Source organism: Glycomyces sp. NRRL B-16210 (genome assembly GCF_000719515.1).
In the GTDB taxonomy this organism is placed as follows: Bacteria; Actinomycetota; Actinomycetes; order Mycobacteriales; family Micromonosporaceae; genus Glycomyces.
On record NZ_JOGR01000012.1, the window covers coordinates 57,672 to 228,714 of the forward strand.

Annotated in this window: 134 protein-coding genes, 4 tRNA genes and 3 pseudogenes (1 of these 141 running past the window's edge); 71 read left to right on the forward strand and 70 right to left on the reverse strand. The window is 70.6% G+C overall.

All coding sequences use genetic code 11. The features are described from left to right. Window positions 1–424 carry the 3' portion of an IS5 family transposase gene (locus IF12_RS0117845; protein ID WP_133884064.1) on the forward strand. Its footprint begins 164 nt before the window's first position, so the window shows 424 of its 588 coding nt (coding positions 165–588); the start codon falls outside the window, past its left edge; it ends in the stop codon at window positions 422–424. Window positions 425–1,142: 718 nt separating this feature from the next. Here IF12_RS0117845 and IF12_RS0117850 read toward each other — a convergent pair. After that, the gene (locus tag IF12_RS0117850) at window positions 1,143–1,889 is read right to left on the reverse strand and encodes a TetR/AcrR family transcriptional regulator C-terminal domain-containing protein (protein ID WP_051704553.1); all 747 of its coding nucleotides are present in this window, start codon (window positions 1,887–1,889) and stop codon (window positions 1,143–1,145) included. 81 nt (window positions 1,890–1,970) lie between these two features. Between IF12_RS0117850 and IF12_RS0117855 the strand changes: the two genes are divergently transcribed. Beyond that, entirely contained in the window at window positions 1,971–2,360 is a 390-nt protein-coding gene (locus IF12_RS0117855) for a VOC family protein (protein ID WP_030160803.1), read from the forward strand. Between the two features lie 685 nt (window positions 2,361–3,045). On the opposite strand, the gene IF12_RS0117860 is transcribed toward IF12_RS0117855, so the two are convergent. Next, entirely contained in the window at window positions 3,046–4,293 is a 1,248-nt protein-coding gene (locus tag IF12_RS0117860; RefSeq protein ID WP_197034782.1) for a glycoside hydrolase family 27 protein, read from the reverse strand. 227 nt (window positions 4,294–4,520) lie between these two features. Between IF12_RS0117860 and IF12_RS0117865 the strand changes: the two genes are divergently transcribed. From IF12_RS0117865 to IF12_RS0117880, 4 genes are all read left to right on the forward strand, one after another. Beyond that, window positions 4,521–4,594 (forward strand) — tRNA-Phe (locus IF12_RS0117865). A gap of 573 nt (window positions 4,595–5,167) precedes the next feature. Then, the gene (locus IF12_RS0117870; protein ID WP_030160807.1) at window positions 5,168–6,139 is read left to right on the forward strand and encodes a hypothetical protein; all 972 of its coding nucleotides are present in this window, start codon (window positions 5,168–5,170) and stop codon (window positions 6,137–6,139) included. Between the two features lie 378 nt (window positions 6,140–6,517). Next, window positions 6,518–8,254: a cellulose-binding domain-containing protein gene (locus IF12_RS24335; protein WP_030160809.1), complete on the forward strand. Its 1,737-nt coding sequence runs from the start codon at window positions 6,518–6,520 to the stop codon at window positions 8,252–8,254. Between the two features lie 123 nt (window positions 8,255–8,377). Next, window positions 8,378–10,117 carry a hypothetical protein gene (locus IF12_RS0117880; protein WP_030160811.1) on the forward strand — a complete coding sequence of 580 codons (1,740 nt, stop codon included), beginning with the start codon at window positions 8,378–8,380 and terminating at the stop codon, window positions 10,115–10,117. Window positions 10,118–10,187: 70 nt separating this feature from the next. Here IF12_RS0117880 and IF12_RS0117885 read toward each other — a convergent pair whose 3' ends face one another. Beyond that, complete coding sequence (locus tag IF12_RS0117885; protein WP_030160813.1) at window positions 10,188–11,153, reverse strand: YafY family protein; 966 nt, start codon at window positions 11,151–11,153, stop codon at window positions 10,188–10,190. 61 nt (window positions 11,154–11,214) lie between these two features. Between IF12_RS0117885 and IF12_RS0117890 the strand changes: the two genes are divergently transcribed. From IF12_RS0117890 to IF12_RS0117900, 3 genes are all read left to right on the forward strand, one after another. Beyond that, window positions 11,215–11,568 carry a nuclear transport factor 2 family protein gene (locus IF12_RS0117890; protein WP_030160815.1) on the forward strand — a complete coding sequence of 118 codons (354 nt, stop codon included), beginning with the start codon at window positions 11,215–11,217 and terminating at the stop codon, window positions 11,566–11,568. A gap of 187 nt (window positions 11,569–11,755) precedes the next feature. Then, complete coding sequence (locus IF12_RS0117895) at window positions 11,756–12,190, forward strand: universal stress protein (protein WP_030160817.1); 435 nt, start codon at window positions 11,756–11,758, stop codon at window positions 12,188–12,190. A 58-nt stretch (window positions 12,191–12,248) separates the two neighbouring features. Beyond that, window positions 12,249–13,241, forward strand: coding sequence for a 2-hydroxyacid dehydrogenase (locus IF12_RS0117900; RefSeq protein ID WP_030160819.1), 993 nt, complete (start codon window positions 12,249–12,251; stop codon window positions 13,239–13,241). 45 nt (window positions 13,242–13,286) lie between these two features. On the opposite strand, the gene IF12_RS0117905 is transcribed toward IF12_RS0117900, so the two are convergent. Further along, window positions 13,287–15,665: a phosphoketolase family protein gene (locus tag IF12_RS0117905; RefSeq protein WP_030160821.1), complete on the reverse strand. Its 2,379-nt coding sequence runs from the start codon at window positions 15,663–15,665 to the stop codon at window positions 13,287–13,289. 513 nt (window positions 15,666–16,178) lie between these two features. On the opposite strand from IF12_RS0117905, the gene IF12_RS0117910 reads away from it, so the two are divergent. The 9 genes from IF12_RS0117910 to IF12_RS0117950 all read left to right on the forward strand — a co-directional run bounded on the left by IF12_RS0117910 (window position 16,179) and on the right by IF12_RS0117950 (window position 27,790). After that, entirely contained in the window at window positions 16,179–18,851 is a 2,673-nt protein-coding gene (locus IF12_RS0117910; RefSeq protein ID WP_030160823.1) for a GNAT family N-acetyltransferase, read from the forward strand. Between the two features lie 192 nt (window positions 18,852–19,043). Beyond that, window positions 19,044–20,882 carry a choice-of-anchor M domain-containing protein gene (locus tag IF12_RS24340; RefSeq protein WP_051704554.1) on the forward strand — a complete coding sequence of 613 codons (1,839 nt, stop codon included), beginning with the start codon at window positions 19,044–19,046 and terminating at the stop codon, window positions 20,880–20,882. 76 nt (window positions 20,883–20,958) lie between these two features. Further along, window positions 20,959–21,591: a choice-of-anchor M domain-containing protein gene (locus tag IF12_RS0117920; RefSeq protein ID WP_035749528.1), complete on the forward strand. Its 633-nt coding sequence runs from the start codon at window positions 20,959–20,961 to the stop codon at window positions 21,589–21,591. Window positions 21,592–21,593: 2 nt separating this feature from the next. Then, window positions 21,594–22,217: a choice-of-anchor M domain-containing protein gene (locus IF12_RS0117925; RefSeq protein WP_133884063.1), complete on the forward strand. Its 624-nt coding sequence runs from the start codon at window positions 21,594–21,596 to the stop codon at window positions 22,215–22,217. Between the two features lie 76 nt (window positions 22,218–22,293). Then, window positions 22,294–23,313 (forward strand): WxL protein peptidoglycan domain-containing protein, encoded by a 1,020-nt coding sequence (locus tag IF12_RS0117930; protein WP_051704555.1) that lies wholly within the window; start codon window positions 22,294–22,296, stop codon window positions 23,311–23,313. Next, entirely contained in the window at window positions 23,310–24,803 is a 1,494-nt protein-coding gene (locus IF12_RS0117935; protein ID WP_030160834.1) for an anchored repeat ABC transporter, substrate-binding protein, read from the forward strand. The genes IF12_RS0117930 and IF12_RS0117935 overlap by 4 nt, the downstream gene beginning before the upstream one ends. After that, complete coding sequence (locus tag IF12_RS0117940; protein WP_051704556.1) at window positions 24,800–26,200, forward strand: TIGR03773 family transporter-associated surface protein; 1,401 nt, start codon at window positions 24,800–24,802, stop codon at window positions 26,198–26,200. Before IF12_RS0117935 ends, IF12_RS0117940 begins: the two co-directional genes overlap by 4 nt. Beyond that, window positions 26,190–26,924 (forward strand): anchored repeat-type ABC transporter ATP-binding subunit, encoded by a 735-nt coding sequence (locus tag IF12_RS0117945; protein ID WP_030160838.1) that lies wholly within the window; start codon window positions 26,190–26,192, stop codon window positions 26,922–26,924. The genes IF12_RS0117940 and IF12_RS0117945 overlap by 11 nt, the downstream gene beginning before the upstream one ends. After that, the gene (locus IF12_RS0117950; RefSeq protein WP_030160839.1) at window positions 26,921–27,790 is read left to right on the forward strand and encodes an anchored repeat-type ABC transporter permease subunit; all 870 of its coding nucleotides are present in this window, start codon (window positions 26,921–26,923) and stop codon (window positions 27,788–27,790) included. Before IF12_RS0117945 ends, IF12_RS0117950 begins: the two co-directional genes overlap by 4 nt. 51 nt (window positions 27,791–27,841) lie before the next feature. On the opposite strand, the gene mnhG is transcribed toward IF12_RS0117950, so the two are convergent. The 27 genes from mnhG to IF12_RS0118085 all read right to left on the reverse strand — a co-directional run bounded on the left by mnhG (window position 27,842) and on the right by IF12_RS0118085 (window position 69,811). Beyond that, window positions 27,842–28,237 carry a monovalent cation/H(+) antiporter subunit G gene (mnhG, locus tag IF12_RS0117955; protein WP_030160842.1) on the reverse strand — a complete coding sequence of 132 codons (396 nt, stop codon included), beginning with the start codon at window positions 28,235–28,237 and terminating at the stop codon, window positions 27,842–27,844. Then, a complete protein-coding gene (locus IF12_RS0117960; RefSeq protein WP_197034783.1) occupies window positions 28,234–28,497 on the reverse strand; it encodes a monovalent cation/H+ antiporter complex subunit F in 264 nt (87 codons plus the stop codon). The genes mnhG and IF12_RS0117960 overlap by 4 nt, the downstream gene beginning before the upstream one ends. Next, window positions 28,494–29,066, reverse strand: coding sequence for a Na+/H+ antiporter subunit E (locus IF12_RS0117965; protein WP_030160845.1), 573 nt, complete (start codon window positions 29,064–29,066; stop codon window positions 28,494–28,496). Before IF12_RS0117965 ends, IF12_RS0117960 begins: the two co-directional genes overlap by 4 nt. Next, complete coding sequence (locus tag IF12_RS0117970) at window positions 29,063–30,583, reverse strand: Na+/H+ antiporter subunit D (RefSeq protein WP_030160846.1); 1,521 nt, start codon at window positions 30,581–30,583, stop codon at window positions 29,063–29,065. Before IF12_RS0117970 ends, IF12_RS0117965 begins: the two co-directional genes overlap by 4 nt. Continuing rightward, window positions 30,580–31,014 carry a Na(+)/H(+) antiporter subunit C gene (locus tag IF12_RS0117975; protein WP_051704557.1) on the reverse strand — a complete coding sequence of 145 codons (435 nt, stop codon included), beginning with the start codon at window positions 31,012–31,014 and terminating at the stop codon, window positions 30,580–30,582. The genes IF12_RS0117970 and IF12_RS0117975 overlap by 4 nt, the downstream gene beginning before the upstream one ends. Beyond that, window positions 31,014–33,851: a Na+/H+ antiporter subunit A gene (locus IF12_RS0117980; protein WP_030160850.1), complete on the reverse strand. Its 2,838-nt coding sequence runs from the start codon at window positions 33,849–33,851 to the stop codon at window positions 31,014–31,016. The genes IF12_RS0117975 and IF12_RS0117980 overlap by 1 nt, the downstream gene beginning before the upstream one ends. A gap of 283 nt (window positions 33,852–34,134) precedes the next feature. Further along, on the reverse strand, window positions 34,135–34,803 hold the full coding sequence (locus tag IF12_RS0117985) for a DNA alkylation repair protein (protein ID WP_030160852.1): 669 nt from the start codon (window positions 34,801–34,803) through the stop codon (window positions 34,135–34,137). Between the two features lie 62 nt (window positions 34,804–34,865). Then, window positions 34,866–35,558: a 4'-phosphopantetheinyl transferase superfamily protein gene (locus IF12_RS24345; RefSeq protein WP_030160854.1), complete on the reverse strand. Its 693-nt coding sequence runs from the start codon at window positions 35,556–35,558 to the stop codon at window positions 34,866–34,868. Continuing rightward, on the reverse strand, window positions 35,555–36,775 hold the full coding sequence (locus IF12_RS0117995; RefSeq protein WP_030160855.1) for a beta-ketoacyl synthase: 1,221 nt from the start codon (window positions 36,773–36,775) through the stop codon (window positions 35,555–35,557). The genes IF12_RS24345 and IF12_RS0117995 overlap by 4 nt, the downstream gene beginning before the upstream one ends. A gap of 189 nt (window positions 36,776–36,964) precedes the next feature. Further along, a complete protein-coding gene (locus tag IF12_RS0118000; RefSeq protein WP_030160857.1) occupies window positions 36,965–37,198 on the reverse strand; it encodes an acyl carrier protein in 234 nt (77 codons plus the stop codon). Between the two features lie 44 nt (window positions 37,199–37,242). Beyond that, entirely contained in the window at window positions 37,243–38,013 is a 771-nt protein-coding gene (locus IF12_RS0118005; RefSeq protein WP_030160859.1) for an ABC transporter ATP-binding protein, read from the reverse strand. Window positions 38,014–38,027: 14 nt separating this feature from the next. Further along, entirely contained in the window at window positions 38,028–40,430 is a 2,403-nt protein-coding gene (locus tag IF12_RS0118010) for an FtsX-like permease family protein (protein WP_051704558.1), read from the reverse strand. Further along, entirely contained in the window at window positions 40,427–40,915 is a 489-nt protein-coding gene (locus IF12_RS0118015; RefSeq protein WP_030160862.1) for a DUF6790 family protein, read from the reverse strand. Before IF12_RS0118015 ends, IF12_RS0118010 begins: the two co-directional genes overlap by 4 nt. A 4-nt stretch (window positions 40,916–40,919) precedes the next feature. Further along, complete coding sequence (locus IF12_RS0118020) at window positions 40,920–42,266, reverse strand: MFS transporter (RefSeq protein WP_051704559.1); 1,347 nt, start codon at window positions 42,264–42,266, stop codon at window positions 40,920–40,922. Window positions 42,267–42,351: 85 nt separating this feature from the next. Then, on the reverse strand, window positions 42,352–43,107 hold the full coding sequence (locus IF12_RS0118025) for a thioesterase II family protein (RefSeq protein WP_197034784.1): 756 nt from the start codon (window positions 43,105–43,107) through the stop codon (window positions 42,352–42,354). After that, entirely contained in the window at window positions 43,104–44,108 is a 1,005-nt protein-coding gene (locus IF12_RS24350; RefSeq protein WP_051704560.1) for a hypothetical protein, read from the reverse strand. The genes IF12_RS0118025 and IF12_RS24350 overlap by 4 nt, the downstream gene beginning before the upstream one ends. Window positions 44,109–44,128: 20 nt before the next feature. Next, window positions 44,129–45,463: an aspartate aminotransferase family protein gene (locus IF12_RS0118035; protein WP_030160871.1), complete on the reverse strand. Its 1,335-nt coding sequence runs from the start codon at window positions 45,461–45,463 to the stop codon at window positions 44,129–44,131. Window positions 45,464–45,527: 64 nt separating this feature from the next. Next, window positions 45,528–45,767 (reverse strand): acyl carrier protein, encoded by a 240-nt coding sequence (locus tag IF12_RS0118040; RefSeq protein ID WP_030160873.1) that lies wholly within the window; start codon window positions 45,765–45,767, stop codon window positions 45,528–45,530. Window positions 45,768–45,801: 34 nt separating this feature from the next. Continuing rightward, window positions 45,802–47,679 carry a polyketide synthase gene (locus IF12_RS23295; RefSeq protein ID WP_030160875.1) on the reverse strand — a complete coding sequence of 626 codons (1,878 nt, stop codon included), beginning with the start codon at window positions 47,677–47,679 and terminating at the stop codon, window positions 45,802–45,804. Next, window positions 47,676–63,596 carry a non-ribosomal peptide synthetase/type I polyketide synthase gene (locus IF12_RS25810; protein WP_133884458.1) on the reverse strand — a complete coding sequence of 5,307 codons (15,921 nt, stop codon included), beginning with the start codon at window positions 63,594–63,596 and terminating at the stop codon, window positions 47,676–47,678. Before IF12_RS25810 ends, IF12_RS23295 begins: the two co-directional genes overlap by 4 nt. A 1,539-nt stretch (window positions 63,597–65,135) precedes the next feature. Then, the gene (locus IF12_RS0118055) at window positions 65,136–65,597 is read right to left on the reverse strand and encodes a hypothetical protein (RefSeq protein WP_030160876.1); all 462 of its coding nucleotides are present in this window, start codon (window positions 65,595–65,597) and stop codon (window positions 65,136–65,138) included. After that, a complete protein-coding gene (locus tag IF12_RS0118060; RefSeq protein ID WP_030160878.1) occupies window positions 65,594–66,349 on the reverse strand; it encodes a hypothetical protein in 756 nt (251 codons plus the stop codon). Before IF12_RS0118060 ends, IF12_RS0118055 begins: the two co-directional genes overlap by 4 nt. 3 nt (window positions 66,350–66,352) lie before the next feature. Beyond that, a complete protein-coding gene (locus tag IF12_RS0118065) occupies window positions 66,353–66,649 on the reverse strand; it encodes a hypothetical protein (RefSeq protein ID WP_030160880.1) in 297 nt (98 codons plus the stop codon). 65 nt (window positions 66,650–66,714) lie between these two features. Beyond that, window positions 66,715–67,974: a hypothetical protein gene (locus IF12_RS0118070; protein ID WP_030160882.1), complete on the reverse strand. Its 1,260-nt coding sequence runs from the start codon at window positions 67,972–67,974 to the stop codon at window positions 66,715–66,717. Window positions 67,975–68,378: 404 nt separating this feature from the next. Next, window positions 68,379–68,810 (reverse strand): hypothetical protein, encoded by a 432-nt coding sequence (locus IF12_RS0118075; RefSeq protein WP_030160884.1) that lies wholly within the window; start codon window positions 68,808–68,810, stop codon window positions 68,379–68,381. Between the two features lie 5 nt (window positions 68,811–68,815). Next, window positions 68,816–69,547 (reverse strand): hypothetical protein, encoded by a 732-nt coding sequence (locus tag IF12_RS0118080; protein ID WP_030160886.1) that lies wholly within the window; start codon window positions 69,545–69,547, stop codon window positions 68,816–68,818. Window positions 69,548–69,553: 6 nt separating this feature from the next. Next, complete coding sequence (locus IF12_RS0118085) at window positions 69,554–69,811, reverse strand: hypothetical protein (RefSeq protein ID WP_030160888.1); 258 nt, start codon at window positions 69,809–69,811, stop codon at window positions 69,554–69,556. Window positions 69,812–70,125: 314 nt separating this feature from the next. On the opposite strand from IF12_RS0118085, the gene IF12_RS0118090 reads away from it, so the two are divergent. Then, window positions 70,126–70,710, forward strand: coding sequence for a DinB family protein (locus tag IF12_RS0118090; RefSeq protein WP_030160890.1), 585 nt, complete (start codon window positions 70,126–70,128; stop codon window positions 70,708–70,710). A 321-nt stretch (window positions 70,711–71,031) separates the two neighbouring features. Continuing rightward, window positions 71,032–72,462 carry a cellulase family glycosylhydrolase gene (locus IF12_RS24355; protein WP_081913724.1) on the forward strand — a complete coding sequence of 477 codons (1,431 nt, stop codon included), beginning with the start codon at window positions 71,032–71,034 and terminating at the stop codon, window positions 72,460–72,462. A gap of 96 nt (window positions 72,463–72,558) precedes the next feature. Here IF12_RS24355 and IF12_RS0118100 read toward each other — a convergent pair whose 3' ends face one another. Further along, entirely contained in the window at window positions 72,559–73,596 is a 1,038-nt protein-coding gene (locus IF12_RS0118100; RefSeq protein ID WP_030160894.1) for a LacI family DNA-binding transcriptional regulator, read from the reverse strand. Window positions 73,597–73,841: 245 nt separating this feature from the next. On the opposite strand from IF12_RS0118100, the gene IF12_RS0118105 reads away from it, so the two are divergent. The 10 genes from IF12_RS0118105 to IF12_RS24360 all read left to right on the forward strand — a co-directional run bounded on the left by IF12_RS0118105 (window position 73,842) and on the right by IF12_RS24360 (window position 86,630). After that, the gene (locus tag IF12_RS0118105) at window positions 73,842–75,134 is read left to right on the forward strand and encodes an extracellular solute-binding protein (RefSeq protein ID WP_030160896.1); all 1,293 of its coding nucleotides are present in this window, start codon (window positions 73,842–73,844) and stop codon (window positions 75,132–75,134) included. A 68-nt stretch (window positions 75,135–75,202) separates the two neighbouring features. Then, window positions 75,203–76,048: a carbohydrate ABC transporter permease gene (locus IF12_RS0118110; RefSeq protein WP_081913739.1), complete on the forward strand. Its 846-nt coding sequence runs from the start codon at window positions 75,203–75,205 to the stop codon at window positions 76,046–76,048. Continuing rightward, window positions 76,048–76,881, forward strand: a complete 834-nt coding sequence (locus IF12_RS0118115; RefSeq protein WP_030160901.1) for a carbohydrate ABC transporter permease — start codon at window positions 76,048–76,050, stop codon at window positions 76,879–76,881. The genes IF12_RS0118110 and IF12_RS0118115 overlap by 1 nt, the downstream gene beginning before the upstream one ends. Before the next feature lie 14 nt (window positions 76,882–76,895). Further along, the gene (locus IF12_RS0118120) at window positions 76,896–79,217 is read left to right on the forward strand and encodes a glycoside hydrolase family 3 N-terminal domain-containing protein (protein WP_030160902.1); all 2,322 of its coding nucleotides are present in this window, start codon (window positions 76,896–76,898) and stop codon (window positions 79,215–79,217) included. A gap of 18 nt (window positions 79,218–79,235) precedes the next feature. After that, window positions 79,236–80,279 (forward strand): xylose isomerase, encoded by a 1,044-nt coding sequence (gene xylA, locus IF12_RS0118125; RefSeq protein WP_030160904.1) that lies wholly within the window; start codon window positions 79,236–79,238, stop codon window positions 80,277–80,279. A gap of 120 nt (window positions 80,280–80,399) precedes the next feature. Then, complete coding sequence (locus IF12_RS0118130) at window positions 80,400–81,272, forward strand: hypothetical protein (protein ID WP_133884456.1); 873 nt, start codon at window positions 80,400–80,402, stop codon at window positions 81,270–81,272. Window positions 81,273–81,398: 126 nt separating this feature from the next. Then, window positions 81,399–81,542, forward strand: a complete 144-nt coding sequence (locus tag IF12_RS25815; RefSeq protein ID WP_156036853.1) for a hypothetical protein — start codon at window positions 81,399–81,401, stop codon at window positions 81,540–81,542. 122 nt (window positions 81,543–81,664) lie between these two features. Beyond that, the gene (locus IF12_RS0118140) at window positions 81,665–82,903 is read left to right on the forward strand and encodes an endo-1,4-beta-xylanase (RefSeq protein ID WP_051704562.1); all 1,239 of its coding nucleotides are present in this window, start codon (window positions 81,665–81,667) and stop codon (window positions 82,901–82,903) included. A 129-nt stretch (window positions 82,904–83,032) separates the two neighbouring features. Next, window positions 83,033–84,526 carry a choice-of-anchor A family protein gene (locus IF12_RS0118145; protein WP_051704563.1) on the forward strand — a complete coding sequence of 498 codons (1,494 nt, stop codon included), beginning with the start codon at window positions 83,033–83,035 and terminating at the stop codon, window positions 84,524–84,526. Window positions 84,527–84,647: 121 nt separating this feature from the next. After that, a complete protein-coding gene (locus IF12_RS24360; protein WP_081913725.1) occupies window positions 84,648–86,630 on the forward strand; it encodes a serine/threonine-protein kinase in 1,983 nt (660 codons plus the stop codon). Between the two features lie 16 nt (window positions 86,631–86,646). On the opposite strand, the gene IF12_RS0118155 is transcribed toward IF12_RS24360, so the two are convergent. Together IF12_RS0118155 and IF12_RS0118160 are read right to left on the reverse strand one after the other, a co-directional pair. After that, the gene (locus tag IF12_RS0118155; protein ID WP_081913726.1) at window positions 86,647–87,822 is read right to left on the reverse strand and encodes a sulfotransferase; all 1,176 of its coding nucleotides are present in this window, start codon (window positions 87,820–87,822) and stop codon (window positions 86,647–86,649) included. A gap of 316 nt (window positions 87,823–88,138) precedes the next feature. Continuing rightward, window positions 88,139–89,545 (reverse strand): aldehyde dehydrogenase family protein, encoded by a 1,407-nt coding sequence (locus IF12_RS0118160; RefSeq protein ID WP_197034785.1) that lies wholly within the window; start codon window positions 89,543–89,545, stop codon window positions 88,139–88,141. 124 nt (window positions 89,546–89,669) lie between these two features. Between IF12_RS0118160 and IF12_RS0118165 the strand changes: the two genes are divergently transcribed. Beyond that, a complete protein-coding gene (locus IF12_RS0118165; RefSeq protein WP_030160917.1) occupies window positions 89,670–90,767 on the forward strand; it encodes a calcium:proton antiporter in 1,098 nt (365 codons plus the stop codon). A gap of 12 nt (window positions 90,768–90,779) precedes the next feature. Here IF12_RS0118165 and IF12_RS0118170 read toward each other — a convergent pair whose 3' ends face one another. Beyond that, a complete protein-coding gene (locus IF12_RS0118170) occupies window positions 90,780–91,553 on the reverse strand; it encodes a TSUP family transporter (RefSeq protein WP_030160918.1) in 774 nt (257 codons plus the stop codon). Window positions 91,554–91,655: 102 nt separating this feature from the next. Between IF12_RS0118170 and IF12_RS0118175 the strand changes: the two genes are divergently transcribed. Next, entirely contained in the window at window positions 91,656–92,258 is a 603-nt protein-coding gene (locus IF12_RS0118175; RefSeq protein WP_081913727.1) for a helix-turn-helix domain-containing protein, read from the forward strand. A gap of 243 nt (window positions 92,259–92,501) precedes the next feature. Here IF12_RS0118175 and IF12_RS0118180 read toward each other — a convergent pair whose 3' ends face one another. Then, on the reverse strand, window positions 92,502–93,974 hold the full coding sequence (locus IF12_RS0118180; protein ID WP_030160921.1) for a catalase: 1,473 nt from the start codon (window positions 93,972–93,974) through the stop codon (window positions 92,502–92,504). A 191-nt stretch (window positions 93,975–94,165) separates the two neighbouring features. Here IF12_RS0118180 and IF12_RS0118185 point away from each other — a divergent pair, with 191 nt between their 5' ends. The 4 genes from IF12_RS0118185 to IF12_RS0118200 all read left to right on the forward strand — a co-directional run bounded on the left by IF12_RS0118185 (window position 94,166) and on the right by IF12_RS0118200 (window position 97,324). Further along, entirely contained in the window at window positions 94,166–94,585 is a 420-nt protein-coding gene (locus tag IF12_RS0118185) for a Fur family transcriptional regulator (RefSeq protein ID WP_030160923.1), read from the forward strand. Window positions 94,586–94,708: 123 nt separating this feature from the next. Next, the gene (nhaA, locus tag IF12_RS0118190; RefSeq protein WP_051704566.1) at window positions 94,709–96,118 is read left to right on the forward strand and encodes a Na+/H+ antiporter NhaA; all 1,410 of its coding nucleotides are present in this window, start codon (window positions 94,709–94,711) and stop codon (window positions 96,116–96,118) included. Between the two features lie 81 nt (window positions 96,119–96,199). Beyond that, entirely contained in the window at window positions 96,200–96,589 is a 390-nt protein-coding gene (locus tag IF12_RS0118195) for a DUF3151 domain-containing protein (protein WP_030160930.1), read from the forward strand. Between the two features lie 171 nt (window positions 96,590–96,760). Next, the gene (locus IF12_RS0118200; RefSeq protein ID WP_030160931.1) at window positions 96,761–97,324 is read left to right on the forward strand and encodes a hypothetical protein; all 564 of its coding nucleotides are present in this window, start codon (window positions 96,761–96,763) and stop codon (window positions 97,322–97,324) included. A gap of 47 nt (window positions 97,325–97,371) precedes the next feature. Here the strand turns inward: IF12_RS0118200 and IF12_RS0118205 are convergent, their stop codons facing one another. The 3 genes from IF12_RS0118205 to IF12_RS0118215 all read right to left on the reverse strand — a co-directional run bounded on the left by IF12_RS0118205 (window position 97,372) and on the right by IF12_RS0118215 (window position 100,775). Further along, complete coding sequence (locus tag IF12_RS0118205) at window positions 97,372–97,857, reverse strand: Rieske (2Fe-2S) protein (protein ID WP_051704567.1); 486 nt, start codon at window positions 97,855–97,857, stop codon at window positions 97,372–97,374. A 257-nt stretch (window positions 97,858–98,114) separates the two neighbouring features. Then, window positions 98,115–99,242, reverse strand: coding sequence for an acyl-CoA dehydrogenase family protein (locus IF12_RS0118210; RefSeq protein WP_030160938.1), 1,128 nt, complete (start codon window positions 99,240–99,242; stop codon window positions 98,115–98,117). Between the two features lie 9 nt (window positions 99,243–99,251). After that, complete coding sequence (locus IF12_RS0118215) at window positions 99,252–100,775, reverse strand: acyl-CoA carboxylase subunit beta (RefSeq protein ID WP_030160939.1); 1,524 nt, start codon at window positions 100,773–100,775, stop codon at window positions 99,252–99,254. A gap of 404 nt (window positions 100,776–101,179) precedes the next feature. Here IF12_RS0118215 and IF12_RS0118220 point away from each other — a divergent pair, with 404 nt between their 5' ends. Continuing rightward, window positions 101,180–103,318 carry an acyltransferase family protein gene (locus tag IF12_RS0118220; protein ID WP_051704568.1) on the forward strand — a complete coding sequence of 713 codons (2,139 nt, stop codon included), beginning with the start codon at window positions 101,180–101,182 and terminating at the stop codon, window positions 103,316–103,318. A gap of 42 nt (window positions 103,319–103,360) precedes the next feature. Here the strand turns inward: IF12_RS0118220 and deoD are convergent, their stop codons facing one another. Further along, entirely contained in the window at window positions 103,361–104,068 is a 708-nt protein-coding gene (gene deoD, locus IF12_RS0118225; protein WP_030160943.1) for a purine-nucleoside phosphorylase, read from the reverse strand. Between the two features lie 108 nt (window positions 104,069–104,176). Here deoD and IF12_RS0118230 point away from each other — a divergent pair. The 3 genes from IF12_RS0118230 (at window position 104,177) to IF12_RS0118245 (ending at window position 106,387) form a co-directional block, all read left to right on the forward strand. After that, window positions 104,177–104,267: transfer RNA gene (locus IF12_RS0118230), tRNA-Ser, on the forward strand. Between the two features lie 77 nt (window positions 104,268–104,344). Then, window positions 104,345–105,346 carry an endonuclease/exonuclease/phosphatase family protein gene (locus IF12_RS0118240; RefSeq protein WP_030161049.1) on the forward strand — a complete coding sequence of 334 codons (1,002 nt, stop codon included), beginning with the start codon at window positions 104,345–104,347 and terminating at the stop codon, window positions 105,344–105,346. A 90-nt stretch (window positions 105,347–105,436) separates the two neighbouring features. Next, on the forward strand, window positions 105,437–106,387 hold the full coding sequence (locus tag IF12_RS0118245; protein ID WP_231492644.1) for an ABC transporter ATP-binding protein: 951 nt from the start codon (window positions 105,437–105,439) through the stop codon (window positions 106,385–106,387). A gap of 127 nt (window positions 106,388–106,514) precedes the next feature. On the opposite strand, the gene IF12_RS0118250 is transcribed toward IF12_RS0118245, so the two are convergent. Beyond that, entirely contained in the window at window positions 106,515–108,956 is a 2,442-nt protein-coding gene (locus IF12_RS0118250) for a transglycosylase domain-containing protein (RefSeq protein WP_051704569.1), read from the reverse strand. A 410-nt stretch (window positions 108,957–109,366) separates the two neighbouring features. On the opposite strand from IF12_RS0118250, the gene IF12_RS25210 reads away from it, so the two are divergent. Further along, window positions 109,367–109,693, forward strand: a complete 327-nt coding sequence (locus IF12_RS25210) for a WhiB family transcriptional regulator (protein WP_035749535.1) — start codon at window positions 109,367–109,369, stop codon at window positions 109,691–109,693. 125 nt (window positions 109,694–109,818) lie between these two features. Here IF12_RS25210 and IF12_RS0118255 read toward each other — a convergent pair. The 3 genes and pseudogenes from IF12_RS0118255 to IF12_RS0118265 form a co-directional block, all read right to left on the reverse strand. Continuing rightward, window positions 109,819–110,925 (reverse strand): annotated as a pseudogene (locus IF12_RS0118255) (ArsA family ATPase); the annotation flags it as partial. 32 nt (window positions 110,926–110,957) lie between these two features. Next, the gene (locus IF12_RS0118260) at window positions 110,958–111,944 is read right to left on the reverse strand and encodes an ArsA-related P-loop ATPase (RefSeq protein ID WP_051704570.1); all 987 of its coding nucleotides are present in this window, start codon (window positions 111,942–111,944) and stop codon (window positions 110,958–110,960) included. A gap of 14 nt (window positions 111,945–111,958) precedes the next feature. Beyond that, a complete protein-coding gene (locus IF12_RS0118265) occupies window positions 111,959–112,570 on the reverse strand; it encodes a hypothetical protein (RefSeq protein ID WP_030160952.1) in 612 nt (203 codons plus the stop codon). A gap of 117 nt (window positions 112,571–112,687) precedes the next feature. Between IF12_RS0118265 and IF12_RS26290 the strand changes: the two genes are divergently transcribed. Next, the gene (locus IF12_RS26290) at window positions 112,688–112,846 is read left to right on the forward strand and encodes a hypothetical protein (protein WP_166659633.1); all 159 of its coding nucleotides are present in this window, start codon (window positions 112,688–112,690) and stop codon (window positions 112,844–112,846) included. A gap of 2 nt (window positions 112,847–112,848) precedes the next feature. Further along, the gene (locus IF12_RS0118275) at window positions 112,849–113,331 is read left to right on the forward strand and encodes a RidA family protein (protein WP_030160953.1); all 483 of its coding nucleotides are present in this window, start codon (window positions 112,849–112,851) and stop codon (window positions 113,329–113,331) included. Window positions 113,332–113,464: 133 nt separating this feature from the next. On the opposite strand, the gene IF12_RS0118280 is transcribed toward IF12_RS0118275, so the two are convergent. Genes IF12_RS0118280 through IF12_RS0118295 form a run of 4 tightly spaced genes read right to left on the reverse strand, consistent with a single transcriptional unit; the run spans window position 113,465 to window position 116,561 of the window. Further along, on the reverse strand, window positions 113,465–114,562 hold the full coding sequence (locus tag IF12_RS0118280) for a fumarylacetoacetate hydrolase family protein (protein ID WP_030160955.1): 1,098 nt from the start codon (window positions 114,560–114,562) through the stop codon (window positions 113,465–113,467). Between the two features lie 55 nt (window positions 114,563–114,617). After that, window positions 114,618–115,493, reverse strand: a complete 876-nt coding sequence (locus tag IF12_RS0118285) for a hypothetical protein (RefSeq protein WP_030160957.1) — start codon at window positions 115,491–115,493, stop codon at window positions 114,618–114,620. A 23-nt stretch (window positions 115,494–115,516) separates the two neighbouring features. Then, on the reverse strand, window positions 115,517–116,035 hold the full coding sequence (gene ispF, locus IF12_RS0118290; RefSeq protein ID WP_081913729.1) for a 2-C-methyl-D-erythritol 2,4-cyclodiphosphate synthase: 519 nt from the start codon (window positions 116,033–116,035) through the stop codon (window positions 115,517–115,519). Between the two features lie 28 nt (window positions 116,036–116,063). Then, the gene (locus IF12_RS0118295) at window positions 116,064–116,561 is read right to left on the reverse strand and encodes a CarD family transcriptional regulator (RefSeq protein ID WP_030160960.1); all 498 of its coding nucleotides are present in this window, start codon (window positions 116,559–116,561) and stop codon (window positions 116,064–116,066) included. 417 nt (window positions 116,562–116,978) lie between these two features. Between IF12_RS0118295 and IF12_RS0118300 the strand changes: the two genes are divergently transcribed. Beyond that, window positions 116,979–117,740: a hypothetical protein gene (locus IF12_RS0118300; protein ID WP_030160962.1), complete on the forward strand. Its 762-nt coding sequence runs from the start codon at window positions 116,979–116,981 to the stop codon at window positions 117,738–117,740. A 60-nt stretch (window positions 117,741–117,800) separates the two neighbouring features. On the opposite strand, the gene IF12_RS0118305 is transcribed toward IF12_RS0118300, so the two are convergent. After that, window positions 117,801–118,478 carry an exonuclease domain-containing protein gene (locus IF12_RS0118305; protein WP_030160964.1) on the reverse strand — a complete coding sequence of 226 codons (678 nt, stop codon included), beginning with the start codon at window positions 118,476–118,478 and terminating at the stop codon, window positions 117,801–117,803. Window positions 118,479–118,627: 149 nt separating this feature from the next. Between IF12_RS0118305 and IF12_RS0118310 the strand changes: the two genes are divergently transcribed. Beyond that, window positions 118,628–120,889, forward strand: a complete 2,262-nt coding sequence (locus tag IF12_RS0118310; protein WP_051704572.1) for an ATP-dependent RecD-like DNA helicase — start codon at window positions 118,628–118,630, stop codon at window positions 120,887–120,889. On the opposite strand, the gene IF12_RS26725 is transcribed toward IF12_RS0118310, so the two are convergent. Next, a complete protein-coding gene (locus tag IF12_RS26725; protein WP_051704573.1) occupies window positions 120,886–121,803 on the reverse strand; it encodes a ribosomal protein L7/L12 in 918 nt (305 codons plus the stop codon). The genes IF12_RS0118310 and IF12_RS26725 overlap by 4 nt on opposite strands. 4 nt (window positions 121,804–121,807) lie before the next feature. Continuing rightward, a complete protein-coding gene (locus IF12_RS0118325) occupies window positions 121,808–122,299 on the reverse strand; it encodes a YajQ family cyclic di-GMP-binding protein (RefSeq protein ID WP_030160967.1) in 492 nt (163 codons plus the stop codon). Window positions 122,300–122,562: 263 nt separating this feature from the next. On the opposite strand from IF12_RS0118325, the gene IF12_RS0118330 reads away from it, so the two are divergent. Then, window positions 122,563–122,644, forward strand: a tRNA-Tyr gene (locus IF12_RS0118330). Window positions 122,645–122,732: 88 nt separating this feature from the next. Here IF12_RS0118330 and IF12_RS0118335 read toward each other — a convergent pair. Then, window positions 122,733–123,953: a sensor histidine kinase gene (locus IF12_RS0118335; protein ID WP_051704574.1), complete on the reverse strand. Its 1,221-nt coding sequence runs from the start codon at window positions 123,951–123,953 to the stop codon at window positions 122,733–122,735. A gap of 224 nt (window positions 123,954–124,177) precedes the next feature. Here IF12_RS0118335 and IF12_RS0118345 point away from each other — a divergent pair, with 224 nt between their 5' ends. From IF12_RS0118345 to IF12_RS0118355, 3 genes are all read left to right on the forward strand, one after another. After that, on the forward strand, window positions 124,178–125,053 hold the full coding sequence (locus IF12_RS0118345; protein ID WP_081913730.1) for an ABC transporter ATP-binding protein: 876 nt from the start codon (window positions 124,178–124,180) through the stop codon (window positions 125,051–125,053). Further along, window positions 125,050–127,017, forward strand: coding sequence for an FtsX-like permease family protein (locus IF12_RS0118350; RefSeq protein WP_030160974.1), 1,968 nt, complete (start codon window positions 125,050–125,052; stop codon window positions 127,015–127,017). Before IF12_RS0118345 ends, IF12_RS0118350 begins: the two co-directional genes overlap by 4 nt. 215 nt (window positions 127,018–127,232) lie before the next feature. After that, on the forward strand, window positions 127,233–128,081 hold the full coding sequence (locus IF12_RS0118355; RefSeq protein ID WP_030160976.1) for a siderophore-interacting protein: 849 nt from the start codon (window positions 127,233–127,235) through the stop codon (window positions 128,079–128,081). Between the two features lie 51 nt (window positions 128,082–128,132). On the opposite strand, the gene IF12_RS0118360 is transcribed toward IF12_RS0118355, so the two are convergent. The 5 genes from IF12_RS0118360 to IF12_RS0118380 form a co-directional block, all read right to left on the reverse strand. After that, window positions 128,133–128,651 carry a hypothetical protein gene (locus IF12_RS0118360; RefSeq protein ID WP_030160977.1) on the reverse strand — a complete coding sequence of 173 codons (519 nt, stop codon included), beginning with the start codon at window positions 128,649–128,651 and terminating at the stop codon, window positions 128,133–128,135. An 87-nt stretch (window positions 128,652–128,738) separates the two neighbouring features. Next, complete coding sequence (locus tag IF12_RS0118365; RefSeq protein ID WP_030160979.1) at window positions 128,739–129,848, reverse strand: LCP family protein; 1,110 nt, start codon at window positions 129,846–129,848, stop codon at window positions 128,739–128,741. A 105-nt stretch (window positions 129,849–129,953) separates the two neighbouring features. Continuing rightward, a complete protein-coding gene (locus IF12_RS0118370) occupies window positions 129,954–131,084 on the reverse strand; it encodes an LCP family protein (protein WP_030160981.1) in 1,131 nt (376 codons plus the stop codon). Between the two features lie 112 nt (window positions 131,085–131,196). Then, window positions 131,197–132,339: an LCP family protein gene (locus tag IF12_RS0118375; RefSeq protein WP_030160983.1), complete on the reverse strand. Its 1,143-nt coding sequence runs from the start codon at window positions 132,337–132,339 to the stop codon at window positions 131,197–131,199. Window positions 132,340–132,517: 178 nt separating this feature from the next. Next, window positions 132,518–133,495 (reverse strand): hypothetical protein, encoded by a 978-nt coding sequence (locus IF12_RS0118380; RefSeq protein WP_133884455.1) that lies wholly within the window; start codon window positions 133,493–133,495, stop codon window positions 132,518–132,520. Window positions 133,496–134,521: 1,026 nt separating this feature from the next. Between IF12_RS0118380 and IF12_RS27305 the strand changes: the two are divergent. Further along, window positions 134,522–135,148 (forward strand): annotated as a pseudogene (locus tag IF12_RS27305) (GGDEF domain-containing protein); the annotation flags it as partial. Window positions 135,149–135,181: 33 nt separating this feature from the next. Here the strand turns inward: IF12_RS27305 and IF12_RS27310 are convergent. Together IF12_RS27310 and IF12_RS0118390 are read right to left on the reverse strand one after the other, a co-directional pair. Beyond that, window positions 135,182–136,072 carry an endo alpha-1,4 polygalactosaminidase gene (locus IF12_RS27310; RefSeq protein WP_369807734.1) on the reverse strand — a complete coding sequence of 297 codons (891 nt, stop codon included), beginning with the start codon at window positions 136,070–136,072 and terminating at the stop codon, window positions 135,182–135,184. Further along, window positions 136,069–136,908: a P1 family peptidase gene (locus tag IF12_RS0118390; RefSeq protein WP_030160988.1), complete on the reverse strand. Its 840-nt coding sequence runs from the start codon at window positions 136,906–136,908 to the stop codon at window positions 136,069–136,071. The genes IF12_RS27310 and IF12_RS0118390 overlap by 4 nt, the downstream gene beginning before the upstream one ends. Before the next feature lie 320 nt (window positions 136,909–137,228). On the opposite strand from IF12_RS0118390, the gene IF12_RS0118395 reads away from it, so the two are divergent. Then, window positions 137,229–137,447, forward strand: coding sequence for a hypothetical protein (locus IF12_RS0118395; RefSeq protein ID WP_030160990.1), 219 nt, complete (start codon window positions 137,229–137,231; stop codon window positions 137,445–137,447). A gap of 208 nt (window positions 137,448–137,655) precedes the next feature. On the opposite strand, the gene glyA is transcribed toward IF12_RS0118395, so the two are convergent. Continuing rightward, window positions 137,656–138,930: a serine hydroxymethyltransferase gene (gene glyA, locus IF12_RS0118400; protein WP_030160992.1), complete on the reverse strand. Its 1,275-nt coding sequence runs from the start codon at window positions 138,928–138,930 to the stop codon at window positions 137,656–137,658. A 212-nt stretch (window positions 138,931–139,142) separates the two neighbouring features. Between glyA and IF12_RS0118405 the strand changes: the two genes are divergently transcribed. Further along, window positions 139,143–140,420, forward strand: coding sequence for a hypothetical protein (locus tag IF12_RS0118405; RefSeq protein ID WP_030160994.1), 1,278 nt, complete (start codon window positions 139,143–139,145; stop codon window positions 140,418–140,420). 233 nt (window positions 140,421–140,653) lie between these two features. Here IF12_RS0118405 and IF12_RS0118410 read toward each other — a convergent pair whose 3' ends face one another. Continuing rightward, window positions 140,654–142,150 (reverse strand): hypothetical protein, encoded by a 1,497-nt coding sequence (locus IF12_RS0118410; RefSeq protein WP_030160996.1) that lies wholly within the window; start codon window positions 142,148–142,150, stop codon window positions 140,654–140,656. Between the two features lie 308 nt (window positions 142,151–142,458). On the opposite strand from IF12_RS0118410, the gene IF12_RS26295 reads away from it, so the two are divergent. Continuing rightward, window positions 142,459–143,148 carry a CDP-alcohol phosphatidyltransferase family protein gene (locus IF12_RS26295; RefSeq protein WP_051704587.1) on the forward strand — a complete coding sequence of 230 codons (690 nt, stop codon included), beginning with the start codon at window positions 142,459–142,461 and terminating at the stop codon, window positions 143,146–143,148. 6 nt (window positions 143,149–143,154) lie between these two features. Here the strand turns inward: IF12_RS26295 and IF12_RS26300 are convergent. Next, window positions 143,155–144,306, reverse strand: a pseudogene (locus tag IF12_RS26300) (glycosyltransferase family 4 protein); the annotation flags it as partial. A 186-nt stretch (window positions 144,307–144,492) separates the two neighbouring features. Between IF12_RS26300 and IF12_RS0118430 the strand changes: the two are divergent. The 4 genes from IF12_RS0118430 to IF12_RS0118445 all read left to right on the forward strand — a co-directional run bounded on the left by IF12_RS0118430 (window position 144,493) and on the right by IF12_RS0118445 (window position 149,424). After that, window positions 144,493–146,055, forward strand: a complete 1,563-nt coding sequence (locus tag IF12_RS0118430; RefSeq protein ID WP_081913732.1) for a sugar transferase — start codon at window positions 144,493–144,495, stop codon at window positions 146,053–146,055. A 116-nt stretch (window positions 146,056–146,171) separates the two neighbouring features. Beyond that, window positions 146,172–147,119: a UDP-glucuronic acid decarboxylase family protein gene (locus IF12_RS0118435; protein ID WP_030161003.1), complete on the forward strand. Its 948-nt coding sequence runs from the start codon at window positions 146,172–146,174 to the stop codon at window positions 147,117–147,119. A gap of 112 nt (window positions 147,120–147,231) precedes the next feature. Beyond that, complete coding sequence (locus tag IF12_RS0118440) at window positions 147,232–148,350, forward strand: LCP family protein (RefSeq protein WP_051704577.1); 1,119 nt, start codon at window positions 147,232–147,234, stop codon at window positions 148,348–148,350. 231 nt (window positions 148,351–148,581) lie between these two features. Next, window positions 148,582–149,424 (forward strand): SAM-dependent methyltransferase, encoded by an 843-nt coding sequence (locus IF12_RS0118445; RefSeq protein WP_030161007.1) that lies wholly within the window; start codon window positions 148,582–148,584, stop codon window positions 149,422–149,424. 163 nt (window positions 149,425–149,587) lie between these two features. Here the strand turns inward: IF12_RS0118445 and IF12_RS0118450 are convergent, their stop codons facing one another. Beyond that, the gene (locus IF12_RS0118450; protein ID WP_030161009.1) at window positions 149,588–150,472 is read right to left on the reverse strand and encodes a helix-turn-helix transcriptional regulator; all 885 of its coding nucleotides are present in this window, start codon (window positions 150,470–150,472) and stop codon (window positions 149,588–149,590) included. A 116-nt stretch (window positions 150,473–150,588) separates the two neighbouring features. Next, window positions 150,589–150,834, reverse strand: coding sequence for a DUF397 domain-containing protein (locus IF12_RS0118455; protein ID WP_030161011.1), 246 nt, complete (start codon window positions 150,832–150,834; stop codon window positions 150,589–150,591). A 467-nt stretch (window positions 150,835–151,301) separates the two neighbouring features. Between IF12_RS0118455 and IF12_RS0118460 the strand changes: the two genes are divergently transcribed. Further along, entirely contained in the window at window positions 151,302–151,613 is a 312-nt protein-coding gene (locus tag IF12_RS0118460) for a hypothetical protein (RefSeq protein WP_133884453.1), read from the forward strand. A 179-nt stretch (window positions 151,614–151,792) separates the two neighbouring features. Here IF12_RS0118460 and IF12_RS0118465 read toward each other — a convergent pair whose 3' ends face one another. From IF12_RS0118465 to IF12_RS0118475, 3 genes are all read right to left on the reverse strand, one after another. Continuing rightward, window positions 151,793–152,500: a glycoside hydrolase family 11 protein gene (locus tag IF12_RS0118465; RefSeq protein WP_030161015.1), complete on the reverse strand. Its 708-nt coding sequence runs from the start codon at window positions 152,498–152,500 to the stop codon at window positions 151,793–151,795. A 294-nt stretch (window positions 152,501–152,794) separates the two neighbouring features. After that, window positions 152,795–153,358: a hypothetical protein gene (locus IF12_RS0118470; protein ID WP_051704578.1), complete on the reverse strand. Its 564-nt coding sequence runs from the start codon at window positions 153,356–153,358 to the stop codon at window positions 152,795–152,797. A gap of 142 nt (window positions 153,359–153,500) precedes the next feature. Further along, window positions 153,501–153,576, reverse strand: a tRNA-Arg gene (locus IF12_RS0118475). A gap of 249 nt (window positions 153,577–153,825) precedes the next feature. Here IF12_RS0118475 and IF12_RS24370 point away from each other — a divergent pair. The 6 genes from IF12_RS24370 (at window position 153,826) to IF12_RS0118505 (ending at window position 158,876) form a co-directional block, all read left to right on the forward strand. Then, a complete protein-coding gene (locus tag IF12_RS24370; protein WP_051704579.1) occupies window positions 153,826–154,521 on the forward strand; it encodes a hypothetical protein in 696 nt (231 codons plus the stop codon). 61 nt (window positions 154,522–154,582) lie between these two features. Then, window positions 154,583–155,026, forward strand: coding sequence for a dihydroneopterin aldolase (gene folB / locus IF12_RS0118485; RefSeq protein ID WP_081913733.1), 444 nt, complete (start codon window positions 154,583–154,585; stop codon window positions 155,024–155,026). Then, window positions 155,023–155,559, forward strand: coding sequence for a 2-amino-4-hydroxy-6-hydroxymethyldihydropteridine diphosphokinase (gene folK, locus IF12_RS0118490; protein WP_030161023.1), 537 nt, complete (start codon window positions 155,023–155,025; stop codon window positions 155,557–155,559). Before folB ends, folK begins: the two co-directional genes overlap by 4 nt. Before the next feature lie 11 nt (window positions 155,560–155,570). Further along, window positions 155,571–156,149 carry a DUF3180 domain-containing protein gene (locus IF12_RS0118495; protein WP_030161025.1) on the forward strand — a complete coding sequence of 193 codons (579 nt, stop codon included), beginning with the start codon at window positions 155,571–155,573 and terminating at the stop codon, window positions 156,147–156,149. Between the two features lie 74 nt (window positions 156,150–156,223). Continuing rightward, window positions 156,224–157,534 carry a hypothetical protein gene (locus tag IF12_RS0118500; protein ID WP_030161027.1) on the forward strand — a complete coding sequence of 437 codons (1,311 nt, stop codon included), beginning with the start codon at window positions 156,224–156,226 and terminating at the stop codon, window positions 157,532–157,534. A 22-nt stretch (window positions 157,535–157,556) separates the two neighbouring features. Next, a complete protein-coding gene (locus tag IF12_RS0118505) occupies window positions 157,557–158,876 on the forward strand; it encodes a hypothetical protein (RefSeq protein WP_030161029.1) in 1,320 nt (439 codons plus the stop codon). Between the two features lie 510 nt (window positions 158,877–159,386). Here the strand turns inward: IF12_RS0118505 and IF12_RS0118510 are convergent. Further along, complete coding sequence (locus IF12_RS0118510; protein ID WP_030161031.1) at window positions 159,387–160,172, reverse strand: DeoR/GlpR family DNA-binding transcription regulator; 786 nt, start codon at window positions 160,170–160,172, stop codon at window positions 159,387–159,389. Between the two features lie 156 nt (window positions 160,173–160,328). Here IF12_RS0118510 and nagA point away from each other — a divergent pair, with 156 nt between their 5' ends. Then, window positions 160,329–161,459: an N-acetylglucosamine-6-phosphate deacetylase gene (gene nagA / locus IF12_RS0118515; protein ID WP_231492645.1), complete on the forward strand. Its 1,131-nt coding sequence runs from the start codon at window positions 160,329–160,331 to the stop codon at window positions 161,457–161,459. A 512-nt stretch (window positions 161,460–161,971) separates the two neighbouring features. Here nagA and IF12_RS24375 read toward each other — a convergent pair. After that, entirely contained in the window at window positions 161,972–162,526 is a 555-nt protein-coding gene (locus IF12_RS24375; RefSeq protein WP_133884452.1) for a DUF4190 domain-containing protein, read from the reverse strand. 1,165 nt (window positions 162,527–163,691) lie between these two features. Here IF12_RS24375 and IF12_RS0118530 point away from each other — a divergent pair. Both IF12_RS0118530 and IF12_RS0118535 read left to right on the forward strand, forming a co-directional pair. Then, complete coding sequence (locus tag IF12_RS0118530; RefSeq protein ID WP_035749539.1) at window positions 163,692–164,579, forward strand: RDD family protein; 888 nt, start codon at window positions 163,692–163,694, stop codon at window positions 164,577–164,579. Further along, the gene (locus tag IF12_RS0118535; protein ID WP_030161038.1) at window positions 164,576–165,631 is read left to right on the forward strand and encodes a histidinol-phosphate transaminase; all 1,056 of its coding nucleotides are present in this window, start codon (window positions 164,576–164,578) and stop codon (window positions 165,629–165,631) included. The genes IF12_RS0118530 and IF12_RS0118535 overlap by 4 nt, the downstream gene beginning before the upstream one ends. A gap of 119 nt (window positions 165,632–165,750) precedes the next feature. On the opposite strand, the gene IF12_RS0118540 is transcribed toward IF12_RS0118535, so the two are convergent. Beyond that, on the reverse strand, window positions 165,751–166,089 hold the full coding sequence (locus IF12_RS0118540; protein ID WP_197034787.1) for a helix-turn-helix domain-containing protein: 339 nt from the start codon (window positions 166,087–166,089) through the stop codon (window positions 165,751–165,753). A 197-nt stretch (window positions 166,090–166,286) separates the two neighbouring features. On the opposite strand from IF12_RS0118540, the gene IF12_RS0118545 reads away from it, so the two are divergent. The 4 genes from IF12_RS0118545 to IF12_RS0118560 form a co-directional block, all read left to right on the forward strand. After that, window positions 166,287–167,042, forward strand: a complete 756-nt coding sequence (locus tag IF12_RS0118545) for an FhaA domain-containing protein (RefSeq protein ID WP_051704582.1) — start codon at window positions 166,287–166,289, stop codon at window positions 167,040–167,042. Between the two features lie 238 nt (window positions 167,043–167,280). Continuing rightward, a complete protein-coding gene (locus tag IF12_RS0118550; protein ID WP_030161043.1) occupies window positions 167,281–167,766 on the forward strand; it encodes an FHA domain-containing protein in 486 nt (161 codons plus the stop codon). A 67-nt stretch (window positions 167,767–167,833) separates the two neighbouring features. After that, window positions 167,834–169,096 (forward strand): PP2C family serine/threonine-protein phosphatase, encoded by a 1,263-nt coding sequence (locus IF12_RS26305; protein ID WP_081913734.1) that lies wholly within the window; start codon window positions 167,834–167,836, stop codon window positions 169,094–169,096. A gap of 153 nt (window positions 169,097–169,249) precedes the next feature. Next, the coding region (locus IF12_RS0118560) for an FtsW/RodA/SpoVE family cell cycle protein (protein ID WP_051704584.1) at window positions 169,250–171,043 on the forward strand (1,794 nt) is incomplete at its 3' end.

Sequence of the window (171,043 nt, forward strand, 5' to 3'; positions counted from 1 at the left end):
TGTCACGCTCACCGCAGGCCAACGGGCCGACTCGCCGCACCTGCCAGCGGTGCTCGATGCGATCAGTGTGCCCCGGACCGGGCCCGGCAGGCCCAAGACCCGACCGGGCCGGGTCCTGGCCGACAAGGGCTACCCGTCCCGCGCCAACCGCGCCTACCTGCGCGAGCGCGGCATCACCGCAGTGATACCCGACCGAGCCGACCAGCGAGCGAATCGGAAGGCCAAGGGCCGCCGCGGTGGACGGCCCCCGGCCCTCGACCGCGACACCTACAAGCAGCGCAACACCGTCGAACAGGCCATCGGGCGCCTCAAGCGCTACCGCGCTGTCGCCACGCGGTTCGACAAACTCGCCGTCCGATACGAAGCCACCCTCCAAATCGCGATCATCCTCGACTGGAAACCCAACTTCTCAAACACCGCCTAGGGGCTGCATGGGCCGCAACCAGCTCGTTCGGAAGGCCTCGGCTCGAGAGCGGCGTGCGGCCAACGGCAAGCAGGGACGCATATCGAGCCGCAAGCGGCTTCGATGGGACTCCGGCACGACGAAGCTGCGACCCGAGTGCGATTGGCCCGGGCGGAGGACGGCATGGGCTGTAACCGGCGCAGCTTGACCCCGAGCGCGGCGTGTGGCCTACCGCGGGTAGGGACACATGCCGAGCCGCAAGCGCTTCCGATGCGGTTCCAGACCGCGAAGCAGCGGTCCGAGCGCAACCAGCCAGGGCTGAGGGAGCCATGGGCCGCGACCAGTGCGGGTTGGAGGTTTTCGGATCGAGCGCGACTGTGGCTTTCAGCGAGCGCGGACGCATGTCGAGCTTCAAGTGCTTCTGAAGCGGCTTTGGGCGGCGAAGCAGTGGTCGGAGCGCGACCCGCCCGGGCTGGGCGTGGCACGGGCTGCAACCAGCGCGCGTCGGAAGGCCTTGGCCGGAGAGCGGCGTGCGGTCTTCGGTTAGTGCGGACGCATGTTGAGCCGAAAACGCCCCTGAAGCGGCCTCGGTCCCCGGGGCAGCGGTCCGAGTCTGGCTCGTGACCGCGCGAAACACGCTGAGCAGGGTGAGCGCCGGTACATCCTGCACGGGTCCGGCTCGAGGGTCGGTCGTTCCCGGCATGCGGGTCGGCCGCGCTCGGTGCTCGGCGTTCGGTTCTCAGCGCTCGATGAGGGCCGCCAGGCCGTCCAGGGTCCGCTCCAGGCCGAACGCGAAGGCGTGCTCGGCGTTGTACGCCGCGTCGTGTGCCTCTCCGGCGGCCCGTCCGACCCGCACGGCCGTCGGGAACTTCTCGACATCGAGGACCTTCGCGAGCAGGGGCCCGTTGGCCTCCCACCACTCCTGGTCGCTCTGGGCGCTGGCCTCGCGTTCGGCCTCGGACTGGGCCGCGTCCTGCGCCGCGGCCCGCACGAACGCGAGCAGGTGAGCAAGGGCGTCGTCCATCTCGACGTCCGTCAGGCCCAGGCCCTCGAGCGCCTGGAGTTCGCGCTCGTACTTGGTGCACTGGCCGGGTCCGAGCGGCGGGCGGCTCGGCGCGGCCGAAGCGGCCCAGACGTGGGCCCGGTAGAGCGCGTAGTTGTCGCGGGCGACGGCCGCGAGGCGCTCACGCCAAGGACCCTCGACCGCGGTCGCCTCCATCCGCTCGAACAGGGCGTCGAGCATGAGGGCCACGAGTTCGGTTTTGCCGGGCACGTACGTGTAGAGGGTCATCGGGGCCTTCCCGAGGGACTGGGCGAGGCGGCGCACGGTGAGCGCTTCGAGTCCTTCGGCGTCGGCCAGGGCGATCGCGGCGGCGACCACCTCATCGACCGTGAGGCCCTTGCGCGGCCCGCGCGAGGTTTCGGGGGCGGCCCTCCAGAGCAGTTCGAGCAGATGCGGCTTGGGCGTCTCAGTGGCAGCAGTCACGAGGGAATCTTACCCGCCAAGCTTGTACGTCGTACATCGTACTCTGTACTATATACAACGTACGAAGAAAAGGAGTCGCCTGTGAACATCACTGCCTCAGCTATTTCCCTCAATGTCGCCGACCCGACCGCGTCGGCCGCGTTCCTCAAGGACCACTACGGCTTCAGCGAGGAAATGGCCGCCGATGGCTTCGTCTCGCTGTCGCGCCCCGACGCGGGCTTCAACGTGATCTTCCTGCGCACCGGCCTGGAGACCTTCAAGCCCGAGAGCGCCAAGGGCCATGCCGACGGGCTGTTGCTGGCGTTCGTCGTCGATGACATCGACGCCGAATACGAACGCATCCAGGCCGAAGGCGTCGCCATCACCACGCCGATCGAGACCGAGCCGTGGGGCGAGCGGTACTTCCAGACCGCCGACCCCAACGGCGTGGTGATTCAACTCGTCCAATGGATGATCGAGCCGGAGGCCTGAGCCCCGGGGCCGATCACCGAGCCGAACTGCGCACCGCCAGAGGAAACCCGCGGCTCCCTGCCAAGGGCTGCGATCGAGCGGTCCTCGCTGAGACCGGATCCGCGGGCCGGACGGGCCTCTACGGAGAATCGAAACCGCGTGATTCGAGCCGGAAGCGGGCCGGAGTCACGGCCCCGCATTCGCTGCGGGTCGTGACCGTGCGGTCTGGGCCCGCGTGGGTCGGACTCACGGCTCCGGATTAGCTACGAGTCGAAACCGCAAGATCCGAGCCCGTGTGGACCGGAACCACGGCGCCGCATTTGCTGAGGGGCGTAACTGTGTGGTCTGGGCCTGGCGTGGATTGGGCCTGCGGCTGCGCATCCGCTACGAGTCGCGACCGGGGAATTGAGCCGGGCGTGGACCGCGTCCGCGACCTCGCGCCAACGCCCAGAACCCAGAGTTATCCACAGGGAGCGCGGAGTTATCCATAGGTCGAAACTTTCTTCTTGAGTGTATTGACTTCTTGTGTAAAGCTTGCCCCAGTTTTGGTGTAGGTGAGGCGGTTAGGAGAGGGACCGCGCGCGGACCGCCGTAAGACTCGGGCGCGGGGTTGGCACCCGCGCCCGGGCACCTGCACCAGACGCCGCGGAGGCAGCGGCCGCCGGATTCGCCAAGTCCGGCGGCCGCCGCCACAATCGACCGCCCGCTACTTGAGGCGCAGCATTGCAGCGCCGTGCGGCGGCAGCTTCACCCGCAGTTCTTCGCCGGGTTCCAGATCGGTGCGGGACCAGCAGTCCCGAACCCGCTCGGGGCGCACCGCTCCCATTGCGGCCCAAGGCAGTCGGATCTCAGCCGGCTCCTTGCCCCGGTTGAACACCGCCGCGAAGGCCCCGTCCTCGGAGGCCCAGGCCACGTGCCGGCCCTCCCTCCAGACTTCCCGAGCGCCCACCTCGCGGCGCTGGGCTTCCAGTACTTCCGGGTTCGTCAGCAATTCGATCGTTTCAGCGCTGGACGAGGGCAGGTCCGCGCCGACCATGAGTGGGGATCGGGCGATGCACCACAGGGTCAGCATGGTCCGCTGCTCGTCGGGGGTCAGCAGACTCTCGCGCGGCTCGCCGACCTCTGCGCGCAGGCCCATGCGCCCCAGCGGGAGCATGTCGGCGTCCGGCCAGTGCCCGGGCCCGCCGAACGGGGCCCAGTCGCGCAGCAGGTCGAACTGGGCGTCGATGTCGCGCCACCGGTCCCACAGGTCCGCCGAGATCCGCCACAGGTTCGCGTGCTCCCGCAGGTGGTCGGCGTGGCCGGTCGAGACCTTCACACCGGGGGACAGGCTGAGCACGATGTCGCGGCCCGCGCGCCGCACCGCGTGGGCGAACGCCTCGACCTCGTCCTCCCAATAGGGGGCGATCATGTCGTCGGCTTTCACATAGTCCACGCCCCACGCGGCGAACTGGCGCAACAGCGAGTCGTAATAGGCCTGGCCGCCGGGGTGCGAGTGGTCGATGCCCCAGTTGTCGTCGATCCACGAGGCGAGGCGCTCGCGGTCGGGGATCTGCGCGGCCGAGTACTCGCTGCCCTTGATCGGGGTGTCGGCCGCGACCGCCTGGCGCGGCACGCCCCGCAGGATGTGGAGGCCGAACTTCAACCCGAGCGAGTGCACGTAGTCGGCCAAGGGCTTGAACCCGGCGCCGCCCGCCGAGGAGGGGAAGCGGTTCGGGGCCGGCTGGGGCAGGCCGTACTCGTCGAGGACCAGCTTGGCCCGGGAGTTGTAGCCGCCGGTGCGCGCGGCCGGGTCGTACCACTGCACGTCGACGACGACGTACTCCCAGCCGTGTTCGGCCATGTGCTCGGCCATGAACGCCGCATTGGCGCGGGTTTCGGCCTCGGTCACCGAAGTCCCGTACACGTCCCATGAGTTCCAGCCCATGGGGGGCGTGGCAGCGAGTCGGGTCACAGAAACCTCCTCGGGGGTTGAGTCCCATGTACGCTACCCGCGCGCGCCGACCTCCCCGAGCGCCCCTTCGAAAGCGATTGCAGCCCTTGGGCACACCCACGTACGCTCGCTGAACGCCGATCCGCGCCGCGCCCGGCAGGGCCCCGCGCCCCCGGGAATGCCGCATGGAGCCCGCGACCGGTGGTGCTGTACAGTGTTCACGGCGATGCAGGCAAGCGACGCATCCCGGCCAGGTAGCTCAGTTGGTACGAGCGTCCGCCTGAAAAGCGGAAGGTCGCCGGTTCGACCCCGGCCCTGGCCACCGAGACGATCCCCGTTCACCAGCGGCAACGCTGGAGGCGGGGATTTTTCGTGTCTCGTCGTAGTTTGGAATCGGGTTGAAAACGGGTGTCGTGGTCGGTCTGCCTTGCCCGTTCCGGTGGCCGTGGCTGTCCTCGCATCGCACCGGCCTGGCTGCCTCTTGCCGCCTGAGACTATGCGGAGCGCGTACCAGGGCCTTTGACGTTTGGGTTCGAGCGGTCCTGGTGTTCTTATTCGGGTCTTTCTTGGGGGAATTGCTGGTTCGGCGGTTTCGTTCACTCGGTTCGCTTCCGTTTTGATCTTTCCCCGGAGCTTTACGACTTTTTCAGCGGTGCGGGATGGGTTCCCGGCGGAGGCGTTCGGTGTTGGTCGCGATCGGCGTTGCCGGTTGGTTGTTGCCTTTTGGCGTGGCCGGGGTCTCGTATGATCGCTGGACTTCGGTAGTGCGGGCTCCTCGTCCCGTTACTCGGCCACGTAGCTCGACCATGCAGTTCACCGTGCAGTTCAACCACTTGCCTTCCCGCTTCGCACTCGACCCCACCGCAATGACGCACCGCCCATGACAAGGACGCCCATGCCCCGCACCGATCCCGGTTCCGAGGCGCTCGTCCGGTACCTCCAGACCGGCGACCGCAATGCCCGCACCTCCTATCGGGAGCTGCCCGGCAAGGAGCGCATCGTCTACCAGGACATGGTGAACCGCGTGTACGCCGTCATGCTCCGCCACCATTTCGGCGAGAAGCCCTCGGAGGAGGAGGTCGACGACCTCATCGAGCGGGTCGCCGCCCGGCACCCGCAGTACGGCGGCGGCGTCAAGCGGGTGCTCCAGTCGCTCGTCGGCGGCGGACGCCGCGGCGGGATCAGCCCGCGGCAGGTCCTCACCGCACAGCACCTGGTCATCCGGGAGATCGCCAAACTGCACCCGGACCTGCGCAAGCGGGCCGGCGGGATCGTCGCCCAAGCGGTCGGCAAGCGAGGCTCCGGCGACGAGCGGGCCGACATCGCGGCGCTCTTCAAGACCGCCGCTGCCGCCGCCGACACGGCGGACGACCCCGGGGGGCTGCGGCTGCGCGCCGAGTTCGAGGAGCGGTTGCGCGAGTACGAGAAGCGCCGTGAAGCCGAGGCGGACGTCTGCTTCACCGGCACCGACAGCGATTCGATGGTGTCGGTGACGCTCGAACTCGACGGCTCCCTGCGCGAGCTCGATCTGCTGCGCGGCGTCGAGCGCATGGGCGGCCGGTCGATCGCCGCCTCCGTCGTGCGCGCCTGGGTGGCCGCCGAGAAGCGTCGCTGGAGCGCCGCGCACGAGCAGGGCGCCTTCGACTCCGCCCCCGAACCGGGCTCGGGTTCGAGCCACGGGGACACCTTCCGGTCGGAGGCCTATTCGGAGAGTCGCCTCTGCCGCGCCGCCGTCGACCGCCATGGGCGCCTGCGCGGCATCACCTTCATGCGGACCGAACTGTTCGACGACGGCCGCCACGGTCTCGCCGACGAGGTCCGCGACGCGATCGAAGGGGCGCAAGGGGCGCTGCGAGCCGATCTGTAGGGGCGTCGAAGGTGCTGCCGGGCTTGAATTATCGGAATAGTTTCAGGAGTTTCCGGTAACGGTGCGTAGCGTCCTATTTGATTCGGCCAGGAGTTTACGCAGCTCATGTCCGACTTGAGTCTGTTTCGGACGGAGCGACGGATTCCTCTTTGGGGCGAGATCGCGGTAGGACAAACGGTTGCCAATGGAAACTTTCTGAAAATTCCATGAGATTCTTGACAAGTCGTTCAGACATCGGCGAGCATCAATATATTGACTGGGAGCGCTCTCCCTTTCGGCACCAACATCCAGCGATTTCGCACGAGCCGAGGCGCCCGCCGGAACCCCACCGGGCGCGGCTGCGGCCACGGGGGCACAAGAGCAAAGGACATCGAGCACATGCGAGTACACCGAAGACATCGAAGACTGGCGGTCACCGGCCTGGCCGTCGCCGCTCTCGGCGCCAGCACCCTGATCATCTCGAATCAGGCCTTCGCGGCCGAGGGCTGCGAAGTCGACTACAACGTCATCAGCGACTGGGGCTCGGGCTTCCAGGCCAACATCACCATCACCGCCGACGAGCCCATCGACGGCTGGCAGATCAACTGGACCTTCCCCTCCGGCACCTCGGTCGGCAGCGCGTGGAACGTCGACTGGAACCAGAGCGGAACGACCTTCACCGGGTCGGACGTCGGCTGGAACGCCACGATCGGCTCCGGGCAGAGCCGCGAGGTCTTCGGCTTCACCGGCACCGGCAACAGCGCCCTCCCCACCCAGATCACCATCAACGGCGACGTCTGCAACGGCCAGACCGACCCCGGCCCCACCGACCCCGATCCCACGGACCCCGACCCGACCGATCCTGACCCGACCGACCCCGGCCCCACCGACCCGGTCCCGAACAACCCGGCCTGGGGTGAGGGACTGCCGCCGGCCGGCGCCGAGCTGAGCATGGCGTACGAGCTGATCCTGGAGTCCAACTCCAGGGGCTACCAGCCGCGCGCCGGCGAGTGCTCGAACGAGATCCACGCCCGCTACTGGGAATACGGCCCCGATGGGAAGGTGTATCCGACCTGGCACCCCACCCGGGACCCCAGCGGCTGCGCGTTCGGCCACGAGCACGGTGACGACCCGCGGCCCTCGCCGCTGTTCGCCGACAGCGGGTTCCCGCCCTTCGGCTACGTCAGCGAAGTGCAGGCCGACAGCCTGGCCGAGACCAGCCACCGCCACGAAGACCACGTCGGACACAAGATCCTCGTCCAGAACACCAACGTGATCCAAGGCGACGACGGTTCGGCGTTCTTCCCGCCGCAAGGCACGACGCTGGCCAACTGCGACATCCTCTTGAAGATCCACCAGGGCACGCACTCGCCTGACGCGTTCAAGAACAACATCCACGAGCTGATCAGCAACATCAGATGCACCGGTGGCGGTCAGACCGTCCAGGCGAACGTCGCTTTGATGATGCCGTTCGGCGTGGCCGGCGGCTTCAGCCCGTCGGAGTGCCCTGGCTTCGGCGGCCCGCGCGTCGAGGTCGGCACGGCCGTCCCGGCCGACTCGCCCTCGGAGTACCAGACGCTCGGCCGCTTGATCTCCAACTCGGCCTGCATCGACGCGATCCGCCGCGGCGACACCCACTTCGACCCGCTCTTCCCCGACCCGCAGCCGTTCAACGTCTCCGACATGGACGACTTCTGGTTCGGGAACGCGACGATCAGCGGCGCCGGCGTCAACTTCTCGATCACGCCGCTGTTCTACGTGATCGACTCCCAGCGCTACTACGACCCTGCGCTCCCCGACGGCAACGGCCGGGTCCTCGACCTGTGCTACGAGCCGGACCTGTTGGGCGGCTTCAACTGCGACCAGGCGCTGCAAGCCGGCGGCGGGCAGCGGCTGGAGTGGGACGACCCGCGTTCGCCGTTCAAGGGCTCCAACCGCGAGTTCCGCCCCGGCGGCTTCTCGGTCTCGTCCTCCGGTTCCGGCGTGATCTACACCGACACCTACGGCAACAACGCCTCCACCACGCCGTTCGACGGCTCCATCGCGCAGTACATCTCGGGCAACTCCGGCAACGGCTGGTACCTGAGGGGTGCGACCCGCAACTGGGACGACGGCACCGTCCACTCCCCCAACTGATCTGACAACCGCATAGTCGAGGGCCCGCGGCGGGAGCGCTGCGGGCCCTCGCCGCTTCCGGACCTCGCGTCGGTGCGGTATCTTGGCGCACATGATGTTCGACGAAACGAGTACCTCAGGTTCATGACGCGGCCCGGCGAGCGCAGTGCGCTCGAGCCCGAGCCCGTCCCCGTCCATCACCGCGTCCGCGCCCTGCTCGAACGCTTTCCCGAAGGCCCGCCTCCGCAAGCGGAGATCCAAGGCCTCCTCGCCGCTCTCCTGCCCCCGCCGGAACCGCGAGTCGGGGACTACAAGGCCCACAAGCAGATCCGGGATCGGATCAGATCCGAAACGGTCGCCGCCATCGAGGCGGCCGCACCCTGCACCTCCGAACGGCTGCGAGCGCTCAGCTCACGGCTGCCCGATGTCCGCTGGGACATGGGGATCGAAGCCGCCGATCTCGATCTCGCGCCTGATCGGATCCGGGTCCTCGCCTCGCACCTGCTGCGAACCGGCACCACCTTGACCGAGGTCGGCCTCGGTATGCGCCTCACGCCCGAGTCCGCGGACGAGGCCGACCTGCTCGCCCTCCGCGAGTTGGCGGTGCTGGACCGTATCGGCTGGCACGCCGTCAAGGCGCTGGAGCGCACGGCGGCACCGGCACCGCATCTGCACTGGGCCTTCACACGCTGCCGGCCGCAGTACCGGTTCGCGCCGGCGGACGCCCTGGCGCGCCAACCGGTCGAGGCCATCGACGCGCTGCTCGACACGATCCCGACCGACCGGGTCGCCGAACTCGCCCTCGCCCTGGCCGACCGGACCCGGCCGCCGGAGTGGTTCGGCGGCCACCGGCGGTTCGCCGCCGCACTGGTCGCGGAGGCCCGTCGCCTCGCGGACGGCGGCGTCTCGCTCGCGGCACTCGTGAAAGCGGCCGAGCTCTGGGAGGCGTTGCGCTACAGCAATGCCGCCTACCTCGGTTTCGGACTGGGCGAGCGCGAGGCCGCACTCTCCGGGCTGCTCGCGCTGCTGTCGCGCGACGGCGCCTCGGACACCGCGCTGCGGGCGGGCGAGGCCCGGCCCGACCATCCGGAGGCCGCGTGGCTGCAATGGCGCCTCGCCGCCGCCCGCCGCGAAGTCCCACCGGGTCCCGGGCTCGCACTGCGCGTCGCCGTGCCGGCCCCGAGCACGTTCCGAGAAGTCGCACTGCACGTCCTCGTCGACGGACTCCCGCTCATTCCGCGCCTGTTCCACGGCGACGCCGTCCACTCGCCCGACCGCCTCCTCCACGAGGACGGAGGGCTGCGGGCCGGGCCCGCGCCGCGCGAGCACGGGCTCGCCGAGGCCTCCTGCGCCGTTGAATGCTGCGGAGCGCTGGTGGCCCGCATCGCCGCCGATGCAGGCGCCGGGCTCGTCACCTGGGAGATGCGGCGCACTCGCGGACGCGCCGTGCAGCCCGAGATCCTGGCGTTCGACGCCGACGCGTACGCGGCCGAAGTCGCCAGGGCCGAACGGGACCGGTCCTGGGAATGGCCCGCTCGGCGGGTCGCCCGGCTGGTCCGGGCCCGCTTGGCGTCCGAACCCGAGGCGCTCGCCCGATGGGACTGCCGGCTCCATCGGGCCGCATCGTGGAACGGACGACGCGGTGAGCTCGAGATCGTCTTCAACCACCCCGCCGACACCGACCTGAAGTACGACGGGACCTGGCTTCAGTTCAAGTACTCCGAAGAGATCCCCGACGCGGCGGTCGTCGACGACACCGCGGCCGAGGCGACGGCCGACCGGATCGTGGAGCGGCTCAAGGCGAGCGACCCGAAGGACATCGCGAAGGTGTGCGGCGGATCCACGGAGAGCGCCGAAGCCCTCGGGTATCCCTGGGCGTTCTGACCGGGTCTCACCGCCATCGCGCGATCCCTGACCACCGGTGAAGGCCGGGCCGCCGACGGCGGCCCGGCCTTCACCGGTACCGGGCGGCGACCTCCTCGGCGCGGACGCGCAGGGAATCGCGCAACCACTGCGGCGCAAGGGCCTCCGCGTTCCTGCCGAGTCTCCACAGTGCCCACTCGGCGTGCTCCGCGTCCTGGAAGGCCAGTTCCAGCCGCAGACGGCCGTCAGCGCCCGCCTCCTCGGAGCGGACGGCCAATGCGGTGTCCGCCAACGCCTCCCGCCCCGCGGGCGCGACCGCGACCAGCGCGGTCACCTGGTCGCCGCCGGTTCGAAACCGCGTGCTGCGCTCCTGCCAGACCCGGTCCAGATCGACCCGGTCCGGTCGCCGCGCCGGTTCGGCGAGTACCTCAGCGGCCTCGATTCGCGAGAGCCGGTAGGTGCGGTCCGTACCGGACCTCGTGGCCAGCAGATAGCCCTTGCCCTGCACGGTGACCAGGCCGACGGGGTCCACTGTGCGCCACTTCGGGTCCTGGCCCTTGGCCGCGTAGTGGATGCGGAGCCTGCGTCCGGCGACCACCGCCCGCCGGACCTCGGCCACGATCGCCTCGGGCGCCTCGTCGGTATCCCGCCTGCGGGAGAGGAGGTCGGCCTCAGGGTCGACGAGTAGCCGCCCGGCCGCGTCGTCGGCGGCGGCCCGGTGGCCCTCGGGAAGCGCGTCGACCACCTTGCGCATGGCCGAGGCGAGCGCCGGGCCGAGGCCGAACGCCTGCGCGCCCGTCCGCGACCCGGCGACCAGAAGCGCAAGGGCCTCATCGTGGTTGAGCCCGGTGAGCTCGGTCCGGAAACCCGGCAGCAGCGCGAAGCCGCCGTGGCGGCCGCGCTCGGCGTAGACCGGGACGCCCGCCGCCGACAGCGCCTCGATGTCGCGCAGGACGGTACGGGTGGAGACCTCCAGCTCCCGGGCCAGCGCGGTCGCCGACAGCCGCTCGTGGCGGCGCAGCAGGAGCACCAGAGACACCAACCGGTCGGCACGCATCGCGAAACCCTACCGGAATACATGACAGAAGATGTCGTGATTCGCTGCGAGGCTTGTCGGCATGACAGAACAGCGAACGGCCGCAGAGCCGAACGATTTGGGCAGGTACTTCATCGAGCGCGTCAACGCCGGCGACGTCGACGGACTGGTGGCGCTGTACGAACCGGACGCGGTGGTGGCGTTCCCGCCCGGCGGCCTCCAGGCCGGCCACGCCGAGATCCGCAAGATGTACGAGCGGTTCGTGGCCGCCGTGCCGGAGCTCTCGCCCGGCCGGCAGCACCCGCCGCTGGTCAGCGGCGACCTGGCGATGACGGTGGCGACGCAGACCAACGGCGACCTCACCGTCGAGGTCGCCCGCCGCCAGCCGGACGGCTCCTGGCTGTGGGTCCTCGACCAACCCGCCCTCGTGGCGTAGCGAACCGGCGGCGGGCCGCCCGGCCCGCCGCCCCTCGGCGCGAAAGGGCCTGGGCTCCGACCGGGCCGCGCCGGGCCGGGCCGCGCCGCCGCCCCTCGGCGCGAAAGGGCCTGCGATCCCGGGACTTTCGTCTTCTGCCCCTTCGGCGACCGGCTGTCAGACTGGGGGTAGAGCAAAGGAGGCGGTCATGTCGGAACAAGAGCGCGCAGGAACGATCGTCGTCGGCATCGACGGCTCGGACCCGTCGCGGCGGGCCCTCGAATGGGCCCTGCGCCAGGCCCGGTTGCAGGGCGCCGCGATCCTGGCGGTGCAGGCGTGGGAGCTGCCGGACATCTACGGCACCGGCGCGATGGTCATGCCGGGCGAGCAGTTCTCCGAATCGGCGCAGGAGGCGCTGAACGCCACCGTCGGCGCGGTCGCCGCCGAATGGCCCGACGTGCCGATCGCACGCGAGGCCGTCCAGGGCCACCCCGCGAAGGTGCTGCTGGACAAGGCGAAAGGCGCCGAGCTGCTGGTCGTCGGCAGCCGGGGGCACGGCGGATTCATCGGCGCGCTCATCGGCTCGGTGAGCCACCGCGTCATCCAGCACGCGAGCTGCCCGGTGGTCGTGATCCACGGCTGAAGCGGGCACGAGTGAGGGGCGGGGCGGCACTGCCGCCCCGCCGTTTCGGAGGTGCGCCATGAGAGTGGCGGTGTTCAGTACCAAGCCCTATGACGAAGCGTCCCTGCGGAAGGCGAACGGGGACGCGCATGAACTGGTGTTCCTGGAGCCGCGGCTGAATCCGCGGACCGCTGCGCTGGCGGACGGCTGCGAGGCGGTGTGCGCGTTCGTCAACGACGACTTGGGCGCCGAGACGCTCGCGGCGCTGGCCGATCGCGGGGTCCGGTTCGTCGCGCTCCGGTCGGCCGGGTTCAACCATGTCGACCTGCGGGCGGCCGCGGAGCTGCGGATCGCGGTCGCGCGCGTCCCGGACTACTCGCCGTACGCCGTCGCCGAGCACTGCGCGGCCCTGATCCTGGCGCTCAACCGCAAGACGCACCGCGCCTACAACCGGGTGCGCGAGCACAACTTCGCGCTGACGGGCCTGCTGGGCTTCGACCTGCACGGGCGCACGGTCGGCGTGGTCGGGACCGGGAAGATCGGCGTGTGCTTCACGCGGATCATGGCCGGGTTCGGCTGCCGGGTGCTCGCGTACGACCCGTTCCCGAGCGAGGCGGCCGCGGAGGCCGGGGCCGCGTACGTGCCGTTGGAGGAGCTGCTCGCGGCCTCGGACATCGTGTCGCTGCACTGCCCGCTCACGCCCGAGACCTTTCACCTCATCGACCGCGAGCGGATCGCCTCGATGCGCCCGGGGGTGATGCTCGTGAACACCAGCCGCGGGGCGCTGGTGGACACGGCCGCGGTCATCGAGGGGCTCAAGAGCGGGCGCATCGGCCATCTGGGCCTGGACGTGTACGAGGAGGAGGCCGCGCTGTTCTTCGAGGACCTGTCCGACCAGGTCATCGGCGACGACGTGTTCGACCGGTTGAGCGCCTTCCCGAACGTGCTCATCACCGGGCATCAGGCGTTCTTCACCGCCGAGGCCATCGAGGCGATCGCGGCGACGACGCTGGGGAACCTGTCGGCGTTCGCCTCGGGCGGCGCGGGCCTGCACCCGGTCGCGGCGGACTGAGCGCGCGAGAGGGGCGGACCGAACGGTCCGCCCCTTTTCCTTGCGTCACAGGGTGAGTGGCCTGCCGGGTCGCCAGTCGGCGACTGCCGGGAGGTCCACGCCGTGGGCGCGGGTGTGCTCGCGCGCGGCCAGGCGGGCGTCGACCATCTCCTGGCGCAGCCCGGCGGCGGACTGGCCCAGGCCGGGCACCCGGTCGATGACGTCGGTGACGAGGGTGAACCGGTCGAGGTCGTTGAGCATGACCATGTCGAACGGCGTGGTCGTGGTGCCCTCCTCCTTGTAGCCCCTGACGTGGAGGTTCGCGTGCCCGGCGCGGCGGTAGGTGAGCCGGTGGATCAGCCACGGGTAGCCGTGGAAGGCGAAGATCACGGGTTTGTCGGCGGTGAACAGCGCGTCGTACTGCCGGTCGGGCAGGCCGTGCGGGTGCTCGGTGTCGGGCTGGAGCCGCATGAGGTCCACGACGTTGACCACGCGCACCTTCAGGTGCGGCAGGTGCCGCCGCAGGAGGTCGGCGGCGGCGACGGTCTCCAGGGTCGGCACGTCGCCGGCGCAGGCGAGCACCACGTCGGGGTCTTCGCCGCCCTCGGTGGAGGCCCACGGCCAGATGCCGAGTCCGCGGGTGCAGTGGCGCACGGCCTCGTCCATGGTGAGCCAGTTGGGGGACGGCTGCTTCCCGGCGACCACGACGTTGACGTACTGGCGCGAGCGCAGGCAGTGGTCCATCGTGGACAGCAGGGTGTTGGCGTCCGGCGGCAGGTACACCCGCACCACTTCGGCCTTCTTGTTGACCACGTGGTCGATGAACCCGGGGTCCTGGTGGGAGAAGCCATTGTGGTCCTGGCGCCACACATGGCTCGACAGGAGGTAGTTGAGCGAGGCGATGGGCCGGCGCCAGGGGATCGCGTTGGTGGTCTTGAGCCACTTGGCGTGCTGGTTGAACATCGAGTCGACGATGTGGATGAACGCCTCGTAGGAGGTGAACAGGCCGTGCCGCCCGGTCAGCAGGTAGCCCTCCAGCCAGCCCTGGCACAGGTGCTCGGACAGGACCTCCATGACGCGCCCGTCCGGTCCCAGGTGGTCGTCGCCGGGTTCGACGCGGGCGCAGAAGGCCCGGTCGGTGACCTCGAAGGCCGCGCCGAGCCGGTTGGAGGCGACCTCGTCGGGCCCGAAGAGCCGGAAGCGGTCGCGGTTGGCGGCGATGACGTCACGGACCCATTCGCCGAGGACCCGGGTCGGCTCGGCGTCGGTGCCGCCCGGCTTGGGCACGGGCACGCCGTACTCGCGGAAGTCCGGCAGCACCAGGTCGCGCAGCAGCAGACCGCCGTTGGCGTGCGGGTTCGCGCTCATGCGCCGCTCGCCGCGCGGCGCGAACGCCCGCAGCTCGGCGTCCGGGGCGCCGGTCGCGTCGAACAGCTCCTCGGGCCGGTAGGAGCGCAGCCACGCCTCCAACGCCGCCAGCTGCGCCGGGTCCTCGCGGACGGCCGCGAGCGGGACCTGGTGGGAGCGCCACGTGCCCTCGACGGGCTTGCCGTCCAGCTCCCGGGGTCCGGTCCAGCCCTTGGGGGTGCGCAGGACGATCATCGGCCAGCGGGGCCGCTCGGGCGCGGCGCCCGAGCGGGCCTCGCGGCGGATCGCATCAAGCCGGTCGAAGGCCGTGTCGAGCGCGGCGGCGAGGAGCCGGTGGACGGTGTCGGGGTCGTCCCCTTCGACGACGAGCGGCTCGTACCCGAAGCCGCGCATCATCGAGACGAGGTCGCCGCGCGGGATGCGGTCGAGCACGGTGGGGTTGGCGATCTTGTAGCCGTTGAGGTTGAGGATCGGCAGGACCGCGCCGTCGCGGGCGGGGTTGAGAAACACATTGGACAGCCAGGAGGCGGCGAGCGGGCCGGTCTCGGCCTCGCCGTCGCCGATCACGCAGGCCACGGTGAGGTCGGGGTTGTCGAACGCGGCGCCGTAGGCGTGCATGAGGGCGTAGCCGAGTTCGCCGCCCTCGTGGATCGACCCGGGGACCTCGGGAGCGGCGTGGCTGGGGACGCCGCCGGGGAAGGAGAACTGGCGGAAGAGCCGCGCGAGCCCGGCCTCGTCGCGGCCGACCGAGGGGTGGTGCTCGGAGTAGGTGCCCTCCAGCCAGGTGTTCGCCAGCAGCGCCGGGCCGCCGTGGCCGGGTCCGGTCACGTAGATCATGTCGAGGGCGCGTTCGGCGATGCAGCGGTTGAGGTGGGCGTACACGAGGTTGAGCGCAGGGCTGGTGCCCCAGTGGCCGAGCAGGCGCGGCTTGACGTGCTCGGGGCGCAGGGGTTCGCGCAGGAGCGGGTTGTCGTGCAGGTAGATCTGGCCGACGGTGAGGTAGTTCGCGGCACGCCAGTAGGCGTCGAGCTGGCGCAGCCGGGGTTCGGTCGGCGCCGGGTGGAGTGCGGTGTCCATGGTGTCCTCCGGGTCGTCGTGCATCTGCCTGACTCCAGCCTCGCCGCCGCGGGGCATTCGGGGGAGGGACGCAGGTCCCGACCGGAAGGGCCCAAAGGCGTGGCGCTGGCGGGAGGTGGCGGGTCGTCCGGGGGCGTTCCTTCGATGCGGCCGTTCCGTTTCGGCGGCTCGCACCGGTCCCGCCGAGGTGTCGGAGGGGGCTTCGCCCAGGGAGCCGCCGCGGGGCCCGACCGGGCGGTCCCGGAGGCGTGGCGCCCGCGGGCGGCGGCGGATCACCTCGGCCGCTCCTGAGGCCTCGCCGACCGCCTCGATGCAGCTGTTCCATTCCGGTGGCCCGTACCGGTCCCTCCGAGGTGCCGGAAGGGGCCTTCGCCCAGGGAGCCGCCGCGGGACCAATGTCCTTGCCTGACCGGGCGTTCGGCTCTGCCGTGGGGGCGCCTCTGCGGCGGACGATCGGCTCGGGCGCACCTCGCGCCCGGCCGCGACCGCGGCGACCACCGAGAAGGGGCCGTCATGAACCTCCGCCTCCCCGCTCCCGCCGACGCACTCGACGCCGAGGGCCGCATCGTCCGCATCCGACCGGTCGGCCCCGGCGACGTCGCGGCCCTCATCGCCTTCCACGAAGGCTGCACCACCACGGATCTGCGCTACCGTTTCTTCGGCTCGGGACGGGGCCTCCTCCCGATCGAGGCGCGCCGGCTCGCCGGCCTGAACGCGACCGGCCGCGGCGCGGCCCTCGCCGTCGAGGCCGACGGCCTCATGCTCGCCGTCGCCTCCTTCCACTGCGCCCCCGACCAGCCCGAACGCGCCGAGTTCGGCGTCCTCGTCGCCCCCGGCCGCCGGCACCGGGGCCTGGGCACCCTCCTGCTCGAACACCTCGCCCTCCTCGCCGCCTCCGCCGGCGTCAAGGAACTCGCGGGGCAGGTGCTGGCCGGGAACTCCCGGATGCTGCGCCTGGCGCAGCGGCTCGCGCCCGGCATCCCGATGCCCTACGCGGACGGCGTGGTCGACGTGGTGCTCACCGCCGAGACCGACGGCGCCTTCGCCGAGGACGTGGCCGAACGCGAGCGCGCGGCCGAGCGCATGTCGCTGCGGCCCCTGCTCGACCCCGCCTCGGTCGCCGTGGTCGGCGCCAGCCGCTCGGGCCGGGGCATCGGCGCCGAGATCCTGCGCTCCCTCGTCGAAGGCCGCTTCGCCGGGCCGGTCCACCCGATCCACCCCGAGGCCGCCGAACTGGAGGGCCTGCGCGCCCGGCGCTCGCTGGCCGACCTGCCCGAGCCGGTCGACCTGGTCATCGTGGCCGTCCCCGCCCCCGCCGTGGCGGCGGTCCTGCGTCAGGCGGGCGCGGCCGGGGCGCGGGCCGCGGTCGTCGTCTCCTCCGGCTTCGCCGAGACCGGAGACGAAGCGGCGCAACGGGAACTGGTGCGGATCGCCCGCGCCCACGACATGCGCCTGGTCGGCCCCAACTGCCTCGGCATCGTCAACACCGACCAGCGGGTGCGCCTCCAGGCGAGCTTCGCGTGCGAGCCGCCCGCGCCGGGCGGGCTGAGCCTGGCCTCCCAGTCCGGCGCGGTCGGCATCGCCGCCCTCGCCCACGCCACCCGCACCGGGCTCGGCGTGCACTCCTTCGTCTCCTTGGGCAACAAGGCGGACGTGTCCGGCAACGACCTCCTCGCGTACTGGTACGACGATCCCGGGTGCAAGGCCGTCGCGCTGTACCTGGAGTCGTTCGGCAACCCGCGCAAGTTCGCCCGCCTCGCCCGCGCCGTGGCCCGGCGCAAGCCGGTCCTGGCCGTCAAGGCCGGGCGCAGCGAGGGCGGGCGGCGCGCGGGGATGTCGCACACGGCCGCGGCGGCCACTTCGGACACCGCTGTGGACAGCCTCTTCGCGCAGGCCGGCGTGATCCGCTGCGACACACTGGAGCAGATGCTCGACGCCGCCCGGGTCATGGTCGACCAGCCGCTGCCGGGCGGGCGCCGCCTCGGCGTGGTGGGCAACGCCGGGGGCGTGGGGGTCCTCGCCGCCGACGCCGCCGCGCCCGCCGGGCTCGCGGTCCCGGCCCTCGGCGAGGCCGCGAGGCGCCTGAACGCCGCGGTCCCGGGCCTCGCCGCCGCGGGCAACCCGGTGGACCTGGGCGCGGCGGCCGGACCCGAGGCCTTCGCCGAGGCGATCGCCGCGCTCGGCTCCTCCGGCGAGGTCGACGCCCTCGTCGCCGTGTTCGCCGCGACCGGTACCAGCGACGTGGACGGGAACCTGGACGCGATGGCCGACGCGCTCGACGCCCTGCCCGGCCTGCCCGCCGCGGCGGTGGTCATGGGCCTGTCCGATCCGCCGAGCACGTTGGGTGCCAGGCGCGTCCCGGTGTTCGCCTTCCCCGAGTCGGCCGTGGCCGCGCTCGGCAGGGCCGCCGCGTACGCCGCGTGGCGCGCCCGCCCGCTCGGAGGGCGGGCGGACCTCCCCGGCATCGACCGGGCCCGCGCCCGCCGGATCGTCGAACGCCTGCTCCGCAGCGGCGAGGGGTGGCAGCGCGCGACCGACGCGGCCGAACTCCTGCGCTGCTACGACATCCGGTCGACCCCGGCGGTCGCGGTCGACTCGAAGCGGGAGGCGGTCGCCGCCGCCCGCGACCTGGGCTACCCGGTGGCGCTCAAGGTCGACGACCCGCGCCTGGTCCACAAGTCCGAGGCCGGAGGCGTCCACTTGGGACTGAGCAGCGCCCGCGAGGTGCGGGAGGCGTTCGAGGCCGTCACCGCCGGGGGCCGGGCCGCGGCGGTGATCGTCCAGCCGATGGTCGAGGCCGACCTCGAACTGGCCGCCGGGATCGTCCACGACCCGCTGTTCGGCTCGCTCGTCATGCTCGGGGCCGGCGGCACGACCACGGACGTGCTGGGCGACAAGCAGTTCCGGCTGCTGCCGCTGACCGACGCCGACGCCGACTCGATGTGGCGCTCGCTCAGGACCGCACCGCTCCTCAACGGCTACCGCGGCACGGACCCAGTGGACCTGCGGGCCCTCACCGACCTGCTGCTCCGGCTTGGACGCCTCGCCGAGGACTTCCCCGAGATCGCCGAACTCGACCTCAACCCGGTCGTGCCCGTGCGCTACGGGATCGAGGCGCTGGACGTGAAACTGCGGCTGGCGAGGATCGGCGAGGAGCCCGACCCGGTCGCCCGCCGCCTGCGCTGAGACCTGGGCCGATGCCGAGGTGCGCATATGCGCACCTCCTTGGTATTCAACATCACTCGGGATGCTTTGGGGCCCTTCGCCTGGGAGGCGAGGGGCCTCGGCTCGGACGGCGGGCGGGATCGGCTCGATAATGACAACGGTTTTCGTTATCATGGGTTGGACACCCCGCCCCCGAGCCGACAAGGAAGCCCCATGGCCCGTCCGTACAAGGCGCTCGCCGCCGCGGCGCTGCTGCTGCCACTGGCCTGGCCCGCACCGGCCGCGGCCGCGACCCTCGACGACCGCACCGTGCTCTCCGTGGGCCACACCGACGCCATGCAGGTCTACATGGACGGCGACCGGCTCGACCTGCGCGTCAAGGACGACACCGGCGACTCGACGCGGTACCGCGACCCCGACGACGTGCTGTTCCAGGTGCTCCCCGAAGCCGAGCAGGCCATCCCGGGCGGCGACACCTGGAGCTTCATCGGCGAGGCCGGCGATCCGATGTGGATGCTGCCGCTCACCCAGGACCCGGCGCTGCTGTGGCCGGGCTGGAGCACCGAGCCGCTCGCCAAGGGGCAGTTGCAGGGCGACGCCCTCTCGCTCAACCTCCTCGACGTCGCCGGACCGGGCGACGTGGTCCTGTGGACGGTGCAGAACTTCGGCCAGCCCAGCCTGTTCGCCTCCTCCCGCGACGGCCTGCCCGACGCGATCCCCGTCGGCGTCCCCGCGCACGTGCACGCCTTCTGGGCGTTCACCGCCCCGGGCGCCTACACGCTCACCTGGCAGGCCACCGGCACCCTCGCCGACGGCACGCCGATCGCCACGGAGGCGATCGAATACCGCTGGCACGTCGGCGAACTGCCCTCCGAGCCGACCGAACCCGAGGTTCCCGACGAAGGCGAACTCGACGGCCGGCTCGTCCTCGACGAGGGCCATGTCGACGTGCTCTCGGTGAGCCGCGGCGAGAGCGGCCTGGACTTGGCGATCAAGGACGGCACCCGCCTCCACGATCAGTCCGATGTGTACCGCGAACCGGACGACGCGGTCTTCCACGCCACCACGGCCTCCGAAATCGTGCTGGGGGACCAGTTCGCGAACCCCGGCTACGACAGGGTCGGAGCGCCCGGCCAGACCCGCTGGCACCTCCCCGACACCCAGCGCCCCGGCGTGCTCTTCGCCGGCTGGGACACCGACCGGATTCCCAAGGGCACCTTGACTAACGACGCGATCGACCTCGAGCTGACCGGCTTCAGCGGCCCCGGTGACCTCGTGATGCTCACCGTGGACGACTTCGGCGACGCCTCGGTGAAGATCGACACCGCCGCCGCGCTGCCGCAGGCGATCGCGACCTCGGCGCGCACCCACGCGCACATCAACTGGTTCTTCTCCGAACCGGGCGTCTACCGCCTCACCTGGCAGGCCGAAGCCGAGGCGACCGACGGCACCGCACTGGTCTCGGCGCCGCAGGACTACCTCTTCGTCGTCGGCGAATGGCCCGGCGGCGACGAACCCGGCCCCGGCCCCGATCCCGGCCCTGACCCCGATCCCGATCCGGCCCTTGAGAACACGCAGACCATCACCGCGGAACTCGACGCCGACACCGGCGGCCTGGTGCTCAGCGTCGACCCCGCCGACCGCACCGTCGCGCTCCCGGCGCCGACCCTCAGCCCCGACGCGACCCGCTGGTCCACCGCCGGCGAACTGCGGCCGGTCACCGTCACCGACACCCGCTCGGCCGACCCCGGCTGGAACGCCACCGCGCAGGTCTCCGACTTCCAATCCGGCGACCACTCGCTGTCGGGCGCGCACCTGGCCTGGCTCCCGAGCCTCACTTCCAGCGGCGACCGCCAGAGCGTCGACCCCGGCCCGAAGGTCGAAGGCCTGCTCGACGGCGGCCCCGGCCTCGCCACCTCCCAACTGCTCGCCTCCGCCGCCACCGGCGCGGGCACCGGCACCGCGGTGCTCCAAGCCGACCTGTTCCTGGACCTGCCCACCGACGCCGTGTCCGGCACCTACACCGCGCTCGTCACGTTCACCGCGATCTGACCCGCCCGAGAGCCCCGATCCCCACGCAATGAAACGACCGAATCAACGAAAGGGAAGTCCTGCCTTGCGAACCCTCATGAAACGCTCCGCCGCCACCGCCGTGGCCGCCGCGGCGGCAGTGCTCGCCGTCGCCGCCCCCTCCGCCGCTCAGCAGACCTCGTTCGACATCATCGACGAAGGCCACGTCGACGTCTTCGGCGTCGCCTACGAGGACGGCGAGCTCGACCTCCACATTCACGACGACGAGAACGGCGTCGAGCGCGACCCCGGCTCGACGGCCCTGCGGGTCAACCCGGCCGCCCGGACCACCGTCCCGGCCGGATACGACTTCCTCGGCGAGGAGGGCGATGACGTCTGGATCCTCCCCGACACCAACGTCGAAGGGCTCCTGTTCGCCGGCTGGGCCACCGAAGAGGTCCCCGACGGCGTGTTCGTCGACGACACCCTCACCATCACCGTCCACGACGCCTGGGGCGACGTCGACCTCTACACCGTGGACGACTTCGGCGACCCGACCGTCCTCTTCGACTCCGCTGAAGGTCCCGGCTCCTGGGAGGTCGGCACCGGCGGCCACGGTCACCTGAACTGGGCCTTCGGTGAAGCGGGCGGGTGGTACAAGCTCACCGTCGAGGCCGAGGGCGTGCTCGAGGACACGAACCAGACCGTCTCGACCGGCGAGGTCGACTACTGGTTCTACGTGGCGTGCTGACCATGCGGACCAACGCGATCAAGGCGGGCGCCGTGCTCGGCGCCGTCGCCGCCCTGCTCTTCGCGGGCCAGGCGCAGGCCGCCACCACCATCAGCTCCGGACACGTCGATGCGCTCGCCTTCACTTACGACGACACGGCGAACGCACTCGGCATCGAAGTCCACGACGAGACCGGAAACGCCGTCTACGACCCGGCCGACGTGCTCTTCGACGTCCACTCCGGACACCTCGTCAACCGTCCCGGCGCCGACGCCTGCAAGTTCGACGCCGGCGACAACTGGGTCCTGCCGCGCACCGAGACCGCCGGTCTCATCTGGGCCGGCTGGAGCACCGAGGAACTCGACCTGGCCGACTTCGGCGGGAGCCTCCAGGTCGAACTCGTCGACGCCGCGACCCCGACCGGCGGGAACGTCTCGGTCTTCGACGCGACCACCGGCGCCGTCCGGTTCCACACCGACCCGGCCTGCAACGCCTCCGGCACCGCCGTCACCGAGTCGCACCACCACCCGACCTGGGTGTTCACCGAACCGGGAACGTACGCACTCACGTTCCAGGCCAGTGGCACCCACGCCGTCGACGGCGCGGTGACCTCCGCTGAGGTCACCTACACCTTCGACGTCGGCTAGACCTTTTCTCCCCACAGCGGGGCGGCCCCGAGCACTCCCCGGGGCCGCCCCACCTCCACTACCCGAGAGACCCCCCGTGAGAACCACCCTGATCGCCGCCGCCTCGGCCCTCGCGGTCCTGCTATGCGCGAGTCCCGCCGCCGCCCAAGAGGACGAGGCCGCCCCGGCCACCTGGGGCGTGAACCCCTCCGGGCAGGACGGGCCGGACGGGCGCGCCGCCTTCGACTACGCGCTCGACCCCGGCGAGACCCTCATCGACTTCGTCGGCGTCTCGAACTTCTCCACCGAGCCGATCACCTTGCGGCTCTACGCCTCCGACGCCTACACCACCGAGACCGGCGCGTTCGACCTCCTGCCCTCCGGCACCGCCCCGATCGACGTCGGGTCCTGGATCGGCTTCAACGAGCAGGAACTCACCGTCGAGCCGCAGACCCGCCTCGACGTGCCGTTCGCGCTCACCGTCCCCGCCGACGCGACCCCCGGCGACCACGTCGGCGGGATCGTCGCCGCCCTCACCGAAGAGGGCGAGGACGTGCTGGTCGAACGCCGCGTCGGCGCCCGCATCCACTTGCGAGTATCAGGCGACCTCGACCCGAACCTGACCCCCGACGCGGACGAGGCGACCTACCACTACGTGTGGAACCCGGCGAAGCCCGGCTCGCTCACCTTCGACTACGAGGTCGCCAACCGCGGGAACGTGCGCCTCCAAGGCGAACTGGTCGCCCGCGTCGGCGGCCCCTGGGACGTGCTCGCGCGCGAACACGTGATCGCCGAACTGCCGCAGATCCTCCCCGGCGACACCTTCGCGGGCACCGCCGAACTCGAAGGCGTCTGGCCGCTGCTCCACGTCGAGGTGGACCTCATCGTCCGCCCCGAGGCCGTCGACCCCGCCGACGTCGACTCCCGCCTGCCCACGCGCACCGACGAGTCCGCCGTCTGGGCCCCGCCGTGGACCCAGCTCGCCGTCGCCGTGCTCCTCGCCTTCGCCCTGTGGCTGACGTTCAAGCTCCGGGCCCGCAAGCGCCGCAAGGCGGCCGCCCGCAGCGGCGAGCCGCGGCCCGACCCCGAACCCGAGAAGGAGCCGGTCGAAGCATGAGACCCGTCCGAACCGCCGCCCTACTGTCGCTCACGTTGGCCGCGACCGGTTGCGCCGCAACGCACAGCGCCGACGGCATCCAGGTCGTCGTCACCACCGAGATCATCAAGGACTGGGCCGAGATCGTCGGCGGCGACCGCGTCGAGGTCGAGACCATCGTCCCGCCCGGCGGCGACCCGCACTCCTACGAGCCCAGCCCGAGCGACGCGGCCACCGTCGCCCGCGCCGACCTCGCCTTCACCAACCACCTGCTGCTCGAAGAGCACGCCCTCATCAAGCTCTTCGACTCCAACGTGCCCGAGGACGCCCCGAACATATCGCTCGCCGAGAACGCCGAACCGTACGGCGCCAAGCTCATCCCGCTGGTCGAGGACGTCGGGCTCGACGTGGTCTGGCTCGGCTTCGGCGTGCGGGGCGAGACCCGGACCCGCTCGGCCGAGATCGACCTGCGCCTGACCGGATTCACCGGCCCCGGGACGGTCGCCATGTTCCTCACCGACGCCTTCGGCACCCCCGACGTCCACTGGAACACCGCCGACGGGCTCGACGAGTCCGATGTGATCACCCTGCCGCCCCAGGCGCACACGCACGTGAACTGGACCTTCACCGAACCAGGCGTGTACGAGTTGACCACGGCCGCAACGGTCACCGACGAAGGCCGCACCACCGAGGCGGGCGAGGCCACCTTCACGTTCGCCGTCGGCGTCAACCCGCGCGAGGTCCGCGAGGGCGCGACGGTGCTCGACGACGGCCACACCGACCTCACCGCCGACCTCGACACCGGCGCCTTCGTGGTCCGCGACGACGAGCGCGGTGACCTCGACCCCGCCGAGGTGGTCATCGACGTGCCCACGCGCTCGATCGAGGTCGTCCCCGACGCCGAGCTGTTCGCGTTCCTCGGCGAGCCGGGCACCGAGCTGTACCAGCTCCCGCAGGCCGTGCTCGGCAAGCACGTGCACGGCGAGATCGACCCGCACCTGTGGCAGAACGTCCGCAACGCGAAGGCGTACGTCGAGGTCATCGTCAACGCGCTCATCGAGATCGACCCCGAGGGCCGCGATGCCTTCGAGGCCAACCGCGACGCGTACCTGGCCGAACTCGACGCGCTCGACGCCGAGGTCGCCGCCGCGATCGACACGATCCCCGAGGCCGACCGGCAGCTCATCACCACCCACGACGCCTTCGGCTACCTCGCCGACCGCTACGGGATGCAGATCGCCGGCTTCGTGGTCCCGAACCCGGCCGCCGAGCCGAGCGCGAAGCAGGTCGAGCAGTTGACCGGGACCATCGCGGACCTGGAGGTCGGCGCCGTGTTCGTGGAGCCGAACCTCCACGCCCGCGCCGGCGTGCTGCGCCAGGTCGCCGAAGACCTGGACGTGCGGGTCTGCACCCTGCACGGGGACGCACTGCCCCAAGGCGCACCAACCTATGTGGACATGATGCGGCAGAACGCCGCCGAACTCGCCCGCTGCCTGGGAGGCACCTCATGAAGTACCGCAGTCTCGCGGCCGCCGCCGTCGGCGCGGCCCTCGCGCTCGGCTCGGCGGCCCCCGCCGAAGCCCAAGCACCCGAGGGGATCGCGGCGTTCGAGGCCGGGAGCACCGGCCTGAACGTCACGGCCCCTGAGGAACTGGCGACCGTGCCCGCGCTCGTCCCCGACCGCGAGGACTTCGCGTTCCTCGGCGACGCGGGCGACCTCGTGTGGGTGGCCGGAACCGTGGACGGCACGACCTATCCGACCCTCGACGCCTCCGGCGTCGACGCCGACCTCACTCTGGGGCTCGACAAGCTCGAAGGCCCCGGCGAGGCCTGGCTCTACACCTTCACCGGCCCCGGGCTCGCGCAGCCGCTGGCATCCACAAAGGAGGAATCGACCTTCGAGCTCGCCGCCGGGACCACCGCCCTCGTGGTGCTCGCCGTGGACGAACCCGGTGCGTACACACTCGAACTGCGCGCCAGGCAGGACGCGCCCGGCCACGGCTCCGCGCCGAACGGGCACGCCCAGACCGCCGCAGCGACTGCCACCACCACCTACTCGCTCATCGCCGAGGCGGCCACCCGCGAGGAGACCGCGGCCCTCGCGACCGGTGCGGACGCCGAAGGGGGCAAGGCCCAGACCGCGGCCTCGTGCGAGGTCATCACCGACGGTCACGTGGACGTGGGCCCCCGTTTCGTGGACGGGGAGTGGACGGTGCAGCTGCGCGACGACCGCGCCTCCGAATCCGTCTGGCGCGACCTCGAAGACGTGGTGCTCCGGGTCCCGGACGCCGCGCTGTTCCCCATCCCCGAAGGGGACTACGGCTTCCTCGGCGAAGCGGGCGAGGAGATCTACATGCTCCCGCAGGTCCAGGACGCCGGGATCGTCTGGCCCGGCTGGAACACGCAGGACGCCTCGGTCATCGACGCCGTGCCCGGCGCGGTCGACTGGAATCTTCAGGCCGTGGACGGCCCCGGCGATTTCACGCTCTTCCTCACCGGCACCTTCGGCGGCGCCGACGTCCTCTTCGACTCCTCCGAGTCCCTCCCGCAGACCGTGTCCGTCCCGCGGAACACCCACGCGCACGGCAACTTCACCTTCTCGGAGGCCGGAATCTACCGCCTCACCGTCGAGTTCGCCGCGACCACGGCCGACGGTGAGGCGGTCACCGACACCAAGCGGATCCAGCTGGCCGTGGGCGACGCCGCGAACCCGAACGACGCCTGCTCGGGCGGCGGCTCCGGCGATGACGAGTCCGCTGGGGACGACAAGGGCGGGTTCCTGCCCACCACCGGCACCGGCTGGCTCCTGTGGGGCCTGGGCGCCGCCCTCCTCGCCGTCGTCGGCGTCGTCATCATGGCCGCGACCCGCAAGAGGCGCGGCGCTGCGGAGGACGTCGATGCGAGCTGACGACCTGCGGATACAGGGCCTCTCGGTGAGCCTCGGCGGCAGGCGGGTCCTCGAAGGCGTCGACCTCGCGGTCGCCCCCGGCGAGACCGTCGGGCTCATCGGCCCCAACGGCGCGGGCAAGACCACGCTCCTGCGCGCCGTCCTCGGCCTCATCCGGCCCGACGCCGGGACCGTGACCAGCGGCGCGGGCCGCCCCGGCTACGTCCCGCAGAAGCACGAGTTCACCTGGGACTTCCCGATCACCGTCGCCGGCGCGGTCCTCAACGCCCGGAGCGGCACGAAGTGGCTGAGAGGTCCCGACCGCACCGACCGCGAGGCCGCCGCCGAGGCGATCGGCCTCGCAGGGCTCACCGACCTCGCGGCGCGCCCGGTCGGCGAGCTCTCCGGCGGCCAGCGCCAGCGGGTGCTCGTCGCCCGGGCGCTCGCGCGCCGCCCCGGGCTCCTGCTGCTCGACGAGCCGTTCACCGGCGTGGACGTGCCTACGCAGGAGCTGCTGACGGGCCTGCTGGCGCGGCTCGCGGCGTCGGGGACGGCGATCCTCATGACCACGCACGACCTGGCGCAGGCGCGGGCGACGTGCACGCGGATCTGCCTGCTCAACCGCAGCGTCGTCGCCGACGGCGCTCCAGGGGATCTGACCGACCCGGGCCTGTGGCTGCGGGCGTTCGGGGTCGCGGCCTCGGGTGAACTCAAGGCGCTTCTCGCCGGATCGGAGTCGAAGTGATCGAGTGGCTGGCCGAGCCGTGGTCGCACGTGTTCATGCAGCGGGCCTTCGCGGTGGCCGTGATGTCGGCGGTGGTGTGCGTGGCGGTGGGGGCGTTCGTGGTGCTGCGCGGGATGGCGTTCATCGGGGACGCGGTGGCGCACGCGGTGTTCCCGGGTGTCGCGATCGGGTTCGTGCTGCATCTGAACCTGGCGTTGTCGGGGGCGGTGGCGGGCGTGGCGACGGCGTTGGCGATCGTGCTGATCAGCCAGACGCGGAGACTCAAGGAGGACACGGTGATCGGGATCTTCTGGGCGGCCGCGTTCGGTCTGGGGATCGTGGTGGTCTCGACGCAGGACTCCTATACGGGGGATCTGGCGTCGTTCCTGTTCGGGCAGATCCTGGCGCTGGGCGACGAGGACGTGGTGCTGGTCGCGGTGGCCGGGGCGGTGCTGGTGGCGGCGACGTTCCTTCTGCGGCGTCAGTTGATCGCGGTGAGTCTGGACCGGGAGACGGCGCGGGCGTCGGGGCTGCCGGTGCTCGCGCTCGACATCGCGCTGTACGTGATGGTGACGGTGGCGATCGTGATCGCGCTTCAGGCGGTGGGGAACATCCTGGTGCTGGCGCTGCTGGTGACTCCGGCGGCGGCGGCGCGGCTGGTGACCGACCGGCTGGGCCCGATGGTGGCGGTCGGGTGCGCGGTGGCGGCGTTCGGGGCGATCGCGGGCCTGTACCTGTCGTTCTATTACGACTTGGCGGCCGGGGGCTTGATCGTCCTGGTGATCACCGGGGTGTTCTTGACGGCTTGGCTGTTCGCGCCGAGGCACGGCGTGCTCGCGAAGTGGCGGACCCGCCGTATCGCTCCCGTCGAGCGCGCCGAGGCCTGATCCCTGCTCCCGTGGTCTCCGGCCCGGCGTTCGCGCCGGGCCGGCGGCCTTTTATCGGGGCGCGCCCGGGGTCTGGCGGGACTGGTCGGGGGAGACTTCGGTGAACTTGTCGGCGTCGGGGGCGAGTTCGTCGACGATGAGCAGGTCCTTGCGGGTGTGGCCGTCGCGGTAGACGGCGCGGCCGACCATGTGGGCGGCGACGGGTGCGGTCGCGAGTTGGAAGATCGCGATGAGGACCATCGTGGTGATGTCGACCAGGGCCCCGATGCGGATGGCGCAGCCGGTCAGCATCAGCAGGAGGCCGAGGACCTGCGGTTTGGTGGCGGCGTGCATCCGGCTCATGAGGTCGGGGAAGCGCAGGAGCGCGACCCCGGCGGCGAGGCTGAGGAGCGCGCCGGTGATCATGCAGACGGCCGCGATCGTGTCGAGGACGTTTTCGAGCGTCATGACTTCTCCCGGGTGATGAACCTGGCGACGCCGACCGAGCCGGTGATGCCCAGCAGGGACACCACGACCAGGACCGGCAGGGCCGTCGGGTCGCGGCTGAAGGCCGCCTCGGCGGCGATCCCGGTGATGATGATCGCCAGCAGCACGTCGGTGGCGACGATCCGGTCGAGTGTGGTGGGTCCGCGGACGATCCGCACCAGGGCCATCGCGCCGGCGGCGGTGAGCAGGACGGTGACGGCGACGGCGGCGTAGGTCATCATGGCGAGGTCTCCTCGGGGACGGGCGCGTTCACCTTCCGCAGCTCCTCCTTCGAGCCGATGGCCCGGACGAGCCGCCGCTCCAGCAGCAGGACCTCTTTGCGGAGCCGCTCGACGTGGTCGGCGTCCTCGACGCCGAGCATGTGGATGTACAGCGTGCCGGTCTGGCGGTCGGCCTCGGTGATGAGGCTGCCGGGCACGAGCGAGACCGCTTCGGCGACCAGTGTCATGTTCAGGTCGGAGACGACCCGGAGCTTGACTTTGACGATCGCGCTGTTGGGCAGGCCGGGCCTGAAGGCGAGCGCGGCGACCTGGAAGCTGGCCACGACGAGGTCGGTGAAGAACCGCGCGAAGAAGGCGATGACCCAGAGCGGGCGCACGCGCCCGCCGAACTTGACCGGCGGGAGCGGGAAGACGACCAGGATCGCCGTCGCCACGAGGGCGCCGGTGATGATGTTCATCCACGTGAACTCCCCCCACAGGAGGTTCCACACGATGACGAGGCCGAAGACGGCGATGATCCGGCTGCGGACGCGCTCTTTCTTGGTCAGGGCGATTTCGTAGGGGCTCATGGCGCACCGTCCGGGAAGACCGCTTCGATGTAGGGCGTGCGGGAGATCAGGTCGGCGGCGGCCTCCGAGGTGATCTCGAACAGCGGCCCGGCCACCACGGTGAGGGCGATGCTGAAGGCCACGAGCGCGAAGGTGGGGGCGACCATGAGCCGCGGCAGGAGCACCGAGTCCTCGTCGTCATCGTCGCGCGGCATCTCCGGGTGCGGGGTGCGCCAGAACGCGAGGTTCCACACGCGCCCGATCGCGTACAGGGTGAGCAGGCTCGTGACGACGCCGCCGGCGACGACGGCCCACACGAGGACCCCGGATTCGTCCACGCCCGCCTGGAGCAGGCCGAGCTTGCCGAGGAACCCGGAGAACGGCGGGATGCCGGCGAGGTTGAGCGCGGGGATGAAGAACAGGATGGACAGGAACGGGGCGATCCGTCCGAGTCCGCCGAGTCTTTCCAGGGCGGTCGAGCCGCCGCGGCGCTCGACGAGCCCGGCGGCGAGGAACAGCGTGGTCTGGATGGTGATGTGGTGGGCGATGTAGAAGATCGCGCCCGACAGGCCCGCCTCGGTGGCCAGGGCGACGCCGAAGAGCATGTAGCCGATGTGGCTGATGAGCGTGAACGACAGGAGCCGTTTGATGTCGGACTGGGCGACGGCGCCGAGGATGCCGATGACCATCGTCAGCAGCGATATCACCAGGAGCACGTCGCGTATGCGCCCGTCGGGGAACAGGAGCGTCTCGGTGCGGATGATGGCGTACACGCCGACTTTGGTCAGGAGGCCGGCGAACACGGCGGTGACGGGCGCGGGCGCGGTCGGGTAGGAGTCGGGCAGCCACGCGCCGAGCGGGAACACCGCGGCTTTGATGCCGAACGCGAGCAGCAGCATCCCTTGGAGGAGCAGGCGCAGGTTGTCGGGCAGTTCGTCGAAGCGGCCCGCGAGCTGGGCCATGTTCAGCGTGCCGGTGGAGGCGTAGACGAGTCCGAGCGCGCTGAGGAAGATCACCGAGGACAGGAGGCTGACCACGACGTAGGTGGTGCCGGCGCGGATGCGGTTCTCGGTGCTGCCGAGGGTGAGCAGCACGTAGGAGGCCACGAGGAGCACTTCGAAGCCGACGTAGAGGTTGAACAGGTCGCCCGACAGGAACGCGTTCGTCACGCCCGCGGTCAGCGCCAGGTACGTCGGGTGGAAGATCGACAGCGGCGTCTCCCCGTCGCCGTCGGCGAAGCCCTGCCCGATCGAGTAGACGAGCACGCACAGCGTCACCGCCGTGGAGACCACGAGCATGAGCGCGGCGAGCTTGTCGGCCACGAGGACGATCCCGACCGGCGGCGCCCAGCCGCCGACCGCCACGACCTGCGGCCCGTTGCTGACGGTCACGACCAGCAGGGTGATCGAGACGGCGAGGGTGGCGGTGAGCGCGGTCAGACTGACCACGCGCTGCGCGGCGGCGCGGCGCGCCATCATCAGCGTCAGCGCCGCGCCGAGCAGCGGGATGATCACCGGGAGCGGGACGAGGAAGCTCATCGGTCGGCCTTCCTCGGGGTGTCGTCGTAGACCGGGTCCGGCGGCTCGTCGGCCTCGTCGTCCTGGTGGCTCTCGTCGCGCTCGGCGAGCTCGATGATGCGGCGGTCCTCGGCGTCGTCCTGCACCTCGTCGTGGCCCAGCAGCTGCCAGCTGCGGTAGGCGAGCGCGAGCAGGAACGCGGTGATCCCGAGGGTGATGACGATGGCGGTGAGGATCATCGCTTGCGGCAGGGGGTCGCTCATCTCCTCGGTCGTGTTCTCGCCGACGATCGGCGCGGCCCCGAAGGTGCCGCCGTTGAGGATGAGCACGTTGACGCCGTTGCCGATGAGGATCACGCCGATGAGCACCCGGGTGAGGGTGCGTTCGAGCAGGAGCGTCACGCCCGCGCCGATGAGCACGCCGATCACGATGACGTAGACCAGGTTCGGCATCAGGCGGCCTCCTTCGCGAGCGTCGGCTGGGTTTCGGGCTCGTCCCCGGACTCGCGGTGGCGGTCGATCTCGGCGCCGAGGCTGCGCAGGATGTCGAGCACCAGGCCCACCACGATCAGGTAGACGCCGATGTCGAAGAACGCCGAGGTCACGAAGTGCAGGTCCCCGATGAGCGGCAGCTCGAAGTGGAGGATGGCGCTCTGGAGCACCGTGCCGCCCAGGAGCATCGAGACCGCGCCGGTGCCGACCGCGACGAGCAGGCCGGTGCCCAGGAGCCGCCCCGCGTCGATCGGCGCGGCGGCGTTCAGCTCCGCCCGACCGCCCGCGAGGTAGCGGACGGCGAGCGCGAGCCCGGCCACGAGCCCGCCGGCGAAGCCGCCGCCGGGGTCGTTGTGCCCGGAGAACAGCAGGTAGATCGAGAACAGGATGATCGTGTGGAACAGCAGGCGGGTCACGACCTGGAGGATGATCGCCTGGTGCGTGCCGTCGGTCTCGGGCCTGGCGAGCCAGCGGACGTGCTCGCCGGTCTTCGGCGGCGCCGGCCGCGAGCCGCCGCGGCGGTGCATGGCCCTGTCGCGCCCGAAGATCAGGCTCGCCACGCCCGTGGCGGCCACCAAGAGCACCGCGATCTCGCCCATGGTGTCCCACGCGCGGATGTCCACGAGCGTCACGTTGACGACGTTGTGCCCGCCGCCGTAGGAGACGGCCAGATCGGGGAACAGCGTCGAGATCGACTCGGCCTGCCTGCCGTTGACGGCCACCCACGACATGCAGGCGGCGACCACGCCGACCGCGATGCCGATCGTGACGCGAAGCCGCCGGATCTTCTTGAGCGGCCGCTCGGAGAACCGGGCCGGGAGCCGCCGCAGCACCAGCACGAACATGACGATGGTGACCGTCTCGACCAGGAACTGCGTGAGCGCCAGGTCCGGCGCGCCGTGGATGATGAACAGCAGCGCCACGCCGTAACCGGAGACGCCGGTGAGGATCATCGCGGTGAGCCGCCGCCGCGCGATCGCGGCCGTGATCGCCGCGGCGACGATGACGCCTCCCGCGGCGAGCTGGAGCGGGGTGTCGAACAGCCGCGCCTGGAACGGCCAGGGCCCGTTGAACACGAGCAGGCCGCCGGCGAAGACCACGAGGGTCACCAGGATGACGCCGAGGTAGAACGGCAGGGAGCCTCGCTGGGTGCGACCGGTCAGCTCGATGGCCGAGCGGTCGAGGCCGCCGAGGGCGTGCCGGTACACCACCCCTGAGGTGAGGCGCAGCTTCACCGCCCTCCACGCGTTGGTCCGCCGCGTCGTCAGATACAGCGCGAACCCGGTGGACAGGGCGATGACCGACAGTCCGAGCGCGGGCGTGATCCCGTGCCACAGGGCCAGGTGGTAGGCGTGCTCGCCCGCCGGATAGAGATCGGCGTACGGGGCGAGGAGCCCGTCCGCCTCGGCGGCGAGGAGCCCGGCGCCGAGCCCGGCGAGCGCGAGCAGCGCCGGCGAGGCGAGGAACCCGAAGCCGACCGGCTCGGCGGGGCTGTCGTCGTAGTCGGGCTTGGTCGCGAACGCGCCCCACAGGAACCGCATCCCGTAGCCGACGGTGAGCGCCGACCCGGCCACGAGGACGATGAGCATCGCGCGCGGCCCGGCCCCGCCGTCCCAGAACGCCTCGAGCATCGCCTCTTTCGCGACGAACCCGAGCGTCGGCGGCAGGCCGACCATGGAGGCCACCGCGACGATCGCGACCGCCGCCAGCGCGGGCCTGCGGGCGCCGAGCCCGCTCAGCGAGTAGATCTCGCGGGTCCCGGTCGACTTGTCGACGATGCCGACGACCAGGAACAGCGAGGCTTTGAACAGGGCGTGCCCGGCGAGGAGGGCGGCCCCGGCGAGCGCGGCGGTGCGGAACCCGCTGCCGAGGACGATGCTGATCATGCCCAGTTGGCTGATCGTCCCGTACGCGAGCATGAGCTTCAGGTCGGTCTGGCGCAGCGCCGTCCACCCTCCGAAGAGGAAGGTGATGGAGCCGCACACCCAGATGACCTGCTGCCACGGCAGGTCCGAGGCGAACACGGGGGTGAGCATCCCGATGAGGAACACGCCGGCTTTGACCATGGCCGCGGCGTGGAGGTAGGCGCTGACGGGGGTGGGGGCGGCCATCGCGTTCGGCAGCCAGAAGCTGAACGGGAACACCGCCGACTTCGACAGGGCGCCGAGCAGGATCATCACCAGCGCCACGACGAGGTAGGCGCCGCCGGGGACCTGGTCGATCACCTCCGAGATGCGGTAGGTGCCCGCGTGCTCGCCGAGCATGATGAAGCCCACGAGCATCGCCAGGCCGCCGAAGGTGGTCACCAGCAGCGCCTGCATCGCGGCCCACCGGCTCGCCCGCTTGGCGGGGTCGTGCCCGATCAGGAGGTAGGAGAAGACCGAGGTCAGCTCCCAGAAGACGTAGAGCAGGAGGAGGTCGTCGGAGACGACCAGGCCGAACATGGCGCCCGCGAAGCCCACGAACACCGCGGCGAAGCGGCCCAGGCCGATCTCGCCCTCGGAGAAGTAGTGGGCGCTGTAGATCAGCACCAGGGCGCCGATGCCGCTGACGAGGAGGACCATCACCCACGGGAAGGTGGTCATGCGGAAGGACAGCTCCTGGCCGAGCTGCGGCACCCACGGGTACGACTCGCTCACCGCGCCGCCCGAGCGCATCGCCCCGGCGTGCGACAGCGCCCACGCGAAGGTCGCCGCCGGGAGGACGGCAACCGCGTACAGCGCCTTCGGTCCGAGCCACCGCACGAGGGCGGGGGCGACCATCGCCACGGAGGCGTAGCAGGCAAGCAGAACTAGCAAACGACCCCCCGGGAAAACGATCACGCCGACTTGGCACTCACACTATCCGTTCCGAAGGGCTCACCGCCAAACTCGGCGCTCACAAGTTTCGATCGTCTATTGAGTCCGCCGCTCTACGCTGGGGGTCTGTTCGCTACGCGCGCAGGGAAGTTCATTTTGTTCGCGCTCAGCGGACAGCGCGGGCCGCGAGAGGGGCCGCGTCGCCGACACCACCCGCAACCGATCCGATACCGGATCGTGATGACCGGCCGTGGTATCGGACGGTGCCGCGGGGGCCGCCGGCCTACCGGCCTTCGTTGCGGCGCACCAGCTCCTCGATCCAGACCGGCGCGTACGGGGAGGTGCAGCCCGGCGAGGTCGGGTAGTCCTTGAGCACTTCGAGGCGCTCGCCGATCGCGACGGCGCGGGCGCGGTGCCCGGGGTGGTCGATCCCGATCTGCGCCAGGCAGTGGTTCATCGCCCACTGCAAGCGCTCGGGCGCGTCCTTCATCTCGGCCTCGACGACGTCGAGCAGGCCCGCGAGGTCGAGCCCCTCGGGCCGCTTCGCGACCCGCTCGACCGTCAGCGCCCACCCGGCGCCGGCGACGACCGGGTCGGGGTCGTCGGTCCAGGCCAGGCGCAGCTCCTCGGCGGCGGGGTGCTTCTTGACGACGTAGTTCACGAGCCAGTCGTGGACCTTGGGGGTGCGCGCCTCGCGGAGCATGGCGTCCAGTTCGTCCCGTTCGAAGGCCTTCGGGCGGCAGATGAGGAGCGCCAGGAGGCGAGCGGCGCTGTCGTCGCTGGCCCACAGTTCGCGCGCGAGGTCGTGCTGCGTCTTGAGCCGCTTGGCGACCGCCCGCAACTTCGTGAGGTTCACGCCGTGGTCGTCGCCGTGCTTCTCGTTGACCTCGCGGATCTTCGGGTCCTCGAGCGCGGCCAGCTCCGCCAGGACCTCCTCTGCCTGCGTCGCCACCTCGGCCTCCCGCCTCTCGCGTGTGCGGGCCAGTCTACGACCGGGGGCCGACACCGGGGGCGTCAAGCGAGGTGGCGGGGGATCTGGCGCAGGTCCTCGCGCCGGGGCGCGCGCGTCCACGTGCCCGGGTCGGGGCCCGGCCCGACCCAGTCGATGCGCAGGCGCGGCAGCAGGTCGGCCTCGCTGAGCCCTTCGGCGCTGACGCTGATCCGAAAGCCCCGGTCGTCGCAGGAGAGGGTGAGCACGTCGGGCGCCGCGAGCGTGTCGACGCCTTCGAGGGGGGTCGACAGGCCGCGGCCGGTACGCTTCACGATTGCCTCCTTGCGCGTCCACAGCGGACTGAGGTCGTCGGCGCGGCGGAGCCGCTCGCGCAGGCGCCGCTCGCCCGGGGCGGCCATGCGCTCGAACAGCCCGGCGCTGAAGGGCACGCGCGACTGCACGTCCACCCCGACCGGCACCGGCGCGAGCACGCACACGCACACCGCGCCGTCGTGCGAGAGGTTGAAGTGCCACCCGTCCTCGCCGGCGAACCGGGGCTTGCCGAACTCGCCGGGCACCACCTGCGGCATCGGCCGCGTCGAGCGCAGCCGCCACAGGTGCTGGAGCAGCGAGAACGCGACCACGCTCGCGTACCGGTCCTGGCGTCGGTGGTAGCCGTCGCTCTTGCGGCGGCGCTCGACCGGCACCCGCGCGCGGAGCCGCTGGAACGCGAGCCCGTCCAGCAGGTCCGCGCGGGCGATCGCCAGGTCGATCATGCGTCGCGGCGGTCGAACACCAGGCAGGCGTTGTGGCCGCCGAAGCCGAGCGACAGCGACACCGCGCGCGAGAGCCGCGCCGGGCGGGAGCCGCCGCACACCACGTCGATCTGGACGTCCTCGTCGAGCAGCCGCGTGCCCGCCGTCGGCGGCACGGCCTCGCGGTGCAGCGAGAGCACCGCCGCGATCGCCTCGACCGCCCCGGCCGCGCCGAGGAGGTGACCGGTCATCGACTTGGTCGAGGAGACCAGGGCCTTCCCGCCGAACACTCGCGCGATCGCGGCGGCCTCGACCTGGTCGTTCTTCACGGTGCCGGTGCCGTGCGCGTTGACGTAGACCGTCTCGTCCCGCTCGCCCGCCTCGGCGAGGGCGTCGGTGATCGCGCGGTCGATGGCCTCGCCGTCCTCGGCCGGGGCGGTGATGTGCGAGGCGTCGCTGGTGAGCCCGTAGCCGGAGACCTCGGCGAGGATCCGGGCGCCGCGGGCCCTGGCGTGCGATTCGCTTTCGAGGACGAGCGCGCCGCCGCCCTCGCCCATGACGAAGCCGGAGCGCTCGCGGTCGAAGGGGATGCTCGCGCGGTCGGGGTCGGCCGAGGTGGACATGGCGCGCAGGCTCTGGAAGCCGGCGGTGACGAGCTTCTGGGTGGCCGCCTCGCCGCCGCCGCAGATCACGGCGTCGACGTAGCCGTGCCGGATCGCGCGCAGGGCCTCGCCGATGCTGACCGAGCTGGAGGCGCACGCGGCGGTGTGAGCGATCGACGGCCCGCGGGCGCCGGTCTCGATCGCGATGACCCCGGCCATCATGTTCGGGGCCCATTTGGGGATGAGCATGGGCGAGACGCGCCGCGGCCCCTTGTCGAGCAGGGCGTCGTACTCGTGGAGGACGGTGCCGATGCCGCCGAGCCCGGTGGACATGTTGACGCCGAGCCGGTAGGGGTCGACCGCGCCGAGGATGCCGGACTGCGCGGCGGCCTCCTTGGCCGCGATGAGCCCGTAGAGGGTGAACTTGTCGAGCCGCCGCAGCTCCCGGGCCGAGAGGTGGGCCTCGGTGTCGAGGTCTTTGACGGGGGCGTAGACCTTCGCGGCCATGTCCTCGGTGTCGAAGCGGTCGATGGGCACGATGCCGTGGCGGCCGGCGAAGAGGTGCTCCTCGAACGCGGCGAGGTCGTTGCCGATGGGCGTGATCGCGCCCATTCCGGTGATGACTGCTTTTTCCATGGGGTTCTCCGTTGGTTCGCAGATGCTGAGGGGTCGCCCGACGGCCCGGCGCAATGGCCGGGTCGTCGGAAGCGGAGTCGTAGACAGCGGGGCTGTCGAAAGTGGAGTGATCGAAGAGGTTGAAGTATTGAGGGAGCGGCGGGCCACCCGGTGGTGGCCCGCCGTCCGATGCCGGCGGCTGGGGCGCGCCTAGGCGTTCTGGTGCTCGGCCGCGTCCTGGACGCGCTCGAAGAGGTCCTGGACGCTGGCGACGGAGTCGTCGACCTCGACGCCCTCGCCGATCACGTCCTCGATGGTCATCATGAACTCGTACACGGCGATCGAGTCGACGCCCACTTCGGCGAGGTCGTCGCCCATGGCCAGTTCCTCGGCGGTCTTGTCGGTGAACTCGGCCAGTGCCTTCTTGAACTCGGTCTCGGTCATGGTCACTCCTGTCTGTCTCTGAGAAGCCTTTTGCCGTAAGGGGCTTAGAAGCCCTTCTCGCTCAGCCATGCGAACACCTCGTCCTCGCGCCGCTTCGCGTCCTCTTTGGTCCATGCGCCCAGCTCGCGGGAGTCGACCAGCAGGCCGTCCTTGAGGTAGACGATCCGGTCGGCGCGCGCGGCGCACGCGGGGTCGTGGGTGACCATCACGAGCGTGGTGCCTCCACTGTGCACATCCGAGAGGGCGTCCATCACCTCGGCGGTCATGCTGCTGTTCAACGCGCCCGTGGGCTCGTCGGCGAACAGGATGGTCGGCTCGCCCGCCAGGGCCCGGCAGATCGAGGCGCGCTGGAGCTGCCCGCCGGAGACCTGGGTGATGCCGTGGCGCTTGACGTGCTCGATCCCGAACCGCTCCATGAGCGCGTCCACCCGGGCGACCACGCCGGCCTTGTCCTTCGGAGTGGCCTTGAGCGCGGGCAGCAGGATGTTGTCCTGGATGTTGAGGTTGCTCAGGAAGTACGCCTGCTGGAAGATGAACCCCATGCTGGTCAACCGGACCCGGCTCACCTCCGGGTCCTTCATGGACGTCAGCTCGCGCCCCTCCAGCGTGACGTTCCCGCCGGTGGGGCGGTCCATGCCGCTGATGCTGTACAGCAGGCTGGACTTGCCCGAGCCCGAGGCGCCCATGACGACGAGGAACTCGCCGCGCTTCACGGCCAGGTCTATCCCGTTGAGGACCTGCGTCGGCGGATCGGTGGAGTAGTACGTCTTGGTGAGGCTCTCGCACTCCAGCGTCACTTGATCGGTCTGTGGCATCGGTGGTACTCCATTCATCCTCTGAGCCAAGCGCTCTTGTCCGCGCCGCGAAGCCTCGCGGTGAGGGCCAGAGCGGTGAGGTATCCGGCGCTGATCAGGGCCAGCGGGTAGACCAGGTAGACGAGCAGCGGGTTCGGGATGAACGCGAGGTCGGCGATCCCCAGGCCCGCCAAGGCGATGAAGGAGCCGACGACGCTCTCCCCGCCCGTGGCCGCGAACACCGGGCCGAGCACGGTCCCGACGGCCACCGCGAACAGGGTCTTGCCCCGCACCTGCGCGATGATCTCGCTCGTCGAGAAGCCCACGGCCGAGAGCATCCCCATCTTCTGGCGGTCGCTCGTCAGCCGCAGCTTCAGGAACAGGCTGGTGATGAGCGCCGCGACGCCGATCCCGAACACGAACGACAGGACCGCGGCGCTGCGGAACGCGTCGGTCACGTACGAGAGCGTCTGCGTCACATACTCCCGCATCGGGATCGAGGCCGCCGACGGGAACTCGTCGCCGTAGTCGGCCGCGATCGCCGCCGGGTCCTCGCCCTCGGCGCTGTCGGCGTAGAAGACGTAGGCGGCCGCGCCGGCGGTCACCTCGCCCTCCATCTTGGCGGTGTACCCGCCGCTGGTGACGTCCTGGTAGACGCCGGAGACGGTGAGCGTGGTCGACGCCCCGTCGAGCCGGATCGTGAAGTCGTCCCCGGGGGACAGCTCGTACTTGTCGGCGTTGAGGACCGAGACGGCGATCTGCCCGGACTCGGGCCGCCCGCCCTCGGTGAACGCGACCGACCCGTCGGAGTAGTCGCCCACCTCGACGCGGAAGATCTCCCAGCCGTCCTCGCCCTCGGCCTCGTACAGCACGTTGGCGTAGGTGCGCACCGCCGTCAGCCGCTCGTCCTGCCGCATCGCGGCGAGCACGTCCTCGCGGACGGTGTCCACGTCCTCGGAGAACTGGAGGTCGACGCGCACGTCGCTCTCCTGCGCCCCGAGGTAGGTGACGAACTTGGGGCTCTCGAAGGTGCTGAGCAGGTTCATCGGCAGCGTCATGAGCACCGAGGCGAGGAAGAACACGACGGGGATCAGGATCCACTGCGCGCTCTCGGCCCGCAGGTCCAGCCAGGCCAGGCGCCGGTTGACGTTGGTGCCGCGGAACGCGGCGAGGCTGGTGCGCCGCACCCGCTTCGCCTGCCGCTTGGCGCGCCGCGCGGTCTGCCTGTCGTCGAGGGTGCTGCCGTGGACCAGGGCGTTGACGACCTGGATCTTGCGGATCTTCTTGAAGACCCGGCGGCAGATGCCCACGACGAACACGTAGACGAGCGCGAGGGCGAGCACCGGCACCAGGAACGTCGACAGGCCCAGGGGCGCTTCGGCGTAGTTCACCTGGACGGTGCGCGTCAGCAGGTTCGTCGCGACGATCGCGAGCAGGCCGCCGGCGACGCAAGCGAGGAAGGTCATGGCCCGGTACTTCGACAGGTACAGGCCCGAGATCGACTTGTTCGGCAGGCCGATCGCCTTCATCGCCCCGATCTCGCGCACCTCGTCCTCGAGGGTCCCGCGGATCACGAAGCGCGCGTTCAGCAGTGAGATGGCGATGAGCAGGAGGCTGACGAACATCAGCGCCATCGCCACGAGGCCGTCGCTGAAGGCGTTGATCACGCGGATCATCTGGTAGGTGACCGCCTGGCCGTTCTTCGGCAGGGCCTCGTCGGACTCGTACGCGCGCTGGAAGTCCGACACCAGCGAGGCGTCGGTCAGGCGGTACTCGACGATGATCTCCGGCGCGCCGCCGCCGGCCTCCGACAACGCCTCGAAGTCCGCTTCGGACACGAGGAACCGGGTCGCCGAGGACAGCGAGGAGGCCATCTGCGAGTCGCGCACGAAGCCCGCGATCGTCAGCTCCTGGAAGCCCTCGGCGGTCTTGACGCGCAGCTCGTCGCCGATGGCGAGCTCGAAGCGCTGCTCGTAGGCCACCGGCACATAGGCCTCGCCGGCCGAGGGCCGGGGGATCTCCCCGTCCTGGTCGATGAGGAAGTCGAAATCGGGGTTCTGGGTGACGAACAGGTTGTCGATGAGGCTGTCGGCGAGGTCGCCGTTCTCGCCGGTCGAGGGCCGCTCCCAGGCGAGGGCCGCGCTGTCGAAGCCGAGCATCTCCTCGACGACCCACGCGTCGATCTCGGGGTGCTCGGCGGCGAACCGGTCGAGCGCCGCCTGGTCGTACTCGCCCTTGTGCATCTGGAGGAAGTGCGGCGGCTTGGCCTCGTCGAAGAGCTGGTTCACCGAGCCGACCAGGCGCTCCATGACCATCGAGCCGGTGGCCATGAGGAAGGCGCTGAGGACCAGGATCACCAGGAGCGCCAGGTTGACGCCCTTGTTCTTGATCAGGTCGTTGAGAATATATCGGGTGCTTATAGAGTCCCTTGGCTTCAAGAGAGGCTCCAAACTCCTGGAATCTGCAAGGACATCCAAGTGAGAACGACGTGGTAGACAACGTCCATGATGATGGCGATCAGTTCACCGCGGTCGGTCCGCCCCTCCTCTTTGCGCTTGCGTCGCAACTCCATGGTGTGCGTCCAGAGTCCGCTGAGGCCGTAGATGTACAGCGTGACCAGTGTGCCGACCCAGAAGTTGCCCTGGAACCAGATGGACAGGACGCCCATCACACCCAGACCCAGTTGGGCGAAACCGTATTTGATCTGGAAGGGCCCGCTCGGCCAGCCCAGTTTCTCCGCGGTCTTCTCGGGATGGATCACGTTGATGACGAACCCGAACACGGCGATCAATCCGTGCGGCACTACGAACTGGTGCAGCAGCAGCGTCTTCATCACCTGTTCGTAGTCGGCCGTGAATCCCTGTATAGCGAGTTGCGCGCCCGCCGTCAGTAGTCCCGCGCCGATGAATATGAAAATCCACATGGTGTTACTCCTTTGTTTCCATGGTTCGGATGAATTGGTCCTCGATGGATCGGATGCTCTTGACGCGGGGCATGAGCACGGCCATGCCGACCAGCAGCACGCCGATGAGGATGAGCATCAGCCCGATGCCCCTGGAGGGCCCGGTGTGGATCACCGCGCCGACGCTGTCGGCGAGGGCGCCGTCCGGCACCAGCAGCGGGTTGAAGACGTAGTCGGCCAGGACGCCGGAGACGCCGTAGGCGACGATGTAGCCCAGCTGCGAGATCAGGCCCATCAGGCCCCACACCTTGCCCTGCGCCTCGTTGGGGATCGAGGAGCGCGCCAGCACCTCGACGCTGGTGTTGAGCGGCGGGAGGGTCATGAAGAAGAAGAAGGCGAAGACGCCGATGAGGAGCACGTTGACCGTGGACCCCATGAGCAGCACGGTCACTCCGCTCGCGGCCAGGGCCCAGGCGATGTACCGCAGGTGCCTCCCGCCCATGTTGAACACGCCGATGAGCAGGCTCGACACGACCATCCCGACGGCCGCGACCGACCGGACGACGCCGAGCACCTCCTCGTTCGACAGGTCGATGAGCATGGGGGTCAGCAGGGTCTGGAGGAAGCCCATGCAGAAGGTCACGACGGTGACCAGGAGCATGAGCACGGTGATGCCGCGGTTGCCCGCCAGGACGCGCACGCCGTAGCGGAAGTCGGCCCAAAACCCTTGCTGCGCCGCCCGCGGCCTGGTCGCGATCGTCCGCCAGACGACCACCATGCAGACGGTCGTGACGGCCATCGTGCCGATGTCGATGTAGAGGATGAGCGTGATGCCCGACCAGCTCATGAGCATCCCCGCGAGCGCGGGGGAGACCAGGAACTGGGAGGCGGCGGCGAACTGCACGAGTCCGCTGGCCCGCGCGTACTGCTTGGGGCTCAAGAGGTCTGAGATGGTCGCGCGGTAGGCGGGGTCCATCACTGAGGTGAAGACCGAGCTGAACGCGACGCACACGCAGACGACGGCCACGTTGGCCTGCCCGGTCTGGAAGGCCACGAGCAGCAGGACCAGTCCCGCCGCCGAGAGCGTGTCGCCGAGGATCATGAGCAACCGCCGGTCGAACCGGTCGGCGAGCACGCCCCCGAGCGGGGCCAGGAGCACTCCTGGCAGGAAGGCGGCCATGGTCACCAGCGCCACCGAGGTGCTCAGCCCTGAGTCCTGGTAGACCCAGACGGCCAGGCCGAAGGCGGTGAGCCCGTTGCCGAGCCGGGCGACGAGCTGCGCCACCCAGATGAACATGAAGCTCCGGAAGTCGCGCGGGGAACCCGGCTCCGACTCCTCAGGCGGGCGTTCGGACGCGATCACCGAGTCCATGGGTCCGCCTTCTCGTGCATCCGGTCGGTCGGGGCGTTGGGGCCCACGCGATTCCCTTCGCTTCGGTTCATCCGGGTGGCCTCGTTCACGAGCGCGGCATCGCGGCGTCGCGCAGTTCGGCGAAGATCCGGTCCAGCTTCCCGGTGGCGCTGAGCACGAACATGTGCTCCTCGCCGTCGAGGACGTGGGTCCGGATCGGTTCGGCGAGGTGCTCCTGCCATTCGGCCGAGCTGCTCGCCGGCGCCTGCGGGTCGTTGCTGCCGAGGACGAGCCGGGCGCGGACGTCGAGCGTCGCGACCGGCATCCGCCGCGCGTCCTCCAGCACCTGGTAATCGGCGCGGAAGGCGGGCAGGAACAGGTCGATCAGGGACCGGTCCTCGGCGACCTCGGCCGGGATCGCGCCGAAGGCCAGCAGGCGCTCCAGGAGCTCGCGCTCCGGCAGCGTCGCGTTCCCGGCGATCTGGAGCCGCCGGGGCCCGCGGCACGCCGAGAGCACCAGGTCGGTGGGCCGCCGCCCCTCGAAGGAGGGACGCGCGGCCATCGCGAGCATCACGTGGTAGGCGACGACCCCGCCCATGCTGTGCCCGAAGAACACCGCGTCGGGCCTGAGCACGTCGCGCAGGGCCGTGAGGTAGCGGTCGACGAGCGACACGAGCCGCCGGTAGGGCGGTTCGGTGGAGGGCCCGTGCCCGGGAGGGTTGACCGTCCACACGTCCCAGTCGCCGCTCAGCTCCTTGACGAGGCGGTTGTAGGAGGCGCCGAACCCGCCCAGGAACGGGAACATGACGATCTGCCGGCCGGTCTCCGACGGGCGGAGGTTCCACAGCAGCGGTGTGCTCATCCGTCGTCCCCCTGGCGGGCGGCGGCGAGCTGTGGCTCCTCGGGAGCGTCCACAGTGCTCTTCGAGGTCTCCTTGCTCTTGTTCCCGACGCCGGGGAAGACCGCGCCGGCCTTGAGGGTGTAGTCCCGCTCCAGGTAGTCCGGGAAGGTGAACGGCGCGTCCAGCTCGCCGGTCGGCGACTGTCGCTTGAGGACGAGCACCAGGACCAGCGTCAGGATCGCGAACACGGTGAGCTGCACGAACTGGGTGGGGATCGCGAACAGGTAGAGCTTCATCGCGCTGCCGGAGGCCGAGGCCCAGAACGGCAGCAGGAAGAACAGCACGTTGCCCTTCATCCGGTTGAGCAGGAAGCTCATGCCGATGCACAGGACGCACAGCTGCGCGGCGTACAGCGGCCAGGCGATCGCGAGGTCGAAGGAGGCGAACACGTTGCCCGGCGCCACGAAGACGGCGATGCCCAGGCCGGTGTAGACGCCCGCGAGGACCCGCTTGCCGGTGACGCGGTGCATGAACGGCAGGAAGAACCCGAACCAGCCGATGGCGATGGCGACCATGCCGACCTCGGCGTAGAACAGCTCCAGGAAGGTCAGGACCATCTCCAGGGGCGTCTCGGTCTCGGCGGGCACCTCGATGCCGAACAGGATGCACAGGTAGCGGATCGCGAAGATGTACCCGAACATGAGCGCCAGGAGCGCGGGTATCCACAGCAGGTCCTTCTTGCGCGGCACCAGGGTCCGGAAGAAGTTCCCGAGGCCGCGGAAGCCGTCGTAGAGGAAGAACACGAGGAAGGCCGCGATCATCGGGCTGTGCAGGATGACGACCACGATCGGGTTGCGCAGGTGCAGCTCGCCCAGGGTGGCGACGGCGAAGTCGAAGGCCGCCAGGTAGAAGATGGTCAGCGCCCAGACCGACCCGATGGTCAGGGCCAGGTAGAGGACGACGTACTTGGTGTAGGGCTTGGCGGGTCGTTTCAGGGCAGGGGAGGTCTCGGACACGGTCACCGTGCGCTCGCTTTCTGGACTCAGAAGATCTCGTCGATGGACTGCTTGGCCTCGCCGAGCGCCTTTCGGGCGCGGATCTGGAAGAACTCCAGGTCCTCGTCGGAGAGCTGTGCGTTCGGGTAGATGCGGGAGATGCTGGAGATGAGCACGCCGTGCCGCTGGAGGGCCGTGGCGACGATGATGTCCTTGCTCATCAGGTCGAAGTCGTACTGCCCGGGGTTTTCGAGCGGCGTCTCGCAGCAGTGGAACGAGGCCACGCCGGGCGGGCCCTGGACGATGAGCGGCAGGCCCGCTATCTGGGCCTCCCGCACGAGGATCGACTGGAGTTCGGCGGCGCGGCGGTGCATCGCGTGGAGCACGGCCTCGTCGTCGCGCGAGAGGATCGAGAAGGTGGCCTTCACGGCGGCGCTGCCGAGCGGGTAGCCGTTGTAGGTGCCGGCGTGGATGACCTTCTTGCTCTCCAGCAGCGCCATGATCTCGCGCTTGCCGACGAGGGCGGAGACGGGGACGCCGCCGCCGCCGATGGCCTTGCCGAAGGTGGTGAGGTCGGGCGTGACCCCGAGCTTCTTCTGCGCGCCGCCGACGCCCATGCGCACGCCGGTGATCATCTCGTCGAAGATGAGCACGACGCCGTGCTCGGTGCACAGGGCGCGCAGGCGCTCCAGGTAGCCGGGGGCCGGCTCGATCGATCCGCCGTTGACGCAGACCGGTTCGGTGAGCACGCTCGACAGCTCCTCGCCGTGCTCGGCGAAGAACGCCTCGAGGCGCTCGGTGTCGTTCCACGGCAGCATGTACGACTGGTCGGCCATGACGCCCGTGGCGCGGCCGGCGGTGCCCTTGTAGTCGCCGCGGAAGTCGACCGGGACGGGAAGCTTCGGGTCGGTGACCCTGCCGCCCATGATGTTGTCGGCGTTGCCGTGGTAGTGGTTCTCGAACCGCAGGAAGCGGTTGCGTCCGGTGTAGGCCCTGGCCAGCCGCAGCGCGGTCTGGAGGATCTCGGTGCCGGACAGTCCGAATCGGATCATCTCGGCCGAGGGGATGTGGGCGTTCATGAGTTCGAGCGGCTCGGCGTCGAAGTCGCAGTGGCTGACGCACAGGACCCGCCCGATGGCCTCCTGGAGGGCGTCGAGGTACTCCTCGTTGCCGTGCCCGAGGATCATGGCCCCGAAGCGGGCGTAGAGGTCGAGGTACTCGTTGCCGTCCATGTCGAACAGGCGGCTCTTCCTGCCGTCCACGAAGTGGATCGGGACTTCCTCCCACGGCATGTTGAAGTTGTAGTGGACGCCTCCGGGGAGGAGGCGTTTGAGCCTTTCGTGGTAATCGAGGTTGGCGGACTGCGCTACTGCTGGCGACACGATGCTCCTTTGCGGCTGAAGGGGGTTGGCGGCTGGGAATGGGGTTCGGTCGGCCGGAGGCGGATCAGTCGAACTCCTCGGCGAGGTAGGCGCTGATGTCCTCGATGGTCTTGAACTCGAAGAGCGCCACCGGGTTGATGTCCACGTCGAGTTCCTTGCGGAGGCGGTTGATGATCTTGAGCGCCTGCACAGAGGAGACGCCGAGCTTCATGAAGCTGGCCTGCTCGTCGATCTCGCCGGGGGCGAGCGCGAGTTCGGCGGCGATGAGCTTGGTGAGGATGGCCTTGATGTTCTCTTCGTCCATGGTGCTTCCTTTCGGATCGGTGGGATGCGGTCGTTCAGACCGGCAGCCAGTGCGGCCGCTCGGCGAACGGGTAGCGGGTGAGGGTGAGGATCGTCCCCGTCCCGTCGGGGAAGCAGTGCTCCCAGTCGACGAGGCAGCCGCGCATGAACAGCGCCGCGGCGGTCTCGATGTCCGAGAGCCGCGGATCGAGGACGAGGGTCTGGTCGGTGGCTTCGCGTGCGGGGGCTTTGGGCTCGCCAACGGTGGCGGCGTCTTCGGGGTCGCTTACGGCGACGGCGAGTTCGGACCGGCCCGGGTCGGCGTCGGAGACGCGGACCCGGGCGGCGAGCGAGCGAAAGAGGTCTTCCCGGGCGAGCGTGGCCGGGGTCTGTCGCAACAGGACTCTGCGGACCGGGAGCTCGACCTCGGTGGTGCGCAGGTCGGTCAGCGCCCCGGTCGCGAAGTCGAGTCGGACCGTGGCCCGCCATTCGTGGCTCGGCCGGAACCGGGCCAGGGTCATGGCGAGGTTGTACGGGTCGCAGTCGTTCGCCGCGAGGTGGCCCCGCAGGTCTTCGACCATGCGGCGCAGGGCGTCCTCGGTCTTGGCCGAGAGGCACAGCAGCGGCGTCGAAAGCGGCGCGCCGGTGCGCTCGGGCTCGCCCTCCTCGATCACGAAGTGCACGTTCGTGCCGCCGAGGCCTAGCGAGGTGATCGCCCCGACCCGCGGCCGTCCGTCCTCTTTGGGCCATTCGCGGGGCTCGGTGACCACCTCGAACGGCGTCTCCTCCAGCTCCAGGAGCGGGTTGAGGGTCTTCAGGTGCAGGTTCGGGGCCATCTGCCCGTTGCGGATGCTCAAGAGCAGCTTCGCGAGTCCCGCGCCTCCGGCGGCCGCGAGCAGGTGCCCGATGTTGGCCTTGACCGAGCCGATGCCGACCTTCGCGTCCCCGAAGTCCTTCTGCTCGTAGACCTTCCCGAGCGCGTGCAGCTCGATCGGGTCGCCGATCCGCGTGCCCGTGCCGTGGGTCTCGATGTAGCGGACGCGGGTGTGGTCCAGGCCCGTGGCGTAGCAGTCGCGGATCACGTCCGCCTGCCCGCGGGGGTTGGGCGCCATGATGTTCAGCGAGGAGCCGTCGTTGTTGATCGCGTAGCCGAGGACGCGCCCGTAGATCTTGCGGTTCTTCCGCCTGGCCACGTCCTCGCGTTCGAGGACGCAGACCACGGCGCCCTCGCCGATGAGCGTCCCGTCGGCCTCCTCGTCGAAGACCCGCGTGAACGGGTGGCTCGTGGTGATCCCGCCGCAGTTGCACAGCATGGTGCTGTACGGGGCGCTGAGCACGTTGACCCCGCCGACCACCGCGCCGAGGCACCCCTGGTGGCGGATCGCGTCGGCCGCCTGCGCCAGGGCGGTGAGGAAGGAGGAGCACGCGGTGTCCACGGCCATCACGGGGCCGGTGAGGTTGTACTGGTGCGAGACCCGCGCCGCGAGGGCGCTGTTGATGCTGTTCATGATGGTCCGCGGGTGCATCACGTCGATGCCGTGCTCGTCCATGTACCGGCACACCAGCGGGTAGTAGGAGTTGGTGCACATCGCCATGTAGACCCCGTAGCGGCGGTCCTCGGCGCGCCCGGCCTCCAGGAGCCCGGCGTCGCACACCGCGTCGTAGGACAGCTCCATCACCTTGCGGTGCTGCGGGTCCATGAAGCGCGCCTCGTCGTCCTCGATGCCGAAGAACGCCGGGTCGAACAACTCGATGCCCTCGACCTCGCCGATGACGTCGCGCCAGTTTGGAGCGCCGGTGAGGAGCCGCCGGTCCTCGCTGACGGTGTCGGTGCGGTCGACGCCGTCGATGAGGAGCTTCCAGAACTCGTCCGGGTCTGCGGCTCCGGGGAGCCGCAGGGAGAGTCCGGTGATCACAATGGACGGATTGGTCATCGCGGGTCTCCCTGCGGTTCGCGGGTCGAGGAGTCGGTGGCGACCCATTCGAGGTGCAGGGCCTCGTCGTCGTGCCACACGTTGACGTGCGCGGTCGCCAGCGAGTCCCCGTCGGCGTCGCCGGCCTCCTCGGGCACGTCGGCCGGGTCGATGTGGCCCTGGAAGTTGACCAGTGCCAGGTCGAGCCGCCCGCGATCGTTGCGGTAGGCCGCGCGCAGCTCCTTGGGCAGATCCTCGCGTTCGGGACCGCCGAAGAGGGTGTGCACGAAGTGCACGCCGCGGTCCTGCGCGTCGGCGATCCGGTCGGCCACGATCGGCTGGTCGCCGTCCCCTTGCAGGAGCACGGGAACCACGTCGAGGAACTCGCCGACGCAGTCGGCGTAGTCCTCGTCCTTCCAGCGGCGGCAGTCGGTCACGAGGCCGACCGCGATCTGCTGCAATCCGGTCAGCGCCGAGAGCTGGGCGTGCACCGTCTTCAGCGCCGCCTTGAGCGGGTGCTCGCCTTCGAGCGGGACGCTGAGGCGGTTCGCGGGCGGGGCGGTCGCGAACGCCGCCGTCACCGTGCGGTTCGCGTCGAGCCAGGCCGCGTAGTCGAACGCGTCCAGTTCGGACCGCCAGTCCTGGTCCGACTCGACCGAGCGGAGGAAATCGCTGTACCGCTCGGGCTCCGGAAGCCGCTCCCCGCGCGCCAGGCGCGGCAGTTCGCTCCGCAGGAGGCCCGCGCTGAAGCCGTCGAAGATCCCGTGGTGGAACGCCCAGACCAGCCGCAGGGCGTCGTCGGTCTCCTGGACGATCACGCAGCGCCACAGCAGGCCGTCGGTGAACGGACCGGCCTGGAGGCCGTACGCGAGCGCGTCGGTGAACTCGCGCACCTGGTCCCGGTCGATCCGCCGCAGGTCTTGGACGGGCACCAGTGTGGACAGTTGCGCGAACGCCTCCGGTTCGAGGACTTCGAACCGGTCGCCGTCGAAGCGGGTCCGCAGGACCTCGTGCCGGGCCGCGAGCTTCGCGACGGCCTCCTGCACGTCCGCCGCTTCGAGGCCCGCGACCGTCTGGATCAGGCCGCCGGTCTCGGCGCCGGTCGCCCGGTGGAGCCTCGCGACCGCGCCGATGTCGAAGCGGTACGCCGGGGCCTCGGCCGCGAAGGCCGCCGCGACCCTGCGGCCGTCCTCGACGGCCCAGTCGACCATCCGCCGGAGCTGTTCGCCCGGAAGCGTCTTCAGTTCCCGAGGTTCCTGCGGTGCGACTGCTGGTGCCGGTCGCAGCACCACCGACAGGCCTGCGGCCGTGGGGTGCCGGTACAGGTCGCCGACTTCCACGTCCACTCCGGACTCGCGCAGGCGCCTGATCACCGCGATCGCCTGGAGCGACTGGGCCCCGGCTAGGAAGAAGTCGTCGGTGTCCGACAGGTCGGGCACACCGAGAACTTCCCGGAAGGCCGCCAGGACTTCGGGATTCGCGCCGGCCGCGTGCACGGGTACCGCGACGGGCGCGGGCTGCGCCTGGGCGGGTTCGAGGTTCGCGGCCAGGAGCTTGCGGTCGACCTTGCCGTGCGAGGTCAGCGGCAGCTCCCGCATCCGGTTCAGCCGCTGCGGCACCATGTACCGCGGAAGCTTCCCCAAGAGGAACTGCCGCAGTTCGGCCTCGGCGGGCGCCGACTCGCCGGTGTAGAACGCGGTGAGGCGGCTGTCGTTGCGCTCGTTCGTGTGGATCACCACGGCCTCGACCACGCCCGCGCAGCCTTGGAGGACCAGCTCGATCTCCGAGAGCTCGATCCGGTACCCGGCGTGCTTGACCTGCTGGTCGATCCGGTCGATGTAGACGATGCGGCCAGCGTCGTCCAGCACCACCCGGTCGCCCGTGCGGTACACGCGCTCGGGGAGGTCCCCGAGGTCGTCGGTGAACTTCTCGGCCGTCAGCTCGGGGCGCCGGTGGTACCCGATCGCCACGCTCGGGCCCGCCACGCATAGCTCCCCGGGCACGCCGCGCGGCACGTCGGTGCCGTCCGGGTGCACGATGAACAGTTCGCGGCCTCGGGCCGGGACGCCGATCGGCATCCGCTGGAACGCCGGCGCCTCGTCCACCCGGAAGTAGGTGGTGCACACCGAGGCCTCCGTGGGCCCGTACAGGTTGTAGAGCCCGCCCGCGCCGAGCACCTCGAAGGCGCGCTCGGCCGCCCACGGCTGCATGGCCTCTCCGCCGACGTACAGCGCGGACATGCCCGCGATCGCGCCGGGGTGCTCGGCCATGAGGAGGTGGAACACCGCCGTGATGAGGATGCCCTTGTCGATCCGCTCGTTGCGCAGGAAGTCCGCCAGGAGCTTCACGTCCATGTTCAGGTCGTGGCGGCCCATCACGAGCGTCGCCCCGGCGAGGAACGCGCTGTAGATGTCCAGAAGGGACGGATCGAAGGTGTACCCGGTGAGGTGCAGGATGCGCTCGCCGGGGGCGTAGTCCATGTAGCCGTTGTCCGCGCACGTGCTGAGCACGCCGCCGTGCGGGACGAGGGTCCCCTTCGGCTGCCCGGTGGTGCCGGAGGTGTAGATCATGATCAGCGGGCTCTGGGCCGTGACGCCGCCCGGGGCCTCGTAGTCGCCGTGCACCAGGTCCGGCCGGTGCGCCGCTACGTCCTCGGGCCAGGGGTGCGCCTCGATGTCGTTGCACAGCACCGTCTTCGCGCCGCTGTCCTCAAGGGTCTGCGCGATCCGGTCGGCCGGGGTCTTGGCGTCCAAGGGGATCTCGACCGCGCCGCACTTCATGAGCGCCACCCGGGTGAAGACCTGCCAGGGGCCGCGGTCGAGCAGGCACAGCACGAAGTCGCCGACGCCGACGCCCGCGGCCTGGAGGCCGCCGGCGAGTTCATCGGTGATCCGGTCGAGGTCCGCGTAGCTCCACTCGGCCCGGTCCCAGCGCAGCGCCGGGAAGTCGGCGTGCCTCGCGAACGAGGCGACCGTCCGCTCCAGCAGCGACTCCTCGATCGCGGGACCGGCCGCAGTGAGCGCCGCCCGGCGCCGCTCGTGCTCCTCGTCGGGTTCGAGGCGCAGCCCCGAGACCTTCCGGTCGGCGTCCTCGGCCATCGTCAGCAGCAGCCGGTCCAGGTGGCCGGCGAGGCGGGCGATGGTCTCGTCCTCGAACAGCTCGGTGCGGTACTCGATGTCGATCGAGAAGTCGTCCTCCCGTTCGGCCACGGAGAAGGACAGGGCGTACCGGCTCTTCATCCGGCCCGGAGGCAGGGCGTCGAGGCGCACGCCGTCGAGCTCAAGCTCCTCGGTCCCGGTGCTCACGTAGTTGAACAGGACGTCGAACAGCGGGTGCGTCTCGCCGCCCGGGTGCAGGTCCAGTTCGGACAGCACCGCCTCGAAGGGCGCGTTCTGGTGGCCGAGCACGGCGAGCGCGTCGTCCCGGGCCCCGCCGATCGCCTCCGCGACCGTGCGCGAGGCGTCGTCGGTGACCTTGAGCGGCAGCGTGTTCGCGAACATGCCCACGGTGCGGTCGGTCCCGGGGAGGGACCGGCCCGAGACCGCCGTGCCGATCACGAACTCGCGCTGCCCGCTGTACAGGCCCAGGAGCCTGGTCAGCCCGGCCACGAACACCATGTACGGGGTCGCGCCGCAGCGGCGGGCCAGGTCGGCCACGGTCCGCCGGTCGGCGGCGAGGACGAGGCTGCGGCGGTCGCCGTCGAAGGTCGCCGTCCCGGCCGGGGTCTTGTCGGTCGGGAGTTCGAGCTTCGGCAGGTCGTCGGCGAGCATCGACGTGAAGAACGCGACGTCCTCGGCGAACTCGCCCGAGTCCTCGAGGGCCGCAAGGGCCTCCGCGTAGTCGGCGTAGCGCATGGGCGCCGGTGCCAGCGGCTCGTCGGCCAGGGCGAGGGCGAGGTCGTCGGCGAGGATCGCGAGCGAGGTCTGGTCGCCGATGATGTGGTGCATGTCGATGAGCAGGTAGCGGATCTCCCCGTCGACCGACAGGGCCTCGACGCGCATGAGCGGGGCCGCGGCGAGGTCGAACGGCCGCGGCTCGGCCGCGAGCCGCGCCCGGGCCTCGGCCTCGGTCAGCTCGATCACCGACAGGAGGTCCGGGACCTCGGGGCGAACGCGCTGCACGAGTTCGCCGCCTTCGAGGTGGAAGCCGGTGCGGAGCTGGTCGTGCCGCTCGGCGAGCCGCCGCAGGACCGACCGGAGCCGCTCGGCGTCGAGTTCACCGGTGACCTTGTAGGCGATCGCGAGGTTGTAGGCGGTGGTGTCGTTCTGAAGTGCGCAGACGGCGTACATGCGCTTCTGCGCGGGGGAAGCCGGGGAGGTCCCGGGCGAGGTCGCCTGGACCGCCACGGCCGCTTGGGTTTTCACCGGTGAGTTGACGCGCTTCCCCGCGAGGAGCGCGCGGATCGCGTCGTAGCGCGCGTCGGCGAAGACTTCCCCGACGGTGAGCGCGAGTCCGGCCCGCTTCTCGACCAGGGCGCACAGGTGCACCGCGGTCAAGGAGTCGCCGCCCGACTGGAGGAAGTCGTCATCGGGTCCCGGTGCGGTGCCGAGCAGTTCGGTCCACGTTTCGCGGAGCACGTCATCGGAGGAGCCCGCGGTCTGTCTCGGCGCGTCATCGTCGACGGCGGTGCCGGCCTTGCCTACCGGGCCCAGGTCGCTGAGCCGGATGTCGGAGACGAAGCGCCGCTCCTCGAACGCGTAGCCCGGCAGCGGGATGCGTTTCCCGTTCGTGCAGAACAGGGTTCGGTCCACCTCGCCGCGGTGCACCCAGCGCGAGGCGAGCACGCGGCGCAGCAGTCGCGCCTCGACCGGTCCATCCATGATGGTCGGTTCGGGTCCCGTCCGCTCGGGCAGGCCGGTCGGGACCGCGCCCGACTTGAGGGCCTTCATCGCCTCGCCCGCCCCGATGCCGCCCAGGGCGAAGGCCTGCGCGATGCGCACGAGCCGGTCGGAACCGGCCGGGGCGTGCAGGCTCTCGACGCCCGCGACGCGGATGAGCGCCAGGCGGATCACGAACTGCGAGATCCGCTCGATCGCCGGTTCCGAGGCCGGGGCCTCGAACACGGCCTTCCACAGTGCACCGCGCAACTGGGCGTCGAACACTTGCAGTTCTCGTTCGACCGTCTCGCGGAAGCCGGTCGCGGCGGCGCTCGCGTCATCGGCGAGCGTGCGGGACACGGACATGCGGGTCCGGTCCGAGGCCTCCCACGCCAGTGGCGGCGCGGCGGGCTCGATCCACTCCAGCGGCCTTCCGGCCGCGCTGATCGCGACAGCGCGCGAGTCGAACTCGGCGCGGCCGCGGGCGAGGGTGTGCGAGACGTCCCGGGCGGACACCCCGGACAGTCCGTCGAGGGCCTCCTGCATCCGCAGCCGCGACCGCTCGGTCCTGGCCGACACCGGGAACAGGTGCTCCCCGGCGTCCTCCTGCGGCGGTTCCTGCTGCGGCGGCGCCGCTTCGAGGATCAAGTGCGCGTTCGTGCCGCCGATTCCGAATGAGCTCACCGCGGCCATGCGCACCCCGGCCTCGGGGGCGACCGGGCCGGTGGGCACGTAGAGCGAGCCCGACGCCTCGATGGCCTCGTTCATGGAGTCGAAGTTGGCCATGGGCGGGATCTCGCCGCGGCTCAGGACGCCGACGGCGCCGATGAACCCCGCGACCCCGGCGGCCGCGTCGAGGTGGCCGATGTTGGCCTTGACCGCGCCGATGGCGCAGGGCCCGCCCTTCCCGTAGACCGCCGAGAGGGCCCCGTACTCGATGGGGTCGCCGAGTCCGGTCCCGGTGCCGTGGGTCTCGACGTAGCCGATGTCGTCGGCGTTCACTCCGGCGTCGGCGAGGGCGGCCCGGATGACCTCCTTCTGCCCCTGCGCGCTCGGCGCGGTGTACCCGACCTTCCGGTTGCCGTCGTTGTTCGCGGCGCTCCCGGCGATCACGGCGTAGACGTGGTCGCCGTCCTCAATGGCCTTGTCGAGCGGCTTGAGCAGCACCACGCCGCAGCCCTGCCCGGCCACGGTGCCGTCGGCGCCCTGGTCGAACGGGCGGCACACGCCGTCCTTGCTGAAGATCATGCCCTCGTGCCAGGCGTAGCCCTCCTTCCTGGGGAAGTTGAGGGCCACGCCGCCGGCGAGGGCCATGTCCGCCCCGCCCTGGCGCAGGCACCGCACCGCCTCGTGGATCGCCACGAGCGAGGTTGAGCACGCGGTCTGCACGTTCACGGCCGGGCCGGTCAGGTCGAGCTTGTAGGCGATCCGCGTCGCGAGGAAGTCTTTCTCGTTGAGCGTCATCGCCTCGAACGCCCCGATCGGGTCGTCCTTGCGGTCGAGGAACCCGGCCATCCACGCGAAGTTGGTGCCGCTGCCGACGAACAGCCCGATGTCGCCCGAGTACTCCTCGGGCACGTATCCCGCGTCCTCCAAAGCGTGCCAAGTGGTCTCGTGGAGGAGCCGGGCCTGCGGGTCCAGGGCCTCGGCGTCCTTCGCCGAGTAGCGGAAGAAGTCGGCGTCGAAGGTGCCCGCGTCCACGAAACCGCGCGCGCTGACGTATCTCGGGTCGTCCACAGTGCTCTCGTCCACGCCAGCGGCGAGCAGTTCCTCACGCGTGAAGCGGGAGACGCTGACGACGCCCTCGGCGCGGTTGGCCCAGTGCTCGGCGATGCCGGAGGCGCCCGGGAGGACGCCCGCCATGCCGATCACGGCGATCTTGCGCTCGTCGGCGGGCCGCTCCTCGACGGCCCAGGCGCCGGTGATGTCCTCCAGGGAGATCGCCTCGGCGCCGGTCTCGGCGGGCGCTGCGGCGGTCCCAGGCTCACCCAGGGCCTCGGCGAGGCTCTGCGGGGTGGGGTTCTCGAACAGCTTCACCAGCGGCACTTCCAGTCCCAGCGTGGTGTCGAGGCGGTTGTTGACGAGCATGAGTTTGTAGGAGTTCCCGCCGACGTCGAAGAAGTTGTCGGTGGGGCGCACCGGAGTGCCGAGCACCGCCTCCCAGGCCAGGAGGACGCCTTCGAGGACCACGGACACGGAGGGCGCGGCGGCCGGCAGCGACGCGAACGGCGCCACCGGTTCCGGCGCGGCTTCGGGCGCGCGCTCGGGGCTGCGCAGCGCCTTGCGGTCGACCTTGTTGTTGTGCAGTTTCGGCATCTCCTTCAGCCGGTGGTACCGGCCGGGTCGCATGTAGACGGGCAGCGCCTCGGCGAGGCGGGCCCTGATCGGCTCGGCGAGGTCGGTCTCGGTCCGGGCGGTGTAGTACAGGACCAGGTCGCCGTCCTCGACGGCGGCGACGGCGTAGGACACGCCGTCCGCGCGCATCGCGGTCTTCTCGATCTCGCCGAGTTCGATCCGGTTGCCGTTGACCTTCACCTGGTGGTCGAGGCGTCCCTTGAGGACGATCTCGCCGTTCGCGAGCCGGACGCCCACGTCGCTGGTCCGGTAGACCGGCACCCCCGGCAGCTCCGCGATCGTGGTGAACGCGCGCCGGTTCTCCTCGGGGTTGTTGGTGTAGCCCAGGCCGAGTCCTTCACCGGCGATGCAGATCTCGCCGGGCACGCCGTCGGGCTGGAGCATCCCGTGCTCGCCGACGACCAGCACGGCCGCGCCGGAGACGGCGCTGCCGATGGTCACCGCCTCGCCCGGCCCCAGCTCCTTCACCGTGGCGGTCACCGTGGTCTCGGTGGGGCCGTACATGTTGAAGATCCGCGCCCGCGTCTCGGCCTGGAGCTGCTGGAGCAGGCTCTCGGGGAAGTGCTCGCCGCCGCAGACGACCACGCGCAGCAGGTGCAGTTGCGAGCGGAACCGCCGATTGCCGTACAGCGCGGCCATCTTCGAGACCGGCGTCTGGATGTGGGTGACCCCGCAGTCGGCGATCCGGGCCGCGATGGCCGCCGCGTCCTTCTGGTCCTCGGTGGGGCACATGTGCACGCACGCGCCCGAGGCCAGCGGGATCAGGCTCTCGAAGGCGAAGATGTCGAACGTCGGGTCGGCCAGGCTGATGATGGTGTCGCCCGGACCGAACAGGGCCCGCTCGCGGTGGTCGCGGAAGAGGTTCAGCACGCCCCGGTGCCGCACGGCGATGCCCTTCGGGACGCCGGTGGAGCCGGAGGTGTAGACGAGGTAGATCGGGTCGTCGGGGCCGACCGCCGGGGCGTCGAAGCCCGTCGGCGACTCGTCCTTGCAGGTCCCGATGTCGACGACCGCAGGGAGGCGCGAGGCCGAGGCGAGGCCCTTCGGCGCGAAGCCGAAGCGCGGCTTCACGTCGGCGAGGATCGCCTCGTGCCGCGCCTCGGGCTGCGTCGGGTCGAGCGGCACGTAGGCCCCGCCCGCCTTGAGGATCGCGAGCTGGGCGATGAGGAGGTTCACGTCCCGCACGGTGAACAGCGCGACGGGCTCGCCGGTGCGGAGCCCTGCCTCGCGCAGCCGCGCGGCCTGGACGTTCGCGAGGCCGTCGAGTTCGGCGAACGTGTACCGCTCGCCGTCGCCGTCGATCACCGCGACGGCCTCGGGCGAGGCCGCGGCGACGCCCGCGATGAGTTCGTGGATCGGCGTGAACGGCGCCTCCACCGGCTTCGGCGCCATGGCCTCGTGCTGCGCGTCGGAGTACAGCGCGATGCCCGCCAGCGGCAGCGAGTCGTCGGCGCAGACCCGGTCCAGCAGCACGTCGAAGTGCCCGGCGAGGCCGTCGATCGTGCTGCGGTCGAACAGGTCCGCCGCGTAGTCGATGTGGACGGTCAGGCCGTCCCTCGCCTCGGTGCAGGTGATGACGAGGTCCATGCCGACCGCCAGCGGCATCAGGTCGAGCTGGTGCGCGGTGATCCCGTCGATCCGCACCTCGTGGTGGTCCATGTTGTGGTAGTCGAAGGAGATGTCGAACAGCGGGTGCCGTCCGGGCGTGCGCTCCAGGTGGAGCTTCTCCACGAGCCGGTCGAACGGCACGTCCTGGTGCGTCAGCCCGTCGAGCACCGAGGCCCGGCTCCCGTCGAGGTAGTCCCCGAAGGTCGCTTCGGCCCTGGGCCGCAACCGGATCGGCATCATGTTGACGAACATGCCGACCATCTCGCGGGTCTCGGTCAGGGTCCGGCCGGTGACCGGCGCGCCGATCACGAGATCCTCGCTCTCGGCGTAACGCGAGAAGACCGCGCCCCAGGCCGAGAGCATGACCATGAACGGGGTCGCGTTGTGCGCCTCCGCGAGCGCCTTGACCGCCTCGATGCGGTCGGGCCCGAAGTGCAGGGCGACGCGGCCCGCCGCGGCCTCGCGCAGGCCCCTCGGGTGGTCGGGGGCCAGCAGGTCGCGCGTCGGCGCGTCCGCGAGCGCGGCGAGCAGGTGCGATTCCGATTGCGCGAGTTCCTCGCTCGACTCCCGTTCCTGCACGTGGTGGACGTAGTCGGTGTACTGCAACGGGAGCGGTTCGAGCTCCCCGACGTACAGCTCGCTGAAGTCGCGGCTGAGCACTTCGGCGGAGACCGCGTCGGCGATGATGTGGTGGATGTCGAAGAGCAGGAGGCTGCCTTCGGGGCCGCCGTCCACGATCTCCATGCGGAACAGCGGGCCGTGCTCCAGGTCGAAGGGCCGCACGAACCGCTCCAGCAGCGCGTTGACGGCGTCCTCGCCGATGTGGTCGCCGCTCGTGAACTGAAGCGGCGGTTCGGCATCCGCCGAGAACGCGGCGGTCCGCTGCCGGATCTCGCCGTCGCGCAGGGCGAACGTGGTCCGCAGCGGCTCGTGCCGCTCGACCAGGCGCCGGACTGCGGTGCGGACGCGCTCGGGGTCGAGCGAGCCTTGCAGCAGCGTCGCGGAGGGCATGTTGTAGATGAGCCGGCCCGGGTCCATCTTCGCCGCGATGTACATGCGGGTCTGGGCGGGGCTGAGCGGGTGGTGGTCGGCGTGCGGGGCCTTCTGGAGGCCGCCGGTCGCGGCCTGGTCCCGGAAGCGCTCGGCCAGGGCCGCGGGGGTCGGGGAGGCGAAGATGTCCGCCACGGTGACCTCGATGCCGACCTGGCTCGCGAGGTGCGCCGACAGCCCGGTGGCCTTCAGCGAGTCGCCGCCGAGGGCGAAGAAGTCGTCGTCGGGGGCCACCTCCTCGTACCCGAGCACGTGCCGGAAGGCCTCGCGGATGCCTTGCAGCGCATCGGCTCCGGCTGCGACTGTGGTGACCCGCTGCTCCTTCGCGGGCGCGGGTTCGGCGCTGATCGCGAAGTCCTGCGGGTGCGGCACCGGGTCGAAGGCGTAGCCGGGCAGGGAGACCCTGCGGCCCCTGCCGTGCCGGCTCCAGTCGAGCGGCATCCCCGCGCTCCACAGCGTCCCGAGGGCGTTCAGGAGGTGCGCCTCGTCCTCGACGGTCTCCATGGCGTGGCGCAGCACGTTCACGAAGACCTGGCCGGCGGTGCGCTGCGGGTCGTGCTGGGCGAAGGTCGTGAGGCTGCGGCCGGGGCCGAGTTCGATCCCGAAGAGCGGTTCTCCTGAAAGGAGGGTCCGCAGGCTCTCGGTGAAGCGCACCTCGTCGGTGATGTGCTCGCTCCAGTAGGCCGGGTCGGTCATCTCGCCCGGCCGCACGATCCGGCCCGTCCGGTTGGAGACGATCGGGATCGAGGGGTCCTTGGCGTCGACAGTGGACAGCACCGCCGCAAAGGCCTCGGCCGCGCCGTTCATCATCGGGGTATGGAAGGCGTGCGAGGTGTGCAGCCTGCTGCCGCGGACGCCCTGCTCCTCGAGCCGGTCGACCACGGCGTCGAAGGCCTCCTTGGCCATGCCGAGGACGGCGCGCTCGGCCGAGTTGTCGAGCGAGACCCACACGTCCGGCAGGCCCCTGATCGCCTCGCGGACCCGCTCGGCCGGCGCGGTCACGGCGATCATGACGCCGGGCCGCTGGGCCTGCATGAGCTTGCCGCGCTCGCGAACGAGGCGCGCGGCGTCCTCCAGGCTCCAGACGCCCGCGAGGGCGGCGGCGGTCAGTTCGCCGATGCTGTGCCCGATGAGCAGGTCGGGCCGGACGCCGTAGGACTCGAGGACCTTCGCCATGGCGTACTGGGTGCTGAAGAGCGCGAACTGGCTCCATTCAGTACGGTGGACGCGATTGTCGTCCTCATCCTCGCCGTACAGCAGGTCGCGGAACTCGGCGGCCTCGTCGTCGGCGAGGTACCCGATGAGCTGGTCCATCCAGTGCCGGTAGACGGCTCCGGCTTCGCTCTCACTCCGGTAGAGCCCCAGGCCCATCCGGTGGTGCTGGTTGCCCTGGCCGGAGAACAGCAGGGCGGTCCTGGCTTCGGCGGCTTCGGGATCGGCCTCGGCGGTGGCTGCGGCGGCGAGCCGCGCCGTCCACGCGTCCCGGTCCTCCCCGCGGGCGGCGACGATCGTCTTGCGGTGCGGCAGTTCGGCGCGCCCGGCCCGGAGGGTGAGGGCCGCGTCGCTCAAGGAGACGTCGGCGCCGGCGAGGTGGCGGACCACGCGCTCCGAGGTGCGTTCGAGCGCTTCGGGAGTGGCCGCGGAGAACTGGAGCAGCTCGAACGGCCCGTCCTCGGTCGGCCCGAGGTTCGGGGCCTCCTCGACGATCATGTGCACGTTCGTGCCGCCGACGCCGAAGGAGTTCACGCCCGCCCGCAGCAGTTCGCCGCGCCAGACCTGGCCGTCGCCCGAGACCCGGAACGGGGTCGCGTCGAAGTCGGCGGCCGGGTTGGGGTTCTCGTAGCCGCGCGTCCCGGGCACGTAGCGGTGCTTGAGGCTCAGCGCGACCTTGCTCAGGCCGACCGATCCGGCGGCGGAGTCGGTGTGCCCGACGTTGCCCTTCACCGATCCGAGCAGGCACGCGCCGTTCGGGCTGTCCTTGAACACCCTTGAGAGCGAGGCCACCTCGATCGGGTCGCCCAGGAGCGTCCCGGTGCCGTGCGCCTCGACGTAGGTGACGCTGGCCGGGTCGATCCCCGAGGACTCGTACGCGGCGCGGATCGTCTCGTACTGGCCGTCCTCGCTCGGGGCGGTGAAGGAGGGCTTGTTCCCGCCGTCGTTGCCGACCGCCGAGCCCTTCACGACCGCGTAGACCGGGTCGCCGTCCCGCAGCGCGGCCTCGACCGGCTTGAGGACCAGCAGCGCGGCCCCGTTGGAGAACACGGTCCCGCCCGCGTCCGCGTCGAAGGGGCGGCAGTGGCCGTCGGGGGAGAGCATCATGCCGTCCACGTACCGGTAGCCGCCCTCGTTGGGCAGCTCCAGGGTCGCGCCGCCGGCCACGGCCATGTCGCATTCCCCGGCCCGCAGCGACTGCACGGCCTGGTGCACGGTGAGCAGCGAGGTCGAGCAGCCCGAGAGGGACGACATGGACGGTCCCTTGAGGTCGAACAGGTACGAGAGCCTGGTGCTCAAGAAGTGGTTCGTGGCCAGGGTGAAGTTCTGGTAGGCGTCGCCGAACCCGGAGGCCTCCAGCAGCGCCTTCTGGTACCAGGCGAAGTCGTCGTTCCCGCCCGTGAAGACCCCGACCCGGCCCGGCAGCGCTCGCGGGTCGTACCCGGCGTCCTCGCAGGCCTGCCAGAAGCACTTGTACAGCAAACGCAGTTGCGGCGAGGTGACGTCCACTTCGGCCGGTGCGATCGGGAAGAGCGCGTCGTCGAAGACGTTGACGTCGGCAAGGCGGCCCTTGGCCTTGACGTAGGAGGGGTCGCGCAGGTCGCTCTCGGACACGCCGAGGGCGCGCAGCTCCTCGTCCTCGTAGAAGGTGATCGACTCCGCGCCTTCGCGGAGGTTCGCCCAGAACTCCTGCACGTCACCGGCACCGGGCACTTGGAGGCCGATGCCGATGATCGCGATGTCGCCCGCGCGCTTCGCGTGGACGCGGGCCTCGGCCGCCTCGGGTGCGGCGTCGCCCAGGAGCCGGGCCTGGGCGGTGACGTTGTGGTGCTTGAGCAGTTCGGTGATCCGGATCTCCCGCCCGAACTCCTCGCGCAGTTCCTGCTGGAGGCTCATGAGGCTGAGCGAGTTGCCGCCCTGCTCGAAGAACGAGGCTTCGGCGTCGACCTCCGCGAGGCCCAGGACGCGCCGCCACAGTTCGGCGACTCGTTCCTGCACAGGCGAAGCCGCCGCCGTGACCTGCGCGGCGCCGCCCCGCGGCAGCAGCTCCTTGAGCGCCCGGCGGTCGAGTTTCCCTGCGGCCGAGGTCGGCAGCGCCTCCAGCTTGACCAGCGGCGAGGGGATCATGTTGGACATGAGCGTCTGCGCCAAGGCCTCGCGCACGGACTCGACCGTGACGCCCTCGCGGGCGGTGAAGAACCCGGCCAGCCGGGGGGCGGGCCCGGCGTCGTCCACGAGCGCCGCGGCCTCCACGACGCCTTCGGCGCGCAGGAGCGCCTGCTCGACCTCGCCGAGTTCCATGCGGACACCGCCGACCTTGACCTGGCGGTCGATGCGCCGGATGAACGCGAAGCGCCCGTCGGCGCGCAGATAGCCGAGGTCGCCGGTGCGGTACATGCGCCGCAGGTGCGGCGGGTCGGTCTCCGGGTCGTAGTAGGGGTTCTCGACGAACTGGGCGGCGTTGAGCTCGTCGCGGTTGAGGTACCCGACGGCCACGCCCGCGCCCGCGATGCACACCTCGCCGGGGGCGTCCACGCCGCACCGGCGGCCCTCGCGGTCGAGGATGAGGATGCGGTAGTCGTTGAGGGGCTTGCCGATCGGGGCGACGGCGCTGGTGTCCTCGGCGGTGACGGTGCCGTGCGTGGCCCACATGGTCGCCTCGGTCGGGCCGTACACGTTCTCCAGCGAGCAGCGCAGCCGGAGCGAGAAGAACCGCTCCACGATGTCGGCCGTCAGCGCCTCGCCGCCGCTGAAGACGTACCGCAGCGGGTCGAGGTCGGCGGTGCGGCCCTCGGCCGCGTCGAGGATCACGCGGAGCATCGTCGGCGAGCAGTTCAGGTGCGTCACATGCTGTTCGCGGACCGCGTCGATGACGGCCGGCGCGTCGCCCTCGTGGCCGACGGGGAGGATCGCGAGGCGCCCTTCGCCGAAGAGCCAGCCGTAGACCTCGGTGCCGAAGATGTCGAAGGTGAACGCGGTCTTCAGCAGGTAGACGTCGTTGCGGCCGAGCGGGAAGCGGCGTTCGAGGTCCATCGCGGTGTTCTGGACGTTCGCGTGGGTGACCACGACGCCCTTCGGTTGCCCGGTGGAGCCGGACGTGTACTCGATGTAGAGCACGTCGTCCGGACCGCGGTCGACCGCTGCCGGAATTTCTCCGATGATCCGACCACTGCGCAGACGCGAAAACTCCTCCCAGTGGTCGAGGTTCAGCCTCGTGACGCCTTCGGGCAGTTCGATGTCGGCGTCGGAGGTCGTCAGGACCGCCGCGATGCCGGCGTCGCCGAAGATCTGGGCGGTGCGCTGGGCGGGCATCCCGTGCGACAGCGGCACGTAGGCGCTTCCGGCGAGCATGGTCCCGAAGAGCGCGGCGAGCAGGTTCGCGCTGCGGGGCAGCAGGACCGCGACGGGTCGGCCCCGCTGGTCGAGCGCGTCGAGGAGGCGTCGCTGCACCAGGACGGCGGCGTCGTGGGCCCACGCGTTCGTGTACTCGCGGGTCTCGTCGGTCCAGGCGACGCGCGCCGGGTCCCCCGCGGTCTTCTCCAGGACGACCTCGCCGAGGTGGCGGGGGTGCCAGTCGTAGAAGTGCGATTCGTCAAGGGAGGCCAAAAGCGCCTCGGACTCGGCGTCCAAGGGCGCGGCGACGTCGGCCACGAGGGCGTCGAGGGAGCCGGGGACCTGTTCGAGCAGCGCCAGGTAGCGGTGGGCGAAACGGGTGGCCTTCTCGGCGGTGAGCGCGGATTCCTTGTACTGGAACACCAGCTCGGAGCGGTCGCCGATCAGTTCGACCAGGACGGTGAGCTTGCCGGGGAAGTGGACCGGGTCCTGCCGGACGGTGCCGAGCACCCCTTCGGGGTAGTCGGGGTAGCTGTCGTGGATGAAGGTGACGTCGTAGACGCGGCCGAGGGCGGGGTACTCGCCGAGGAGCTGCGCGAGCGGGTGGCCGAGGTGCTTCCAACTGCCGACGATCTCGGCGCTGACGCGTTCGAACATCGCGCGCATCGTCTGGCGCGCTTGGACGTCGAGGTGCACCGGGAGGGTCTTGATGAAGCAGCCGATGGACTGCTCCATCTCGATGCCGGGGCGGTCGGCGAAGGGGGTGGCGACCGAGACGTGGTCGGTCTGGGCGTACCGGCCGAGGAGGAGGCCGAAGGTGGCGAGGTACAGCGTGTACTCCGAGACCTCGACCTCCTTCGCGCATTCGCTGATGGCCTGGCGCAGTGCGGGATCGAGCGGCAGCCGGATCTCGCGGCCGATGCCGTCCTCGGCGGTGTCGCCGGGGTGCATCCAGTGCGAGAGGTCGGGGGCCTCCTGCCGGGCGAGGTTCTCGTGCCAGTAGCGCTGGTGGCGGGCGGCGCGCTTGTCGGAGGGGGCGACGGCCTGCTTGCGCTGGTAGGCGTCGAATCCGGCGTCGACTGCGATCGAGAGGCGCGGGTCGGCGACGCCGCGGGCGAGGGAGACGATGCGCTCGGCGAGGAGGCTGACGGACTGGCCGTCGGCGATGAGGTGGTGGCAGACGATGACCACGCGGTCCTCGTCTTCGAGCTTGCAGTGGACGATGCGGAAGAGGGGCGCCGCGTCCAGGGTGAAGGGGGTAGCGGCGGCCTCGGCGGCGATGGCGTCGGCGTCCTGCTCGCGGCCGCGGAGGTCGTGCGAGACGACGGGCGGGGCGACCGATTCGGCGACGGTGTAGGAGACGCCGGCGCGGTCGATGTGGACGGCGCTGCGCAGCGCGGGCTGCTCGGCGGTCACCGTGCGGACGGCGTGCTCGAACCGTTCGGACTCGACCGGTTCGATCCTCAAGTGAAGGACGACGTGGTAATCCGCTGCTTTTCGCAGGTGGGAATCGAAGTACATACCTTGCTGGGACGACGACATCGGCACGGCAGATTGGGTCATGATTCCGCAGTTCCTTCCCGCAGTTCCTTAAGGCAGGCGACTGCAAGGGAGATCGATATTCGGGGGTGGTCGGCAGGCTGATTCACCGCGCCGGGCGCGCGGATTCAGAGGACGGGGTTTGGGGTTTTGAGGAGGTGGTTATTGCCTGTATGCGCTTCGCGACTCGCCGAGCATATAGCAACTCTGCCACGGGTGATTCGAGGCTTCTCGGGCCGTTCACCTCGGGTCGGCGTGTGAAAGTCGTGACAGCGCGGGCAATATGGGCGCAGTGGGGTTCGCGCATCAACCGCCCCAGGGGACGCCTCAGAAAACACGCGATTCGGGACGAGCCGAAGTCGATCATGGAACCTGGAGCGGGCGTTACCGGTATCGCGGCGGGTTCGAAGTGTGAATGGGGCGATAAACGGATGTTGCTAAAGGTTCCGAACAGAAGGCGAGCGTACAAGCCTGGTGTACAAGGAAACCGCGCTCCCACTTAGATCCTCAGTGGACTTGATTTCGGGCGCTGTGCACCGCTTCGGTGATCGGGCAATCGTTTGACTGCGCATCGAGGATCCGGCGCGCGGTCGGGAATGCGGCTGTGGATAAGGCGTTCTTTCATTCGGAAAGAAACATTTCTGGTCCGTTACGGTCCCGGATTTGTTAACGGTGATGTCAGTCTTTCTCCATGGAGCGGAAGAAGTTGTTCACTGAATGATCTTGCAACGTTCTCAGGGGCAGTCCCGAGTGTCGGTATGCCGACAACTCGCCGGTGTCCCGCCGCTCTTTTTGTGAAAATTCAATGATTGGGGTCGGAACCGGAGTGCGGGGAATATTCGCACGATGCTCATGTGGTCGTCGTCAACGGTTTCGACTTTCGAAACCGTTGATCACGGAAGTGTCGGTGCGGACGCGTGGGGCGCGAATCGGAAAGGGAAGTGGCGAGAAAGCAAGAGGTTATCGGAGACGGGCGCAGAAACGCCCAGGAGCAATTGAAGGCCCAGTGAGGCACAAGGGACGAGCTCAAAAAACGATGGCCGGCCACCGCCCGGTGCGCATCCGTAGAGGAGAGAAGTGTCGGACCCCCGAGCCACAGTTGAATCGGGGGGGTCCTGCGCCTCGACACGCCCGACCCCGGGGGCCGGAGGCCCAGCGCTCGCAATCGGGCCGAAGGCGCTGAGCCCGCAATCGCCGCCGCCCGCCGCGCCCTGTTGTCTGCCGCGCCTTGCCGCCCGAGTGCCGTGGGCCGACACCTCGCCACCGACCCGCCATCCGCGGCGGGCCGTGCGCCGCCAGCCGGTTCTCTCCCGCTGCGCGTCGACCTTCGCCTGTGGCTCCCAGCGTGTGTTTACACCGCCCCCCACTTGCCGGTTTGCCTTTGCCTTTGCCGAAGTGTCGGACCCCCGCGTCATTGTTGAATCGGGGGGCCCTGCGCCACGACACGCCCGACCCCGTGGGGCGGGCGCCACTTCACCCTCCCGAGCAGCACTTGCGCTCTTCACATGTGTGGGGTGGGAACCGGCTTTGCCGGTTCCCACCCCACACATGCGGCCCCCTTCCTCAGCCGAGGACCCAGACCGTCATCACCTGCTTCGCCCGTTCGATCACCGGGTCGAGGTTCGCGGCCAGCCACGGATACCTGGCCAGCTGATGCCGCAGCACCAGATACAGCGCCCGGCTCCGCTCCCGCGCCGACAGCGGCTCCATCAAATGCGGCTCCCCGTACAGGGCCCGCACCGCCGCCTCCACCGCCATGAAGTCCGGCGGCGGCTCCGTGTGCCGATCCGCCTCCCGCACCTCGGCCATGAACGCGGCCAACTCATCGGCATCCGCCGGCCCCGCCCCGAGCCCCGCCCCCGGCCCGAACCGGTACTCGACGCACACCGCGACCATGGCCCGCAGGTAATCGATCGCGATCTTGTCCCCATGCGGCCCGAACTGCGCCCGCAGCTTCGAAGCCGCATCGAGGTCAGCGGCCGCAAGGGCCTTGATGTGTCTGCGGTGCAACTGCTCGGGACTCACGACGCACACTCCTCTTTATTGTCGGGCCGCCGAACCGCCCCGCCGAACGCCGACGGCTGCGCCGGTGCCCGCTCGGACATAACCTGCCCGGCGGCGATCGGATCGACGGGCCGGGCCGCTTCGAGCGGTCCGACCTCCTGGTCGTCCGGCCCGGACACGGGCGGCTCCGGCGCGGCCGACCCCGACCGCACCGGCTCCCCGCCCGCCGGACCGCTCGGCCACTCCCGACCTCCCGCCTTACTGCCCGGCGCTTCCGAGCCCGCCGGCACCCCTCTTCCCGGAACCTCCGGCGCCACCCTTGCGTACGCCTCCACGAAGCTCGTCGAGCACACCTCCTCCGCCATCTCGAAGTGCTCGGCGAGGTCGGCGTCGCTGATCCCGGGCTCCGTCAGCTCCTCCATCACCGCCCACATGTACCCCGCCTGCTCGTTGAACGGAATCTCCGCGAGCAGATGGCCCTCATCGAAACAGGCCCGGATCATCGCCTCGGCGTGCAGCGCCCTGAACGTTCCGCCCTCCCGATAGTGCTTGTCGTGCAACCGCTTCGTGAGTTCGGCAAGGTCACACGGGTCCGGCGCGGTCCCCAACTCGTCGAACACCACCGACGCCAGCAGGTGCAGCACGAACAGCAGATGCGCCGCCTCCCCCTCCCGCCCGAGCCGCGCCGCGAGGCGGCGCGCCCCGGCCGTGTCGCCGCGCAGACGCGCGGTCGCATGAGCCCGATACAAGGCCCTGGTCGATTCATCGTGCACGGCTCATCCCTCGCATTCCCGTTGGACCGCAGCCCAGACCGTCATCGCCTCCCGCTTCAGCGCGGCCGAGTTCCCGCCCGTCCGCGCCCATTCCAGGTGAGCCGTCTCCGTGACGTGCAGCTCCGGTTTCCCCGCCGCGAGCCCCGTGAGGTAACCCAGAACCGGCGGGTCGACCTCGGCGAACGCCACCCACAGCTTCGGCATCTCCGTCAACGTTCCGAATTGGACGGACCGACCGGCGACCGTCGCCTCCGCCAACATCGTCAGCGCCTTGGCATCCAGGCCCGAGGTGGTGCGCACGGGCAGTGGAATCTCGGCGAGCGCCCTCGCATATTTCGCTCGAAGACGATGCGGTGCAAGCCTTCCTACGCCCATGCCGCACCTCCGGCGAAATCGATGATCGGCGCGCTCGCGTTCGAGCCCGCGCCGCGTGCGCGCTGTGCGCCCCGGATCGCCTGTGCGAACCGGGAGGTCCGCACGGCGTGGTCAGTGCGGTCCACACGTTCGCGCCGCGAGTCGGGAACCGGGCCGGGTCGGTCGTCACCCTTGCGAGGCAAGGGGATCGCCGGAGGACCGGCGGGCGCCGGTGCCGCTGTCGGGCGAGTGGTCTTGCGCAGCAGCCAGGAGATGCGCCGAAGGGACCGACCGAATCGGCTCGGTGTCCTTGCCTCGCTTGCGGTGTCGGCCTTCGTTCGGTGCGCCGCTGCGAGGTCGGTGGACTTGTCGAGGAACCGGACCCAGGCGTCCTCCCGCAGCTTGTCGAACCGGTGCGGCGTCTCGGGACCGCCGGGCGAGGGCCGCCCGACCTCAGGCCAGAACCGGGACTCCTTGCGAGGCCCGGGAGTGGGCCGACCCGACGCGCTCGGCGGCTCGGGAGGCCGACGGTCATCGCGCCGCCCCCGGGACCGTTCCCGCGAGCCGCCGTCCTCGCTCGCCTCGACCGATTCGGCAGTCCCGCCCGCCATCGACCCCCGGCTGACCGCCGCCAACCTGGTGGTGTCGGTTGTTCCAGGCACATCGGCGGCATCGGCGGCTTCGACTGCGTTGACCGCGTCGACGGCTCCAACGGCTCCGGCGGCTCGGACGGTTCCGGTGGCTCCGGCGGTTCCGGCGGACCCGACCGTTCCAGTCGCTCCGACCGGCCTGCGAAGCCCGGCCAGCTTGGCCAGCCGGGCGAGTTCGGCCGCTTCAGCGGCCTCGCGGGCCCGGGTGATGCGGGTGCGGCGCTCGTAGAGGGCCTCGGCGTCGTCGGCCCAGGCGGCCTTCTCCGGGTCCTCCTCGATTTCGGACCACGTGATCGGGTCGGGGAGCTCGTCGCGGCGGTGACGTCCGGTGCGCCGGTCGGGGAACCAACCGGGGGAGCCGAACGGGCCCGGGTCGAGCACGTCGTAAGGACGGTTCCAGTCGATGACCCAGTCGTCGCCCGGCTTGTGCCGCAGGTGGTCGGGTTCGTGGTGCGGCGATGCGGGGTCGGTCGGGGTCGGTGCGGGACCGGTGGAGGCCGCCGGGGACGGGACGGAAGTCGGCCCGGTGTAGGCGGCGGAATCGGTGTTGAGGCTCCCGGCGGAGTCGCGGGAATGGCTGTTTTCAGGTACGCCCGAATAGCGTATCGTCGTAGACGACACGGAAGGTCTCCTTCTGTTGTCGGGCCGCCCGGTGGAGCAGATTGGTAGTCAGTGACCACCGGGCGGCGTTTAACATTCTGGCCTATCGATAAAGGCCGATACAAGCTGGATGCCTCGTAAGTTTCTCCGTTCGAGACGTAAGCATTTGGACCGTCAGCAGTAAAACGCTGGCGTATGTCCGATGATGACTCAACAATCAGGCCAGTGTCAACCAACGGGACAAATGTGTCCAGAACTATTTTGAAACCCGTTGCGCCACAACGAAGATGGAACGGCCCGAATCAGCAGGCCATAAGGGTAAGGGCTCTGCGGCTACGCCGCAGGGCCCTTACCCAAGCTATGGTGATTCACCGATCCGCTCAGCCCTCACGCTGCCATTCAGTGCCGAGAAGTTCGGCCCGGCCCTATTCGTCTTCGCTGTCGGTGAGGTCGATGACCTCATCGATGAACGAATCCTTCTCCTCGGCCGAAAGGTCCTGCTCGGTCATGAGGGCATACGGAAGCATAAGCAGAAGCTGTTGAACCAGTGCGATATCGAGGCCGTCGAGCAACCCCTCTTCGCCCCGGCCGGAACGGATCATCGCTTCGACCACGGTCGGCTTCAGCAGATCTGCGGCGCCGGGGAACCGATCCGCCAGGCCGCGACTGTAGGCGGCCACTTCGGCGTAGGTCGAACCAGCGGGGAAGCGCCGCGCGGCGGCGATCGCGAGCGCGGAACCCGCGAGTGCGTACGCCCTGGCGGGACCGATCCGCGCGGCGATCTCCCTCGGGTTCTCGGATCCTTGGGTGATCATCGCGGTCAGCAGCGCGACTTCATCGGGGTTCCTATCCGCCATGTCCCTCAATCTTCCTTATCCCGGAGGTGTTTTCGCTCAAATTGTCGCACGATGGGCTGGATCGCCTTTGCGACCACGACCGATGCCACGAAGGTCGCCATGACCGCGCCGCCGCCGCTGACCTTGGGGGCGGGCATCTCGGTCGAGACGGGCCCGCGCGAGCTCTGGGTCTCGGAGACGGCGTTCTGCTGGGCCTTCGCAGGCGAGGGCTCACCGAAGAACGCCTCCCAGGCGGAGTCGAACTGCTGCCCGAAGGTCTTCGTCGCATCCTCGACTTGATCCGCTTTGCCGACCGCCTCTTGGAAGAGGGCCTTACCTTTTCTGCGCCTTGGCGGTTCGAGAAGGTCGTCGCCGGTCGGTTTCGGGGCCTCCCGCAGATGCGGCGGGACCGCATCCAGCCCGGCCTTCGGTGCGCCCGTTCTCTCATCAAACTGCGTGAGCGGCACGATCGCGCCCGAACCCTTCGCCCCGGGCCCGATCCTCCCATGAACGGCCGACATGACCGCCCAATGCGCTTTGACCAACGTCCCATCCAAGGCCGCCAGAATCGACTGCGCCTCCTCAACCTGCCCGACCGCGCGCCGCGCGTGCCCGGCAGACCGCACCAGCCCGAGCCGCTCGATCGCCCCTGCGACAATCTCAGCCTGGCCCTTCGCCGAATTGATCGGCCCCGCCAGCGCGGCGAACCTCGCCCGGTCGGCCTCGATCTGCGCGGCCAACTCCAACAGATTCGCCACCGCGCCTTACCCCTGCTTCGCGGCCTCGGCGCTCGCCCTCGCCTCGTTCAACTTGTTCGCCAACGCCGCCGCCAGGGCACTGGCCTCCTCCAACTGGTCCTTGCAGACCCCGACAGCCGCCGCCGCACCTTCAATGCTCAATGCCTGCGTCTGCCCCAGGGTCTCCTCGGTAATCGCCTTGGTGCCCTCGATCTGACCTTGCACCTCGGTCGCCGCCTCCGAGTTCGCCGCGATCGACGCGATCACTTCATCAAGACTCGCCATGACAGGGGCCTTCCATTCCGAGGGAAACCGTCTACTCGAACGCGCAACACGTTGCGCGCGTTCGGTCACCGCGACCCTACCGGAAAATCCCACTGCACACATCCCCCGGCATCGCACGTGATCGCGACCGTCCTTTGCGTCGTGAAAGCCGGGAAAGAGGGCCCGAAGCCGGTTGTCGTGGCGCTGAGATGTTGAATCCGCCTTGCCGCTTGGGAAGCGTCGAATGGATTCGAGTTTCGGCCCGCCCGTCCACCATCCCGCTTGACCATCCCGCTTGACCATCGCGAGTAGTGCCCGTGGCAGACTTATGCCGCATGATCGATGCATTCGCGAAAGACAACCTGCACGGGAGACTGCGGCGGGACCGCGAGGCGCTGCTGTGGAAGCTCGACGGCCTGTCCGAATACGACGCCCACCGACCTTTGACAGCGACCGGGACCAGCCTCCTCGGCCTGGTCAAACACGTGGCTACCGTCGAGGCCAGGTACTTCGGCGAGGTCCTTGGCCGCCCTTCCCCCGAACCGCTGCCCCGTTGGCAGGACTCGGACGGCTCAGACCTGTGGGCGACCGAGGACGAGACCCGCGATCAGATCATCGGGTTCTACCGGCGCACGTGGGAACACTCGGACGCGACGATCGACGAGCTTCCCCTCGACGCCCCCGGCCACGTGCCGTGGTGGCCGGAACCTTTTGCCGACACCAACCTGTTCGCCGTCATGGTCCATGTCCTCGGCGAGTGCATCCGGCATGCTGGGCACGCCGATATCCTGCGCGAGGGCCTTGACGGCCGGACCGGGTTGCGCGCCGAGCACGAGAGGCAGATCGACGAGGAAGCCCGTGCGGCCTACCGCGCGAAGATCGAGCAGGCCGCCAGGTCGGCCGCAGCAATCAAAGCATAGGGCCGGAGTCGGTTGGAGTGCAAGGCATCTGGCAATGATCATGCGTGGAGCAGATCGACGGGCGCCTTGTACCCGATGGGTTGTGGGGGATCACCGAACCGCTCATCCCGGTTTCGCCGAACGGTCCTAGGCCGTCTACGCAGGGGTGCCGAGTTCTCCGCGGATTCGCGGAGGGGTTGACTCATCGGCCATATATTGGCAAACTTCAATGTACGAATATGGGAGCGCTTCCGCTTTTGCTTCCCCATCGCTTCGGGCACTGGAGGAAACCCGACTGCCCGGCACTCGATCGGCCGCGACAGGTCAACGAAGGACAGGAACATGCAACTCACACGTAGAGGCAGAAGACCGACGATCGTGGCCGCGGCCGCCGCCGTGCTCGGGGCGAGCGCACTGACCATGGTTGCGGCCCAGAGCGCCAGCGCCGCGGAAGGCTGCGAGGTCGACTACAACGTCATCAGCGACTGGGGCTCGGGCTTCCAGGCGAACATCAGCATCACCGCCGGCGAGCCGATCGACGGCTGGACGGTCGAGTGGGACTTCACGGGCGCTGTCTCCGGCATCAGCGCCTGGAACGTCACCGACTACTCCCTGAACGGCTCGCACTTCCAGGCCTCGGACGCGGGCTGGAACGGCGCGATCGCCTCGGGCCAGACCCAGGAGGTCTTCGGCTTCACCGCCAGCGGCTCCTCGGGCGAGATCGCCAACGTGATCGTCAACGGCACCGCCTGCGGCGAGCAGACCGACCCCGATCCCACCGACCCCGACCCGACCGACCCGGACCCCACGGACCCGGACCCGACCGATCCCGACCCCACCGACCCTGACCCCGACCCGACCGACCCCGCTCCGGCGGGCACGCCGGTCGAGGAGCACGGGAACCTGCACGTCTGCGGCTCCAACATGTGCAATGAGGACGGTCAGGCGATCCAGCTGCGCGGCATCTCCAGCATGTGGCTGCACTGGCAGACCCAGCCGTACGCGCAGAACCTCTCCGCGCTCGAATGGATGCGCGACAACTGGAACATCGAGGTGTTCCGCGTGGCCATGGGCGTCGAGCCCGAGGGCGCCTACCTCTCCGACCCGGACCTGTGGCGCGGCGAGGTCGAGACCGTCATCCAGAACGCGGAGGCCGCGGGCGTCTACGTGATCGTGGACTTCCATGCGCACGAAGCGCATCAGCACCAGGCGGCGGCGGTCGCGTTCTTCGCCGACCTCGCCGAGCGCTACGGCCACTTGCCGAACGTGATCTGGGAGCCCTACAACGAGCCCGAGAGGGTCTCGTGGGGCACGATCAAGCCGTACCACGAGGCCGTGGTCGCGGCGATCCGCGCGCAGGACCCGGACAACATCATCGTGCTCGGCACGCCGAACTGGTCGCAGTACGTGGACGACGCGGCCGCCGACCCGGTGTCCGGCACGAACCTGATGTACACGCTGCACTTCTACTCGTGCACGCACGACGGCTGGCTCCGCGACAGGGCCGATGCGGCGATCAATGCGGGCCTGGCCCTGTTCGTCACCGAGTGGGGCGCGAGCCACGCCGACGGCGGGCTCGACGGACTGGTCTGCCTCGACGAGGCGCAGATCTGGATCGACTGGATGGAGGCGAACCAGGTCTCCTGGGTCGCATGGAAACTGGACGTCGGCAACGACTCCACGAACCTCCTGTCGCCCGGAGCTCCCGTCACGGGAGGCTGGGACAACTACCTGAACGGTCACGCGCCCTTCGTGATCGACAACCTGCCGTAATCGATTCCAAGGCGCGGACCCCGCGCCGAAACGGACGCCCCGCCCGCTGGTTTCACCGGCGGGCGGGGCGTCCGCGTTCACGAGCGGGCCCGCCGCTCACCGCCTCGGCGGGGTCGTGGACGCTCTGACGACCAGGCCCGTGGCGAGTTGGACGTGGTGGGAGTCGGGGACCTTGCCGTCGGCCAGTTCGAGGACCGTCCTCGCCGCCACGCGGCCCATCTGGCGCAGCGGCTGACGCACCGTCGTGAGTGGAGGGTCGGTCCAGGCGGCGCTGTAGGTGTCGTCGAAGCCCACCAGGCTCAGGTCCTCGGGCACGTGCAGCCCCCGCGACCGGGCCTCGCGCAGCGCGCCGACGGCCATGGTGTCGTTGGCCGCGAAGATCGCCGTCGGCGGGTCGTCCAGGTCCAGTAGCGCGGCGGCCGCGCGCCCGCCGGACTCGGCGTCGTAGCGCCCCGACCCGGTGAGCCTCGGGTCCGGGTGGATCCCGGCGGTCTCCAGCGCCTCGCGGTACCCGTGGAGCCTTTCGCGCCCGAACACCGACCCGGGCGGGCCGCCGATGAAGCCGATCCGCGTGTGCCCCAGGTCGATCAGGTGCCTGGTGGCCTGCACGCCCCCGGCCCAGTTGGTCGCGCCCACGCTGGTCACGCGGTCGTCGAGCGGGTTGACCGGGTCGATGACGACCAGGTGCAGTCCGAGGTTCTCGCAGGTCTCGATCTCCGCGCCGGTCAGCTCCGAGGTCACCACGATGAGTCCTATGTGGCCTCTCGCGGCGATGCCCTTGATGCGGCCGGTGCCCAGCGAGAGGGCCGAGGCGCCGCTCTCCTCGGCGAGGACGCTGGTCACCACGTCGACCCCCTGCACCGCGGCCCCGCTGATGACGCCGTCGAGCACGTACAGCGAGTACATGTCGAGGATGTTGTCGAACACGACGTGCACCGCCCCCCGCGCCTGCGGGTCGCGCGGGCCCGTGGTGGGGGTGTAGCCCAGTTCCTCGATCACCCGCCGCACGTGCCGCCGCGTCTCCTCCGACACCCCGGGGCGCCCATTGAGCACTTTGGACGCTGTGGCCTTCGAGACGCCCGCGCGCTCGGCAACGGCCGCGAGCGTCGCCCGGCTCTCGGCGGGCGCCGTCATCGCAGGTACCTCGGCTTCGGTGAGTCCAGCATGTTCACCAGTTTACGAAACAGATTCCATATGTGTCACCTGGGCTGGCATAATCATCCTTGGTCACCGTGGGGACCGAGCGGATTTTTTTACGCTTCCGTAACTTGACGCACTCCAAAGCCGAGCGTAAGTTGGAAACGCAAGGAAACCAGTATGAAACTGTTTCGTTCATATCGGTCCGGTCCCTCGGCCGGACCCGAGAAAGGATTCCAGCAATGAAGCTCGGAACTCGCCGCCGTTCGGTCCTGGCCCTCGGCGCAGCAGCCCCCGTCATCGCCACGCTCGGCGCGTGCGGCAACCAGCCCGGAGCCGGCGACGGCGCCACCGCATGGGGCCTCACCGGCGGCGCCGAAGAGGCCATGCGCGCCTCCTTCGAAGCCTGGAACGAGGCCAACCCGGACGACCAGATCACCGCCGAATACTTCGCGAACGACGCGTACAAGGAGAAGATCCGCACCGCGATCGGCTCCGGCAACGCCCCCACCCTCGTCTTCGGCTGGGCCGGCGCGACGCTGGCCGACTACGTCGCCAACGACCAGGTCGTCGACATCACCGAGTCCACCAGCGCGCTCACCGAGCGGCTCCTGCCCTCGGTCGCCCAGGTCGGCGAGGTCGACGGCAAGGTCTTCGCCGTCCCGAACAACCAGTCGCAGCCGGTCGTCTTCTACTTCAACAACGAGGTCCTCCAGGCCGCCGGGACCTCCGTCCCCGAGACCTGGACCGAACTGCTCGCCGCCGTCGAGGCCCTCAAGGCCGCCGACGTCGTCCCGATCGCCCTCGCCGGCCAGAGCGTGTGGCCCGAACTCATGTGGATCTCCTACCTCGCCGACCGCGTCGGCGGCGAGGACGCCTTCCAGCGCGTCCTCGACGGCGAAGCGGGCGCCTGGTCGCACCCGGACATGATCCGCGCCGCCGAGATGATCACCGAGCTGGTCGACGCCGGGGCCTTCGGCAACGGCTTCGCGTCCGTCGTCGCCGACGCCGGCGCCGACCACGCGCTGGTCTCCACCGGCAAGGCCGGGATGATCCTCCAGGGCTCCTGGATCTACCCCGAGTTCCTTACCAACGCACCGGATCTCGTCGCGAACGGCGACCTGCTGTTCTCGACCTTCCCGGTCGTCGAGGACGGCAAGGGCGACCCGAGCAACATCGTCGGCAACCCGGCCAACTACTGGTCGGTCAGCGCCAACGCCAGCGAGGACGCCCAGGCCAGCGCCACCGCCTACCTGTCCGAGGCCGTCTACGACGACGAGCACATCGACTCGCTGCTCGCCATCGGCGCCGTCCCGCCGGTCGCCGGCCTCGAGGACCGCATCGCCGAGGAGGACGACCCGGCCTTCCTCGACTTCACCTACGCGATGGTCCGCGACGCCGCGCACTTCGAGCTGTCGTGGGACCAGGCCATCCCGTCCGACCAGGCGCAGGAGCTGCTGAACAACCTCAGCCGCCTGTTCCTCGGCGAACTGAGCGCCGAGGAGTTCGCCGCGGCGATGGACGCCACGCTGTGACCATCGGTTCTGCCGAGACCCGCCCGAGTGCGCGCCGCCGCGCGCGCTCGGCCGGGCCCTCCCCATGGATGGCCGCACCCGCGCTGATCGTCTTCGGGATCTTCGCGATCGTGCCGCTGTTCGGCGTCGCGGCCCTGTCCCTGGTCCACTGGGACGGGCTCGGCGCGATCACCTGGGCCGGGTTCGACAACTGGACCGCAGCCGCCGAGGACCCGGTCTCGCGCAACGCCCTGTGGCTCACCGTCAAGCTCACCGTCCTCTGTGTCCTCTTCCAGGCCCCGATCAGCCTGCTGCTCGGCGTGTTCCTCGCCGGGCGCCAGCGCTACCGGGCCCTGCTCGCGACCCTGTTCTTCCTGCCGCTGCTGTTCAGCTCCGCGGCCGTGGCCATCACCTTCACGGCCCTGCTCGACCCGAACTTCGGCGCCGGCTCGGCCCTGGACATCCCGCTGCTCACCCAGAACTGGCTCGGCGACCCCGACCTGGCGCTGTACGTGGTCGTGTTCGTCATCGGCTGGTGCTTCATCCCGTTCCACACGCTCATCTACCAGGCGGGCACGCGCCAGATCCCCAGGGAGCTGTACGAGGCCTCCCGTATGGACGGTGCGAGCCCGGTGCAGCAGTTCTTCAACATCACGCTGCCGATGCTCAAGTACACGATCGTCACCTCGACCACGCTGATGACGGTGGGCTCGCTGACCTACTTCGACCTCATCTTCGTGCTCACCGGCGGCGGTCCCGGCAACGCCACGCGCGTGCTGCCGCTCGACATGTACCTCACCGGGTTCCGCTCCTACGACATGGGCCGGGCCAGCGTCCTCGCGCTCGTCCTGGTCGCCGTGGGCCTCGCGGTCTCCTTGGGCCTCAACCGGATCACCGGCGCGAACCGCATGGACAGCCAGTCGGAGGGCTCGTGATGACCAGCCAGCGCAACGAAAACCGGCCGAACGTCCTCGGCGCGGCCCTCTCATGGCTGTGGCTCGCCGTGATCATCCTGCCGATCTACTACATCTTCATCACCAGCCTGCGCCCGCGCGAGGACTACTACAGCGAGAACCCGCTGTCGTGGCCCTCGAACGCGACGCTCACCGCCTACCAGCGGGTGCTGGAGAACGACTTCCTGCGGTTCTTCTTCAACAGCGTGGTCGTGACCGCCGCGGCGGTGACCGTCACGCTCGCCGTGTCGATCATGGCCGCCTACGTCGTCGTCCGCAGCCGGAACCGCTTCGGGCGCAACCTCTTCCGCGTCGCGCTGCTCGGGATCGCCATCCCGATCCAGGCCGCGATCATCCCCGTCTACTACCTGATCGTCCAACTCGGACTGTACGACACGCTGTGGGCGCTGATCCTGCCGTCGATCGCGTTCTCGATCCCGTTGACGCTCTTGATCCTCACGAACTTCCTGCGGGAGATCCCCGGATCGCTGTTCGAGTCGATGCGCATGGACGGCGCGACCGAGTGGAAGATCCTGCTGCGCCTGGTGGTCCCGCTCTCGCGGCCCGCGCTCGCGACCGTCGGCGTGTACCAGGCCCTCCAGGTGTGGAACGGGTTCCTGTTCCCGCTGGTGCTCACCCAGAGCGCCTCGACGCGGGTGCTCCCGTTGTCGCTGTGGAGCTTCCAGGGGCAGTTCGGGGTCGACGTGCCCGCGGTCCTGGCGGCCGTGGTCCTGTCGGTCCTGCCGATGCTCGCCGCCTACATCATCGCCCGACGCCAGCTCGTGTCCGGCCTGACCGCCGGATTCGGCAAGTAGAAAGAGAGCCGACCATGGTTGAGACCACCGGCGAAACCTGGCACGATCCCGCCGTCCCCGTCGACGACCGGGTGGAGGCCCTGCTGGCGGCGATGACCTTGCGGGAGAAGCTCGCCCAGCTCGGCGGCTTCTGGGAGCCGCAGGAGGGCGAGGGCGTCGACGGCGACGTGGCGCCGATGGAGGACGCCATGGACGGCGGCCCCCGCACCATCGAGGCGGCCTCGGTGCACGGCCTCGGGCAGATCACGCGGGCGTTCGGCACCAAGCCGATCGAGCCGGCCGAAGGCGCCGCGGCGCTGGAGCAGATGCAGCGCGGCATCGTCGCGCGCACCCGGCTCGGCATCCCGGCGATCGCCCATGAGGAGTGCCTGACCGGGTTCACCACCCTCGGGGCGACGGTCTATCCGACCTCGCTGGCGTGGGCCGCGACGTTCTCGCCGGAGCTGATCGGGCGCATGGCCTCGCGGATCGGTGCGGACATGCGGGCGGTCGGCGTGCACCAGGGTCTCGCGCCGGTGCTCGACGTCGTGCGCGACTACCGTTGGGGCCGTGTCGAAGAGACCATGGGGGAGGACCCGTACCTCGTCGCCACCCTCGGGACCGCCTACGTGCGCGGGCTCCAGGAAAGCGGGATCATCGCGACCCTGAAGCACTTCGCGGGCTACTCGGCCTCGCGCGGGGCGCGCAACCACGCGCCGGTCCCGATGGGCCCCAGGGAGTTCGCGGACGTGATCCTGCCGCCGTTCGAGATGGCCGTGCGCCTGGGTGCCGTCCGCTCGGTGATGAACTCCTATTCGGACGTCGACGGGGTGCCCGCCGCCGCGAACGGCGAACTGCTCACCGGGATCCTGCGCGACCAGTGGGGCTTCACCGGCACCGTGGTCTCCGACTACTGGTCGATCCCGTTCCTGGACATGATGCACCGCGTGACCGAGAACCGCGTGGACTCCGGCGTCGCGGCGCTCGAAGCGGGCCTCGACGTGGAACTGCCGACGATCGACGCTTATGCGCAGCTCACGAGCGCCGTCGAGTCGGGCGTGCTCAAAGAGTCCGTTGTGGACACCGCGGTGCGGCGGGTGCTGCGGCAGAAGGCCGAACTCGGCCTGCTCGACCGGGACCCGGACCTCGCCGCCCCGGACGCGGGCGTCGACCTCGACAGCGCCGGCAACCGCGCCCTCGCCGCCGAGATCGCCGAGAAGTCCGTGGTCCTGCTGGACCACAACGGAATCCTGCCGCTCAAGAACGTCGCGAACCTCGCCCTGGTCGGACCGACCGCGGCGGACCCGCGCACGTTCCTCGGCTGCTACTCCTTCCCCAACCACGTGCTCTCCCGCTACGAGGAGCACGGCACGGGGATCGCGATCCCCTCGCTGCTCGACGCGCTCCGCGCCGAGCTGCCCGAGGCGCAGATCGCTTACGAGCAGGGCGTTCCGGTGCGCGAACTCGACCGCTCCGGCATCGCCGCCGCGGTCGAGGCCGCCACCGCCGCGGAGGTCGCGGTGGTCGCCGTCGGCGACCTCGCGAGCCTGTTCGGGCGCGGCACCTCCGGCGAGGGCTGCGACGCCGCCGACCTGGCCCTCCCCGGTGTCCAGGCCGAACTCGTCGAGGCCGTGCTCGCCACCGGTACGCCCGTCGTGCTCGTTGTCGTCTCGGGGCGGCCGTACGCGCTCGGCGACTTCGCCGACCGCTGCGCCGCCATCGTCCAGGCGTTCCTGCCCGGAGAGGAAGGCGGCCAGGCGATCACCGGTGTCCTCACCGGACGGATCAACCCAAGCGGGCATTTGCCCGTGGGGGTCCCGAAGTCGGCGGGCGGCCAGCCCGGCACCTATCTGGCGCCGCCGCTCGGCCAGTACAGCGAGGGCGTGTCCAATATCGACCCGACGCCGCTCTTCGCGTTCGGTCACGGCCGCTCGTACACCGAGTTCGCCTACAGCGACCTGGAACTGAGCGCCGAGACCATCGCTGCGGACGGCTCGGTCGACATCGCGGTGACGGTCGCCAACACCGGCGACCGCCACGGCGAGGATGTCGTGCAGCTCTACCTGTCCGACGAGGTCGCCCAGGTGACCCGGCCGGTGCGCGAACTCGTCGGCTACGCCCGCGTGGCCCTCGAAGCCGGTGCGGCGCAGCGCGTCGTCTTCACCCTCCACGCCGACCGCACCTCCTTCACCGGACGCGAGGGCAGGCGCATCGTCGAGCCCGGCGCGTTCACCGTCGCAGTCGGCCACTCCAGCGCCGACCTGCCGCTCTCGGAGCGGTTCCGCATCGAAGGCGCGGTCCGCGCGGTGGACGGCGAACGCGTCCTCACCACCGATGTCCGCACCACCGACCACTGATACCAAGGGAGACACAGCATGAGCGATCAATTTGCACCTACGCCGGAGGACAAGTTCTCTTTCGGGATCTGGACGGTGGGTTGGGCGGCGCAGGACGTGTTCGGTTCGGCGACGCGTGCGGCGATGAGTGCCGATCGTGCGGTGCGCGAGCTGGCGGCGATCGGCGCGAACCTGTTCTCCCATCCGGTGTTCAAGGACGGCGGGTTCACGCACAACGACCGGGAGGTGCGCCGGTTCGCCATCGGCAAGGTGATCCGCAATATCGATCTGGCCGCTGAGTTGGGGGCGCAGGTGTATGTGGCCTGGGGCGGGCGTGAGGGCGCCGAGTCCGGCGGGTCCAAGGACGTGCAGTCGGCGATGTCGCGGATGAAGGAGGCGTTCGACGTCCTCGGCGACTATGTCGTCTCCCAGGGGTATGACCTGCGGTTCGCGATCGAGCCGAAGCCGAACGAGCCGCGCGGGAACATCCTGCTGCCCACCCTCGGCCACGCGCTGGCGTTCATCAACGAGCTCGAGCGCCCCGAGTTGACCGGGATCAATCCGGAGATCGGGCATGAGGAGATGGCCGGGCTCGACTACGCCGCGGGGATCCGCCAGGCGTTGTGGCACGGGAAGCTGTATCACATCGATTTGAACGGGCAGACCGGTCCGCGGTATGACCAGGATCTGCGGTTCGGTGCGGGGAATGTGGGCGGGGCGTTCTGGACCGTCGACGCGGTCGAGGAGGGTATCGCGAAGGGTCAGTACACCGGGCCGATCCACTTCGACTTCAAGCCGCCGCGGACCGAGGACGATGCGGGCGTGTGGGTCTCGGCTGCCGCGTGCATGAGGAACTACAAGATCCTCCAGGCGAAGGTGAAGGCCTTCCGGGCCGACCCTGAGGTGCAGGAGGCGCTCCGGGACGCCCGGGTCGACCAGTTGGCCGTCCCGACCCTGGCCGAGGGTGAGACGTGGGCGGATGTGAAGGACGTCGAGGTGGATGTCGAGGGTCTGGCGGCGAAGGGGATGGCGTTCGAGCGTCTCGACCAGCTCGCCCTGGAACACCTCTACGGCGTCCGCTAAGCGGCACAACCGAACAACAGCGATGAGCCCGGGGCGACCCCCCGGGCTCATGCGCAACTGTCACAAAAGTGACAGTGTCGCTCAACGGAAGTCGATTCGCGAATCTCTAGCCTCGGCAATGTGGTTACATACCAACACGAAATCCCGTTGCGCCTCCTACAGGCCAACCCGAAACTCGCCACCGAGCTCTACTGTGGGCTGCTGGGCGAACGACTCCCCGAGTACACCGACATCCAAGTGGGCTCAGAGGCCCTGACCCGCTGCGACAGGCCGCTGGAGCGGAACTGCGACAACCTCGAAGTGTTCCTCTCCGGCGACGAGCCGGTCTTCGCGCTGATCTTCGAGGTCCAGCGCGCCGAGGACCCGGAGAAGCTCTACACCTGGCCGGACTACCTGATCTCGGCGAGGTCGCGGCTGCGCTGCCCGGTGGCGCTGGTCGTGATCTGCCCGGACGAGAAGACGGCCCGGTGGGTGCGCCACGGCGTGGACACCGGTCACCCGGGCTTCGTCCTGATCCCGCTCGTCATCGACCCCAGTCAGATCCCGGTGATCACCGATCCCGACCAAGCCCGCGAATCCATCGAGATGGCGATCTACTCGCTGATGGCCCACGGCGAGGGTCCGAAAGGCGAGGCGATCATGCGGGCCTGCTACGCGGCAATGCCGAATCTCGACCCAAACGTGCAGGCCAGATACACTGAATTCGCAGTCAACGCGCTTTCGGGCGAGGCGCGGGAGCTAATGGAGGCACTCATCATGGCAGACAAGACTCAGTTCGGCAGCACCATCTTCGACCGTGTCAGAGCCGAAAGCCGGGCCGAGGGCGCGGTCGACGGCGAGCGCAGCGCCCTGCTGCTGATCCTCAAGGCCCGTGGGTTCGAGGTGGACGAGTCGGACAGGGCCCGGATCGAGTCTTGCGACGACATCGACCAGATCCAGCAGTGGCTGGTCCGCGCCACCAACGCCAGTAGCCTCGCCGAGGTCCTCGAATGAATGCCCGGCCGCCGATGACCGGAGGTGATCGACGTATCGAGTAGGCCCTTCCGCGGAGCCGAGATCTTGGCTCGTGTGAATGCTGCGCAACTTGCCGAAAACGAGCTCCAAGGATTCCGAAACTCGTTGCTGCTGGTTCTCGAAGCGCGGGGACTGGCGGTGAACGACTCGACCAGAGTCCTGATCGAGTCCTGCGACAAGCCCGACCAGCTCGGCCAATGGGTGGTCCGAGCCTGCAACGCGAAATGCCTCTGCCAGATCTTCGGCTAGGAGCATTCGAATTCAGCCGGGCCCGGAGCGATAGTTCCGGGCCCGGGATATCGAATTGCGGCTTTTCGGCCGCTTGAATATCAACTGCATCAGGTCCCCTTTTTATGGAAGGCACTCCTCCGATGACCGCTTCACCGCTCGACCGCGTCATCCGCTCCCACCGCGCCGCGGACGCCGTCCTCACGCTCACCGACGCCGACGGGCCCATCGCCGGCCGCGAAGTCCGCCTCGAACAGACCCGCCACAAGTTCCTCTTCGGCTGCACCGGCTTCGAGTTCGAGGCCCTCGCCAACGGCGACTCCAAGGACCCCGACCGCGACGCCCTCCTCGCCGAGCGCTGGGAAGGCCTCTTCAACTTCGCGACCCTTCCCTTCTACTGGGGCCGTTACGAACCCGAGCGCGGCAACCCGAACACCGAGCGGACCCTGAACACCGCCCGCTGGTTCGCCGACCGCGGCCACCCCGTCAAGGGTCACCCGCTCGCCTGGCACACCGTCACCGCCGACTGGCTCCTCGACCTCGACAACGCCGAGATCGCCGCCGCCCAGGTCGACCGCATCCGCCGCGAGGTCGAGGGCTTCGCCGGCGTCATCGACATGTGGGACGTCATCAACGAGGTCGTCATCATGCCGATCTTCGACAAGTACGACAACGGCATCACCCGCCTGTGCCGCGACATCGGGCGGATTCCCATGGTCCGCATGGTCTTCGACGCCGCCCGCGAATCCAACCCGAGCGCGGTGCTGCTGCTCAACGACTTCGACATGTCCTCGGCGTACGAATGCCTCATCGAAGGCGTCCTCGAAGCGGGCATTCGAATTGACGTCCTCGGGCTCCAAAGCCATATGCACCAGGGCTACTGGGGCGAGGAGAAGACCCTCGGCATCCTCGACCGCTTCTCCCGCTACGGCCTTCCGATCCACTTCACCGAGACCACGATCGTCTCCGGCGACATCATGCCGCCCGAGATCGTCGACCTCAACGACCACCAGGTCGACGAGTGGCCCTCCACCCCCGAGGGCGAGCAGCGCCAGGCCGACGAGATCGAGCGGCACTACAAGACCCTCCTGTCGCACCCCTCCGTCGAGGCCATGACCTACTGGGGCATGTCCGACGGCGGCTGGCTCGGCGCGCCCGGCGGGTTCCTCCGCGTCGACGGCAGCATCAAGCCCTCCTACGAGCGGCTGCACGCCCTCGTCAACGACGAATGGGGCACCGACGAGACCGTCCGCACCGACGACCAGGGCCGCGTGAGCTTCAACGGGTTCCTCGGCGACTACCGCGTCACCTGCGGCGACGCCGCCGCGGACTTCAAACTCGACGCCCCCGGCGAAGCGGAGCTGACACTCGACCTCTCCTGAGACGGTTTGAGACTTATGTGACACCCGAGGCGTGGGAGGGTGCCCATGCAGTGGTGATGCAGGTGGGGTACGTGTATATGATTCGCGAACCCGCCCCCCTTCTGCATCCCAACTGGCACGGAGTGTCATATGAGCAAGTCACCCACCCTGAAGACCTTCGCCCGCGTCGGTGCCCTCGCCGCCGCGGGCACCCTCGCGCTCACCCTCGGCATCGTCTACGCGGGTGGCGCCTCGGCCGACCCCGTGACCGTCGACCCGCTCGCGGGCGTCGAGGGCTTCAACACCGTCTCCCGCTACGGGACCACCCTCGCCTCCACCGAGATGGAAGGCCCCGCCGCGGTCGGCGGCGACCTGACCCTCCTCGGCGGTTACAACATCGCCGCCCACAGCGCGGGCCAGTTTACCGCCCCCGGCGAGAACGTCCCCAGCGCCCTGGTCGTCGCCGGCGGCGTCGACTGGCCCGCCAGCAGCGGCTACGCCCGCGTCCTCAACGGCTACGTGAAGATCGGCGACCTCGCCGGCACCGACGTGCTCACCAAGGACATGAACCAGGCCTCCCGCACCACCCGCGCCGTCCCCGCGGGCGCCGGCTACGACGCGAACGTGCGCGTCGAGACCACCGTCAACCAGCCCGCCGAATCGGTCGGCGCCGACACCGGCCTCGACTTCGAAGCGCTCTTCGCCGACTTCGAGCGCCGCTCCGACCTGCTCGCGAGCTGCGAGGGCGCGGGCGTGCTCAACCTGACGGGCGCGGAACTCAACGCGCTCGCCGAGTTCAAGTTCGCCACCGCCCCGAGCGCCGCGAACCCGGTCGTGATCAATGTGGACACCACGGCGACCGGCGGCGTGTTCGAGTGGCGCACCCCGAACATGCCCGGCATCGGCTCCGCGCTCGCCCCGTACATCATCTGGAACTTCCCCGACGCCACCGAGCTGACGATCACCGGCGGCGACTCCGTCGAAGGCACGATCTACGCCCCGCGCGCGGACTTCACCGACAAGTCGCCCTCGAACGTCGAGGGCGCCATCGTGGCCGCGACCCTGAGCCTCGGCACCGCCCGCGACAACGGCGGCGAGGTCCACCACCACCCCTTCACCGGCTCGTTCGAGTGCGAGGGCGAAGAGGAGCCGGGCGAGTCGCCTTCCGAGGATGAGTCGACCACCCCTGGCGAGGAGACTCCTTCCGAGGATGAGTCCACGACTCCGGGCGAAGAGACTCCCACCGACGACGAGTCCACGACTCCGGGCGAAGAAACGCCTTCTGAGGATGAGTCGACTACCCCGGGCGAGGAGACTCCCACCGAGGACGAGTCCACCACTCCGGGCGAGGAAACTCCCTCCGACGATGACTCCACCTCTCCCGGCGAGGAGACCTCTTCCGGCCAGGAGTCGCCTTCCGACGAGGTCTCCACCGTTCCCGGCGACGAGACGACCACCGACGAGGCCTCGACCACCGACGCCGCTTCGACCACTGACAAGGCCTCGACCACCCCTGTCGGCGAGGCCCTCCCCATCACCGGTTCCTCGCTCACCGCGATGGTGGCCGTGGCGGTAGGCGCCATGGCCGCCGGTGCAGCCGCGCTCTGGGTCCTCCGGACCCGCCGCGCCCGCACCGAGCACTAGACCGCGCCCGACCCGGTCGGCGGCACACCGCCGCCGACCGGGTTCCGCGCGTTCATGACGGAGTCATGACGGCCCGCCATACCGTTCCGAGTCGTTGGGACGCGAATGACGGGAGCGCCGCATGAGACCACTCCGAGACGAGGAGCCGAGGCGGATCGGGCCCTACCGCGTGCTCGCCGAACTCGGCGAGGGCGGCATGGGCCGGGTCCTGCTCGCCGCCGCCGACGACGGACAACTGGTGGCGCTCAAGGTCATGCGCCCGCACCTGCTCCACGACGCCCAGTTCCGCTTCCGGTTCCGCCGCGAGGTCATCACCTCCCGCGAGGTCGCCGCCAGCCCCTGGACCGCCGCGGTGCTCGCCTCCGACGAGGACGCCCCCGAACCCTGGCTCGCCTCCGAGTTCTTCCACGGCCCCACCCTCGCCGAGGCGATCGGCGCCAACGGGCCCCTCGACGAACCGGCCTCCCGCCGCCTCATGCACGGCCTCGCCGCGGGCCTGGCCGACGTCCACCGGCACAACGTGGTCCACCGCGATCTCAAACCGTCCAATGTGATCCTCACCGAGGACGGCGTGAAGATCATCGACTTCGGGATCGCCCGCGTCCCCGGCCCCCAAGGCGACGCGACCATCACCGAGACCGGCGCGCTCGTCGGCGCCCCCGCCTACATGTCGCCCGAGCAGATCACCAAGCGGCCCGTCGGCCCGCCCTCCGACCTGTTCTCCTTGGGCACCAGCGTCATCACCGCGGGCACCGGCCAGAGCCCGTTCGACGCCGAGTCGCTGTTCGACATCATGTCGAACGTCGTCAACGGCCGCCCCGACCTCCGCGCCCTCCCGGTGAGCCTGCGCCCCCTCGTCGAGGCGTGCATGGACAAGGACCCCGACCGTCGCGTCACCGCCGCCGACCTCCTCGCCCGCGTCGGCGAGCCCCTCGCGGGCCCGTGGCCGCCGTCGATCGCGGCCCTCGAAGCGCGCCAGCGGGACGAGGTCGCCGACCTGGCGCGGCGCAACGGCTGGGACACGCAGGTGCGCCCCGACCGCACGGTGGTCATGTTCGGCCCCGGCTTCGTGCCCGCCGGCGACCCGATGCCCGAGGGCCCCACCGTGGTGCAAGGCGCGGCCCAGGACGCCGGAGACCCGATCCCCGAAGGCCCCACGACGCCGTACCCGCCGGACGGGTCCTTTCCCCATCCGCCGGGCGGGCTGCCTCCCGCGCCGAAGCCGGACCGGACGATCCTATACGGCGCGTTCGCGATCGTCGCCGTCATCGCCCTCGCCGGACTCGTGTTCCTGCTGGGCGACCGCGACGAACCGGAGCCAGGGAGCGGCGCGGGCGAGGAGTCCGAGGAGACCTCCGCCTACGAGGACTGGGACGGGGACTGGGATTCGGAGACCACCGCCACCGAGCCCGAACCGGAGCCCGATCCGATCCGCGACGCCGCGATCGGCGACTGCTTCTACGACTACGGCGGCGAGTTCGAGGCCGACCTGGAGCCGGCCTACTGCGACGACGGCACCTTCGAGGTCGTGGACGTCTTCTACGGCAACACGGACCTGTCCTCGTGCGATTACACCGACCGCGTGAGCACGCGCGTCTCCTCCTCGGCCCACGACATGGTGCTGTGCCTGAGCTACCGGCACGGCTACGGCGACGCCTACCACGCCGAGGTCGGCGAATGCGTGTTCGGGCCGGAGGAGGCCGACTCCGTCTGGTACGTCATCGACTGCCAGACAGGGGCTTTCAGAGTCCTGGAGCGCCTCCCCGGCGAGTCGGACATGGACCTGTGCACCGACTCGACCTACTACAACCACGCGTTCTGGTTCACCACCTCGGAGACCTATCTCGATGTGCTGCTGTGCCTCCAGTACATCTACCCCGACGACATGGGCTACGCGGAGCTGAACAACTGCATGTACATGAGCGGCGATCCCTCGGCGGGAGCGACCTACACCTTCAGCGACTGCGACGGCGCGAACGTCTACGTGACCGGCCGGACCGACGAGTACGAGGCGTCCGGGTTCTGCGGCAACGACGGCTGGAGCACCTGGGCCAGCAGCGATTTCGCGGTCCACAGGTACACCGTCTGCTGGCGGTACCTCTGACGCCCGCGGCCCGCGCTCACCGCTCGGAGTCGGTGAACGCCTCCTCCACGGCCGCCTCGCTCAGCCCGTAGCGTTCGAGTCCGTGCCGCCCGGTGGTCGCGCGCGTCAACGGCCCGGCGATGTCGTTGAGTCCCAATGCGTCGCGCTGGGTCCACTGCGTACCGAGCCGCTCGTAGAGCTCGGGCGCGTACTTGTGCGGGTCGAAGGTCATCCGGTGGTAGTTGAGGTCGATGACGGCGCTTTCAGGAAGGGCGCGACGAAGTTTGCGTCCGCGCTGCACCGTGTCGGCCAGGGCGCCGAGCCAGGACCGCCCGATGCGCAGCGGGTCGACGTCCTTGTGGTGCATGCCTTCGAGGGCTTCGACCAGCGAGCAGAAGGAGGCGACGGCGGCGGTCGGGTCCCGCTGGGTCCACACGAACACCGCGTCGGGGAAGACCTGGCGGATCACGTCGAGGTGGGCCACGTGCCCGGGGAAGCGCAGAATCCAGCGCTTGGGCTCGCGCCCGTACTGGAGCACCTGGAGGATCTGCTTGAGGTAGGCGTAGTCGGCGGTGAGGTCGAACTGCTCGAGCCGGGCGCGGTAGTCGGGCATGGGCGCGCAGCGCAGCGGCCGGTACGTGTGCCACATGACCGCGGCCGAGTCGCCCGGCCAGTCGGCGCGCTGCGGGTTGATCGCGTCGCCGCCGGGAGTGAGCGCGGTGAGCGCTTCGAGTTGGCGCGCGACGGCGTCGCGGCTGCGGTCGGCGTCGGAGCCGTCGCGGTCGAGGCCGGTGCGCAGCAGCTCCCACACCAGCGGCCCGCGGTGCGGCTCGGAGCTGGCGAGGATGCGCTGGATGAGTCCCCCCGCGGTGCGCGGCAGACCCACGATGAACACCGGCCGCTCGATCGCCTCCGCCGCGACGAGCGGGTTCTGGGCGTGGATCCACTTGACGCGCAGGCGGTTCTCAAGGCGCTGCTCGGCCTCGCGCAACTGGGCGGTCCACCCGACCGGGGTGAGCCCCTGGACGCGGGCGAAGCACTGGAGGAGGAAGCCGAGGTCGTCGATGAAGGCCCGGTCCTGCTCGTCGGGCTCGAAGTCGGAGGCGGCCGCCGTCGCGTCGGCCTTGGCGTGCCAGGCCGCCAAGGCCTGTCCGGGGTCGCGTCGGGCCCTCGCCGCGGGGCCGAGGGTCGCGTTGAGCACCAAACGTCGCATGAAGGGCGTCCTTCGGAACCATGTCCCTAAAGGAACATATCGTCACTGCCAAGAGGCACAATATAACCGACGGCCGCCTATTCTGTACAGACCCGCCGCCGAGTGCACCAATCGGACCGGTCGAGTCGGTGAATCCCCAATGGACTCAAGTGGACTCCTGAATCGACGAATGCCCTTGCGGCCGTTGGCGATCAATGCGCATCGGCCGCGGCATAGCGCGCGCAAGTAGTTTGGTACGCTGTGCGCAAGCTTGTCTTCGAGGGGTATCGGCCCTGGTCGGCGTCACCGCCGGCCAGGGCCTTTCTCGTCCCCGGGGTCAGCGCAGGCGCCGCAGCACCTGCTCCTTGAGCGCGGTGAACGGCGGGTACACCACCCGCAGCGTGTCCGGCGCCAGCGGCTTGTCCAGCACCGACTTCGCATGGCTGAACGTCTCGATCGAGGCCTTCCCGTGGTAGGACCCGAGCCCGGAGTGCCCGACCCCGCCGAACGGCAGCCCCGGCACGTCGATGTGCGCCATCGGCGCGTTGAAGCCCACCGCCCCCGAGGAGGTCCGCGTCAAGATCCTGCGCCGCGTCAGGTCCGAATCGGTGAACGCGTACAGCGCCAGCGGCTTCTCGCCCGCGTTCACGTGCGCGATCGCCTCGTCCAATGCGTCGACGGTGAGGATCGGCAGGATCGGCCCGAAGACCTCCTCGCCCATCACCGCGTCCTCGGGCGACACGTCGGCGATCACCGTCGGCGCGATGTACCGCTCGTCCCGGTTGTGCCCGCCCCCGCACACCAGCCGCCCCTCGCCGAGGAACCGCGCCAAGCGGTCGAACGCCGCCTCGTCGATGATCCGGCCCAGGTCCGGGCTCTCGGCCGGCGCGTGACCGTACATCTCCCGCACCGCCTCGGCCAGGTGCTTCTCCAGCTCCGGGCCGACGCCGCCGACCGCGATCACGTAGTCGGGGGCGATGCAGGTCTGGCCCGCGTTCATGAACTTGCCCCAGACGATCCGCCGCGCCGCCGTCGCCAGGTCCGTGCCCGGCTCGACGATCGCCGGGCTCTTCCCGCCCAGCTCCAAGGTCACCGGCGTCAGGTGCTCGGCCGCGGCCTTCGCGACCACCTTCCCGACGCGGGCCGAGCCGGTGAAGAAGATGTGGTCGACCCGCTCGGCCAGCAGCGCCGAGGTCGCCTCCGCGCCGCCCTGGACCACCGCCACCGCCTCGGGGTCGAGGTAGCGCCCGATGAGCTCGTCGAGGAGCGCCGCGGTGGCCCCCGCGGCCTCGCTCGGCTTCACCACGACCGTGTTCCCGCAGGCCAGAGCCCCGGCCAGCGGCGCGAGCAGGAGCTGCACCGGGTAGTTGAACGGCCCGATCACCGTCACGACGCCGAGCGGCTCGCGCAGCACGTACGCCTTCGCGGGTTGGAGGTGCGGAGGCGTGTGCACCCGCTTGGGCCGCAGCCACGAGCGCAGGTGCTTGCGCAGCGTGCGCACCTCGGCGGCGACGAAGTCGATCTCGGCGAGGAACGACTCGGGCGCGGCCTTGCCCAGGTCGAAGCGCAGCGCGCCGGTCAGCTCGTCCCCGGATTCGCGCAGCATCCGGTCCAGGCCCTTCAGCTGCTCCAGCCGCCAGGGGATCGGCTTGGTCCGCCCTGTCGCGAAATGGCCCCGCAGTCGGGCGACGGTCGCGGAGACGCTCTCGTTCACCGATGCCCCGGCTCTAGTCAGTCCTGACACAAAACGCTCCTTTAGCGCACCCTGAACATGAACCACGTACAAGGGACGGTCCGAGTGTGTTATGGCACATGCTAGCGGTGTAGTCCCTGAAGTATCGTCACAGCCTCGTGCCAGGATTTCCGTCATGAGCACCGCGACACGATCCCCGCTATTGTCCTGGACCGTCATCGCCCCGCTGGTAGGAACGGTGGTGCTCGCCCTGACTTGGGGCCGCTATCTAGGCGCGATCCCCATCGCGGTCGTCGCGGTGGCCCTCATCGGGACGGTCCTGGCGGCCGTCCACCACGCCGAGGTCGTGGCCCACCGCGTCGGCGAACCCTATGGCTCCCTGGTGCTCGCCGTGGCCGTCACCGTCATCGAGGTGGCCCTGATCCTCACCGTCATGGCCTCGGGCGGCCACGACGCCGAGACGCTCGCGCGTGACACGGTGTTCGCCGCGGTCATGATCACCATGAACGGCATCGTCGGCATCGCGCTGCTGGTCGGGGCCCTCAAATTCGGTTTCACCCATTTCAATCCGGAGGGCTCGGGCGCGGCGCTGGCTACCGTGGCGACCCTCGCGACGCTCGGACTGGTGCTGCCGACCTTCACCACGAGCGAGTCGGGTCCGGAGTTCTCTCCCTCGCAACTGGTCTTCGCCGCATTGGCATCGATCGTCCTGTATGGACTGTTCGTGTTCACGCAGACGGGCCGCCACCGCGACTTCTTCCTGCCGGTGACGGCCACCGGCGTGGTCGCCGAGGACGAGCACGCGAAGCCGCCGAGCGGCAGGACGGCCCTGCTGAGCCTGGCGATGCTCATGGTCGCGCTGATCGGCGTGGTCGGCCTGGCGAAGGTCGAGTCCCCGGCGATCAAAGCGGGCGTGGACGCGGCGGGCTTCCCGGCCTCCTCGGTCGGTGTGGCGATCGCGCTGCTGGTGCTGCTGCCGGAGTCGATCGCGGCGACCCGCGCGGCCTCGCGCGAGCGCATCCAGACGAGCATCAACCTCGGCTACGGCTCGGCGATGGCCTCGATCGGCCTGACGATCCCGGCGATCGCGATCGCCTCGTTCTTCATGGACGGCCCGCTCATGCTGGGCCTGGACTCGACGCAGATCGTGCTCCTGGGCCTGACGGTGGTCGTGAGCGTCCTGACGGTGGTGCCCGGCCGGGCGACCCGCCTCCAGGGCGGGGTGCACCTGGCGCTGCTGGCGGCCTACCTGTTCCTGGCGATCAACCCGTAGGGCGCGGCCCCCTCAGCGGCCCTGCCACACGTCCCAGCCGAGCCGGGCGAGCAGGGCGAGGACCACGACGACGAGGACGACGCGCACGAAGCCCGAGCCGCGGGACATGGCCGTGCGGGCGCCGAACCAGGCGCCGGCCATGCAGCCCAGGCCCAGCGTCATGCCGAGGATCCACCAGATGTTGCCCTGGATGCCGAACACGATGAGGGCGCCGAGGTTGGTCGTGGCGTTGACGACCTTCGTGTGGGCGGCGGCGGTGACGTAGTCGAGGCCGAGGATCGTGGTGAACGCGACCGACAGGAAGATGCCGGTGCCCGGTCCGATCATCCCGTCGTAGAAGGCGACGGCGAGGCCGCACACGACCATGACGGCGGCCCCGCGCAGCGGGGTGCGCAGGGTCGGCTCGGGGTGGAGGCCGAGGCGGGGCCGGGCGACGACGAGCACGAGGACGGCGAGCAGCACGGCGATGATGATCGGCTTCAGCGCCTCCGCGGAGACGGCGAGGGCGGCGAAGGCGCCCGCGCCCGAGCCGAGGAGTGCGAGGCCGACGGTGGGCCACAGGAGCCGGTGGTCGAGTTTGATCTTGCGGGCGTAGGTGATCGCCGAGGTGGCGGTGCCGAAGACCGAGGCCATCTTGTTGGTGCCCAGCATGAGCGCCGGCGGGGCCGTGGGGAAGGCCACCAGGAGGGCGGGGAGCTGGATGAGTCCGCCGCCGCCGACCACGGCGTCGACCCATCCGGCGAACACCGCCGCGACGATGAGCAGCGCGAACAGTCCGGGGTCGATGTCGAAGGGCACGACGCCAAGTTACTTGCCGCACGGTAGGTCGGACACGCCGATGAGGTGAGGAACACGTGGCGGTGCGTAATCGTCTGATATCAACAGGTCATGGATTTGACGAAGCCCATGACCCACTTGGTGAAACGCAGGTACGAGTATACGTTCGACCCCGACCGGCAGCAGCTCCGGAACCTGGAGGAGACGCTCGAAGCGGTTCGGGCCGTGTACAACTGGTCGCTGTCGGTCTTCCAGCGCGAGTGGCGCGCGAGGGAGGAGAAGGTCACCTACGCGGAGATCTCGGCGCGGCTGACCAAGTGGAAGAACCAGCCGGCGAACCGGTGGGTCAAGGACTATTCGTCGGTGCCGTTGCAGCAGATCGCACGGCAGTTGCACACCGAGTACCACGCGTTCCTGACCGGGCGGGGGCGCGAGCCGGTGCCGCGCGAGCACGGGGAGCAGGTGCGGCTGGTGTACTCGCGGGCCGGCTACTACCTGCGGGGGCGCGAGGTGAAGCTCGCGAAGCACGACCATCCGTTGGAGATCCGGTGGGGCCTGGAGCGGCCGAACCGGGACGACATCACCTCGATCACGGTGATCCGCGAGGGCGAGGAGCGCTGGAGGCTGTGGATCGTGGCCGAGGAGTTCATCGAGGTGCCGCGCCAGAAGCCGCCCGAGTGCGGCGAGTGCGGGCGGCTCCTCGACGAGGAGTAGCGCGGACGCGGACCGGCCCCGCACCGAGATCGGTGCGGGGCCGGTGCCCGTTCGCGTCCGGCCGGGTTCGCCCTGCGGGCCCGGTCGGACGGCTGGCTCTCATCGGATTCCTCGACAGGGGGTCCGATGCGGCAGAGCCGGTGTCGGGTGCGGCGCGGTCCCTGGCGGCTACGGTTCGGGTCCGCGCCGCTCCCGGCGCTTTACGCCGCGCGGTTCGGCGACGGCTGCGGAAGCGGCGGCTTTCTAAGCCGCGCGCAGCTCGGCCACCGCGACCGAGAGGCGCTTTCCGTAGTCCTCGTCGGCCTTCGCGAAGTTCGCGATGGCGCGCTCGGCGATGTCGTCGCGGCTGACCTTGGCGATGAACCCGGCCAGGTTGGCGACGAGGCGGTTCTTCTCGTCCTCGCTCATGAGGCGGTAGAGGTAGCCGGCCTGCACGAAGTCGTCGTCCTCGCTGTGCTTGGGCGTCTCCCACTCACCGGTCGGTCCGCTGACCTGGATGGGCGCCCAGAGCGGCTGGCCGGTCTCGTACGGGCCGCCGAAGGAGTTCGGCTCGTAGTTCTTCTGCCCGCCGTGGCGGCCGTCGTAGTAGAAGCCGTCGCGGTTGCCGTTGCGCGCCTCGGTGGCGTGCGGGCGGTTGACCGGGAGGTGGTCGGCGTTGGCGCCGACGCGGTAGCGGTGCGCGTCGCCGTAGGCGAACAGGCGGCCCTGGAGCATCTTGTCGGGGCTCGGCCCGATGCCCGGCACGAAGTGCGCGGGGGAGAAGATCGACTGCTCGACCTCGGCGAAGATGTTCTCGGGGTTGCGGTTGAGCTCCAGCTTGCCGATGGTGATGCGCGGGTAGTCCGCGTTCAGCCAGACCTTGGTGAGGTCGAACGGGTTGAACTTGTAGTTCGCGGCCTCGGCGGCGGGCATGATCTGCACCTGCACGGTCCAGGACGGGAACTCGCCGCGCTCGATCGACTCGCGCAGGTCCCTCTGGTGGGAGTCGGGGTCGGCGCCCGCGAGCACGTCGGCCTCCTCGGAGGTCAGCGTCTTGATGCCCTGGTCGGTCTTGAAGTGGTACTTGACCCAGAACTGCTCGCCGGCCTCGTTGACCCACTGGTAGGTGTGGGAGCCGAAGCCGTCCATGTGGCGGTAGGAGGCGGGGATGCCGCGGTCGCCGAACAGCCAGGTCACCTGGTGGGTGGACTCGGGGGAGAGGCCCCAGAAGTCCCACACGTTGTCGGCCTCCTGCGAGCCGGTGTACGGGTCGCGCTTCTGGGTGTGGATGAAGTCGGGGAACTTGATCGCGTCGCGGATGAAGAACACCGGGGTGTTGTTGCCCACGAGGTCGTAGTTGCCGTCCTCGGTGTAGAACTTCAGCGCGAAGCCGCGGGGGTCGCGCACCGCGTCGGCCGCGCCGAGGTTCCCGGCCACGGTGGAGAACCGCAGGAACGTCTCGGTCTCCTTGCCCACCTGGGAGAGGAACTTCGCGCGGGTGTACTTGGTGACGTCGGCGGTGACGGTGAAGGTGCCGTAGGCGCCCGCGCCGCGCGCGTGGACGACGCGCTCGGGGATGCGCTCGCGGTTGAAGTGCGCGAGCTTCTCCAGCAGCACCTGGTCCTGGACGAGAACGGGCCCGCCGACGCCGGCGGCCTCGCTCTGGTTGTTGTTCGCGATCGGCGCGCCGGACTCGGTGGTCAGCGGCCCAGCAGTGTTGTCGAACTGCTCGCTCATGGTTCGGCCCTTTCTCACGCCCGACCGGCGGCGTTCGCGCCGGTCGCGGCGGTCTCTTCCGTGCTTCTGAGTTATCGACTCGATCCTAGCTTAGACTGTGTCTAAACAAAGAACCAGTCCCGAGTCAGTGGTACCACACTGTTTGTCCTGCTAGGGTGGTATTCAACTCCCCGACCGTGTGAGAGAACAGCATGAGCGACCTCGTTACCCGCCTCAGACGCCACAACTGGCGCATCACCCCTCAGCGACGCGTCATCGCCGAGACCCTCGAGGGTTCGCACGTGCACTTCACCGCCGAGCAGGTCCTCGAACGCGCCGTCGAGCGCATGCCCGAACTCTCCCGCGCCACCGTCTACAACACCCTCAACGAGATGGTCGCCCTCGGCGAAGTCCTCGAACTCGCCCTCGACGGGCGCTCCAAGCGCTACGACCCCAACGCCGACCACGAGCACCACCACCTCATCTGCGAGGGCTGCGGCCTCATGAAGGACGTGCACACCGTGGCCGACCCCGCCGACTGGCTCCCCGGCGACGAGCGCCACGGCTTCACCCTCGCCCGCTCCTCGGTCACCTACCGCGGCCTGTGTCCGGACTGCCAAACCGCCCCCTGAGCGAGCTTTTCCCCGTAATTTCACCTCTACCGCCGCGGCCCCGAACCCGGTAGAGTCTCATCCGGTGTGCCGGGAAGTCTGGTCGGCGTGAGTCCAGCGACCCCTCGATCGGAGCCCGACACCATGCCGAAACGCGAAGAGCCCTGGAAATCCCCCATCTGGCGTTCCGAACCGGCCTTCCTCTACTCCAAGCGCCCCCTCGCCCGCTACATCGGGCGCCCCGCCGCGGAGTTCCTCAAGATCGAACCGGCCGCCGGCCTCGTCCTCGTCGCCTGCGCCGCCGTCGCCATGCTCTGGGCCAACTCGCCGTGGGCGGCCTCCTACGACGCGGTGTGGGGCCTGGACGTCACCTTCCAGTTCGGCGACTTCGTCCTCCACCACTCCCTCAAGGATTGGGTCAACGACGGCCTCATGGCCGTGTTCTTCTTCGTCGTCGGCGTCGAGATCAAGAGCGAGATCGTCTCGGGCGAACTCAGCAGCATCCGCAACGCCGTGCCGCCCATCGCCGGCGCCGCCGGCGGCATGATCGTCCCCGCCCTCATCTACACCGCCCTCAACGCCGGCGGGCCCGGCGCGGACGGCTGGGGCATCCCCATGGCCACCGACATCGCCTTCGCCGTCGGCGTCCTCGCCCTCTTCGGCTCCCGCATCCCCTCGGCCGCGAGGATCTTCCTGCTCACCCTCGCCATCGTCGACGACCTCGGCGCGATCGCCGTCATCGCCGTGTTCTACACCGACGACCTCTCCCTGCCCTGGCTCGCCACCGCCGGAGCGCTCATCGCCGTCGCGATCACCCTGCGCCTCCTCAACGTCTGGTCCGGCCCGGTCTACCTCATCGTCGGCGTCCTGCTGTGGGTCGCGATGCTCCAGTCCGGCGTCCACGCCACCATCGCCGGCGTCGCGATGGGCCTCATCATCGCCGCAAAACCGCTCCTCGACCCGGCCGCCGCCCACGCCGAGGCCCAGGAGATGGCCAAGGGCGGCCTCACCGCCGAGGAGACCGAGCGGCTCGTCAAACTCGCCCGCGACGCCGTGCCCCCGGCCGAACGCATCCAGGAGCAGAACCACCGGTTCTCCTCGTTCGTGGTCCTGCCGCTGTTCGCCCTCGCCAACGCCGGGGTCGCCCTCGGCGGGGACGCCTTCGCCACCGCCATGTCCTCCACGGTGACCCTCGGCGTCATCCTCGGCCTGGTCCTCGGCAAGGTCACCGGCATCACCGCCGCGACCTGGCTCGTCGTCCGGCTCGGACTCGGGCGGCTGCCCACCGGCACCACCTGGCCGCTGCTGGCCGCGATCACCCTCGTGGCCGGCATCGGCTTCACCGTGGCCCTGTTCATCACCGAACTGGCCTTCCGCGGGGGCGACGCGGCCCTCACCGACGAAGGCAAGATCGGCGTCCTGTGCGCCTCGCTCATCGCCGCGCTCCTGGGCTCGCTCGCCGTCCACCTCGCCGCGCCGGGGCGCGGCCGGAAGGGGAAAGCCGACAACCCCGACCCGGCACGCGAGGGTGCGGCGAACGCGGAGTTAGGCTAGTTCGACTGCTCTCACGAGCGGCCCGAACCCACAGTGAGACCCTAATCTTGGAGGGACGCCGCATTGGCTCCGCAGAATCTGATGTCCCAGCCGCCGGCGACGCTGATGCCCGAGGACGCCGAGGCCCGAACCTATCTCGACGAGCACTCGCCTGAGGACACGGTCCGCCGCTACCCGTGGTTCTGCGCCGCGTGGGCGCGGCTGGCGAAGAACGCCCTGGAGTCGGGCGACGACGTCACCGCCTACGCCTTCGCCCGCACCGGATACCACCGCGGGCTCGACCAGCTGCGCCGCAGCGGCTGGAAGGGGCACGGCCCGATCCCCTGGGAGCACAAGCCGAACCGCGGGTTCCTCAAGTCGCTCCACCAGCTCTCCCGCGCCGCCGCCGCGATCGGCGAGGCCGACGAGGCCGCCCGCTGCGCGCAGTTCCTGCGCGACTCCGACCCGGCCGCCGCCGACGCCTTGACCTGATAGCGCCCAAACGAAACGGCCGGAGAGCATCCGCTCCCCGGCCGTTGCGCTGCCGTCCGCGAGCCCCGGGCACCTCGCCCGACCGCCGCCCCAGGCCCGCATCCGGTTCCCCAACGCCGCTTCCGCCTCCGGCCGCGACCCGCGTTCGCGCCCCCGCGCTAACCTCACGCGATGCGCCCCGAACCCGAGCCCGCCTCGACCTACACGGCCCGCCACGGCCTGAACCGCCGCGACCGCACCCTCGTCCCCGGAACCGCCGTCCTCGGACTCGCCTGCCTCGCCATGGCCTTCACCGATCTGCTCGGCACCGGAGGCGCCTTCACCCGCGCCGCCGGCGTCATCGGCGCCGTCCTCTTCCTCGGCGGTGCGCTGCTGCGGCTGGCGCTGGCCGCCGCCCGGCCGATCGCCCTGCGCGTTGACTCCTCCGGCGTCACCGCCCGGCTCTCCGGCCCGCTCGCGAAGCCGACGGCCCTCCCCTGGGAGCGGGTGGCGCACCTCGCCATCGCCCGCGGCACCACGCCCGACCGAGGGCGCTGGCTCATCATCCGCACCGACGCGGGGCCCGTTCAACGTCCCGCACTGCACGCAGCGGCCCTGCGCCTCGTCCCCGACGCCCGGCCGGAGACCGATCTCGTCCTCTCGCTCGACGGGTTGCGCGGCTTCGACTCCGACCGGCTCGCCGCGGCGGTCGGGGAGGCCGCGCCGCATGTCGCGATCGCCTTCGCCCGCGACTGAGAACGGCCGGAGAGCATCTGCTCTCCGGCCGCTTCCCGTGCCCGGATCTATGCCGGGAAGATCTGTCCGTCCTCGACGGTGATCTGCACTTCCGGCAGGTCCACCTCGGCCGGGCCCCTTTCGAGGCCGCCCTCGATCGTCCACGTCGACTGGTGCCTGGGGCACACGATGTTGCCGTCGGCGTCGGGCGCCTCGACGATCGCGCCCTCGTGCGGGCACACCGCAGAGAACGCCAGGAACTCATCCGCGCTCGGCTGCACCAGCACCGTCTGGTCCACCACGAGACCGCCGCCGACCGGCACGTCGCCGGTCGCCGCCAGCGCCCCGCTCTGGCCACCGTCGCCGTTCGCCCCGTCGTTGCCGTCGCCGCCGTCCGCGCCCTCAGTGGTCTCGGAACCGGACGAGGGCGGCTCGGCCGTCCCGCACGCGGCCAGGGCTCCGGCCGCGCCGAGCCCGGCCAGGCCGCACATCATGCCGCGCCTGGACGCGAGCACCCGTCTCGCCGTGTCGGCGCCGGTGTTCAAGTCGGTCATCTGCGCTCCCTTTCGAAGAGCGGCGCCGTACCCAGTCGGAGGCGAGCCTGCGCGCCGGGGACTGGAAGGGGTACGGGCGCCACGGCGTAACGCTACTGCCGTATCGCCGGCCTTGTCATGCTTCCGCACCCCGGCGCGCCCGATTTAGTTGAAGTTTTTATAAAACTCTCAGGTTCCTCTCGGCTCGCCGCACCCGGGCCGAAACACGCGGGCGCCGCGGCTCCGACCGATCGGAGCCGCGGCGCCCGCGTCCTCGCTCAGAGCCCCAGGGACCGCGCGATGAGCATCCGCTGGACCTCGTTGGTGCCCTCGCCGATCTCCAGCACCTTGCAGTCGCGCCACGCCCGCGCCACCGGCGTCTCGTTCATGAACCCGTACCCGCCGAAGATCTGCGTCGCCTCCCGCGCGTTCTCCACGGCCGCTTGCGAAGCGTGCAGCTTCGCCAGCGCCGCGTCGGTCCCGAACGGCTCCCCGGCCTCAGCCTTGAGCGCCGCGTCCTGCCACGCCAGGCGCGAGGTGTGCGCGCGAAGGCGCATGTCCGCCAGCATGAACGCGATCGCCTGGTTCTCCGCGATCGGCCGCCCGAAGGCCTCGCGCTCCTTGGCGTGCGCGACCGACTCGTCCAGGCACCCCTGCGCCGAGCCGGTCGCCAAGGCGGCGATGGCGACCCGGCCGGCGTCGAGCAGTTCGAGGAACTGCACGAACCCGCGCCCGCGCTGGCCGATGAGGTTCTCCTCGGGCACGCGGCACGAGTCGAAGTAGACCGGCCTGGTGTCCGAGGCCCGCCAGCCCACTTTGGAGTATTCGGGGCCGACGGACAGTCCGGGCGTGCCCGGTTCGACTGCGATGCAGGAGACCTCGCCGGGCCCGGTCTGGGCGGTGGTGACGATGAGGTCGGTCATGGAGGTGCCGGCGTTGGTGATGAAGCACTTGGCGCCGTCGATGACCCATTCGCCGTTCTCCAGGCGGGCCTTGGTGTCGGTGTGCCCGGCGTCGGTGCCGCCGCCCGGTTCGGTGAGGGCGAACGCGCACAGTCCCTCGCCGGAGGCCATGCGCGGCAGCCACTGTTGCTTCTGCCCCGGCGTGCCGTAGCGGGCGATGCCCTCGGCGCCGAGGGTCACCGAGGCCTCGACGGTGACGGCCACGGAGGCGTCCACGCGGGCGATCTCCTCGAGCGCGAGGCCGAGCATGAAGAGCCCGGCTCCGCTGCCGCCGAACTCCTCGGGCAGCGTGACGCCGAAGACGCCGAGCTTGCCCAGGTCGCGGACGAGGTCGGCGGGGAACTCCCCGCGCTCGTAAAAGTCGCCGATGACCGGCTTGATCTGCTCCTCGGCGAACTCGCGCACGGCGGCGGCGAATTCGGTCTGCTCGACGTCGAGTCTCATGGCTGGCTCCTACACCGGTGTGATCGGGTGTCTGCGGTCGGAAAACCGGCGGTCCTTGTGGGTCAGCCGGCGATATCGGGCGATGAGGTCATCGCGGAGTTCCTCCGGGGGGAGGACGTCGTCGACGACGAGTTCGCCGGCGAGGCGGCGCAGGTCGACGTCGGCTTCGTATTCGGCGCGCTTGTCGGCGACGAACCGCTCGCGCTCGCCGGGGTCATTGATGGCGGCGATCTTGTTGGCGTACACCGCGTTGACGGCCGCCTCGGCGCCCATGACGGCGATGCGCGCGGTCGGCAGGGCCAGCACCGCGTCGGACCCGAACGCGGGCCCGGCCATGGCGTAGAGCCCGGCGCCGTAGGCCTTGCGGACCACGACGCACAGCTTCGGCACCGTGGCCTCCGCTACGGCGGCGATCATCTTGGCGCCGTGGCGGATGATGCCGCCGTGCTCGACGGCCGAGCCGACCATGAACCCGGGCACGTCGGCGAGGAACAGCAGCGGCACGTTGAACGCGTCGCAAGTGGACACGAACCGGGCGGCCTTGTCGGCCGAGTCGGAGAACAGGACGCCGCCTCGGACCGCGGAGTTGTTGGCGACGATGCCGACCGGGCGACCGTCGAGGCGCGCGAAGGCGGTGATGAGCTCCCCGGCCCAGCGGGCCTGCACCTCCAGGACCGAGTCGCGGTCGACCAGTCCGTCCACGAAGGCGTGCATGTCGAACGGGGCCGATTCGCTCGGCGGGACCACCTCGGCGAGGTCCACCGGCGCCGGCGGGCGGGCCGCGCGCACCGGCGCGGGCTGCGTCCAGTTCGAGGGCAGGTAGGAGAGCCAGCGGCGCACGTTCGCGATCGCCTCGTCCTCGTTGCGGCACAGGAAGTGCCCGACCCCGGACTGCTCGCAGTGGACCCGCGCCCCGCCCATGTCCTCCAGCGTGGTCTTCTCGCCGGTGACCATCTCGACCATGCGCGGGCTGCCGAGGTACATCGAGGCGTTCCCGTCGACCATCGCCACGATGTCGCAGAACGCCGGGATGTAGGCCCCGCCCGCCGCCGAGGGCCCGAACAGGGCGCACGCCTGGGGGATGCGCCCTGAAGCGCGGACCTGCTCGTGGAAGATCCGGCCCGCGCCGCGCCGTCCCGGGAAGAGCTGCACCTGGTCGGTGATGCGGGCCCCGGCCGAGTCGACCAGGTAGACGATCGGGTGCTGCTCGAGCTGCGCGGCCTCGACGGTGCGGATGATCTTTTCCACCGTGCGCGCGCCCCACGACCCGGCCTTGACCGTGGAGTCGTTGGCGACCAATCGGATCGGGCGCCCCTGCACTGTCGCGGTGCCGACCACGACGCCGTCGGCCGGCAGCGTCGGGTCCGGGTTCGCCCACAGGGCGTCCTCGCGGAACGAGTCGGGGTCGCACAGCCGCCTGATGCGCTCGCGGGCGTGGTACTTGCCCGCCGCCGCGGCGGCCTGGTGGTACTTCTCGGCCCCGCCGCGCTCGATCCGCGCGCGCTCGACCGGGTAGTCCCCGCTGAAGTCCACGCCGCCGCCCTCCTCGCCAACACCGCTCCTTAACGATCGTTAAGGTACGGCAATCCTGACATGTGGACGCCCTCCTGTCAACGCATACGGCCCCGCGGTCCGATCAGTGAAATAAACCTCGCGCGCGCCGACCGTTTCGGGCTCCGATGCCGCAATCGAAACGAGGATTCCTCCCCGCCCGGGCCCGTTCGCGCGATTCCCCGGACCCGACCCGGCCGAGATCCCCGACAGGGGCTTTCCCAGTAGGTAATTGACCCGCGACACCGCGGCTTCTAGGCTCGACCCAACGCCGAACCCGTCCCCGCCGCACCGCCGTTGAAGCACGCCTCCCCGCCGCCCCACATGTCGCCCGACCACGCCGCCCCACCATGTCGCCTCGCCACCCCGTTTCCCACCGGAGACCCATGAGCGCCACCAGCCCGGCCGACCCCGACCCCGGCCGCACCACCACCGCGCCGCAGCACGACCCCACGCCCCCGGACCCGACACCGGCAACCCCCGCCAGGCCCCCGCGCCTGCGCGAGATCGACGGCCTCCGCGGCCTCGCCATCGCCGTCATCGCCGTCTACCACATCTGGTTCAACCGCGTCTCCGGCGGCGTCGACGTCTTCCTCCTCATGTCCGGCTTCTTCATCACCGCCGGCTTCCTCCGCTCCACCGACGCCGGACGCGGCCTCGGCTACCGCGCCTACGCCGCCCGCATCGTCCGCCGCATCTTCCCGCCCGCCCTCATCGTCGCCGCCGCCACCGTCCTCATGACCTTCCTCTGGCTCCCGCACGCCACCTGGAACCAGCAGGTCGACGACATCACCGCCTCCGCCCTCTACACCGGCAACTGGCACCTCGCCGCGAACTCCGTCGACTACCTCTCCTCCAACAACGGCGCCAGCATCGTCCAGCACTACTGGTCCCTCGGCGTCCAGACCCAGTTCTACCTGCTCTGGCCCCTGCTCATCGGCGCCGCCGTCTGGGCCGCCCACCGCACCCGCATCCGCCCCGCCGTCGCCGTGACCGCCGCCCTCCTCGCCGTCCTCGCCGCCTCCTTCACCTACGCCCTCATCGAGACCGCCGCCAACCAGAGCTACGCCTACTTCGACACCCGCGCACGCCTCTGGCAGTTCGCCGCCGGCGGCCTCCTCGCCCTCGCCCTGCGCCCCGCCACCCGCGCCTGGACCCGCCGCCTCACCGGACCGGCCCCCGCGATCCTCGGCTGGAGCGGCGTCGCCGTCCTCATCGCCGGCGGCGCCGTCCTCGAATCCACCGCCTTCCCCGGCTGGGCCGCCCTCGCCCCCGTCGCCGCCGCCTGCGCCGTCATCCTCGCCGCCACCGCCGCACCCGGCACCGGCGCCGGACGCCTCCTCAACACCTGGCCCCTCCAACGCCTCGGCACCCTCTCCTACACCCTCTACCTCTGGCACTGGCCCCTGCTCATCTGCTACCTCACCGCCACCGGCCGCGACACCGCCACCCTCCTCGGCGGCCTCGCGATCCTCGCCGCCGCCACCGCCCTCGCCGCCGCCACCCACTGGGCCGTCGAAGTGCGCCTGCCCGCCACCGGCATCGGCCAGCGCACCCAGAAGGGCGCCTTCGCGCTCGGCGCCGGATTCATGGCGCTCGCGCTGGCCTCGTGCACCGCGCTCGCCGGGTACATCGCCTACGAGCGCGAGCGCCTCGCCGACGCCGCGGCCGACCCCTCGCTCTACCCGGGCGCGGCGGCCCTGGTGCTGGGCCTCGACGTGGACGGCGTGGACTTCGCGCCGCCGACCCTGGACGCGGCCGAGGACCGCGACCCCGAGCTGTCGGACCAGTGCAACCAGACCATGACCGGCTTCGAGCCGGTCCGCTGCGACTTCGCCGGCGGCGAACTCGTCGAGCCCGGGGAGATCGCCGAGGACGCGAAGGCCACGATCGTCATGTACGGCGGCTCGAAGATCTGGCAGTGGCTCCCGGCCGTGCTCGCCGCCGCCGAGGACCGCGACTGGCACGTCGTGGCGTTCACCAAGAACGCGTGCATCATCGAGACCGGCCAGGAGCGCCTCGGCGAGGAGCGCTACCGCTCGTGCGCGGCCTGGAACGACGCGGTGGTCGAGGAGATCGGGCGGATCGCGCCCGACCTGGTCCTCACCTACGGCTCCCGCATCGGCTACGAGGCCTACGAGACCTTCCCCGACTACAACGACCGCTACGAGCAACTGCTCGCGACCGGCGCCGAGGTCGTGGCCCTGCGCGACACGCCCAGCCCGCGTTTCGACATCCCCACGTGCGTGGACCTCCACGGCGCGGGCGCCGCCGAATGCACCGTCGACCGCTACGACTACTACGACGCGCGGGGCTTCGCGGAGCTGGAGGTCCCCGAGGGCGTCCACAAGGCCGACCTCACCGACTACATCTGCGACGCCGCGACCTGCCCGCCGGTGGTGGGCAACGTCCTGGTCTACCGCGACGACGCGCACCTGACCAACACCTACGCGCTCACCCTCGCCCCGTACCTGGAGCGCGAGCTGCTCGCGGTCCTGTGCGCGGACCCGCCCGCGGCCGGATAGGCGAAAGGCCCGGCTCGAACGAGCCGGGCCCCGCGTCTGGCCTCAGGCGATGACGGCGTCGAGGGCGATCTCGACCATCTCGGAGAAGGACTCCTGGCGGTCGGCCGCGGGCAGCTCGGTGCCGTGGAGGATGTGGTCGGAGATGGTGCACAGCGCCAGGGCGCGGGCCTTGAACTTCGCGGCGAGCGTGTAGATCGCCGCGGCCTCCATCTCGATCGCGAGGATGCCGTAGTCGGCGAGCTTGGCCTCGACCTCGGGCGCGTCGGTGTAGAACGTGTCCGAGGAGTACAGCTGGCCCACGTGCAGGCCGATCCCGCGGGCCGAGGCCGCGTCGACCGCATTACGAAGCAGGCCGAAATCGGCCACGGGCGCGTAGTCGACCACGCCGTCGAAGCGGATGCGGTTCATCGACGAGTTCGTCGAGGCGCCGATCCCGGCGACCACGTCCCGCAGCGCGATGTCGGGGTGGATCGCCCCCGCCGAGCCGACCCGCACGACGGTCTTGACGCCGTAGACGTCCAGCAGCTCGTGCACGTAGATCGAGGCCGACGGCTGGCCCATCCCGGTGCCCTGGACGGACACGCGCCGGTCCTTGTAGGTGCCGGTGAACCCGTACATGTTCCGGACCTCGGTGTAGCACGCGGCGTCGGTGAGGAACTGCTCGGCGATCCACTTCGCGCGCAGCGGGTCCCCGGGAAGGAGGACGCTCTCGGCTATGTCGCCCGGCTCGGCGGAGATGTGTGCTGTCATGCCGCCAGCCTCTCATAAACATCCCATGTATCAGTGGCGACCGGCTGTGACCCGAATCGCCCGATCCCGGTTCACGCCCGCCGCCGGCGTTCCGGTAATCTTCTCGGCGGTGGCGTGTCCGAGCGGCCGAAGGAGCTCGCCTCGAAAGCGAGTGTTGGGTAACCCTCAACCGTGGGTTCAAATCCCACCGCCACCGCCAAGCGTGTACGTGCGCCGGGTCCGGGAACGGGCCCGGCGTTCGTCGTTCCGTGGCACCGGACCGATAGTCTGTCGGCAATGCGCGCACGGGAATCCGGCGCGGACGGCGGCGTCGCCGACAGGACGAAGGGCGGGCAGCGGGTGAGTCGTCGATCCTCGGCGGGCGCGAAGGTCTTCAGCGGGGCCGTCATCGGCGCCTCGCTGCTCTTGTCCGCGATCCTGCTCCTGCACCGGTTCATCCCCAACCGCTGGTTCAACCTCGGCAGCCTCATCGAGACGTTCCTGCCCTGGTTCGGCCTCGCCGTCCCGGTCCTAGTCGTCCTCGCCGCGATCCGCCGCAGGCCCGTGGCCATCGTCTGCGCGCTCCTGCCGGCGCTCGTGTGGCTCCAGCTCTACGCCGGGCTCATCCCCGACAAGCACGAGGGCGAGGGCGACTTCCGCGTCGTCGCCCACAACGTCAACGCCGAGAACCGCGACACCGAGGCCACCGCCTCGATCCTCACCGCCGCCGAACCGGACGTGATCGTCCTCGTCGAGCTCACCGAGGACCAGCGCCTCTCCTGGGGTCAGGTCCTCGCTGAGCGGTACCCGCACTCGGTCGCCTACGGCACGGTCGCGCTGTGGTCGGCCCACCCGATCGCCGCCTCGAACGAGGTGGACCTCAACCTCGGCTGGGCGCGGGCGTTCCGCGCCGAGGTCGACATCGACGGCGAGCCCGTCGCCTTCTACGTCGCCCACCTCCTGTCGGTGCGCGTCAACTCCGAGGGCTTCACCTCGGAGCAGCGCAACCAGACCGCCGAACTCCTCGGCGAGGCGATCGCCGCCGAGGACCTCGACCGCGTCGTCCTCGCCGGGGACCTCAACGGCACCGTCCAGGACCGCTCGCTCGCCCCGATCACCTACCAGCTGGACTCGGCCCACGCCTCGGCCGGGAAGGGCTTCGGGTTCACCTGGCCCGCCGACATGCCGATGGCCCGGATCGACCAGGTGCTCTACCGCGGCATGACCGCCACCGGCTCCGACGTGCTCGAGGCGACCGCCTCGGACCACCGGCCGGTCCAGGCCGACTTCGCGTTCTGAAGCCGCCCGCACGCCGCGATACGGGGCCTTCCGCCCGATCGGACGCGGACCGGGTGCAACCCGCGGCGGCGGCTCCGGCGTCTTGCAGACGTGACCGAAGACGACGCCACCGTGATCCTGCCTGCCGTGAGCGACGGGGCCTTGCACGACCGGCCCCTGAAGGACGGCGCCCTGGACGACGACACCGCCGTGTTCGCTCGGGTCGTCGACGCGGAGCCCGCGCCCGCGGCGCACACGCTCATCGAGCTCGACGGCGTCGGCATGACCTACGCGGGCCCGCCGCCGGTCGAGGCGCTCAAACCCGTGCAGCTCCACGTCGAGAACGGCGAGTACGTCGCCATCGTCGGGCCCTCCGGCTCGGGCAAGTCGACGCTGCTCAACCTCCTCGGACTCCTCGACGTCCCCACCGCCGGGACCTACTGGTTCGACGGGTACGACACCTCGAAGATGAAGGAGTCCAAGCGCACCCAGCTGCGCGCCGACAAGATCGGCTTCATCTTCCAGTCCTTCCACCTCATGGCGCACCGGACCGCGACCGAGAACGTGGCGATGTCCCTGGTGTACCAGGGGATCCCGCGCCGCAAGCGCCGCCAGATCGCCCGCGAGAAGCTCGACCTGGTGGGCCTGAGCCACCGCCTGGACGCCCTGCCCACCACGCTGTCGGGCGGCGAGCGTCAGCGGGTGGCGATCGCCAGGGCGCTCGCGGCCGAGCCGAGCCTGCTGCTGTGCGACGAGCCGACGGGCAACCTCGACTCCAAGACCGCCGACGCCATCCTGGCCACTTTGGACGAACTGCACGGCCAGGGCCTGACGATCCTCATGATCACCCACGACCACGACGTGGCCGAGCGCGCCGGGCGGGCGGTCACGATCCGCGACGGCCAACTGCGCGAAGGCAACCACCTCCACGACGACCACCACGACGGCGGGAGCGACGACCGCGTCCCCACCGACCGCCCCGACCCGGGAACGCTGATCATGCCCGTCGCGGGAGAAGCGCCGACCGCGGTGCAGCCCGCGGCCGCGCCGCGCCGCAACTGAACCGCCGCCCGAAGACCCGAGACCGAACCACCGCAACACGACACCCGAGAAGAAGGGCCCGCGCCGTACGGCGCGGGCCCTTCCGTGTGCCCATCGGTCCGCCGCCGTTCACGGCGGCGGACCGGAGTCAATCGCGGTCGTCAGGTGGCGTGGAGGCGTCGTCGTCCGGTTCGTCCTCGTCTTCGTCGTCCTCGTCCTTGAAGTCCGAGCCGTTCGAGACGAGGATGTAGATCGGGCTGCCCTTGGGCGCCGAGCCGGTGATCGAGGTCGAGAACGCCTGGCCGTCTTCGCATTCGGAGTCGAACTTCCCGGGCGCGATCGCCGCCTCGAATCCCGCTCCGGCCACCTTGGACCGGGCCGAGTCCGGGTCCTCGCAGCCGATGGAGGGGATCGACACGAGGTTCTTGCCGTTGGACATGGCGTCGGTCGGTTTCGGCCAGTCCTTCTTGTCGAGGTCCTTCACCGCGGTCTTGAGGATCGCCGTGCCGGTGGACTTCACCGCGTCCTTGAGATCGTTGGACGCCACGTTCGCCCGATATGTCGCATCGGTGTCCCCCACGAAGGTCGCGGTGGTGGCGTTCGGGGTCGAGGCGATGAACCAGTAGGCGCGGTTGGAGTCCGAGGTACCGGTCTTGCCGAACAGCGGGCGGCCGAAGTCGCTGGTGTAGGCCGCGGCGGTGTTGCCCGAGCACTGGCTGCCCTCGGGGTTCTGGCCGACGACGCAGCGCCCGGCGCTCACCGCGGCGTAGGCGACCTCCTCGGCGTAGGCCTGCTCGCACGAGGGGGTCGAGGCCTCGACCCACTCCTCGCCGTCGGCGTTGATCACCTGCATGACCGGCAGCGGGTCACAGTGCTTGCCGCCGGCGGCCACCGTGGCGTAGGCCTCGGCCATGGCCATCGGGGTGGTGGCGTCGAACCCGAGGGTGAAGGTGCCGTACCCGTCGAGGTTGTCGTTCTCCTTCGCTTGGCCGACACCGGTGTTCGGGTAGAAGGTGATGCCCGAGCGCTCGGCGATGTCCACGGCCTTGCTGGTGCCGACCAGTTCCTGCAACTGCACGAAGGCGGTGTTGGAGGAGCGGCCGAACATGCCCCACATGTTCAGCGGCGCGGACGACCAGCCGCCGTCGTTGGTGGGGCACCACGGGTAGAGGTCCCCGCGTTTGAAGTCGCACGAGGAGGGCTGCTTCGTGTAGTCGCCGTAGAGGCGCGAGGCGTAGGTGCCGGGGGAGGGGATCTTGGTCTTGAGCGGCCAGCCCTCTTCGAGCGCGGCGAGCATGGTGAACATCTTGAACGTCGAGCCCGCGGGGTAGCCGATCACCCGCTCGTTGCCGCTGAGCAGGGGGATCGTGGTGTTCGGGTAGTTGGAGGGCTTGGAGTCGTCGCCGTCGGTGCGGGGGCCGTTGTTCGTCTGGTCGAGGCTGTAGACGCGGTTGACGGCCATGGCCCGCACGTGCCCGGTGCCGGGGGTGATGGTCACCGATCCGAGGGTGGCGGGGTTGTCGACGCTCACGCGGTCGGCGAGCTTCTCGGTGGCCGCGTTCTGGAGGTCGGGGTCGAGGCTGGTGACGATCTTGTAGCCGCCGCGCTTGAGCAGGCTGATGCGGTCGCGCTGGGTCTCGCCGAACAGCTCCTGGTCGCCCCACCACTCCTTGAAGAAGTCGCAGAAGAAGCCCCAGTTCGGGGTCGCGACGTCGACGCATTCGCTGCGGACGGGGCGGGGGTCCAGGCCCAGGGGCTGCTCGACGGCCTCGTCGGCCTCGGCCTGGGTGATCGAGCCGAGGTCGACCATGCGCTGGATGATCCAGTCGCGGCGGTCGAGGATCTGGCCGTCGTCGCCCTCGCCGTCGAGGAGGCCGTCGGCGTAGGAGGGGAACTTCGGCAGGGAGGCGAGCGTGGCCGCCTCGGCGAGGGTGAGTTCGCTCGGGGGCTTGTTGAAGTAGGAGTACGAACCCGCGTGCACGCCATAGGCCTGGTTGCCGAGGTAGATCACATTGAGGTAGCCCTCGAGGATGTCGTCTTTGGACATCGACTCCTCGATCGCCATGGCGTACCGGGCTTCTCGCAGCTTGCGGTCGTAGGTGTCCTCGGAGGCCTCGATGACCTCGTCGATGGTTGAGGCCGAGTAGATCAGGGTATTGCGAACGAACTGCATGGTGAGCGTCGACGCGCCCTGGGAGTCGCCGCCCTGGTTCGCCACGGCGGCGCGGATGATGCCGGCCCAGTCGACGCCCTTGTGCTCGTAGAACTTCGAGTCCTCCGCGGCGAGGAGGGCCTCGATCATGAGAGGGGAGACCTCGTCGAGGGTGACCTCGCGGCGGTTCTCCTCGTAGAAGGAGGTGATGAGCGTCTTGCCATCCGATGCGTACACATAGGACGTCTGCGGCAGCGAGGTCTTGGTGAGCTCCGACGGCAGCGACTCGAAGGAGTTGACGCTGTCCTCGGCCACCATGCCGGCCAGCCCGACGAGGGGGAACGCGGCGGCCGCCGCGAGCACCCCGGCGAGGACGCCGCAGACGAGCAGAGCTAGGGCGTCCCCCAGGGGACTCCGGTCGCGTTTCAAGATCTCCACCGCCTCAGATTAGAACGGACGTCGGGAAGCGCGGTCGTCGCCACATCGTTGTGTCGGCCGAACGGCTCGCGAGCGACCCCGGCGGAGCCGGGGCCGAGATCGCGAGCACACGGAGACCGTTCGCAGGTTTGCGAACCGGCCCACGCGGGCAGACGCCCTTCATTGATACGCCGCGAGTTCGGAGCGGAGCTGCGCTCGTATCGGAATCGTTATTATCGCGAGCTGCCATCGCGTAGTGAACCGTAGGGGTGAAGCCATCCCGAGGAGTCCGATTTTAGTCTCGGAGAGTAGTCAAACCCTTACAAGAGGTGTAGGGTCCGTTCTGACGGCGACGTTGTGTGATCGAGAGATCACTCGACTGTAGTCGTCGGGGGGTATGAAGGGGAAGATCTCACGGGGAGGTCATGCGGATGGGACTGCTGATCGACTGGACGACCAAGGCGCTATGTCAGGAAAGCGATCCTGACGCCCTGTTCGTTCAAGGTGCAGAGCAGAACAATGCGAAGAAGGTGTGCCGGGGATGCCCGGTCAGGCTCGAATGCCTGGCCGACGCGCTCGACAACCGCATCGAGTTCGGCGTCTGGGGCGGCATGACCGAACGGGAGCGGAGGGCACTGCTGCGCAAGCACGCGGACGTCCGCTCCTGGCGGGCCGTCTTCGACGTCGCTCTGGAGGAGGAGCAGCGAAATGCCCGCAAGGGCGACCGGCGCCGGGTACCGGTCGACATCAACTTCTGACCGGCGAGCCGTCCACCAGCGGCTGAGACAGACCATCGCGCCCGGGGCGGCTCTGCCGTCCGGGCGCGTTCTCGTCCCCTGCCGCTGCTCGTGAGCAGGTGGAATAAAGTGTCGGAGCGTCCGGCGGCCGCGGCGCCGAAGGCGCGGAGGTCGTCGAGGTCGACCACCTCCACGCCGAGCGAGGGCACCCACCGCTGGGGCACCGACGGGCACGCCGCCGTGTAGCGCACGGCCACCCGCTCCTCCGCGGCCCGGCGCCGGGCCAGGTCCGCGTGGACGCGCAGCACGGCCGCCACCGGGTCGTCCGCGTCCGATTCCTCCAGGACCGCCGCCGCGCCCAGGGCCCGCTCGGCCGACAGGTCGGCCGCGACCGGGGTGAGCCGGTTGAGGATCAGCCCGTCCAGCGGCATCCGCTCCTCGGTGAGCCGCCGGGTGAAGTAGACCGCCTCGCCCACCGCCGCCGGTTCGGGCGCCGCGATCACCAGGAACGAGGTCTGGTCGTCCTGGAGCGCCTGGAAGGTCGCCTCGGCCCGCTTGCGGAAACCGCCGAAGGTGTCCTCCAGGCTCGCGGTGAACTCCGCCACATCGGTGAGCAGGTGGCCGCCCAGGACCTTGTTGAACACCCGCGTGAACACCGCCGCGCTCGCGCCCATCAGCGACAGCATCGACCGCCGGGCCCCCGGGGTCGAGGCCGAGAGCAGCCGGATCACCCGCCCGTCCAGCAGCCGCGCCAGCCGCGCCGGCGCGTCGAGGAAGTCCAGGGCCGAGCGCGACGGGGGCGTGTCGAGCACGATCAGGTCCCACCGCCCGGTCGCCCGCAACTGGCCGAGCTTCTCCATCGCCATGTACTCCTGCGTGCCCGAGAACGTCGAGGACACCGCCTGGTAGAACGGGTTCGCGAAGATCTCCGCGGCGCGCTCGGCGCTCGTGTGCGAGGCCACGACCTCGTCGAACGTCCGCTTCATGTCGAGCATCATCGCGTCCAGCGACCCCGCGCCGACGCCCTCGACCGCCCGCGGGGTGTTGTCGAGCGAGGCCATCCCGAGCGACTGCGCCAGCCGACGGGCCGGGTCGATCGTCAGCACCACCGTGCTCCTGCCGTGCACCTCGGCCGCGCGCAGCGCCAGCGCCGCCGCCGTCGTGGTCTTGCCGACCCCGCCCGAGCCGCAGCAGGCGATCACGTGCTTGTCCGCGTCGCCGAGCAGCGCGTCGACGTCCAGCTCACGCCCCATCCGGGCCTCCGATCCCACCCGAGCGCCGCGTTTCAGGCCGCATCGGTGTCGCCGTCCCTCGGCCGCCGCGCCGCCGGGCCGGGCCGCAGCGCCCGCGCCAACTGGTACAGGCCCGACAGGTCCACGCCCTCGGGCAGCAGCGGCAGCTCTTCGACCGGGCGGCCGAGGCGCTCCAGGCGGTCGCGGTACGCGTCGACCGCCTCGATCTCGGTCCGGGCGGCCCCGTACTCGGACATCAGGCCCGCCACGAGCGTCGCGTCGGCGCTCAGCCCGGCCCGGGCCAGGCCCGCGCCGACCTCGTCGGCCGAGACCTCCACGGGTTTGGCCGCCGCGACCTTGTTGAGCACCACGTGCCCCACCGGCAGGTCGGCCGCGACGAGGTCGCGGTGGGCGTCCAGGGTCTCCTGCACCGGCATCGCGGCCGGGGTCGTGACCAGGTGCACCGTCGTCAGCGACGAGTGGAGCATCCGGGCGACCGACCGGGAGTGCTTGCCGATCGGGCCGGTCTTCGCCAGGCGCCCGCTCTCGACGGTGACGTTGAGGAACTTCACGACCCGGCCCGTCGGCGGCGCGTCGAGCACGACCGCGTCGTAGGCCATGCGGCCCGACTCGGTGCGCGAGACCGCCTCCTTGAGCTTCCCGGTCAGCAGGATGTCCCGCAGTCCGGGCGCGATGGTCGTGGCGAAGTCGATCGCGCCGAACTTCTGGAGGACCTTCCCGGCCGAGCCGAGCCGGTAGAACATCGTCAGGTAGTCCAGCAGCGCCTCGTCGGCGTCCACCGCCTGCCCGAACACTTCGCCGCCGCCGGTCCCCGCGGCCAGGTGCCGCTCCTCGTAGCCGAGCGACGGGGCGTCGAACAGCGGCGCGATCCCCTGGCGGCCCTCGACCTCGACGAGCAGGACCCGCCGGCCCGATCCGGCCAGGGCCAGTGCCAGCGCGGCGGCCACGGAGGTCTTCCCCGTGCCGCCCTTGCCGGTGACGACGTGCAGGCGCGGCACCGGGGGCGCTGTGGCGGTCATTTACCGGAGTCTAGTCATTCGGCCGCGATTCCGCAGATGAGCCATTGCGGGTCGCCCTCCTCGGCGACGAGGGAGAACACCCATGTGGTCGGGGTCGAGAGGGCGCCGGCGGCGTCGCCGCCGATCCTGATCTCGGCGGTGACGGTGGCCGCGCCGACCGAGCGCGCGGTCTCGGTGACCTCGCTCCATTCGAGGGTGCCGGGGGCGTCGGTGAAGGACATGCGGGCGACCGCCTCGCTGAGGTCCCGGTCGGCCTTGTCGGCGCACAGCCATGACGCGGCGGCGCCGGCGTCCTGGCGGTCGAGCAGCGCTTCGAGGAACGCGCCGACGGTGCGTTCGGGCGTGTCGGAGACGTCGGCGACGTCGACGAGCAGGCGCGTGGCGCCGAAGACGAGCGCGACGCAGAACGCGACGGCGGCGGCGACGGTGAGCGCCGACCAGGCCCGGTTCGATCCGATACGGCGGCTCGCGCGGTGCTCGGGTGCCGGTTCGGACGCGGCCCGCCTCTGCGCCGGGGGCCGGTCGGTCGGCGCGGCCCCGGGCCCGCGGGGGCTCCTGGTGGCGGCGCGTGCGGCGGTGTTCGCTGTGGCGGTCTCTGGCGGCTGGGCCGCAGTGCCTGACGACACGGGTACTCCGTTTCACTGGTGCTGCCGCTGCGGCAGCGGATTCGTGCAGTGAGGAGGCGACGCACTCCGAGCGTAGCGGTGCGGTGGGGGCGAATCAAGACGCCGTACTGTGGGCCCATGGAGAAATGGGAGTACTTCACCGCACCGCTGCTGATCCACAACACGAAGATGATCCTCGATACCTTCGGTGAGGACGGCTGGGAGCTCGTCACCGTCCTTCCGGGTCAGAGCTCGGAGCAGCTCGTGGCCTACTTCAAGCGGAAGAAGGAGCAGTAGCGGTGGCGGATGTCGACAAGGCGCTCGCGCGCCTGGGCCTGCGACTGCCGCCGGTGGTGCCGCCGGTGGCCGTCTATCACCCGGCGGTGCGCAGCGGCGAGTTCGTGTACACCTCCGGCCAGCTCCCGATGGTCGAGGGCGCTCTCGCCGCGACCGGGAAGGTCGGTGCGGAGGTCGACCTCGAGCAGGGCTACGACCTGGCGCGGATCTGCGCGTTGAACGCTCTGGCGGCGGTCGCCTCGGTGGCGCCGCTCGATGAGGTCGCGCAGATCGTGAAGGTCGTCGGCTTCGTGGCCTCGGCGCCCGGGTTCACCGGTCAGCCGAAGGTCGTCAACGGCGCTTCGGAGCTGCTGGGCGAGGTCTTCGGCGAGGCCGGGACGCACGCCCGCAGCGCGGTCGGCGTCGCCGAGCTGCCGCTGGGCGCGCCGGTCGAGGTCGAGCTGATCGCCCGTCTCGCGCCGAGCGCCAAGACCGTCCTGGTCTAAGCGCCCGCCCCGCTCGTCTCGCGGTCGGCCCTTCGGATGCGCCGCATCCGGAGGGCCTTTCGCGTGAGCGGAGGCCGGCTCCGGGTCCGGCCGGTCCCGCCCTGCCGCGGGTCCGACCGTCGCCTCGGGCCGGTCAGGTGATGGACGGGGTCACGCGGGTCTCGACCTCGCCGAGGGCGATGGTCGTGCCGCGCGGGCCCGGCGCGGTCGCGGTGACCTTGACGGCGTCGCCGTCGCCGAGCCGCCACTGGCCGGTGACGGCCTCGCCGGACCCGTAGAGCAGTCCCGGGCGCAGGAGCGCCCCGCCCGAGGTGAGCTGCGCGAGCTGCTGCGCGGGCGTCCAGTACGCCTCGGCGAAGTCGGCCCCGGCCACGGCCACGCCGTTGACCTCGATGCTCAGGCGCAGGTCGTAGCCGTACCGGTCGGATTCCTTGAGGTAGGAGGCCATGTCGTGGCCCGGCTCGGGGGCGGCGGTGCGGGCGGCGCCGAGCGCGTCCAGCGGCGTGACCCAGGCGCTCATGGAGGTCGCGAAGGACTTCGAGGCGAACGGGCCGAGCCCGTCGGTCTCCAGTTCGGCGAAGTCGCGGGCGGTCCAGTCGTTGAGCAGGACCGCGCCGAACACGTAGTCCTCGAACGCGTCGGGGGAGACCGGCCGCCCGAGGGCGGACTCGCCGCCGACGAGGAACCCGACCTCGGCCTCGATGTCGAGGGCCCGGGTGGGCCCGAACTGCGGCTGCCCGTCCTCGCCGCGGCGGTGCCCGGCGGGGCGCACGAGGTCCATCCCGGAGGGGATGAGGGTCGAGGCCCGGCCGTTGGAGGCGCGCGGGTGGACGCGGTGCGCGTCGGGCGCGCGCATCGTGAAGTCGACGTAGTCGGTCACCAGCAGCGGCGCGTGCATGATCGCGTCGGCGACCGGGGTGAGCCAGTGCGAGGCGACCTCTTGGAGGCTCGGTTCGCTCAGCGCCTCCTGGACCTGGGCGCGGACCTGCTTCCACGCGGGCCTGCCGAGCGACAGGAGCCGGTTGAGCGCCGGGTCGCGCAGCGCGGTGCACGCGGCGCAGGTCTGGCAGTCCCCGGAGAGGACGGCCTTGTGCATGTCGAGGATCTGGTCGCCGATGCGCACCCCGATCCGCGGCAGGTCCTCGTCGGCGGTCGAGAAGACCCCGAACGGGAGATTGTGGATGTTGTAGGGGCTCGCGTCGGCCCCCGGAACCCAGCATGTCGTCGTCACGTGCTCGTCCTCCAGTCACTTGTGTGTAGGAGTAACGAGCGCCGCGCGCCAAAGGTCACTCCGGGCGACGGTGCCTGCGCAGAACTGTGAACCATCCCACCCACGCGGCGACGGCGACGGCGGCGAAGAACAGCCGCGGGCCCGGGGCGATCTGGCTGCCGAGCAGGGCCGGGACGGCGAAGACGACGGCGAGGCCCAGCAGGACCGAGCGCCCGAGCGCGCCCCTGAAGAACCCGGGGCCGTAGATCTTCTCGCGCCAGTGCGCGTCGTCGCCGTCGGCGTCGACCCAGCGGCGGGGCGCGCGCCGGGCCTCGGGCGGCACCTGCGCGGGCGGCAGCCGGGCGGCGAGGTCGAAGCCGAGCTTCGAGCCGGCCCGGCCGTCGGCGACGGGGTCGGCGCCGGCGGGTTCGAGGTCGGCGGCGGCCTGGCGCGAGCGGCGGGCGAGGTCGTCCATGCCGAGGTCCTCGGCGATCGCGGCGAGCGCGAGGTGGGTGCGCGGCTGGTCGGGCGCGAGGTTCACGGCGTTCCAGGCGGCGTCGAGGGCCGGCTGCGCGGCCCCGGCGCGGCGGGTGATGAGCGCGTAGTGGATGTGGTTGAGCCACGAGGTGCGGTCGAGGTCGAGGAGGCTCGCGGCGGCCTGGAGGGCCTCCTGGTCGCGGCCGGCGTCGGCGAGCGCGTAGCCGCGCATGATCATCGCGCGGCGGTGCTCGGGCTTGTGGGCCAGCGCGGCCCCGGCGTAGACGAGGGCCTCGTCGGGGTCGTGGTCGGCGACGGCGCACGCGGCGGCCATGGCGTTCGCGTCGGGGTCGAGCGGGTCGACGCGCAGGGCGGCGTCGACCTCCGCCCGGGCGTCGGGGACCCGCCCGAGGTCGAACATGAGCTCGGCCCTCTGGAGGTGCTCGGTGACGGTGCGGCGGGTGGGGTCGTCCATGGGTCCCTACTCCCGGATGGGCGTCAGTGCTGGTACAGCAACGCTACCGCGGTGGCGGCGAGACCCTCGCCGCGTCCGGTGAAGCCCAGGCCGTCGGTGGTCGTGGCCGACAGCCGCACGGGCGCGCCGACGGCGGCGCCCAGGGCGGTCTCGGCCTCGGCGCGCCTGGGCCCGATCTTGGGGCGCGCGCCGATGACCTGGACGGAGACGTTGCCGATCGCCCAGCCCGCCTCGCGGACGCGCCGGGCGGTCTCGCGCAGCAGCGCGTCGCCGGACGCGCCGGCCCATTCGGGCCGGCTGGTGCCGAAGTTGGAGCCCAGGTCGCCGAGTCCGGCGGCCGAGAGCAGGGCGTCGCAGGCCGCGTGCGCGGCCGCGTCCCCATCGGAGTGGCCGGCCAAGCCCGCCTCGCCGGGCCAATCCAGGCAGGCGAGGCGGCATGGCCGGTGATCGTCGAAGCGGTGCACGTCGGTGCCGTGCCCTACGACGAAGGACGTATTGGAGCTCGCGCTGTCGCTGGAGCCCGCACTGTCGTTGAAGTTCACGCTCACGCGGTTCGCTCGCGGGGGCCGGCTACTTGACCGGGGCCTCCGAGAGCAGGACCTTGTCGAGGATGTTGTCGGCCTCGGCCTTCACGCAGTCCTCGGCGAGGGCGATCTCGCCGGTGAGGATCTCGCGGGCCTTGGAGAGCATGCGCTTCTCCCCGGCGGAGAGTCCGCGCTCGCGGTCGCGCCGCCAGAGATCGCGGACGACCTCTGCTATTTTCAGCGGGGAGCCGGAGGCGAGCTTCTCGACATTGGCCTTGTAACGCCGCGACCAGTTGGTGGGTTCCTCGGTGTGCGGGGCGCGCAGGACCTCGAAGACCTCTTCGAGGCCTTCGGCGCCGACCACTTCCCGGACGCCGACGAGCTCGACGTTCTTTGCTGGAACCTTGACCGTGAGGTCACCCTGTTCGACACGCAGCACGAGGTATTCCTGTTCGATACCACCGATGACGCGAGTCTCTACAGCTTCAACGAGTGCGGCCCCGTGGTGGGGGTAGACAACGGTCTCGCCGACACTAAAACCCATAGGATCGAAACCCCTTTCGCTGTGTCTAGCCTAACACGTCATCGGGGTTTTCCCCGACAGCGGATCGTTACGAATTCCCTGGTCAATTGGTATGTGACTGATTACTCTACGGCACGTTGGACTTTCGGGCGGCGCGCGGAGGACGCGAATGAGGCCTGGATCGCTCCGCCTCCCCGCGCCCGCGAGGGGCCTCGAGAGGGGACGCCCGGCCGCTCCGGCGATGCGGCCGCGGCGGGCCCGCCACCGGCGGAAACCGGCGCGCGGCCCTCCAGTGGTCTTCGGCCCCAAGGGAACCGGCTGATTCACCACTTCCGGTGAGACGCAGGGCTCGCCGTGCGCCCGGCCAAGGGAAGCGAAGAGTGCTCGTCGTCTACGCTGTCGTCAGCATTCCTGTCGGAACTCAGGGGAGGACCAGCAGTGGTCAGGGGAATCAGCACGGCGATCACGGTTCGTCGCGCGGCCGCCATCGCAATCGCGGGGGTCGTCGCGGCCGCCCTGTCCGCGTGCGGCGCGGGTCAGGTGACCCAGACCGACTCCAAGCACTCGGCCATCGCCGGGGTCAACGTCCAGGACGGCGACCTCGCGCTGCGCGACCTCCAGATCGAGTTCGACACGCCCGCTGGCTACGCCGCCGGGGAGAGCGCCGCGCTGCGCGTGTGGATCGCCAACGAGGGCGAGGCCGAGCTGAGCCTCGTCGGCGTCACCGTCCGCGCGAACCAGGACGACCCGCCCGAGGCCCTCGCCGGCATCGTGACGCTCGTCGGCGCCGAGGCCGAGGCGCCCGAGTCCCCCAGCGAGGAACCCTCCGACGAGCCGACCGACGGCGAGGACGCCGAAGGCGAAGACGGCGAAGACGGCGGTGAGAACACCGACGAGGAGGGCACGCCCTCCGACGACGCGACCACCGAGGCCCCCGAGCCCGAGAACCCCTTCGCCGGCGCCCTCGAATACGACGTGCCGATCGCCCCGCACGGCTACGTGCGCCTCGACCAGGGCGTCGAAGGCGGCGACCACCTCCTCATCGAGGGACTCGGCGGGGAGCTCAAGGTCGGCGGCCACCTCTGGGTGACCTTCTACTTCTCCAACGGCCAGGAGGTCGAGGTCAAGCTGCCCATCGGCCAGAGCCTCGACGCCGAGGACCGCTCGTACTACGAGCCCGAGGACGCCGGCGGCCACTAGAGACGAACGGACAACGTGCGAGGCCCCGATCCGAACGGATCGGGGCCTTCGGCGTCCGTGCTAGCGGCACAGCGGCCAGCGGCGGTCCACGGTCTCCTCGCGGCCCTTGCGGCGGAAGTACTCCTCCAGGCTCGCCGCGTCCTCGGCGTGCCAGCGCACCTGCGAGTCGTGCAGGTCCCGCGGGGTCAGCCCGCCGACCTCCGGGTACATCGCGCCGATCGCGCGGGCCAGCGCCACGGTCGCCTCGGCGTCGCCGACGGCCGAGTGCGCCTGGGCGTGCGCGACCCCGTAGTGGGCGGCGGTCACGCCGAGGGTGCGCTTGCCCCTGCGGTAGCGGTCGACGCGCTTGTCGAGCACGGACGGGTCGATGATCGCGGCGCGGTCCCACGCGAGCTGCGGGAGGCCGTGCCGTTCGAGCTCGTAGGACAGGAGGGTGCAGTCGAAGCCGGCGCGGAAGGCGACGATGGGGACCTCGGCCTCGATCGCCGCCCGGAGCGCGTCGGCGACCTCCCGCAGCGCCGCCTCCGGCGCGGCCCCTTCGGCCTTGACCTTCTCGTCGGTGATCCCGTGGACGCGGGTCGCGCCCGGGGGGATCGGGACCCCGGGGTCGATCAGCCACGTGCTCGGGCCGGCCTCGGCGATGAGGGCCGCCTGGACGATCCGGTCGCCGGCGACGTCGACGCCGGTGGTCTCCGTGTCGAAGCCCAAGAGGGGCCCCGCAAACCATTGCTCGCTCATGTCCACACGGTACCGGGAGGGTCCGACAATCCCCGCCTTGCGCCACCGGCGCGGCCGTATGCGGACACCAGGGCACGAAAGGCCCGGCGCGCCGGTGGCGGGACGCTTCGGCGCAAAGCCCTGTCGGTCCCGCCCATTACCGTTGGCCCATGAGCGCACTCCCTTCCGGCGCCGCCGCGCCGCACTCCCCGCGGGGCCGGTCCGCGCCCGATCCGGTCGCCGGCTCGGCCGAGCTGGAGGCGGTGCTCGAACGCGTCACCTACGCGAACGAGGAGACCGGCTACACCATCGCCCGCGCCAGCCCCGTCCGCGGCGGCGCGGACCTCGTGACCGTGGTCGGGCCGCTCCTGGGCGCGCAGGTGGGCGAGTCGCTGTCGCTGACGGGCCGGTGGACGAGCCACCCGAAGTACGGCCGCCAGTTCGAGGTCTGGTCCTACCGGACGGTCCTGCCGGCCACCGTCCAGGGCATCGAGCGCTACCTCGGGTCCGGCCTGATCAAGGGCATCGGGCCCAAGACCGCCGCGAGGATCGTCGAGCACTTCGGCACCGAGACCCTGGAGGTGATCGACGCCGACGCCGGGCGCCTCGCGGAGGTGCCCGGGCTCGGGCCCAAGCGCACCAAGGCCATCGCCGCGGCCTGGGTCGAGCAGCGGGCCATCAAGGAGGTCATGGTGTTCCTCCAGTCGGTGGAGGTCTCCACCTCGCTCGCCGTGCGCGTCTACAAGAAGTACGGGGACGCGGCGATCGGCGTGGTCAAGAACGAGCCGTACCGCCTCGCCAACGAGGTGTGGGGCATCGGGTTCAAGACCGCCGACGCGATCGCCCGCGCCGTCGGCATCCCGCACGACGCGCCCGAGCGCGTCAAGGCGGCCCTCCAGTACACGCTCTCGCAGGCCTCCGACGGCGGGCACTGCTTCCTGCCGGCGCCGAACCTCGTCGCCGACACCGTCGAACTCCTCGGCCTGGAGGCCGCCCCGGTCGCGAAGGCCCTAGCGGAACTCGCCGCCGAAGGCGAGCACGTGATCGCCGACGAGGTGCCCGCGAAGGACTCGACGGTCCCGGCCCGCTACCTCGCGCCGTTCTTCCACGCCGAACGCGGCCTCGCCCAGGGCCTGCTGGGGCTGCTGCGCACCGGCGAGGACCGGCTCGGCGCGTTCGCGACGGTCGACTGGGACCGGGCGTTCGCGTGGCTGCGGGCCCGCGCCGACGCCGAGCTCGCGCCCGAGCAGGCCGAGGCGGTGCGCCTGGCCCTCACCGAGAAGGTCGCCGTCCTCACCGGCGGGCCCGGCTGCGGCAAGAGCTTCACCGTCGCCTCGATCGTGGCGCTCGCGAGGGCCAAGGGCGCCAAGGTCATGCTCGCCGCCCCGACCGGGCGCGCCGCCAAGCGCCTGGCCGAGCTGACCGGGTTCGAGGCCCGCACCCTCCACCGGATGCTGGAGCTGCGCCCCGGCGGCGACGCCGCCTACGACCGCGACAACCCGCTCGACGTGGACCTGCTGGTGGTCGACGAGTCCTCGATGCTGGACACGATCCTCGCGAACAAGCTCGTCAAGGCCGTCCCGCCCGGCGCGCACCTGCTGCTGGTCGGCGACGTGGACCAGCTGCCGAGCGTCGGCGCCGGGGAGGTCCTGCGCGACCTCCTCGCGTCCGAGGCGGTCCCGCGGGTCCGCCTCACGCAGGTCTTCCGCCAGGCCGCCGAGTCGGGGGTCGTCGCCAACGCCCACAAGGTGAACCGGGGCGTGCTCCCGGACCTGGCCGAGTACCCCGACTTCTTCTGGTTCGCGTGCGACGACAACGAGCTGGTCGCCGACCGGGTCGTCGAGATCGTCACCCGCCGCATCCCCGCGAAGTTCGGGCTGCACCCGGTGCGGGACGTGCAGGTCCTCGCGCCGATGCACCGCGGCGGGCCCGGCGCCGGGAACCTCAACACGCGGCTCCAGGAGGCGCTCACGCCCGCCCGCGAGGGCCTGGCCGAACGCCGCCACGGCGGCCGGGTCTTCCGCCTGGGCGACAAGGTGATCCAGATCCGCAACGACTACACGAAGGGCAAGGCGGGGGTCTTCAACGGCACCGTCGGCCTCGTCCAGGGCATCGACCCGGTCGAGCAGACCCTCACCATCCGCACCGACGAGGACGAGGACGTCGACTACGAGTTCACCGAACTCGACGAGCTCGTGCACGCCTACGCGATCACCGTGCACCGCTCGCAGGGCAGCGAGTACCCCGCGGTGGTCGTGCCGGTGACCACCAGCGCGTGGACCATGCTCCAGCGCAACCTGCTGTACACCGCGATCACCCGCGCCAGGCGGCTCGTGGTCCTCGTCGGGTCGAAGCAGGCGCTCGAGGCGGCCGTCCGCAAGGCGGGTACCGGAAAGCGCCACACCGGGCTGACGCACCGGCTGGAGGTCTAGACCTCGTCGAGGTGGACGACCGCGCCGAGGGCGGCGAGCCTGGCCTGCGCCGCGCTCGCGGCCTCGTGGCGGACTCCGGAGAGGATCGTCGACGGCGCGCCGTCGACCAGGGCCTTCGACTCGGCCAGGCCCAGGCCCGTGATCGCCCGGACCTCCTTGACGACCTCGATCCGCTTCATCCCCACGTAGTCGAGCACGACCGTGTAGGAGCCGGTCGACACATCGGACCCGGTCTCGGGTTCTGCCTCGGGGGCCGCCGGGGCGGTCGGGGCGGGCTCGGTCGGATGCCCGCCGATGACGTTGACGCGCACCGCGGCGCCGGCCGCGACGAGCTGCGCCTGCGCGGCGCCGGCGGTCGCGTGGTCGACCCCGGAGAGGATCGTCGCGGGGGTGCGGTCGGTCAGGCCCTTGGCCTCGGCGAGACCGAGCCCGGTCAGGGCCCGGATCTCCTTGATGACGTGGATCTTCCTGGACCCGGCGTCGTCGAGGACCACCGTGTAGGTGCCGGCGGGGCCGATCGGCTCGGCCGCCGCGCCGCCCTCGCTGAGGCGCACCGTCGCGCCCACGTTCGCGAGCATCCGGTACGCCGCGCTGGCCGATCCGTGGTCGACGCCGGTGAGGACCGTGGCCGGGATGCGCTCGGACATCTCCTTCGCCTCGACGAGGCCGAGGTTGGTGATCTTGCGCAGTTCCTTGATGACGTGGATCTTCCTCGTGCCCACGCCGTCCAGGACCAGCGACCACGGGCCCGGCTGCGTCGGGATCGGGTAGTGCCCGCCCTTCGCGCTCGGGTACACCATCCAGTGCTCGCCGCGCTCGTCCTTCTTGTACGAGCGCTGCGTGACCACGACCATGAGCGCGACCAGGCCGCCGCCGACCAGGAACAGGGCGAGGACGAGGAGGTTGACGTCCACGGCGCTACCGGTAGTTCGTGAACTGGAGGGCCACGTCGAGGTCCTTGCCCTTGAGGAGGGCGATGACCTCCTGGAGGTCGTCGCGCTTCTTCCCGGTGACGCGGAGCTTGTCGCCCTGGATCTGCGGCTTGACGCCCTTGGGGCCCTCGTCGCGGATGATCTTCCCGATCTTCTTCGCGTCCTCGGTGGCGATGCCCTGCTTGAAGGCGACGTCGATCTTCGTCTCCTTGCCCGACTGGCGCGGGTCGGAGGCGTCGACGGCCTTGAGGGAGATGCCGCGCTTGATGAGCTTCTCCTTGAGCACTTCGAGGGCGGCCTTCGCGCGGTCCTCGGTCTCGGCGGCCACCACGGCCGCCTCGTCGCCGCTGCGCTCGACGCTCGCGCCGGTCCCGCGGAAGTCGAACCGGGTCCCCAGCTCGCGCTGGGCCTGGTTGATCGCGTTGTCGAGTTCGGCCAGGTCGATCTCGGAGACGATGTCGAACGAGGCGTCAGCCATGGGAAACCGGTCCTTCCAGGTAGATCCGAGGCCCCGCCGTCCCGGGGCCCGGGCGGCCCGCGGACGCAGGTCGACCGGGTGCGGGGTCGGCGGCGCGGCGGCACGGGCGCAGCGCCGGGGGCGCGATCGCCAAGCTTAGTCCGGGCCCGCCGCACCGGGCGCGCGCGTCCGGACAGGACGGCAGTGAACGCGGTCTCATCGGGGGAGAACCCGCTTGCGCCGTCCCGTGGACGGGAGGCTATTCTTGCTCTCGCTACACGCGAGGCAGGTTGCCCGAGCGGCCAAAGGGAGCTGACTGTAAATCAGCCGGCATTGCCTACGCAGGTTCGAATCCTGCACCTGCCACAAGTAGCGAGACGGCCCGCGACCGGGGAATCGGTCGCGGGCCGTTCGGTCTTTCGGAACCCGGGCCGGGGATGATCGACTGCGCTTCTCAGGCCACTTCGGCGGCGTTCCTCGGCAGCCACGCCGCGGTCTCCCAGCCGCCCTCCGGGCGCGGCTGCGCCCGCAGCTGCCCCCCGACCGCGTCGATCCGCTCGCCCAGCCCGACCAGGCCCATCCCGGCCCCCGACTGCGCCAGCGAACCGAGCACGGACGATCCGGCGCCGGACCGGGCCCGCGCGCCCTGGCCGTTGTCCCGCACCGACACCTCCATGCCGTTCCCGCTGGAGGCCGCGACCACCACGCGCACCCGCGTCGCGCCCCGGGCGTGCTTGCGCACGTTCGTCAGCGCCTCGCGCACCACCCGGTGCGCCGTCGCGGCGATCTCCGGGGCCACCGAGCCGGCCAGTTCGGGGGAGATGAAGCAGCTCGCGTCCGTCCCCTCCCTGCTGAAGCGGTCCACCAGGTCCTCGATCTGCGACAGGTCGCCCAGCGGGTTCACGCCCGCCTCGGCCTCGTCGTCGCGGAGCATCCGCACCATCCGCCGCATCGAGGCGAGCGAGGCCAGGCCCGCCTCCTCGATGTCGGCGAAGGCCTTGCGCGGGTCGGTGTCGGTCACCTGCGCGGCCTGCGCGAGCACCACCATGCCCGTCACGTGGTGCGCCACGAAGTCGTGCATCTCCCGGGCCAGTTCGAGCCGTTCGGCGCGGCGCACCTCCTCCTGCGTCTCGCGGCGCAGGCGGTCCATCGACCGCAGGTAGGCGCCGAAGGCGACCACCGTCGTCAGCCCCATGAGCACCATGACCGCCCCCGCGACCCGGGCCCCGGGCATGTCGAAGATGCGCACGCCGATGAGCATGATCGCCCCGCCGGTCGCCCACGCGACCCACCGGCCCGGCGCGGCGTCCCAGTGGCGCACGGCGAACAGCATGAGCAGGCCCAGCGCGAACAGCTCGGTCGCGCCGATCCCCCGCTCGGTCTGGCCGACCGCGATGTCGATGCCGGTCGCGACCAGCGAGGCGATCGCGGCCGCGGCGATCCAGCGTTTGCGCCCGGGCCGGTAGAGCATGTAGACGCCGAGGGCGAACAGCGCCGTCGCCGCCTCCACCCACGCCACCGGCGAGTAGTACGGCGGCTTCTCGCCTGGGAAGTGCGAGGAGAGGTCGGCGACGAGCGTCAACAGCAGGATCGCGATGACGCTGATCTTGAGCGTCCGCATGGCGAGCCGGTTGAACCGGGCGCCCCACGTGGGCCGGGCGGCGGTGGCGTTCATGCCTACGAACGTAGTCGCCGCTCACCGGGCCTCCGCCGAATGGCCGACCCGGCCGGTCCGATACCGGTCCGCGAGCCGAAGCGGGGGAAGGCCTTCGCGGGCGAAGCTCGTGTCATGAACGGATTCTTCGAAATCTCCGCCGCCGTGAGCCTCGTGCTCCTGGCCGCGTTCCTCGTCGCGGGCGTGGCCCTCCCCTTCGTCTCCACGCAGCGAAAGGTCCGCCGATGAGACCGCCGATGCTCACCGCCGCCGCCCTCACCAAGCACTTCGGGGCCGCCCCGGCCCTGGACGGCGTCGACTTCCACGTCGCCCCCGGCGAATCGGTCGCCGTGACCGGGCCCAGCGGCTCGGGCAAGTCGACCCTCCTGCACTGCCTCGCCGGGATCATGCGGCCCGACTCGGGCGAGGTGCGGCTGTTCGACGAGCGCATCGACACGCTCTCCGAGCGCCGCCGCAGCCACCTGCGGCGCACCCGCTTCGCGTTCCTGTTCCAGTTCGGGCAGCTGCTGCCCGAGCTGCCCGCCGAGGAGAACGTCGCGCTGCCGCTCATGCTCGACGGGACGCCGCGGCGGGCCGCGCTCGAACCGGCCCGCACCGAACTGCGCCGCCTCGGCCTCGCCGGCATGGAGCGGCGCCGCCCCGGCGAGCTGTCGGGCGGCGAGGCCCAGCGGGTGGCGCTCGCGCGGGCCCTGGTGGTGCGCCCGGCCGTGGTCTTCGCCGACGAGCCGACCGGCGCGCTCGACCGCGCCACCGGCGACCAGGTGATGGGCGTCCTGCTCGACACCGTCGCCGAACTGGAGGCCGCGCTGGTCGTGGTCACGCACGACCCGCGGATCGCCTCGCGGTGCACGCGGACGATCGAGATCCGCGACGGGCGCCTCAGCGGCGTCCCGCGCACCGGCGACGGCGCCGGCTTCGACGGTTTCGCGCCCGACGCCTCCCCGCGGCCGGACGGCTCGCGCGACGCCGCGAACGACTCGCGCGGGGCCGCCTTCGCTTCCGGGCGCGTCGCGGGCGCACCGGACCTTCCGGTGCGCGGGAGCGGCGGCCCCGACGAGGGGCGCTTCGGGCACGAGCCGGTCGCCGAGGTGTGGCGATGACCGAGTTGGCCTGGCGCCTCACGCGCCTCGGCGGGCGCCGCGCGCTGCTGAGCACCGGGTTGACCGCGTTCGCGGTCGCCGTGGCGACCCTGCTGCTCCAGTTCGCGGTGGCCGGGAACTTCGCGTTCGCCGAACGCGCCGACCGCACCTCCTGGCGCGAACCGGTCGCCGTGGAGCAGGACGCCTCGGCGGTCATCGCGACGGCGTTCGACCACTACCGCGGCAGCACCGTCACCCGCGTCGACCTCGCCGCGCTCACCGGCGACGCGCCCGTGCCGCCGGGCATGGACGCCTTCCCCGCCCCCGGCGAGGTGTGGCTCTCCCCGGCGGCCGCCGACCTCCTCGACGGCGTGCCCGAATCGGACTTCCTCGCCCGCTACGGCGGCGCCGCCGTAGCCGGGGAGCTCGGGGCCGCGGCGCTCGCGCACCCGAACGAGCTCGTCGCCGTCGTCGGCCGCGACGCCGCCGACCCGGCCATGACCGCCGAGCGCTCCAGCGCCGACACGGTGTCCCCGCGCGGGTTCGACGCCTTCGAAGGCGGACAGCCCGACACCGTGTACGGCTTCTACCAGATCCTCATGGCCCTCGCCGCGGTGCTCATGGCCGTGCCCGCCGCCGTGTTCGGCGCGGCCGCCGCGCGCCTGACCGTCTCGCGCCGTGACGAGCGGCTCGCGACGCTGCGACTCGTCGGCGCCACCCCGGCGCAGGTGGTGCGGCTGACGCTCATCGAGACGACGCTTGCGGCCGCGGCCGGGTCGATCGTCGGCACGCTCGCCTGGCTGGCGACCACGCCGCTGTTCGCGCTCATCCCCATCGACGGCGGCCGCTGGTACGTCGCCGACCTGTGGTCGGGGGCCGCGTGGACGGCCGCGGTCGCCCTCGCGGTGCCGCTGCTGGTCGCCGTCTCGGCCCTCATCGGCCTGCGCGGCGTCGTGATCAGCCCCCTCGGGGTGGCCCAGCGGGTCAAACCCAAGGGCCTCAAGCTGATCCGAGCGGTCGTCTTCCTCGCCCTCGCGCTCGCCTTCGTCGCGGCGACGCAGGTCATGGGCGCCAGCATGGTCGCCGTCGGCATCCTCCTGGCGCTGTTCGCCGGGACCCTCGCCGCGCTCAACCTCGTCGGCCCGTGGATCGTCCAGAAGCTCGGGAACCTCCTGGCGCGCACCGCCAGGGGCCCCTCCCGGCTCCTGGCCGCGCGACGCCTCGCCGAGGACCCCAAGGCCGCCTGGCGGGCCGTCTCCGGGGTCGCCATCGCCGGGTTCATCGCCGGCTCGGTCGCCTTGTTCCCGATGGTCATCACCGACACCGACGCGCAGGCGACCGAGGCGATCGCGGCGAAGGTCCCCGCCGCCGAGGCCGAGGCCCTCGCCGCCGAACTGGACGCCGCGCTCGGCGGAAGCGCCGAGGTGAAGGTGGTCGACTCCAGCGGATGGCTGTTCGCCGGCGAGGACGGCGCGATCCTCGAGGCCACCGCTTCGGCGGCCGAACTGGAGGCGGTGCGCTCGGCCATGACCGCGATCGTGCCCGGCGACGCCCCCGAACGCGAGATCGACTCCAGCCTCATGTCCAACCGCATCGTCGCCTCGGTCCGCACCGGCGTCACCGTGGTCCTCGCCGTGGTCTTCGCGACCGCCGCCGTCTCGGCCGCGATCAGCGCCATCGGCTCGGTCCTCGACCGCCGCCGCACCTACCGGCTGCTCCACCTCGCCGGGACCCCGCAGCAGGTCCTCGACCGGGCCCGGCGCCAAGAGTCCCTCCTGCCGCTGGCCCTCATCGGGGGCGGGTCCATCCTCACCGGGATGCTCCTGACCCTCCCGGTCATCGGCGCCATGGGCTTCGACGTCAGCGGCGTGCTCATCCTCACCGCCACCGTCGCCGCGGGCACCGCCGCGGTCATCGCCGCCGGCAGCGCGTCGAAACCGCTGCTGCGCTCGGCCATGCGCGACGTGAGCCCCAGACCCGACTGACCGCAGGACGCGGGGAGCGAGCGGCCTCGACCGGGTGCACCGGTCGAGGCCGCGGCGCGTCCGGGAGTGGCGGTTCCTGCGGCCTCCCCGAAAACGAGCTAAAACTAAAGAGTGTGATAGTTAGGGAGACCTAACCACGCTTTCCGCGACGGGGCCGCCGACGGCTCGCGACCCCGCCCGGACGGACCGCGAGCCGCGCGAGTTGAGGAGCCCCGATGGCTGAACGCCGAGGACGCAGGACCCCGAACGTCAGGACGGCCGAAGTGCTGCGGACCGAACGGGTCACCCCGCACATGATCCGCGTGGTCCTCGGCGGCGAGGGCCTCGCCGACTTCGACTGCGGCGACTTCACCGACCACTACCTGAAACTCCAGTTCCCCGTCGCGGGCGTGGACTACCCCGAGCCGTTCGACCTCGCCCGCATCCGCGAGGAGTACCCGCGCGAGCAGTGGCCGGTCACCCGCACCTACACCGTGCGGCGCTGGGACCGGGCCGCCCGCGAGCTGTCGATCGACTTCGTCTACCACGGCGACGAGGGCATCGCCGGACCCTGGGCCGCGAACGCCGAGCCCGGCACCCTCCTGCGCTTCGCCGGACCCGGCGGCGGCTACGCCCCCGGCGCCGACGCCGACTGGCACCTGCTCGTCGGCGACGAGAGCGCCCTCCCGGCGATCGCCTCCGCGGTCGAGCGGCTCGCCCCCGGCGCCCGCGCCCACGTCTTCCTCGAAGTCGCCGACCCCGAGGAGGAGCAGCAGTTCAAGTCCGCCGGGGACGTGCGCGTCACCTGGCTCCACCGCGGCGGGGCCCGCGTCGGCGAGCAACTGGTCGCGGCCGTGCGCGGCTTCGAGTTCCCCGAGGGCGCGGCGCAGGCGTTCGTCCACGGCGAGGCCGGGTTCGTGCGCGAGATCCGCCGCCTCCTGCGCTTCGAGCGCGAGATCCCCCGCGAGCGGCTGTCGGTCTCCGGCTACTGGCGCCTGGGCCACAACGAGGACGGCTGGCAGTCCTCCAAGGGCGAGTGGAACAAGGTCGACGAGGAAGAAGAGGCCAAAGCCGAGGGCGCCTGACCCAGGTCGCCGCGGCGGTCACCGGGTCTCGCGGGGAGGCCCGAACGGTCCTCAGCGGCGACGCCGCCGCGAGTAGTAGCGGCGGTACCACGGGTCCCAGCCGCGCTGTGCGAACCACCGGTTCGACGACCCGGTCAGCAGCGCCGCAGCGGCCGCCAGCATCGGGAGCACCGCGAACGGCACGGTCAGGAACGCCAGCGTGCTGCTGCCGACGACCGCGGTCACGATCGCGGCGGCGGCGCCGAGCGCGCTCTCCAGGACGACCATGACCACCTGCGCCCACCGCTTGCCCGCGCCGATGCCCCAGGTCGTCACGCCGATCGTCACCGAGGCGGCCACCAGCGTCCACCCGGTCACCTGGATCGCGAACGCGTCGGTCTTGAGCGTCTCCACGTCCGCGTCGGTCAGGAACTGGAGCAGCCGCGTCAGCCAGGTGCCGAGCGAACCGACGGTGCTCAGCGTCACGCCGATGCCGAACAGCCCGGCGACCTGGAGGAACGCCACGGTCTGGGCGATCTTGACGCCGGCGGGCGGCTCGTACAGCGGTTCGGGTGCGTCGTGCGGGGTCATGGGGGCTCCAACGGGTCCGGGGGGATCCCAGGTCAGGGCGGGTCCGTCGACGGGTCGCCGCGACCGGGCGGGGCGGCGCGGCCGGGGTCAGTCGACGGTGACGGTCGCGTCGTCGACCGGGGCGGCGGTCGTCTCGGTCGCGGCGTTCCCGGTCTGCTTGACCCATTCGGGGTTCTGGGCGATCCACTGGTCCATGGTGTCGTTCTGGAGCGCCGCCCACAGCGCGTCGGCCGCGAACCGCTGCTCGCCCTCGGCGATCACCTCCGAGTCGCCCACCTCGGTCTTGACCGAGGTGGCCGGCACCCGGATCGAGGTGATGTCCTCGGGGTCGATGCCGCGCAGGTTCACCGCGAGGTCGGTCACCGTCAAACCCTCGGGCAGGTCGAGCGTGAGCTTGCTCCCCAGGCCGTTGAGCACCTCGGTGAGCTTCGCGGGGTCCTTGTGGTACCCCGCGCCCTTGAGCTCGGAGACGAGCGCCTTGATCGCCTGCTGCTGCATCGCCTGGCGCCCGTAGTCGCCCCACAGGCCGTTCTCGTAGTCCTCGGGGTGGTCCCACGGGTAGCGCTGGCGGATGAGGTCGAGGGCCTCCTCCTTGTTGTAGTCGTTGCAGCCCTCGGGGAAGAACCGCTTGTCGCCGTGGATCGAGTTGATGTCGTGCCAAGGGCACAGCTCGATCTCGCCGACCAGGTCCACCAGGTCCATGAACCCCTCGAAGTCCACGGTCGCGCCCATGTGGAACTCGACGCCGGTGAGGTTGTAGATCGTCTGCACCACGTTGGCGCGCGTGACGTCCCAGTCGTCGCTGATCGAGGCGGCGTGGTTGAGCTTCTGCATACAGGTGTTATTGCCCCAGTCGGGCCCGCAGTCGGGGATCTCGACGTACAGGTCGCGGGGGAGCGACACCATCGACACGTCGGTGAGGTCCTCGTTGATGTGCACCATGATCATGGTGTCCGAGCGTGTCGAGCCGCCCTGCTTGTCGACGCCGAGCACCAGGATGTTCAGCGGTCCGCTGATGTCCTCGACGTCCATGTCCGCCTTGGCGTCGCCGAGGATGTCCTCGTGCTCGATCGCGCTGTTCGCGGTGTAGAGGCCGATCTGGGTGACCGCCGCCGCGCCGCCGGCGACCACGAGGGTCACCCCGCCCGCGTAGGCCATCAGGTGCGCCCACCAGGGAGCGTTGCTCTTGCCAGCCATGCTTCTCCAAGGGTCAGAGGAGCATTATCCAATACCGCTCGGATTCGGGCCGACCCCAGGGGCGCCGCGCCCCCGATCCCCAGCTCGCGGGCCCGGCCGGAGGGCTCAGCCCCCGCCCTCCGCCGCGGTGTCGTCGGCCCCGCCCGAGGCGTCGCCGCCGGGCGCGGTCGGGGCCTTGTCGCCGCCGCTCTTGACCCACTCGGGGTGCTCGACCATCCACTGGTCGAGCGCGTCGTTCTTCAGCGCCTCCCACAGCGCGTCGGCCGCGGCCTGCTGCTCGCCCTCGTGGACGCGCACGATCGACAGCGGCTCGCCGCCCCACTGGATCTGCTCGGGCGTGGACGGCACCTGGATCGCGGCGATCTCGTCGGGGCTGATGTCCCGCAGGTTCACCACCAGGTCGGTGATCGTGAGGTCGTCGGGCTTGTCGATGGTCAGCGAGCCGCCGAACCCGTTGAGGATCTCGGTGAGCTTCGCGGGGTCCTTGTGGTACCCGTCGGACTTCAACTCCCTGATCAGGGACCGGATCGCCTGCTGCTGCATGGCCTGGCGACCGTAGTCGCCGCCGCGGCCCTCCTCCCAGTCGGAGTCCCAGCCCCAGCCGTAGCGCTGGCGGATGAGGTCGAGGGAGTCGGTCTTGTCGTAGTAGGCGCAGCCTTCGGGGTAGAGCTTCTTCTCGCCGTGGATCGAGGTGATGTCGTGCCAGGGGCACAGCTCGATCTCGCCGACGAGGTCGACCAGGTCGAGGAAGCCGTTGAAGTCGACCGTCGCGCCCAGGTGGAAGTCGACGCCGGTGAGGTCGTAGATCGTGTTGACGACGTTGGGGCGCGTGACCTCCCAGTCGTCGTCGATCGAGGCGGCGTGGTTGAGCTTGAACTCGCACGGGCTGTTCATCGTCGGCCCGCAGTCGGGGATCTCCACCCACAGGTCCCGCGGCAGCGAGATCATCGACGCCTTCGAGAGGTCGGAGTTGACGTGCACGATGATCATCGTGTCCGAGCGGGTCGTGCCGCCCTGCTTGTCGACGCCGAGCACCAGGATGTTCAAGGGCCCCTGGAGGTCCTCGACGTCGAGCTCGGCCTGGTGGTCGCCGAGGATGTTCTCCTGCTCGATCGCGTTGTTCGCGGTGTAGATCCCGTACTGGGCCACCGCGGCCGTGCCCCCGGCGACGACCAGCGTCAAGCCGCCCGCGTACAGCATCAGGTGCGCCCACCAGGGCGCGCGCTTGCCGGCCATGTCGCTCCAAGAGTGTCTCGGGTCCGGGGGAGTTCCTAACCCAGACGCTCTCGGCGCCGCCGGAGGTTGCATCCGCCCGCCGCGAGGCCCCGCGACCGGTCGGCGCGGGCGGTCAGCCCGCGGTCTCGGTGCCGCTTTCGGCCTCCTCGGTCGCCCCGTCGACCGGCACCGTCGTGGTGGTGCAGTCGGGCGTCGAGTCGCCGCTGAGCCATTCGGGGTACTCGCAGGCCCACTCGTTCAGCGTGTCGTTCGCGATCGCCTCCCACAGCGCGTCCGCGGCCACCTGCTCGTCGGTGCCCTCGTGGATGAGCACGTACGAGGTCCCGTTGAAGTTCCCCTCCGAGGAGGGCGTGCCGATCGACAGGATCTCGTTGGGGTCGATGTCGCGCATCTGCGTGATCATGTCGAGGAGGTTGTGGCCGCCCACGTCGACGGTGAGGGCGTCGCCGAAGCTGTTGAGCAGGTTGACCGCCTTGGCCGGGTTGGTCGCGTAGCCCTGCTCCTTGGCCCGCTCCAGGATCTTCTTGATCGCCTGCTGCTGCATCTTCTGGCGGCCGAAGTCGCCCCAGGTGCCGTTGGCGTAGTCCTCGTCGGAGTCCCAGCCGTAGCGCTGGCGCACCAGGTCGAGCGCGTCGTCCTGGTCGTACTCGGCGCAGCCCTTGGGGAAGGTCTTGTCGGTGTGGATCGAGGTGATGTCGTGCCAGGGGCACAGCTCGATCGTGCCCAGCTCCCCGACCATGTCGAGGAAGCCCTCGAAGTTCGCGATCGCGCCGCCGTCGAACTGGATGCCGGTCAGGTGCGTGATGGTCTCGGCGGTGTTCTGGAACGACTCGCCCCAGTCCTCGGAGTACGCGAACACCTCGGTGAGCTTCGTCGCGGACGCCGGCACGCCGCTGGGCACCTCGACGTACAGGTCCCGCGGGATGGAGATCATGCTGACCTGCGTGAGGTCCTCGTTGACGTGGACGATGATGTCGGCGTCGGTGCGGGCCAGGCCGCCGGCGTCGACCCGCTCGTCGGTGCCGAGCACCAGGAAGTTCAGGGGCCCTTCGATGTCGGCGCCCTCCTCGGTCACGACCCGCTGGTCGCCGAGCAGGTCCTCCTGGTTGACCGAGTTGTTCACCAGGGTCACGCCGACCTGGGTGGCGATCGCCCCGCCCCCCGCGATGACCATGACCGTCGAGCCGCTGATGACCATGGCCTTCGCCCACCAAGGGGCCGATGCCTTGGCGGCGTGACTGATCGGGTCGCTCATTGCCTCTCCCGGACATTCAAGTGTGGGGTGCGGCGGCGCAGCCGGGGTGGGCTGGCTCGCTCTGGGGGCTACACGCACAATGCGACGCTGGGGTTGCGCGTACCCGACGATAGTTCATTTCCAGCGTGTAACCGCTCGCTCCACCGGCCTCATGGCCGATCGGCGTCGAGAAATCGGATCAAAGGCCCAAATACAGTATGACGCCTGCCACAGCCATCGCGAGGAACATTCCGATTCCCAGTTTGGCGGCGCTCCACGGGCGCTCGCCCACCACCCGGCCCGACTCACCGTGCACGGCCACCATCCGCCGCCGGCCCCGGTGCGCGTACGAGGCCAGCCACACCGGCAGCAGCACCAGCTTGTAGCCCAGGTCCGCGTACGCGGTGTCGATGACCGGCACGTGCTGCTCGTCGCCGCCCACGCGGGCGCGCACTGCCCGCTCGACCGCGGCCGCCATCCGGTCCTTCGCCAGCTCCAGGCCGACCTCCGGCTCCAGGTCGTAGCGCTGCACCCAGCAGCCCTCCAACTGCTCCGGATCGAACGGCACCGCCCCGCCCAGGCGCCAGTCGCGCATGAGCTCCGCGAGCATCCGCCCGTCCAGGCGCACCGTCGCCGTGATCGCCACCCCCGCGAAGTCCCGGTCGACGAACCCGGCCGCCGGCCGCCACCGGATGCCCCGCACCCGGCTCCCGCCCGCCTCGCCGCTCCCGGCCGTCCGCGCCCAGTAGTGGTCGCCGCGCGCGGCCCGGAACCGCGAGCGCGTCCGCGCCTCCCAGACCCAGTACGGCACGAACGCCCCGCGGAACGACTCCGAGTCCGCGACCCGCCGCAGCGACCCCGGCGCCATCCAGCGCCGCCGCGCCCACTCGCGCATGGTCCGGCGCGCCGCCGTCCGCTCGATGCCGAACGGCACCAGCGCGTCCGGTGCCACGATCAGCTCGGGGGTGTCATCGGCGTACCGCAGCAGTCCCTTGGGCGCCAACGCGGTCCAGTCGGGGTCGACCAGCCGCCGCGCCGCCGGCCTCCCGTGCGTCTCGGTCCCGCAGGACCCGCAGGCCAGCACGGTCGTACCCGCCGCCGACGCGTCGGCCGGTCCGGTGGGGGAGGCCGCCGAGAGCGGCGCACCGCACGAGGAGCACGGACACGCAGGGACCAAAGCGCACCATCCTTCCATTTCGGGCACTGCACCCACTCTAAGGGTCCGAGACCTGCCGGGGAGGAAAACGGTTCGCGCCCATGCCTTCCGGCGTCCCCGGGACGAAACGGCCACGACCTGCGCCACTGGATATATCGGCGCGGCAGTGGCAGGATAGAGCGCGTGACGCCACGGAGGGGGATCACGTCTGCGCGTGATTATGCCGATCAGTATCAGCGCCTGCGCGCGCTCATGCGCGCCGGCCAGGTCGCCGAGTCCGTCGCCGAGGCCACCTGGATCGTCTACAACACCGAGACCGCCCACCAGCGGGCCCAGGCCTGGCTGTTCATCCTCGAAGGCCAGATCTTCCAGCGCGACATCGACCGGCTCCCGAACACGATCGACCAGGCCGGCACCGCCGTCTCCCGCTGCAACGACCCGCGCCTCGACGGCAGGTACCACGCCCTCGCCGCCTGGTATCACCACCACCACGGCAGGTCCCTCGACTTCACCGCGCAGCACCTGGTCCTCGCCTCGCGCGCACTTCGGTCGATGACGGAGGCGAGCCAGGCCGCGGTCGACGCCTGGTACGACCTCGCGGTGGTCCTCAGCAGCTGCGGCTACCAGCAGCGCGCCGCGCAGGAACTCGACCAGTGCCACGCGCTCGCCGAACGCGCGGGCGTGCGCCGCTCCTCTGTGGAGGGCATGGCGATCCGGGTCCGCGACGCGCTGCTCCAGTACTACACCGGCGACCCGCGCTCGTGCATCGGCCAACTGCGCGAGGCCCTGCAACGGGTGAAGCCGAACCTGCACGACCTCGACACGCGCGAGAGGGAGTGGGTGCACTACGCGATCGCCCGGCTGAGCCTGCTCGGCTTCGGCGACGAGTGGTCGGTCGAGCACCTGCTGCCGGAGGAGACCTCCTCGGTCGAGGCGCAGGACCTGCGGACGATGGCGCTGGCCTCGCGCCTCATCGCGCAGAAGCGGGGCCTGGAGGCCCTGGAGGTGCTGGAGGCGCGCGAGATCGGCGACGAGAGCCTCGGCGTCATGGAGCCCAAGCACTTGAAGTCGCTCGCTTTGGTGGCCAAGGGCGATCACGCGGAGTCGATCCTGGCGGCGCACGCGACGACGTACGCGCTGTACAAGCAGATCAACCAGTTCCATTCGATCTACCTGGACTCGGCGGCGGCGGTCGTGGACCAGCAGCAGTTGCGGCGGGCGGCGGCCGACTGGGCCGACCGGGCGAACACCGACGACCTGACGGGCCTGCCGAACCGGCGGCGCCTGGACCGGTTCCTCTCCGAAGTGGAGGGGGACGGGATGATCGCGGTGCTGGACCTCGACGGGTTCAAGGCGGTGAACGACACGCACGGGCACCAGGCGGGGGACGCGATCCTGCAACGGGTCGCGGCGCTGCTGTCGCGTGTGGTGCGTTCGGGGGACCTGCTGGCGCGCACCGGCGGCGACGAGTTCATCGTGGTGCTGCCGGGCGCGACCGAGTACGACGCGGACGCGGTGTCGGAGCGGATCCGGGAGGCGGTGGCGGCCGAGCGCTGGGAGTACTCGGTGCCGGGGACGCCGGTGGACGTGTCGGTCGGCTGGGCCCGGTTGTCGGCGGGCGGGAACCCGGCGCAGACCCTGTGGGCGGCTGACCAGGCGATGTATCAGATGAAGCGCTCTCGCAAGCACCCGTGGGACGGCGCCGGTTTAGGAGCAGGGCTCGTACGGGGCGTCGAGGTCGATGCCGGCGACGGCGCCGGCGAAGTCCTCGGCGCGGTAGTGCGCGCAGGCTTCGGCCCGCTCGGCCGGGTCCTCGGTGTAGTCGACGGCGAGGACGAGTTTTCCGGCGTCGCGGATCTCGCGCACCTCCCGCAGGGTCTCGGCGCACCAGTCCTCGTCGCAGGGCTCGTGGGTGTCGAGGTAGTAGAGGTGCTCGACGCCGAGGCCGTCGATGGCGTCGAGGTAGCCGGGCTGGGCGCGCAGTTCGGGCGCGTTCTGCGGGAGGATCAGGAGGTCGTCTCCGGCGTGGTCGCTCGCGGCGACGACGAGTTCGGCCATCTTCCGCGCGAGGGTGTCGCGGGTCTCGCCGGGGACCAGGGCGAGGTCGATCTCCTCGTAGGCGTTCGGCACGTCGAGGTAGACGCCGTCGAATCCGGCCGCGATCGCCTGGTCGAGGCGCGGGCGCACCGCCAGTTCCCACCACTGCGGGTCCCAGTACCGCACGAAGTGCTCGTCGGGCCACTCCTCCCAGCGGTTGAGGGCGAGGCCCGCGGCGGCGACCGCGTCGTGCTCGGGCCGGTAGTCCTCGATCGAGCCGATCGAGAAGTAGGCGTAGACGGCCGTCCCCGATTCCCGGAGGCCGCCGACCTCCTCGGCGGTCCAGTAGTCCTCGCCGCCGTCGCGGGCGAGGTCGATGACGGCATGGTCGAAGCTTGCATGGTCGAAATCGGCAGCGGTCCCCAGTCCCGCCAGACCCTCCTCGGGGTATCCGGTGAGCAGGTACAGCCACGTCCGCGGCCCTTCGTCGGGGGCCCCGCCGTCGGCGGTGCACCCGCCGAGTAGGAGCGAAAGGGCCGCGAGCGCGGCGAGGCGTTTCACGGCGTGGAGTCTAAGGCGGCGGTGCCGATGGCCTCGGCGACCGCTTCGACGGCGAGCGCGCGGACCACGTCGACCGAGGCCTCGACCCGGCCGGTGGCGGCGGCGACGAACGCGTCGCCGTCCATGCGGGTGTGGACGGGGCTGATCGCCTTGGCGAGCCCGTCGTGGGCGCCCTGGGCGGTGAGGGCGCACGCGACCTTGTCGAGCCGCGCGTTGGTGACGACCACGCCGATGGTGGTGTTGCGTCCGAACGCGCCGCTGGCGAACCCTTCGGGGCGCAGGAGGCCGCGGTCGAGCGGGCCGGGTTCGCCGAAGGCGTTGACGGCCGCGAGCGCGTGGACTTCGAGGGCGCCGGCCGAGACGGTCGCGAAGCGCAGCCCCGAGGGCAGCGTGAGGCCGCGCCATTGGCCGACGGTGGCGCCTCTGCCCGCGCCGATGGGGCCGTCGAGGGCCGGTTCGAACGGGGCCATGGCGGCGTCGCAGGCCTCGTAGCCCTGCGGGGCGGCCGGGGTCGCGCCGGTGCCGTCGAGGTCGTAGAGGCCCAGGGTGGGGACGATCGGGACGAGTCCGCCGGGGGTGGCGACGCCGCGGCCGTGCTCGGCGAGCCACCGCATGACGCCGTCGGCGGCGGCGAGGCCGAACGCGGAGCCGCCGGTCAGGAGCACCGCGTCGATGCCGGTGTTGGATCTGGTGGGGTCGAGGAGTTCGATCTCACGGCTGGCGGGGGCGCCGCCGCGGACCTCGCCGGAGGCGACGGTGGCCTCGTCGAACAGCAGCACCGTGCAGCCGGTGTGCTCGCCGGTCCAGTGGCCGACGCGAACTCCCAAGTCCCGCATCCGAACAGACTACCTTCACCCGGCGGCGGACCGCTCCTGGAATCGGAGGACCGAACGGTAACTCAGTGCTCATTGGACAGTGTCGTGGGATACATGTGACCCACGCGAAATACCTGGATTTCCGGGTCGGTGCGGTCTTAGCATTGGTGTCGAGGCCGAAGAAAGCAGCGGCGGAGCGGTGAACCCGGTCCCCACTCGCGAATCGGCCCCGGAGCGGCCGGGAAGGCCGCACCGGACACCCGCCGTCGACAATGGCGTCATCGACGAGCGGTCCCCCTTCAGATATGCAATCCGGCACACCCTGCCGGGAAGGAATCCTCATGAACGAGTTCGTAGGTGCATACCTCGCAGTCGACGCCGCCAACACCGCCGCCACCTCGGCCCTGCCGAACGCGCCGGTCGTTGACGACGGTCGCGCTGACAAGCCGTATGTCTTCGGCGTCACCGGCCAGGAGAAGGTCCGCCTCTCGACCGCCGGCGCGCTGCGCTGGGTGGCCGACCGCGTCGAGGGTCGCACCCTCGCCGGCCTGGCCCGCTAGGTCCGAGCAGGCGAGCGCGCCCACAAGGCGCCTGGCCGCAAGACTGCAAGACTCAACGCCGCCTCGAAGCGGCTCCTAGAACGCGACGCGCTGCGGCACTCTCACCGAGGGCCCGGCGCGTTTCGCATGTCCAGCGGCCGCGACGTCGGCACAGCGAAGGCGCCCTGCCGGAAACGGCAGGGCGCCTTCGCTCGCGTCGCGCTGAGGGTTACGCCTTCCAACCGGGGATGGGGAAGGCCTTGGTGTGCTCGCGGATCTCGCCGGCGATGACGTCGAGCTCGGCGTCCTTGCCGTCCTTCGCCGCGGCCACGGCCCGGTCGATCCAGCCGGCGATCGCGTCCATGTCCCCCTCGGTCATGCCGCGGGTCGTCACCGAGGAGGTGCCGATCCGCAGGCCCGACGGGTCGAAGGGCTTGCGCTGGTCGAACGGGACGGAGTTGAAGTTCAGCTCGATCCCGGCCGCGTCCAGGGCCTTCGCCGCGGGCTTGCCGGCGATGTCCTTGCTGGTGAGGTCCACCAGGATCAGGTGGTTGTCGGTGCCGCCCGAGACCAGGTCGAACCCGCGCGAGGACAGGCCCTCGGCCAGCGCCTTCGCGTTCTTCACGATCTGCGCGGCGTACTCCTTGAACGAGTCCTTCGCGGCCTCTTTGAGCGCCACCGCGATCGCGGCGGTGGTGTGGTTGTGCGGGCCGCCCTGGAGACCGGGGAAGACGGCCTTGTCGATGGCCTTCGCGTGCTCCTCGTTCGTGAGGATCATCGCGCCGCGCGGGCCGCGCAGGGTCTTGTGCGTGGTGGTGGTGACCACGTCGGCGTGCCCGACCGGGGTCGGGTGCGCCCCGCCGGCGACGAGCCCGGCGATGTGGGCGATGTCGGCCATGAGGACCGCGCCGACCTCGTCGGCGATGGCCTTGAACCCGGCGAAGTCGACGGTGCGGGGGATCGCGGTGCCGCCGCAGATGATCATCTTCGGGCGCTCGCGGCGGGCGATCTCGGCGACCTCGTCGAGGTCGATGCGGCCGGTGTCGCGGCGGACCCCGTAGTGGACCGCGTCGAACCACTTGCCGGTCGCGGAGACCTTCGCGCCGTGGGTCAGGTGCCCGCCTGCGGGCAGCCCCATGCCCAGGACCTTGTCGCCGGGGGACAGGAACGCCATGTAGACGGCCAGGTTCGCCGGGGACCCGGAGTAGGGCTGGACGTTGGCGTGGTCGGCCCCGAAGAGGGCCTTCGCCCGGTCGACGGCGAGCTGCTCGACCTGGTCGATGAGCTGCTGGCCCTCGTAGTAGCGCTTCCCGGCGTACCCCTCGGAGTACTTGTTGGTCAGGATGGAGCCGGTGGCCTCCATGACCGCCTGGGACACGTAGTTCTCGGACGCGATGAGGCGGATCTTCTCGGATTCGCGTCGGCCTTCGGCTTCGATGAGCCGTTCGATCTCGGGGTCGGCGGCCGCGAGTGTCGCGGTGAGGGCCTCGTAGGCGTCGGACATGCAATGCTCCTCGCTGATCGGCATGATCTCGCACGGCGACCGGGCAGGTGGCCTTGATGAAGCGAGCATAGCGGGGCCGGGCGGGGCGGGGCCTCCGCGTTTGTGCGATGTGAGACGCAGACGCAGGTGAATCGCGTCGCGGCGCCGCAATCGGGTGCTCACTCGATCGGCCGTGCGGAACTCCATTGCGTACACGCAGTACGGTGCGACGTATGTCACCTAGATCCGCCGCAAAGACCGTCGGCGCCGGGTTCGCGGTCGCGGCGCTCGCCGCGCTCGCCCAACTCGGGCTGGCCTACGGTTTCGGCCTCCTCTCCTGGGCCGAGGACGCCCCCGGCGCCACCGACGCCGTCCTCGCCTTCCGCTGGAACGCCAACCTCGCGTGGGTGGCCTGGTTCTCGGCCGCCTCGTGCGTGATCGGCGGCCTGGCCTCGGGCGCGATCGGCTCCCGCGCCGCCGCCGACCTCGGCTCCGCAACCAGGGCCGCCGCCGTCTTCGCCAGCGCCGTCGGCGCGTTCATCGTCGGCCCGCTCGTGTCCCTCTCGGCGGTGCAGAGCGCGGTGTACGACGCCTTCCCCACCAAACTGCTCGTGGCGGCCGCGCTCGGCGCGGCCGTGGGCTTCGCGCTCACGCTCATCGGCCTGAGCTCGCGCTCGGTGGCCGTCAACGTCGGCGCTTCGGTCGCCCTGATCTGGGTGCTGGCGATCCTGTCGGTGTTCGTGCAGGTCGGCGAGCGGGTCTCGCCGGTGCACGAACTCGCGGTGTGGGGTTCGTGGGCCGGTCCCGACATGATCTTGGGGCGGCGCGGCTTCGCGATAGCGGTGCCGTTCGTGATCGGTTCGGCCCTCATCGGGGCGATCGTGGCCGCGTTCGCACGCAGGGGCACGATCACGAACTCGGGCTACCGGATCGCGGCGGCCTCGGGGATCGCCGGGCCGCTCATCGTCACCGTCGCGCACCTGGTCGCGGGGCCTTCGCAGGTGAACGACGCCGAGTCGATGTGGGTGATGTTCGTCGGGCCCTACGCGGCGATCGCCGGGCTCCTGGGTTCGCTCATCGTGTGCGCGGTGCCGAAGGCGGGCGGGCAGATCGACGACACCTCGGCCGTGGACGCCCCGCGGGCCGAGGCCAAGTCGGGCTTGGTCGAGTCCGTGCCGGGCTGGACGGTGCCCGAGCCGGTCTCGGCGTACGACGACGCCGAGACGCACGACCTGCCCGCGAAGCCGGAGCCGGCGCCCGAGAAGCCGAAGCGGCCCACCCGGCGCGAGAAGCGCGCCGCGAAGCTCGACGAGCAGAAGCGCGCGGAGTGGGAGCCGCAGGAGGGCGACGACGAGCCGAACGCCGACGTGGACTGGGTGCAGGAGCTCAAGGCCGTCGACATGGACGAGCCCGCCGAGCCCGCAGAACCCGAGGCGCCGGCGAAGCCGCGCCGCGCCAAGAAGACCGCCCGGACCCGCCGCAAGCTCACCTCCGAGGACGGCGATTCGTAAGGGCGCCAGGACAAAGGAAGCGGCCGGGCACTGGTGCCCGGCCGCATCTCATTCAGGGGGAAAGTCGCTCAGAAGAACGGACCCGCGATGGGACGGTGTTGCAAAAGAGCGGTCTTGCCTTGGGACGGTGTTGCTAAGGGACGGTGCTGCATCGGGACGGTGGTTCAGGGGGACGGTTCGTTCTCGGGTTCCGGTGGTTCGTTTCGCGGGGCCGACCGTTCACGATCGGTCGTTCAGACCTCCCATTCGTGGACGGGCCGGCCGTCGGCGGAGCGGGCCGAGTAGTCGAGGACCATGGCCCGCAGCGCTTCTCGCCGTTCCATCCGCTGCCGGTGCTGGGCTACCTGGACCCGCGCGACCTGCCAGGTCGCGCCGTTGACCCCGCGTCGGCACCGCGCCTCGATCACCCCCAGGTAGCGGTCGGCGTCCCTGCGGCTGACGCCCAGCGCCGACAGGCCCTCGGCCGCGGCCGGGAGCAGTTCCTCCAGCACGAGTTTGCGGGCCGGGACGAGCCCGCGGCCGGGCCACACCTGGTCGGCCTGGATGCCGTGCCGCGCCGCCGCCCGGAAGTTCGCCGCCGCCTGCCCGAAGTCCATGCGCTCGCTCAGCGGCTCGGCGGCGTTCGCGTAGTGCGCCACCAGGCCGTAGAACAGCGCCATGTTCGCGCAGATGTCCACGGCGGTCGGCCCGGCCGCGAGGACGCGGTTCTCCACCCGCACATGCGGTCTGCCCCGCTGCACGTCGTAGACCGGGCGGTTCCACCGGTAGACCGTGCCGTTGTGGAAGCGCAGCTCCCTGAGGCTCGGGACCCCGCCGGCGGCCATGACCGCGGCGGGGTCTTCGGGGTCGCAAAGCGGTAAAAGCGGCGCGAAATGCCGGTAGTTCTCATCGAACAGGTCGAGGATCGAGTCGATCCACCGTTCGCCGAACCAGGCCCTGGGCCGGGCCCCTTCGGCCCGCTGGTTCGCCCGCCTGGTGTCGGTGCCCTGCTCGAACAGGATCACCCGCGTCTCGGCCCACAACTGGCGCCCGAACAGGTAGGGCGAGTTCGCGCCCATGGCGACCTGCGCCCCCGCGACGGCCTGCGCCGCGTTCCAGTAGCGGGCGAAGTCCTCGGGGGCGACCTGGAGGTGGAACTGGACGGAGGTGTTGGCCGATTCGGGGGCGATGGTCGGCGAGGTGAAGTCCACCGACTCGGCGCCGGTGATGTCGATGCGCAGGTCCTCCCCGCGCTGGTTCATGATCTCCTCGTTGAGGATTCGGTACCGCTTGGTGCGCGAGATCGCCTCGACGTCCATGTGGTCGGTGAAGAGCGTCGGCATCGTCCCGATCGGGCAGATGTGGACGCCGGCCTTGCCGCCGGCCTCGCGCACCTCCGCCAGGATCGCCGCCAGATCGCTCTCGTACCAGGAGATCCCGGCGCCGTCGAGCAGTCTCGGCGGCAGGTTCAGCTCGATGTTGAACGCGCCCAGCTCGTGCTGGGCGCTGTAGAGGGCCTCCTCTTCCCCGGTGGTGTGCAGGTGTTCCAGTACGGCGTCGTTGGCGAAGGCGGGGTCGCCGCCCGGTTCGACGAGGTCGATCTCCAGTTCGAGTCCGGTCATCGGACGGTCGCGGTCGAGCCGCCTGTCGATCAGCAGTTGCGCGAGTGCCGCTCGTCCCTCCTGGAGTCTGGCCGTGTACGCGGGATGATCCCAGTGCCGCAAGGCGGAGCCGGTCACCTCGTCGCCCATGTTTCCTCCCCGGGAATCGATGGTTCATCAACTTTAAGACGGTAGGTCATGTGCTCGCTACCAAGGGAGAAGCGGATTCGTCCCAAAAGGCGTGGATCGCGCTCATATTAGGGATCGGCCATGCCTCGTGGTGTCGGGATCCTGACACAACCGGGTCTCATGTCGCGACTGTCCGTGCACCGACCGGTCACCGAACCGGTCGCCCGCGTCACGTGCCGCTGCCGCGTCGAGGCGCCCGCGGTGCTGTATAGGATCGCCGGGTGACCGACCAGCGCCCGGCCCTGCGGCCCGCCGACTTCCTCGCCGCCATGCGCGGCGGCGGGATGCTCACCCGGTTCGAGCAGCGCGGCGGCGCCGTGTTCGCTTACGCTGCCTGGCGATCGGGCCTGACCCCGACGCACGTGACGCTCACCGGCTTCGTCATCGGCCTCATCGCCTCCGCCGGCGTCATCCTCTACCTCCCGCTCGCGATAGAGGGCGCTCCATGGTGGCCGGTCGCGCTCGCCGCGCTGATCCTGTGGCAGGTCGCGTACATGCTCGACTGCGCCGACGGCCAGCTCGCCCGCGCCACCGGCACCGGCTCCGAGGCGGGCGCGCGCGTCGACATCCTCTGCGACATCGCCATCCAGGCCTCGGTCGTCGCGGTGGTCGTGGCCGTCACCCACGCCTACACGCCCGAGATCCCCGCCTGGTGCGGCGCGGCGTTCGCGGCCCTGTGGATGACCAACCTCGTCACCTCCGTCATGGCCAAAGAGGACTCGGGCGTCGAAGGGGCCTCCCTCATCGCCAGCGACAGCCTCGTCGTGCGCCTGGTCAAGCTCGTGCGCGACTACGCGTTCGTCATCACCGTCATCGCCCTGGCGCTCCTGTGGCCCCGGTTCATGTTCGTCGTGATGCTCGGCTTCGGCGCGGTGAACGCCCTGTTCCTGCTCGCCAGCATCGCCGCCAGCGCCCGAGCGGCCCTGCGCCCCGCCCGCGACGGCTCGCAGGCACCCTAACCCCGCGACCAGTTCCTCGTAGATCTCGATGAGCCGCCGCAGCGTCACCTCTGGAGCGAACACCGACTCGTAACGGGCCCTGGCGTTCGCGGCGAAACCCGGGTCCTTCGCGACCGCTTCGAGCCCGCGCGCCAGCGCCTCCGGCGTCGGCTCCACCGCGACCCCCGCCGGAGCGTCCGAGTCCGCCCCGGCGATGAACGGCGACCCGCCCATGCGCGTCGCCACCACCGCCCGCCCGCTCGCCAGCGCCTCGATCCCGGTGGTCGGCAGGATGTCCTGCCACACCGAGGGGATCACCACCGCCGCCGAGGCCGCCAGAGCCGCGTCCCGCTCGGCCGCCTCCAACTGCCCGAGATAGACCACGTCCCCGCGCTCGGCCGCGGCCGCCTCCACCAGCGGACGCAGCGGGCCGTCCCCGGCGACGCGCAGCACCTGCCCCGGCAGATCGGCCAGGCGCCACGCGTCCAGCAGCAGCGCGACCCCCTTCTCCGGCACCAGACGCGCCCCGAACATGAAACCCTCGCCCGGCGCGCTCGCCCCCGGATCGGCCACCGCGTTCGGCTTCACCCGGATCTGCCCCGGAGCGATCCCGATCCCCTCCAGATAAGCGGCCATCGCATCGGTCAACGCGATGAACCGGTCCACGCTCCGCCACGTCCCCCGGTGCGCCCCGAGCGCGACGGCCATGACCGCCGACTGCGCCCGCGAACCCCGGTAGCACGCGTGAGCGACCCCCGGCGCGTTCCAACGCCGCCCATGGCAGTCGCGGCAGTCGTGCCCGTCCCTGAAATAGAGCCCGTTCATGCAGTCGTGCCGGTAGTTGTGAATGGTCTGCACCACCTTCACCCCGTGGGCGTGGGCGGTGCGCACCACCGACGGCGACAGCAGCGGATAAGGATTGTGCAGATGCAGCACGTCCGGCCGCTCGCGCTCCAGCAGCGCGCCGAGCTCCCGCTGCGTCCCCGCGGCGTGCACCGGCGAGGCGACCAGCGCCGCCTTGCGGTGCGGCGGCAGCGCCCCGATCTCGTCCGAGGAGCGCAGGAACGGCACCACCTCGACACCCGCCTCCGCGAGCGCCCCGATCTCGTAGTCCACGATCACGTTCTCGCCCGAAGGCTGCGCCGAGGAGTACCGGTTGTGGGCGACGACGATCTTCACAAGGGCCCTCACTGAGTCTCCGGGTGGCACGGACGGCACTCGGCTCGGCCGAAGATACCGCAGCGGCAGAATAGGTGTAGGTTGTCGGGTACCGTGTCGGCGGGCCGCCCGGTACGGAGACGCAGCGCCGATCTCCGCCCGCGGACACTCACCTCCACCGTAAGCTGACGACCGCAGGGATGTGCAGTGGCTACGAGCCTGGAACGCCCAGCAACGCAACGCCCAGCCGGGAATTTCGGACGGACGGGGACGCATGTGGCCGGTGCTCGCGAAGGACGTGACCCTCAGCTGGTCACCAACGGAGTCACCCGCTCCGCGTGGCGCCGCCTCGTCCGCGCCTCCAACTGGCACCGCTACTACCAGGGATCACTCGTCGGCGGCGACCTCTTCGCCGCCCTCCTCGCCAGCGTCATCGCCGTCAACCTCACCCCCACCCCCCACTCCGGCTTCAGTACCTACGACCAACTGAACTTCTTCAACCTCACCGTGTGGCTCCTCCTCCCCGCCGCATGGGTCCTCACCCTCTGGGGCACCGGCTCCTACGACCGCCGCTACTTCGGCATGGGCAACGAGGAGTTCAAGCGCGTCATCCGCGCCTCCATGTTCATGCTCGCCCTCGTGTCCTTCATGGCCCTGACCTTCAAGGCCGACGTCTCACGAGCCGCCGTCGCCGTCATCCTCCTCGCCGCCGCCATCCTCATCTGCGCCTCCCGCGGCGTCGCCCGCTACACCCTCCACCGCGCCCGCGCCGCCGGAAGGGGCGTCCAGCGCGTCCTCCTCATCGGCGCCTACCCCGAGGCCCTCGAGGTCTACCGCACCGTCCGCCGCGCCCCCGCCGCCGGACTCGTCCCCGTCGGGATATACGTCACCGAAGGCGCCTCCTCGGTCCGCAACCTCGACACCCCGGTCCCGGTCTTCGCCGGGACCGACGTCGTCACCTGCGCCGAGCAGCTCGAAGCCGACACCCTCGCCGTCTGCGGCTCCGCCTCCGCCGATGCCGCCGACCTGCGCCGCCTCGCCTGGCAGCTCGAAGGCACCGGCCGCGACCTCGTCGTCGCCCCCCAGCTCACCGACATCGCCGGCCCCCGCGTCCACATCCGCCCCGTCGAAGGCCTGCCGCTCCTCCACGTCGAAGAGCCCAAGATCTCCGGCATCGGCTGGCTCATCAAGAACATCCTCGACATCTCCTCCTCCGTCCTCGGCCTCATGGTCCTCTCCCCGCTGTTCCTCGCCGTCGCCATCGCCATCAAGGTCGACAGCCCCGGACCCGTCTTCTTCCGCCAGAACCGCGTCGGACGCGACGGCGAGACCTTCTCCTGCTGGAAGTTCCGCACCATGTACATCGACGCGGAAGAACGCCAGGCCGCGCTCATGATGCACAACGAGACCGACGGCCTCCTGTTCAAGATGAAGGACGACCCCCGCATCACCAACGTCGGCAAATGGCTCCGACGCACCTCCATCGACGAGTTCCCCCAGCTCATCAACGTCGTCCGCGGCGAAATGAGCCTCGTCGGCCCCCGCCCCCTCCCCGCCGAGAACGGCGACTTCCTCGGCGACGTGCGCCGCCGCCTCCTCGTCCGCCCCGGCATCACCGGCCTGTGGCAGGTCTCCGGCCGCTCCGACCTCTCCTGGGACGACGCGGTCCGACTCGACCTCTACTACGTCGACAACTGGTCCCTCACCACCGACCTCCAGATCCTCTTCCGCACCGTCGCTGTAGTCTTGCGCCGAAAAGGCGCGTACTGAGCGCCGCCGCGCCCCAGCCCCCGGCCGCACCGAACGGGCACGACGGCGTGCTCCGAGCCGATACACAGCCTGCGCCCAGGTGAACGCCAGGCCAACCCTGATAATCTGGGAAATTGATGACTACTTACGGAACCGGCAGCCGCATCCTCGTGACGGGCGGCGCGGGCCTGGTGGGAAGCCACCTCGTCGACGCGCTCCTCACGAAGGGCTGCGACGTGACCGCCGTCGACAACTTCTCCACCGGCTCGCGCGGCAACCTCACCGCCCACCCCCGCCTCACCGTCGTCGAGGCCGACGTCACCGAGGGCCTGCCCGTCGGCGACGCCCCCTTCGACGCCGTCCTGCACTTCGCCTGCCCCGCCAGCCCCGTCGACTTCGCGACCCTCCCGGTCGAGATCCTCCGCGTCGACTCCATCGGCACCTTCCACGCCCTCGACCGCGCGCTGGCCGACGGCGCCCGCTTCCTCATGGCCTCCACTTCGGAGGTCTACGGGGACCCGCAGGTGCACCCGCAGCCGGAGTCCTACTGGGGCAACGTGAACCCGATCGGGATCCGCTCCTGCTACGACGAGGCCAAGCGCTTCAGCGAGGCCGCCGTGGCCGCCTACCACCGCCACAAGGGCCTGGACGCGGCGATCGTGCGGATCTTCAACACCTACGGGCCCCGGATGCGCCCCGACGACGGCCGGGTCATCCCCAGCTTCATCTCCCAGGCCCTCGCGGGGGAGCCGCTCACCGTGACCGGCGACGGCCTCCAGACCCGCTCGCTGTGCTACATCGACGACCTCGTGCGCGGGCTGGTCCTGCTGCTCGAATCGGGGGAGTACGGGCCGGTGAACCTCGGCACCGAGTACGAGCTGACGGTGCGCGAGATGGCCGAGATCATCCTGCGCCTGACCGGCTCGGCCTCGGCGATCGAGTACGTCGACCGGCCCGCCGACGACCCCGAGCGCCGCCGCCCCGACCTCACGGCCGCCCGCGAGCTGCTCGGCTACGAGCCGCAGGTCCACTATGAGGCCGGTCTCAAGACCACGATCGACTTCTTCGCCGCCGGGCACCGCTGACCGAGGCGCGAGTCACGTTCGCGGCCGGACGCGCTGCGGCGCGGAGGTTTTCGCGACGCGGGCGGGCCCGCACGGTCGCGTCCCCGGAGCGGACACCACGTAAGCTGGCACCATGACGTATTCCGGTTCCAACTACCGCGGCAGCGCCTCGGTTCCCCCGGCAGGCGGCGGCGACGGCGCCCGCTTCGCCGCCGCGGCGACCGGCGGACCGACCCGGCGGGGCCTCATCGGCTCCGGGATCGGCCTGGTGGCCTCGATCGCGGCGACCGGCGGCGGTGTCGCCATCTGGTCCACCGCCAACAACACGAACAACGACCTCGACCGGCCGTTCGACCTCGACGCGATCCCCGAGGACGACCGCCCCGACAAGCGCAACGGCGCGATGAACCTCCTGGTGATCGGCTCCGACCACCGCGCGGGCGCCGACGAGTCCGACGCCCGGTCGGACACGAACATCATCATGCACGTCAACGAGGCCGGCTCCGAGGCCTACGGCATCTCGATCCCCCGCGACCTGTGGGTGCACATCCCCGAGTACGCCGACGCCTCCAACTACCCCGAGTACACCGGCTCGAACGCGAAGTTCAACGCCGCGTACGCCTGGGGCGGGGTCCCGCTCACCGTCCTGACCATCGAGTCGCTCTCGGGCGTGCGCATCGACCACGTCGTGGAGATCAACTTCGACGGCCTGGTGCAGGTCGTCGACGCGCTCGGCGGCATCAAGATGGACATCGAGGCGGCCGACGCGAGCGGCTACTACGACGAGACCGGCGTGACCTCGATCCACGGGGACCGCTACTTCTTCCCCAAGGGCGAGAACTTCCTCACCGGCGAGCAGGCCCTGGACTACGTGCGCCAGCGCAAGCAGTGGGCCCGCGGCGACTTCGCCCGGATGCAGCACCAGCAGGAGCTCATCAAGGCGATCATGGACGCCGCGCTCAGCGCCGGGGTCCTGACCGACCAGGGGCGGCTGCGGAGCTTCATCGACTCCACCTCCGACGCGGTGAAGGTCGACACCTCGTTCAACGTGGTCGCGACCGCGATCAACCTCATGGACCTGCGCAGCGACGACCTGGTCTTCATGACCGCGCCGAACCGCGGCACCGGCACCGAGAACGGCGAGTCGGTCGTGCTCTACGACGAGGAGAACGGCGCCGACCTGTGGGCGGCCGTGGCCGACGACGAGGTCGGGGCCTGGGTCGAGGCCAACGACGAGTCCGAGGGCGCCTAGGTCGTTCCGAAGGGCCCGGGCGGTTCGCCCGGGCCCTTCGCCGTGTCCGCCGACGCGTTTCGGACCGCTCCCGCCGCCGGGCACTGGTGCACCGGAAGTGCTTGGTGCGCCTGGTGATTCGTCTGCATCGCACTGTGCATTGTGTGGTTCGATGGACTGATCCCGAAGCCCGGCAGTGTGATCAAGGTCGTACGATGTGCGCAACGTTCCTTCGAAGAAGAGGCTGAGCCGATGGCAGAGAACGACGGGACCAAGTCCGACGACAACGAAGCGTTCGTACCCGACTTCGACATCTCCAGGCCCACCATCGCCCGCGTCTACGACGCGCTGCTGGGCGGGAAGGACAACTTCGCCGCCGACCGCGAGGGCGCGGCCGCGTACGTCAAGTACGTCCCCGACGCCGAAGGCTGCGCCAGGGAGAACCGCCAGGCCCTCGTCAAGGGCGTGAAGTACCTGGCGAAGCAGGGGATCGACCAGTTCCTCGACGTCGGCGCCGGCCTGCCCACGATGGAGAACACGCACCAGGCCGCCCAGTCGGTCAACCCCGACGCCAAGGTCGTCTACGTCGACAACGACCCGATCGTGCTCGCGCACGGACGGGCCCTGCTGGCGACCGACGACTCCACCACCGTCGTCACCGCCGACCTGCGCGACCCGCAGAGCATCCTCGACCACGAGGACGTCAAGGCGGCGCTCGACTTCACGCGGCCGATCGGCCTCATGATCGTGGGCCTGCACATGCACTTCCACGACGACGAGCAGCCCGACGAGTGGGTGCGCGTGCTCCTGGACGCCTGCCCCGCGGGCTCCTACCTGTTCATCACCGACTTCGTCGACACCGGTGAGCCCCTTCAGAAGGGCATGGAGAAGGCCGGGCTCGAGAGCCTCGGCAACGGCTGGATCCGCACCCCTGAGCGGATCACCGAGCACTTCCTGGGCCTGCCCCTGGTCGAGCCGGGCCTGGACTTCCTGGCCCGCTGGTTCCCCGAGGAGCCCGACAAGGAGGTCCCGGCCGCCGAGGAGCTGGAGCCCTTCCAGCGGATCCTCATGGCGGGCATCGGCTACAAGGCCTGACCCCCACGACTCGGCAGGCGCGCGGCGGCACCCGCGCGCCTTCGTCGTCTCCGGGGCGGGGTCCGCGGCCCCGATGCGACACACCACAGGGCCTCACTCGATCGAGTGAACTTGCGAAACGGCGACGCGTTCGTCCACCGGGCGGCGCCGGCCGCGGCGGTTACTAGCTGTAACGCTCGCGCAGGATCCGGTGCAGGAACTCCTGGGTCTTGTTCGGCTGCGTGGCCTGGACGCACAGGTGCTCCATGGCGGCCTGGTAGGCGTCGATCTCGTTGTCGCGCTCCAGGTACTGGCCGCCGGTGAGGTGCTCCATGTAGATGACGTCGTTGAGCTCTTCATAAGCGAACCGCAGCCACGTGAAGGGCGCCCCGGCCCCGGAGTGGGCGCCGGAGGTGAACGGCACGATCTGCACGCGCACGTTCGGGCGGTCGCAGGACTCGATGAGGGACTGGATCTGGCGGCGCATGACCGCGGCGCCGCCGAAGGGGCGGTGCAGCGCGGCCTCGTCGATGACCGCCCACAGCTCGGGCCGGCGCTCGTCGCGGTCGAGGATCTCCTGGCGCTTGAGGCGCACGTCGATCCGCTTGTCGATCTCCTGGAGCGGGGTGTGGCCGTACCCGAGCATCATCACGGCCCGGGCGTAGCCCTCGTGCTGGAGCAGGCCGGGGATGATCTGGACCTCGTAGGTGCGGATCCTGGAGGCGGCGCCCTCCATGTCGAGGTAGTTGCCGAACCAGTCGGGCAGGTAGTCGCTGTAGCGGTGCCACTTGCTCGGCTGGTTCGCCTCGCGGGCCATGTCGACGAAGCGCTCGATCTCGGCCTCGTCCTTGACCCCGTACATGATCATGAGGTCGCGCACGTCCCGCAGCCGGAAGGAGACGCGGCCCAGTTCGACGCGGCTGATCTTCGAGGCGGAGCCGCGGATCTCCTCGCCGGCGTCCTCGCGGGAGATGTCGGCGGCCTCGCGCAGCCGGCGCAGGTTGCTGCCGATGATGACCCGCAGGGTGGTCGGCCCCGTCGGCAGGTCCTCGGACTTCGGTTTCGGCATCGCTCTCCTCCTCCCGGGTCAGATCTGCGCGGACGAAAAACTCACCCTGACAGGGTAGCCGCTAGGCCCGTCCCGCCAGGGTGAGTGTGCTGCCCAAGGGCTCTCGCCCTGATGCTTCAGGCGATCAGGTCGTCGAACTCGCCGTCCTTGGCGCCCTCGACGAGGGCGCGGATCTCGGCGACGGTGTAGATGAGGGCCGGGCCCTCGGGGTCACGCGAGTTGCGGACCGCGATCGCATCCCCGCCGGGAAGCGCGGCCAGTTCCACGCAGTTGCCGCCGTTGGGGCCGCTGCGGACGCTCTTGCGCCAGGTCAGTGACGAGGGGAGTTCCCCTGCCGGGATGCCGTTGCGGGCCTTGTCCATCAGAGATTCCTTCCACCAATGGCCGGACCGTCCGGCCGGATTCCCTCTTGCATCGGCCGACATTGAGGTCGCCGGCATCCCGCGGTCGGGCGCTAGCAGACCGGGTCCGCGGCGGACGATTCCGACATCCCCAATGAAGGCCGGACTCAGTGTCGCACATTACACAGGGTGATCGCACATGAGGATGCCAGCGCAGATGCACGTGCATCTGCCCGGTGTCGATGCATGTTACGATGGCTGTGACAATGCACATAACCGCTCTTGCGCTTCTCGTGCGATTGTGGTCACGGACTGATCCCCGCCAACCGACGTTCGGTCGGCGGCGGGCGGAGCCTCCGGAGTCTCGGAGCCCCGCCCGCCGGCCCCGACGTTCCGCATCGCACAACCGGACACGCCAGTCGTCACGCAGTGCCCGACGGGGTTCGCCCCCGAAGGCCGGACAATCGCCCGGAGAGGGGTTGGGTGCCATGGAACGTCTCGAGGCGCAGACGTTGGTACAGGCAGCCGCGGCAGGCAAGCTGCGGAGCTCGATGTGTCAGCAGGTGATGGCGCTCGAGTACGACCGGGGCGGACACGTCCTCTACCGCTGCGCGCGCTCCTGCGGGAAGCACACCGCCGACGCCGGGCACGTGCAGGCGGGGCTGCTGTGGCACTACCGCGGTCGCAGCCTCGGCGAGCACTACGGGCTCCCCGACGAGGCGATCGTCGACGAGATGTTCGCCGCGCTCCAGCTCGCCTGGATCCGCGACGGCGACATATACACCGCGAGGTTCCGATGAGGACCACGCGAGCGCGCCGCTCGGCGCGCCCCTGAGACTTTGTTCTGTCTGGTGGGATAGAGCCTCGGGGAGGCCGGTGGGGGCCTCCCCGAGCTCTGCACCAGACCCATTGCTTGCGAACAGTGCTGACACACCGAAGCGGGCGGGACCGACAGGCCCCGCCCGCGCTCGCGTCCGGTCTAGCTGACAGTGATGTTGGAGTTGCCGCTGGACTGGTAGCCCTCGGTCGCCATCACCATGTAGTAGTCGAAGGAGCCGAGGTCCATGCCGACCTGGGACCAGGCGTCGAAGTGCGCGCCGGTGTCGATCGAGCCGGAGCTGCGACCGCCCTGGCGGACGCTCCAGTACTGCGCGAACGTCGCCGTCCCCTCCACCGACGGGGCGTCGTAGCGCATCGAGTGGGCGAGCGTGTAGGTGCCGCCGTCGAGGTTGGCCGTGCCGCGGACGTCGGCGCTGCTGCTCGGGTCGTAGGGGCCGTGGGATTCGACGATGTAGTACTCCACGAGCGGGTTGGAGGTCCAGCCGTAGAGGGCCAGGTACCCGTTGCTGCCGTGGTTGACCGAGCCGCTGTAGCTGACCGTGCGGCGTCCGCCGTTGCTCCAGCCCTTGCCGCCGACCCAGTTGTTGGTGCCGTTCCACTCGGAGCTGTAGTTGCCTCCGGCGCCGAGGGTCATCGAGACCGAACCCGGGGTGTCGGTCCAGAACGAGAAGTAGTAGCCGTTGTGGGTGCCCTCCTGGTTGTCGGTGATGGTGTCCTGGGCGAAGGCGTTGCCGGTCGCCAGGAGCCCGGCGCCGCCGAACACCAGGGCGGCGCTGCCGCCGAGCAGGAGACTCCTGCGGTTGATGGGGTTGCGCGGCGATTCCTCGCGAGCGTGGTTCTCAGACATGCATCCTCCAGAAGCATCGATCGGTTTCGATGCGATAAGTATGGAGTTGCGGCTTTGGCGTGTCAAGAACTTCCGGAGAATTTCCGGAATTTATCGGAAAGCCTTAGATGAGAGCGCACCCATATACTCCCTGATCACAGGTCCGTGAGCGTCCGCTAACATTGAGAAACATCGATGCGAACGTCTGTTTCAGGCCCGAACGGGCACGAAATTCCCCGGAAGTTTCGGAATCTGTTCCGGAATGGACAAAGCGGACGTATGTTGACGTGCGATTTCAAGTGGGCGCCGCGACGGCTACCGGCCGGCGAGGTGGAGGATCAGCAGGAGCAGCGCCGCGGCGAGCAGCAGCCCGCCGGTCAGGAAGCACACCCGCGCGGGACCGGACCGCCGCTCGCCCGCGGGCGCCGCGAGCATCACCGCGGCCGAACCGAGCGAGACCAGGACGGCCATCGCGATGTAGACCGGCGTCCGGTACATCCACGAGTACAGCACGAAGTGCATCGAGGTGACCGCCGCGAACGCGAAGGGCACGAGCGCGTACTGGCCCCTGACGACGAGGTAGACCAGGAACGGCAGACCGAGCAGTTGCGAGGTGCCGATGAGGATCGACAACTGCGTGATCTCCGCGGCCACCGGCCGGTCCGGGCCGATCGCCCCGATGAGCGCCGAGAGGCCGAGCGCCGCGGGGAAGGCGACCATGCCCTGGAAGAGCGTCGCGAAGGCGGCCGTCCGCTCCGCGGCCCGCCGCCAGAAGACGCCGCAGACCAGCCACGTCAGGCCGTACGCCGACAAGAAGGCCACGCCGGACACGTTCTGCTCGGCGAGGAGCCGCAGGGACTCGACCAGGTCCACCGCCACCCGCCTCCCCTCGGCACCGAACGCACCGCGCGGCGGCCCGCCGCACGACCCGATCGTAGGACGCCCGCCCACCGAGAGCAACGCCGACCGACTGCGACGAAAAAGGCCGAACCCGAACAGGCCCGACCCCACGACTCAACGCTGGTGCCCCCGGCAGGATTCGAACCTGCGACGCACGGTTTAGGAAACCGACGCTCTATCCCCTGAGCTACGGGGGCGGCAGTGCACGATTCTAGCCCATGGGACCAGTGCGACGGCGGCCCCGGCCGCGCGCTCCCGACGGGACCGGGCCCCCGATCCGCCGCGAGAAGCGCCGCCGCGCCGGCCGCTTGCCCTCCCCATGCGAAACGGCCGCCTCTCGCGCACCTCCGATCGCCGCCTCGGCGCGAGTCCCGGTGCGCCGCCTCGCGTCTCGGTGGCACGAATGCGGGGTTCCCTTCCCGGCGCGGGCCTCGTAAATTGGAAGGGTGAGCTCCCGACCCCGCCGACGCCCCCACCAGCTCACCGTCCTCGCCCGCCTGGTGCAGCACCGGCTGCGCCTCCCGGTGATCATCGCGGTGTGCGCCTCCATCCCAGCGGTCTTCCTCACCGTCGGCACCGACGGATACCTCGCGCTGACCGGCAAGTTCATCGGCTGGATCGCCGGCGCAGTCCTGTGGTTCGAATCGATCGTCCTGCTGCTCGCCGCCGAGAACAAACGCGACTGGCTGCGCCGCCACAAATGGCTGCTGCTCGTCTCCGCGCTCACCCTCGTCAGCCTCCTCGCCGCCGCCGGCGGCGCCCAAGTGCTGCGCCTCGCCTACCTCCTCGGCACCTTCCGCGCCCTGCGCGCCAAGCGGATCTTCGACGCCGCCAAAGTCCTCGGCCGCCACCTCAGCCTCGGCATCTGGTGGAAGACCGGCATGTTCACCGGCGCCGGCGTCGTCGCCGCCGCGACCGCCGCCTTCCTCCTCCTCGACCCCGACGCCGAGTACCGCGAACTCCTCCACTGGTTCGACGCGAACCTGCGACTCCTCCCGATCTTCGTCGCCGGCGCCGTGCTCACCGCCGCCACCTGGATCGTCGTCCGCTCCCGCAACCCCGCGAAGCACTTCACGGCCACCCCCTCCCTCCCCGAGCAGCGCCGGCCCTCCGAATCGACCGAGACCGCCGAATCGCCCTGAAGGGACCGCCCTCCGATCGTCCTTCCTCGACTTTCCCGCCCGTTCGAGTAGGCTCGGGCGCGTGGATACCGACGACCTGATCACCTTGACCGGCCTGCGAGTGCACGGACGCCACGGCGTGTTCGCCCACGAGCGGGAGGCCGGCCAGGACTTCATCGTCGACGTCGCACTGCGCACCTCCACCGCCGAAGCCGCCGCCAGCGACGACCTCGAGCACACCGTCGACTACGGCACGCTGGCCGACACGCTCGCCGACATCGTCGCCGGAGAACCGGTCAACCTCATCGAGACCCTCGCCGAACGCCTCGCCGACGCCTGCGTCGCGCTCGACCGCGTCCGATCGGCGAAGGTCACCGTCCACAAGCCGCAAGCGCCCATCGCCCAGCAGTTCACCGACGTGTCCGTCACCGTCGAACGCAGCGGCCGCCGCACCGCGCGCGGCGGCGCCGACGACCTGCCGGACCACACCGATCACCGGCTTCGCCGAGAGGGAGGCGGCGTATGAGCCGCGTCGTGTTCAGCATGGGCTCCAACCTGGGCGACCGGGAAGCGAACCTCACCGCCGCCATCACCGCAGTCGCGCCCCAGGCCGTCTCCGAGGTCTACGAGACCCTCCCGTGGGGCGGCGACGACGAGCAGCCCGCCTACTACAACATCGCCGTCATCGCCGAGGACCCCGACCGCGGCGCCGACGACTGGCTCGCCCTCGGCCAGCACCTCGAAGCCGAGGCCGGACGCGTCCGGGACCCCCGGCGCCCCTACGGCCCGCGCACCCTCGACGTCGACCTCATCGCCGTCTACGACGAGGACGGCGCCCCCGTCCACCGCTCCGAGGAGCGACTGACCCTCCCGCACCCCCTCGCCCACCTGCGGGCGTTCGTGCTGGTCCCGTGGTTCGCCGTCGACCGCGACGCCGAACTCCCCGGCAAGGGCCGCGTGAGGGACCTGCTACGCGACGAGTCGATCGCGGCGGACGCGCGCGCACTGCGCCGCCTCCACCCGATATGGTCGGGGCACGGCGACCCTTCCAAGCCGTGAACGGGGGCAGCATGAGCGACGACCAGCCCGGCCGAGGGCCGAGCCTGCGACCCACCGCACCGTCCACCCTCGGGGTGGCCGGCCTGGCAGGGGCCGCCCTGACCTTGCTCCTCGTCGCCCGCTACTACCAGCAGGCCCCCGAACTGGCCTGGTACAACTCCCTGGTCATCTTCGTGCTGGCGGTACTGCTGGCGTGGCTGGCCTGGACGACCCGGAAGGCCCTGCGCCCCGGCCGAGGACGATCGCGCGCGGCGGTCATCGCGGACGGCGCGAACGGCACTTCCCCGGCGCCCGGCCGACTCGCCGGCCCCGAGCACGCCCTCCAGATCGCCCGCTTCGCCGTACTGGCCAAGGCCGCCGCGGTCGCGGGCGCCCTGTTCTTCGGCGCCTACCTGGGCTTCACCGTATGGCTCGCCATCCAGTCCGGGCGGCTGACGGCCGCGGCCGACGACCTGCCCTCGGCGGTCCTCGGCACGGTCGCCTGCGCGGCCCTGACGGCGAGCGCGCTCTGGCTCGAGTACTCCTGCCGCATCCCCCCGCAAGACGACGACAACGGCAGCGACCCGGACGAGGACCGCACCCGTCCTTGACCACCCCACCCACCCGACCGCAGGACCCATTCCCCCGCCTTCCCCCGTATTCCGCGCGTTTAGAGGTGCGCTCCATGAAGTTTGACTCCCCCAACCGAAGCGGCGACCGCGACTCGACCGCGACGATGAGCCTCGGCTCAGCGAGCGACGCGCAGACGGGCCCCGAAGACGACGCCCCCACCGACCGCATGGCCGTCCACGTGGTCTGGGAGATCGGCCTCCTGCTCCTCGCCGGCGGCGTCCTGTTCGCCCTCACCCAATCCGCCACCGGACCCTTCGCCGAAGGCTCCTGGCAGGCCTTCTCCGCCGCCCTCGCGCCCCTGCTCATGCTCGCCACCGCCATGGCCGTGTCCCTGCGCGTCGGCTCGGTCAACCTCGCCGTCGGCCCCATCGCGCTCATCGCCGCATGGATGTTCGTCGACGCCTCCAGCAACGGCTCCATGGTCGCCCTCGCGATGGGCCTGGGCGCCGCCGCGTTCATCGGCATCGTCCTCGCGACCCTCTCGGCCTGGCTGCGCGCACCCGGCTGGGCCGCCAGCGGCGCCGTCGGCGGCGCCATCGGCCTCTGGGCCGGCAGCGCCGGCGAACCCTCCGCGTTCCTGCTCGAAGCCCTCCCGAACACCGGCGTCCTCGCCGCACTCGGCGCCGCCGCAGGCCTCTCGCTGTTCCTCGGCCTCGTCGGCGCCTTCGCCGGCGTCCGCGCCCGCCTCGCCCCCATCCGCGACACCCCCGCCGGCGAACGCCACGGCCGCGGCGGCCTCGTATTCCTCGGCGTCCTGCTCTCCTCCACCCTCGCCGGCGCCGCCGGCGTCGTCGCCGCCTGGACCGCCGTCCCCGAGACCGGCGCCGCCGGACTCCCCGACCCGATCCTGCTCACCGTCCTCGCCCTCGGCGCGGCCCTGCTCGGCGGCACCAGCCTCATGGGCCGCCGCGGCGGCGTCTGCGGCACCGTCTTCGCCTCGGTCATGGTCCTGTCGCTCATGTGGCTCGCCCAAGCCCGCGGCTGGACCTTCGACCCCAGCTGGATCGCCCTCAGCGCCATCGTCGCCGGCTTCCTCGTCACCCGCCTCGTCGAGGCCATGAACACCGTCGACGAAGAAGAGGCCGCCTCCACCAGCCGCGCCGGCTCCCTCGCCGACCTCCACGAGGACGACCCGCTCCCGGCCGACCGCACCGACTCGTACGAGCAGTACGACGAGGACCTCGCCGACCTCGGCTCCGGCGGCGACCCCTGGGCCGTCTCCGGCGGCATCCCCCAGGCCGGAACCCCGGCCGCCGACCCGTTCGGCGCCTCCGGCGTCTTCGACGACCTCCGCGACACCCAGGGCGGCTACGGCACCCGCTTCGGCCCGGCCACCGACAACGACCGGCGCTACGGGCGCTGAGAACCCCGACAGAGGAACGACCATGACCTACGTACCCCCCGAGCGCGGCGACGAGCCCGCACAGGACCAGACCCGCCAGCTCGACGTCTCGCCCGCACCCGGAGGCGCATACCCGGCCGTCGGCAACGGCGTGGACGCCCAGAGCGCCCAACCGGTCGACCCCTTCGCGGGCCGGCCCGCCGCCACCATCGGCTACGCCGAGCAGGAGACCCCGCGCGACCGCCTCCTCTTCCAGTTCATCTGGGAGGGCATCCTCGTCCTGCTGACCGCCAACGCGCTGTTCCAGGTCTACCTCAACCGCGACGACATCTTCGGCGCCGAGTTCGACCTCGACGCGGTCGGACCCCACCTGACCACCGTCACCGCCCTGCTGCTCATCGCGGCCGGACTCGGACTCTCCCTGCGCCTGGGCGCGGTCAACCTCGCCGTCCCGGCCCTGCCCGCACTCGTGGTGACCACCCCGGCGGTGTTCATCACCGACAACCTCCTCGTCGGCCTCGGCGCGACCGCGGCCGCAGCCGCCGTCCTCGCGATCGTCTTCACCGTGCTCACCGCGGTCCTGCGCCTCCCCGCATGGCTCGTCGGACTCGCCACGCTCCTGGCCATCGGCGCCTCGTTCACAGGCCTGCGCGAACTCTCGGAGCGGCTCAACGCGGGCGAGCCCGACTCCTGGTCCAACCCGGGCGCGCTCTGGCTGTTCGTCGGCGCCGTCGCCGTCTCGATCGCCGGCGGCCTCATCGGCCTGCTCCCGGCCGTGCGCGACCGCTTCAGCGCGGTCAAGGACGCCATCGAGGGCACCGGCCCGCGCGACGGCAAGTCGGTCTTCACCCTCCTCGGCGGCACGTTCCTGGCACTGCTGCTGGGCGCGCTGGCGGGCTTCGTGCCGCTGGCGTTCGGCCTGGTCCCCGAAGGCGCGTTCGGACTGCCGGTGGTGGGTTCGTACTCGGTGGACATGAACGCCACGGTGTGGCTGACCCCGATCGCGCTCATCGTCGTGTTCCTGGCCGGGACCAGCCCGTGGGGCCGGCGCGGGGGCGTGTTCGCGACCTCGCTCGCGGCGGTCGCGGTGTGGGCGCTGATCCTGGTGTGGCAGCACCTGGGGAGCACCTCCTCGGACCCGAGGCTGTACGCGGAGCTGGCGGGCGTGCTGTACGTGGCGCTGCTGCTCATCGGCCTGTTCGTCTCCTACGGCCTCGACCGGTTGGGACGCCCGAAGGAGGTCGCTGAGCCGGAGGACCCGGTGTTCTCCGGCGAGATGCCCCCGTACGACTCCCCGAGCGGCGGCGTCGACGACAGCGGCCTGTTCGAGCCGACCCTGCCCGACACCTCCCCGCCCCGATAGCGAACGCGCGCAACGGGTCGGTGGTGGCCGCGGGCCGAAGGCCCGCGGCCACCACCGACCCGTCGTAAGTCAGCGACGCAGGAGAACGGGAACCCCGTTGGACCGCGCCCGGAGCGGCTGTGCCGCCCGGGCGTTTCTCATTGCCTGTGGATAACTCTGGCGCTTGTGAGCAGGCGAAATAAGGAATACTCGCGAAGTTATCCACAGGCGGAAAACTTTTGTTGCAGTGGCCCTTGGCAGCGGGTTTAGTAGATATCAAAAAAGGAGTCATTCCGGTAGGGACGGGATGGCGGCGACATGAGGGGATTCGCGAACGTCGCCATACCGAGATCGGGCGCGGGAGCCACCCGCGCCCGGTCCCCGTCACCGCCGCTCCTCCGCGGAGCGAAGCGAGGCGGCCGGGCAAACCAGCCCGGCCGCCCCGCAAGAACCACCGCCTTCACGATCCCGAACGCGGTTACACGCACGAACCCGGACACGGCTTCAGGCACGACCCCGGACGCGGCACTGCTACACGACGATGACTCGAATGCCGGCCTCTTCGAAGCCGCGGAGTTGCTCGGGCGGGGCGTTGCCGTCGGTCACCAGGGTGTGGACCCGGTCCGTGGGGCAGATCCGCGCGAAGGCGTGGCCGCCGATCTTGGAGCCGTCGGCGATCACCACGACTTTCCTCGCACGCGCGGCCATCAGCGCGTTTATGGCCGCCTCGCCCTCGTGGTGGCTCGTCGCGCCGAGCTTCATGTCGATGGCGTCCACGCCGAGGAAGGCGATGTCCAGGGTGATCTCCCGCAGGATCGGCGCGGCGAGCGGGCCGATCAGCTCGTAGGACTGCGGGCGGACCACGCCGCCGACCACCACGACCTTCAGGTGCGGGCGCACGATCAGCTCGTTGGCGATGTTCAGCGCGTTCGTCACGATCGTGAGGCCCGTGGAACCCGGGGTCGCCACCAGGTCGGTGCGCATCGCCAGCGACCGGGCCACCTCGGTGATCGTGGTCCCGCCGTTCAGTGCGATCACCTGGCCCGCGCTCACCAGTCCCGCTGCGGCCGTGCCGATCCGGTGCTTCTCCTCGACGTGCCTCGCGGTCTTGTACCGCAGCGGCAGATCGTACGAGATCCCGCCCGCGACGGCGCCGCCGCGGGTGCGGGTGATCATCTGCTGCTGGGAGAGCTGGTCGAAGTCGCGGCGGATCGTCGCCTGGGAGACGCCGAGCCGCTCGGCCGCCTCCTCCACTGAGATCCGTCCGGTCTCTGCGAGGATCTCCAGCAGGGTGTTCCACCGGGCATAGCGGTCCACGTCGCTCCTCGGGTCGGGATCGCGCGGTCTGCACGATAGTGTTCGAAGTACGTCTGTTGGCGCTCGGGCGGTGCTCAAGTCATGCTCGCGCGCTCATTGACATTCTGCCGCACCGGGGCGCCCGCGCGCACCCCGGATCGAATGGAAGGAGCGCCGATGGACGGCGTCATGCTGCCGGCCGTGGGTCGGATCGTCACCCCCGACGGCGTGGTCAACGGGACCCTGCTGGTCGACGGGGACCGGTTCGAGGGCATCCTCGAACGCGAGGGCGCCCCGACCGGCTGGGTCCTTCCCGGTTTCGTGGACGTGCACTGTCACGGCGGCGGCGGCTTCTCGCTGGCCAACGGCAACCCGGACTCGGCCCGCGAGGCGGCCGCCTTCCATGCGTCGCGCGGGACCACGACCCTGGTCGCCTCGCTGGTCTCCTCCACCCACGAGTTCCTGCTCGAGGCCACTGCGGCCTTGCGGCCCCTGGTGTCGGACGGGACCCTCGCCGGAGTCCACTATGAAGGGCCTTATATCTCGGCCGCCAAGTGCGGGGCCCACGCCGTCGAGGCGCTGCGCGATCCCGACATCGGCGAGCTGACCGAACTCATCGAGGCGGGCCGCCTGGACGGCGGCGGCAGCGCCGTGAAGATGGTGACCGTCGCCCCCGAACTCGACGGGGCCTTGGCTGCCATCGAGTTCCTCGACCAGCGCGGCATCGTCCCCTCGATCGGGCACACCGACGCCAGCTACGAGCAGACCGCCGCCGGCATCGACGCGGGCGCCCAGGCCGCGACGCACCTGTTCAACGCCATGCGCGCTTTCAGCCACCGCGAGCCGGGCCCGATCCCGGCACTGCTGGACGACGAGCGGATCTTCTCCGAGATCATCGCCGACCCCGTGCACCTGCACCCGGGCACCATGCGCTTCGCGTTCGACACCTCGCTCCCGGCCTGGACGCTCCTGGTCTCCGACGCGATGGACGCCGCCGGGCTCGCCGACGGCACCTACATGCTCGGCCGCCACGAGGTCGACGTGGTCGACGGCGTCGCGACCGTGGCCGGGACCGACACCATCGCCGGTTCCACGATCACGCTGCTGGACGCCTTCCGCAACGCTGTTCGCCTGGCCGGTCAGTCGGTCCAGGCCGCTTCGCAGATGGCCTCGGCGACTCCGGCGGAGCTGTTGGGCCTCAACGAGGTCGGTGCGATCGAGACGGGCAAGTACGCCGACGCGGTGGTGCTCGACGACGACCTCAACCTGGTGTCGGTCATGCGCCGCGGCGCCTGGCTCAAGGTCTGAGCCGCGCGCCCGGATCAAAGTCTGAACCGTGATGCCGCGCTGTACGGCTGATCCGGCCGAGAGTCGCAGTATTGCGCCGCGACGCCGCGCCGAACGAGTGAGCCGCTGGGGACTCGCGGCACTGATACCGCGATGCCGAGCCGGACGAGCGATCCGGCGCCGAGTCTCGGTGCTGAACCGCGATGCCGAGCCTTACTGCCGATCCGGCGGGGATTCATGGCGCTGAGCCGTGGCGCCGCGCCGAACGGTTGATCCGGTGGGGATTCGTGGTGCTGAGCCGCGACGCCGTATCGATCGGTTGATCCGGCAGGCACTCGCGGCACTGGGCCGCGACACCAAACGGAACGGCCGATCCGGCGCCGAGCCGTGGGACCGGGCCTCGACGCTCCACTGAGTACTGATCCGGGCAGCGCGAAACGGGCCGGTCCCGCAGTCCCCGCAGACTGCGTTCCCGGCCCGTTTCCCATGCCGCCCCGGCGTTTCCGTGCGCCGAAACCGCCGACTCGGCACCGCTAGAACAGCGGCGCAGTGCTGTAGTTGATCGCGGTCCCGCTGGCGCCGAAGATGATCCAGTAGGCCAGGCAGAACGTGAAGAACGAGAGGATGCCCAGCACTAGGCCCGCGATCGCGTAGCCCTTGTTCGTGGCCTGCCCCTTGTTCGCGCGGCTCCAGCCGATCGCGCCGAAGACGATCGCGAGCACGCCCAGCGGCCAGGTGAACCAGTTGACTCCGGGGACGAACGACAGCACCACCGCGATGATGCCGCAGACCAGCGCCGCGGTCCCGAGGCCGTTGCGCGGCTGCTGACCTCCCGGCACCGGTCCGTCGCTGTTGTACGGCGGAGGCGGCGGCGGGGGAGGAGGCACCGCCCCGCCCGAGTACGGGTCGAATCCGCCGCCGACGGGCGGCGGTGGCGTCGAAGGCGGCTGCGACGAGACGGGCGGGATCGGCGGAGTGCCCTCCGGCGTGCCGGGCGCGCTCTCGGAGGCGGGACCCCATCCGCCGACCGGTTCGTCGCCGGACCGCTCCGGCTCGGGCGGGTCGGGGACCGGCGGATACGTGGTCATGGTGGCCTCCATGTCTTGGGACATCGATTCGCGGACATCGGTTCGCGATGTCGCCTCACGGTGCCGTGCCTCGGTGCCGTGTGCAGCCGGCGCGGCTTCGACCGTGAGCGGTGCCCGTTCGGCGCCGGACCGGCTCGTCCGCGCACGGCACCGCTGCCCGCAAGGTAATCCACACCCCGCCGGTGATGTGCCGATTCAGCCGAAACAGGCGCCTCGCGGCGGGGCTGGAGCCGGGCCGCGGACACGCGGTCGGACCGGGCGCGGTGCGTGGAAACGGGTTCGCCTGGTTCAGCGGAATCACGTGCCTCGCGCCATGTCGGTCCCGGGCCTCAGACGCTCGGTCGGACCGGGCGCGGTGTGTGGAAACGGGTTCGACCGGTTCTGCGGAAACTGGCGCCTTACGGCGGGGCCGGAGCGTGGCTGCGGGGCACTCGGTTGGACGGACGCGGTGCGTGGAAGCGGGCTTGACTGGTTCTGCCGAATCCCGCGCCTCACGCCGGATCGGTCCCGGGCCGCGCACGCTCGGTCGGACCGGGCGCGGTGCTTCAGCGCGGGCTCGGTTGGGTCTGCGGTTCCGCTTCAGTCGGTGTCGCGCCGGGACTTGACTGCGCCCAACTGGTATCCGTCCGGCTCCGTTCCGCAGTCGCCGCCCGACCCTCGGCTCCCGCAGTCGCGCCGGTTCGAGAACTCCTTTCGGTTTTTTTCCGGTTAGGGGTTTACTACCCGTCAGTACGCGAGTAGAAATGAGTTACGGATCCGGAAGGACTTCCCGGGGACACGGTCTCCGCAGATCGGAAGGATTCGCGCACAGCCACCGAGTACCCACGTGCGACCTGAGCCGTCGGGAGGCACCGCGGGTCCCGCACCTAGGAGCAGGACACCGCTATAAAAGACTTCACGCTTGGTAACTCGGTTTGGATGTGGAGCTAGTTGCGAGCGGCCCAGTCGAGGCACCATCCGACTGGGCCGTATCGTTGCCCGCCGAACGGCCCCGCCCGCTCTCCACCGCCGCGCTCCCCACGGCCCACCGGCCGAATCCCCGCGCACCGCGCCCGCTCCCGCCCGCCCCGGGCCCCCGCCGCTCCGCGGCCCCTCGGCCACTGTGGTTGAAAGAGCAGCCGAACTGACTGGGAACGCTCGCCCGCGGCTGCAAGAATGGGCCTCGATGAGCACGATCGAACCCGGCTGGTACCCGGACCCCGCCGACCCGGCCACCCAACGCTACTGGGACGGCGGCGCATGGGTCGGCAAGCCCGTCCCCGCCGACGCCGAGCCCCCCGCCGAACCCGAACCGCTCGACCCCGAACCCGATCCCGAGCCCGCCAAAGGGTCCAAACCGGCCGAAGGCCAGGCCGGATACCAGAGCCTCCCCAACGACCCCCGCTACGGCGACGGCCCGCCCCCCAAGATCATCCAGCGCGGCCCCGGCGTCGTCCAGCCCCCCGACACCGTCCCCATCCGCTCCCTCGGCGTCACCGTCGGCTGGATCACCAGGCACGACATCGACCGCATCCTCGGCGGCCGCGTCCTCGCCCACCCCGGCCAGCGCTTCGTCGCCCGGATCGTGGACGTGGTCTGCATGATGGTGCTCAACGCGATCGTGAACGGCTACTTCCTGTACCTGTTCGTCAGCGAGTCCTTCATGCCCTACCTCCGCGAGGTCCTCCAGGCCGCGAACGCGCAGGACGTGGAGGTGCCCTCGGCGTTCAACGAGCAGCTCACGGTGGTCCTGCTCATCGCGCTCGGCCTGTGGTTCGCCTACGAGGTGCCCTCGACGCTCAACACCGGGCAGACGGTCGGCAAGCGGCTCATGGGGATCAAGGTCGTCTCGCTCGCGCCGGTGAACCTCGGCTGGGGCCGGCTGCTGCTGCGCTGGGCGTACGCGGCGCTGCCGCTGATCTGCTTCCCCTTCGGCGCGATCCTGTGGGTCATGGACGGGATATGGTGCATCCGAGACCAACCGTTCCGCCAGTGCCTGCACGACAAATCCCCCGGTACGGCCGTCGTCGAGGCGGGCACTGCGGAGGCGCACCCTGATAAGGAGCCCTCATGACCAAGCCGATCCGCGACGAGCTGCGGCAGATCCCGCTGTACGTCCCCGGCAAGGCGATCCCGGACGCCGTGAAGCTCTCCAGCAACGAGGTCCCATACGGACCCCTGCCCGGAGTCGTCGAGGCGATCGCCTCGGCCGCGAGCGACGTCCACCGCTACCCCGACCTCGCGGTCGTCGCCCTGCGCGACGCCCTCGCCGAACGCCACGGCCTCGACGCAGGCCGGCTCGTCACCGGGACCGGCTCGGTGGCCCTCATCGGGCACCTCATGCAGGCGATCGGCGGGCCCGGCGGGGAGGTCGTCTACTCGTGGCGGTCCTTCGAGGCCTATCCGATCGCGGCGACGGTCGCGGGCCTGCGCAGCGTCCAGGTGCCGAACACGCCCGACCACCGGCACGACGTGGAGGCGCTCATCGCCGCCGTCGGGCCGGACACGCGCGCGCTGATCGTGTGCAGTCCCAACAACCCGACCGGCCCGGCCGTCACGGCCGAGGAGCTCGACCGGATCTTCGACGCCGTGGACGAGTCGGTCCTGGTCGTGGTGGACGAGGCGTACCGGGAGTTCGTGACCGATCCGGCGTGCCCGGACGCGATCGAGCGGTACGCGGACCGGCCGAACGCGGTGGTGTTCCGGACCTTCTCGAAGGCGTGGGGCCTCGCGGGCCTGCGCGTGGGCTACATGGTGGCGCGGCCGGAGGTGGCCGAGGCGGTGCGCCGGTGCGTGATCCCGTTCGCGGTCAACGCGGCCGCGCAGGCGGCGGCGCTGGCGGCGCTCGGCGCCGAGGGCGAGATGCGCCGCCGGGTCGCCCTGGTGGCCTCCGAGCGCAAGCGCGCCGTCATGGCCGCGCGGGAGTTCGTGCCGGAGGTGCCGGACTCGCAGGCGAACTTCTTCTGGCTTCCCTTGGGGGAGGAGGCCGTCGATTTCGCGGTGCACTGCGAAAGCGCGGGTCTTTTGGTGCGGCCCTTCGCCGGTGACGGCGTGCGGGTGACGATCGGCCTGCCCGAGGAGAACGACGCGATGCTCGAGGCGCTGCGGGACTACGCCGAGCGTTGATTCGCGGAGTCGTAACGGGCGCAACGTGAGCGGGCCCGGGCGCCCCACCGGCGCCCGGCCCCGCGGTGTCGAAGGTCGGTGTTCGGGAACCGTGTCGGATTTCCGACTTCGCGGTCCCGCTACTTGCGTGAGGTCCGCTCGTTCTCGCTACAGAACGCGTCGTACATCTCGGCGAGCGTCTGCTTCTGCTTGGAGGTGAGTTCGCGGTCGGTCGCGATCGCCAGTGGCGTCGCGGAGCCGTTCTCGGGGGTGAAGCCCGCGCGGAGGTACATGATCGGGGTGGTCATCCGCAGCGCCAGCGCCAGCTGCCGCAGGACCGCGCCGCTGGGGCGGCGCACGCCGCGCTCGCCCTGGAGGTAGGGGTTGGAGACCCCGGCGGAGTCGGAGAGCTCGCGGAACGAGACGTGCGCGCGTTTGCGCACGTCGCGGACGAATGAGCTGAAGTCGCGATCTGTCACCCGCGTCACCATACGCGCCTTCTTCCAGGGGCGCCACCCAACCCCGCCCGGGGTGGGCGGTATTCGGTACCACCAGCCGACACGGCGCTCAGCCGATCGGACGATATGAATGCGACTCTCGGAAGGGTTGCGTCTCAACCGCTCGCCGTCGCGTGAAGCCAGCCGATACCATCGAAGGTCGACGCGGCTATTCAGGGATGCGTCACCGTTCGGTTGACGTCAGACGAGGAGGAGAACCGGTGAGTGTTCTGCAACGCTTGGAGAAACAACTGGAGGGCCTGTTCGAGGGCACCTTCAACAAGATGTTCAAGGGCGTTGTGCACCCGGTGGAGATCGCGAGCGCCATGCAGCGCGAGGCCGAGACCCACAAGGCCGTCCTCGCCGGCGGGCGCGTCCTGGTGCCGAACCGCTACGTCATCGACCTCTCCCCGCCCGACCACGACCGGCTCGCGCCGTACGCGGCGGCCCTGGCGCAGGAGTTGGCGCAGTCGCAGGCGGAGTTCATCGGCGAGAACGGCTGGACGGTCTACGGCGACGTGATCGTGGAGATCGAGCGCGGCGAGGGCCTGGACACCGGCATGTTCCGTGTCACCGCCGAGGTGGCGGCCTTGAACGAGGGCGTCGACCAGCCCGTCTCCGGCGGCGGCTACGGCCCCGCCCAGCAGCAGGCGCCGACCGGCCCGGTCCTGGTGACCGCGGACGGGCGCCAGTTCACCGTCGCCCACGGGGCCACGATCATCGGCCGCGGCGAGCAGGCCCAGGTGCGCCTGCCGGACGTGGGCATCTCGCGCCGCCACGTCCGCATCGACTTCGACGGCCGGCAGGTCTCGGTGACCGACCTCGGTTCGACCAACGGCACCCTCGTCAACGGCCAGCGCATCGCGACGGTGAGCATGCAGCCCGGCGACGTGATCCAGATCGGCACGACCTCCCTGACCCTCCAGGCTGGGTAAAGCTCCGCTGTGGCCCTGGTGGGCCGCCTGAGAGAAAATCTGAGCTGCGGCTCGCTCGTCGCAAGTACCGCTCCGCAGAGCTCCGCTTCAAGTACTGGCTCCTCACGAGCCTTGTCAGATTTCCACTCAGACGGCCCTGGTGGCCCGGCGCCGCAACCGGTGCAAGTGGTCCGGATACGCCATGCGGGCGTGGGCTACCGTGTCGGGGACCTATCGTTCGTCCCGCTGGGAGCGCCGAATGCCTGAGATAGTCCAGACCGTCGCCCGGTTCGGGTTCCTCGTGCTGCTGTGGCTGTTCGTGTTCGCCGCCGCCCGGACGATCACGAAGGACCTGCTGGCGCAGCGCCGCCCGGCGACGGCCGGTCCGTCGGCGGGCCCGGTCTCGGGTCCGCCCTCCTCAGGGCGCTCTTCGCGCCCGCAGTCGCCGGCGCAGGCGGCGCAGTGGCTGGTGGTCACGACCGGTGAGCTGGCCGGGCGCCGTTTCGTGCTGTCGGGGCAGCCGATCACGATCGGCCGCGCCCCTGATTCGACGATCGTCATCCGCGACGACTTCGCCTCGAACCGGCACGCCCGGGTGCTGCCGGTGGACGGCCAGTGGATGGTGGAGGACGTGGGCTCCACGAACGGCACCTACCTGGGGCGCGCTAGAGTCACCACACCCACGCCGGTCCCGCTCGGAGTGCCCATCCGGATCGGGCGTTCCTCGTTCGAGCTGCGCCCCTGAGCAGAGACGTGACACGGCGATGTCGGCATCCAACAGCGGGCGTGCCCCGCGCTACGGCGGTTGAATCATGAGTTTGCACCTGCGATACGCGGCCATCTCGGACCGCGGGGTGGTGAGGCAAGGCAACCAGGACTCGGTGTTCGCCGGGTCCCACTTCATCGCCGTGGCCGACGGCATGGGCGGCATGGCCGCCGGTGACCTCGCCTCGGCGATCGTCGTCAACACGATCGCGCGGCTCGACGTGCCCCCGCCGGCCGATTCGATCGTCGACGAGCTCGCCGACGCGGTCGCGGACGCCAATCGCGCCATCCGCCGGGTCGTGGCCGACGACCCGCAGAAGGAGGGCATGGGGACGACGCTCACGGCCCTGTGGTTCGACGGCGAGTGGTTCAACCTGGTCCACATCGGCGACTCGCGCGCCTACCGGATGAGGGACGGCGGTTTCGAGCAGATCACCGTGGACGACACGTACGTGCAGATGCTGGTGGACGAGGGCCGGATCACCGCCGAGGAGGCCGAGCGGCACCCGCAGCGCTCGCTGCTGCTGCGCGCTCTGGGCGCCTCGGAGGTCGAGCCGGCGTTCCAGACGCTCAAGGGCGTGCCGGGGGACCGGATCCTGCTGTGCTCCGACGGCCTGTCGGGGCCGGTCTCGGACGCCGACATCGCCCGGACCCTCCAGACCGCCGCCTCCCCGCAGGAGGCGGCCGAGACGCTGGTCCAGCAGGCCCTCGACGCGGGCGCGCCCGACAACGTGACGGTGCTCATCGCCGACGTGGTGGAGGAGGACCCGGGGGAGCAGCGGTCGATCATCGGCGGGGCCGCGGCCGACGCGCGCCTGGCCGAGTCGGACACGGCGGTCCTGCGCACGGTCCGACCCGAGGACGAGGAGCCCGAGGCCGCCGAAGCGGCCGAGGAGGAGGCGCCCGAGCCGGGGCCGCGCAAGCGCGGCCGCGTGTGGCGCACGATCCTGACCTGCCTCATCGTGCTCACCCTCGCCGCCGGCGGCGGCCTGTGGTGGGTGCGCACCCAGTACTTCATAGGGGTCTCCGACGCGGGCAACATCAGCGTCTACCGAGGCCTCCCTTTTGAGGTGGCCGGCCTGCGGGCCGCCTGGCTCGAGGTGGAGACCGACCGGGCCGCCGAGGACGCGGTCGAGGCGGTCGAGGCGGACCTGGAGGACGGCATCACCGCCGGCAGCCGCGAGGACGCCGAGGCCGAGCTGGCCGAGCTGATCGACCCGGCCGCCGCCAACGCGAACCTCGACCCGATCTGCGCGGCCCCGGGCACCGAGCCGGTGTCCGCGGCCGCGAAGGACTGCCGCGACGACTGAGCGCGGCCGTTGTAGGCTCACTGCGTCCGAACCCCTGCGGCGCGGGCGCCTGGCGCGCAGGCGCGCAAGCACTCACGGCTCCGCAAGGGACGGTCGGGAGCGTACGCGGAGCCGTACATCTAGCAGAGTCGATCCGAGACGCGAGGGGAAGCGATGGCCCAGCCCATGTCGGCGACCGCCCGGCCGGTAGGGCCGTCCGAGACGCCGCTCACGCCCCTGGCGGGGATGCCCAAGCGCATCGGCGTCGAACTGCTCTTGCTGCTCATGGGCGGCATCGGGGTGTTCGGCCTCCAGCTCACCATCGACATGGCGCTCACCGAGACCACCACCTCGGTCACCTTCACGCTGCCGCTGCTGATCTTCATCGTCTCGATGTGCGCGTGGACGGCCGTCAAGTTCCTCGCCCCGAACGCCGACCCGCTGTTCGTGCCCATCGCGGCGTTCCTCACCGGCATCGGCATCGTCTACATCAGGCGGATCGACCGGACGGCGATGCGCGAGGACCCGCTCCCGGCCGACGCGGGCGTCTTCGCCGGGCAGGGAGGGCGCCAGCTGATGTTCTACATCGGCGCGGTCGTCCTGCTGACGGTCTTCCTGGCCCTGGTGCGCAACCACCGCATCCTGCGCGGGTACGCGTACATCCTGCTGTTCGCGGGCATCGCCCTGGCGGCCCTGCCGGGCTTCCTGCCCTACTCGATCTCCGGTTCGGGCGGCTCCAAGAACTGGATCCGCCTCGGGGGCTTCTCGATCCAGCCCAGCGAGTTCGCGAAGCTCATGCTCCTGGTCTTCTTCGCCGTCTACCTGGTGCGCAAGCGCGACATGCTGTCGGTGGCGGGCAAGAAGATCCTCGGACTCCAGCTGCCGCGCATGAAGGACCTCGGCCCGATCGTCATCGTCTGGGCCGCGAGCCTGCTCATCCTCATCTTCGAGCGCGACCTCGGCACCTCGCTGCTGCTGTTCGCGATCTTCCTGTCGATGCTGTACGTCGCGACGCGGCGGGTGTCGTGGATCATCATCGGCCTCACCATGTTCATCGGCGGCTGCATCGCGATCTACCCGTTCTTCTCCCACCTCCAGGTGCGCGTGGCGATCTGGCTCGACCCGTGGGCGTACGTCGACGATCCGGTGACCTCCTCCTACCAGCTCGTCCAGGGCCTGGTCGCGCTCAACGCGGGCGGGCTGCTCGGCAGCGGGCCCGGCGCGGGCAACCCGAACATCATCCCCGCCTCCGAATCGGACTTCATCCTCGCCGCGATCGGCGAGGAGGTCGGCCTCATCGGCCTCGTCGCGATCCTGCTGCTGTACGCGCTCCTGGTGCAGCGCGGCTTCAAGACCGGCATCATGTCCCGCGACCTCTTCGGCAAGCTCATGGCCGCGGGCCTGGCGTTCCTGGTCGCCTTCCAGCTGTTCGTGGTCTTCGGCGGCGTCACCGGGCTCATCCCCATGACCGGCCAGACCACCACGTTCCTCGCCGCGGGCGGCTCCTCGCTCGTCGGCTCCTGGCTGCTCATCGGCCTGTTCCTGCGCGTCTCCGACGACGCCCGCAAACCCTGGCAGGCCTCGTTCGGCCTCCAGAAGACCGAGGCCCCGCCCGAGTTCCTCGCCGAGCAGGCCGCCCGCCGCGCCGCCGACGAGGCCGCGAAGGCCGACGCCGCGGCCGTGGCCGACTCCGGCCCGATCCCCGGCGGCGACCAGCCCACCGAACTCATCATCCCCGGGCACCTCCAGGGCGGAACGGGCCTCGGCACCGGCACCGTCGAGGAGTCCGTGCTCAGCCCGCCGCCGGGCTCGCCGCCGCCCGGTCCCGGATCGCCGACCACCCCCGGGCCGCCGCCGTACGGGCCCGCCACCGGCCGTCCGGGACAGCCCGGGCAGACCGGCCACACGGGTCCTCCCGGCCCTCCCGGCGGTCCGACCCGCCCCGGCCCCCAGACGATCGAACTCCCC

Excerpts from the sequence above, each read along its gene's own strand:
- IF12_RS0117870 (WP_030160807.1), top strand. The coding sequence starts at position 5,168 with ATGCCCCGCACCGATCCCGGTTCCGAGGCGCTCGTCCGGTACCTCCAG.
- IF12_RS24335 (WP_030160809.1), top strand. The coding sequence starts at position 6,518 with ATGCGAGTACACCGAAGACATCGAAGACTGGCGGTCACCGGCCTGGCC.
- IF12_RS0117880 (WP_030160811.1), top strand. The coding sequence starts at position 8,378 with ATGACGCGGCCCGGCGAGCGCAGTGCGCTCGAGCCCGAGCCCGTCCCC.
- IF12_RS0117885 (WP_030160813.1), bottom strand. The coding sequence starts at position 11,153 with ATGCGTGCCGACCGGTTGGTGTCTCTGGTGCTCCTGCTGCGCCGCCAC.
- IF12_RS0117890 (WP_030160815.1), top strand. The coding sequence starts at position 11,215 with ATGACAGAACAGCGAACGGCCGCAGAGCCGAACGATTTGGGCAGGTAC.
- IF12_RS0117895 (WP_030160817.1), top strand. The coding sequence starts at position 11,756 with ATGTCGGAACAAGAGCGCGCAGGAACGATCGTCGTCGGCATCGACGGC.
- IF12_RS0117900 (WP_030160819.1), top strand. The coding sequence starts at position 12,249 with ATGAGAGTGGCGGTGTTCAGTACCAAGCCCTATGACGAAGCGTCCCTG.
- IF12_RS0117905 (WP_030160821.1), bottom strand. The coding sequence starts at position 15,665 with ATGGACACCGCACTCCACCCGGCGCCGACCGAACCCCGGCTGCGCCAG.
- IF12_RS0117910 (WP_030160823.1), top strand. The coding sequence starts at position 16,179 with ATGAACCTCCGCCTCCCCGCTCCCGCCGACGCACTCGACGCCGAGGGC.
- IF12_RS24340 (WP_051704554.1), top strand. The coding sequence starts at position 19,044 with ATGGCCCGTCCGTACAAGGCGCTCGCCGCCGCGGCGCTGCTGCTGCCA.
- IF12_RS0117920 (WP_035749528.1), top strand. The coding sequence starts at position 20,959 with ATGAAACGCTCCGCCGCCACCGCCGTGGCCGCCGCGGCGGCAGTGCTC.
- IF12_RS0117925 (WP_133884063.1), top strand. The coding sequence starts at position 21,594 with ATGCGGACCAACGCGATCAAGGCGGGCGCCGTGCTCGGCGCCGTCGCC.
- IF12_RS0117935 (WP_030160834.1), top strand. The coding sequence starts at position 23,310 with ATGAGACCCGTCCGAACCGCCGCCCTACTGTCGCTCACGTTGGCCGCG.
- IF12_RS0117940 (WP_051704556.1), top strand. The coding sequence starts at position 24,800 with ATGAAGTACCGCAGTCTCGCGGCCGCCGCCGTCGGCGCGGCCCTCGCG.
- IF12_RS0117945 (WP_030160838.1), top strand. The coding sequence starts at position 26,190 with ATGCGAGCTGACGACCTGCGGATACAGGGCCTCTCGGTGAGCCTCGGC.
- mnhG (WP_030160842.1), bottom strand. The coding sequence starts at position 28,237 with ATGACGCTCGAAAACGTCCTCGACACGATCGCGGCCGTCTGCATGATC.
- IF12_RS0117960 (WP_197034783.1), bottom strand. The coding sequence starts at position 28,497 with ATGATGACCTACGCCGCCGTCGCCGTCACCGTCCTGCTCACCGCCGCC.
- IF12_RS0117965 (WP_030160845.1), bottom strand. The coding sequence starts at position 29,066 with ATGAGCCCCTACGAAATCGCCCTGACCAAGAAAGAGCGCGTCCGCAGC.
- IF12_RS0117970 (WP_030160846.1), bottom strand. The coding sequence starts at position 30,583 with ATGAGCTTCCTCGTCCCGCTCCCGGTGATCATCCCGCTGCTCGGCGCG.
- IF12_RS0117975 (WP_051704557.1), bottom strand. The coding sequence starts at position 31,014 with ATGCCGAACCTGGTCTACGTCATCGTGATCGGCGTGCTCATCGGCGCG.
- IF12_RS24345 (WP_030160854.1), bottom strand. The coding sequence starts at position 35,558 with ATGATCGACCTGGCGATCGCCCGCGCGGACCTGCTGGACGGGCTCGCG.
- IF12_RS0117995 (WP_030160855.1), bottom strand. The coding sequence starts at position 36,775 with ATGGAAAAAGCAGTCATCACCGGAATGGGCGCGATCACGCCCATCGGC.
- IF12_RS0118000 (WP_030160857.1), bottom strand. The coding sequence starts at position 37,198 with ATGACCGAGACCGAGTTCAAGAAGGCACTGGCCGAGTTCACCGACAAG.
- IF12_RS0118005 (WP_030160859.1), bottom strand. The coding sequence starts at position 38,013 with ATGCCACAGACCGATCAAGTGACGCTGGAGTGCGAGAGCCTCACCAAG.
- IF12_RS0118015 (WP_030160862.1), bottom strand. The coding sequence starts at position 40,915 with ATGTGGATTTTCATATTCATCGGCGCGGGACTACTGACGGCGGGCGCG.
- IF12_RS0118020 (WP_051704559.1), bottom strand. The coding sequence starts at position 42,266 with ATGGACTCGGTGATCGCGTCCGAACGCCCGCCTGAGGAGTCGGAGCCG.
- IF12_RS0118025 (WP_197034784.1), bottom strand. The coding sequence starts at position 43,107 with ATGAGCACACCGCTGCTGTGGAACCTCCGCCCGTCGGAGACCGGCCGG.
- IF12_RS0118040 (WP_030160873.1), bottom strand. The coding sequence starts at position 45,767 with ATGGACGAAGAGAACATCAAGGCCATCCTCACCAAGCTCATCGCCGCC.
- IF12_RS23295 (WP_030160875.1), bottom strand. The coding sequence starts at position 47,679 with ATGACCAATCCGTCCATTGTGATCACCGGACTCTCCCTGCGGCTCCCC.
- IF12_RS25810 (WP_133884458.1), bottom strand. The coding sequence starts at position 63,596 with ATGACCCAATCTGCCGTGCCGATGTCGTCGTCCCAGCAAGGTATGTAC.
- IF12_RS0118075 (WP_030160884.1), bottom strand. The coding sequence starts at position 68,810 with ATGGCGGATAGGAACCCCGATGAAGTCGCGCTGCTGACCGCGATGATC.
- IF12_RS0118085 (WP_030160888.1), bottom strand. The coding sequence starts at position 69,811 with ATGGCGAGTCTTGATGAAGTGATCGCGTCGATCGCGGCGAACTCGGAG.
- IF12_RS0118090 (WP_030160890.1), top strand. The coding sequence starts at position 70,126 with ATGATCGATGCATTCGCGAAAGACAACCTGCACGGGAGACTGCGGCGG.
- IF12_RS24355 (WP_081913724.1), top strand. The coding sequence starts at position 71,032 with ATGCAACTCACACGTAGAGGCAGAAGACCGACGATCGTGGCCGCGGCC.
- IF12_RS0118100 (WP_030160894.1), bottom strand. The coding sequence starts at position 73,596 with ATGACGGCGCCCGCCGAGAGCCGGGCGACGCTCGCGGCCGTTGCCGAG.
- IF12_RS0118105 (WP_030160896.1), top strand. The coding sequence starts at position 73,842 with ATGAAGCTCGGAACTCGCCGCCGTTCGGTCCTGGCCCTCGGCGCAGCA.
- IF12_RS0118110 (WP_081913739.1), top strand. The coding sequence starts at position 75,203 with ATGGCCGCACCCGCGCTGATCGTCTTCGGGATCTTCGCGATCGTGCCG.
- IF12_RS0118115 (WP_030160901.1), top strand. The coding sequence starts at position 76,048 with ATGACCAGCCAGCGCAACGAAAACCGGCCGAACGTCCTCGGCGCGGCC.
- IF12_RS0118120 (WP_030160902.1), top strand. The coding sequence starts at position 76,896 with ATGGTTGAGACCACCGGCGAAACCTGGCACGATCCCGCCGTCCCCGTC.
- xylA (WP_030160904.1), top strand. The coding sequence starts at position 79,236 with ATGAGCGATCAATTTGCACCTACGCCGGAGGACAAGTTCTCTTTCGGG.
- IF12_RS0118140 (WP_051704562.1), top strand. The coding sequence starts at position 81,665 with ATGACCGCTTCACCGCTCGACCGCGTCATCCGCTCCCACCGCGCCGCG.
- IF12_RS0118145 (WP_051704563.1), top strand. The coding sequence starts at position 83,033 with ATGAGCAAGTCACCCACCCTGAAGACCTTCGCCCGCGTCGGTGCCCTC.
- IF12_RS24360 (WP_081913725.1), top strand. The coding sequence starts at position 84,648 with ATGAGACCACTCCGAGACGAGGAGCCGAGGCGGATCGGGCCCTACCGC.
- IF12_RS0118155 (WP_081913726.1), bottom strand. The coding sequence starts at position 87,822 with ATGCGACGTTTGGTGCTCAACGCGACCCTCGGCCCCGCGGCGAGGGCC.
- IF12_RS0118165 (WP_030160917.1), top strand. The coding sequence starts at position 89,670 with ATGAGCACCGCGACACGATCCCCGCTATTGTCCTGGACCGTCATCGCC.
- IF12_RS0118175 (WP_081913727.1), top strand. The coding sequence starts at position 91,656 with ATGGATTTGACGAAGCCCATGACCCACTTGGTGAAACGCAGGTACGAG.
- IF12_RS0118180 (WP_030160921.1), bottom strand. The coding sequence starts at position 93,974 with ATGAGCGAGCAGTTCGACAACACTGCTGGGCCGCTGACCACCGAGTCC.
- IF12_RS0118185 (WP_030160923.1), top strand. The coding sequence starts at position 94,166 with ATGAGCGACCTCGTTACCCGCCTCAGACGCCACAACTGGCGCATCACC.
- nhaA (WP_051704566.1), top strand. The coding sequence starts at position 94,709 with ATGCCGAAACGCGAAGAGCCCTGGAAATCCCCCATCTGGCGTTCCGAA.
- IF12_RS0118195 (WP_030160930.1), top strand. The coding sequence starts at position 96,200 with ATGTCCCAGCCGCCGGCGACGCTGATGCCCGAGGACGCCGAGGCCCGA.
- IF12_RS0118200 (WP_030160931.1), top strand. The coding sequence starts at position 96,761 with ATGCGCCCCGAACCCGAGCCCGCCTCGACCTACACGGCCCGCCACGGC.
- IF12_RS0118205 (WP_051704567.1), bottom strand. The coding sequence starts at position 97,857 with ATGACCGACTTGAACACCGGCGCCGACACGGCGAGACGGGTGCTCGCG.
- IF12_RS0118210 (WP_030160938.1), bottom strand. The coding sequence starts at position 99,242 with ATGAGACTCGACGTCGAGCAGACCGAATTCGCCGCCGCCGTGCGCGAG.
- IF12_RS0118220 (WP_051704568.1), top strand. The coding sequence starts at position 101,180 with ATGAGCGCCACCAGCCCGGCCGACCCCGACCCCGGCCGCACCACCACC.
- deoD (WP_030160943.1), bottom strand. The coding sequence starts at position 104,068 with ATGACAGCACACATCTCCGCCGAGCCGGGCGACATAGCCGAGAGCGTC.
- IF12_RS0118240 (WP_030161049.1), top strand. The coding sequence starts at position 104,345 with ATGCGCGCACGGGAATCCGGCGCGGACGGCGGCGTCGCCGACAGGACG.
- IF12_RS25210 (WP_035749535.1), top strand. The coding sequence starts at position 109,367 with ATGGGACTGCTGATCGACTGGACGACCAAGGCGCTATGTCAGGAAAGC.
- IF12_RS0118260 (WP_051704570.1), bottom strand. The coding sequence starts at position 111,944 with ATGACCGCCACAGCGCCCCCGGTGCCGCGCCTGCACGTCGTCACCGGC.
- IF12_RS26290 (WP_166659633.1), top strand. The coding sequence starts at position 112,688 with ATGGAGAAATGGGAGTACTTCACCGCACCGCTGCTGATCCACAACACG.
- IF12_RS0118285 (WP_030160957.1), bottom strand. The coding sequence starts at position 115,493 with ATGGACGACCCCACCCGCCGCACCGTCACCGAGCACCTCCAGAGGGCC.
- IF12_RS0118295 (WP_030160960.1), bottom strand. The coding sequence starts at position 116,561 with ATGGGTTTTAGTGTCGGCGAGACCGTTGTCTACCCCCACCACGGGGCC.
- IF12_RS0118305 (WP_030160964.1), bottom strand. The coding sequence starts at position 118,478 with ATGAGCGAGCAATGGTTTGCGGGGCCCCTCTTGGGCTTCGACACGGAG.
- IF12_RS0118310 (WP_051704572.1), top strand. The coding sequence starts at position 118,628 with ATGAGCGCACTCCCTTCCGGCGCCGCCGCGCCGCACTCCCCGCGGGGC.
- IF12_RS0118325 (WP_030160967.1), bottom strand. The coding sequence starts at position 122,299 with ATGGCTGACGCCTCGTTCGACATCGTCTCCGAGATCGACCTGGCCGAA.
- IF12_RS0118335 (WP_051704574.1), bottom strand. The coding sequence starts at position 123,953 with ATGAACGCCACCGCCGCCCGGCCCACGTGGGGCGCCCGGTTCAACCGG.
- IF12_RS0118345 (WP_081913730.1), top strand. The coding sequence starts at position 124,178 with ATGAGACCGCCGATGCTCACCGCCGCCGCCCTCACCAAGCACTTCGGG.
- IF12_RS0118350 (WP_030160974.1), top strand. The coding sequence starts at position 125,050 with ATGACCGAGTTGGCCTGGCGCCTCACGCGCCTCGGCGGGCGCCGCGCG.
- IF12_RS0118355 (WP_030160976.1), top strand. The coding sequence starts at position 127,233 with ATGGCTGAACGCCGAGGACGCAGGACCCCGAACGTCAGGACGGCCGAA.
- IF12_RS0118360 (WP_030160977.1), bottom strand. The coding sequence starts at position 128,651 with ATGACCCCGCACGACGCACCCGAACCGCTGTACGAGCCGCCCGCCGGC.
- IF12_RS0118365 (WP_030160979.1), bottom strand. The coding sequence starts at position 129,848 with ATGGCTGGCAAGAGCAACGCTCCCTGGTGGGCGCACCTGATGGCCTAC.
- IF12_RS0118370 (WP_030160981.1), bottom strand. The coding sequence starts at position 131,084 with ATGGCCGGCAAGCGCGCGCCCTGGTGGGCGCACCTGATGCTGTACGCG.
- IF12_RS0118375 (WP_030160983.1), bottom strand. The coding sequence starts at position 132,339 with ATGAGCGACCCGATCAGTCACGCCGCCAAGGCATCGGCCCCTTGGTGG.
- IF12_RS0118390 (WP_030160988.1), bottom strand. The coding sequence starts at position 136,908 with ATGCGGGACTTGGGAGTTCGCGTCGGCCACTGGACCGGCGAGCACACC.
- IF12_RS0118395 (WP_030160990.1), top strand. The coding sequence starts at position 137,229 with ATGAACGAGTTCGTAGGTGCATACCTCGCAGTCGACGCCGCCAACACC.
- glyA (WP_030160992.1), bottom strand. The coding sequence starts at position 138,930 with ATGTCCGACGCCTACGAGGCCCTCACCGCGACACTCGCGGCCGCCGAC.
- IF12_RS0118405 (WP_030160994.1), top strand. The coding sequence starts at position 139,143 with ATGTCACCTAGATCCGCCGCAAAGACCGTCGGCGCCGGGTTCGCGGTC.
- IF12_RS0118410 (WP_030160996.1), bottom strand. The coding sequence starts at position 142,150 with ATGGGCGACGAGGTGACCGGCTCCGCCTTGCGGCACTGGGATCATCCC.
- IF12_RS26295 (WP_051704587.1), top strand. The coding sequence starts at position 142,459 with ATGCGCGGCGGCGGGATGCTCACCCGGTTCGAGCAGCGCGGCGGCGCC.
- IF12_RS0118435 (WP_030161003.1), top strand. The coding sequence starts at position 146,172 with ATGACTACTTACGGAACCGGCAGCCGCATCCTCGTGACGGGCGGCGCG.
- IF12_RS0118440 (WP_051704577.1), top strand. The coding sequence starts at position 147,232 with ATGACGTATTCCGGTTCCAACTACCGCGGCAGCGCCTCGGTTCCCCCG.
- IF12_RS0118445 (WP_030161007.1), top strand. The coding sequence starts at position 148,582 with ATGGCAGAGAACGACGGGACCAAGTCCGACGACAACGAAGCGTTCGTA.
- IF12_RS0118450 (WP_030161009.1), bottom strand. The coding sequence starts at position 150,472 with ATGCCGAAACCGAAGTCCGAGGACCTGCCGACGGGGCCGACCACCCTG.
- IF12_RS0118455 (WP_030161011.1), bottom strand. The coding sequence starts at position 150,834 with ATGGACAAGGCCCGCAACGGCATCCCGGCAGGGGAACTCCCCTCGTCA.
- IF12_RS0118460 (WP_133884453.1), top strand. The coding sequence starts at position 151,302 with ATGGAACGTCTCGAGGCGCAGACGTTGGTACAGGCAGCCGCGGCAGGC.
- IF12_RS0118465 (WP_030161015.1), bottom strand. The coding sequence starts at position 152,500 with ATGTCTGAGAACCACGCTCGCGAGGAATCGCCGCGCAACCCCATCAAC.
- folK (WP_030161023.1), top strand. The coding sequence starts at position 155,023 with ATGAGCCGCGTCGTGTTCAGCATGGGCTCCAACCTGGGCGACCGGGAA.
- IF12_RS0118495 (WP_030161025.1), top strand. The coding sequence starts at position 155,571 with ATGAGCGACGACCAGCCCGGCCGAGGGCCGAGCCTGCGACCCACCGCA.
- IF12_RS0118500 (WP_030161027.1), top strand. The coding sequence starts at position 156,224 with ATGAAGTTTGACTCCCCCAACCGAAGCGGCGACCGCGACTCGACCGCG.
- IF12_RS0118505 (WP_030161029.1), top strand. The coding sequence starts at position 157,557 with ATGACCTACGTACCCCCCGAGCGCGGCGACGAGCCCGCACAGGACCAG.
- nagA (WP_231492645.1), top strand. The coding sequence starts at position 160,329 with ATGGACGGCGTCATGCTGCCGGCCGTGGGTCGGATCGTCACCCCCGAC.
- IF12_RS24375 (WP_133884452.1), bottom strand. The coding sequence starts at position 162,526 with ATGACCACGTATCCGCCGGTCCCCGACCCGCCCGAGCCGGAGCGGTCC.
- IF12_RS0118530 (WP_035749539.1), top strand. The coding sequence starts at position 163,692 with ATGAGCACGATCGAACCCGGCTGGTACCCGGACCCCGCCGACCCGGCC.
- IF12_RS0118535 (WP_030161038.1), top strand. The coding sequence starts at position 164,576 with ATGACCAAGCCGATCCGCGACGAGCTGCGGCAGATCCCGCTGTACGTC.
- IF12_RS0118545 (WP_051704582.1), top strand. The coding sequence starts at position 166,287 with ATGCGTCACCGTTCGGTTGACGTCAGACGAGGAGGAGAACCGGTGAGT.
- IF12_RS0118550 (WP_030161043.1), top strand. The coding sequence starts at position 167,281 with ATGCCTGAGATAGTCCAGACCGTCGCCCGGTTCGGGTTCCTCGTGCTG.
- IF12_RS26305 (WP_081913734.1), top strand. The coding sequence starts at position 167,834 with ATGAGTTTGCACCTGCGATACGCGGCCATCTCGGACCGCGGGGTGGTG.